This window comes from Vibrio sp. L3-7 (assembly GCF_963898195.1).
GTDB lineage: Bacteria > Pseudomonadota > Gammaproteobacteria > Enterobacterales > Vibrionaceae > Vibrio > Vibrio echinoideorum.
Genome location: NZ_CAWQUW010000056.1, coordinates 115343 through 290596, shown reverse-complemented (window position 1 = coordinate 290596; position 175254 = coordinate 115343). Strand labels below are relative to the sequence as shown.

The window sequence follows — 175254 nt, the reverse complement described above, 5'->3', positions numbered from 1 at the left end:
AGAGGTCCGAAGATCCCCCTCTTTGGCCCGTAGGCATTATGCGGTATTAGCCATCGTTTCCAATGGTTATCCCCCACATCAAGGCAATTTCCTAGGCATTACTCACCCGTCCGCCGCTCGACGCCCATTAACGCACCCGAAGGATTGTTAGTGTCGTTTCCGCTCGACTTGCATGTGTTAGGCCTGCCGCCAGCGTTCAATCTGAGCCATGATCAAACTCTTCAATTTAAGATTTTGTGACTCAACGAATACTGACTTCAAAACTAATATTTACCGCCCTTTCGAAAAAGAACAGAAACATGTAATTCTAAAGCTATTACCCCTCTCTTCTTAAATAAATAGGAACAGAATGGTAATGAATTGACTGTGCCAAAATTAAGTAAACTTAATTTTGTATTGGTCACTCAGTTCATTGAAATCAAGTTTGTTACCGAAGTAACTGTTTTACTTCTCTTAATAAAAAGGGAAGATAAAACATTTTGATATTCATCAACGAGTGCCCACACAGATTGATAGGTCTAAATTGTTAAAGAGCTTTACTTATTGAGCGTTCCTTTTAGTAAGGAGCCTCTCTAAGTGGACGGCCATTCTAGCGAATTGGGTTCCAGTGTCAAACACTTTTTCCAGCTAATTTTTCAAAGCATCTTAAATGCTTATCACCGTCTTGTTACTTAGTTCAAACCACTTGGTTATCCCTGGCAACGGAGGCAGATTATAGAGAGAATGTGTTTTTACACAAGACCAAAAATGAAAAAAAACCGCCATAGGCGATCGTTCGGACACTATTCACACAAAACGTTCAAAATAGGTACGATTATGTCTTAATTTCGACTAATCGTACCTATCGCTAAACTTTAGTTATGACTGATGAGCAATAATTCTATCGTTGTTCACTAAAAGCTGAACTTTCTTATCTGGATTTATTTTCCCCGCAAGTATTGCTTTAGCTAGCGGGTTCTCGACACTTTGTTGAATTGCTCGTTTCAAAGGTCTAGCACCATAAACTGGGTCGAAGCCAACTTGAGCGATTAACTTCAACGCTTTGTCGGAGACTTCAAGTTCATACCCATTGTCTTCCATTCGTTTGCTTAAATACTGAAGCTGAATAGAAGCTATGGATTGAATGTGCTCTTGGCCTAATGGATGGAATACAACACTTTCATCAACTCGGTTCAAAAACTCCGGACGAAAGTGCTTACCGACAACTTCCATCACTTCATTTTTAATTCCTTGGTAATCCAATGTATTGAAGTTCTCTTGAATACGATCAGAACCAAGATTTGATGTCATGATTACTACCGTATTTCTAAAGTCGACTGTGCGACCCTGTCCATCAGTTAAGCGCCCATCATCCAGAACCTGTAATAGAATGTTGAAAACATCTGGGTGAGCTTTCTCTACTTCATCCAACAAAATTACCGAGTAAGGTTTACGACGCACCGCTTCGGTTAAGTAACCACCCTCTTCATATCCAACATAGCCCGGAGGAGCTCCAACCAAACGAGCAACAGAGTGCTTCTCCATAAACTCAGACATATCTATACGTACCATGGCATCTTCACTATCAAACATGAAGTTAGCCAATGTTTTACACAGTTCAGTTTTACCTACTCCTGTTGGACCAAGAAATAGGAAAGAACCAATCGGTTTGTTTGGATCAGACAAGCCAGCTCGGCTACGACGAATCGCATTCGATACCACTTCAACAGCTTCCGCTTGGCCGATAACGCGCTTATGCAAAACACCTTCCATTTTTAGAAGCTTCTCTTTCTCTGCTTCTAACATTTTGGATACAGGAATCCCCGTTTGCTTAGAGAGTACATCTGCGATTTCTGCATCGGTGACTTTATTACGTAACAGCGTCATTTCTTGCATTTCGGCTTGAGTCGCTAGATCTAACTGCTTCTCCAACTCTGGGATTCGTCCATATTGAAGTTCTGACATGCGATTAAGATCACCAGCACGTCGTGCAAAGTCCATATCCATGCGAGCTTGCTCTAGCTCTGACTTGATATGTTGAGTACCTGACAATGCAGCCTTCTCCGCGTTCCAAACTTCTTCAAGTTCTGCGAAGTCTCGTTCTTTATCAGAAAGCTCAGCTTGCAATGTGCGAAGGCGCTTTTCACTGGCCTCATCATTTTCGTTAGTTAACGCTTGCTGCTCAATCTTCAGTTGGATGATCTTACGCTCTAGTTTATCCAATGATTCAGGCTTAGAGTCGATTTGCATGCGAATACTCGAAGCTGCTTCATCAATCAAATCAATTGCCTTATCGGGCAACTGACGATCCGAAACATAACGATGAGATAACGTCGCCGCCGCTACAATCGCCGGGTCAGTAATTTCGACATGATGGTGAAGTTCATAGCGCTCTTTCAAACCACGAAGAATAGCCACGGTGTCTTCAACGGTTGGTTCATCCACTATTATTTTTTGGAATCGACGCTCTAAAGCAGGATCTTTCTCTATATACTGACGATATTCGTCAAGCGTCGTTGCACCGACACAATGCAGTTCACCGCGAGCCAATGCTGGTTTCAGCATATTGCCGGCATCCATAGAGCCCTCACCTTTACCCGCACCTACCATAGTGTGAATTTCATCAATGAAGAGGATGATGTTTCCTTCTTCTTTAGACAATTCGTTGAGAACTGATTTCAAACGCTCTTCGAATTCACCTCTATATTTAGCACCTGCAATCAAAGAACCCATGTCTAACGACAGTACACGACGGCCTCTTAAGCCTTCTGGCACCTCGTTATTAATAATACGCTGCGCCAAACCTTCAACAATTGCAGTTTTACCCACACCAGGTTGACCGATAATGACAGGGTTATTTTTAGTACGACGCTGAAGAACTTGAATGGTGCGACGAATTTCATCGTCTCGACCAATCACAGGATCAAGCTTGCCTTGCTCTGCTCTTTCAGTCAGATCAATCGTGAACTTCTCTAATGCTTGGCGTCTGTCTTCGGCATTCGGGTCATCGACTTTTTGCCCCCCTCGAACCTGCTCGATAGCTTGAGATAACTTTTGTTCGGTAAGACCTAGCTCTTTAAGCAACTTACCTAAAGGACCTTTGTCTTCAACAGCTGCAAGTAGGAACACTTCTGAGGAGATGTAGCTGTCTTGACGCTTTTGCGCGACTTTATCACATAGGTTGAACAGCGTTCCCATTGCACTAGAAAGCTGAACATCACCACCGATACCGCTAACTTTCGGCACACGGTCCAACATTTCACTCAATTTAGAACGCAGTTGAACTACATCAATATTCTGCATGGTGAGCAATGGACGAATTGCACTACCATCTTGATTAAGCAAAGACACCATCAGGTGTACAGGTTCTATATATTGGTGATCACGACCTAATGCGAGCGACTGAGCATCAGATATCGCAATTTGGAATTTACTAGTGAATCGATCGAGACGCATGCCAACCTTCCTACTCTTAGATATGTTTATCTTATGGTTAGAAGATGGATACGGTAACGCAGATTTTCAAGGGATAAGGGTGAAGAATAGAGGTGATATGAAAATATAAATGAACTGGATGAGTGGTTGTGCTAGTCAGAGGTTACTCTAACCAAATAAAGGTAGCTTGGCGTCCAGTAATACCATCACGACGATAAGAATAAAAAGAGTCAGAATCAGCATATGTACATAGATTCGAATCTGTCACTGAAGTCACACCCACTTTGTGTAGCCGTTGGGTCGCAAGTTGAGACATGTTTGCCAACCACTTGCCAGGTTCAGGTTTAGCTTTAAATGCTAATTTCGCTTGAGGGTTGAAACGAACAAAAGCTTCTAGCACATCTTCACCTACCTCAAAAGCCTCTTTACCTATCGCAGGGCCAAGCCAAGCAATAATCTGGTTAGATGAATCAAGGTTTGAAAACTTTGCAACTGCATTTTCAATAATGCCACCAGCAAGACCACGCCAGCCAGCATGAACTGCAGCGACTTGAGTACCTTTAGTATCAGTAAGGATTACAGGCAAACAATCGGCTGTCATCGCAGAACACACAACACCCTTTGCAGTGGTATATGTACCATCCGCATCAAGAACATTCATCACAGGTTCTAAAACCGTAACGACATCTGTTGAGTGAGTTTGATTTAACCATACCGGAGCAGTAGGCATATTAGCGTGTTGCTTTAGCCATGCTCGATTGCTTTCAACAAGCGAAGCATCATCCCCAACATGCATACCGAGATTTAACCCTTGATACGCACCAGTAGAAAAACCATCGAAACGAGTCGAAGCAAATGCCTTCACGTTTTGAGAAGCGTTCCAGTCAGGGATGATCACTGACATGATTAAATGTCGTCTTCGTGATTTTCGCGAGCATCAACACGTAATGCTTCTGCCATCACAACCATGTCATTTGGAATAGGTGCGTGGAACTCAACTTCTTCACCAGTAATAGGGTGAACAAATTTAAGCATTACAGCATGCAGCGCTTGGCGATCAAAAGAACGAATCATTGTCGTCAGCTCTTCAGATGCACCTTTTGGAATACGTGCACGACCACCGTATGCGATATCACCTAACAGCGGATGCTGAAGGTATGACATGTGAACACGGATTTGGTGAGTACGACCTGTTTCTAGACGCAGACGAATACGAGTATGTTCGCGGAAGTGCTCAGCAACACGATAGTGAGTTACCGCAGGCTTACCTAATTCATTGACATCCATTAAGGTACGCTTAGTAGCATGACGGCTAATGCCTTTCTCTACCACACCACCCGCTGTCATTTTACCAATTGCAATTGCTTCATATTCACGAGTAATACGACGCTTAGCAAGAGCACGCACGAGGCGAGTTTGAGCTGGAACCGTTTTAGCTACAACCATAAGACCGGTTGTATCTTTATCAAGACGGTGCACAATACCTGCACGAGGTACTTCTGCAATCTGAGGGTAATGGAAAAGCAACGCGTTGAGTATAGTTCCATCCGGCGTACCAGCGCCTGGGTGTACAACCAGGTCGCGAGGCTTATTGATAACCAATAAGTCATCATCTTCGTAGACAATGTTTAGAGGAATATCTTGTGCTTCCCAGCGTTCTTCATCTGCAAGTTCTGCTTGTAAGATGATATCTTCACCGCCCAAAACTATAGTGCGCGGTTTAGTGATAACTTCGCCATCCACTTGGATTTTGCCGTCAAGAAGCCACTCTTTTATACGAGAGCGAGAGAAATCGGTAAATAGTTCAGCGACAGCTTGGTCTAAACGTTGACCTAACTGGCTGCTTTTTACTGTGTCTGTTAATGTTATCTGCTGAGCCATATCGAACTTTTTTAAAAACCGTGAGACTAATACCCATTAGTATGGATAAAATAGAATAATTGCATCATTGTATCTGTTACTGGTTAGAAAGTAACGGAAGCTTACGAAATATTTAATTCAAGGAATCGACGCCTGACATGAAACACCTTACTTTATCGGGTCTATTAGCCGTATCACTCTTGGTTGGTTGTTCAAGCAGTGAAGAGATAGTGCCAGATGTACCACCATCGGTTCTCTACTCTGACGCTCAAGCATCACTTCAGAGTGGTAGCTGGCTGTCTGCAATCGAAAAGCTAGAAGCCCTAGACTCTCGTTACCCATTTGGCGCCTATTCAGAACAAGTACAACTGGATCTAATTTACGCGTACTACAAAAATGATGATTTAGCACTTGGTCTTGCAACCATTTCACGATTCCTACGTTTAAACCCAACTCATGAAAAACAAGACTGGGTACTTTACATGCGCGGCCTAACGCACATGGCACAAGACCGTAACTTCATGCACGACATTTTTAATATCGACCGTAGTGACCGAGATCCAGAGCCAGTGAAACTCGCGTTTGCGGACTTCAAGCGACTACTGGAACGTTTTCCCAGCAGCCCTTATGCGGAAGATGCGCAAAAACGCATGTTCGCACTTAAGAACCGCCTAGCAGAGTATGACTTAGCAACCGCGGATTTCTACCTAAGACGTGAAGCTTGGATCGCGGCGGTGAATCGAACTCAAGAACTGCAAAAGACTTACCCGGACACGATTGCTGCGCGTAAATCTTTAGAAATACAGTTAGAAGCCTACAAAAAACTTGGCTTAGAAGATGCAGTTTCAAGAACAGAAAAGTTGATTGAGTTAAACCAACTCCCTTAATCAACTACTCACATAATTACTTAAAAAGCGTGCTAATTTCTTAGCGCGCTTTTTTTTGAACTTCATCTGGTAAACTTGATGAATCTCATTTTCCGCGGTATCTTCAATAAGTAACTTTTAACAAAACATCAACATGGAGTGTGGATGTGAGTAGGTTGTTATTATTTATTGGGATCGCGCTATTTAGCCAGTTTCCCTACGCGTTAGAACTTTCCCCATTAAGCAATAAGCCTTACATGGGCGACCTAGATGTACTCAAAACCAAAGGAACGGTCAGAGTATTGGTGTCGGCTGATCTCGGCTTTTACTACATAGAAGATGGTAAGCCAAAAGGTATCGTGGCAGAAATGCTCTACCACTTTGAGAAAAGTCTTCGCAAGAAGCATCCCTATCTCAATGTTCAAATCATCCCTGTTCAGCGAGATGACCTCCTTCCTTCTTTAGAGTCTGGATACGGTGATGTTGCCGTTGCCAATTTAACGGTCACCGATAAACGCTTACAAGTGATCGATTTTTCAGATCCTATGATTAAAAACGGTAAAGAACTCATTATCACTGGGAAAAAATCAGCCCCTATTACCGAAATCAAACAACTGAGCGGCAAAGAGGTGTGGATTCGCGCGAGCTCCAGCTATTTCGAGAGTGTGCAACGGGTGAATAAAGAACTCAACACGTTAGATTTACCACCTCTGCACGTCCACTTTATCGAAGAGTCACTGCAAGACTACGAACTAATTGAGTTGGTAAACCAAGGCTATATACAAGGCACGATACTCGACAGCCACAAAGCGAAGTTATGGACCGATGTAATGGAAAACATTCAGGTTCATAACGACTTCCCCTTACGAGAAAATGGTCGTATTGCTTGGGCCTTAAGAAAAGACAGTCCAATCCTAAAAAAAGAGATCAATAAATACGTTAAAACATCTCGAAGCGGCACCTTACTGGGTAACGTGATATATCAAAAGTATATCGACAATACTCGCTGGTTAGGGCGAGCTCTCAACCCAAACAAAGTCGACAGAGTCACTAAGTTAGCCGACGTCTTTGAAAAGTACTCAAGCAAGTATGAATTCGACCCCTTAATGATGTCAGCCCAAGGTTTTCAGGAATCAGGACTCGATCAGAGTAGAGTTTCTCACCGTGGAGCTATTGGTGTCATGCAGGTTCTACCTAGCACCGCCAAAGACAAAAACGTCAATATTAAAAACATTCACAAAGTGGATAACAATATCCACGCGGGTGTAAAATATATGCGCTTTATCAAAGATCGGTACTTTGACGACCCTGCAATATCTCCTGACAACCAAATCTATTTTACTTTGGCTTCTTACAACGCCGGACCGGCTAAGATTAGGAAGATGAGGTCTATTGCCAAGAAAAAAGGTTATAACCCCAATATTTGGTTCAAGAATGTAGAAATTATTACCCGTAAGTATGTGAGTAAAGAACCAGTGACCTACGTCGCCAACATCAACCGCTACTTCGTTATTTATAAACAGCTACAGGCTATTGATGCCATCCGAGAAAATGGCACGGCGCGGTTACTACAAACCAGTGATTAACGTACGAATTCAGAAAATCATATTGAGCCACAATCCACAGTATTTAGATAACAAATAACGAAATAACGAAATAACAAAAAGCCCACATAAGACAACCTATGTGGGCTTTTTGTTATTTAATTAGAGTACAAACCAAGAGTGATTTAGATCACATAAGCTTATTGAGTGAATTTTCATCAAGCACTTTCAAAAGGCTGTAAAACGCCCCTAAAAACTGGTTTAATTTTTAGCGAAGCCTTGCCTCCAATTTATCGACTTTCATAGTGATAACAAGTGTTTTCCTACAAAAATGCATCAAGATTTGCGTGAGATCACATTTGATTTTAATGTTCTCTCCCCCCAACCAAAACAAGATCTAGATCACATTCTTTATTCCCAAAAGTCGTAATCTGAAGTTAACCCATGAGGGATACTACAGAGGAAAACTTCTATGAAAATGAACATCACTGGTAAAAACATCGACATTACCTCTGCAATCCGTGATCACATAGAAAGTAAATTTAAAAAGCTGGATAAATGGCAAGTAGATATCATTGGCTGCCAAGCTAGCTTTAGTGAAGAACCAAACAAGAAGAAGAAATTTGAAGCGGTTCTAACCGTACCAAAAGGACAACTTGTAGCTTCATCCACCCATGACGACCTTTACGTTGCTATCAACGAAGTAGAACAAAAACTAGAACGTCAACTCAACAAGCTACGTCATAAACCAGAAGCGCGTCGCGCTGAAAAGCCTGAAATTGAAGAGCTAGAAGCTGAAGTGGAATAAGGAAAGATAACAGATTAAAAAATAGCGCCTCAGGGCGCTATTTTTTTGCTTGACGCTCGTAGCTCGCTTGCTTATTGTGTTTAAACATTCATAAAACAATCACTTTTTATGCACACTCAATCTTTGTTTATTTTTGACTTCTTTTTTCTTCCGTAAACCCGGAGGCTAAGTCGTTTTAGAGAAACAAGTCAAAAACGAACAAGAAGCCTCCCACATTAGGGAGGCTTTTTTATAAGGACACATTTATGACTGACAATTCAATTTCACTGGATGATATCCGCCTTCGTCTAAATGACTTAGACGACGAGTTACTGAGTTTGCTTTCGGAGCGTCGTAAGCTAAGTATCGAAGTAGCTAAAAGTAAGGTAGAAACATCAAAGCCTGTTCGTGATGCAGTACGAGAACAACAGCTATTGGTTAAGCTAATTAACAATGGTAAAGATAAATACGAATTGGATGCGCAGTATATTACTAAGCTGTTTCACACCATCATCGAAGATTCCGTTCTACTGCAACAGTCATACCTACAAAATCTGGCGAACCCACAGAGCCGTAAACCTCTGGCTCGCGTTGCATTCTTAGGTTCTAAAGGATCATACTCGCACCTTGCGAGCCGTGAATATTTCAGCCGCAAGAATATGGAGTTGATTGAGTTAAACTGCAATCACTTCAAAGAGGTGGCATCGACGGTAGAATCTGGCCATGCTGACTATGGTGTGCTGCCTATTGAGAACACCAGTTCAGGGTCAATTAACGAGGTATATGACCTTTTACAACACACAACACTCTACATCGTTGGTGAACTTTCTCAGCCTATTGAACATTGCCTTGTCGCAAAAAGTGATATCCGTATAGAAAACATCAAAACACTCTATTCGCATCCACAACCTCATCAGCAGTGCAGCGAGTTCTTGAGCCGCCTTAAAGGTGTAAGCCTTGAGTCGTGCGCGAGCACCGCTGATGCAATGAAGAAGGTTAAAGAGCTAGATGGCGATGATGTGGCCGCTATTGGTAATGCATCGAGCGGTAAGCTATACGGCCTACAAGCAATTCAAGGCAACATTGCAAACCAAACCGAGAATCACACTCGTTTCATCGTAGTGGCTCGTAAACCTGTTGAAGTGTCGACTCAAATCCCAGCTAAAACAACACTGATCATGTCGACCTCTCAAGAAGCAGGTTCTTTAGTCGAGACACTGCTCATTCTGCAACGTCTAGGCATCAACATGACCAAACTAGAATCTCGTCCTATCATGGGTAACCCTTGGGAAGAGATGTTTTATGTCGATTTAGAAGCACACCTAGATTCAGATAACATGCAGCAAGCTATAACTGAATTAACGGCCATTACTCGTCACCTGAAAGTATTAGGCTGCTACCCTAGTGAGAACATAAAGGCGACTCAAGTTAAGTTGTCGTAGTATTACGCCTTTAGCCTACGATAGGCCAACAACTAAAATAAGACCACTGCTAACGTAATAATTATTAGGCTGAGTAAAAACAAAAATATTTTGTTATATCTCAACTGGTTATTCGTTAGCAGAGTGTTCTCCGCTATCAAACCGTTCTAGCCTCGTCAAACCAGCTTAGTTACTCACTCCATGAGCTAATAACAATAAACCGAAAATCTAGTCCCCTTCACAGGAACGCATCGAACTACGTGTAATTAATAGCGAGTAAGCATTAAGTAACATAAACTTATGCGCTTAATTTATAAATAGTGTTGTCATTAACTATGAAGCTAAGTACTAAAATATTATTACTGATAACCCCTGTGATACTGATCAGTACCGCGGCTTCTAACTATATTATCTATTCCACGCAGAAAAGCAGCTTCATTAAACGCGAAGACAACGCACTTCAGCTTAATATGGAAAAATTAGCCGGGCATTTTCGACAGTCTCGCGCCTTTCTCAATAGCTACTCTTACACCTTGACCCAAAGTGACATGGTAAAACGGTACTTTCTCACAGAACAAAGTCTATCTCGCGATCTTGAGCTCGTCAGTAACCTTCGAGATGCCATACGTTTTTTACAAGATGGTGATGAAAGCTATACTGGACTGGCGATTCTCAATGGTGCTCGCCAACTCGATTATTACGCTGACAATAGCAGCGATGTACGAGCTCAGATTGACGCCAAGATCTTAGAGTTTGTTGATCAGCACTACCAAGATACATTAGCAACATCAAGTACCAACTATATCCAAAACTCTCAAGGGGAAGGAATGTTGGTTCACTATGAAATGCTAGATAAAAGAACAGGCGCCCCAGCCACAAGTAATCCACTCAATGATGTTTTTGTTGTTGTATCTGTCTCTCTCGATAAGTTTAATGCGTTAAGAAAACAAATAGAGTTCGACTATCAAACAAGCCTGTTCTTTACACCAATAGCGGTATCTCTCGACAGCGGTGTCACCCACTCAGTCAAGCTTGCGCCAGAACTGTACGCCACAGTAGACCCTGCACAATTCCTATTAGACAACAAGCTAGATTCCATTTGGAACAAGCTGAGTTTATCATTTGCACTATCAGCCTTTGTTACCGTCATTCTACTGCTCGTGCTTTTGTCTCGCAGCGTTATTTCTCCGATAACCCGGCTCGATCGACAATTACAACAAGTAGAAAAAAAACAACGTAAAAACATTGAACGCTTAGGTACTCGTGATGAGCTTGGTCGTCTATCACAGCGTTTTTATGACATGTACCAAGAGCTAGATAATACCTACCAACAAACCAAGCTCTTGGCCGAAAATGATCAATTGACTCAAATAGCCAATAGGCATCAATTTCAAACCTTCGTTCAACAATCACTTCCCAAGCCTAGCTCAAACACCGAAACATGGGTTCTTTACTTTGACCTAGATAACTTCAAGTTTGTGAACGATAAATACGGGCATCAGATTGGTGATTCAATACTGGTCTCTTTTGCCAAGCGTATTTCCGATATTTGTGCCCATTATAAAACTGAATTCGACGCCCATTGCATGCCAGCTAGGCTCTCAGGAGATGAGTTCGTTGTCTATATTAACGCTCCAACTCGTCGAGGAAACATTGCTCATAGATTCTCTGATGACTTACTAACCCCACTGCAGAAAGGATTTGTCACCGAGTCTGGAAGCTTTCCCATTACGGTCAGCATAGGTATTGCTACGTACCCTAACGATGGCCATTCAATTGAGAAGTTACTCTCACATGCTGACACAGCGATGTACCAGGCCAAACGTGCTGGCAAAAACCAATTTGCTGATTATTCGCGAGATTTAGACAAAACGATTCAACGCCAAGCAAACATTGAACGAGCTCTCAGAGACAAGAACTTTGATGATGAATTTAGGCTCGTCTATATGCCTTATATGGATTCAACCGGAACCCATATTATTGGCGTTGAGGTGCTGTTACGTTGGGATTCGAAACAGCTTGGTTTGGTTCCACCCGATGAATTCATTCCGATTGCTGAGCAAACTGGGTTATTCGAACCGGTTGATCGTTGGGTAATTCAGAATGCGTTTGCTTCTTTTCATCGACTCCAAGCTCAATTTGATCACTCGGTTCAGTTGTCGATAAACTTATCTTCTGCTGGGATTGAAACTACACATCTTGCTGACTTCATCAAAGAGCACGCCGATATTAACCAAATCCCGCCAAGCTTGATTGATTTTGAAATAACAGAAACTTTTTATTCAAATTCACAAGGTTTTCCACTGCTTAACCAACTCGCGCATATGGGCTATCGATTAGCTATTGATGATTTTGGTTCTGGGTACACTTCTATCACTCAACTGGTGCAGTACCCAACTCAGAAAATTAAATTGGATAAAGCCTTTTTAGATACCTTGATTGAGACAGACAACCAGAACATAGTAAAACCGGTTATTGGGTTATGCCATGCTCAGGGCAAAAAGGTCACAGCTGAAGGTATCGAAACTGAAAGCATGCATCACTGGTTGCGAGACGCGCAGTGCGATATGCTGCAAGGCTATTACTTCGGTAAACCAATGCCATTAGAAGAACTGAACGAATGGTACCGACAACATCAACTCAATTTAATCGACAACAAAAAGAATCCAACACATGAAATCCGTCGTCATTGCATCGCTGAACCCAGCTAAAATAAACGCCGTTAAAAGTGCGTTCCTCTCTGCTTTTCCTGATTCTGAATTTGCATTCAAAGGCATCAGCGTTCCTAGCGGAGTGTCCGATCAACCAATGAGTAATGATGAAACTTATCAAGGCGCTTTTAATCGCGTTAACAATGCGATCCAAGAGCTGCCAAATGCAGACTTTCATGTTGGATTAGAATCGGGAATTGAAGGCAACGTAACCTTTGCTTGGATGCTAATTGAAGCAAATGGTCAACGTGGCGAATCTCGCTCTGCAAGCTTGATGCTGCCACCCGTTGTGCTTGATAAACTCCAGCATGCGAATGAGTTAGGTGATGTGATGGATGAAGTCTTCGGAACGGATAACATAAAGCAAAAGGGCGGCGCAATTGGCTTACTGACACACAATCAACTCTCTCGTAGTTCTGTGTATCACCAAGCTTTAATCTTAGCACTGATCCCATTTGTTAACCCAGAACACTTCCCTATCTAGCTTTCATTAAAAGTCTTTTTATCAAACATTTAGATTCGACAGATAGAGAGTGATACGGAAACAAAAAACGCTAACTTATGGTTAGCGTTTTTATCGAATTCTTAAGGTGTACTGTTTTAAGCACTTACTTGAGTAACAACCCGGAAATAGCGGCTTTCTCTTGTTCAGATTTAGCCTTTAGTTCATTTGAACCGCGCGTGATAGTCGCGACACCCACTCCTAACATTTGGCTCACTTGTCTTTGTGACATCTCCCCTTTCATCAACTCACAAAGAATATTCACTCGAGCAACCAAAGCATCTCGCTCATCAGATGTCATCATCATGGTCAACAACAGTTCATGCTGATCTTTCTCAGCCGCTGTTTTTACCAAATCCATTAGTTGTTGCCAGTTCTCATATTCAGGTTGTGATGCCATATCTCTACACTTACTTTTTAATTTTGGCTTGAAGTAGCCGCTTAACGATTGAAAGCGTTTAACACTTTATACCGAAACACTTACTTTGATCCAATGCAAAAAGGCAGCAAGTGGAAATGATTCACACTCACTGCCTTCGATATCACTCGGTTTCAAACAAAAAACATCGAACTGCTAGTATTTAGTTTTTAGTTCATGAGGGGCCAAAAATGCCCCTTTCTCACCTAAGATATCTCGATAATAAGTCTCAAACATCAAGATGTTCTGAACGTAACCTCGAGTCTCTTTGAATGGAATCATTTCAATAAAAGCATACGCATCTAACTTTTCATCACTTCGTGAACGCCATTGTTTCACACGGCTTGGCCCTGCGTTATATGCAGCAAAAGCAAAGATGCGGTTGTTGTCGTATTGAGCAAGCAAGCCATCGAGATAATGACTACCAATCTCAATATTCTTACTGACATCATAAAGATCATCGCTATCCTGATATTTGATTTGGTGCTTTTTGGCCGTATATTGAGCTGTTTTTGGCATGATTTGCATGATGCCGCGCGCGCCAACAGGAGAACGAGCTTCTGAGTCCATCGCACTCTCTTGTCTCGCCAGTGACATCAAGGTAATTGGGTCAATATCGTGCTTTTCTGCGTAGAAGTTGAACCACCACTTGTGAGCTACTGGGAAGCGTAAAGCGATGTTGTCCCACATCTTCGCTGAAATACTGGCCGTTACCGTAAAGTGATTCCAACGCTGTGTCGCTGCGTGAGCGGCGAGCATTGATTTTTGATCTTTATCAGCATTGGTTAACAACCAACGCCACTCACTCTTAGCTGCCGCAATTTTGTCTCGGTCAATCAACTCGCCAATACGAACCAAAGAGGTGTCGAACGGCTTCACCATTTCTGCATTGTATTTAAGTGTCGACGTTGGATAGTTAACTGGCTTACCTAATTGCTTAGCCGCCGCAACACTGTAGAAATTACGCTGACCCAAAATGTCTGACAGTCGCTTGTTACCCTTAGTAGTATCACCTAGCGCTATCTCAGCTCTACCTTGCCAATATTGCCAGCGAAGCGAAGCTTGATGTTTATCATCTAAGCGCGCAATCCACTCTTTCAGCCCTGTCCAATCTGCATGTTGAATCGCTAAGCGAGCACGTCTCTCAAGCAATACTTGTTTTGATGAGCTCGCGAGCATTTTGTCTCGCCATGCCATCAACTCTTCAGAGTCGGTATTGATCAAACGGAACGTAAGGTAATCCGCTAACTCTTGAGATTTTTCTTTAGATAACTTTTGAGCTTTAACAACATCATTAAAAATCTCTTGAGCGCTGCTTGCTGATTTCCTTGCTAGCTTCTCGAAACCAAATTCGGTTTGAGCTTGGTAAAATTCATTCGCAGGATGCTTCTTGGCAAACGCGAGAACATCTTCAGGTTTGTTGAACAACGCCTTCATCTGCTTGGCTTGAGCAATTGCCTCATCATGATCTAATTGCTTGACCAGATAAGTCATTAATTTGCCGTTTCGTTTATCAAATGCCAGTAGCATTCGCTCTAGTATCAGCTCATCCGTTCTTAAGCCAGCTTCATCCCACCCTTCAAAAAGCGGGTCACAGGCGTCATCAACACCATTACCACTTAACCAAAGCTGTTTCGCACCTTTGAAGGCAAGCTCTTGATTGCCTTGCTCATAATGTGCTCGGTAATAGATACACTGGTATTTCTCACCAACAGGCTCTTGGGTTTGAAATTTAAGGATCGTCTGCCACTGCTTTTGAGAGGCCAATGAATCCAAATAAGGTGCGCGCATACGATTCGAAAATGGCAGAGCTTTATTCTCTTCAATAAAAGCATCCACTTCAGCAGGCGTGCGATCACCTAAGCCTAATAAGAAGGCGCGATAATCAGTGTAAGGCGTTAGAGGGTATGTTTGAATTTTGTTGCGCAGTACGGAGTAAGCTTTTAGATCTCGATTGTCTAAAACCTCTTGCGCTCTGTCATAAACATCACGCTGCATTTCAAGCTCGGATGCATCACTCGCTAATGCCATCGGAGCCAGTGAAAATGAAGACAAAATTGCCGATGCAGCCACAGCAATTTTCGTATTACCAATGCGGAAAAACATTCGCTCTTTCCTTAGTGCGTGTATGAATACGTGAAGTCTATTTACGCCCGACATCACATCAAATGTAAAGAGTTTGAGTGTAAATATTATTAATATTTAACACTTCGCCTCAGAAGCTTATTAAATATAGTTTTAATGACCAATGTGACAATAATAGGTAAGGATTAGTTCAAGAATGGCTTTTCTGTCCTAGGAGTAACATCTTTGGGGATATTGGTATAAAATAGCCGACAATTTTGAACAATAAATTAGGATCGATCGGCAATGGCTGAATACGTATATACCATGTCTCGGGTGAGCAAAACTGTTCCACCTAAGCGTCAAATTCTTAAAGACATTTCTCTTAGCTTTTTTCCTGGCGCTAAAATCGGTGTTTTGGGTCTAAATGGTTCAGGTAAATCTACCCTACTACGTATCATGGCTGGTATTGATACTGATATTGATGGTGAAGCTCGTGCACAACAAGGTCTTAAAGTCGGTTACCTACCGCAAGAGCCTGTACTAGACGAATCAAAAACAGTGCGTGAAATCGTAGAAGAAGCGGTTTCTGATGTTGCAGACGCACTTAAGCGTATCGACGCAGTTTACGCAGCTTACGCAGAACCAGATGCAGATTTCGACGCTCTTGCTAAAGAACAAGGCGAGCTTGAAGCGCTGATCCAAGCAAAAGACGGCCACAACCTAGAGACAGCTCTAGAGCGTGCTGCTGATGCACTTCGTCTTCCTGAGTGGGATGCGAAAATCGAACTCCTATCCGGTGGTGAACGTCGTCGTGTTGCGATCTGTCGTCTACTTCTAGAGAAGCCAGACATGCTGCTTCTTGATGAACCAACCAACCACTTGGATGCAGAATCAGTTGCTTGGCTTGAGCACTTCCTTGTTGATTACAGCGGTACTGTTGTGGCAATTACCCACGACCGTTACTTCTTAGATAACGCTGCTGGCTGGATTCTTGAGCTTGACCGTGGTGAAGGTATCCCATGGGAAGGTAACTACACATCTTGGCTAGAGCAAAAAGATGAGCGTCTAAAGCAAGAAAAATCAGGCGAAAGCGCACGTCAAAAGACAATCGAGAAAGAACTTGAGTGGGTTCGTCAAAACCCTAAAGGCCGTCAGGCTAAGTCTAAAGCTCGTATGGCTCGTTTTGAAGAACTAACGACTGGCCAATACCAGAAGCGTAACGAAACCAATGAACTGTTCATCCCGCCGGGTGAGCGTTTAGGTGACAAGGTACTTGAAGTTAAGAACCTAACTAAGTCATTTGGTGACCGTGTTCTTATCGACGACCTATCATTCAGCATGCCTAAAGGCGCTATTGTGGGTATCGTGGGTGCCAACGGTGCAGGTAAATCAACACTATTCAAAATGCTAAGCGGCGCAGAACAGCCAGATTCAGGTTCAGTTGAATTAGGCGAAACGGTTAAGCTTGCTTCTGTTGATCAGTTCCGTGACAGCATGGACGACACCAAAACAGTATTCCAAGAGATCTCTGAAGGCGCTGATATCATTAAGATCAACAACTTCGAAATCCCTGCACGTGCTTACTGTTCTCGTTTCAACTTCAAAGGCAACGACCAACAGAAAATCATCGGTCAGCTTTCTGGTGGTGAACGTAACCGTGTTCACCTAGCGAAACTGCTGAAAGCGGGCGGCAACGTACTGCTACTCGATGAACCAACCAATGACCTTGATGTCGAAACTCTACGTGCACTTGAAGAAGCGCTGCTTGAGTTCCCTGGCTGTGCAATGGTTATCTCGCATGACCGTTGGTTCCTTGACCGTATTGCGACCCATATCTTAGACTACCGTGATGAAGGTCAAGTTAACTTCTACGAAGGTAACTATACTGAATACACAGAGTGGCTGAAAAAGACTCTGGGCGCACAAGCGGCTGAACCGCACCGTATCAAGTACAAGCGTATTACTAAGTAAATTAGCTTGTATTTTGAACAAAGGCCGCGATAATAGCGGCCTTTGATATATCTGGCTTACTATTTACCTATTGATATAGAGAAATTACCTATGCTTGAAAGACGTCAATTTTCACGAGTTATTTATCAAGTCCCGACTGAGATCTCACAAGGACAAGTAAATGTATCCGGCTCGGTGCAAGACTTATCTCTTCATGGTTTACTCATTCAGTGTGATAAATGGCAGCAACTCAGCCACGATGCTCCTGTTCAAGTCAGCTTTAAGCTCACCAACAGTGATATCAATATTCAGTTAGAAGCAACGATAGTCTCCACCATCAATACCTCAATGCGTTTACGCATAGAGCATTTAGATATTGATAGTATTAGCCACCTTAAGCGCCTTGTTGAGCTTAATGTCGGCGACGATGAACTGCTTTATAGAGAGATTGAACACCTTACCGATTTGGGTAAGGAATAATATCTCCATTACCCTTTTTCTATTAGAAGCATTTAGTTAATACAGAACCATGTCTAAAAAAATTTCCATTACTATTCCCTCTAACCAAGGGGAACAGACGTTTTACTTCGGCCGAAAAGCCGTGCTCATGTGCACCACTGCAATTTTCTCAGTACCGCTGTTAATTGGCGGAGCTGCATACATGCACTTCGAAGGTAAACAAGAGCTCGCGATGCAAGCAGGCGATGCACAACAGTTGATTGAAACGCTGATTGTTGAAAAAGAGCAAACCGAGTTTCTTTACGCTGAGCAGGTAGAAACCAATCACTCGTTATCGCAAACACTCACCGAGAAAGAAGGCACTATTCAACTGCTTGGTAAGCGTGTATTTGATGTGGAATCCGTACTTGGTCTTGCTGATGAAGAACTGCTTACCGATGATATTTCTTTAGAAGATCGCATTGATGCGGCTGCAGTCGATTCAGCAGTAAGAGCGACAATGTTTCGTTTGATTCCAAACGACAGTCCGATGGCTTATCAACGTATCTCTTCTTCTTATGGTAGCCGCACTAACCCTATTTCAGGTAAACGCCATGTACATACTGGCATCGATCTAACGTGTAAGCGTGGTGAAGATATTGTAGCACCCGCAGATGGAGTCATTGAAACGGTGCGCCCAAGTAAAAAAGGCTTCGGTAACTTTATTACTATGCGTCACTCGTTCGGTTTCATGAGTTCTTACGCGCACCTACAAAAATTCAAAGTTCGCAGCGGTCAGTTTGTGAGTAAAGGGGATGTGATTGCAAGCTGTGGTAACTCAGGCAACTCTACCGGCCCACACCTGCACTATGAAGTACGCTTCCTTGGTCGCTCACTGAACCCTCAATACTTAATGGACTGGACACCGGAAAACTTCAACTACGTGTTCGAGAAAGAGAAAAAGGTTAAGTGGGGTCCACTGGTTCAACTGATTGATAATGTGGTTCGCTTGCAGATCAACCTGACTAATGTGCCTTACATTAGCTCTACCATCGACACGGTATCGAGTGAAGAGAGCAAAAAACCTATCACGACTAACTAGTTGTCAATGGCTAACTATTTGTTAATGGTTAAGATCTGTTGGTTTGGCCTATTATGATCTAATTGCTTTTAGCCTACAGTAGGCCAATTACTTTTAGTCTGAATTAGATAAAAAAAGAGCGACCATCAGGTCGCTCTTTTTTTTATGATTTCAAATAGTGATTAGCCTCGATGAATCGAGTCATGTGCTTGCTTTAAAAGATTTTGGCTCTCTTGCAAGAACTGCTGCGAGTAGTCGCCAAACCAATCACTGACTTGATTAAAGCTATCAACGAACTTGGCTTTATCTTTCCCATCCAAGATTTCTAATGCTTCACCGAAACGACTATGGAAACGTCGAATCATCTCAATATTCTCATCTGAAGAAAGAATGATATCACCGTACAAGTTCGGGTCTTGAGCAAACAGACGACCTACCATCGCAATCTCAAGTCGGTAGATTGGCGAGCTTAGCTTCAGAAGCTGATCAATGTTTGGGTTCTCTTTACTCAGGTGCAATCCGTAAGCAAAAGAGGTGAAGTGGCGTAGTGCTTGAATCAGAGTCATGCCGTGATCGTGTTCAGCAGCATCCATCTGGCAAAGACTCGCGCCCCAAATACCAAATTGATTCAGTAACCATTGGTAGCTTTCAGAGCCACGCCCATCACTGTAAACAATCACCTGCTTCGCAAGGCTTGGAACGTCAGGACCAAACATTGGGTGTAATCCAACCACCGGGCCTTGGTGCATGTTCATCATGGCCTGTAGAGGCTTTGATTTAATCGACGTTAAATCACAAAGAATACAATCGCTTGGTAGGTTACCTAGTTTTGCAATCACACCTTCCGTCAGGTGAATTGGAACCGTAACAACCACAAGGCCAGCATTATCTAAGATCTCATCGGCTTTATCCCAATCTTGGCTGCCGAGAATTTTCACTTCGTAGCCAGAAAGCTTGAACATACGTCCAAACAAACCGCCAAGCTGACCATTACCACCAACGATAACCACTGAACGCAACTCGGGGTTAAGGCACTTAAAGCCAGAGTCTTTCTCACTGGCATAAGACTCACGCATAGTACGACGCAAAATATCTTCGATTAACTGCGGTGGAACCCCTATTTTCTCGGCTTCTTGACGACGAGATGCCAGCATCGCAGCTTCGCGCTCTGGTACATAAATAGGTAAACCATGTTCGCTTTTCACTTCGCCTACTTTCTCTACTAGAGCAAGACGTTGAGCCAGTAAATCCAACATTTGTTTATCGACAGCATCGATTTGGTCGCGTAATTCGTTCAGTTCAACGGCCATTTTATTCCTTACTCATCTATAAGCCCGTGCTAATCTTTAAGCCCACCTGGCGCAGGTTCGTTAGCAACAGATCTTAAAATGCCCCATTAGATGAGGCACTTAAATTTTAAACCCTGACTAACCTTTCAAGCGGTTCTCTAAGAACGGGACTAATTCCGTATGTGCATGCTTCAATAGTGCCTCAGTTGACTCCCAATTGATACACGCGTCCGTGATAGAAACACCGTATTTCATCTCATTGAGAGGTATATCTGAAGATTGATTGCCTTCGTTAATATGGCTCTCAATCATTAGGCCAATAATCGAATTATTGCCTTCACGAATCTGGTGAATCACATCTTCAGCAACTAACGTCTGACGTCGGAAATCTTTGCGAGAGTTTGCGTGGCTACAGTCGACCATTAACGCAGCCTCTAAGCTAGATTTACCCAGCTCTTGCTCACATTCGTGTACTGATACTGAATCGTAGTTAGTCTGCTTACCGCCACGTAAAATAACGTGACCATTTGGGTTACCCTGAGTCGTTAGCAGTGCAACTTGGCCTTCACGGCTAATCCCCATGAAACGGTGGCTAGAAGAAGCCGCTTGCATCGCATTAATTGCTGTACCTAAATTGCCATCTGTACCGTTTTTAAAGCCGATTGGCATTGAAAGGCCACTTGCCATTTCACGGTGAGTTTGAGATTCAGTAGTACGTGCGCCAATCGCAGCCCAACTGAATGTATCGGCTAAGTATTGTGGGCTGATTGGGTCTAGTGCTTCTGTCGCTAATGGGATTTCCATCTCAGCGAGCTCAACTAAAAGCTCACGACCAACATGCAGACCATGCTCAATATCGAAAGTACCGTCTAGCTGAGGATCATTGATCAAACCTTTCCAACCGACAGTAGTACGAGGCTTTTCAAAGTAAACACGCATAACAATATACAGTTGATCGCTAAGTTGCTCAGATAAAGCTTTTAGACGTTTAGCGTACTCTTTCGCAACTTCAATATCGTGAATAGAACATGGACCACACACGATCAGCATACGGTGGTCTTTCTTATGAATGATATTTGCTATCGTTTCACGAGACTCTTGAATAAAACGACGAGCATTATCGCTCAAAGGTAATTTCGCTTTTAACTCCTCTGGAGTAATCAGTACCTGTTCGTCGATGATATTGACATTGCTTAATTCACTTTTCTGCATAACTCAACCTGTATATTTATTTTTACACCCAAGACATCTGCATGGGCTAACAATCTTTAAAAACACAATAACAGCTACAAAAACGATTGCAAGTGTAAACAATAAAAAACATTTAGTGTAAATTTAAATTTACACTCATACTTTAACTCGTCATGAGATACAAATAGGCCAAAACCACAACTTACACATACAAAAAAGGCGATATTTCTCATATCGCCTTCTTGAAACTTATAGAGTGTTTATTTATCACCCAGCGTTTAACATTCGCTTAATTTGTTCTGAAGCCTCTTTCCATCGGCTATCCGAGTGAAGAGTCGGTAAATCAAAGCTGTGTTTTTTAAGCAGTGAGTTGGCTAAAGGCACCTCTTGAATCGTTAAGTGATCAAGAGCTTCAATTTGTGCATCTCGTTTATTACACATCAACACCATGTCACAACCCGCATTCAAAGCCGCCTTCGCTCTGTCAGCAGGACCACCCATAATGGCAGCACCTTCCATCGTCAAATCATCAGAGAACACCAAGCCTTTAAAACCAAGCTGTTGCTTCAACACTTTTTGTAACCAATATTGAGATCCACTTGCAGGTTGATCATCATAATGAGAAAAAACCACGTGTGCCGGCATCATCGCATCCAATATTCCTGCTTCAATTTGCGCCTTGAAGATGGCCATATCGGTTTCAAATATGTCGTCTCTTTGATCGTAAGGCGTTTCAAGGTGTGAATCTGCAACCACGCCGCCATGTCCAGGGAAGTGCTTTCCAGTAGTCGCCATTCCAACCGATTTCATGCCCTTAATAAAAGCACTACTGTGGCGAACGATGGTATCAATATCTTCACCGAACGCTCGGCTACCAATCGCTTTACAGTCGTGTCCTTTGTCTAATACTGGCGCAAAACTCAGGTCGATATCATGGGCAATCAGCTCCGCCGCCATCAACCAGCCGGCTTGTTCTGCTAATTGTTCACCATTATTCTTTGTCGCAAATTCCTGAGCGGCTGGGATAATTGAAAAACCGTCACGAAAGCGCTGCACTCGACCACCCTCTTGGTCAACACCGATGAGAATTGGGCGTTTTGCAACTTTACGGATCTCTTTGTTTAACGCAGATAATTGTTTGCTATCGTGGTAGTTTCTAGCAAATAAGATGAGGCCACCAACAGTTGGATGCTCTAAAATTTCTCTGTCTTCAGCTGTCAGTTCGTAGCCTGCAACATCAACCCACAACGGTCCCATACGATTTCCTTTTATTGCTTAAATTCCGCTACTGCAGATTTGCTTTGTTCGATTAATTGGTCGGCTTGCTCTTCTTGCTGAGTTAAAGCAATGAACAACAAGTCAGTAATAAAAAGCTGACTATCTCGAGCAGTAATAGATGAACTACGAATATGATCTTCGTCAGCCGAAGAAATCAGTTTAATGTCAGCGTATTTGTCCAAAACCGAAGGTAATAGCTGACTAATCACTATCACCTTTGCCTTTTTCGATCTCGCCAACTGAGCAACTTTCACCACTTCTCTGGTTTTTCCTGAATAAGAAATCGCAACCAACACATCATTTTCAGAAAGAGAAGCCGCGTTGGCGATTTGAATATGTGCATCTTGCTCTGCGCTAACTGCATGGCCGATCTTCATCAGTTTATAGGCTAGATCTTTTGCAACTAAAGACGATGCACCCACCCCAAAAATCTGTACTTTATTCGCCAAGTGCAGTAAATCAGCGGCATTACTTAAATGTTCGCCCTCATTTAATAACACGGTACGTTCAAGCGATTGTGTTTTACTTGCAAGAAGTTTATCCATCACCATTTCAGGCGGATCTTTTCTGGTGATTGTGCCATGTATTCCTCGCTGGGATACTGGCTGATAAGTCATATCACTCTGGTAGAGTTTCATTTTCATTTCAGAAAACCCTTTATAACCGAGCTTCTGACTAAACTTTACGATCGTAGACTGGCTTACTCCCACCGCTTTGGCCAACTCAGGAGAAGACAGTTGCTTAACCTGCTGCGGATGATCCAATACGTAACGAGCCACCAGCGTGTCAGATGGGGAGAGTTTTGGTAATAACGCTTTTACTTTCGCTATGCCTTTCACTAAATATTCTTCCCTCTACGAGCTCCTCGCTATCATAACGAGTTTTGTATTTTTATTGGAATAATTATTCCTTTGTATTCTGCTGTATGGAATAGCTAACACCCCCTTCTGGGAGCACTGTCAAAGAAAATCATTGTTCACTATTCCACCAAGGAATAGATTTTGAAACTCATTATTCAAACTGACATTCTGGAAAAATAATAATAAACACCCTCAACTCTATTCATGCTACGGAGCTGCTATGAATTCACTATTTACTTCGCTGGACTGGGCGGTATTCGCGATATATTTCGCTATCATCGTGTATACAGGCTGGCACTTCAGCCGAACAAAAATCACAAGTACCAAAGACTATTTCTTAGGCGGTAATTCGATGCCAATGTGGGTCGTTGCTATCTCGGTACTGGCGACTTCACAATCAGCAGCGACGTTTTTAGGTGGACCAGAATCTAGTTACCGTGGCGATCTCACTTATCTAGCGACCAACATTGGCGGTATCATTGGTGCCATTTTTGTGGCATTGGTGTTGATACCTCGCTTCTACAAAAACAAAGTCTCTACCGTTTATGAACTACTAAAAGTACGTTTTGGTGAAAAGACCAAACAGCGTGCAGGTGTCATGTATTTAGTCGGCAGAGTGTTTGCATCAGGCGCTCGCCTATACATGGCTGCCATTGCGGTATCTATGATTCTATTTACCAACATCGATCCTAGCAGCGTTGTAACTTCTGTTGTGATCCTCGTAGCTGTTGGCCTTGCTTACACTTACATGGGCGGTATTCGTTCGGTTATCTGGAGCGACCTTATTCAACTTGTAGTTTATGTTGGTGCAGCCATTGCCGTTATCATCTATTTGTTAGGCCAAATCCCAGCAGACTTTAACCAAATAGCCCAAGTGTTAATGAACCCTGGTGAAGGGCTACCTTCTAAACTTACATTGTTAGACTTTACTCTAGACTTTAGCCCTGCCGGCACATTTAGTTTCTGGGCATGTATTACTGGCTTTGTATTATTAAACATTGGTGCCTTTGGTCTTGATCAAGACATGACGCAACGTGTCCTGACCTGTAAAGATGCAAAGCAAGGTTCCAAGGCGATGATTAACTCGATCATATTCTCGATTCCAGTTGTTCTCGTATTTATGTCAATCGGCTTATTGCTGTATGTCTTCTATCAAAGACCTGAACTGATGGGCTTTGAAAGCAAAGAAGTAGTACAAAACTTTAATGGCGAAAACGTCACTATTTTCATGTATTACGTACTTAATGAAATGCCAGCAGGTCTTCGTGGTTTAGTCACCGTTGGCGTGGTTGCAGCTGCACTTTCGACACTAAATTCTGGCTTGAACTCAATGTCTTCGGTTGCTATTCAAGATATATACAAGCCTTGGTTAGAAGCTCGAAAAGGAGTACAAGATGACTTCCATTACGTAAAAGCAGGACGCGTTGGTATGGCTGTAGCAGCAGTCGCTCTGGGTAGCATGGGCATCCTGTGTTACTACTGGCAGCAGTACACTGACATGCCATTGTTGTCGTTTGCTTTGAGTGTGATGGTATTTGCCTACACAGGATTATTAGGTGTCTACTTCACCGCTATATTCACAGATCTCGGTAACGAAACCTCAGTAGCTCTGGCTCTAATGGCTGGTTTCTTAACCACACTGCTGATGCAAGCTTATGTTTGGGATAGTGTGATGGGGGTAATTAATACTGATTGGGTTGGTATTCGATTGGCTTTCCCTTATCAACTTTGTATTGGCACCTTGGTATCCTTAATAGTGTGCCTATCAGGCAACAAGCAAACTCAAGAAGCTAATAAACTACAAACGGTTTAACCCATGATTACCCATACTTTAGCAGTCGATGGCGGAGGTACAAAAACCGCCATTAGACTGAAGCAAATAACGCCAACATTAGGTGTCATTGAAGAGCGAACTCTAGCTGCGACTTCATTGACCTTATATGGGGAAGCTGCGATAACTCAACTTACTCATTATATTGATGAAATGTTGAGTGTTAACCAGATAAAATCACAGCAGTGCTATATTGTGATTGGCGTTGCTGGTGCGGGAAATATGGATTTAAAAGCTAAACTACAATCCGCGTTAGCCCACTGCCCGCACCTATATGTGACGACCGATGCAGAAGTATCTGTATTTGGTGCCAATGTAGGGCAAGGTGTTAACTGCATAGCAATTGGTACTGGTTCAGTTGCCATTCAATTGGACAATCAACAAAAAACTCATCAATTTGGTGGCTGGGGCTTTCCGATCGGCGATCAAGGTGGTGGCGCTTGGCTTGGGTTTCGAGCGGTTCAACAAACTCTCGCTGAGTTTGACCAAAAACAATCGTCTCAAACGAGCCAGCTTGTAACGAGAACAACGGGTAACGAACGTAGCCAAATTCTAAAGTGGATCGGCGAAGCTAACGCAACCGATTATGCTCTATTTGCACGAAAGCTCGTCGATATAGAACATAGCTGCCCAACAGCCAACAATATTTTTAAACAAGGGGCTGCTCACATAGAATCACTTACACGAGCATGCTCAGAAAGTAACAGCTTACCTATTATGTTTTTAGGGAGTTTAGGACAGAACTACCGCACTAAACTTTCCCAACCGATCCAAGATCGCAGCTTAAATATACAAGGTAATGCTTTGGATGGCGCAGAAGTTATCGCTCGCCAAAAAATCCACCCGCTTAATTTAGGAACTGAACAATGAAGTCAGAGTTATATATAGGTGTGATGTCGGGGACGAGTATGGATGGCGTTGATACAGCATTGGTCTCGATTGAAGACGAGAGCATTACATTACTGGCTCATGATGAGTTCCCGATGCCTAACGAGATCAAAACTCGCCTACTTGAGGTTTGTATTGGTCAGAAAACCGATTTGATTGCCATTGGCGAACTCGACCACCAGCTTGGCCACCTGTTTGCTGATGCGGTTCTACAACTTATCCAAAAGTCAGGTACTCCGGCATCTTCTGTAACTGCAATTGGTAATCATGGCCAAACGGTGTTCCACCAGCCAACGGGTGATTCGCCATTTACCATGCAGTTGGGTGATGCCAATATCATTGCCGCTAAAACACAGATTCAAACAGTCGCGGACTTCCGACGCAAAGACATGGCGCTAGGCGGGCAAGGTGCACCATTAGTACCAGCGTTTCACCATACGATCTTTCACCCACAAGACAGTTCTGTCGTGGTCTTGAATATTGGTGGTATCTCTAACATTTCAGTGCTGAGACCGAATCAACCAACACTTGGCTACGATACTGGCCCGGGCAATATGTTGATGGACGCTTGGGTTGATAAACACACTGGCGAGCAGTTTGACCGCGATGCGCAATTCGCACTTAAAGGCCAACTAAACCATGGCTTGCTCAAACAACTGTTAGATGAATCTTATCTATCTCAAATGCCACCGAAAAGTACTGGTAGAGAACTGTTCAACCTACCTTGGCTAGAGCAACAGTTAACAGAATTTAAAGATCTTGCGGCAGAAGATGTTCAGCGCACGCTTTGTGAATACACCGCATTAACGATAGCCAATGAAGTAGGAACTTATCGCTTAGGTAATCAGCCAGCGCTGTACGTGTGCGGAGGTGGAACGAGAAACCCACTATTGATGAAGAGACTATCTGAGCTTCTTCCTAGCTGGGAGGTTGAATCAACCACCAGCAAAGGCGTTGATGCCGACTATATGGAAGCCATGGCCTTTGCGTGGCTTGCCCAACGTCATGTTCATCAACTGCCAAGCAATTTACCAGAAGTGACTGGCGCAAGCAGAGCAGCCTCTCTAGGCGTTCTTTATCGTGCGGACTAACTTAGTAGCCCTGTTATCTTAGTAACAATACTGACTTCGCAGTGCTGTCTAAACAATTTTAGAATCACCATTTAAGGATCATTATGAGTAACGATGCTCTCATATCAGCCCTCTCGCACCTCGTTTCGGAGGGGAGAAACCCTGACACTATGGATATTGATCTACTCACCTCTCTCGAAGTGGTCGAAAAGATTAATCAACAAGACAAGCAAGTTCCATTGGCGATCGAAGTGGAGCTGCCACAGATCGCTCAAGCCGTTGATAAGATCGCTCAGGCCTTTCAAAACGGTGGCCGACTGATTTATATGGGCGCAGGCACCAGTGGTCGACTGGGCGTGTTAGATGCCTCAGAATGTCCTCCAACTTTTGGTGTTTCAGACAAAATGGTTATCGGCCTAATTGCAGGCGGACCAGAAGCAATTTTGAAAGCCAAAGAGGGAGCAGAAGACTCACTGACTCTCGGTATTGAAGATCTGAAAGCGATTCAATTTTCAGAGAATGATGTTGTGGTTGGCATCGCAGCCAGTGGTCGCACACCTTACGTAATAGGTGCACTCAACTATGCTAATCAGATTGGTGCAGTGACGGTTGCGTTGTCTTGTAATCCAGGTTCTCCGATCGCAGAGATCGCTCAGATTGCGATAAGTCCAGTGGTTGGCCCAGAAGCATTGACCGGCTCAACACGATTAAAATCAGGTACCGCGCAAAAATTAGTACTCAACATGCTAACGACTGCGAGCATGATTCGCATTGGTAAAAGTTATCAGAACTTAATGGTCGATGTGAAAGCGACCAATGAAAAGCTGGTTGCTCGTGCTGCTCGTATCGTTATCCAAGCAACTGAATGCGACAAAGCCCTTGCTGTTTCGACACTTAAAACCACCGATTATGATGTGAAGCTGTCTATTTTGATGATTCTAACAGGGCTGGATTTAGAATTAGCGAAAGCTCAACTTGATCAACAAAATGGTTTCTTGAGAAAAGCGGTCGAGAATAACCAGTAATCTAGATTCACTTTTTTAACTTCTAATTTAGAATTTAGGCCATCACTTTCACTTCATACAAAAAGACCAGTACACATTCGGTACTGGTCTTTTTATGTTTTAGTTTTTAAATCGCTAGCGTGAGCTTAATAGTCGTTTGAGAACTCATCCCAACCGCGTTGCCATTCCATACGGAAACGTTGAGCGTCTTCCGTACCAGAACATACGCCTTCATACACCTGTCCAGATAAGCCGATCTGATAAGCATGGTTAGGATTACAATATTCAGTCACACCTAGGTGGTAGCCTTCTGTGTAACTGGCTTGATCAACAGCACCAAGCTCGGTCATATCTGAATACGAACGCTGAGTGTTACCTTTAATACCATCACGATAACCGATCTCTTGCCAGTTACCTTCTGCTGCTAAATCTTGAACATTAGCGCTGCATCCTGCAAGGCTAAATGCTACGGCGAATAGTGTTATTATTTTTTTCATTTCAATCCTTTATATTGTTACTTCACCACTTCCTGACGAAGCGCTGCCTTTGTGGTGATTCTCCGCTGAACGCTTGTCGATGTCCACTCATTGTCTCATGTTCTCCGCTTGAGACTGATACAGACCACTCAAGAGCAGCAACCTACTGCTCACAGCTTCTATCCACCTCTCTGCTAGGTCAATCAACCTGTCTACTCGGTAAATAAGCCGTTCGATACAAAGAATCAACCACTCCGTAAAGATGACAAACCACTCAATCAGTTATAACACCACTTAATTGACTATTCGACCACTCACTCTGATAGCGGAAGTTTCTTCTCATCGACTCCTTTAATATACACCCTGACTTAATTAATACATTCAGGGATAACAAATTATGATGTGGTTTCTTACCTGTGTTGCAGCACTCATTGGTGGCTACTTTATTTACGGTGCCTTTATCGAAAAGATTTTCGGTATCAATGAAAAGCGTCAAACACCAGCCCATACTAAGCAAGATGGCGTGGACTTTGTTCCAATGTCGACGCCAAAGGTTTACCTAGTTCAACTGCTTAACATTGCAGGTGTAGGTCCAATCTTCGGCCCAATCATGGGGGCCCTTTACGGCCCAGCTGCAATGCTTTGGATCGTGCTAGGTTGTATCTTCGCAGGTGCAGTACACGACTACTTCTCAGGTATGTTATCTATCCGTAATGGTGGTGCTTCAGTTCCTACCATCACTGGACGTTACCTAGGCAATGGCGCAAAACATTTTATGAACATCTTTGCCATTGTTCTATTGCTTCTGGTTGGTGTGGTATTCGTTTCTGCTCCAGCAGGCATGATCACTACCCTAGTGAACGACCAAACTGATTTCGTAATGTCTACAACGACCATGGTTGTTATCATTTTTGCCTACTACATCGTCGCAACGATTGTCCCTGTAGATAAAATTATTGGTCGCTTCTACCCATTGTTCGGTGCTTTGCTTATCTTTATGTCTGTTGGCCTAATCACTGCGATTGGTCTATCTGACGAGCACCAAATCATGGGTGGCTTCGAGATGAAAGACATGTTCACTAACATGAACCCTAACGACTTACCGCTTTGGCCTGCTCTATTTATCACTATCGCTTGTGGTGCTATCTCTGGCTTCCATGCAACTCAGTCACCACTGATGGCTCGTTGTATGGAAAACGAAAAGAACGGTCGCTTCGTATTCTACGGTGCAATGATTGGTGAAGGCATCATCGCCCTAATTTGGTGTGCACTTGCTCTGTCATTCTTCGGTTCAGTTGAGTCTCTATCTGACGCGATTGCAAACGGTGGCCCTGGTAACGTAGTTTACAGCGCTTCATTTGGCCTACTGGGTGTATTTGGCGGTATCCTTGCTTTCCTTGGCGTGGTTATCTTACCTATCACTTCTGGCGACACTGCATTCCGTTCAAGCCGTCTTATCCTTGCTGAATACTTCAACATGGAACAGAAAACACTGCGTAACCGCCTATTGATGGCTCTCCCATTGTTCGTTCTTGGTGGCATTCTGACTCAAGTCGATTTCGGTATCATCTGGCGTTACTTCGGTTTTGCTAACCAATCAACAGCAGTAATGATGCTATGGACAGCTTCGGCTTACCTACTTCGTCACAATAAATTGCACTGGGTAACCACGGTTCCAGCTATCTTCATGACGTCTGTGTGTATCACATTCATCCTGAACAATAGCCAACTGGGCTTCGGTCTACCAATGCAACTTTCAACCATCATCGGTGTGGTGAGTGCATTCGGTGTTGCGGCTTACGTTATCAAAATTTCAAAAGGCAAAGGCGATATCGACCTTGCTGATGAAGACGAAAAAGAAGCAAAAGGTGTCACCAAAACCGCCTAGTTCTTTCAGACTCTTGATAACAAGAGACACGTCTTCATAGAGAGACAAAAGAACAAGCCAAACACACTTCGCTTGCTCCGGTAACCACTCAGTGATTCGTGGAAAATAAGACTAAAGCCCATCCACCGTGATGGGCTTTACTGTATCTCAACATGGGTACATCAACATTAGTACATCAATATTGATACCTCAGCCTTGAGAAGCAATAACCACTCGATATACCCAATGAAAACACAAGCAAAGCTACCGTTCCCACGCAATGAGCTTTACACTTAACCAGCGTCTCAATAGGTGAAAATATGGAACTCATTCTCTCTCTGCTGCAACAAACCTGTGTCTACTTAGTGATTGCTTACATGCTAAGTAAAACCCCTCTAATTCTCCCTTTGTTGAGCATCTCTTCGCGCTTAAGTCATAAAGTCAGCTGTTACGTTCTATTTTCCCTATTCTGTATTATGGGCACCTATTTTGGATTGCAGATTAATGACGCAATAGCTAACACTCGAGCAATGGGTGCCGTGATGGGCGGCCTGTTTGGTGGCCCTGTCGTTGGCTTTGCCGTCGGCTTTACTGGCGGAATTCATCGTTACTCATTAGGCGGCTTCACAGACCTCGCTTGTGCTATTTCAACCACAGCGGAAGGCTTGATTGGCGGTCTATTACACGTTTACTTAGTCAGAAAGAACAAAGCCAGCCAGTTATTTAATCCATTGGTTGTGTTCTCGGTGACCCTTTTTGCAGAAATCATTCAAATGCTGATTCTGCTAGCGGTCGCAAAACCATTTGAGCAGTCCTATGCGCTAGTCTCCGATATAGCCGCGCCAATGATCATCGCGAACTCAGTGGGTGCAGCGCTGTTCATGAGCATCATCCAAGACCGAAAAACCATCTTCGAGAAATACTCAGCGACTTTCTCACGTCGCGCATTGACCATAGCCGAGCGCTCAGTGGGTATTTTGCATGGCGGATTCAATTCGGATAACGCGCAAAAAATAGTGCGGATCATTTACGAAGAAACCAATGTTGGTGCAGTGGCGATAACCGACCGAGAAAAAATTCTCGCTTTCGTCGGCATTGGTGATGAACACCATATTCCTAATACGCCTATTTCATCACAGAGCACGCTTACCTCGATGGAACAGAACGACATCATCTACCTCGATGGCAAAGAGAATCCATACCAATGCTCCCTATCACAAGATTGTAAATTGGGTTCTGCGCTGATTATTCCATTGCGCGCGGGTAATGAAGTAGTCGGAACCATCAAGCTGTATGAGCCTAAAATGAAGCTATTCTCGACCATCAATATGTCGATGGGTGAAGGTATCGCTCAACTGCTGTCGAGCCAGATCCTGTTCAGCAACTATCAGCTGCAGCAAACACTACTCACCCAAGCTGAAATAAAGCTACTGCACGCACAGGTGAACCCACACTTTTTGTTCAATGCACTTAACACCATCAGTGCGGTAACACGTCGCGATCCAGATAAAGCACGAGAGTTGATTCAGCATCTATCTCACTTCTTCAGAAGTAACCTAAAGCAGAACATCAACACCGTGAAACTTAAAGATGAGTTGGCACATGTGAATGCTTACTTAACCATAGAGAAAGCGCGCTTTACTGACCGATTAGAAATCGAATGGGACATCGACCCGCAACTGTATGAGGCTCAACTGCCAAGCTTTACCCTGCAACCACTGGTTGAGAACGCCATCAAGCATGGTATTTCAAACATGCTCGAAGCCGGCCAAGTGAAGATCTATAGCGAAGCTTTCGAGGGTGGATTCAAGCTGATCGTAGAAGATAACGCAGGGACTTACCAGAAACCGTCTCAAGACCATGCAGGTTTGGGAATGGAGATTGTTGATAAACGACTCACTAATTTCTTTGGACAAGATTCCGCACTAAAAATAGAATCTCAACCACAGCAATTTACTCGAATGAGCTTTATCATTCCTATTACAAGATAATTTTAAGAAGCTAACTAAGAATCCAGCAAGGATAGAATCAACATGAAGATTGTAGGATGTTAAAAGCATTAGTTGTCGACGATGAGCTTTTTGCTCGCGAAGAGTTGATTGAGCTACTCACTGAAACTGGAGAAGTGGAAGTGATTGGCCAAGCAAGCAACGCGATTGAAGGACTTAAACAGATCAATCTACTCAAACCTGATGTGGTGTACTTGGATATTCAAATGCCTCAGGTGACCGGGATTGAACTGCTAAGCATGCTTGACCCAGACACCATGCCTTACGTGGTATTCGTGACCGCCTACGACCAATATGCGATCCAAGCGTTTGAGGATAATGCTTTTGACTACCTACTTAAGCCAGTTGAACCCTGTCGATTAAATAAGAGTGTTTGTCGTCTTAACAAGGTCATAAAACAAAACCAGAAAACACCGGAACAAGATATCTCTGCGATTGCTCCCTGTCACTTAGAGCAAATCCCGTGCATCGGCCATAACCGTATTGTGATCATGGCAAGCCAAACGGTCGAGTGTGCTTATTCCGATATCAGTGGTGTTCATGTTCGTAGCTCATCACAAACAGCAACATCGCAGTTAACCCTAAAGATCTTGGAAGAAAAAACCGACTTAATCCGCTGTCATCGACAATACTTGATCAACATAAAATCGATCCAAGAGATCAAACTGTTAGAGAATGGGTTAGCGGAGATCATCACGTTGACCGGTTTTGAAGTGCCTGTCAGTCGTCGCTATCTAAAAGCCTTAAAAGAGCAGCTCGGTCTCCAGTAACCCGTTAGAAATTCGACGCCTTATTCTAAAGCGCGATCAAAAAAGCCAACGCATCAACGTTGGCTTTCTACTGTTTGCAAATCGATGGTGTTTGCGAATCGATAGTGTTTACGAATCGATAGTGTCACGAATCGATGGTGTCACCAATCAATAGATATTAGTCGACTTGCTTAATCTGTAGCTCTTTAGGTACTTCGAAGAACATGTTCTCTTCACGACCTTGAATCTCTTCAACCTCAGTTGCGCCTAACTCACGAATACGATCTAAGATTTGATGTACCAGCTCTTCAGGAGCAGAAGCACCCGCAGTCACACCAATTTTCTGTTTACCTTCAACCCATTCAGTCTTAATGTCTTCTGGGCAATCCGTTAGATAACCTGGTGTGCCTAGCTTTTCAGCCAACTCTTTTAAGCGTGTTGAATTAGATGAGTTCTTAGAACCTACAACAATCACAACATCAACCTCACTTGCCATTTCGCGAATTGCGTCCTGACGGTTTTGAGTCGCGTAGCAAATATCGTCTTTACGTGGTCCTTGAATCTCAGGGAACACTCGACGTAATTCTTCAATTACATCCGCCGTCTCATCAACGGATAGTGTTGTTTGGCTAACATAGTGCAAATTACTTGGATCGTTCACCACTAGACTCTGTACGTCTTCAGGCCTTTCAACCAAGTACATACCACCCGTTTGGCTAGCGTACTGACCCATGGTGCCTTCAACCTCAGGGTGACCTGCGTGACCTATCAGTACCACTTCCATATGTTTGCGGCTCGCACGAGCTACCTCCATATGAACTTTAGTCACCAAGGGGCATGTTGCATCAAAAACGGTGAGTTCACGCTCTTTCGCTTCTTTACGAACAGCCTGAGATACACCATGAGCAGAGAAGATCACGATGTTATCGTCTGGCACTTCACTTAACTCTTCGACAAAAATAGCACCACGTTGCTTTAGCCCTTCAACAACAAAGCGGTTATGCACCACTTCATGGCGAACGTAGATCGGTGGCTGGTACATTTCGAGTGCGCGCTCTACGATACTGATCGCACGATCGACACCGGCACAAAAGCCACGAGGGTTAGCTAACATTATTTTCATTTCATTGCTCATCATTTACCGCAGTACTAGGGTTGTTTCTATAAAGTTCGCCATCAGCGATGGCTCGCATTCTACAGTGAAGCGTCTAGACAGTGAAGCTCTGGGTTACATCGCAGCTGTAAGACGATGCTACTCTGCCGTTAAGATAGCTACTGCGCCGCAAAGAAGTTATTCCACCGCTAAGATGTTGACGTCAAACGTAACGTCTTGGCCTGCTAGTGGGTGGTTAAAATCAACGGTCACTGAATCACCAGCAATCTCAGTGATAATACCAGGAATCTCCATACCATCAGGGCCTGAGAATGCCATGATAGTGCCAACTTCCACTTCAGAATCACCAACAAATTTTGCACGATCCATATGATGGATGTGATCAGGGTTTGGCATACCAAAGGCATCTTGTGCTTTCAATTCAATCGATTTTTCAGTGCCTGCCTCAAGCCCTATTAAGCATTGCTCAAAGTTCTCACTTAGGCTGCCATCACCCATGACGAACTTTGCAGGTTTGCCCATATTTTCCGTGCTATCGGCAACTGAACCATCCTGCATTTTAATCGTAAAATGTAGAGTTACTGCTGAATCATTTTTAATTGCTGCCACGTTACTTTCCTTAGATTTCTTTATTATTTGAAGGGGCATTCTGTTTTGCTCCCTTATTAAGAGCAGCATAAAAAAAAGCGCCGTCGGAATCAACCGACAGCGCTTAGGGCTATTCTAATCTGTGAGTCATAGACTGACTTTAAGGCCATCTATTTCAAAGTAGTTCACTTCAGAACTACTGAATTCAGGTCGACTAACTTCAGACCTCGTCACTTCAGAGTAAGCTATTTGCTTTCATCTTTCTTACGAAAACCATCTAGGATGATCATCGCTGCACCAATACAGATTCCCATATCGGCTAAGTTAAACGCAGGCCAATGGTAAGTACCCCAGTAGAAATCTAAGTAATCGACAACAAAGCCGTGTACTACTCGGTCAAATACGTTACCGACAGCGCCACCAATAATGATCGCATAAGCAATGTTATTCCACTTCTCAGCTGCAGGTAACTTACTCATCCAGTAAGTCAGCATCCCCGTTACCGCAAAGGCGATACCAGTAAACAACCAACGCTGCCAACCACTTTGGTCACTCAAGAAGCTAAATGCTGCGCCGTAGTTATGAACATACAAAAAGTTAAAGAATGGCAGCACCTCAATGCGATTTGCCCAGCCATAACCCATGTTGTCCATGACGAAAAGTTTGATGCCGATATCTGCAACGAAAACCAGCAGAGCCAACCATAACCAACGCACGCCAGATTGTTTTAACGAAACTTCACTCATTTCTATTCCTAGTATTTACGAAGCCGGTACCCATTTAATCATCCTTGTTAAGGGAGGATGAGCACTCAACTCGGTTAAACACATTTCCTATAATTAAAAATAACCCCAGTTGATACTGGGGCTATGATTTTTACAAAAAGTTCAGTCTTTCTCTGAGTCGTTATGCGAACTTACGCACTTCGCCTTCACCGTCGATGTTCGACACACAACGACCACAAATTTTCTCGTGACCTTCAATTGTGCCTACATCTGGAGTGTGGTGCCAGCAACGGTCACACTTCTCAGCTTCAGTTGCTGCAACTTCAACGAATAGACCTGCAACGTCTGTCGCTTGAGCAACGTCAGATTTCTCGCTTAGTGGCTTAACAACAGCAGTTGATGTGATAAGTACGAAACGTAGCTCATCTTCTAGCTTGTTGATTTTAGCCGCTAACGCGTCGTCAGCGTATAGAGTCACTTCAGCTTGCAGTCCGCCACCGATCGTTTTCTCTTTACGAGCATCTTCAAGAAGCTTGTTCACTGCGCCACGAACTGACTGGATTTCAGTCCAGAATTCGTTGCTTAGTTCTTCGTCATCAGCAAGACCAAATAGGCCTTCGAACCACTCGCCTGTGAATACAAACGTGTCGCGCTGCTCTCCAGTTGGTAAAGAGCTTGGCATCTCGTTCCAGATTTCATCTGCAGTGAACGACATGATAGGCGCCATCCAACGAACTAGAGCTTCTACAATGTAGTAAAGCGCCGTTTGACAGCTACGTTGAGCATGGCTGCCCTGTTTCGCTGTGTACTGACGGTCTTTAATTACGTCTAGGTAGAAAGAACCCATTTCGATAGAACAGAACTGCATTAGACGTTGAGTCACACCGTGAGTGTTGTACTCACCGTATGCTTTAACAATCTCTTCTTGTGCAGCTTGAGCACGGCCAACAGCCCAACGATCAAGTGCTACCATTTCTTCAGCAGGCACTAGGTCAGTTTCAGGGTTGAAACCGTTCAAGTTCGCTAGGAAGAAACGAGCCGTGTTACGAATACGACGGTATGCATCAGCAGAACGCTTAAGGATCTCATCAGAAACCGCAACTTCGTTAGTGTAATCCGTAGAAGCAACCCATAGACGTAGAATATCGGCGCCTAGCTTGTTAGTTACATCTTTAGGAGCAACAACGTTACCGATAGATTTAGACATCTTACGGCCGTTACCATCAACCACGAAACCGTGCGTTAGCACTTGCTTGTATGGTGCTTCGTCTTTCATCGCGATAGATGAAATCAAAGATGACTGGAACCAGCCACGGTGTTGGTCAGAACCTTCAAGGTAAAGATCAGCACTGTGCGTTCTTTCTTCATTCGGGAAGTTGTACTCTTCACGTGAATCCACAACAGAGAAGTGCGTTACACCTGAGTCAAACCATACGTCTAGCGTATCAAGTACTTTCTCGTACTTGTCAGCGTCTTCAGCACCCATCAGTTCAGCAGCATCTACATCCCACCAAGCTTGAATGCCTTTTTCTTCCACAAGCTTCGCTACTTTTTCAATAAGAGCTGGGCTATCTGGGTGAAGTTCGGATGTTTCTTTATGAACGAACAGAGCAATTGGCACACCCCAAGTACGTTGACGAGAGATACACCACTCAGGGCGACCTTCGATCATACCTTCGATACGGCTTTGACCCCATTCTGGCATCCATTCAACACTCTTCGTTGACTCAAGTGCTTTTGCACGTAGGCCAGCTTGATCCATAGAGATGAACCACTGCGGTGTTGCACGGAAGATGATTGGAGTTTTATGTCTCCAACAGTGTGGGTAGCTGTGCTCGTAAGCATGGTGATGCAATAGTGCACCTTTCTCTTTTAGAACTTCTAAAACAGAATCGTTCGCTTTGAATACATGCTGACCAGCGAATAGCTCAGTATCTGGCAGGTAAACGCCATTTGAACCTACTGGGTTAGCGATTTCTAGGTTGTATTTCTTACCAACCACGAAATCCTCTTGACCGTGACCAGGCGCAGTGTGAACCACACCTGTACCAGAATCAGTTGTTACGTGATCGCCTAGAACGGCAGGAACAGTAAAGTCGTAGAACGGGTGGTTGAACTGAGAAAGCTCAAGATCAGCACCAGTAGCAAAACCAAGGTTATGGAAGTGCTCGATACCTGCACGATCCATAACGTCTTTTGCTAGTTCAGAAGCAACAACGATACGTTGAGTTGGCTGTTCGCCATTCGCTTCAACTTGGATAAGTACGTATTCAAGATCATCACGTAGACATACTGCGCGGTTCGCCGGCAGAGTCCATGGTGTTGTTGTCCAGATAACGATAGAAATTTCGCCTTGACCAGCGTGGCCTTCAGCTAGAGTAAATTTCTCTAGAAGAGCCGCTTCGTCAGCTGCAGAAAATTTCACATCGATAGATGGAGAAACTTTATCTTTGTATTCAACTTCAGCTTCAGCCAGAGCAGAACCACAGTCAGTACACCAGTGAACAGGTTTGAAACCTTTAAGAAGGTGGCCTTTGTCTGCGATTTTACCTAGAGAGCGAATGATGTTCGCTTCCGTGCCAAAATCCATAGTGCGGTAAGGTTTGTCCCATTCGCCCATGATACCAAGACGTTTGAAGCTCTCTTTTTGACCTTCAACTTGGCCCGCAGCGTACTTACGACACTCTTCGCGGAATTCAGCTGCTGAAATCTTCTGACCAGGCTTACCTTTCTTCTTCTCAACCATTAGCTCGATTGGAAGGCCGTGACAGTCCCAACCAGGGATGTACGGCGCATCAAAGCCAGAAAGGGTCTTTGATTTGATAATAATGTCTTTAAGAATCTTATTCAGTGCGTGACCAATGTGAATATCGCCATTCGCGTATGGAGGGCCATCATGCAGTACGAAAGATTTTTTGCCTTTCTTTGCTTTACGGATCTCGCCGTAAAGATCTTCTTTGTACCAACGCTTCAGCATTTCTGGTTCACGATTTGCCAGATTGCCGCGCATTGGGAACCCTGTTTCTGGTAAGTTCAGGGTATCTTTATAATCACTCATCGATTCTTAATTCCGTTATATTGGGCGAAGTTAGACATTATGTTAATCGGTGGAATCATCCGACTAATTCTTTAGCTGAAGCAGCCACACCCTTGCGGCTTCAGCATCCAATTCTATTTGATTCTTTAATGCGTCGAACGATTCAAATTTTATCTCGTCGCGCAGTTTGTGTAAAAGTCGTACTTCTAACTGTTTACCATATAAATTGGCTTTAAAGTCAAAAAAGTGCACTTCTAATTGCTGCCTTACGCCATTAACCGTTGGTCGTTGTCCAATATTAGCAACGCCACCGACAGGAACACCGTCGATATCCAATGCTTCAACAACATACACTCCCGACACAGGAGAAACACAACGCTTTAATGGAATGTTAGCGGTAGGGAAACCGATAGTTCTCCCTAGTTTTCGACCATGGGACACTCGACCACTAATACTGTAGTCACGCCCTAACATGGTAGCACTGGCAGCCAAATCATCGACCGCTAATGCATTTCGTATCTCAGTACTGCTTACTCGTAATTGGTTTAAGCAATAGCTTTGGGTGCTGACCACCTCAAAACCATATTTTTCACCCGCCTGTTTGAGCATGGTAAAATTGCCGGTACGACCTTTGCCAAAACAAAAATCGTCACCAACCACTAAGAACTTTACACCAAGCTTATCAACCAGAAGATCCTTAATGAATGCTTCTGCGGATAAACTGGCAAAATACTGATTAAAATTAACACACAACAAGCGACTGATATCTAGCTTGCTCAGTTGCACGTACTTATCTCGTAAGCGAGTTAAACGTGCCGGAGCTCTACCTCGGGCAAACAACTCCATAGGCTGCGGCTCAAACGTCATGACAACAGAAGGGAGCCCTAGTGCTGCAGCTTGTTTAGAAACCTGACTCAGAACCTCTTGATGTCCTAAATGAACACCATCAAAGTTACCTATGGTTAATACACAGCCATGATGCTGCGCTTTAATATTGTGTATACCTCGGATCAGTTCCATTATGATCAGCTAAAACCTGTTATTTACATCATTTATTGTGTGAAACCGACGGATTATATACTAATCAGTATTAATCTGTCGCTGCTTTTAAATGTTTTACTCGGATACCTAAAACCAGTATCGAAACAATATAAACAAAGCCACCAAGTCCAATCAAGCCTGTTAATGTCAGAGCTCTCTGGCTGAAACCCCATTCAAGCCACTGTTGCATATTATCCAACTGCCATAAAATAGCCGCAACCATCACCACACCCGAGATAATCAACTTGGCACTAAACAACAAGGTTGTCTTAGATAATTGATACACACCCGCAAGATGCAATCCACGATATAACAACGCCATATTCACGAAAGCGGACAATGCTGTCGCTATCGCCAAGCCGACATAGCCATAGAAATACGCAAAGATCGCGTTGAACACCATATTGGTGACCATGGCGATAATGCCGTACTTAACGGGTGTTTTGGTATCTTGGCGAGAGTAATAGCCCGGAGCCAATACCTTGATTAGCATAAAGTTAAGCAAACCTGACGCGTAAGCCACCAGCGACATTGACGCTTGATGCACATCATGCGGGGAAAACTCACCACGCATGAACAACACCATCAACATTGGCTTAGCTAAAACGATGAGACCCAACATAGCAGGAATACCTAGAAGCAAAACCATGCGTACGCCCCAATCCATCGTTTGGGAGAAACCTTCATTTTGAGCATCGACGTGTTTACGGGATAAAGCTGGAAGAATCACGGTTGCAATCGCAATCCCGAACAGCCCCAATGGGAATTCGAGTAATCGGTCTGAGTAATACAACCAACTGATTGAACCAGTCGCTAGGAAACTGGCGATAAATGTGTCGAATAATAAGTTGATTTGGCTAACTGATACACCGAACAAAGCTGGGATCATCAAGGTGCGGATCTTAACTACGCCAGGATCTCTCCAACCCCACTTCGGCTTAACCAATACACCCGCTTTTATCAAAAATGGCATTTGGAAAAGAAATTGGACTAATCCCCCAAGAAACACACCGATGGCTAAGCCAATTTCAGGTTGTTCCAAATTAGGAGAAATAAACCATGCTGCGCCGATGATCATCACGTTCAAAAACACAGGCGTAAAAGAAGAAACAGCAAACTTACCCAATGTATTGAGGATCGCACCAGACAAAGCAACAAAGGTAATAAACCACAAATAGGGAAAGGTAATTTTGAGCATAAAGCTCGCAAGCTCAAATTTTGGTGCTGCTGGGCCATCATTAAGCCAGTCGATAAACCACCCCGCGCCAAACATTGCGGTAATAACTCCAGAGCCTAATACCCCAAGCACCGTCACAATGGAAACCAACACCCCAAGTGTACCGGACACCTTTGCTATCAAGTCTCGAGTTTTATCTTTATCACCTGCGGCGTGATATTCCGTTAATACCGGCACAAAGGCTTGAGAAAAAGCGCCTTCGGCAAAAAGTCGACGTAAAAAATTAGGAATTTTATTCGCGAAGAAAAATACGTCGGCACTCGCTCCTGCCCCCATCAAATTTGCGACTACTACATCACGTACTAGCCCTAACACACGGGAAACAAAAGTCATTGCACTGACAATCAGGCCTGACTTTAATAGTCGTTTACTCACAAAAACCTCTGACACTGGTTGATTACTTTCAAGCAAGGATAAAGACTATCCTATCCTTAGAAGCATAATTATTAGCATTGGTCTAAAAATGCTGTTAGAATCCCCGCCATCTTAACCGCGATAACCTTTCCATACCAAAATTTGTTTTGGCTACGATTGGTTTTTGCACAAATCATTTGACAATTAAGAGTTAAAGAGGGATAGTCCTCGCCCTTAAATTGTCACCGAACTAAGTTTTTGGGAGTTAGACCCTTGGCAAACAGTAAATCTGCTAAGAAGCGCGCTATCCAAGCTGAGAAACGTCGCCAGCACAATGCTAGCCGTCGTTCTATGATGCGCACTTACATGAAAAAAACTATTGCAGCTATTGAAGCTGGCAATAAAGAAGCTGCAACTGCTGCTCTTGTAGAAGTTACACCTCTTCTAGACCGCATGGCGACTAAAGGCCTTATTCATAAGAATAAAGCTGCACGTCATAAGTCTCGTTTCGCTGCTGCAATCAAAGCTCTTTAATAGAAATTTGATTACAACGCAAAACGTAAAAACCGGCCTTGGCCGGTTTTTTTATATCTAAAATTTGGCGAATACTTTTCTAAGTCTTACTAATAATTGTCTAACTCTCACTAATAAATAGCGACACTTCCTTGTGCCGGCCTTATTTCTGATGGGAAATGAGCTAATCCACCAGCAACAAGCTACTTGCAGTACATACCATGCAGTAGGTTAATCATCGCTTTTACTTCTTCACTGCTCAATGTGTAATACACCGTCTGAGCCTCTTTACGAGTTTCGACCAAACCATCTCTTCTCAACCACGCAAGGTGTTGAGATAAAGCAGACTGACTCAGTTCCAACTTACCACACAACTCCCCAACCGACAGCTCAGTACCATGTAATAGGCACAAGATCTGTAAGCGACGCTCGTTGGCCATGGCTTTGAGTAGAATCACAGCTTGTGCTGAGTTCTTCTCCATCTCTTTTAAGTTCATAGTTTGGCTCCCTACAACCTTTACGCCAACTACGGGCTATCAGTATTTCCGGCATATGGTAGGGTTATGATAATCGATATCAATTCATTAACAAACAATCTCACTCGAACAATTTGCTAAAATCTGCGTCACATACATTTTTTACTGCTGGATGTTGGATCATCCTCTCAGCAAATATGACGTAGTACTCCTCTTTTAACTCTTCAATACCACCCAACAACTGTAGTGATGTGTCTTCTTCAACTTCAGACATATAGAGTGTGGGAGCTAAGAAAATGGCGTCATGATGATAACGAGCAAAGGCTTTCATCAATGCAGCATCATCAAACTCACCTAAAATATCAGGCTTAAGCCCTTGTCTATCGAACCATTGCAGAACTTTACGCCCCATAGAAGTTCGGCTGCCCGGGATTAACAGTTTTCTTTCTTCTAATACAGCGGGGAAACTCACGTCTTCGACACTGCCTGAACAGAAAAAACTCATACCACTCTCGCCTAGTTTTTTACTAAACAAGCCTGGGCTTTGGCTAGAATCAACAGGACAATCAGATAAGATCATATCAAGCTTATGTTGAGAGAGTTGTTCCAAAAGCATTTCATGGGTAGATTCAAAGCAGCGTAAATGAATACTGTTATCTGAAGGGATGGTCGACATCAGAACTTTGCTGACGAGCCTTTTGGACAGAGCATCCGCAACGCCAACATCAAACAAAATATTTGAGTGTTGGCTGTAATTCACAATATCCAGCATTTCATAACTCAAACCAAACATACGGTCTGAATACTTAAATACCAACTGACCCAGCTCAGTCGGCTCAACGCTGCGCCCATTCCGCTTAGTTAACTTGCCATCCATACGCTCTTCTAACGCTTTTATCTGACCTGTTACCGTTTGTGGTGTTAAAAATAGAGCTTCTGCAGCTTTAGTGACAGAACCTTGTTTGCAAACCATCCAGAAGTAATAAAGGTGGTTATAGTTGAGGTGCGACATAGATGTGCCGTAATGAAAGAGTCGATACCCTGTTATACCAAATATGACACTCCCACTCAACAAACTCGGAAAAACCTAACCTAAACACCCATTACCACTTATTTTATCGAAGTGTGTGATTTCATAATGTAATATTAAGGCGATTATTTTCAATTTTTTTCTAACTTTTAAGATCTATATCACTCATTAAAATCACCAATAAAGATCATCTAAAACAGTCACTTAAATCACCAACATTTGCTATTAAAATATTTAAACAGCAAATCATCACAAAAAAGTCTTACCTACACCAAAATGTAATATTACTGAAATATTTCCCCTCTAACATCACGCTCAGATTAAACAAACAGACCACACTCAGACTTAAACGGTCCAATGGAGAAAACATTATGAACCAAGCTACTACTGCAGCAGCGCCTATTTCGAGCTCTACTCGTTGGCTACGCTGGGCTAACTTGGCATTCATGCTTTACCTACTATTACTTTCAGTTTCAATGGTAGGTACAGGCTTCAAATGGGCAACAGGCGAACAAGCAAAAGTTCTTTTTGAATTTGCTTCACACCCAGTTGCAGGCTTAATGATCGGCTTAGTGGCAACAGCACTTATTCAATCATCAAGTACAGTTACTTCAATTATCGTTGGCCTTGTGGCAGGTGGTTTACCTGTTGAGCTAGCAATTCCAATGATCATGGGTGCCAACATTGGTACAACCGTAACCAATACGCTAGTTAGCCTTGGTCATGTCCGTTGTAAAGTAGAGTTCAAGCGTGCCTTCGCAAGTGCGACTATTCACGACTTCTTTAACCTATTGGCTGTCGCTATCTTCCTACCATTAGAAATGGCATTTGGTATTCTAGAGAAAATTTCTCACTGGTTAGTATCACCGATGCTAGCAACAGGTGATATGAGTATGGGAGGTCTAAACTTCATCAAACCAATCACTAAACCTGTAGTCAGTGCGATTAAAGAGCCACTATCAACGTTTGGCGACACTGTAGGCGGTATCATGCTTATCGTTCTTGGTATCGCAACAATCTTCGTAGCTATCACGGTAATGGGCAAGCTAATGAAGAGCCTAATGGTTGGTCGTGCTCGTGAGATTCTAAAGAACGCAATCGGTCGTGGTCCTATTCACGGTATCGCTTCTGGCTCTATCGTTACTATCCTTGTTCAGTCTTCTTCTACGACAACAAGCTTGATGGTTCCACTAGTAGGCTCTGGCGTTCTAAAAGTACGTGACGTTTATCCTTTCACTTTGGGTGCAAACATCGGTACTTGTATTACCGCTCTATTAGCAGCAACAGCAGTATCTGGTGAGTTTGCAGTATTCGCCCTACAGATTGCTCTAGTACACTTGGTGTTCAACATCATGGCAACGGTATTCATCTTTGGTATTCCGTTCCTACGTGAACTTCCTGTGAAAGCATCTGATATTATTTCTGACATGGCAGTGAAAAACAAAGCTGTAGTGGCTGGTTACCTTGTTGCGGTATTCCTTGTACTGCCTGGTACCGTGTTAGCACTTACGGCTTAATCGCTAAATAATTCGATAGCTTAACCGCTAGCAAGACACATCGCTTATAGTAAAGCCCGCAACCTAGGTTGCGGGCTTTTTCTTTTCTAAAAGCAGGCATCAAAACAGATGAGGGGGGCGAGTAAACGAGTGGCGAAGAGCAAAAACAGATACGAAGTGATACCAATAGAGTAACGAAAGGCATCGCTTTCAACATTATCTTATATAAGCTCTTCGTGCCCTGTATCTCACATCCCGATTATCCGCATCTTCAACAATTATTTAAAGACCGCTTACTTACCCTGCTCGTTACGAAGGTACATGATGGCAACCATACCAAAGCCGATAAATTGCCATAAATATTGTCCGTCGCTTGCGCCTGTGATGGTTTGCGTGAAAGCCATACAACTGGTCACAAACAGAGAGGTAAAGGCAGCATAGAGTAACCATGGGCGTTCTTTTCCAACCATAAACTCACCGGCAAGTACCGAGCGAATAACCAGTAAAAACGGAACACATTGCAAAGCAATCAGAATCGGGAACATAAAATCGAATGTTGGACTCAGTAGAGCATGACCGATTTGGCTCTTGTCCCAAGTTCCTACAATATAACCTTTCCAACCTGCCCAGGTATCTCCAGCATAAGCGGTATCTGGCGTGACAAAGCCAAGTACAACGCCCATCACTTTATCGATAAAGCCATTTTTGAACCAAAAGACGAATAAAAAGATCTGAATTGGAATGATCTGAAAAGCAAACTTCTTCAACATGTGTGTACCCCAAATAATTAATGATTTGGTGACCAGTATGTGGAAGTCGATGTTTTTACGCTTGATGCAAGGCAATCGAGCCTAAGTCCAAACAATAATCAAACATGTTGAGAAGCCTGTTGGCACAAGGAAACCTTGCGGAAGAGCCGTTACTATTAGCGGTAACTCAACGTCTTCACTTCAGAGAGGATTTTGTGGTTTAGGAAAGGTTTGTTTTTTATAAAGATTCAATAAGATCAAACAGTTGACCATTATACTCTTTTTTCACTTCGGTATAGCGCTGATAGTTGTATTGCGAACCTTCAGGGTTATCCGACAGCTTGTCAGCCACACTAAGTAGATAAAAACTGATTGGGCTAGGTGTACTTTCGGCCGCATAAAAAAGGTAAGGGAAAGCTTGATTGGCATGTTGGTTGATTAACAATGCAAGACCCAACGTAAGGTTGGCAATATCACAACGTGGATTCATCTCGAAGGCTTGCTTTGCCAGTTGCAGTGCATGTTCGCGATCTTCTTGCTCATGACTTTGCAAATAAGACAAAGATTCCGAATACGACAATAAGGCATTGACCAGATAATTGTCTCTCCCTTGCTGTTGAATCGTATCCAACTGAAGTGCGATATCTGCAAATGGCTGTCCACCTTTACCTTGGTAGAAAAGCGATATTCCCTCTGAAATAACCTTCCAATCATCGTAGTTATCAATAGAAGTCACACGATGACTGACGACACCGTATTCTGAACTCATTGGGGCAATAATGGCTTTAATCTCAAGAATTACATCCCCAATGGCATCAAAGAAGTTGTCTTGGCTAAAGCTCTTTTCCACTTTCTGACTTTGATTGGGCTGGCGGTTGTTTTGTATCAGCACGCTCAGTACATAATCACTGCCCTTTTGCTTGAGCCAACCTTTGAGTTCGACACCATTATTGGCAAGTGATTGCTTGCCCTGTTTCGATAGCTGAGAGAAGTGGTAACCCGATAAATTTCTCGCTGAGTTCAGCCCGTAGAATAGGTAGTTGTACACGCTTTCCGACATCTCATAATCGTCCGCAGAATCGAGTGTTATGTCATGGATATAAACGGGAATCACATCACTTTGAGGCGCAGAAATAACAGCTGTGTCATTGGTTGAGACATCAATTTGCCACGCCCAAGTTGCTATTAAGCCAACAGAGAATACTGCGGTTGTAATCAGGGCGATGGTTTTCTTTTTCGAATTAGCAACAAAAGGTTTAGGCTCAGATTCAGGTAGAGAGGCGTCATCAACGGAAGTTGGTTCGACACTCGGCTGAGTCACCTCAACATCGAACAGGTAACCTTGCTTAGGAATGGTCTGAATGATGCGATACGGGCGTGACTTATCTTGAAGCTGACTGCGCAGTAAGCTGATGACCTGTCTAACCAAGTTGTCAGACACTTGAGTTCTTTGCCACACATCCGCCGCTATCTGCTGCGTACTAACCACTTGCCCGCACTTGTCGATGAAATAGCTGAGCAGCCTTGCTTGTAGTGGCTCTAAATGAATCTCTTCACTATCAATCACCAACTGGTTTTTATCAGGGTAGAAAGAAATAGGAAAGTCGTGTTGCAATACAAAGCAATGCGAGCGAGTCATAGTAGTTCTGTGGTTAGAAAAGACCACTCAAGATTATTGGTTTTACGAATAGTAAGCAAGCCAAGCATCAGAAATAAAAAAGGCTGCGCAGAGGCAGCCTTTCGATAAATCAGTCAATCAAACAAAGCAGATTAGATTAAACCGAGAATGGGTACTTAATCGCTTCGTGGCATTCGTAGCCTTCAACCCAGAAGTCATCCATCGTCACCCACGTTTCCAAATCTTCTAGAGACTTAATCTCAGGATTGATATGGAATGTTGGCCCCACTAAAGGCTCACGCTTCAACTGGATATCACGCATAGGTGCGAGTTGATCTTCGTAGATATGAGCATTAACTAGCTTATGGTAAGCCACACCCGCTTTCTTGCCCGTGATTTGCGCCATGATTGCTAGGAACACATACACTTGAACCATGTTGAAGTTCAGGCCTAGAGGGACATCACAAGAGCGCTGAGTACTGTTTAGGTACAAAGTGTCACCAAGTAGAGAGAAGTGGTGGCTGTACATACACGGACGCAAACAACCCATGTGGAACTCACCTGGGTTATAGAAGTTTAAGATCTCGCCGCGGTCATCAATGCCGTTTGTTAGATCATCAACAATCTTCTTCAGTTGGTCGATATGACCGCCGTCAGGTTTTGCCCATGCACGTCCTTGAACGCCATAAACACGGCCCATGTCGTCTTCACCCTTGCGGTAAGGGTTATTTAGCCATGCTTCATTCAGGTTAGAATTCGCATCCCAAGTTTTAGTCCCTAGCTTACGAAAATCTTCAGCATTGTCGTAACCACGGATATAGCCAAGCAGCTCAGCAACTGCGGCTTTCCAAAAACTTTTACGTGTTGTTACCAGTGGGAATTGGTTATTACCTACATCATATTCAAGGTCAGCATTGATTACGGTTAGGCAGCGCTTGCCTGTGCGTTCATTTTCAATCCAAGTACCGTCATTAACGATACGCTGACAGAGATCTAAATACTGTTTCACACCAATTCCTTACTTCGTTTGTTGTGGTAATTCATCTTTGTAGTGACCACGCTTGTATGCCCAAACCATCATCAGCACACCGATGATAACCATTGGCAGTGACAAAATTTGTCCCATAGAGATAAATCCACCGAACAAACCTAGCTGAGCATCAGGTTCACGTACGTATTCAACTAGGAAGCGGAATGTACCATATCCTGCTAGGAATAACCCTGATACAGAGCCAAGAGGACGAGGCTTTTTGATGAACCAGTTCAAGATGAAGAACAGTACAATACCTTCAAGCGCCATTTCATAAAGCTGAGATGGGTGACGAGGGAGTGGACCACCGTTAGGGAATACAATCGCCCATGGCACATCAGTCACACGACCCCATAGTTCACTGTTCATGAAGTTGCCCATACGCCCCATACCTAAACCAAATGGAACCAATGGTGCAATCATGTCTGCGACACCAAAAAAGGTTCGACCGTTCTTTTTGGCATACCAAAGCATCGCGGTGATCACACCAAGCAAACCACCGTGGAAAGACATACCGCCAGTCCATACCTTAAATAGGTAGAGTGGATCATCAATGAAAAGGCCAAAGTTGTAGAAAAGTACGTAGCCAATACGACCACCAAGCACCACACCTAGAAAGCCAGCAAACAGTAGGTCTGATACTTGCTCTCGAGTCCAACCACTACCGGGTTGATCAGCTCGGCGATTTGCTAACCAAAGAGCAAACATAAAACCGACAAGATACATTAGGCCGTACCAACGAACTGAGATTGGTCCTAGTTCAATAAGAACAGGATCGATATTTGGGAATTCGATAAAACCCTGAGACATACTTGGCTCTCTATCTAAAATTGAATAACGGTTAACTCAACAGCTAACAGAAAAGACACTACAGCAGCATAGTGGCTGCTATAAACATTAAAAATACCGCAAAGAATTTCTTCAACACTGGCGTTGGCAATTGAGTGGCCAGTTTAGCGCCAACTCGTGTGGTCAGTACTGAGGTACAAGATATCGCTATCAAAGCCGGTAGATAAACATAACCCAAGCTATACGCCGGAAGATCATCGACAGAAGAGCCATGCCAAATAAAGCCTAGCATTCCCGAAATCGCGATAACACAACCACATACAGAGGATGAGCCTACAGCTTTACGCATTTCCACACCGTGATGGTTAAGGAAAGGCACCGATAAAGAACCACCACCAATACCAGCCAAACTTGAAACCAAACCAATACCGCCACCACATAACATGGTTTTAGCTGAACCCGGCATCGACTTTTGACTCTTAGAGCGGATCGACAACAGCATCTGCAACGCCAATACTAAGACAATCACACCAAAGACTTTTGGCAGATATTGAGCAGGAATAACGTCGGCGACAAAAGAACCTAGGAAACCACCAATCACCACGCCAGGCATCAACCACTTAACGACAAAAAGCTCCACATTACCCAATTTTAAATGGTTAATCGCAGACGATCCTGAGGTAACAATAATGGTTGATAACGAGGTTGCCAATGCCATTTGCATCGCAAACTCTTGAGAAATACCCGCTTTAGGAAGCAAAAATAGCAAGGCAGGAACGACCAGCAAACCACCGCCAATGCCTAGCAAGCCCGCTAAAACACCAACAATAGCACCAAGGCCCGCTAACAAGCCTATCAGTTCATATGACACGTTAAATCCTATTTTTTACCTGCTCGAATGAAGCCTGTAAATTCACGCTCTTCGAAATAGTTCAGCATCATACTATAGATGTCACTACCATATGGTTTTGAAAGCGCTCTATTTGCCAAATCCTGTAATTCACTCAAGTTAGATTGGCGAATCAAATATTTGGTCCTCGCGACATTCGAGGTATTCATACTTAACGTCTCATACCCCAACCCAATCAGTAACAACGCGCCCATAGGATCACCGGCTAGCTCGCCACAAATACACACAGGTAATTGATGTTGCTTACAAGTATCGTGAATTTGTTTTAATGCCATGATCACCGCAGGGTGCATTGATTCATAGACATCGGATACTCGTGAATTGTTCCGATCAACCGCTAATAAATATTGAGTTAAGTCGTTGGTACCGACTGAAACAAAGTCGACCTTATCAGCAATCAGCGGCAGTATGTAAAGCATTGATGGCACTTCAATCATGATACCAACGCGAGGCATACGCACTCGGTTATCAAGCTGATGCACTTCGTCATACGCTTGTTCAATAAGTTGTAGCGCGTCATCCAGTTCCTGAGCACCAGAGATCATCGGCAGTAAAATACTCAAGTTATGGCTTTCACAGCTCGCACGTAGCATGGCACGTAACTGAATAATAAAGATGTCAGGATGATCGAGCGTAAAACGAATACCACGCCAGCCAAGGAATGGGTTGTCCTCTTCGATAGGGAAATAAGGTAAGGCCTTATCGCCACCGATATCGAGTGTACGCATCACCACTTGCTTCTCAGGGTAGCTCGCTAACACAGAGCGGTATTGTTTAAACTGTTCGTCTTCTGACGGGAACCTCTGCTGTAACAAGAAAGAGATTTCCGTTCGATACAAACCTACGCCATCAACCCCTTGGTTAATCGCAATATTGGTATCAGCGCTCAAACCCGCATTAAGCAGAATCTCTACCTGTAGATCATCTTGTGTTTTTGCGGGTAAGTATAATTCTCGGTTGACCATAGAAGAGAGCTCGCCTTCTTCTAAAATCAGCCCTTGGTATTCACTGAGCAAGTTTTGAGTCGGCTCAATAAAGATCTCACCGCTATACCCATCAACAATGGCTTGCTTGCCATTCGCTTGAGCAAGGTTGAGATTAACTCCCATGACAGAAGGAATGCCAAGAGCACGAGATAAGATCGCCGCGTGAGAGTTCGCCGCCCCCTCTAAGGAAATGACAGCCAACAGCTTTTCTTTTGGAATCGACGCTAAAACAGAGGCCGTTAATTCACGGACTACCAGAATAATAGGCTTATCTAATGTGCGGAGTTCATGCTCAGAGTTATGAAGGAAATACAGCAGCCTTTGTCCGAGTTCTCGGATGTCTTGCGCTCTCTCCCGAAGATAAACATCAGACATACGAGCAAAACGGTTAGAGTAACTCTCAACAACTTGCCTTAATGCCCAATCGGCTTTATCGCCTTTCTGAATTTGGCTTTTAAGATCCTTGCGCAACATGGGATCGTTGAGTAAGTGAGTAAACAGGTCAAAGATCGCCAACGCGTCTTTATTGATTTCGCTGTCCAAGCGCTTGCGCATTCGCTTAAAGTCATTGAGAGCATTTTCGACGGCGACTGCCAGCAACTCATGTTCTCTTTCAACATTAAGCGTAGATGCAGGATAAACATCGGTTAATTCAGGCTGCGTGTTGTCCCACCACAAATCACCAATCGCAACGCCAGATGACGCAGCGATACCTTTCGTCGCAGGCAACTTTTGTTGTTCTAATAACCAATGACCTTGGGTTTGGGCGTGCGCCACAATAACCGCAAGCTGTGCAGAGAGAGTGACAAGGAAAGACTCTTCCATCTCACTGAATAAACGAGGGGACTTTTGTTGAATAACCAAAACGCCAAGCACTTGCTTGCGATGGATAATCGGAGTGCCTAGAAAAGAGTGATAAACCTTCTCTCCAAGCTCTGGAAAAAACTTATAAGCAGGGTGAGCAGACGCTTGTGCAAGGTTGATAGGTTCAGCACTTCTCTTAACAAGGCCAACCAAGCCTTCGTCAAAACCAATGTGAATACTATTACCTTTGAAGATCAGGCCTTGAGTTGCCATCAACTCAAGACGCTGCATATCATTATTTGCCAAATACACGGTGCAACATTCCGTCTGCATCGCACTGCATGTCTCTTTAACTAAAATATCAAGAGCCGTCGACACATCTTCAACTCTTGATACGTGTTCAACTATTTCCCTTAGTTGACTGAGCATGCTTTAACCTCTACGCAATTTGCGTTTTCCTTTTGTTTTTCGCTCTTTAAACGGCATTGCTAAAGATGCGAATTCTTTCATCGCTCGACGGTAAACATCTCGCTTGAAAGAAACAACTTGTCGAACTGGGTACCAGTAACTCACCCAACGCCAACCATCAAACTCAGGTGTACTTCCACGCTGCATATTGATATGCGATTCATCGCAATCTAAGCGCAAAAGGAACCACTTCTGCTTTTGTCCAATACAGACAGGTTTAGAATCCCACCGAACCAGTCGTTTGGGTAGCTTATAGCGTAACCAATGACGACTTGTCGCGACGATCTTTACATCCTTTTTAGTAAGGCCAACCTCTTCATACAACTCGCGGTACATTGCCTGTTCCGGAGTTTCACCTTCATCGATTCCCCCTTGAGGGAATTGCCATGAATGTTGCCCGTATCGTTTAGCCCAGAAGACCTGACCATGGTTGTTACAGATTACAATACCAACATTTAATCGGTAACCATCGCCATCTATCACTGGCCAACCTCTATCCAAAATTTTTAATTACTCTGATTTTTCCACATATCCCCAATCGGAGCAAACTTAGTGACGTGATAAGCGCTATATTTATGAATATTAACTAGGAATATGGATAAGTTTTGCTCAAATTCTAGTTACCCACACAATAGTGAGACATAGACCACATTTATTCACCTTTTCTGTGAATAACTATGTGAAGAATTCCCCGCAATCGTTTTTTTTAATCCATAGATTCATCAACACTTAAAGTAACAAATCAAAACCAACAGATTTAAATCATTTAAAATCAATGAATTAATCAATATAATTACAATTTAAAGAACCATTAAAAAACAAAGGATCTTTTAAAAATAGAGCGTGGTTAAAGATCAACCACTCCGGTGTTTATCCACACTGACAAGGCAAAGATTCATTTTACCCCCCATTTAGCAAGCATTTTATCCACCACAAACCCCTGTTCATTTATACACTAAATTAATATTTCAATTAATTACCTTTATGTCCTGTGGATAACCATGAGTTTGATCCCTTTATTAATAAGGAGATCATTTCTTAACCAGTCGTCATATGGTGATAACTTCTGGTAAAATCGTTTTTTTGATCATGCCTTTTATTATGAAACCAGAACCACAAACTCAACAAGAGCTGTTAGACAGAGCGTATGCTATTGCCGGAATGACCTTTAAAGAGCTAGCCGATGAAGCCGAGATGGCAATACCAAACGACCTTAAGCGTGATAAGGGTTGGGTTGGGCAATTATTGGAATGGCATTTGGGTGCGCCAGCTGGCAGTAAGCCAGAACAAGACTTTGCCAAACTAGGCATCGAGCTTAAAAGCATCCCGATTGGTTATTCTGGAAAACCTCTCGAAACCACGTTTGTTTGTGTCGCCCCGCTCATAGGTGTGCAAGGCATAACATGGGAAACTAGCCACGTTAGAAATAAACTGTCTAAAGTATTGTGGATCCCTGTTGAAGGCGAGCGAGAGATCCCGTTGGCAGAAAGACATGTCGGGTCGCCATTATTATGGGCACCAAGCAAGGCCGAAGACGAGATCCTGAAAAGAGACTGGGAAGAGTTGATGGAGTTGATTGTGTTAGGAAATGTAGAACAGATCACTGCGAGGCATGGAGAAGCACTGCATTTGCGCCCAAAAGCGGCAAACAGTCGTGTGTTAACGGAAGCTTATGGTTCTAGTGGTAAACCCATCAAGACTAAACCTCGTGGTTTTTACTTACGGACTCAGTTCACTCATAAGCTGCTTACGACACATTACGCATAGAGCTTTTTATCTAGCATAGATAGACAAAACTATCAGTATGTTACAAACAGCCTGTAACTAGAATTAACCTCTAGCTACAAACGCTCTCTAATGAGGTTTGAGCGCCAGCTCAATATCACAGTAGCTTTGACTTGGCTCATTACCAAACTCATCATACGCGTTGTGTAAACGAAGATAGGCCTTTTCAAAACCAAGTCGAAGTAACTCCTCTTTCACTTGATCCAAAGATCCAAAATGAAGCGGCTCGCCATCTTGTTTAACAGGCTCCAATTTATGCTTGTACTCTACGGCTAGTAAATATTCTGAGATATCAGAACAACCAATAACGTACACTTTCGGTGTTTGATAAGAGTCTTTGTGCTCTCCATGTAACCACATGTCTAATTGATGCTTTTGCATAGCCGTCCTCCCTTGCTCTATTAAAGAGTAGTAGAACTCTTTTCCTTTGCTAGATAACGACTTAAAAAGTCATACATAACGGCTTAAAAAAGCAAAAAAGAGAAGCAAGTGCTTCTCTTTTTTGGCCAGTTCTAATTCAAAAGTTTGTACTTTCGACGCCATAACTATCACTGTTACTCATATTGGGGGTTGAAAGGTGCTATCAACCCCGCAGATTACGTCGGTATTCGCGCACTTAAGACACGGCGAAGATGACGCACTCGACGTTCAATAGTGACAACTTCTGGTTCAGAAAAACCAATTGGTCGACCATCGGCTTCAAGGCCAATATCTCTTAATAAGTGAGTATTGTTCCAAGGCAGGTCATATGAACTTCGACGAACTTTTCGTTGCCATTCACGCTCTTCACGACGAAGATCTGCACGGATAAGGACTGTTGCTAGTTTTAAATAGACTGAGTGACGCATAATAACTCTCCAGTTGTTGAATAAACTGAGGAAAAATAGCGTGTTAGATAGTATGAGGGCTTCTCACTTAGCTGCTATTTTTCCGCAGCCAAATAAGGGTACGGATCTATTAGTTAGGTTTATCTTGGGTGTTTCGATCGGCCATGGCTGATATTTGTGGCATAGCAGCCACCATGTCAGTACACGGATCAAACGACGCGCAAATATGCTGTATAAAATCGAAATATTTCATTTGCGCCTCCAAACTAACTAAAAAATCCAAAAAGAAATGGGATATAAAAGCAATTAAGTCTTTGTTAAAGCATTGCTTTCACGGTTAAAGTCTAACCAAGTGAGTATATAATTCAACCGCTAATTGATTTACATTTTTAAAACAATGCATTCACCTGAAATATCAGTTGCATATTCATTTAAATATAACATATTCACTATAATTATATAAAATCACAGCATATCTCTCTTAGCAATTCAGATATTAAAGAACGACTCAGCAATTAACTCGCGATCTAGCGGCCAAATGACGACTTACGAATAAAAACAAAAAGCCACGCATGATGCGTGGCTCTTGAATTTGTACCAACCAACAGAGTCATTGAGATTGAGAGATCTAAATAACACCTTCAGAAATCAGGCTGTGTTTGTTCAGCAAACGGTACATGGTTGCTCGTGATACTCCGAGTTCCTTAGCTGCCAACGAAACTTGCCCACCGTAAGATTCCAAGACAACCAGTAACGCGTCGCGCTCGGAACGCTCACGAATGCTTTTCAAGCTGCGGCGTTCATCATTCTGTTTTGGTAAATCGAGTTGGTGATCTTCAATGATCACCGTATCCGACATCAACACAACACGTTTGATCTGATTCATCAGTTCGCGCACGTTACCAGGCCAATGATAGCGATTCATCGAGCGGATAGCGTCGTCTGAAAAGCTTTTCGCTTGAGCGTTAAACTCTTTTGAGTATTCTCGTAAAAAGTGATTCGCTAGAACCGAAATATCACTAACACGCTCTTTCAAACTTGGAACATGGATACGCAGTACATTGATGTAATGATAGAGCTCTTCATTGAAGTCTCCCTCAATCAAGGCTTTTTCGATATCAGATGAGTTCGCCGCCAAAATACGCACATCGATAGATTTAGGTCCTTCCACCGTATCTATCTTGCCTTCTTGTAAAAAGCGTAAAAGGTTCAGTTGTTGATTGCGTGGCATTGCCAATACATCGTTAAGCAAGATGGTTCCGCCATCGGCTTCTTGCAACATGCAAGGTGCAGCACCTTCCAATGCAGAGATACCAAACACCTCTGACTCTATTCTCATTTCAGACAAAGCACGGCAATTGACCGTCAAAAATGGTTTTTGCGATCGTGAAGAGTTTTGATGAATGGAACGTGCGATGGTCTCTTTACCGGCTCCACTCTCTCCATAGATAAGAATACTGACATCTGTCGGCCCAATACGCTTTACTTGGTCTCTCAAGCGCTTCACAGCTACTGAGTCGCCCAGTAAGCCCATATTGTTATTGATGCCGTAATTTGGCCATACTTTCTGCTCAAGCTTGAGCATACCCAGTTGATGACCAATAGTACTGAGCAGCTGAGTGTCAGGAATTGGTGCCGTGAAAAAGTCGATACAGAAGTTAACGATAAATTGGCAAATCGTATCGGAGCTTAATTGCGATTCACGGATAAAAGCGAGCCACCTCACCTGTTTGTTGTTACTCACGAGGTTAGCAATGCCATTGAGACTAAACTCATCATGGCTAAGATCCACAATGCCAATACATGGGCCAATGTCTGCAATCAAGGCATCTGCTTTTCGTAAATCTGCACACTGGGTACACTGCCAACCCACTTGTTCTAACACTGATAACCAGGGTTCGTACGCACCACCAACGACGATAAGAGAACCTGGTAAGGAATCCATCTTAAATTGAGTTCCCATCCTTCTTCCTTATTCTATTTTTATTTAAATCAGACTAATACGAGGTTTAATACTGATAATTCGACAAAATGCCACGAGATCGTATTCAGCGCCGAGACGTATAATAGTGAGACTATCTTAGATTTTTTGTCTCAATAGTAAGACTATGTCAGAAATAGTGATTTTTCGAATCAAGAGTGCGGTACAGGCAAGGTTTTAAAGTCATAAAACAGAAAAAGCCACCCGAAGGTGGCTTTTCAATTAAATGATCTGTGACGAACCGTAAGCGATAATTACGCTTGTGGACGCATTGCCGGGAACAAGATCACGTCACGGATTGTGTGCGTGTTTGTAAATAGCATAGCTAGACGGTCGATACCGATACCTTGACCCGCAGTTGGCGGTAGGCCGTGCTCTAGTGCAGTAATGTAGTCTGCATCGTAGTACATCGCTTCATCATCACCCGCGTCTTTTGCGTTAACTTGTGCTTTGAAACGCTCATCTTGATCTTGTGCATCGTTAAGCTCAGAGAAACCGTTCGCTACCTCACGGCCACCGATGAAGAACTCAAAGCGGTCTGTGAAGAATGGGTTGCTGTCGCTACGACGAGCCAGTGGAGAAATATCCGCTGGGTAACCCGTGATGAACGTTGGTTGAATTAGCTGAGGCTCAGCCGTTTCACCAAAGATCTCTTCAAGAAGCTGACCACAAGTCCAGAATGTCTCAACGTACAGACCCACTTCTTCTGCAATTTTAACCATCAATTCTCTGTTTTGAAGATCATCTTCACTCAGAGCTTGAATGTTTGCATTTTCAGGCGTGTAGTGTTTGATTGCATCAAACATGCTCATACGAGCGTAAGTGCCACCAAACTCAACTGTTTCATCACCGTAAGGCATAGAAGTAGAACCAAGAACGTCCATCGCTGCTGTGCTTAGCATCTCTTCCGTTAGATCCATTAGATCTTTGTAGTCAGAGTACGCTTGGTAGAATTCCATCATTGTGAATTCTGGGTTGTGACGTGGAGAAAGACCTTCGTTACGGAAGTTACGGTTGATCTCGAATACACGGTCAAAACCACCAACCACTAGACGCTTAAGGTAAAGCTCAGGTGCAACACGTAGGTACATGTCGATGTCTAGTGCGTTGTGATGAGTGATGAAAGGACGTGCTGTTGCACCACCTGGGATCACGTGCATCATTGGCGTTTCAACTTCTAGGTAGCCTTTTGAGCTCATGAAGTTACGGATTGAAGACACAAGCTTAGAACGCACGATGAATGTGTTACGAGAGTCTTCGTTCACGATTAGGTCAACGTAACGCTGACGGTAACGCATCTCTTGGTCAGTTAGACCATGGAACTTCTCTGGCAGAGGACGAAGTGCTTTCGTTAGCAGTTCAAACTCTTCCATGTTCACGTAAAGATCGCCTTTACCTGATTTGTGAAGCGCACCTTTAACACCGATGATGTCACCGATATCTAGGCCTTGGTACTTCTCTTTCAGTACTTTTTGAACGTCTTTCGCTGCGTATGCTTGGATACGACCAGAAGTTTCTTGAATCGCAAGGAATGGACCACGCTTCGCCATAATACGACCAGCGATCGCAACGATGTGGTTAAGCTCTTCTAGCTCTTCCTTAGTCTTCTCACCGAATTCCGCTTGAAGATCGCCAGCTAGGTGCTCGCGACGGAAATCATTTGGGTGACCGTTCGCTTTGCAGTTCAAGCGGATGTGATCCAGCTTGCTACGGCGCTCAGCGATTAGTTTGTTCTCTTCACGTGAAGAAGCTTCTTGTGCGTTTTCGTTTTGAACAGCATCAGTCATTAGAGATGTACCTTGCTTTTATAATTTGGACAGCTATATCTTTGAAAATATAGGCATTTTTACCAATATTATTGGTAAAGCTTAATAGTTGGTGAAGCTTACAGACCTGATTTCAGGCTAGCTTCAATAAACTTGTCTAAGTCACCGTCAAGAACCGCTTGAGTATTGCGATTTTCGATGCCGGTGCGCAAATCTTTGATACGAGAATCATCCAGTACGTAAGAGCGGATTTGACTGCCCCAACCGATGTCTGATTTCGTTTCTTCGCTCGCTTGTTTTTCAGCATTTTGTTTTTGAATCTCAAGTTCAAAAAGCTTAGCACGTAGCTGCTTCATCGCTTGGTCTTTGTTCTTATGCTGCGAACGGTCATTCTGACATTGAACCACGGTGTTGGTTGGAACGTGAGTAATACGTACCGCCGATTCCGTGGTGTTTACGTGTTGACCACCAGCACCAGAGGCACGGTATACGTCAATACGTAAATCAGAAGGATTAATATCGATCGTAATGTTGTCATCAATCTCTGGGTAGATAAACGCAGATGCAAATGAAGTATGACGACGGCCACTTGAATCAAATGGTGACTTACGAACTAGACGGTGAACACCTGTCTCTGTACGTAACCAACCATAAGCGTATTCACCAGAAATACGTACCGTTGCGCCTTTAAGGCCAGCAACATCACCATCAGACACTTCGATCACTTCGGTCTTGAAGCCTTTCGAATCTGCCCAACGTAAGTACATACGCAACATCATTGAAGTCCAATCTTGAGCTTCTGTACCGCCCGAGCCTGACTGTAAATCGATGTAGCAATCTGATGCGTCGTGATCGCCAGCAAACATACGACGGAATTCCAGTTTTTCTAGCTTAGCTTCTAGCTCTGCTAATTCTGGTTCGATTTCGTCAAACGTTTCTTGGTCTTCTTCTTCAACCGCAAGCTCTAATAGACCCTCAACATCCTCAACACCTTGGTCAAGTTGGTCGATCGTTTCTACTACTGCTTCCAATGCAGAACGTTCTTTACCTAGCGCTTGAGCACGCTCAGGTTCGTTCCATACATCCGGTTGTTCTAATTCTGCGTTTACTTCTTCTAGACGCTCTTTTCTAGCGTCATAGTCAAAGATACCCCCTCAGGATATTTGTGCGTTCAGACACATCCTGCAGACGGTTTTTAATAGGATTGATTTCAAACATTTTAGCTCATCATTTATGAGTAGAATTTAACCGAAGAATTGTACTCAAAAGTGTGACGGAGATACAGAATTTTTTAGAGCGGAAAGCCAAGATTCAACAACTTAATGGAATATAAAATTGACAGACAGAAAAAACACGTGAAATTTGTAGGGGAAAGAAAGAAAACAAGCCCTGTTTTTGAACAGAGCTTGTTGAATTTGGGGCTAAATGATGAACATCATTCAGTGAACGATAACGCTATTTAGCTTCAACTATTTGGCTTCAATATGGTCAACCATCAGCTGCAACGATTGATTGCCACGAAACTCGTTGATATCCAGTTTAAATGCGAGGTGTACCGTTTTAACCGATGCATCAGGCCAACGACGTAGATCCACATTGAAGGCAATACCATCAATCATCACGTTGGTTGGGTGGCCTTTGTATAGAGGTTCTAGCATCAGCTTAAGGTGCTTTTCACCTACCAGTTTTTGATGCAGGACTTTAAACTCACCATCAAAGATAGGTTCTGGGAAAGCCTGGCCCCACGGGCCACCTGAACGCAGAGTTTCGGCGGTATGCATTGAGAACTCTTCTGGCAACAACTCACCATCCGATAAGATAATGCCTTTGAGCGCAGTTTCTCCGAGCTCTTTTTTCACAACGTCGTCGAACAGTTTATTGAAGCGATCAAAGTCTTTTTCCATGATGCTCAAACCTGCAGCCATTGCGTGACCACCGAACTTAAGAATCAATCCAGGGTTTTGTGTATCAATACGATCTAAAGCGTCACGCATATGCAAACCCGGAATCGAACGACAAGAACCTTTGATCGTCCCTTCTCCGCCATCGGCGAAAGCAATAACAGGACGATGGTATTTGTCTTTGATACGCGAAGCCAAAATACCAATCACACCTTGGTGCCAATCACGTTGGAACAGCGCCAAGCCAGAAGGCAAATCATCTTTACCAAACTCTAGGCGCTCACAAAAAGCCATCGCCTCTTGTTTCATGCCCTCTTCGATCTCTTTACGAGTTTGATTTAAGCCATCCAACTCACTCGCCATTCGACGCGCTGCATGGATGTTATTGCTCATTAACAGTTCAACACCAAAAGACATGTCATCTAATCGGCCCGCAGCATTGATACGTGGACCAAGCGCAAAACCAAAATCAGAGGCGACTAAACGCTTAGCATCTCGCTTAGCAATTTCAATCAAGGCTTGAATACCCGGACGAGCTTTACCCGCACGAATGCGTTGTAGCCCTTGGTGTACCAAGATTCGGTTATTCTCATCGAGTGGAACCACATCCGCGACCGTACCAAGTGCCACAAGGTCAATCAGTTCCATCAGCTTAGGTTCTGTCATACCGCGCTCTGCAAACCAGTTCAATTTACGCATATGAACACAAAGTGCCATCATCAGATAGAAAGCGACACCAACACCCGCCAAGGCTTTCGAAGGAAAAGCGCAGCTTTCTAGGTTCGGATTGACCATCGCATCAGCGATTGGCAATTCATTCCCTGGCAAGTGATGGTCTGTAACCAGAACGTCTAGCCCTTTCTCTTTCGCGAAACGGACACCATCAATCGAAGAGACACCATTATCGACCGTCATGATTACTTCAGCGCCAAGTTCGATTGCCTGCTCGACAACCTCAGGGCTCAAGCCATAACCATCTTCAAAACGGTTTGGTACCAGATAATCAACGTTAGAGCTGCCCAACATACGCAGAGCAAGCACAGACAGTGCAGAACTGGTTGCGCCATCGGCATCAAAATCACCGACAATGATAATGCGTTTTTGCTGCTGAATCGCGTTGAACAACAGCTCTACCGCAGCATCGATACCACCCAGTTTTTGATAGGAGTGTAAGCCTTTCGCAGCCGTCTCCAGTTGCTCAGCACTGTCGATTCCGCGACTCACATAAATGCGCTTTAACAAGTCAGGTAAGTGAGCAGGTAAGACTGAAATGTCGACCTCAGGGCGGCGTTGGATCTCTATCATATAAAAATGGGCCCGATATCAATCAGGCCACTCCTTAAATCAAAAACATGGGGGATAAATTGGCAATACAGAAACGATATTATTGCTCTAAACGTTGGATAAGTTGTGCTGGCGGTAAGTAACCACTCACCAACTCGCCACTTGCTAGCACGATAGCTGGAGTGCCGTTAATGCCAAGCTCACGACCCAGTTGATACTGTTTCGCAATAATTTGCTTCTGCTCTGTGAGATCAGTACCAGCCGATGGCATTTCACGATTAACTTTCGCATTGTGCATCGCTGCTTTTGGATCTTCTGATGCCCAGATTGCTGCCATTTGGTCGGCAACTTGTCCAGTTGCGCCTTGGCGCGGGTAAGCCATGTAGCGAACGGTGATACCTAGGTCGTTATAGCCTTGCATTTGGCTATGCAGACGAACACAGTAACCGCACGTAATATCAGTAAATACTGTCACGACGTACTTTTCGTTATCTGCTTTATATTCGATGACGGTATCCGACATTGCTGCAACTTTTTCAGCATTTAATGGAGCTTGACGCTCAGCAAGCACATCGCTGAATTTACCGTTGTCGTCCAAAGAGTAAAGTGTACCGGCTAAAAAGTGATCGCCCTCTGGAGAAGAAAAGATAACACCGCTGTTCGTTTGAACCTCTAACAGACCATCGATATCCGAAGGAACAATCTTATCTACTTTGATACCGATTTTTTCAAAACGCTGAGTTAACGCTTCAGTATCGATAGCTTGAGCTGGAGCAACTTCTACGGCTGTTGATGTTGGTTCTACTTTTGCTTCTGATGCATTGCATGCAGTAATAATAAGAGGAAGCGCTAGTAAAGGAAGACGGCGTAATACGCTCATTAAGTTCACCTTAAAAATAAATGGATTTAAGCACGTGGATGATGCTGAGCGTGAATTTGCTTCAGCCTTTCTGTCGCCACGTGAGTATAAATTTGAGTTGTCGATAAGTCACTATGCCCAAGCAACATCTGTACGACCCTGAGATCTGCACCATAGTTCAGTAAATGAGTCGCAAAAGCGTGTCTTAATACGTGTGGTGACAATAACTCAGTATCGATACCAGCAATAACCGAATAATGCTTAATACGGTACCAAAACGTCTGACGGGTCATTTGCTTGGCACGTTTGCTAGGGAAAACGACATCAGAACTCTTTTCACCGAGTAATTGCGGGCGACCTTGTTCAATAAAAGTCTCTATCCAATCCACCGCATTTTCGCCCATCGGAACCAAGCGTTCTTTGCCGCCCTTACCAATTACACGAACCACGCCTTGTCTTAGGCTGATGTTTTCCATCGTTAAACTGACCAGTTCCGTAACACGCAACCCAGTAGCATAGAGTAACTCAAGCATCGCTTTGTCGCGAAGCTCAATAGGATCGTTGGGATCAGGTGACTCAAGCAAAGCATCAACTTGTTCTTCACTTAAATCTTTCGGTAGGCGTTGTGGCAGTTTAGGGCTGATCAACAATGCACTTGGGTCATCCCCTCTCACTTTCTCGCGGTGCAGGTATTGGAACAGACGACGAATTGCCGACAACATACGAGCTCGAGAAGTCTGTTTAAAATCGGCGTCGGCTAACCAACCTTGATAATCCTGTAACCCTGAAAGGCTAATAAAATCGAGACGATAATTATTTTTTTCCATCCACGTAAGTAGCTTTGACAAATCGGTACGATACGAGACAAGAGTATTCTCAGATAACCCTCTCTCCATCCACATAGCATCTAAAAACTGTTCAACGAGACCGTGGTCTGCGCTCTGCCCTTGAGGCGACTGCATAGTGTTACTCACAATATTGGAAACTGTTTTGAGAGTATGTCAGAGCAAATATGAATGCCATAAAAATTACGACTTGAGCGGATAATCGCTGCAATCGAAGTCGATTTATGGTTAGAATTCGCCATCTGAAATTAAAATCGAACGTTTGCTATGAAAATTGGATTATTTTACGGCTCAACCACCTGCTATACCGAAATGGCAGCAGAGAAAATTCGCGGCATTATTGGTGAAGACCTAGTTGATATCCATAACGTGAAAGAAACCCCTCTTTCTTTTATGGCGGACTACGACCTTTTACTGCTTGGCATCTCTACGTGGGATTTCGGTGAGATTCAAGAAGACTGGAATGAACTGTGGGAAGACATCGCAACCACACCAATGAAAGGCAAGGTTGTGGCACTGTTTGGTCTAGGCGATCAAGAAGGTTACGGAGAGTGGTTCTTGGATGCGATGGGTCTATTGCACGACGAACTAAAAACCGCCGGAGCAGAGTTTGTTGGCTTCTGGCCAAACGATGATAGCTACGAATTCGAAGCATCTAAAGCATTAACAGAAGACAAGTCTCAGTTTGTTGGTTTGGCTCTGGATGAAGATTCACAGTACGAACTCAGCGACGAACGTATCGCAACTTGGGTTGAACAAGTACTCGTCGAGTACAGCGAAAAGCTATAAGTTCTGCTTCCTTAGAGCTAAGAGCTTCAGGCAGAAAGAACATCATCGATTAGATACAAAAAGGCCTCATTACTGCGAAGTAATGAGGCCTTTTCTATTCAATTTTTGATTGAATACAGACTAGCGATTTAATCTCAACGGAAGATTAAGCCGTCTCTTCTGCCATCTCTTGCTCTGTTGCTTTACCAACAAAGAACATGCAGATGATTGCCGCAGTCGTTGGTAATAACCAACCCATGCCGATCTCAAACAATGGCAGCATGTTAAGTGCAGATACATCGATACCCGCTACTTTAGCGCCATCGATAAGAGCAAACAGTAGAGACACTAATACAACCACACGGTAAGCGGCTTTTGGATTAGGGAAACGGCTACGTAAGAACGTCAGAGCAACCAACGCGATAGCGACTGGGTACAGTGCAAACAGCACGGGTACAGACAGAGAAATAAGCTGAGAAAGGCCAACATTCGCTACGGTTGCACAAGCCACACCGTTAATGATTACCCAAGTCTTGTAAGACAGCGGTGTTAACGAGCTGAAGTAATCAGAACATGCGGATACAAGGCCAATCGCCGTTGTTAGACAAGCTAGCAATACGATCACTGAAAGTACAAGCTGACCTGATGGGCCAAACAGTGATTGAACGTAAAGGCTTAAGATAGCGCCGCCATTGTCAGCACCCGCTGCAACTGTTGCACTCGTTGCGCCTAAGAAGAACAAAGAGATGTAAACAAACGCTAGACCCGCTGCTGCAATGCAACCTGCGCTGATCAGATACTTAGTCGTCGCTGCACGATCAGTAATGCCCTTGCTGCGAATCGCATCAACAATCAGCATACCAAACATCAATGAAGCAAACGTATCCATGGTGTTGTAGCCTTCAAGGAAACCTTTGGTCAGTGGCTGAGTAATGTACTCACCGTGAGCCGCAAGAATGTCGCCTTGTGGGTTAACGAACACAGCAACTGCCAGTACAACCAAACCAACAAATAGTGCAGGTGTCAGTACCTTGCCGATTACGTCGATAAGCTTACCTTGCGACCATGAGAAGAACATCGCTACCACAAAAAATGCAATCGAAAAAAGAGTGAGGTGAGCTTGAGAGGCATCGATGAAGAACGGTTTCACCGCCATCTCATAAGCAACAAGGCCGGTACGTGGCGCAGCGAATGCAGGACCGATGATGATAAAGATCAGCACAGCCATGATAGTGGCAGCTCGCTTTGGAAGATCTTTCGTTAGATGACCCCAAGAGCCACCAGCCACTGCAACTGCGACGATAGTGATTAACGGCAGACCAACGGCGGTCAGCAGGAAACCAGACATCGCTGGAAGAAAGTGGTCACCAGCTAATTGGCCAGCAAGAGGTGGGAAGATGATGTTACCCGCACCTAAGAAAAACGCAAAAAGCATAAAGCCCAATGCCATTATATCTGTTAGTTTTAGACTCTGTTTCACAGATAATCCTTAATTATATTTATGAATTTATGTTGTGCTTACGTGAATGTTACAGCTAGAAGCTGCCAATCAATCTATAAAATAGTCGCGCATAATGACGAAACACTTGGCTAGCTGCAAGTCACCACAAAAAAACACCATATAAATTTGCATTTGAGAACCAAAAGCAGTGGATTCCACTGGATATGGAAATATTGCCATAATTATAAGCTAACCATAATTAACAACAATGAATTCTCAAATAGAACATTGAGTCATACAATTAATTAACATTAGAGCTAATCACTTAAAATATATCGATATCCAGAACATTCATGAAAGACAAAAAAACCGAAACCAAAAGCTTCAATTTCAAAAAATTCTCGATTTACGGAGGACAAAGCGGCATGCCCGTCAGTACCGATGGCGTGTTACTTGGCGCGTGGGTAAGCCTGCCACAAAGATCATGTGTACTCGATATTGGAACAGGAACAGGTCTGTTGGCCTTGATGGCTGCGCAGCGTTTTGAGGATGCTTCAATCTCTGCGATAGATATTGATCAGCACGCCATTGATGCTGCCACAGTCAATATTGAGCAGTCGCCTTGGCAAGATCGCATCTCCCTTCATCATGGCAGCGTGTTAACCACGGATTTCTCGCAACGATTTGATGCAATAATTTGTAATCCGCCCTACTTCAACTCTGGAGAGCAGGCACAGCAAAGCCAAAGAGCCACCGCGAGGCACACCAACAGCTTGGATCACCTTGAGCTTGCTCAGCGCTGTTTCGAGATCACGACCGAAGCCGCTACCGCCAGCTTCATACTACCGACTCCAGAAGGAGAAGGTTTCATTAAGCTTGCCCAGCAATGTGGTTGGTATCTAGCAAAACGCCTTGATGTGAAAACAACAGACAAAAAACCAGCTAGCCGAATCTTGTTTGAGTTATCTAAAGATCCTGCTTGCGAGCAAGATTTGCAGTGTGAATCGCTCACGATCCACAACAATAATGGTTATAGCGAGGCATTTATTGCACTTACTAAAGATTTTTATCTCAAGATGTAGCAAATACCATGTGATCCTAATCACTAATGCTTCTATAATGTCCGACTACTCTTTTTTATCGTCTGCTTTTTGAGGCAGAAACATTTATTGCTTGTGGAGAAACAACAGTGATCAGAACCTTTGCAGAACTCGATCTAAACCAAGAGCTGCTTAAAGCAATTGACGAAATGGGCTACGAACGCCCAACACAGATACAAGCTGAAGCTATCCCACAAGCGTTAGATGGAAGAGACGTTTTGGCTTCTGCGCCAACAGGTACTGGTAAAACAGCTTCATTTGTATTGCCAGCATTGCAATACCTACTGGATTTCCCACGTAAGAAATCTGGCCCTGCACGTATGCTTATCCTGACGCCAACGCGTGAGCTAGCAATGCAAATCACCGAACAAGCACGTGAACTGGCCAAATACACTAGCCTGAATATCTTCACGATCACAGGCGGTGTGATGTACCAAGAGCACGCTGATATCTTAAGTACTACCCAAGATATCGTAGTAGCAACACCTGGTCGTTTAATGGAATACATTGAAGGCGAGCGTTTTGACTGTCGTGCGATTGAATGGCTAGTACTGGATGAAGCCGACCGTATGCTAGATATGGGCTTTGGTCCTGTTGTTGACCGTTTGTCAGCAGAGTGTCGCTGGCGTAAACAAACTTTACTATTCTCAGCAACGCTAGAAGGTAAAGGTATTGAAGGCTTCACTGAAGATCTACTTAAAAACCCAGCGGAGATCGATGCTAAATCATCGCTTCGTGAGCGTAAGAAAATCACTCAGTGGTACCACCGTGCCGATTCAGCTAAACACAAACTTGATATCCTAAAACATATCATCACAGAACAAGCTGAACGCAGCATCATCTTCTTGAAGACTCGTGATCGCCTAGGTGATCTTCGTGCTCAACTAGAAAGCGCAAAAATTCCATGTGTGTGGATCCAAGGTGAAATGCCTCAAGATCGTCGTAACAACGCTATCGCTCGTTTCCGTGATGGTTCTATCAACGTATTGCTAGCAACCGATGTGGCAGCTCGTGGTATCGACCTTCCAGATGTCAGTCACGTGATCAACTACGACATGCCACGTACCGCTGATGTATACCTTCACCGTATCGGCCGTACGGCGCGCGCGGGTAAAAAAGGTAACGCTGTTTCGATCATCGAAGCGCACGATCAGTTAATGATTGAACGTGTAGCTCGTTACACTGAAGACGCGATCAAAGAACGCTTTATCGAAGGCATGCGCCCTACGCATAAGAAAGCCGCGGTGACTAAGAAGAAGAAGCCGAATAAAGAAGATAAGAAAGCGGTAGCGAAACAAAAAATCGCTAAGAAAAAGAAAATCGCTAAGAAAAAGAAAGCCGTTAAGAGCAAGTAATTTAACGTCTTCAATGATTCAATAAAAAGCCCCATGCAGTTCTCTGCATGGGGCTTTTCTCTATCAGGGATATATTAGAATCAGAACATGTTGTTACTGTAATATGTTGTTACTGCAGTCTATTGATATCTCGAATCGAGAGCCGTTAGTTTTGCTCTTCACGCTTGAAGACTAACTCTTTCGCATTTGATTCTTCTTCAACGAAGTAGTAACCCGCCGTATCAAATTGAGTCAGCGCTTCGACTGAATCGATTTTGTTCTCAATAATATAGCGAGCCATCATGCCACGCGCTTTCTTCGCGTAAAAACTGATCACCTTGTACTGACCGTTCTTACAATCTTTAAATACTGGCGTGATGATTTGGCCATCAAGGCTCTTCGGCTTGACGGCTTTAAAGTATTCGTTCGATGCCAGGTTGATCAACACATTGTCGCCTTGAGCGTTCAGAGCTTCATTCAGCTTATCTGTGATGATATTGCCCCAGAATTGATACAGGTTAGTACCGCGAGCATTGGCTAAGCGTGTACCCATCTCTAGGCGGTAAGGTTGCATCAAATCCAATGGCTTCAATAAACCATATAAGCCAGAAAGCATGCGCAGGTGATTCTGTGCGTAGTCAAAATCATCGTCCGACAGAGTTTCAGCATCTAAGCCAGTGTACACATCACCCTTAAAGGCTAGGATTGCTTGGCGTGCATTATCTTGGGTAAAGGTTTCGCTCCACTGCTCAAAGCGCGCTACGTTCAACCCTGCGATTTTATCGCTGACTTTCATCAATGCAGAGATATCTGCTGGCGTCAGTTTACGGCACTCTTCAATCAACTCAGCGGAATGTTCAACAAACTCAGGTTGGCTGAAGCGCTCAGTCGCTAATGGTGATTCGTAATCAAGTGTTTTGGCTGGAGAAACGACAACTAACATAACTTTACCCTAATCGGTTATCTAACTGGATGCAGCTAGAGTATAGAAAAAACATTAACTTGTCTTTATGACTCTTCCTATTACTTTGATAGACAGATCTAGCTATAAGCCGCTTACAAAGAAAAGGTCGCAGACAAAGAAAAATCACAGGCAAAGAAAAAGGCTAAGGTCGAAACCTTAGCCTTTCTAATCGTGTTAGGTTGAGCTATTCATCGCTCCAACAAAATTACTTCTTGTTGTTAACCCAAATACCGTCTTCCAATTGAGCCTTAAGCTCAGGGAAATCGTCCGCATCGAACGTGGGTACTTTACCCGCGTCTAGTTGACGGTTGTAATCTTTCGCTAGCTTAATCACGATGCCTGATAGCAAGATAATCGCTACCAAGTTAACAATCGCCATTAGACCCATAGATACGTCAGCAAGAGCCCATACCGTTGGCAGTGTCGCTAAAGAACCAAACATCACCATACCCAGAACAACAATACGGAACAGTACTAGACCTTTCTTGTTGTTGTGCTCTAGGAAGATAAGGTTCGTTTCAGCGTACGAGTAGTTTGCAATGATTGAAGTGAAAGCAAAGAAGAAAATTGCTACCGCGACAAAGATACCACCCCATTCGCCCACTTGTGCTGTTAGTGCACGCTGCGTTAGTTCGATACCCGTCACTTCACCGTGTGGTACATACTCACCAGACATCAAGATAATTGCTACTGTTGCAGAACAGATAACAATAGTGTCCATGAATACGCCTAGCATTTGCACATAACCTTGTGATGCTGGGTGCGGCGGGTAAGGCGTTGCTGAAGCTGCTGCGTTTGGCGCAGAACCCATACCGGCTTCGTTCGAGAACAGACCACGTTTGATACCGTTAATCATCGCTTGAGCAATCGCATAGCCTAAACCACCCGCTGCGGCTTCTTGTAGACCAAACGCACTCTTGAAGATAAGAGCCAAAACTTCAGGCACTTTCTCAATGTTCATTAGCATTACGTAGATAGCTATCGCTAGGTAAGCCAATGCCATGACTGGAACAATAATTTCTGCGGTACGCGCAATCTTACGGATACCACCGAAGATAACGAATGCAGAGATAATTACGATACCAACACCAACATAACCGCGCTCAAAATCGAATGCTGTATTCATCGCACTTGCGATTGCATTAGCTTGAACGGCATTGAATACCAGACCGAATGCGATGATTAGGAAGATAGAGAATAAAACTCCCATCCAACGCATACCTAGGCCTTTCTCCATGTAGTATGCAGGACCGCCACGGTAGTTACCGTCGTTATCACGCGTTTTGTATAGCTGTGCTAGTGTGCTTTCTGCAAACGATGTTGCCATACCTAGCATTGCGATTAGCCACATCCAGAAGATAGCACCTGGGCCACCAGCGGTAAGAGCAACAGCAACACCTGCCATGTTACCTGTACCGACACGAGCAGCAAGACTAGTACAAAGAGCTTGGAAAGAAGAGATACCAGCACTGTCTGCTTTACGGCTGTTTCGAAGAACAGAGAACATATGGCCAAAATGGCGGAATTGAATGAAGCCTAGTCGTACAGTGAAGTAGATACCCACACCAACTAGCAAGTAAACTAAGATAGATCCCCAAAGGAGATCGTTCATCAAATTGATTAAGTCTGTCACGTGAACCTCGTAATTGAGTTTAAGCACTGATCTTGCTTCCGAGCCTTCCTCTAGATCACCTATGCCAGTGTCAATAGTTGTGTCGGCATTAGTTTTATATTTATTTGCTGCGATCTAGATTGTAAATGTCGCTTCATGCATCCATTTTACGTATCAGTGTATTTTTTGACGGGCGGATAATGCAGCGAGACGGCCTAAAAATCAATATGCAACTACACTTATATTTAAATGACATTTCACTAATAATACACCTTTTGTTAACACAATTTAAAACAATTGAGCCCAATAAAAGTCACATTATCGGGACATAATCTCAACAACAACCAGTACCTCACCAGAACAAGAACACCATCCTATAAAAATGGCGTCAGCCTAGGCTTTACAAGGTATAGTGAAGATCTGTGCATTTTTCTAGAACAACAAGATTCCCATATCGCACAGCATAATGAGCAACTCAATGCATTGTAGTCAAAATGATATCCCTTTCGCACAATGAATTAACATTCAAGAACCCCTAATTTAATCGTTTACTTAGGTTTGTTTGCTTGTTTTTTGTACATTAAAATCACTGCAATGTGTGAGCATGCATAAAAAAACAGAACAAAAACTTCATAGATTTGAAACAAATGAGAAACAAATCAAGGTTATTGTAGAACTAAATATGATATTTAATGGTTCGTAAGAACGAGTCCCACGGAAGGAGATATGGCTTATGGATAGCTTTCAATTCGATGATATATCAGAACTAGAAATGCCTCGTACAACTCAAAAAACACGATCTAAACCACTCAAGCGTAAATGGCGTGAAATCGAGGCAATCAACGATCGTAAACAGCTTGAGAAAGAGCTAAGAGAGATGAACCTAGGTCTCGACTTTAGCCTCGACGATATAAAGCTTTAATCAGCACGACAAGAAAATACAGTACGATAATAAATAGAAACTAAAAGGCACCTTTATAGGTGCCTTTTTATTGTATGTGTCCCGTCCTGAATATGGTCACTCGCCAATTCAAAGCGTTTTTGAACGCCAATAACCGAAGATAAAGGCCGAGTAAGTACAAGATGACTAATATAGAAGACACCTCAAAAAAGAGGCGCTTAAAAACTCATATTAGCGGTTATTCATGAACTAAACGCACTCTTGTTCATTTTGTCGTACACGAGCCGCGAGCTGGCGGTATTGATCAGCAATCGTCTCTCCAAAGACAGGATCGTTTTCCGGTTGAAGCCATTGCAACTCAACCTCTTGCCAATCTTTTACAGTAAATGCCTCAATAATCATCGGCAACACATGCTTCTCTTCATATTCCATATGTTTTCGCTGCGCTTTTACAAAGGCTTCAAGCTGCTCAATAAACACGTGCTGAGGAACCACCGCGTCTTGGAGGATCATGTCGACTAAACCCAAAAAATCGGCGGTTTTTTCCGAAAGCAATTGATGCTCTAGCTCCAAGTCTTCAATCACTTGGTCACTGCCATATTGCTTAAGGTAATACCGATAGATGACATCTTCTTTAGGATGATGCACCTTGTCTGAATGGTTCATCAAGTAATGAACCACCTCTGCAATCAGGCTATAGTTTATTTCACGCTCTTGCTTTAGACACTCTAACTTGTTATTGAGAATCGCGAGCAAACGCGCCATATAACCATGCTCTCGTCTTATCCTTTCAATCATCATAGTATTGCACTCCATTACACCTACTATTTACAAGTGTATACGAAGATACTTATTTATGGTTTGACCCTGCTCAGAAAACCACCAATCTACAATTTTGTTGGTAATAGCCAATCAATAGGTTGTTGATCAATAGAAGAAAGCAGCTTATTCGTTGTTGAGAAGTGCTGACAACCGAAGAAACCACGACGTGCGGATAATGGCGATGGATGAGGTGCGACCAGCACATGATGTTTGTCTGCATCAATCGTTTGGCCTTTCTTCTGAGCATGTGCGCCCCAAAGCAAAAAGATGACCGGTTGAGAACGCTGATTCAACTCAGCAATAATGGCATCAGTAAAAGTTTCCCAACCACACTTAGCATGTGAGTGCGCTTTTGCCTCTTCTACTGTCAGTACAGTATTTAGCATCAATACCCCTTGTGACGCCCAAGTATCAAGATATCCATGGCTAGGGGTCTCAAAGCCTTCTATGTCTTGTGCGAGTTCCTTGTACATATTACGCAGCGAAGGTGGGATTTTAATGCCAGGTAGCACAGAGAATGCTAAACCGTGAGCTTGGTTAGCACCGTGATAAGGGTCTTGCCCTAGGATAACCACGCGTACAGACTCAAAAGGCGTCATCTCGAAAGCACTGAACACCTGCTCCTGGGGAGGATAGATGGTTTTCCCATTATTACGTTGCTGTTCGACAAAAGTGAGAACACTCTGAAAGTACTCTTTCTCACGTTCATCATTAATAATGGATTCCCAAGTTTTTGGTGCGCTCATCGTTTTACTTCCCAATCATCAAGGTTTCTAGGGCGTGTTGACCTTTCACCAGACAAAAAAATAGCTGTATCGGCTAACTGTCCTAAATAAGGCTCTAGTTATACCTCATACAGCTATCAATAAACATGATGTGTAGGGTTCGCTTGTTGAGAAGTCGCTGTTTCTTGATAAACCGTCCTCTCTTGAGTAGTCACCTTTATTAAGTAAACACTGTTTCTTGAAAACTAATAGAGGTACTGCAATTTAAATTAAGTTCGATTAACCACTTTTTTGCGGTGTACGATGGTGGCCGTGACTATGAACATGACGGTTTGGTGTCGGTAAACGACTGGCTACAGCTACAGTTGAAGTTTGGGCTTGTGAATACATAAAGGCACCTCCTATAAGACTTCGTGAACTACATATTCACTTTAAGACTATGAAAGAAAGGTGCCAATTATGAGAAATAGAAGGAAATTAATTTTCCCCTCTATTTATTACGCATCTTCACTTTCAGCCATTACTGAGTAATGAAACATTCTAAGTTGTTGAATTTCCTCTTTCCAAATCGTTGAATCAATAGTTTCTAAGATTAAAGGAATACCATTAAAGCGAGAATCTGAAGCGATATACTCAAAACAATCCCAGCCAATTTCACCTTTTCCTAAAGAATGATGTCTATCAACTCGGCTTGCGAACTCAGCTTTTGAATCATTGATGTGCATTGCTCTTAGATAGTGCATACCCACGATACGATCGAACTCTGCAAAAGTATGCTCACACGCTTCTTTTGTTCGTAGGTCATAACCGGCAGTAAAGGTATGGCAGGTATCTAAGCACACACCCACGCGTGACTTATCTTCTACTTGGTCGATGATCTCTGCTAGGTGCTCAAACTTCCACCCTAGGTTAGTGCCCTGCCCTGAAGTATTCTCAATCACCGCAATCACATCAGGTACCGCTTGGTGAGCCAGGTTGATCGATTCAGCGATCTTCGCCAAACATTCGCTTTCTGAGATTTTCTTTAAATGACTCCCAGGATGAAAATTCAACAGCGTTAACCCAAGTTGATTACAACGCTCCATTTCATCAATAAAGGCCGCACGCGATTTCTCTAGCTTCTCTTCTTCTGGTGCTCCTAAGTTAATAAGGTAGGAGTCATGAGGAAGAATGTGTTCGGCACTAAAACCTAACATTTTGCAGTTGGCTTTAAAGGCGCTGATGGTTTTAGCTTCGAGTGGTTTTGCAGCCCATTGTCTCTGGTTTTTAGTAAACAGTGCGAACGCATTCGCACCAATCTCGCGAGCGCGCATTGGCGCTTGATCAACACCGCCAGCAGCAGACACATGAGCACCAATAAACTTAATATTAGTTTCAGGTTTTGAGGATGAATTATTGTTTGTCATTAAATCACTTTACACTTTTAGAATGCTTAATAAATAAAGGGTCGTATCGTTTGTAGTTCAATAAAAACACAACAAATGTAGTAAACTTACAACAAATAAGACTGTTAAATATTTTTTATACTTTAAAATATTTTGTAATTAGTTTGTTTTCAAAGGTTTTATTGATTTACCTCAATATAATAACCTTTGTAAAAATATGGTTTTTGGTTGTTTTTTGACTTAAATCAATGTTAACCTTACTGATATTAGGTATATATTACCCAGCTCAATAAAAATCGAAAGTTAACACCATAATCAAACCACATTCAGTGGACTAGGAGATAGTTATGATCCAAGGTATTCAAATTACTAAAGCAGCAAACGATGACCTACTAAACTCAATCTGGCTACTAGATAGCGAGAAGAATGAAGCTCGTTGTGTTGTTGCTACTTCAGGTTTCGAAGCTGACCAAGTTATCTCAGCAGCAGACCTAGGCGAGTACGAAAGCCGTGAAGTTGCTATCGAAGCAGCACCACGCATCGAAGGTGGTCAACACCTAAACGTTAACGTTCTTAAGCGTGAAACGCTAGAAGATGCCGTTGCTCACCCAGAGAACTACCCACAACTAACGATCCGTGTATCGGGTTACGCTGTACGTTTCAACTCTCTAACAACTGAACAGCAACGTGACGTTATCGCACGTACTTTCACTGAGTCTCTATAATTTTTAGAACTTAGATTAGAATACAAAAACGGCGCTCATTGAGCGCCGTTTTTATTTATTCAACAATACAGATAAACGTTACGGTTGAACTCGGCGAAGTACCGTTTTCAGAGCGTCAAAGTCATTGTCTAGATCTTCAGATAACAATTCCATCACTGCGTGCTTAGCCAATGGACCTGGCAACTCAATATCCGTACCTAAAATATCATCAACCACTTCTTTGAATTTCGCTGGGTGTGCAGTACACAAGAACAGACCAGTTTCGTTCTCTTGCAGTTGCTCTTCCAGTAGACGGTAAGCAATCGCACCATGTGGTTCACATAGGTAACCCTGTGCTTTTAGATCACGTACTGACTCAGCACTTTGCTCATCAGATACCTTACCTTTACCCAATGTATCTAAGCCCCAACCTTTCAGTTGGCAAAGCTCTTCGATACGAGGCCAGTTGTTTGGCTGACTTACATCCATAGCGTTTGAAGTCGTCGCAACCGTTGGCTTTGGATCCCATTTACCCGTTTCAAGGTAACGAGGAACCGTGTCGTTTTCGTTAGTTGCTGCAATGAAGCGTTTCACTGGTAAACCAAGAGCTTTAGCTAAAAGGCCAGCCGTTAGGTTACCGAAGTTACCACTTGGAACAGAGATAACAAGGTTTTCACGCTGCGCTTTAGTTAGCTGAGAAGCCGCTTCAAAGTAGTAACAAATTTGAGCCATTAGACGGCTGATGTTGATTGAGTTTGCTGAATTTAAGCCAATCTCTTTACGCAGTTCAGCGTCATCAAACGCATCTTTCACTAGCGCCTGGCACGCATCAAAGTCGCCATCAATCGCAACGGTGTGGATGTTCTTACCTAGCGTACAGAACAGTTTTTCTTGCAGCGGGCTGATCTTGCCTTTCGGGTAAAGAATCACAACATTGATGTCTTTCATACCGTAGAAAGCATGCGCAACCGCAGCGCCAGTATCACCTGATGTTGCCGTTAAGATAGTGATTTGACCACCATCAGAAACAGCGGCTAAAGATTGAGCCATAAAGCGGCCGCCAAAATCTTTAAACGCGAGTGTCGGGCCGTGGAAAAGCTCAAGTGCGTAAACACCGTCTTTTACTTGCTTAATAGGTGCAGGGAATTGGAACGCCGCATCCACTAATTGATCAATCAGTTCTTTTGGTAATTCATCGCCGATTAAAGCCGAGAGAATCTTTGAGCTACGAGGGACAAAATCCTCTGCTAGCAGCGCATCGATATCATCGAACTTAGGCAGTTCTGATGGGAAAAATAGACCTTGATTACGGCCTAAACCTTGACGAACAGCTTGGCTAAAAGAGACTTGCTCGTCATTTTCTTTGATGTTGTACAGCTTCATAACTCACTTCCTGTAACGATCGAACCTTGCTTATCTAAGCGACAAACGTGAACGAATCCTTCTTCATTTTGTACGTAATTTTGTTCTAACCAGCGTGCTACACGCTCGGCGACATCTTGTTCTTTGCAAATGCTAAACAGAGTGGGACCACTACCAGAAATTCCAGTAGCCAATGCACCGGCCAACATTGCGTATTTACGCGCATCAGCAAACCCTGGAAGCAGTTTCTCACGATATGGTTCCGCAATCACGTCTTTGATCATCTTCGCTGCTAGTTCAGGTTGGCCTGAGTGACACGCGTGGATGAAGCCCGCTAAATGGCGACCATGAGCAATCACATCTTGGCGACGATATTGAGATGGTAAGATTTCTCTCGCTTCAGCAGTTGAAACCTTAATACCTGGATAAGCCATTACCCAATACCAGTCATCAAAACACGGTACTTCTTGGCTAATGATGCCTAACTCTTCAAGCATAAGCTGCACACCACCGAGGTAACAAGGTGCAACATTATCGTAATGTATGCCGCCTGAAATCTTACCTTCCATTTCACCCATGAGGGCAAGCAGTTCAGTTTCATTCAATGGCTGACCATGAAAACAGTTTAAAGCATCCAATGCAGCTACTATTGAACATGCGCTTGAACCTAAACCAGAACCGATAGGCATGTTCTTTTCTAGTGTCATCTCCAAAGGCTTAACAGAAACGCCTTTCTTGTCTAACTCACGAGAGAACACAACCCAACAGTCGTAGACAATATTTTCTTTGGTTTCAGTCGGCAACTTAGAAACAAAGCTGCCCGATGTTTTTAGTGAGAATGATTCCTCACCGGCTTTAACCATTACTCGGTCACCCAGTAATGTGCCGTTGATTGGAGACACTGCAGCCCCCAGAACATCAAACCCTACGCTGACATTACCGATTGATGCAGGAGCATAAACGACAACATCCATATCACTTGAACTCATTCCTAAACTCCTAATTTCCAACCAAGAGTACGCATTACATCAGAGAATACGCCTGCTGCTGTAACTTCAGTACCGGCACCGTAGCCGCGCAATACTAGTGGGATTGGTTGGTAGTAACGACTGTAGAATGCCAAAGCGTTCTCGCCATCTTTAATCTTGAACATTGGGTCGTCGCCATCAACAGCAGCGATACGAACCTTACACTTACCTTCCGCGATTTCACCCACATAACGAAGCACTTTGCCTTCTTTTGCTGCAATCGCTGACTGCTCTTTGAAGTATGCATCCGCTTCTGGAAGACGAGCCATGAACTCATCAACCGTACCTGAATCATCAAAACCCGGTGGCAATGCTTGGTCAACTTCAACATCTTCTAGCTCAAGTGCCATGCCCGCTTCTCGAGCAAGAATAAGCAACTTACGCGCGACATCCATACCTGACAGGTCATCACGTGGATCCGGTTCAGTAAAGCCATTATCTTTTGCAATGTTTGTTGCTTGGCTTAGTGTCATACCTTCATCAAGTTTGCCGAAGATGTAAGACAATGAGCCAGAAAGAATGCCGTTAAACTTCTCAAGTTCATCACCTGCAGATATCAGGTTCTGTAGGTTTTCGATAACCGGTAGGCCTGCGCCTACTGTTGTCTCGTACATCAACTTACGACGAGAGTTACGTGCAACCTCACGAAGCTGATGGTAGTAAGCCATGCTTGCCGTGTTGGCTTTTTTGTTTGGTGTTACCACGTGGAAACCAGCCGCTAGGAAATCAGCGTATTGCGCAGCAATACCTTCGCTAGACGTACAATCAACCAGTACTGGGTTGATGATGTGGTTACGCTGAACAAGTGCATTCAAGCGGGCTAAGCTAAACTCTTCTGTCGCACTCGACATGCGATCACGCCACTGATCTAAAGGTAGACCGTCGCTGTCTAGCAATAACCCTTTGCTGTTAGCTAAACCACATACGCGAATCACGATGCCTTTTTCAGCCAGTTTGCCTTGTTGACGTTGGATCTGGTCAACAAGCTCACCACCAACACCGCCAACACCGACAACGAATACGTCAAGGAAGTGCTTCGAGTTAAATAGATTCTCGTGACACGCTTTGATCGCTTCTGAGATTTTATCTTCAGGGATAACGGCAGAGATAGCTCGCTCAGATGAACCTTGAGCAATAGCGACAATGTTGACATTCACTTCAGCTAGAGAAGAGAAGAACTGAGAAGCAACGCCACGTGAAGTACGCATACCGTCACCGACTAGCGTAACTATCGCTACATCGTCCATGAACTCAACGGGCTCTAACAAACCATCTTTTAGTTCAAGTTCAAACGCGTCTGATAGCACTTGTTTCGCTTTCACTTTGTCAGCCGATTCAATACAGAAGCTGATGCTGTACTCAGAAGAAGATTGCGTAATAAGGACGATAGAAACGCCAGCAGAAGACATCGCGCCGAATACACGACTCGCCATGCCTACCATGCCCTTCATTCCAGGGCCTGACACGTTAACCATGGTTAGGTCGCTAAGCGTAGTGATACCTTTGATTGCTAGGTTATCTTCACCCGTATCTTGGCCAATCAATGTACCTGCACCCTGTGGGTTAAAGCTGTTTTTGATTAGGCAAGGAATATGGAATTGTGCGATTGGGGCAATAGTTTTCGGATGTAGAACTGAAGCGCCAAAGTAAGAAAGCTCCATCGCTTCCTGGTAGCTAAGCGATTTAAGCAGACGTGCGTCATCCACTAAGCGTGGATCACAGTTGTAAACGCCATCGACGTCCGTCCAGATCTCACAACAATCAGCACGTAGACACGCTGCAAGTACCGCGGCTGAGTAATCGGAGCCATTACGACCAAGCGTTACTAACTCACCTTTTTCATTACCAGCCGTAAAGCCAGGCATGATGTTCACGTGGCCTTGTGGAAGGGGTGATTGGCGGAAATTCTGTGTAGACACATCCACATCAACCATAGCTTCAAGGTGGTCACCTTTAGCGTATAGGTATTGAACTGGGTCAATCAGGCTTGCAGGCTGACCTTTCGCTTCAAGTACCGCTTTCATTAGCTGGATAGAGATTCGCTCACCCTTACTGATGATGCGAGCATTCACGTGATTCGGACACATACCTAGCAGGTTAATGCCATTCACAAACTGTTTCAGTTGAGCAAGAGACGTATCCATCTGCTCTTGAAATGCAGAACCATCAACAGCCGGTAATACTGCTTGAATCTCTGAAAAAAGATCCGTGAATGATGATTCAATCTCTGTGATTTGTACGTCAGCTTCACCATTTTTTAGTGCAGCTTCAATAACAGCGACCAACTTATTGGTTGTTTTTCCTGGAGCCGATAGTACAACGGCTAGCTCTTCTTGCTGGGCATTATTAGCGATGATATCAGCCGCTCGTAAAAAACGATCTGCATCAGCTAATGATGAACCTCCAAACTTTAAAACGCGCATCCCTTTCTCCATAAGTCATAAAAATGGTACAAAAAAAGGCCTGTATCTTGTTGGATACAGGCCTTTTTTTTTAAATCCGTTACTTAGCAGCCTGCCCCAACAATGTGAATGTCGGTAATAATAATGGTGGTGGTCATTACTAGGTGGCTTAAGTGCTGCATATCAAATTCTCTGCTTGTGCTTTACTCTACGTGTATCAATTTTTACCACTAGACGTCAATGAAAAGTTGCGTTTTTTTTACATTCGCATCATTTTTCAGAGCAAACCGCCATTTCAGTGACAAAACGTCCTATAACAACCTCCAACGTAACAAAGGGATTCAATATGCTAACGCCCAAAAATCATCAGTTGCATATACCTCTGTAACAAAATGCCATATCGATTGTGCGGCAAGTATACAAATTCTGTGCTTTAATTGAACGATAACGTTCGTAGAACAATAATAATGACATCGGGAGTGGGAAGTGAAGAGATTACTTATTCTTTTAGCCTTTGCTATGCCTGTCGTTTGTTCAGCGAATAGTTTGCCTTTGCTAAACAACTTACCCCTACTTCCCGGTCAAATAGATCGTTCATCTCATAAATTTTTCATCTCAACGCAGAATGCGTCAAGTGAAAGCTTCGATACTTGGAAAGTTGACAGTGGTTACGCTTATAGCTTATTCGCTGATGTTGATCTTTATGTCGGTACACGTATCAACAGCGATTCCCTCAAATATGAAAGTGGATTTTTGAGTGGTGTCAGTTATCAATTTTCAGAAAGGATCTCTTTTAACAGTTCTCTGCATACCTATAAAGACGAAGAAGAAGACAACGAGAAGTCAGTAGCAGCGGAAGTTTCAAGCCGAGTGCAGCTTACCGATAATTTGGATTTGCATGCCACCCTTGATTATGAAGAGTGGCAGCAAGGTGTTGAAGTGGGATTAGGGTTTCGATTTTAATCGAGTCTGGTTGTCACTTATTACTTCATGGCTTTGCCTTTAGCTCTTAGCTCTTAGCTCTACACGTAACAAACCATTCCCCAGTCAAATAAGTCCAACAGACTTGTACTTAAACCTGTTAAGACTCAATTAACAATTCAGGTGAAATTAATACGCCATTCCAATCAGCATAAATGTAATCACCAGGTTGAATCAGCTGATTATGGACAGAAAGAGTGACATTAACCTGGCCCACACCACGTTTCTCTGTTTTGAATGGTGATGCACCCAGCGCCTGCACGCCAAGATCCATTTGAGCCATCATAGCGACATCACGCACGGCACCGTTCACAATAACGCCTTCCCAACCATTTTCTATCGCTACAATTGCAAGTTGATCGCCAAGAAGCGCTTTCTGGCACGAGCCATTACCGTCTACGACAAGCACTTTACCCTGCCCATCGGTCTCTAAAACCTCGCGAACCTTGGAATTATCGTGATAACAACGAACTGTTACAATTTTTCCCCAGAACGCACCACGTTGGCCGAAGTTCTGTAATGGTAGGTTCAGTAATGTGACTTTGCTTTCAAACTCATCACACAAGTCGGGTGTTATATCGTGCATATATCCTCCGTGAGTAGGCGTTACCTGTTAAGTCAGGCGTACCTCTATGCTTTTATATGTTATTAAAATTAATCCTTTGTTTTCATTGTTCTATGCTCAATCTAATAATAATAAAAAGTTGATTGAGCATATTTATCTACTAGACTCTAAGGACAGCTTTCAGCTTCCTTGGTTCATATTCTTGTCTTTAGCAGGTGAGATATGAGAACCATCTCGAATAATCATTCTTGTTTTGCTGCTAAATAATCACCATAACATTGGTTAAGTTGTAGCCATACTATTAAAGTTTGTTGCGATCCGGCAATTGATGTAAATCAACAAAGTGAATGGAATTAACATTCTCGCATTGTTAGCATGCTGTTAACATTATAGAATCCTCTTCAATCACTAAAAGAATGATTAAAAGGCGTACTGGATCTACGTTATTGGGCAATACTTCAAGGAAGGCAGATAGCTGGAAGTAAGTGTTTTTTTGAAAACTTTAAGTTATCATCAAAATTACATTACCTGTATGTTATGTTTTTGCCTAGAATTTATTCTATTAGCACAGTTTCGTCACAAATTTAGGTACCGCCAAATGCAAACCCCGCAGATTCTGATCGTTGAAGATGAGCAAGTAACTCGTAACACTCTAAAGAGTATTTTTGAAGCAGAGGGATATGCTGTTTTTGAGGCTAGCGACGGTGAAGAGATGCACCAAGTGCTATCTGACAACCAAGTTAACCTTGTAATTATGGACATCAACCTTCCAGGTAAGAATGGCCTACTACTTGCGCGTGAACTACGTGAGCAAGCAAACGTAGCGCTAATGTTCTTAACTGGTCGTGATAACGAAGTTGATAAGATCCTTGGCCTTGAGATTGGCGCTGATGACTACATCACGAAGCCTTTCAACCCACGTGAACTGACTATCCGTGCACGCAACCTTCTGAACCGTTCAATGAGCACTAGCTCTGTTCAAGAAGAAAAGCGCAGCGTTGAGAAGTACGAGTTCAACGGTTGGGTTCTAGATATCAACAGTCGTTCTCTGGTTAGCCCAGATGGCGAAGGCTACAAACTGCCTCGTTCAGAGTTCCGAGCTCTACTTCACTTCTGTGAGAACCCAGGTAAGATCCAAACACGTGCAGATCTTCTTAAGAAGATGACAGGTCGTGAGCTTAAGCCACACGATCGTACTGTAGACGTAACAATCCGTCGTATTCGTAAGCACTTTGAATCTGTTTCTGGTACTCCAGAAATCATTGCAACGATTCACGGTGAAGGCTACCGCTTTTGTGGTGACCTAGAAGACTAATTCGATTAGCGCTTCTGGCCTTTTAGTTCTTCTAACCAGTTAGCACTTCTAAACAGCTAGAAGTTCTAAACAGTTAGTAGTACTTCTAAACAGCTAGAAGTTCTAAACAGTTAGTAGTACTTCTAGGAATCGAAGCATAATCAATTGTTATTAAAAAGGGAGAATGCCAATGCATTCTCCCTTTTTTATTGTTCATTGATAGGTAGGGTTTAGTAGACCGTATCAACCTTAACGTCTTTCTCCACCAGCCACTTCACCGTTTCACCATCTTTAAGCTCAACCGCTACATCGACCGGTTTTTCACTATCGATTTCTAGCTGCCATACAAAAGCGACTTCCCACTGAGTTTCACTGTGTGTTCTCAAATCAAGATCGTCCGCAGTCACCAACAAAGTATCCGCACCTTGCTTAACCGTGACACTCTCGACAGCAAGCGTTGCTGGTAGTTGTGAGTCTGACTCTAGGTAGATAGAACCGTGCAGCGTCTTATCTTGAGCCTCTCCAATCGTTGGCATCTTGTTCAACCAAAGGTTGCTTTTCATTGTGACTGTCGCTGCAGAGACTTCTACTTGATTATCTTGTTGCCATTCCACTTGTGGTGCAGAACAACCTGCTAATGCCACTACGCATGCGGCGAATGCTAATTTTTTCATTATTCTTCTACCTTTGATTTAACCAACTCTTTAAGACTTCAATGTCATTTTGGTATTCATTATTAATTTCATCGACCCAATCCGAAATGTTTTCCCACCACGCTGGCATATCGGGAGATTGAGCTTTCTGAGCGACTTGCTGTATGCGCTTCAAGCCAATTGAACCTGCTGCGCCCTTAATCTTATGCGCTTCAGAAACGATACTGTCTTGATCTTTCGCGACCATGTTGGAGTTCAAGATTTCCATATATTCCGGCATCATATTTTCAAACATCACGATGCTATCCAAAACCGGTTTCGGTCCAACAATGTCGACATAAGACTCTAGCATATCAACATCAAGCAGAGTGGTATCAACCGAAGAAAGAACAGGCTTACTCACTGTTACTTCCTCAGCACCTATGACTTTATCAACACCTGCGACTTTCTCAACATCCTTTACCGTATTAATGCCCCCGGATTTCTCATTAACCTCTGGCGCATCCTCAATAAGCTCGCTGATTACGTCTTGAATGGCACGAACCGATAGCGGCTTGCTGATCGCCTCGTCCATACCTTTCTGGAAATACTCTTGTTTGTTATTTAAAACATTCGCAGTCAATGCTACCAAAGGTGGCAATTTACTGTATTTTTCTCGGTAATACTGAGCGATGTCGAAACCTGTCATGTCTGGTAGTTGGATATCCAACAGCACCAAATCATAGTCTTTTGGATTAAAGACGATTTGCGCCTCTTTACCTGTCATCACCACCGTCACTTCGTGGCCTAAGCTTTCAAGCAATGAGCGAGCTACCGTGATATTGAGTTCAATATCTTCCACCATGAAAATCTTAAGGTTCGACTGCTTTCTCGGGGTTTTGATCAGAGCTTGAGTATCGTGATTCACCGGCACGCGAATAGAAACCGTAAAGGTGCTACCAAAACCTTCTTCACTGGTCACATCAATATCGCCTTCCATCATGTTGATCAACTGTTGGGAAACCGCAAGGCCGATCCCGGTACCGACAGCATGTAGGTTGTCCGTTCCCGATTTCACTTGGTAGTACATCGCAAAGATCTTCTCGATTTCACTTTCAGGGATACCAATCCCGGTATCCTCAACTTCCATCGTGATGTTGGCAAAATCACCATCAATATCCGCGCTGACCGTCATTACCACACCACCATCTTTGGTGAATTTCATTGCGTTACTGACGAGATTCCACAGCACCTGTCTAAGTCGAGTGCCATCAACTTCAACTGAAGCAGGCAGATCGGACAATCTTTCTAGATCAAATCTCAACCCTTTTTGTTCTGCCATCAATGCCGAAATACTCTCAATCTCGACAACGAAATCTTCAAAGTTAATCGGAGTTGGGAATAACTCTAGCTTGCGACGATCAAACTTATCCATATCGATAATATCGTTAAAGATATTACCTAATGTCACGGCACTAACCTTGATAGTTTGCATCTGCTTACGCTGCTCGGTCGTCAGTTGACTATCCAACAACATACGACTCAGGCCGATAATACCGTTGAGTGGGGTTCTTAATTCGTGACTAATGGTTGAGATAAAGGTGGTCTTATCACGACTGGCTTTCTCTAACGACTCTTGGTGCTCTTTGCGTTCCGTAATATCACGGCCGAAGCCCACTAAGCCCAAGTGACGGCCATCTTTACTGTAGAAAGGCACCTTACGCAGTTCGAAGTAGCTCTTACGGCCATCAGGATATTCTAGCCATTGGTCGTAGGTCAGAGCTTGATTATCAGCAAACACTTTCTTATCAGTTTCAACAACCTGTTGAGCAATCTCTTTGCTATAAACATCCCAAGGCGTTAAACCAACCAGATCTTTTTCTGTCTTGCCAGTAAGTTCTTCTACCGCACGGTTACACCCAGAGAACACACCATCTTCGTTACGATAGTAAATAAGGTCGGGAGAGGCGTCGATAAACGAGCGTAGCAGCGCAGTACGCTCAGCCAATTCAAGCTGAGTTCGTTCACGTTGGAATACCTCATTCTCGAGATCGTGCATCGCTTCAGCACGCGCTTCTTCGGCTTTTTCACGCTCTTCAATTTCTTGATTAAGCTTCTCGATATTAAGCTGTAATTTATTATTGAGCTCTTGGTCTCGTTCACGCATGTCGCCAAGCTTAGACACTAGCTTCGCCAACCTTTGACGAGACTCTTCCAGTTGGTCAACAACCACTGACAAGAAATAAACCGCCCAAGGTGTAATCACTAAACCGAAGAAAACAGAGCGGACAATGTCGATATCATCAACATTACCTTTGAGTGCGAGGGTAATACCAACTTGCACAACAACAGCGAGGGCAACAAGCGCTAAGGCGAGTAAGATAGAAAAGCGGACAATCCCCAGTTTTACGAGTAGATCCACGTAATACTGAGCGAGATTTTTCATGGGTTTCATTTAGCGCTCCATGCGATAAGACTAGCAACATTCTACCCTGTTTGAAGATGGGAGGTAAGCTAGCTACATCACACGCAGCAAGAGATCCGCAGCAATATCATGGTTAACCAGTCAATATAGCGTTAACCAATCAATATAATGTTAATCCAGCAAAAACAGATAGATTAACCAAATCAAAGACTTTATAGAGTTAGTTGATTGAAGAGGGATGAACCATCGAACGATTTCGGCCATCTGATTTAGCTTGATAGAGTGCGCTGTCTGCCATGGCAACCGCTGACTCCATTTCGTCATCTGGCGTCGGAATATAAGAGATGATTCCAATACTTACAGTGATGAATTCAGAGACCGTGGACTCTTCATGTATAAGCGCTAACTTATGGACTTCTTCATGAATGCGCTTTGCGACCAACAATGCGCCATCCGTTGTCGTATTTGGCAGAATAAAGCCGAACTCTTCCCCACCATAACGAGCCACACAATCCGATGAACGACTGAGTACTTGTTTGAATGCTTGTGAAACTTGAATTAGCGCGTCATCACCTTGCTGGTGTCCATAAAAGTCGTTATACCCTTTAAAGAAATCGATATCGCATAACATGATCGTCAATGGCAATTTTTCGCGCACATGGTAATGCCACAATGTCGACAACTGCTCATCAAAACGACGTCGGTTAGACACCTGAGTTAAGCTATCCATAAAACTGAGGCGCTCAAGCTCAAGGTTAGCCTCTTCAAGCTTCTGTTCAGCTAAATAGCGCTCGGTGATATCTCGAGCCATGATCAACACACCATTGGTGCTCGAAGCCGGATCTCTAAAGGGTGATTTGACTACGTCATACCAAGTAAACTCTCCATCACTCGAAACCACTTTGTCGATATAACGTAGCGATTTACCTTGATGAAGTACTTGGTCATCGGTCTTCGAAATGCGCATATAAATGCTATTTGGCACCACATCTTGTAAGCGTTTACCGACTAAGTCACTGACTTCCGATATACCAAGAGCCGCCACAAATGGCTTATTACACGCTTGGTAAACCATATTTTCGTTAAAGATACCAATGGAGTCAGGGCTAGCTTCTAAGATGTTTTGTAAAATGGTGTCTCGTTGTGCAAGGGCGACTTCGGTATCTTTTCGCTTTTCCATTTCACCACGCAGTTTTTGCTGCATGTCATGCCAATCCGTCACATCGTGACTGATCGACAGCGTGCCAATCGTTCCTCCATCTTGGGAGAGTAGAACACTTTGATAGGTTTCAAGAAGGCAACCCTTGCCGTCTTGATCTGTGGTCCACGACCGTTCACTCACACGACCTTTTAATACCCCACCAGAAACACTCAAGGTGCCTTCATCTGGGCGACCATGCCAAAACTTTTTAAATGAACGATTACTCGCAACCAATTCACCTTTTTGATCTTTTACATAGATAAGCTCAGATAAAGAATCCAAAGCCGTGCGAGCGATATTAAGTTCACGAACTTCTTGGGACAGTTCATCGTTAGTGTTTTTGTAGGGCGAGGCATGAATCATCCAAGCTCTTTTGTTTCTAAAGTGGATCTTACGACCCACCAAATTGATCTTAAAAGAATCAAATTCAGAAAGTGCCCAAAATGAGATCTGCTCAAACGATCGAGAATGAATGTGATTAGTTAGGTAGTGGCGAAAGCTGTTCTCACTCTCCACGGTAGGGAAGCGAAAGTTAACGCCAATCTGGCGGATACCGAGTAATTGCATGGCTTGGAGATTGGCATACAAAATTTCACCACTTCGTACATCAACAAAGTACAGTGGCGATGGAGTAGAGAGTAAAAGTTTTTCAATATGCGACTGATAACGTGAAGAAAGATGCCAGCAGATGAGAGCAATCAGCAATACGATCACGATATAAATACCGTAGCCATACGCCTTGTCCCACAACCAAGTCATTACCAGTTCCATTAACTCTCAATCTATACCATAAAATCTGTGAGGGAAATGTTACCACTATTTGTTGGTTTTATCTGCTGTTACCGACTTTCACCTATTTCTATAGATTAGCGCTATTTAGTACAGGTAATGTGTACTCGAAAGCCGTACCTGTTTTAATACCTTGCGCACCGGTTTTATCAAGCGCACGACCAATTTCTGTCATAGCTAACCAGCGGTTTTCACACCATAACGGAGAAAGAAGAGTCGGGCGACGAGCGGCTGAAGAGACACGATGGTAAACCACATTCGCTGGCGTACTCTGTATGATTTCACTGGCGATATCAATGTACTCTTCCAAAGTCGGAGCTTCGAGTTTGCCAGCTTTCCAAGCTTTAGCCATGGTACTGCCCTCAACAATATGAAGGCCGTGAAGCTTGATACCATCAGTGCCAACGGCTAACACCTTGTCTAACGTTTCAAGATTATCGGCTTTGGTTTCTTTTGGCAGGCCGACAATAAGGTGCGTACACACTTTGATACCTAAAGCTCGTGCGCGCTGAGTGATCGTTTCATACACCGCAAAATCATGACCACGATTAATCCGTTTCAGAGTGTTGTCATTGGCTGTTTGCAAACCAAGTTCAAGCCAAATCTCATAACCTTGCTCAACGTAACCCGCCAAAAGTTCTAATACTGAGTCTGGCACGCAGTCTGGCCTTGTCCCAACACAAAGACCTACGATATCGGCACCTGGTGCTTTAAGCGCTTCTTCATACATATTTTTAAGCACTTGTACTTCAGCATAAGTGCTGGTGTACGCCTGAAAATAGGCGAGATACTTCTTCGCACGAGCAATCTCGCCCGCACGATCTTTTAACTGATCAGCAATACTTTGAATTTGAGTTTGTTCGTCGGAAAATGAAGCGACATTACAAAAGGTACATCCACCCCGACCTATCGTTCCGTCTCTATTTGGGCAGCTAAAACCACCATGAAGTGTCAGCTTATGAACCTTCTCACCGTAACGACGCTGAAGATCTTGGCCGATAGTATTAACCAACTCGTGTAATTGCATATTTTCAAAGTGCTCAGTAAATAAGAATGAATATCAGTCTTTTTTTGAAAAAAAATTACATCCCTGCAAAATTCGACCAATTAGTTTACGCAAGGCTTTTTGCGAGCAACCTATCAAATATCAATAAACATGCAAAAAATCGGCTCTATTTGCCTAATGTTGCACATTTGTTGGGCATTAAATTCAAAATAAAACGAAAAAAATGGTCTACATGGGTCAACTTTCATTGCAATTCGCCTAGACAAAATTGTAGGATACTTACACATATTGGCTGTTTTTGAGTATTTACTTACAACGAAAACTTGTTAATAAGTCGGTGATACCCATATCCCACCTATATAAACCACTAGTTTGTGATTAAAAATAAACGGATATCACTAAGGATTGTTTTTCTCGCAATACTTTTCCTGCGAGATACGGAAAGGATTCAAACCGCCAGCATAGGCAGGTTTAGACCCATAAATATAAAAGGACAAGGCTGACTTTATACAAATAAGTTGCGCCTAGATTTAACTGGAAGGATGTATCTATGGTAGATCAAGAGCAGAACTCACAGGGTCTGTATACTCCTGAATTGGAGCATGACGCTTGTGGTATCGGTTTTGTTGCTCATCTTAAGAATCGCAAATCTCATGATGTAGTAACTCAAGCACTCGATATGCTTGCACGTATGGAACACCGTGGCGGCCAAGGCTGCGATCCGTGTTCTGGTGATGGTGCAGGTATCCTGCTACAGAAGCCTCACGAATTCTTACTAGAAGAAGCCGTTAAGCTTGGAATTAAACTGCCATCTTTTGAAAAATATGGTGTTGGTGTTGTACTTTTCCCTAAAGATGAACACAAACGTGCACAGTGTCGTGACATTTTAGAACGCAATGCACAGCGCCTAGAGTTAGAAGTTATCGGTTACCGTGAACTTCCAACTGACAATTCAATGATTGGTGCTGACCCACTAAGCACTGAACCTCAATTTGAACACGTCTTTATCTCTGGCGGCCCTGGTATTACACCAGAAGAGCTTGAGCGAAAACTGTATGTTCTACGTAACTACACTGTTCGTGTATGCCTAGAAAGCGTGTCAAACATTGGTGATGACTTCTACATCAACTCTATGTCTTACAAGACATTGGTGTACAAAGGTCAGCTAACAACAGAACAAGTTCCTCAGTACTTCCTAGATCTGCAAAACCCAACCATGGTGACAGCTCTAGCACTAGTACACTCTCGCTTCTCTACCAATACATTCCCACGTTGGCGTCTAGCTCAGCCTTTCCGTTACATCGCGCACAATGGCGAAATTAATACGGTTCGCGGTAACTTAAACTGGATGAAAGCGCGTGAAGCGATCCTTGAATCGGATCTCTTCACACAAGCTGAAATCGACATGCTGCTTCCTATCTGTCAGGAAGGTAGTTCGGATTCATCAAACTTCGATATGGCGCTTGAGCTACTTGTTCTTTCAGGTCGTACTCTGCCGCATGCATTGATGATGATGATCCCTGAAGCATGGCAAGAAAACAAAAACATGGATCCAACTCGTCGTGCGTTCTACCAGTACCACGCGAACGTAATGGAACCATGGGATGGCCCGGCATCAGTATGTTTCACCGATGGTGTTCAAGTTGGTGCAACACTTGACCGTAACGGTCTACGCCCTTCTCGCTACACAGTGACAAAAGACGACTTCCTAATAATGGCGTCTGAGTCTGGCGTAGTAGAAATCGCACCAGAAAACGTTGAATACCGTGGTCGTCTGCAGCCTGGTCGTATCTTCGTTGCTGACCTTGAGCAAGGCCGCATCATTTCTGATGAAGAAGTGAAAGACGGTATCGCTAAATCTCAACCCTACGAGAAATGGGTTGAAGAGAATCTTCTGAGCCTGAAAAAGCTACCAGATGCGAGCAACGAGTTTAACCAACCTTCTCCAGAGAAACTGCTACACAAACAACAATCGTTTGGTGTGAGCTCTGAAGAAGTAAACGAAATCATTCTCCCTCTTGCAAAAACAGGCTACGAGCCACTTTCTGCAATGGGTGCTGACTGGCCGCTCGCGATTCTTTCTCATCAATCGCAGCACCTTTCAAACTACTTCAAACAGCTGTTTGCACAAGTAACTAACCCGCCGATCGACCCGATTCGTGAGCGTATGGTTATGTCTCTGAATACTTACCTAGGTAAAGATCAGAACCTACTTGCTGAAACACCTGAACACTGTCAAAAAGTGGAACTTGAGTCTCCTGTTCTTTCTAACTCTGAGCTAGAAAAACTGCGTGCAATCGATAATGAGCACCTTCAGTCGAAGACGCTGGATATCGTATTCCAAGCGAACGGAGACCAAGGTAAGTTAGAGCGCGCACTTAAACGTATCTGCCAATACGCTGAAGATGCAGTGATTGACGGCTACTCTATCATTCTACTGACTGACCGTGCGGTTAACTCAAACCACGCCGCTATCCCAGCAATGCTGGCTGTTGGCGCAGTTCACCACCATCTAATCCGCAAGGGCTTACGAGCTAAGTGTGACATCGTAGTTGAAACGGGCGATGCTCGTGAAACTCACCACTTTGCAACGCTTATCGGTTACGGTGCGAACGCAGTTAACCCATACCTAGTTATCGAAACGATTGTTGAACTGCAACGTACTAAAAAGCTAGATCCAAACGTACACCCACGTGAGTTATTCGATAACTACCGTAAAGGTGTGAACGGCGGTCTACTGAAGATCTTCTCTAAGATGGGGATCTCTACGCTGCAGTCTTACCACGGTGCACAAATCTTTGAAGCACTTGGTGTGAGCAAATCAGTGGTTGAAAAATACTTCACGGGTACTGTTTCTCGTATCCAAGGTCTAACGATCGATGATATCGCACGAGAAGTACTGGTTCGCCACCGTGTTGGTTACCCTGCTCGTGAAATCCCAGCTCAGATCCTTGATGTTGGCGGTGTTTACCAGTGGAAACAACGTGGTGAGAAACACTTATTTAACCCAGAAACCATTTCTCTACTTCAAGAGTCGACGCGTAACAAAGATTACGGCCAATTCAAGAAATACGCTAAAGCAGTCGATGACCAAGGCGACAACGCAGCAACGCTACGTAGCCAACTTGATTTCATCAAGAATCCAGCGGGTTCAGTTCCTTTAGCTGAAGTAGAACCAATCGAAAAAATCCTTAAGCGTTTTGCTACTGGTGCAATGAGCTTTGGCTCTATCTCGCATGAGGCTCACTCAACACTCGCTGTTGCAATGAACCGCATTGGCGCGAAGTCGAACTCAGGTGAAGGTGGTGAAGATCCAGCACGTTTCGAACGCAAAGAAAACGGCGACTGGGAACGTTCAGCAATCAAACAGGTGGCTTCTGGCCGCTTTGGTGTAACGTCTTACTACCTATCTAACGCTGATGAGCTTCAAATCAAGATGGCTCAAGGTGCGAAACCTGGTGAAGGCGGTCAACTACCTGGTGATAAGGTAGATGATTGGATTGGCGCAACGCGTCACTCGACTCCGGGCGTAGGTCTTATTTCGCCACCGCCACACCACGATATCTACTCAATCGAAGATTTGGCTCAGCTAATCTACGATCTGAAAAACGCGAACCGTAATGGCCGTGTAAATGTGAAGCTAGTATCGGAAGCAGGTGTAGGTACGATTGCATCGGGTGTAGCAAAAGCGAAAGCTGACGTGGTACTTATTGCAGGTTTTGATGGTGGTACGGGGGCATCTCCGATGTCTTCTATCCGTCACACTGGTCTGCCTTGGGAGCTGGGTCTAGCTGAAACGCACCAAACACTACTGAAAAACGGCCTACGTAACCGTATCGTTGTTCAGTCTGATGGTCAGATGAAAACACCACGTGACCTTGCAGTTGCAACGTTACTTGGCGCTGAAGAATGGGGCGTAGCAACAGCTGCTCTAGTTGTTGAAGGCTGTATCATGATGCGTAAGTGTCACAAGAATACCTGCCCTGTTGGTATCGCAACACAGAACAAAACTCTTCGTGAGCGTTTCGACGGCCGCGTAGAAGACGTAGTAACGTTCTTCCAATACATGGCTGAAGGTCTACGTGAAGTCATGGCTGAACTTGGCTTCCGCTCTATCGATGAGATGGTTGGTCAATCGCACAAACTTAAAGTTCGTGATGACATCGGTCACTGGAAGTACAAGAACCTAGATCTAACACCGGTACTGCACATTGAGCAGGCTCGTGCAGAAGATGGTATCTACAACCAGACAACACAGAATCATAATCTTGAGGACGTTCTAGACCGTAAGTTGATTCAGGCTGCAATCCCAGCGCTTGAGAAAGGTGAAGCGGTTACCGCTCAGTTCCCTATCATCAACACGGACCGTTCAGCAGGCACGATGCTGTCGAACGAAATCTCAAAGGTTTACAAAGACCAAGGTTTACCACAACCAATGAACGTTAAGTTCCACGGTAGTGCAGGCCAGTCTTTCGGTGCATTCCTTGCGAAAGGCGTGAAGTTCGAAGTTGAAGGTGACGCGAACGATTACTGGGGTAAAGGTCTGTCTGGCGGTACTTTAGTACTGTACCCAGACGCAAGATCTTCTATCGTTGCTGAAGATAACATCGTGGTTGGTAACGTCTGTTTCTACGGCGCAACTTCTGGTGAATCTTTCATTCGCGGTATGGCTGGCGAACGTTTCTGTGTTCGTAACTCTGGTGCGAAGGTTGTTGTTGAAGGTGTTGGTGACCACGGTTGTGAATACATGACTGGCGGTGTTGCCATTATCCTAGGTTCAACAGGTCGTAACTTTGCTGCAGGTATGAGTGGCGGTGTCGCTTATGTTTGGGATAAAGCAGGCGATTTCGAAACTAAGCTAAACGCAGAGCTTGTAGACATCGATCCAATTGAACAAGAAGATAAAGATCTTCTACTCGATATGCTAACGAAGCATGTTGAATTCACAGGAAGTGAAGTTGCTCAGTCTTTCCTAGACAACTTTGAAGCAAGCGTTGCATCACTCGCTAAAGTAATGCCACGTGACTACAAAGCGGTTCTTGAAAAGCGTAAAGCTGAAGCACAACAGGCACAAACGGAAGAAGTGGAGGCAGTATAATGGGTAAGCCTACTGGATTTTTAGAACACGGTCGTGAGCTTCCAAAGAAGCTCGACCCATCTGTTCGTATCGAAGACAACAAAGAGTTCGTACTTAACGAAGAGTTTGGTGAAAAGATCAATACTCAAGCATCTCGTTGTATGGACTGTGGCGTACCTTTCTGTCACAACGGCTGTCCGATTGGTAACATCATCCCAGAATTCAATGATGCGGTTTATCGTGACAGCTGGGAAGAAGCTTGGAACATTCTAAGTTCTACCAATAACTTCCCTGAGTTTACGGGTCGCGTGTGCCCTGCTCCTTGTGAAAGTGCGTGTGTTCTGGGTATCAACCAAGATCCAATCACTATCTGTAATATCGAGAAAACGATTGTTGAAACGGCGTACCGTGAAGGGTACGCAAAACCGAAAACGCCTCGCTCTCGCACAGGTAAATCTGTAGCAGTTATCGGGTCAGGCCCTGCTGGCCTAGCCGCAGCTGAGCAGCTAAACAGCGCGGGTCACTCAGTAACGGTATTTGAACGTGACGAAAAAGTCGGTGGTCTGCTGCGTTTTGGTATCCCAGATTTCAAACTGGGTATGGACGTAATTGATCGTAAGATCAACTTAATGGCTGAAGCGGGTGTTGAGTTTAAAGTAAACCAACACATTGGTGTTGATGTTAACGCACAACAGCTACGTCAAGAGTTTGATGTGGTCCTGCTCACTGGTGGTTCTACTGTCCCACGTGACTTGCCAATCCCAGGTCGTGAGCTTAAAGGCGTTCATTTTGCCATGGAGTTTCTTGGTCAAAACAACCGCCGTGCCAACGACCTAGATCTAAAAACAAAAGAGCTTCACGCTAAAGATAAACACATTGTGGTTATCGGTGGCGGTGATACTGGTTCTGACTGTGTTGGTACATCAAACCGTCATAAAGCAGCAAGCATTACTCAGGTTGAGATCATGCCGATCCCACCAGAGCAGCGCCCTGTGAATATGCCTTGGCCTCAGTACCCAATGATCATGAAGACCACGACCTCTCACGAAGAAGGTTGTGAGCGTCATTGGAACATCTTGACTAAAGAGTTCATCTCTGACGATAACGGTAATGTAACCGGACTTCGCATTGCTGACATCGTTTGGCAAGATGCGAAACCAGGTGAGCGTCCGGGTTTTGATGAAGTGGCTAACTCTGAACGCGTTATTCCTTGTGATATGGCGTTCCTAGCAATGGGCTTCTTACACCCAGAACCAACTGGCGTGCTTGCTCAACTAGATATTAAACTGGACGAGCGCGGTAACGTTGCTTCTCAAGGCTACGCAACCAACCAGAAAGGCGTTTTCGCTGCAGGTGATATGCGTACTGGTCAATCTCTGGTTGTGCGTTGTATTAACGAAGGTCGCGAATGTGCAATTGCTATTGATGACTTCTTAATGGGTAACTCAAACTTAGAAGCGAAAGCTGATTCACTCATGCTTTCCGCATAATATTTCTCGGGCTAACGTCACTGACGTTAGCTTAGGGAAAAAGTAACACCCTTCCTAACTTTTATATTTGGCTAGCACTCGATGCTAGCCTTTTTTCTATCTGTCACTTTCCTTGCCTTTACAAGTTTTGTTAAATCACGTTAACAATCAACTTTGTATCCCTTTGATATAACTCTACTATTCTAGATTATTACGTGGTTAATCGCGTTTATGCATGATAATTAACCATGAACTTGACCTTAAACACGATTAGCTATACGTTGTAAAGCTGATGAAAATAAAACCACTGGGTTTTGTTAACACTACCAATAACGTTTAACTAGCTAGAAAAATAACAAGTATATGAATAGTTAGTCATTTACTGTCTGGATGACAGAGAAGCAAAAGGGAGAATTGCAATGGCTCTATATGATCCTAGTCTTGAAAAAGACAACTGTGGATTTGGTTTAATAGCGCAAATGGAAGGCCAACCGAGTCATAAGTTGGTACGAACTGCTATTTCAGCCCTCGATCGTATGACACACCGTGGTGGTATCGCTGCGGATGGTAAAACCGGAGATGGCTGTGGTTTATTACTACAAAAACCAGACTCATACCTCCGAATTATTGCAGAAGAAAATAACTTCAATCTCGGCAAGCAATACGCTGTCGGCATGATTTTCTTCAGCCAAGATCCAATCAAAGCACAATCTGCTCAAGACATCGTCAATAAAGAGCTCGCTCAAGAAACCTTAACTATTGCTGGTTGGCGTGAAGTGCCGACCAACACAGATGTGCTAGGTCCAATCGCAAAAGATTCCGTTCCCAATATTCAGCAAGTGTTTATCTCGGCACCCGCAGGTTGGCGTGAACGCGATATTGAACGACGCCTTTACATCGCTCGTCGTCGAATTGAAAAACAGATCACCGAAGACAAAGATTTCTATATTTGTAGCCTTTCGACACAAGTCATGGTTTACAAAGGCTTATGTATGCCGGCCGATCTTCCGCGATTTTACCTCGATCTTGCTGACTTACGTATGGAATCGGCGATATGCCTGTTCCACCAGCGCTTCTCAACCAATACTCAGCCGCGTTGGCCACTGGCTCAGCCATTCCGCTATTTGGCGCACAATGGTGAGATCAATACCATCGAAGGTAACCGTCAGTGGGCTAAAGCTCGTGCCTATAAATTCTCTTCACCACTGCTGCCCGATTTACAAACGGCCGCACCCTTTGTGAATGAGACAGGCTCAGATTCATCAAGCCTAGATAACATGCTCGACCTGTTCCTTGCCGGGGGTATGGATGTATTCCGAGCGATGCGTATGCTCGTGCCGCCTGCTTGGCAAAATCACCCAGACATGGATCCAGAGCTGCGCGCTTTCTACGACTTCAACTCCAAACATATGGAACCGTGGGATGGCCCTGCCGGTATCGTTCTTTCTGATGGTCGTTACGCGGCGTGTAATCTAGATAGGAACGGCTTGCGTCCAGCGCGTTATGTCATAACGAAAGACAACCTAATTACCTTGGCATCTGAAGTCGGTATTTGGAACTATGCACCTGATGAAGTTGCCGAAAAAGGTCGAGTGGGACCGGGCGAACTGCTCGTTATTGATACTCGTCGCGGTAAACTGTGGCAATCGAACGAGATCGACAATGATCTTAAAGGCCGTCACCCATATAAAGAGTGGATGGATAAGAACGTTCACAAATTAACACCATTTTCCGAGTTACCAGATGATCAAGTCGGTAAGCGTAACTTTGACGATGACACGCTAAAGACGTATCAAAAACAATTTGCAATGAGCAACGAAGAGTCAGACCAAGTGTTGCGTGTTCTTGGTGATATGGGACAAGAAGCCGTCGGCTCAATGGGCGATGATACGCCAATGGCGGTACTGTCTTCTAAAGAGCGCCTAATCACCGATTATTTCCGTCAAAAGTTTGCTCAGGTAACCAACCCACCGATTGACCCACTGCGTGAAAAACACGTTATGTCTCTGGCGACCAGTATTGGTCAAGAGATGAACGTATTCTGTGAGACAGACGGCCACGCCTACCGCGTGACATTTGATTCTCCAGTTCTGCTTTATTCAGATATGCAGCAGCTTCTTCAATTGAATCAAAAGCATTATCGTCACGTCATGCTCAGCATGCACTATGACCCGAGTCATCAAGATCTCGAACAAGCGATAAAAGCCTTGTGTGATCGTGCAGAGCAAGAGGTGCGTGAAGGCGCCGTTCTGATTGTACTATCGGACAAAGGTTTAGAGAAAGGTAAGCTCCCAATACCAGCAGCGATGGCAGTCGGTGCCGTACAGATTAGGCTTGCAGACACCAACCTACGTTGTGATGCCAACATTGTGGTTGAAACAGCAACCGCTCGTGATCCGCACCAATTCGCAGTGCTACTTGGCTTCGGTGTAACGGCAGTTTATCCATACCTTGCTTATGAAGCGCTAGGTAAAATGTTGGATGATGGTTCTTTAGATAAAGACTACCGCACAGCAATGCAAAATTACCGAAACGGCATCAACAAAGGTCTGTATAAGATCATGTCGAAGATGGGCATCTCAACGATTGCCTCTTATCGCTGTTCGCAGTTGTTTGAAGCCGTTGGCCTACATAATGATGTAGTTGAGCTCTGTTTCCGGGGCGTTACTACTCGTATTCAAGGCGCTAGCTTTAGCGATTTCCAACAAGATATCTATAATTTATCTCGCAAGGCATGGACCAAACGTAAACCAATTGAACATGGCGGTTTACTTAAATACGTCCATGGCGGCGAATATCATGCCTATAACCCAGACGTTGTTGGCACGCTACAAACTGCCGTTAAAACAGGTGAAACATCGGATTACCTATCCTTTGCTAAGCAAGTGAATGCCAGACCAGCAGCGATGTTACGCGACTTAATGAGCCTCAAAAAAGCCGACCATCCTCTGCCACTAGAACAAGTAGAGCCTAATAGCGATCTGTTTAAACGCTTCGACTCAGCGGCCATGTCGATTGGTGCCTTGAGCCCTGAAGCTCATGAAGCACTAGCCATGGCGATGAACCGTTTAGGTGGCTACTCCAACTCTGGTGAAGGTGGTGAAGATCCAAGACGCTTTGGTACTGATCGTAATTCTCGTATCAAGCAGATAGCTTCCGGTCGTTTTGGTGTGACGCCACATTACTTAACCAATGCGGATGTTCTGCAAATCAAAGTCGCTCAAGGTGCGAAGCCGGGCGAAGGCGGTCAACTGCCGGGACATAAAGTCACCGCAGAAATAGCTAAACTTAGATACTCAGTGCAAGGGGTAACACTGATCTCCCCTCCTCCACACCATGATATCTACTCTATCGAGGATTTGGCACAGCTTATTTTCGACCTTAAACAAGTCAATCCTAAAGCATTGATTTCAGTTAAGTTAGTGTCAGAGCCAGGCGTTGGTACCATTGCAACGGGTGTAGCGAAAGCTTATGCCGACCTGATCACCATTTCAGGTTACGACGGCGGTACAGCAGCCAGCCCACTAACCTCAGTAAAATACGCAGGTTGCCCTTGGGAACTTGGCTTAGCCGAAACTCAACAAGCACTAGTAGCCAACGGGCTTCGTCACAAGATTCGCTTACAGGTTGATGGAGGCTTGAAAACTGGCCTCGATGTTATCAAAGGCGCGATTTTAGGCGCTGAAAGCTTTGGCTTTGGCACTGCTCCGATGGTTGCAATGGGTTGTAAATTCTTGAGAATTTGTCACCTAAATAATTGTGCGACGGGTGTGGCGACTCAAGATGAAACCCTACGTCGTGAATACTTCAAAGGCTTACCAGACATGGTGGTGAACTACTTTACTGGCTTAGCTGATGAAGTTCGCCAATACCTTGCTGAACTTGGCGTAGAAAAACTTACAGACCTGATTGGTCGCACGGATTTGCTTGAAACCGTTCAAGGCCTCACAGCGAAACAGAGTAAGTTGGATCTTTCATCGATATTGGAAGCTCCAGTGTCTCCAGAGGGGCATCCACTGTATTGGACCGAGCCAAACGCGCCATTTGATAAAGCTCAGCTCAACCAACAGATCCTTGATGACGCACTCGAGGCAATTGAAAAACGTCAATCCACCAGCCTCTACTACAACGTGATAAACACCGATCGCTCAATTGGCGCTCGTATCTCTGGTGAAATCGCCAAGCGTTACGGTAACCAAGGCATGGCTGGTTCACCGATTAAGTTGTATCTCGATGGTACAGCAGGTCAATCTTTTGCGGTATGGAACGCCGGCGGTGTTGAACTGTATCTAACGGGTGATGCCAATGACTATGTCGGCAAAGGCATGGCGGGCGGTAAGGTGGTTATCAAACCTCACCAAGGCACAGCCTTTGTTTGTAACGAGGCGACCATCATTGGTAACACCTGCTTATATGGTGCGACTGGAGGCAAACTATTTGCAGCGGGTACCGCAGGCGAACGATTTGGTGTGCGTAACTCAGGTACTGTTGCCGTAATTGAAGGCGCAGGTGACAACGCCTGTGAATACATGACTGGCGGTATCGTTGCCATTCTTGGCGCAACCGGAGTTAACTTTGGTGCGGGCATGACGGGTGGCTTTGCCTATGTCATGGATAAGAATGAAGACTTCCAAGGCCGTGTGAACAACGAATCGGTCGAAGCACTTTCGTTATCTGACTTATTTATCCATCAAGAACATCTGCGCGGCTTGATTGCGGAGCACTTAGAAGAGACTGGTTCAGTGCACGCTGAGACTATTCTGGCGAACTTCGATGAATGGATTCCGAAGTTCTACCTAGTGAAGCCTAAGACGGCAGATCTCAACACCTTGCTCGGCCACCAAAGCCGCAGCTCTGCTGAACTTCGTGTTCAAGCGCAATAATTGGAAGGAGCCAATAATGAGCCAGAATGTATACCAATTTATTGATGTGAATCGCGTAGATCCAGCGAAGAAACCAATCAAAATACGTAAGATTGAGTTCGTAGAAATCTACGAACCTTTCACGAAACAACAAGCCAAAGCGCAGGCTGACCGTTGTTTAGACTGTGGTAACCCTTACTGTGAATGGAAGTGCCCTGTTCATAACTATATCCCTCAATGGCTAAAGCTCGCCAATGAGGGGCGCATTATCGAAGCAGCTGAACTTGCTCATCAAACCAACAGCTTGCCAGAAGTATGTGGCCGAGTTTGTCCTCAAGACCGACTGTGCGAAGGCTCTTGTACCCTTAATGATGACTTTGGCGCAGTAACGATAGGTAACATTGAAAAATACATTACCGACAAAGCCTTTGAAATGGGCTGGAAGCCGGACATGTCTAATGTAGAGTGGACTGATAAAAAAGTCGCTATCATTGGTGCAGGCCCTGCAGGCCTTGCCGCCGCAGATATTTTAGTACGCAATGGCGTAAAAGCCGTGGTGTTTGATCGTTACCCTGAGATCGGGGGCCTACTGACCTTTGGTATTCCGTCATTCAAGCTTGAAAAAGGCATCATGGAAAACCGTCGCCGTATCTTTAGCGACATGGGCGTTGAGTTCCAAATGAATACTGAAGTCGGTAAAGATGTTCAGCTTCAACAGTTAGTTGATGACTACGATGCCGTTTTCTTGGGCGTTGGTACCTATAAAAACATGCGTGCAGGGTTAGATAATGAAGACGCGCCAGGTGTTTACGATGCCTTGCCTTTCTTAGTATCGAATACTTACAAAGTAATGAGCCTCGATAACCCAACTCCATATATCGACATGCAGGGTAAAAAAGTTGTCGTGCTTGGCGGCGGTGATACTGCGATGGACTGTGTTAGAACCTCAATTCGTCAGCATGCTGCCAATGTTGTTTGTGCTTATCGCCGAGATGAAGCCAACATGCCGGGTTCTCGCCGTGAAGTGAAGAATGCTAAAGAAGAAGGTGTGAAATTCATGTTCAACCTTCAACCATTAGGACTAGAAATCAACTCATCCGGACACGTAACTGGTGTAAAAGTGGTGAAAACAGCGCTAGGTGAACCCGATAACGCAGGTCGTCGTCGTCCAGAACCCGTTGAAGGCAGTGAGCATGTTCTTGAAGCCGATGCGGTAATCATGGCGTTTGGTTTCCAACCTCATGCAATGGAATGGTTAGAACCATTTGGTGTTGAACTCGATCAATGGGGACGCATCAAGGCTCCCGGCAAACAAGAGTTTCAATACCAAACCACCAACAGTAAGATCTTTGCAGGTGGTGATGCCGTGCGAGGTTCTGATTTAGTGGTTACGGCCATTGATGAAGGCCGTAAAGCCGCAGAAGGGATCTTGGACTATTTAGACGTATAGGTTTCCTTTACCGCTAAGTTCGTTACTATTAAAAGGATCCGTTATTGGATCCTTTTTTATAGAACAACTTTATCCATAAATGCACAATAACAAATAGATAAACGGAAATAACTATGACTAAAGCCGCTCTCCTCATTGTATCCCTTGTCGGCTTAACTGCGTGTAGCCAAGGAGTGACAACCATGACAGATAGAACCTCATCGCCTTGTGGTGATAAACCCAACTGTGTATCAACTCAAGATAACCGTGAACAACATGCTTTAACGGAATTTTCCCTGTCAGATTCTGTAACTCTCGATCAGATTGAACAAGTTGCCCTCACCTTACCGGGCGCAAAAACCGCCAGTAAAACGGAAGACTATCTACGAGTTGAATGTACGTCTCGTATCATGCGTTTTGTCGATGATTTAGAGCTCAAAACGGTAGATGGCAAACTGATCGTGCGTTCAGAGTCTCGCACTGGCCACTCAGATTTTGGTGTGAACCGAAAACGAGCTGAACAACTTCGCGCTAGCTTAAAAAGCGAAGGCCTGATCAAATAGATAAAAGAATACGCAGATAAATCGCTGCTATTCGGATGAGAAGTGCCTCTGGGCAGTCGCTCGACACTTCTTATCCATGCTACAATTTCGCTCTACTGTTTAAATATTATTTATTAAGAGACTACACATGAAAATCGGCATCATTGGCGCAATGGAGCAAGAAGTTGCGATCCTAAAGGCAGCAATTTCAGACATTACTGAAGTTAATAAAGGCGGTTGTACCTTTTTCTCTGGTCAGATAAATGGTGTTGACGTTGTTTTGCTTCAATCAGGCATTGGTAAAGTAGCAGCAGCGGTTGGTACTTCAATCCTACTAAGCGAATACCAACCAGATGTAGTACTGAACACGGGCTCTGCTGGCGGTTTTGATTCAACGCTAAACCTTGGCGATGTGGTTATCTCGACTGAAGTTCGTCACCACGATGCAGACGTTACGGCTTTCGGTTACGAAATAGGCCAAATGGCAGGTCAACCTGCAGCGTTCAAAGCTGATGACAAACTGATGGCTGTTGCAGAACAAGCACTCGCACAAATGGAAGGCAAACACGCCGTTCGTGGTCTTATCTGTACTGGCGACGCGTTTGTATGCACTGCAGAACGCCAAGCGTTCATCCGCAAGCACTTCCCATCTGTCGTTGCTGTAGAGATGGAAGCATCGGCTATCGCTCAAGCTTGTCACCAATTCCAAGTACCATTCGTGGTTGTTCGTGCAATCTCTGACGTTGCAGACAAAGAATCACCAATGAGCTTCGAAGAGTTCCTGCCACTAGCAGCACAAAGCTCTTCAGAAATGGTTATCAAAATGGTTGCCCTACTAAAGTAAGCGACTAGACATGCAAACACTGTTTGATCAGGTATTTGCAAATGGCGTGCTCCTTGTAATGTGGGGAGCACTGCTTTTTCATTTAATCTTACCTATTCCCCATGCCGCACACCCCACGACCTTATGGCATAAGTTTGCTGAGCTTTTAGCAAGCAAGGTTAATAACAACCAAAATTATTCCCAGAGCTTAATCTCGGGCACTTTAGCCTGGGGGTTAATGGTATTACCGGCTCTGGTTATTCTATTGGCACTGCAACCACTGGTTTGGCAATCTCAACTGTTTGAATTAGCGCTGTTATTACTGGCGATTGATTGGCGCAACAATGAAAAGCTAACAAACCAACTGATCAAAGCACTTGGCCGAGAAGATAAAGCGGCTGCTCGTCAGTTACTGGCTCCGGTTGTCAATCGTCAGACTGAATCACTTTCATCACTTGGCCTAGGCAAAGCCGCCGCAGAAAGCATCATCATGGGTTACGCTCGCAATGTGGTATGTGTTTTATTCTGGTACGCCATTGGTGGTGGAATTGCGGCTTTAATGTACCGCCTTGTAGTCGAGTTAGCTCGAGCTTGGTCACCAAGTCGCAAGCGATTTGCTCCATTCGGGTCAACAGCGATTAAGATAGTCGCTATCCTCGAATTCATACCGATGCGTCTGTTTGCTTTGATGATCGTATGTGGTGACAAAGCCACACACACATTTAAAATGATGTTGGTCCAAAGCTCATCTTGGCCACTACCAGGCCCGGCATGGTTAATCACCGCTGTAGGTAACAAGCTGGAATTATCATTGGGTGGCCCTGCGATTTACGACAATACCAAAGCCATTCGTGCAAAATTAGGCGGCAGAATCGCCCCATCAGCCCTGCATTTATCGCAGGTTCAGAAGCTATTATTTGGCCGCATCGCTATCTGGATATTTTTACAAAGCCTAATCTTACTATTTGTTCACCAAGGGATTTAGAGTGAAACGTTCAGCACTTGTTACAAGCCTTACTCTTTTGTCTTCCAGCTTATGGCTACCTTTATCATTTGCAGAAGAAACATCACTGACTCCAGAAAAAGTACAACCTGTTCAACGAGTGGTCAGCCTTGCTCCTCATGCTACTGAACTCGCGTATAGCGCAGGTTTGGGCGACAACCTTGTTGCGGTAAGTGAGAGAAGTGATTACCCACCACAAGCCGATAAGGTTGAAAAAGTAGCGAACTATCAAGGTATCAAGGTTGAGAAAATCATCGCGCTTCAACCTGATCTCATTCTCGCGTGGCCTGCTGGCAACCCACCAAGAGAACTCGCAAAGCTAGAGCAATTTGGTTTCAATATTTACTACTCAAGAACCAAAAGCTTAGACAGCATCGCGACCAATATTGAGCAACTTAGCCAGTACTCCAGTGATCCGAGTATTGGGGAAAACAATGCCAAGCAATACAAAGAGCAACTCAACGCATTGAAACTAAAATATAAAGATGCCGAACCCGTAAATTATTTTTACCAGCTAAGTGAAAAGCCGATCATCACCGTTGCTCAAGGGCACTGGCCAAGTGAAGTGTTTAAATTTTGTGGCGGCCAGAATATTTTCGAAGACAGCGCATCCCCCTATCCGCAAGTTGGTATTGAACAAGTTGTCTTACGGAAACCGCAAGTGATCTTCACTTCTCAGCATGCAATTGAGAATGGAACCATGTGGCAAACTTGGGAGGACGAGATCCCAGCAGTCGCTCAAAATCAGATTTGGTCACTCAATTCTGACTGGATTAATCGCCCGACGACGAGAACTTTGAAAGCGATCCAACAAGTATGCGATTTCTTCGATAGAGCTAGGCAAAATCACTAACTATTTGCTGCGTTTTTTCGTACAATTTGCCACCGACCTGTCCCTACAATTTCAACCATAAGAGCACCAGTATCATGGACTCCATGCTGCTTTATATTATCGATTTATTTGGTACTGCCATTTTTGCTGTATCAGGCGTATTTGTCGCAGGCCGTCTTAAGATGGACCCTTTTGGCGTTGCCGTTTTAGGCAGTGTCACCGCAATTGGTGGCGGTACTATTCGTGACATGGCATTGGGTGCGACTCCAGTATTTTGGATAACCGATACCACCTACCTTTGGGTGATTATCACCACCTGCTTGTTGACTATGATCATAGTGAGACGTCCAAAGCGTTTGGCGTGGTGGATACTGCCCGTTTGTGATGCTATTGGATTAGCGGTGTTTGTTGGTATCGGTGTTGAAAAAGCATTGATTTATCAAGACTCAGCATTAGTCGCTATCATCATGGGCGTAATTACTGGCTGTGGTGGCGGCATTATTCGTGACGTTTTAGCCAGAGAAGTACCCATGATCCTAAGAAGCGAAGTCTACGCGACCGCTTGTATCATTGGCGGCTCCTTCCACACCATCGCTATTAGCATGGGCCACGATTCAGAAACCGCATTTTTAGCCGGAGTGTTATCAACGCTACTCATTAGGCTTGGCGCTATTCGTTGGCATTTATCATTGCCGACCTTCGCAATCAAATAAAAAGATCGATAACTAAGAGGCTCCGTCAAGGAGCCTTTTTAATTCGTTTTCAAATCACTTATATCCTCAGTTTCACCCTACAAAGATCCCCCCTTCTTTCCTTACACTCAATTTAGTTAGCTTGTTAGTTCATAGCTCTTAGCTCTTAGCTCTTAGCTCTTAGCTTATTAGTTAGTAATGCTTTTTGTTTACTTATCTAGTTAATAGGCTACATTAGTAAATAAATTACTTTATAAATAATTCTATTTACTAACAGTGGCAATAGGGAGTTCGAGATGAGTATCAATAAAGTGGGCATTGTTTTCTTCTCTAAGAATGGAGCGACTAAACAAGTCGCAGAGACAATCGCTGAAGGCATTAACACTCAACAATCTAACTCTACACTGCTCATTGAAGTCCTCTCTACTGAAGTAGTCGAAGGAAGATATGTCAATGACGATAAGCTCAACGCATTAGACAGTTGTGATGCGATTATCTTTGGCGCGCCAACATACATGGGATCACCAGCGGCTCAATTTAAGAGCTTTATGGATGCGAGCAGTGATACCTACTGTAAGAAAGCATGGCGAAATAAGCTCGCTGCAGGTTTCACTACTGGTGGTAGCCTTAACGGTGAGCAGCAACAAACCTTGCTAAGCTTTTTCACTCTGGCTTGTCAGCATGGCATGATTTGGGCAGGGCTTGATATCTCAAAGCATATTGATGACCTAGGTTTGAATCGCACAGGTTCAAGTATTGGTTTAGTCGCCAGTAATGATCAAACGGCTGAGAGCACCAATAATCACATTAACAGTAATGATCTAAAAACCGCTTTCTATTTTGGTCAACGCATTGCGAGTCTAGTTAAGAAAATCTAACTAGCTAATTAACGAGCTAACGTCAAAAATCCTAGCTTGTCTGATATCTATAAGCTCAGACTAGAGAATGAATGGTGTTTAAGGTAACTTGGTTCAATCATTCCCAACTTTCATGAATATCACTAAATGCTACTCGAAGGAATCGAAACTCTATTAGTGCTGAGCAAAGCAAAGACCATGAGCCGCACCGGCAGTCTGCTTTATATCAGCCAATCAGCAGTCAGCAAACGGATTGCTAACTTAGAAAAGAAACTAGGTAAAAAGCTCATAGAACCAAGTGGCCGACAGATAAAACTAACTCCCGATGCGATTGCATTAATCGAGAGTATCGGCCCTGCGTTCAATGAGCTCCGTGGTCTTATTTATGAACAGCAAGAGTTGGAAGACACTACTCTCATCACCTTAGATAGCTCTAAGTCTCTGATCGCAGGTTATTTAGGAGAGATGATGGGACAATTTATCCAACAAGATAAATACATCACGATTACTACTAATCACACCCCAAGAATTATAGAACGAGTTCAATCTGGTAAGGCAACCTTAGGACTATGCGCAGGCTTATTGCCACCTCATCATGGGTTAATGACTTTCCACCTGTTTGACGAACCGTTTTATATTGTGAGTAAGGCGCCACTTACTGAGCTTCCTCCTTCAGTCATTACCAACGACATGACTAATCCGGCAAACTCATATCAGTTATCTGTGCTTGAAAAGTTCGGCATCAAACCCTTGATGGAGATGGATGCCTACACCGCAGCCGCTCAGCTAGCGTTGGGTGGGACAGGACCAGCACTAATCCCGCTATCTATAGTAAAAACACTCAATATTGAGCCTCAACATCTGTTTAGCTTTGCCGAATTGAAGGGATTGATTCGACCGATTCATATCTGTGTAAGACCGAACAGCTATCAGTCTCCACGAGTTAAAACACTGATAGAATCCATTGTTGATGCTGTTCCCAAAGCAGTTTAGATGCCATTAACATCGACATCACGATCACAAGGGGGCGAATCCATTTTTGCCCTTTTGTCACCACTACTTTAGCGCCAAGCTGAGCGCCCATAAAGCCACCAACTGCCATCACTAAACCCAACTCCCAAATGGGTAAGCCAGCAATAATAAAGAAGATTAGAGCAGCAATATTCGAGGTAAAGTTGAGAACCTTAGTTCGAGCAGTAGCATCCACTAAAGAGAAATGCCCGATAGCGACAAAACAGACGGTGAAAATAGAGCCCGTTCCTGGTCCAAAAAATCCGTCATAGAAACCAACACCGCCACCAATGCACAAAGCAAACACCGCCTCAGACATCTTCTGTTTACCTTCAGAAGTTCTGGTTTGTGGTGCTAATAGAAAATAGAGAGAGATGGCGATAAGCAGTAATGGGATCATGCTCGTCAGCAAGCTCGCATCAATATGCTGTACTAACTCTGCACCAATCGCAGAACCAATAAAAGTACAGAGAATGGCAAGCCGCATCTCTTTAATGTTCACGATACCATTGCGTACGAAATACCAACTGGCCGAGAAGCTGCCAAAAGAACTTTGAAGTTTGTTGGTTGCCAATGCTTGCGTTGGTGGTACGCCTGCCGCTAGCAATGCGGGTAGAGTCAACAACCCACCGCCGCCAGCCATTGCATCAATAAAGCCTGCCGCCGTCGCAACAACAAACAAGATAGCCAATATCTCTAGAGTGATTTCCATATACCCAACGCCTTAAATTCTCGTGTAGCGACAACTTACCACCCAGAGCAAACGATCAACAACGAAACACAAGATTGTAACCTATTCCAAATTTTCATCATTTAGTCATCACCAGATTTTCATCATTTAACCGACACCAGATAACAGACATAAAAAAGCCCACTCCGATGAGTGGGCTTTGAGTATTTATATCCGCTTTATTGCTAACTTCATTTGAAATTAGCGGTACTTAGACAAATTTAAGCTAGAGAAGCTTTAACTTGTGCGTGTAGCTCTTGAACTGAAGTTACTGACGTTTTCGCGTCTGCAGTGTGCGCCATACAAGTCGCGAATGCAGCATTTAGCGTCGTCGTGTAGTTAACTTTCTCAGCCAATGCGCCACGACGAAGAACTTTCGAATCTTCAATCGCTTGACGGCCAGCCGCAGTGTTCACGATGTACGTGTACTCGTTGTTCTTGATACGGTCAAGAATGTGAGGACGACCTTCGTGTACCTTATTTACTAGACGTGGGTTGATACCCGCTTCGCCAAGAATAACCGCAGTGCCGTGTGTTGCGTCTAGCTGGTAACCAAGCTTAGACAGCTTAGATGCTAGGTCAACGACGCGCTCTTTGTCGCCTTCACGAACAGAAAGAAGCGCACGGCCGCCTTCTGGGTAAATGTTGCCACAACCCAATTCAGCTTTAGAGTATGCTTCAGCAAACGTTGCACCAACACCCATAACTTCACCAGTAGAGCGCATTTCTGGGCCTAATAGTGGGTCAACACCAGGGAACTTGTTGAACGGAAGCACAACTTCTTTGACAGAGTAGTATGGTGGGATGATTTCTTTCGTAAAGCCTTGAGACTCTAACGATTGACCCGCCATAACACGAGCAGCAATCTTAGCGACAGGCGCGCCTGTTGCTTTCGATACGAACGGTACAGTACGTGCAGCACGAGGGTTAACCTCAATTAGGTACACTTCGTTGTTCTTAACAGCAAACTGCGTATTCATTAGGCCACGAACACCCAACTCGAATGCTAGCTTTTCAACTTGCTCACGCATTACGTCTTGGATTTCTTGGCTTAGCGTGTAAGCAGGAAGAGAACATGCTGAGTCACCAGAGTGAACACCCGCTTGCTCGATATGCTCCATGATACCCGCAATAACTACGCGCTCACCGTCACAAATTGCATCAACGTCTACTTCAATTGCATCATCTAGGAAGCTATCAAGTAGTACTGGAGATTCATTTGAAACGCTTACCGCTTCGTTGAAGTAGCGACGTAAGTCTTGCTCGTCATATACGATTTCCATCGCACGACCACCAAGAACATAAGAAGGACGAACAACCAATGGGAAGCCAATCTCGCGAGATTTCTCTACCGCTTGCTCCATTGTTGTTACTGTCGCGTTTTCTGGTTGTAAAAGACCAAGACGGTCAACAGCAACTTGGAAACGCTCACGGTCTTCTGCACGGTCGATTGCGTCTGGGCTAGTACCAATGATAGGTACGCCAGCAGCTTCAAGCTCACGAGCCAGTTTCAATGGTGTTTGACCACCGTACTGAACGATAACGCCTTTTGGCTTCTCTACACGAACGATTGCTAGTACGTCTTCCAGAGTTACTGGTTCAAAGTACAGACGGTCAGACGTATCGTAGTCTGTCGAAACAGTCTCAGGGTTACAGTTAACCATGATTGTTTCGTAGCCATCTTCACGTAGTGCTAAAGAAGCATGTACACAACAGTAATCGAATTCAATACCTTGGCCGATACGGTTTGGACCGCCGCCTAAGATCATGATTTTCTCTTTGTCTGTTGGATTCGATTCACATTCGTCATCGTAAGATGAGTACATGTAAGCCGTGTCAGAAGAGAACTCAGCCGCACACGTATCTACACGCTTGTAGACTGGGTGAATATCGTATTGGTCACGCAGACGACGAATCTCACTTTCTGCAACACCTAGAATCTTAGATAGGCGAGCATCAGCAAAACCTTTACGCTTAAGCTTCATTAGCTCGTCTTTATTCAGACCAGCAAAGCCTTTCGCTTTAAGTTCTTGCTCTAGTTTTACGATGTCTTCGATTTGAACTAGGAACCAACGGTCAACTTGCGTTAGGTTGAATACACCATCGACTGACATACCAGCACGGAAAGCATCTGCGATGTACCAAATACGGTCAGAACCTGCTTCTTTAAGCTCATGGCGAATTGTAGTTAGCGCATCAGGTGCATCTAGGTCTACCATTTCGTCAAAGCCAGTCGCGCCAACTTCTAGGCCGCGAAGCGCTTTTTGTAGTGATTCTTGTTGGTTACGACCGATAGCCATAACTTCACCAACAGACTTCATTTGCGTCGTTAGACGGTCGTTAGCACCTGCAAATTTCTCGAAGTTAAAACGAGGAATCTTAGTTACTACGTAGTCGATTGTTGGTTCGAATGATGCCGGAGTTGCGCCGCCAGTGATGTCATTCATCAACTCGTCTAGCGTAAAGCCAACAGCCAGTTTCGCTGCAATCTTCGCGATTGGGAAACCTGTTGCTTTAGAAGCTAGTGCAGAAGAACGAGATACACGTGGGTTCATCTCGATGATAACCATACGGCCATCTTTCGGGTTGATACCAAACTGTACGTTTGAACCACCCGTTTCAACACCAATCTCACGCAGTACCGCTAGAGAAGCGTTACGCATCAGTTGGTATTCTTTGTCTGTTAGCGTTTGAGCCGGAGCCACTGTGATCGAGTCACCAGTGTGGATGCCCATTGGGTCGAAGTTTTCAATCGCACATACAATGATACAGTTGTCGTTCTTGTCGCGAACCACTTCCATCTCGTACTCTTTCCAACCGATAAGCGACTCATCGATTAGAAGTTCGTTGGTTGGAGAAAGGTCCAAACCACGGCGACAGATTTCTTCAAATTCTTCTTTGTTATAAGCGATACCGCCGCCTGTACCACCCATCGTAAACGATGGACGAATGATACAAGGGAAGCCAACCATTTCTTGAACTTTGTAAGCTTCTTCCATCGTTTTCGCTGTATCAGCCGTTGGACACTCTAGACCAATCGATTTCATTGCTTTATCAAAGCGAGAGCGATCTTCAGCTTTGTCGATAGCGTCAGCGGTTGCGCCAATCATCTCTACGCCGAACTCTTTAAGTACACCGTATTTTTCTAAATCTAACGCACAGTTAAGTGCAGTTTGGCCACCCATTGTAGGTAGAACTGCATCTGGCTTCTCTTTAGCGATGATATTGCGAACCACTTCCCATTGGATAGGTTCGATATAAGTCGCATCAGCCATCTCTGGGTCAGTCATGATTGTCGCAGGGTTCGAGTTTACAAGAATAACTCGGTAACCTTCTTCGCGAAGTGCTTTACAAGCTTGAGCACCAGAGTAATCAAACTCACATGCTTGACCGATAACAATCGGGCCAGCACCTAGAATTAGAACACTTTTAATGTCAGTACGTTTTGGCATTATCTACTACTCCGGATTACGCTTTGTCTTGTTTGTTTGCAACAGACTGGTTAATTAATTCAATGAAGTGGTCGAATAGCGGTGCCGCATCTTCTGGACCTGGGCTTGCTTCTGGGTGACCTTGGAAGCTAAATGCTGGTTTGTCTGTACGGTGGATACCTTGTAGAGAACCATCAAATAGAGACTTATGAGTCGCTCGTAATGTCTCTGGAAGCGTATCTTCGTCAGCAGCAAAGCCGTGGTTTTGTGAAGTAATCATCACAACATCACGATCTAAATCTTTAACCGGGTGGTTTGCACCGTGGTGACCAAACTTCATCTTCACTGTCTTAGCGCCTGACGCAAGAGCAAGAATCTGGTGACCTAGACAGATACCAAAGATTGGCAAACCTTTTTCTAGAAACACTTTTGTTGCTTCAATTGCGTAAGTACATGGTTCTGGGTCACCAGGGCCATTTGAAAGGAAAACACCGTCTGGGTTCAGTGCAAGTACTTCTTCAGCAGAAGTTTCAGCAGGAACAACCGTTAGGCGGCAGCCGCGGTCAACAAGCATTCGTAGGATGTTTCGTTTTGCACCGAAGTCATAAGCAACAACGTGGTATGGCAATTCAGAGTCTGCTTTCGCTTCAGGAAGTCCACCCGTAAGCGTCCACGAACCTTGTTTCCATTGATACGCTTCTTTTGTTGTAACTTCTTTCGCAAGGTCCATACCTTTCAGGCCAGGGAATTCTTTTGCTTTAGCAAGAGCTAGAGCCTCATCAAGGTTGTTACCCGCTACGATACAACCGTTTTGAGCACCTTTTTCACGAAGAATACGCGTCAGCTTACGAGTATCGATATCAGCGATACCAACAACGTTTTGCGACTTAAGGTAATCAGAAAGGGATTGTTCATTACGGAAGTTAGAAGCGATTAGAGGGAGATCGCGAATCACAAGGCCTTGAGCGTGGATTGAAGAAGATTCTTCATCTTCGGAATTGGTTCCGGTATTGCCAATGTGAGGGTAAGTAAGGGTAACGATTTGTTGAGAATAGGAAGGATCAGTGAGGATTTCTTGGTACCCCGTCATCGAGGTATTAAAAACGACTTCACCAACTGCAGAACCTACAGCGCCAATGGCTTCACCGTGAAATACTGTCCCATCTTCTAGGACGAGTAGTGCTGACTTCTTCAAGACAACCTCCAGAAATAAAAATGCATTAAAATTGATTTAATTTGCAAATCTACCTTCCTGTAACACCAAAAACTGCGTGTTTATGGAAATTAGACAAATTGGCGATATTCTAGTGATCTGCGTGATACGTGTCAACATTTAACGAGAAAGAAATTAAACATTTGTAAGAACTAATTCAATTTCCCCCATCAAAGCTTCAAAAGTTCAACTTTCATACTCTATTAATAGGAATATTACGATTTTCTAATTTTCGCCCGTCATTTTCACCCACCATTAGGTGGAAAAAATATCACCAACAAAACGCAATCGATAAATACAATGAGAAAACATATACATTTAAAGCCTTAAACCAAAAAAAATGACGAAGCAGCTATAAATAACAGCCAAATGCAGTTCTAATCAGGAAAATTAGAGAATAAGAAGAAAGTAACCAAGAGGAGTTTAAGTGGGGAAAAGCGGTAAATAAAGAAAGCGCCGGCAATTGCCAGCGCATAAATATCTATTTACAGGTCATTCAAACCAAGGACATCCGTCATGGTATAAAAGCCTGCTGGCTTGTCATTTAGCCAAACAGCCGCCTTGATCGCACCATTGGCAAAGGTCATTCTATCCGTTGCTTTATGGGTAATTTCAACGCGCTCGCCAATATCAGCAAACATAGCGGTATGCTCACCAATGATGTCACCGGCACGAATGGTCGCAAAACCGATCTCATCTTTTGTTCGCTCGCCCGTAATGCCTTCGCGTGACCATACAGCGACATCGTTTAGCTCGTTGTCCATCGCTCCGGCTATCGCTTCGCCCATGCCAATCGCAGTACCAGAAGGTGCATCGACTTTATGACGGTGGTGAGCCTCAACTATTTCAACATCACAGTAATCGCCCATCACTTTAGCGGCCTTTTCTAGCAGCTTAAATACTAGGTTCACACCAACGCTGTAGTTTGGTGCCATTACAATAGACATCTCTTTTGATGCTGCATCGATAACCTGCTTTTCTTCTTCAGAGAAACCAGTAGTGCCGATGATCAGTTTTTTACCGTGACGCTTACAAAGTTCAATATTCGCTAATGTGCTCACAGGTGCGGTAAAGTCGACGATCACATCAAACTCTTCAATCGCTTTCGAAAGGTCATCAACTAGAGCTACATCAAAACGACCTTCACCGCATAACTCGCCAACGTCAACACCGACCAAAGATGACTCTGGACGCTCTGAACCAGCACCAACGCTTGCTTCTGAATTATGGTGAGCGGCTTTCACCAAGTTACGACCCATACGGCCAGCTGCTCCTGCAATTGCAATTCTTACCACTGCGAATATCTCCATTGTTTTGGTTACCGTCACTGCTCATCTGTCGCAGCAACGTTCATTCGATTAATCTCTTTAAACTAACAACAATCTCAAACTCAGGCTAGCAATTACGAAAACTCTTTTATTACTCGCTCTAAAATTGGCACATTCGCTTCAGGGAATGCGTATTGGCTCAATGATTCAAGATCGACCCATTCACCTTGCTGGCCTTCTTTACCATAAGGCTGTTGCTCGAAATCAGTCACAAGGATGAAATCAAACTTAAGCGACTTGTCACTGTAATCAAACTCAAGGTGTTCAAACAGAGACTGTTCAGTCACCTTAATACCAATCTCTTCATCAAGTTCACGAGCCATCGCCTGCTCAATGGTTTCGCCCACTTCTACTTTACCACCAGGAAATTCCCAGAAACCGCCTTTGTGCTTGTCATCTGGGCGCTTAGTAATAAATACCTGTGACTTATCTTGGTTGAAGATAATACCCGCTACAATATGGATTCTTTTCATATGATGATGTTCCTTAATAAAACGTTTCGCTCACGTAGCCCCTAAATACATCCCCCTCAGAAGGAGGAATGACTGAGTTGGGATCGAATACAGCAGCGTGAGCCTAACTATTAAACGAGATTCCCTACCGCGCTCGTTCATCGTATAGGGAATGATGACTTACCCTTTCGTAAAAAGGTAAGTCATGAAATTTACATACAAAAAGAGCCGCCTAAGCGACTCTTTTTAATAACAGCAAGTTTTTATAAAGCTAAGTTGTAACGTGTTAAGTGCAAGGAGGAGGCACGAAGCTTACGTTAGTAAGTGAGCACGTCCGACACTGCAATTATCCGTTACAGCGAAGATTCACCAAACTTAGTCAATTTTACCGTGACACTGTTTGTATTTTTTACCACTTCCACATGGGCATGGTTCGTTACGACCCACTTTACGCTCATCACGTACGACCGTTTGTGGAGATACAGCGTCAGTTTCATCGCCAGCCAACTGATTTTCAGCAGTTGCATGTTGTGCTTGTGCACGACGCGCCGCTTCTTCAGCTTGAGCTTGACGTTGAGCTTCCATCTTTTCAACTTCTTCTTGTTGCTGAACGCGAACTTTAGAAAGGATGGTAACAACGTCTGTTTTCAGTACATCTAGTAGGCCTTCAAACAGTTCAAACGACTCGCGCTTGTACTCTTGTTTCGGGTTCTTCTGAGCATAACCACGTAAGTGGATACCTTGACGAAGGTGATCCATCGCAGCCAAGTGCTCTTTCCAAAGACCGTCTAGCGTTTGTAGCATCACAGACTTCTCGAAGTTACGCAGTACTTGAGCACCAACCACTTCTTCTTTCTGTTTGTACGAATCTACCGCCATACCAAGAATGCGCTCACGCAATGCTTCTTCATAAAGCTTGTCGTCTTCGTCTAACCAACCTTGAATATCAAAGTCTAGATCGAAGTCATTCTTCAGACGATCTTGCAGACCCGCAATATCCCACATGTCTTCAAGAGACTGAGGAGCAATGTATTCATCAATGACTGACGCCAGTACATCTTCACGGTTGTGTTCGATCATCTCACTGATGTCATCTGAGCTCATCAGCTCATCACGTAGCTCATAAACAACCTTACGTTGGTCATTGGCTACATCATCGTACTCAAGAAGCTGCTTACGGATGTCGAAGTTACGACCTTCCACTTTACGTTGTGCTTTTTCAATTGAGCGAGACAGCATCTTAGATTCAATCGCTTCGCCTTCGTCCATACCACTTTGGATAAGACCAGCCATACGATCAGATGTAAAGATACGTAATAGCGAATCTTCCATTGATAGGTAGAAACGAGAAGAACCTGCATCACCTTGACGACCAGAACGACCACGTAGCTGGTTATCGATACGGCGAGATTCATGACGCTCAGTACCAATGATGTGCAGACCACCTGACTCAAGAACTTTATCGTGGATAATTCTCCAGTCAGCTTTGATCTTGTCGATCTGCTCTTTCGTTGGATTATCTAGTTTCTCAATTTGTGCTTGCCAGCTACCACCTAACACGATATCGGTACCACGACCAGCCATGTTAGTTGCGATAGTTACCGCACTCGGCATACCAGCTTGTGCAACGATCTCAGCTTCCATTTCGTGGAACTTAGCATTGAGAACGTTGTGCTTAATTTTTGCTTTTTTCAGTGCATTAGACAGCAGTTCAGATTTCTCGATAGAAACCGTACCAACCAATGATGGCTGACCAGCAGTTACACGGTCCTTGATGTCTTCAATGATCGCATTGAACTTGTCTTCTTCGGTACGATAAACCACATCAGGCATATCGTTACGAACCATAGGTTTGTTGGTTGGGATAACCACCGTTTCTAGGCCGTAGATAGACTGGAATTCGAAAGCTTCAGTATCGGCAGTACCTGTCATGCCTGACAGTTTTTCGTACAGTCGGAAGAAGTTCTGGAATGTTATTGATGCTAGCGTTTGGTTTTCATTTTGAATCTTCACACCTTCTTTCGCTTCAACAGCTTGGTGTAAACCTTCAGACCAACGACGACCTGGCATAGTACGACCAGTATGTTCATCAACGATAACCACTTCGCCTTCTTCAGTAACGATATAGTCGACGTCTTTCTCAAACAATACGTGTGCACGAAGCGCAGCATTCACGTGGTGCAATAGACTGATATTGGTTGGAGAGTAAAGTGTGTCGCCCTCTTCCATCAGACCATTTTTGACCATTAGCTCTTCAACAAATTCTTGACCGTTTTCAGTCAGGTGAACCTGTTTCGATTTTTCGTCCATGGTGTAGTGACCTTCACCACGGTACTCTTCTGAATCTTCTTTATCTTGACGCTCTAGAGAAGGAATTAGAGTGTTGATGCGCGTATAAAGGTCAGAACTATCTTCGGCTGGGCCAGAGATAATTAACGGAGTACGGGCTTCATCAATTAAGATTGAGTCAACTTCATCGACAACAGCGAAGAAACGTTCACGTTGAACACGATCTTCGGCACGGAAAGCCATGTTGTCACGCAAGTAATCGAAACCAAACTCGTTGTTTGTTCCGTATAGGATATCCGCTTGGTACGCTTCTTTTTTCTCTGGCGGAGCCATGTTTGGCACGTTCACGCCAACAGTCATACCAAGAAACTCAAATAATGGACGGTTTGTTTCAGCATCACGCTTAGCTAGGTAATCGTTCACCGTTACTACGTGAACACCTTTGCTTGGTAGAGCGTTAAGATAAGCTGGTAGGGTTGCTGTAAGAGTCTTACCCTCACCAGTACGCATCTCTGCAATTTGACCAGCATCTAGAACCATGCCGCCAATTAATTGCACGTCGAAGTGACGCATACCGTAAACACGTTTAGACGCTTCACGTACCGTAGCAAATGCTTCAGGTAGAAGTTGATCTAACGATTCGCCTTTATCTAAGCGCTCACGAAACTCAACGGTTTTTGCTTTTAGCTCTTCATCAGAAAGAACTTCTAACGTTGGTTCGTAGTTATTAATTTCTTTTACAATTTTTCTAAGGCGGCGCAGTGTTCTGTCATTGCGACTGCCAATTACCTTTGTCAGCAGCTTAGTAATCATGTGCTTGGAATCTCTTCGTTCTCAGATCGTCCGCGATCTATTTTAAATGCCGTCAGTCTCTACTAGTTATGAACTAGTCTTCAGTTACTAACCAAGGATACTGAGATAAATCTAGTATCTTTGATATTGTACTTGAGAGTAGAGTTTTCAAGGCTTGAGTTAAAATTAATGCTCTCTAGTGTAAGTAATTTTCACACCAACGACCATTTATAACCCCATTTGTTTGATGTGCTTGGAAGTTTTCTTTCTAATTGCTGATGGAATAGCCAAACAACAGCTCTTTAGTAGGCAACTTTCGGATGTTGATGACACTGTATCTGGAAAATAGATACAAAAAAACCAGGTCGATGACCTGGTTTTCGAAATCTTATATTGTTGTAAGCAACAATTACGCTAAAACCATTCCTGGTTCTGCAAATGCAACAGGAGAGCCCACTTCTTCTTCGAATGTTGCCCACTCCCAAGCTTCTGCGTCAGCAAGTACTGCACGTAGTAGTTGGTTGTTTAGGCCATGACCTGATTTGTATGCACGGAACTCACCAATAATAGCGTGTCCACACATGTAAAGGTCACCAATCGCGTCGAGTACTTTATGAGTGACAAACTCATTATCAAAACGCAGACCTTCTTCATTAAGAATTCGGTATTCGTCAAGTACGATAGCATTATCGAAGCTACCGCCAAGTACTAAGTTTTGAGATTGTAGATACTCAATATCACGCATGAAACCGAAAGTACGAGCGCGTGAAATCTGCTTCACAAAACCTTGTGAAGAGAAATCAAACAACAAACGTTGCTCATCAGATTCAATTGCTGGGTGGTTAAAGTCGATCTCAAAGTCCATACGGAAGCCGTTAAATGGAACAAACTCTGCCCATTTATCGCCATCTTCAAAACGGATAGGCTTTTTGATTCGAATAAAACGCTTCGCTGCATTCAGTGTTTCTACACCCGCTTGCTGTAGCAAATATACGAATGGGCTTGCGCTACCATCCATAATTGGAATCTCTGGTGCATCTACTTCAACAATAATGTTGTCGATGCCCATACCCGCTAAAGCTGCGTTAAGGTGCTCCACTGTAGAGATACGTATGCCTTCGTCATTAACAAGAGCAGTACATAGCATAGTGTCACGAACTGATGCTGGATCAGCTGGAAAATCTACAGGTGGATTTACATCAGTACGACGATAAACAATACCTGTATTTGCAGCTGCAGGGCGAAGAGTAAGTGTGACTTTACGACCAGAGTGGAGACCCACACCAGTTGTTTTCACAATTTCTTTCAGAGTACGTTGTCTGATCATCTGCTTGCCTCTTATCAGTGCTACAAATCACGGTCAGTATTTACCGACCGCGAATTTTACCATTAATTCGACGATAGTCAAATTTTGGGTATTTGTTAATCAGCCTGACGTCGTAAGAATGCTGGAATATCTAAGTATCCACTCTCTTTCTCAGCTTTAGGTGCAGCACTTTGGCTAGCGCCTGTACCTGAAGAAACAGGTGACGTTGTTGGCTGTGGTTTAACTTGAGGTTTAACCTCAGTTTTTTGTTGCAATGGTTGTGCCACTTTCTCTTCCACTTTTGGTGCAGTTTGAGCCGCTACCTGTGGTTGAGGAGTTGGTGCAACTTTTGCTTTTCCACCAGCAACTAATGTGATGTCTGGTTTTTTCTCTGTTCCGATACCTGTTGCAACAACAGTTACACGGATTTCATCCGTCATATCAGGATCTAGAGAAGTACCAATCACGACAGTTGCGTTATCAGAAGCGAATGCCTTAACTGTATTACCCACAGTTTCGAATTCATCTAGACGCATATCTAGGCCTGCTGTGATGTTCACAAGAACGCCACGCGCGCCAGCTAGGTCGATGTCTTCTAGTAGTGGGCTAGAAATTGCTGTTTCAGCAGCTTCTTCAGCACGGTCTTCACCTTTTGCGATACCGCTACCCATCATTGCATGACCCATCTCAGACATTACAGTGCGAACATCCGCGAAATCGACGTTAATCATACCAGGGCGAGTAATTAGCTCTGCGATACCTTGTACAGCGTTTTTAAGTACATCATTTGCACTTGCGAAAGCTTCAAGCAGTGTTACACCACGGCCAAGTACTTTAAGTAGCTTTTCATTTGGAATCGTAATTAAAGAATCCACATGTTTAGAAAGCTCTTCAATACCTTGCTCAGCAAACGCTAAACGCTTTTTGCCTTCAAAGCTAAATGGCTTAGTTACAACAGCAACCGTTAGCACACCAAGCTCTTTCGCAACTTCAGCAATAACTGGAGCAGCACCAGTACCAGTACCACCGCCCATACCAGCTGCGATAAATACCATATCGGCGCCAGTTAGAACTTCTTTAATTCTTTCTCGATCTTCGAGAGCTGCATCACGGCCTACTTGTGGGTTTGCACCAGCGCCCAAACCTTTAGTGATATCACCACCAATTTGGATCACGCTGCTCACGCTTGTTTTACGAAGAGCTTGAGCATCAGTGTTAACACTGATGAATTCTACACCTTCGATTGACTCACGTACCATGTGCTCAACAGCGTTACCGCCACCGCCACCAACTCCAACGACTTTAATTACTGCATCGTCAGACATTTCCATCATCGGTTCAAACATGTGTTATCTCCGTTTTTTCCTGCAACTCAGGTTAAAACTCTTTTTGTATCCAATTACGCAATTTACCAAACAAGCCTGACATAGAAGGTGCTGAACGCTTAGGTTCGCTGTAATCACCCTCATCACTTATCTGACAATCTCTTGCGTAATGAAGTAAACCAACCGCCGTAGAATGATACGGCTCTTTAACATAATCGGTTAAGCCACTAACTTCTAATGGCTTACCAACTCGAACTTGATTGCGGAAAACGCGTTCCGCACACTCTACTAATCCGTCAATTTGTGCCGCTCCACCAGTGAGAACGACGCCAGCTGCAAGGTGGTGTTTAATACCTTCATCTCGTAGCTGTAATTGAACCGTATCAATAGTTTGGTTAACGAGGCCCATAAGTTCAGTGTAACGTGGTTCAATCACTTCCGACAAAGTTTGTCGTTGCAAACTTCTCGATGGACGGCCACCTACACTAGGGACGTTAACAGAATCATCCTTGCTTACGAGTTCACTCAGAGCGCAACCATGGTTTACTTTTATCTCTTCAGCATCGCTCACTGGCGTGCCGAAAGCGAAGGCAATATCACTGGTTACTGCATTTCCTGCGTAGGAAAAGACTTCTGTGTGTCGCAGTGCGCCGCCAGTCCAAATGGAGATATCCATCGTACCGGCACCAATATCAACAACACATACTCCAAGCTCTCTCTCGTCGTCAGTAATTACCGCATTACTTGAGGCAAGTCCTGAAAACACGATTTGCTCTACAGTGAGACCACATCGTTCAACAGCTTTAATAATGTTTCTCGCCATGTCGCTATGGCAAGAAATTAGGTGAACGCTGACCTCCATTCGAACACCAGATAAACCAAGTGGATTCTTAATCCCTTCTTGGTAATCGATGGTAAATTCTTGTGGAATCACGTGCAGAATTCTCTGCTCATCACCTATTTTAATTGATTTCGCGGTATGGATCGCTCGATCCATATCGTCTTGAGACACCTCTTCATCTGAAATAGTGCCCATGCCTTTTTCAATTCGGCTTGCGATATGTTTGCCCGATAGCGAGATAAACACATTGCTGATTTGGCATTCCGCCATCAACTCTGCTTGATCAATGGCTCGCTGAACCGACTTAACTACCGACTCTAGGTCGTTTACACCACCTTTATCCATACCTCTGGATGGGCTTTGCCCTGATCCAATGATATTGATTTGACCATCAGGCAATATTTCACCAACCAGAGCGGATATGGTCGCAGTGCCTATATCAAGACCAACGATTAAGTTGTCATCTGCGGTCTTAGTCATCTGTGCTCTCTTTTAACTATTGCTCTGGAAACCAGCCTACAGCGGCTCCCGTATCATACCTGAGGTCGATGTAGCTCACTTGATTCGCCTTACTACCTAATTCGTTGTAAAGCGAAATGAAGCGTTCAACACGCTCATCTAAAGAATCTTTACCTAGTTCTAAACGAATACCGTTATCTAGGATTATTTGCCAAGCGCGACGCTCATTGAGAACGAGCGAGGTAACGGTTAACCCAAGACTGTTAATCAAAGGGGTTATCTGTCGCCATTTTTCTATCACTTTTTGGCTGGTGCCGTCTGGGCCGTAAAGCTTGACTCTATCGCCCTTCAAAAGGCCGATATCACCATTGAACACCTGACCATTCTCATTCAGCAGCATGTTGCCATTCCAGATTGCTGCCGCGTGGTATTCGGTCAAAAATACTTTTATTGTGTCTGGCCACTGCTTACGAATAGAGACAACAGATACCCAAGGCAATGCTTCTAAACTGTCTTGCAACACACCGATGTCTTGCGACATGAATGTTCCAATATGTTCTAGCTCGCCAAAAGCATGCTGAACATCACCAGCGGTCACGTAAGTTAAATCGCCTTGAAGTACTATTTTGGAAAGAGGCAATCGCTGATCGTCCCACATCCAAGTCAGTGTGGTATAGAAAAGAAACCCAATGAATAGCAATACCACTACAAAAAAAGACCCACCTAGGGCGTGTTTCTTAAGTGATGGTAAACTGAATAGGTGGCGGTTTTCGCTAAAAGCACTTTCTACCAAAGCCCGCATTCCCTGTCGTTGGTTCGCAATTCTATTCCCTATTTTGTAATAGAGGTAAAAGCACTTACTTTAACCTATGAATTATACTGAGCAAAATCAAACTATCAAACGTTGATAATAAGATTTTTGGTCAATTTTAGGTCAATCGCAAGAAGTGAGCGCTCAACCACAGTCTGTAGACAGTATTCTGTTACGCGTTCTGCATTTTATTAATGTCTAATTGTAACGATTCAAGTTGCTTCGCTACACGACCTACATCACCTGCACCTTGTGTTAAAACAAGGTCTCCGCCTTGAATTACGTTCGCGAGAACCGATGGCAGCGTGTTGATATCAGCAACAAAGATTGGATCAATCTTACCACGCCCACGAATAGTTCGACTCAATGAACGCCCGTCAGCACCTGCAATAGGTTTCTCACCAGCAGAGTACACGTCCAACAAGATGAGAACATCTACCTGCTCAAGAACGTTTGCAAAGTCATCATACAGGTCGCGCGTTCGGCTGTAGCGGTGTGGTTGGAATATCATCACAAGACGCTTGTCAGTCCAGCCACTACGCGCCGCTTGAATAGTTACATCCACTTCAGTTGGGTGATGGCCGTAATCATCAACCAGCATTGCAACGCCTTTACCGGTTTCGTATTCACCAAGGTGATCAAAACGACGACCAGTACCTTCCGTTCCAGCCATTGCTTTTAGAATAGCTTCATCACTGATGTCATCTTCAGTAGCAACCGCAATCGCCGCTGATGCATTCAGCGCGTTATGACGACCCGGAATGTTCAATGTGATATCAAGGTTAGCTTTGCCTTCACGTACAACTGTGAATTTGCCTTGCTGACCTTGTTGTACGTAATTCTCAATGCGGATATCAGCATCTTCTGAGAAGCCGTATGTAATGACTTGGCGGCTCACCTGAGGAATAAGCTCACGTACAACAGGATCGTCAACACACATCACAGCCTGACCGTAGAATGGCAGATTGTGTAAGAAATCAATAAACGTCTGCTTTAGCGTTTCAAAATCGCCGCCATAGGTATCCATATGATCCGCTTCAATGTTAGTCACGATACTAACCATTGGTTGCAAATGTAGGAATGACGCATCGCTTTCGTCAGCTTCAGCGATAAGAATACGACTCGAACCTAAGCGAGCATTAGTACCCACACTCTTCACCAAACCACCGTTTACGAAGGTTGGATCCAAGCCTGCTTCCGAGTAAATCTGAGTGACAAGCGCAGTTGTGGTTGTTTTACCGTGCGTACCTGCCACAGCAATACCATGACGAAAACGCATCAGTTCAGCCAGCATTTCAGCACGACGAACGATAGGAGTGCGTGATTCACGAGCAGCAACAATCTCAGGATTCTCTTCGTTGATAGCGGTTGAAACCACCACCACGCTAGCATCGGCAACGTTACTTGCTTGGTGGCCAATATAAACAATAGCGCCCTTGCTAACTAAACGATCGGTCACTGGGTTTTGAGCAATATCAGAACCCGTAATCTGGTAGCCTTCATTTAGCAAGACTTCAGCAATCCCGCTCATTCCTGCACCACCAATACCAATGAAGTGGATAGATTTAACACGGCGCATCTCTGGCACCATTGCACGGATTTGCGCTAAGTCTTGGGTATGTTCAATCGTCATCAATTCAATCTCATTATTTTGCTAAAGCTTTAATTGCTTCAGCGACAGTAACATCAGCATCAAGCTTGGCTGCTTGACGAGCTTTTGTTGCCATCATTTTCAATTCATTTCTATCTAGCTGAGCGATAGCATTCGCTAGCTTATCAGCCGTCAGTTGAGGCTGTTCAATCATTAACGCCGCGCCACATTCAACTAAGTGATCAGCATTCAACGCTTGCTGTCTGTCTTTATGCATAAATGGAACAAAGATAGAACCAACACCAGCGGCTGACACTTCAGATACGGTCAATGCACCTGAACGACAAACTAATAGATCTGCCCATTCATAAGCTTGCGCCACATCATCAATAAATTCAGTTACTTGAACATTATCTACAGAATGTGATTTGTATTGTTCAATCACTTGTTGTTGATTGTTCTTTCCGGCTTGGTGCATTACCGTGAAGCCCTCACCAAGCTGTGCCATGGTAACCGGCAAGGTATCGTTCAGAATTTTAGCGCCCTGACTGCCGCCCATGACCAAGATACGAATATCGCCTTCACGCTTTGCAAGGCGAAGTTCTGGTTCAGGAAGGCTAACCACATCTTCACGCACTGGATTACCCACAACCTCAGCAGTAGGAAAAGCACCTGGAAAAGCCTGGAAAACCTTTTTAGCAATTTTGGAGAGCCATTGGTTGGTTAAACCTGCCACCGCGTTTTGTTCATGCAAAACTACTGGAATACCAGACAACCAAGCCGCTATCCCACCGGGACCACTGACATAACCCCCCATACCAAGTACCACATCCGGCTGCCACGCTTTAATGTGTTGTCTTGCTTGAAGTATGGCATTAATAATCTGGAATGGAGCTTTAATTAATTTGCTAATGCCTTGACCACGCAGGCCTTTCACTTTAATAAAGTCGATCTCAATACCATGCTTTGGCACCAAATCCGCTTCCATTCTGTCTGCAGTTCCTAACCAGCGAATTTCCCAACCTTGTTGCTGTAGCTTTTTAGCCACCGCCAAACCAGGGAAAACATGACCGCCAGTACCACCAGCCATCACTAAAAGTTTTTTGTTTTGTTTCATCACGTTAGATTCTTATTCTACTAATTCGTTTTGATTATCGGCTTGTTCTTTTTGTTGCACCCGACATTCGTGATCAATGCGTAATAGCATTGAAACCGCAACAGACATCACGATGAGACTTGATCCACCGTAACTGATCAACGGCAATGTTAGACCTTTAGTTGGAACAATACCTGAAGCGGCACCTACGTTAACAAGCGTCTGAAATGCAAACCAAATACCAATACCAAAGGCAAGATAACCGCTGAATAACTGGTCGTTCTCGAATGCTTTCTTGCCAATTAAAATCGCTTTCAGTACCAAACTAAAAATAAGAATCAGCACTAAAGTTACACCAACAAAGCCTAGCTCTTCTGCTAATACAGCAAATACAAAATCGGTATGTGCTTCTGGCAAATATTCTAACTTTTGAACTGAGTTACCAAGGCCTTGCCCCATCCAATCACCGCGGCCAAACGCCATCAATGATTGGGTTAACTGGTAACCACTGCCGAACGGGTCATTCCAAGGTTCCCAGAATGAGGTCACACGTCGAACACGATAAGGTTCTATTACAATCAATCCAACGACCGCGGCAATACCCGCCACCATCAAGGCAATAAACTGTGAAAGCTTGGCGCCTGCGATAAATAGCATGCCGAATAAGGTAACCAACATAACAACAACCGTGCCTAAGTCGGGTTGCCCAAGCAGCAACACAGCAAAGGCACCAAACACCATGATTGGCTTACCGAAACCGCCGAAAAACGTTTTTCTTACTTCGTCTTGTTTACGAACCAAATAACCCGCCATAAAAATAAACAGCGATAGCTTAGCGACTTCTGCAGGTTGTAAGTTAAATAATCCAAGAGGGATCCAGCGCGATGCACCGTTAACTGACTTACCTACTGCCAATACCACGACCAGTAAAAAGAAGGATAAGCCCAATAGGTACATACTGTATTGAAACCAACGCTTCATTGGAATTTGCAATATGACGCTGGATACGATTAACGCCAACACAAGAAAAATGGCATGGCGGAACATAAAGTGAAACGGCTGATCAGTTAAACGAGCACTGATTGGGAACGAGGCAGACGTCACCATCACCAATCCGGTCAGCATCAGTCCAAGAGCAATCCAAACCAACTGACGATCGTAGAGCGCCTCTGGTGTGGCACGGTTTAGCCATTGCCAAATGGATTGATTAATCTCTTTCACTCTTTGCACTGAATGTTAGTCCTTCAACACGTTAGGCATACTCATGAGCAAGGTCAGTGAACGCATCACCTCTCGCCATGAAGTTATTAAATTGATCGAAGCTCGCACACGCAGGAGACAACATCACCATGTCACCTGAGGCTAGTTGTGCAGAGATACTCTCGATGATGTCACGCATGGTATCAAACGTCTTCGCCGATGGATGTAATGGCATAAATTGCGCGGCATCTTCACCGAAGCAACACAGTTGAACACGTTCTAGCTGTGACAACACAGGTTCAAGCTCACTGAAATCGGCACCTTTACCAACGCCACCAACCAAAAGATATAAAGTACCTTGGTACTCTAGCCCCGACAAAGCGGCTAATGTGCTGGCTACATTGGTTGCTTTCGAGTCGTTAACCCATTTGATAGCGCGTTTATCTGCCACCACTTGGCAACGATGAGTTAAACCGTTGTAGGTTTTCAAAGCTTCAAGGCTTTTGTTGTAATCGATACCGACTAGCTTAAGTAGTGCCAACGAGACTAACGCATTCGCGACATTATGACGTCCAACCAATGTCAAATCTTGGGTAGGAAGTACTGGCTTAGCGTTATCGATTAGCCATTCAGCGCCATCAATTGTTGCCACACCAAACTCTTGGTCATCGAGACCAAATGTCACTACTTGCATCTCGTGATCTGGATAAGTTTCTTTGTCGTCGCGGTTTACAATCGCGCACTGAGCATTGTTAAAGATTCTTAACTTAGCATCGCGGTAATCGGCCATGCCTTGGTAGCGATCCATATGATCTTCTGACAAATTCAAAAAGGCCGCCGCTGCTAGGTTCAAGCTAGATGTTGTCTCTAACTGAAAGCTTGAGAGCTCAAGGACATATAGATCGGCATCAAGCTCTAAAAGATCTAAGGCCGGAATACCGATGTTGCCACCGACACCAACGTTAAGACCAGCAGCCTTAGCAAGCACACCCGTTAGATCGGTCACCGTACTCTTACCATTGGAGCCTGTTATTGCCACGACGGGTTTGTCTACCGCCCAGCCAAACAGTTCAATATCACCAACAACCGGAACACCCGCTTGAATAACATCTTGTATTTCAGGGGTCGCTAAGGCGATACCCGGGTTAGCAACGACTAAATCCGCTCCCGCTAACCATTGGCTATTCCAACTTCCAGAATGCAGTTCTACCGATTCAGGCAAAGATTCTCTGCCCGGTGGTAGCTCGCGAGTATCAATCACCTTCACATGTGTGTGAGGTTGATATTTTACGAGATGTTTAACGACAGAGAGCCCGGTAATACCGAGCCCCACAACCACTACATTTTGAATATTTTGCCAACGTTCCATTTAAACAAGATGCTCTTAATAGTTTTAAAGAGCCTCTAATCTGAGGCTCACATAGGATTAACGAACTTTCAGTGTCGCTAGGCCAACCAATACTAATACCATTGAGATGATCCAAAAACGCACGATTACACGCGGCTCCGGCCAACCTTTAAGTTCGTAGTGGTGATGAATCGGTGCCATGCGGAAAATACGCTGACCACGCAATTTGTAAGAGCCCACCTGCAGAATAACGGACAAGGTCTCCATTACAAACACACCGCCCATGATAACCAGTACCAATTCTTGGCGAACTAACACAGCAATCACACCTAATGCACCACCAAGTGCAAGAGAGCCCACATCGCCCATGAATACTTGGGCTGGGTAAGTGTTGAACCATAGAAAACCAAGACCAGCACCCACGATAGCCGTACAAACCACAACCAGTTCAGAGGTGTATGGGATATATGGAATGTGTAAGTATGCCGCGAAGTTAACGTTACCTGTCGCCCATGCAATCACAGCAAAGCCAGCCGCAACCATAACCGTTGGCATAATTGCCAAGCCATCTAGACCGTCCGTTAGGTTCACCGCGTTACTGGTACCCACAATAACAAAGTACGTCAGCACTATGTAGAACAAGCCTAACTGTGGCATCACATCTTTAAAGAAAGGAACAACCAATTGTGTTGCCGCGGTATCGTGTCCGTGAGCGTATAGAGCAAACGCGACAACCAATGCAATCGCAGATTGCCAAAAGTACTTCCAACGAGCAATCAAGCCGTCTGTATTTTTACGAACGACTTTACGGTAATCATCAACAAAGCCGACCGCACCGTAACCGCCAAGGACAACCAGTACAGCCCAAACGTAAGGGTTAGAAAGGTCAGCCCACATTAATACCGTAATAATGATCGCAGCAAGGATCATCACGCCACCCATGGTTGGTGTACCACGTTTGCTAAAGTGAGATTCAGGGCCGTCATTACGAACAACTTGGCCAATTTGTAGCATTTGCAGACGCTCAATTAAACGAGGTCCCATCCACAGCGACAGACATAAAGCCGTCAAAATACTCGCGATTGCACGAAACGATAGGTATTCGAACAAACGGAAAAAAGAAAGGTGTGGCTGTAGTAGCTCTGCAAGCCAAATTATCATGAAAAGTTCTCCTTTAAAGCAGCGGCTATTTTACTCATTCCTGCACTATTTGCGCCTTTAACTAACAAAGTATGAGACGCGTTTTCTGGCAAGCATAAGTGCTGCTCTATGTGTGCGATCATCGCTTGATGCGTTGCAAAGTGTGTCCCATTACAGACCTCACTAATCACCTTGGTATCATTACCGTAAGTGAGTACATGCTCAAAAGCGAATGGGGCAGCATATTCACCGACTTGACGGTGAAGTGCAAGACTTTCGTCGCCTAATTCAGCCATATTGCCTAAAATCAGCCAACGTTGACCTTTGAAGCTCGACAACAATTTAGCTGCCGCCTTCATTGCAGGTACGCTGGCGTTATAACTATCATCTATCAGCTTGATATTCTGACTTAATTGTTGAACCTCAACTCGTCCTTTAACCGAGATAAGATTCGCTAAACCATTTTTTATTTCATCAAGCGTTGCACCAAATTGAATACTCAGAGCTGCTGCAGCCAACGCATTCGCTACGTTATGCTGACCGATAATCCCAAGTTCAACAACCGCTGTACCTTGTGGCGTTTGCATATCAAAGCAGGCTTCGCCTTGATCGTTGATTTCGATATTTTCAGCAAAATAATCGGCTTCACAGCTACTTTCAGAAAATGTCAGTACCGTTTTATCCGCGAGTACTTCATTCCAAAAGTCGCCACCGTTGCTCTCTAAGTTAACAATAGCAGTATCGCCGGCAGCAAGACCCTGAAAGATCTCACCTTTAGCTTGTTTTACGCCACCGATAGAACCAAAGCCTTCTAAATGCGCCGCGGCTACATTATTGACTAATGCCACCTGTGGTTTCACAAGCTGGGTGGTATAAGCGATCTCACCAATATGGTTAGCACCTAATTCGATCACAGCATAGTCGTCGCTTGGTTCACTACGAAGCAAGGTCAATGGCACACCAATATCATTATTGAAGTTACCTGCTGTAAACAGCACCTTGCCACGTTGTTGTAGAATACTTGCCACCATCTCTTTAACAGTCGTTTTGCCACAACTGCCAGTAATCGCCATGGTTGGAACATTACATTGTTTGTGGATCCAAGCACTTAGCTGACCTAAAGCAAGTTTAGTGTCTTCAACAACAACTTGGGTAATATTTAGGTCAAGTTTTCGTTCGACTAACAACGCGCTCGCATTCGCTTCAACCGCCTGATGACAAAAGTCATGAGCATCGAAACGTTCACCAACGATAGCAACAAACAATGCGCCTTCTTCGACTGTTCGAGTGTCGGTTGAAACGGCATTAATTACCTCATTGTTCGAGTTGTTAGCCTCAATCAACTCACCGCTGACAGCCAAGCAAATCTGTTCGAGTGATACATTAATCATTGTGAAATACCTAAAAGTTGTAGCGCAGACTCTCGGTCTGAGTAATGTACCGTTTTATCTTTCAACACTTGGTAATCCTCATGGCCTTTGCCAGCCAAAAGAATAATGTCATCGCTGCCTGCTTGCTCAAGAGCGAACTTAACCGCTTGGTAGCGATCGTGCTCGACAAACGCCGATTCCGGTTCGCTTAAACCAGCCAGCATGTCTTTGACAATCAGTGCAGGATCTTCGCTGCGAGGATTGTCATCTGAAATAATGATCTTATCTGCGAACTGCTCCGCCGTTACCGCCATCATTGGACGCTTACCGGTGTCGCGATCTCCGCCGCAACCAAAAATTGCCCACAATTTTCCCGAGCAGTGCACACGCAATGCTGCCAAGGCTTTCTCTAGCGCATCTGGCGTATGAGCGTAATCAACAACCACTTTTGCTTTGCTCGGCACTTGGAACAGTTCCATACGACCAATAACAGGCTGAAGCTGAGGTGCAGTGTCGACTAATATTTGCTTGTCGATACCCAATGAAAGCAGAGTAGCAAAAGCAACCAGTACGTTTGAGGCGTTGAACTGACCAATCAGTGGAACAGAAAGTTTCCCCTGCCCCCAACGACCATCAAACGAGAGCTTGATGCCCGTCTCTGCATAGGCGACATCAGACGCCCATACCGACTGTTGATAGCCAGTTTGCGGTGATAGTGAAACTGCGATGGCATTGGATAAATCTGACATCCAAGCTTTGCCAATTTCATCATCAACATTGATGACAGCGTGCTTGCACTTGTGCTGAGTAAACAAGATCTTCTTAGCCAATGCGTACTCTTCCATCGTGCCATGGTAATCAAGGTGATCACGACTCAAGTTAGTAAATACGCCTACCTCAAAGTCCAAAGCCTTTACTCGACCTTGCACCAAACCATGAGAGGATATTTCCATCGCGGTATAAACCGCTTTTTCTGCAGCTAACTCACTCAGTGTGCGCTGTATTTCGATAGCACTGCCTGTGGTGTTAGCCGCGGTTTTTAGATTATCTAAGAAGCCATTACCTGTGGTGCCCATTACCGCCGAACGCTGACCAACAAGATCAAGCCACTGAGCAATCAATTGAGTGATGGTGGTTTTGCCGTTGGTGCCTGTAACACCAATCAACTTAATCGCTTGAGAAGAATAAACACGACCAGCCAATTCAGAGAGTCTTGAGTTAAGGTCTGTAACATAAGCCACAGGAACCGCGTTTAACCACTCAACCAAGCCATGAGCTTTCTCATCGCCAGCTTGTGCAATGACGGCTTTCGCGCCTTGAGCGACCGCTTTGTCGATAAACCGACGACCATCGACAGCATGTCCGACGACGGCAACAAAAACATCACCTTCCTTGATGGCTCGGCTATCCAATTCCAACTGCTCAACAGCAATCGATTCTAGTTCAGGAGAACGAAAGTCTCCCCAAGGAGAAAGTAAAGATGACAGCGTGAGGCTATTACTCATATTGAATCCTGATTGGCTCTATTCTTGAAACTTGTTTTCATCAGCAGGGACGTTCAGTATTTGCAGTGCACCCTTCATAATTTCAGAAAAAACGGGGGCTGCGACCGAACCGCCATAGTAAAGGTCACCTTGAGGCTCATTGACTACAACAACCAGCGCCACTCTTGGGTCACTGACTGGAGCAAAGCCTGCGGTCACCGCGATGTATTCATCACTGTAGCCGCCCGCTTCAGCCTTACGAGAGGTACCCGTTTTGGCTGCAACGCGATAACCAGGCACTGCGGCTCTTGTTGCCGTACCGCCTTTTTGAGTCACCCCTTCTAGCATATTCAAAACCAGTTCAGCGTTCTCGCGCTTGATGATTTGCTTAGAAAAATCTTGGTCGTTGCTCTTAATAATATGAATAGGCTCATACAAACCTTTGTTAGCTAACGTCGCATAAGCATGTGCCAACTGCATTGGTGTAACAGACAAACCATAGCCAAACGCTAAAGTAGCAATTTCAAACTTTGACCAACGACGGCGATTCGGAAAAATACCGCTCGTTTCACCAACCAAGTTGAGCCCAGACATCTCGCCTAGACCAACCGAACTGTACATCCCAAGCAGAGCTTCAAGTGGCATATTAAGCGCCAATTTCGCAACACCGATGTTACTCGATTTCTTAAGGATCAGCGCTAAGTCAGCCTTGCCAACTTTGGAAGAGTCTCGCACGCGGCTACCACCGATCTGCATAATGCCATTGCCAGTATCAATAACGATATCTGGATCTGCAGTACCGTTCTCTAGCGCCGCCAAAACCACAAAAGGCTTCACGGTAGAGCCAGGTTCCATTGCATCGGTGAGCACGCGGTTACGCATTTTGAAGCTTTGTAAGTCAGCGCGGTTGTTCGGATTATAAGAAGGGGCATTAACCATGGCTAACACGGCACCAGTTTTTACATCGAGTAGTACCGCAGAGCCTGAAGTCGCTTTGTGATCGGCCACGGCTTGCTTAATCGCGCGATAAGCAATGGCTTGTAATCGTTGATCGATCGTTAATTCGAGTGGTTTGCCTTCTTCACGCTCTTCTAAAGCAATGTTTTCAACAACGCGTCCATAGCGATCTTTACGAATCGTCCGCTTACCCGCCTCGCCCGTGAGCCATTTGTCATAGCTGCGTTCAACGCCTTCCAAACCGTGCCCATCAATGCCGGTCACACCGATAAGATGCGCACTGACTTCACCTGCTGGATAATAGCGACGAGATTCAGCTTTAAGGCCAACACCCACCAGCTTTAGTTCACGAATATACTTAGCCATCGCGGGGCTAACTTGTCTTTGCAGGTAAATAAATCGGCGGGATTTGTTGCTAGAGATCTTATCGATCATTGATTGTCGTTCTAGGCCAAGTACATCGGCTAACGCATACCAACGATCAATTTGGGCCATACCATTTTTATCGAAAATGGTTTTCGGATCAGCCCATACCGCTTCAACTGGAACACTCACAGCAAGCGGTTCGCCATTGCGGTCTGAGATAATGCCGCGGGCGGAAGGAATAGCCTTAACACGTACCGAGCGAAGGTCACCCTGACGAATTAAGTTATCTGGTTCAATGATTTGGATGTAAGCCACACGACCAACGAGTGCAGCAAAGGCAAGAAACACGAAAGCAATAACGACGTTAAAACGCCATTTAATTAGAATTGGATCCGAATCCTTTTCGCTCTTCACTCGCTCTTTCGTTGATTTATTAACGGTTTTCGCGGGTGCTTTTTCCTTTTTACCGGTCATTTCAGTATGATCACAACTTCTTTATCAGAGTCTGGACGTTTCATGTCTAGCTCTCGTTTTGCCGATGCTTGAACGCGGCTATGTTCAGCCAGTGCTGTCTCTTCAAGCATTAAATTTCGCCACTCATCATCAAGCTGTTCTCGTTCAACTAATGCCATGTCTTTTTGCGTAATCGCCTGGCGTGACATATGCGTCGTGAGAACGACCCCCATCGCACTCGCAAAGATACAAATAAGAATCACCAATGGAACCCTGCCCACGGAGATCAAATCGAAAAATATTATCTTGGCTAAGTTCGGTTTGGAGGTCTTCATTGACTATAGCTTTTCTGCGATTCGTAGTACTGAGCTACGTGAACGAGTATTCTCATCCACTTCATCTTTAGAAGGCTTAATCGCTTTACCTACTGGTTTTAGATCGGCACTGCCTAAAGCTTTAATTTGATCTTCTGTTAATGGCAAACCGTGAGGAACTTGTGGCCCTTGGCTCTCTTTACGGATGAAGCGCTTAACCATACGGTCTTCAAGAGAGTGAAAGCTGATAACAGAAATACGGCCTTGAGGAGCAAGAATGCTTGCTGCGCCTTTCAGAGCGGTATCGATCTCTTCAAGTTCGCTATTGATGTAGATACGGAATGCTTGGAAAGCACGTGTCGCGGGATGCTTTTTCTCTTTAAAGTTCTTTGGAGCGACATCAGAGATAAGCTTAGCCAATTGGCCAGTACGTGTTAACGGTTCGTTCTCTTCGTTCTCTTGATAAGCAATGATGCCTTTCGCGATACGACGAGCGTGTTTGTCTTCACCGAACTCACGAATAACCCATGTAATGTCATCAAGATCCGCATCAACTAGCCACTGAGAAACCGGAATACCCGTAGTTGGATCCATACGCATGTCTAGCGGGCCATCTTTCATGAAGCTAAAGCCACGTTCAGCATCATCTAGCTGTGGTGAAGAAACACCTAAATCCAGTAAAACACCATCCACTTGACCGACTAAGTCATAACGCTCTGCATATTCAGCCATACCTGAGAATGGGCCGTGAATAATCGTAAAACGAGGGTCATCAATCTTCTGAGCTTCTGCAATCGCTTGTGGATCGCGGTCGATACTAAAGAGTCGTCCATTCTCGCCCAGTTTAGACAGGATTGTACGGCTGTGACCACCTCGGCCAAAAGTACCATCGATGTAGGTACCGTCAGGTTTGATCGCAAGTCCGTCAATAGATTCGTTAAGCAATACTGAAATATGTTTGAATGCTTCTGTCATAGTCTTCTCAGTGAGTGGATTGAGCCATTAGTTCGGCAATAATTTGTTCTATTAACGTTTTAGTGTACTGATTTCACGCCGTATCTCCACCATATTGTGTATAGGCTTTGGGAATTTTTGACCCAAGCTCATATCAGGATGAAGGATTCTAAGGAAATCTAAATAATTTACGTCAATATAAAGCAAAAAACCCATCACTACCGTTAAGTAATGATGGGTTCTTTATATAGGTGGAGTTGACACGTACGCCGGGTTCTGTTCCGCTTGCGCGGCGGTAACCATTCGTCTAGGCCTGCAATCGCTCACAGGCTCAAGCAATCTACCCGCCCCCATACGCGAGCAGCGCAATGCGAGGGCCTATTTGATCTTGCTCCGGGTGGAGTTTACCTTGCTACGAACTGTTGCCAGCCGCACGGTGCGCTCTTACCGCACCCTTTCAGCCTTACCTGTGCCTCTTCCGAAGAAATGAGGCCATCGGCGGTCTTCTCTCTGCTGCACTTGTCGTGGGCTCGCGCCCCCCAGACGTTATCTGGCACCCTGCTCTATGGAGCCCGGACGTTCCTCCCCTCTACCAGTCTCCCGAAGGACTTCAACGTCAGTTTCCCGAAGGACCTCAACGTCAGTCTCCCGAAGGACATCAGCAAAGCAGCGATTACCCGTTCAACTCCGGGGGCGGATTGTATAGACATTAAAGGGCAGTGTCTAGCGAGATCACAAATATGCTGCAAACTACGGAGCAAATGCATGAATTTCACACAATCTAGACAAAAAAAGAGGAATAACGGTAATACCATCATTCCTCAGAAGCTTTTTCAGTAGAGGACTTCTACAATATAAAGCGCAATCTAGTTGTCTAGATGCTCTAAGCCCCACTTATATAACGCGTTCTTTTTCAAGTTGTAGATTTCTGCCGTCATCGCTGCCGCTTTTTTAAGGGGCAATTCTTTGGTTAGGATACCAAGGGTTCGAGTTGCTTCGTCTGGCAGTTCTGTAGTCGCCTCTTCACGATGACCATGAATCAGCAGCACCATCTCACCGCGCTTACGGTTCGAATCTTCTTCAATCCACTCAATAAGTTCACCGAGTGGCAACCCTTGGATGGTTTCGAATGTCTTGGTCAGCTCGCGCGCCAACACAACTTCGCGTTCTGGGCCTAAGATTTCAAGCATATCTTGCAAAGAGTCGGTAATACGGTGCGGTGATTCGTAGAAGATACAAGTACGCTCTGCTTTTGCGATCTCTAAGAACTTATCTTTGCGACCCTTGCTCTTTGGTGGCAAGAAGCCTTCAAAGCTGAAGCGATCCGACGGTAAACCAGAAGCACTTAACGCGGTAATCACAGCACAAGCACCAGGAAGTGGCACAACTCTCACACCCGCTTGACGACATTGTGAAACAAGATGGTAACCTGGGTCACTGATTAAAGGAGTACCCGCATCAGAGACTAATGCGATAGACTGGCCTTCTAATAACCTTTCGACTAGAACTTGCGCTTTAGTTTGTTCATTATGATCATGTAAAGCGAACGTTCTGGTTGATATATTGAAGTGAGCAAGCAGCTTACCCGTGTGGCGTGTGTCTTCGGCTGCAATAACATCGACACTTGATAAAATTTCAATTGCTCTTTGAGTGATATCTCCCAAATTTCCGATTGGGGTTGGCACAATGTAGAGAGTTGGGCTCTCTGTGAGCAAGGTTTTGTTATCTGTCATTTGTTTACCATCACTTCAACGATTAATATAGATACAAATTTATACGGAATTTAAAGAACTCATGGCAACGATGAACCATAAGAGACTCAGTGTACCACGCTTACTCACTCCAATTGCATTAGCAATTACATTGGCGGCTTGTTCTTCAGGCCCTCAAGCACCAACGCGTGTTGATATTACACTCGATCCAGCGCAATCAACTGAAAGTTACATGATGCAGGCGGATAGTAGCAAAGGAAGTCTACAAAACGACTGGTTAATCATGGCACTTAAGGCTTCTGTGCAAGCTGGAAAAACCGATCAAGCGACTCTGCTTATCAAACGCTTAGCAAAACAAGAGCTAAGTGAAGTTCAACAAGCGGAGTGGCAATTAGCCCGAGCTCAACTGCTGGTGAACAACTCACAGCCGGAGCAGGCTTACAGCCAACTGAACTTCCAGCCTTGGTGGAAACTGCCTAACGAGCAATGGAAAGATTATCACGAGCTACGCGCTAACATTTCTGAAATGCAGAGCGAATATTTCGAAGCGAGCCGTGAGTTAGTGCTTTATTCAGAGTACTTAGACGCGGACGATGAGCTCCAACAACAAACTGCCGACCGTATTTGGCAAAACCTGAACAGCTACTCTCAATATGAGATTCTAGAGCTTAAAACGTCTCCGACAGAAGACGTGTTAGCAGGTTGGTTACAGCTGGCTATTTACATGAAAACGCTCAACTCTAACCTTCCAGATCTACAAAAAACACTGTCTGATTGGTTAGCGGAGAATCCTCGTCATCCGGCCGCAACTTACACACCTCAAGCGATTACCGACATCTTAGCGTTAGAAATCAGCAAGCCAACCAGCACAGCTCTGCTACTGCCGTTAACGGGTAAGTACGGCAAACAAGCTCAACTTGTACGTGATGGTTTCATCTTTGCCATGATGAATGACAAAGAACGCGAAGAAGACGCGACGCTGACCGTTATGGACACTAACGTGCAAAGTGCCGCTGAAATTAAAGCGACACTGGAAGAAAACAACGTTGATTTCATTGTCGGCCCGCTGATTAAGAGCAACATCACTAAGCTTCAGCAAGCGCAAAAGAATCACGAGAATTCAATTCCAGCTTTGGCTCTGAACATTCCAACGCAGCTAGAACCTGATACCAACATTTGTTATCTCGCCCTATCGCCAGAACAAGAAGTCGCTCAGGCCGCGAAACACCTTTTTGCTCAAGGCTACAAGTTCCCACTGATCCTAGCTCCGAAAGGTCGTTTAGGTGACCGAGTTGAGCAAGCGTTTAAAGAAGAGTGGAAAAAATACAGCAGCAACGATGTCGCGATGAGCTTTTTCTCAGATAAACGTCAACTACAGCGCAATGTGAACCAAGTCTTCGGATTGCAAGAAAGCCAGCAACGTATCGCTCAAATGGACGGGTTACTGAACCTAGATCTAGAAACAGAGCCTCGCAGTCGTCGTGATATCGATTCTGTCTACATTGTGGCGAAGAACTCTGAACTAACGCTGATCAAACCTTTCATTGAAGTAGCAATCAACCCAGATGCTAGCCAACCAGCACTGTTCTCAAACTCTCGCAGCAACAGCGGTGATAAACAGTATGAAGACCTAACTGGTGTTTTCTACAGCGATATTCCACTGTTAGTTGAGAACAAGAACGAGCTAAACAAAGAGCTAAACGATTTATGGCCTGCACATTCAAACGGCCAAAAACGTTTGCAAGCGCTGGGGATGGATGCCTATTACCTAATGGATGCACTGCCACAGATGAAAGCCGTACAGGGTTACAGCATTCCAGGTGAAACCGGCGTGTTAACCATCGACAACAACTGTGTTGTTCAACGTGAAATCAGCTGGGCAGAGCATGGGGCTTTTTAGCCGAAAGTTCCTATCTAAAGCACCTATCACCCACAAACAAGTGGGTGATAAATACGAAACCGTGGCTAAAAATTATTTAGTTGGCCACGGTTTATCGTTAATTCAAGAAAACTTCATAGCTAAATGTGGCGAGATTGATCTTATAATGCGCCATAACAATACGGTTGTGTTTGCTGAGGTAAAATACCGCAAGCAAACCCGCTACGGACATGCCGCTGAAATGGTAACAACAAAGAAGTCACAGAAGCTGCTCAAAACAGCCAATGTTTGGCTTATGCAGCAAGGCTTGTCAGTGCACTCTACAGATTTCAGATTTGATATCGTTGCCATTGAAGGGCCGAATGACAATATCGACTGGATTCAAAACGCGATTACCCAAGGATAAACATGCTAGACAGCATTAAAGAAAGTTTTACAGAAAGTATTCAAATCCAAATTGCGGCTGCAGAAGCACTGCCAGACGCAATCACGCATGCCGCACAAGCAATGGTTGCTACCTTGCTCAACGGAAACAAAATCCTTTGTTGTGGTAATGGTGGTTCGGCATCGAATGCTCAGCAATTTGTCTCGTGCTTGCTCAACCGTTTTGAAACAGAGCGTCCTAGCCTTCCAGCGATGGCACTAATGGCAGATAACACCACGTTAACGGCAGTAGCAAACGACTACCACTATGAAGAGATCTTCTCTAAGCAGGTACGTGCATTTGGTCAAACGGGTGATATTTTACTGGCTATCTCTACCAGCGGTAACAGCAAGAACATCATCAAAGCAATGGAAGCTGCGGTAACACGTGACATGACGATCATTGCCTTTACGGGTAAAGATGGTGGTGAAATGGCAGGTTTGCTTGGCGAACACGATGTCGAAATTCGTATCCCTTCACACCGTACAGCGCGTATTCATGAAGTGCACATGGTGACACTGCATTGCCTATGTGACCTAATCGATCAAGTACTCTTCCCTGCTCACGAAGAGTGATACACGGAGCATCACAATGAAATCATTAACCTCTATGAGGCTGTTTAAGCTGATTAGTGTTTCGCTACTTACACTTTCCCTGTCTGGTTGTGCTGGAATTTTCATTGCTGGTGCAGCAACCACAGCGAACTTAGTCACTGATACGCGAACGACCAAAGAAATTTGGAACGACAACAATATTGAATTTGAAGTCGCCGCTATCACCAACAAACAACCTTACCGCGGAAATGTACGAGTTACAGCTAGCTCTTATCGAGGTTCAGTTGTATTGATGGGACAAGCGACCACAGATTCAGAGCGTCGAGCCTTTGAAAGCCAAGCTAAAGATGTGGCGGGCGTAGAGAGCATTCACAATCAGGTGCGCGTAAAAGAGCCACTTTCGATCAGTGCGATCAGTAAAGATAGCTGGATCACTACTAAGGTGAAATCCGCTTTACTGGCGAACGCTGATCTAAACGGCATCAAGGTTAAAGTGATAACTGAGGACTCAGAGGTATTCTTACTTGGATTGGTTTCTCGAGAACATGCTGATATCGCGACGGAAGTTGCACGTAATGTCTCAGGCGTAAAGCAAGTAATACGAGCATTCGAATATGGTGAAGAAGAAGAAGAGACTTCGGTTAATTAACTAGTCACTTATATGTTCAATACTGGCTAATGCAGGTGCTCAGAAGCTGGTTCAAAAAGCTGGGCAGCTAACTTAACTCACTGAAGACAGAACCCGACAGCACAAAAAGAAAAAGCAGCGATAAATCGCTGCTTTTTTATTTGGTCGTCATTTTACTAACGTTATTTGATAACACGAAGGCTTGGGCGACCTTTTGCTGGTCGAGGTGGCTCAGGATCTGAGTCAGGCTCTTCAGCATCGACGTCTGCCGTAGCTACGCTCAAAGATGGACCTTTTTCTGGTTCTTCAAAAGGACTTTCTTCAATCCCTTCTTCAAACGCTTCCATGTATGCCTCTTCAGGTTCAAACATGGTACCGGCACCATTTTCACGAGCGTAAATCGCTTGCACTGCATAAAGAGGAACGATCACAGAATGTGGACGACCGCTAAAGCGCGCACTAAACGTCACAGCTTCGTTACCCAGTTCAAGTTGTCCAACGGCACGAGGCGCGATGTTCAGAATGATCTGACCATCTTGAACAAACTCTTCTGGAACTCGCACACCTGGTAGTGTTGCTTCAACAACAAGGTGAGGAGTTAATTCGTTATCAACCAGCCATTCATAAAATGCACGAAGCATGTATGGTCGGCGTGGAGTCATATTTGAAATATCCATAACGCTTAGCGAACGAGTCGCATCTCACGCTCAGCTTCCGTTAGAGAAGCTAGGAATGAATCACGTTCGAATACGCGGTTCATGTAAATCTTAAGCTCTTTAGAACCAGGACCAATTAGTTCAATACCAAGCTCAGGTAAACGCCATAATAGCGGAGCTAGGTAACAATCGATTAGGCTAAACTCTTCGCTCATGAAGTATTCATATTCAGCGAAAACAGGAGCAAGAGTCAGTAGGTCGTTGCGCAGTTTAACGCGAGCAGCTTCTGATTCTTCAGTGTTGCCCTTAACGATCTTCTCAGCAACTGAATACCAGTTACGCTCAATGCGGTACATCATTAGACGGCTATTACCACGAGCAACCGGGTAAACAGGCATCAATGGTGGATGAGGAAAACGCTCATCAAGATATTCCATAATGATCTTTGAGTCATATAGAGCAAGCTCACGATCAATTAGGGTAGGTACTGATTTGTACGGGTTCAGTTCAACAAGCTCTGCTGGTAGATTTTTCTCATCAACCAACTCAACTTCAACACTTACGCCTTTTTCAGCAAGAACAATGCGCACCTGATGGCTATACATATCAGAAGCACTTGAGAAAAGAGTCATCACAGAACGTTTATTGGCAGCTACAGCCATGGAGCCCTCCAGTACACTTTAAATAAAAACAATGGAGGCCTAAAAGCCTCCATTGAACATTAACATAATTTGGGAATTAGCACGGTATTATAGCATAATTAGTGCACATCACGCCAATACTCTTTCTTCAGCAAAATCACAATGATAGTGAATATTACTAAGAAGGCCATAACCCACCAACCCATCGCATGACGCTCAAGTTGTACTGGATCACCCGAGTAAACAAGGAAGTTGACCAAGTCACGAACCGCTTCATCGTATTCACCAGTACTTAACTCACCCGAACCATCAGTTTCAGTACCAACAACAACGGTAACTTCTTCACCGTCTACCATGTGCGTTTCGTAAATTGGTGTAGGGATACCTTGTAGCTCTTCAAGAACGTGCGGCATACCAACACTTGGGAAAACAATGTTGTTCACACCAAATGGACGAGACGGATCTTCATAGAAAGTACGAAGGTACGTGTACAACCAGTCTGCACCACGAACACGAGCAACCAATGTCAGGTCAGGTGGTGGAGCACCAAACCAACTTGCAGCTTGATCCGCTGGCATCGAGTTAACCATCAAGCTACCAATTTTAGCTTCTGGATCGAAGATCAGGTTTTCCTTCATCAGGTCTACCGGAATCTCCAAATCATTAGCGACACGCTCATAGCGCTGATACTGCGTTGAGTGACAAGCAAAACAGTAGTTCATGAACATCTTAGCGCCATTTTGCAATGAGGCCTTATCTGTTAAATCATAGTTCGCTTTGTCTAACGGTACACTTGCGCCCGCTGCCATCGCCAATGACGGCAACATAGCAAATAAAATTACAATCCACTTTTTCATTTGAACGTCACCCTTTCCGGTAATGGTTTCGTCGCTTCATTTTTACTGTAGAACCACAGCAGAACGAAGAACATGAAGTAACCTAAGCTAAAGATTTGAGCGAGTAGCGTGTATGTTGGCGTTGCTGGAAGCGCACCAAGTATACCAAGCGCAATAAAGCTTATTGTGAATTGGATGATGTTAATCAAATGCAGTTTGCTACGGTAACGGTAAGAGCGCACTTTACAACGGTCGAACCATGGAAGTAGGAATAGCACCACAATAGAAGCGCCCATTGCAACAATACCTAACAACTTATCTGGAACAGCACGTAGTACAGCGTAGAACGGCGTGAAGTACCAAACTGGAGCGATATGCTCAGGCGTTTTCAGTGGGTTTGCAGCTTCAAAGTTAGGCGGCTCAAGGAAGTACCCACCCATCTCTGGGTTGAAGAACAGCACGTAACAGAACAGGAATAGGAAACCAGCAACACCTACCATATCTTTCACGGTCCCGTATGGGTGGAAAGGAATAGAATCGATGATGTCGTATTTCTTAGTGTAATCCTTGTGGAATGGGAACTGAGTTTTGTAATCGTCGCCCATTGTGCCTTTCGGAAGTTTTGTCTCGATACCGTCAGGGTTATTCGAGCCCACTTCGTGTAGCGCTAGTACGTGAAGTACGATAAGCAGCAACAGTACAATTGGTAGAGCGATAACGTGCAGTGCGAAGAAACGGTTTAGCGTTGCACCAGAGATGATGTAATCACCACGGATCCAAAGCGTTAAGTCATCACCAATAACAGGGATTGCACCGAACAAAGAGATGATTACCTGCGCGCCCCAGTAAGACATTTGGCCCCATGGTAGTAAGTAACCCATGAAAGCTTCAGCCATAAGCACTAAGAAGATCAACATACCGAAGATCCATAGTAGCTCACGAGGTTTTTGGTAAGAACCATAGATTAGACCACGGAACATATGCAGGTAAATAACGACGAAGAACGCAGAAGCGCCAGTCGAGTGCATATAACGCAGTAACCAACCAAATTCAACATCACGCATGATGTATTCAACAGAAGCAAACGCACCATCACCAGACGGTACGTAGTTCATTGTTAACCAGATCCCCGTAAGGATTTGGTTAACCAATACCAACATTGCCAAAGAACCAAAAAGGTACCAAAAGTTAAAGTTCTTAGGCATTGGATATTCAGATAAGTGCTTTTTATAAGCATTCATCGCAGGTAGACGTTTTTCTACCCAATCAAGCAATCCTTGCATTATGCGTCTCCCTCGTCGACACCGATCATGATCTTCGTGTCACTCAAATACATATGCTTTGGCACAACAAGGTTCAACGGTGCTGGTACGCCCTGAAACACTCGACCTGCCATGTCAAACTTTGACCCGTGGCAAGGACAGAAGAAACCGGACTTAACACCTTGAACTTGCTCTGCGAAAGAATCAGGCAAGTAAGTAGGAGAACAACCTAAGTGCGTACAAAAACCGACAGCAATAAAGAACTCCGGTTTAATTGAACGGAATTCATTCTGTGCGTAATCGGGTTGTTGTTCAGTCTCAGATTGAGGGTCACGTAGTTGACCACCGATCGCTTTTAGGTTTTCTAGTACCGATTCAGCTCGGCGTACAACCCATACAGGTTTACCTTGCCACTCGACACGAACCATTTGTCCCGGTTCTAACTTACTGACTTCCACTTCCACCGGCGCACCTGCAGCTTTCGCCTTGGCACTCGGGTTCCATGATTTAATAAAAGGCACGGCTACAGCAGCTGCTCCTAAACCACCAACAACGGCTGTTGTTGCGGTTAAGAAACGCCTGCGACCGTTATTTAAAGGCGCGTTGCTCATCCAAACATTCTCCCATTTGCTCCTTATGGATTGAAATAATTCCGATTAAAGAGCATGGCTAACAAAATATGTATTTAGTTCTATTTATTGACGGCAAATGATAAATAAAACCCTACTTTTTGACAAGATAAAGCTACCTTTTTGTAACAATCATGAGGCAAAGCGCACATTGGGTTACAAAAGCTTTCAAAATATAAGAATTTGGGAATAAAACGAGGAGGGAAAAGCGTTTAGCGGGAGCTAGAAAGACAAAAAGCCCGGCATATAGCCGAGCTTTGAACCACAATTCCAGTAACAAAACTGGTCGCGTGTATTTTTCGGTAAGGAAAAATTAACGCTTAGAGAATTGAGGTTTACGACGTGCTTTACGTAGACCAACTTTCTTACGTTCAACGCAACGAGCGTCACGCGTAACATAGCCAGCTGCACGTAGAGCAGGACGTAGAGTTTCATCGTATTCCATAAGAGCACGAGTGATACCGTGGCGGATTGCGCCAGCTTGACCTGAAATACCACCACCAGAAACAGTGATGTAAAGGTCAAGTTTCTCAGTTAGTTCAACTAGCTCAAGAGGTTGCTTAACAACCATACGAGAAGTTGGACGACCGAAGTAAACATCAAGGCTACGCTTGTTGATTACGATCTCACCAGAGCCTGGTTTGATGAAAACACGAGCTGCTGAGCTTTTGCGACGACCAGTGCCGTAGTATTGATTCTCTGCCATTGTCTTAATCCCCAATTAGATGTCTAGTACTTGTGGTTGTTGAGCAACATGGTTGTGCTCAGTACCAGCGTATACTTTAAGCTTACGGTACATCGCGCGGCCTAGAGGACCACGTGGAAGCATACCTTTAACTGCTAGTTCAAGAACCATTTCTGGTTTCTTAGCAATAAGCTTTTCAAAAGTGATAGTTTTAAGACCACCTGGGAACTCAGAGTGACGGTAGTAAACCTTACCCTTAGCTTTGTTACCAGTCACAGCAACTTTCTCAGCGTTAACAACGATGATGTAATCACCAGTGTCTACGTGAGGAGTGTATTCTGCTTTGTGCTTGCCGCGTAGGCGAGAAGCGATTTCACTTGCTAGACGGCCAAGAGTTTTGCCTTCAGCGTCTACAACATACCAGTCGCGTTTTACAGTTTCTGGTTTAGCAACGAAAGTTTTCATGCTAATAATTACCTATTTAAAAAATTTACACTTAAGGAATACTCGCGTATTCCCACTGTCTAAGAGTTACCATCATCACCCCTTCGAGTGTTGGAAAACTCTTGGCATAACGTGATTTTACTCATCGCTAGAGGCCCGCAGTAACGGTAGGTCGCAGGATTATAGAGAAGAGCGAAGAAAAAATCACCTCTTTTTGAACAAAATCACGATTTTTTTAATTCTATTTATTATTCGAGATAATCAGAGCTAAATTAAGTGCTCTTTTGCCAAATATTCATGGCTCTGCATTTCGATTAAACGCGACTGACAACGCTTAAACTCAAACTCTAGCTGACCATGGGTGTACAAATTTTCTAACTCAACGTCTGCTGAGATTATCAATTTCACATTGCGTTCATAGAACTCATCCACTAATGCAATAAAGCGTCTTGCAGCGTCATCTGAGGTGGAACCCATTTGCAAAACATTTGCCAATAGTACCGTGTGATAAACCTTAGACAGTTCTATATAGTCATTCTGGCTACGAGCCGACTGACAAAGCTGAGCAAAGGTTCCATGCAGTACACCGTCACTCGCTTCTACTACGTCCAATTGACGATGATTAACCTCAATCTGTTTTAACTTCTCTTTATCTTCCCCCACAAGCTGTGCGTAATATTTTTCAAGATTGATATTCGCTTGGCTGTCTAATGGGTAGTGGTAGATTTCAGCTTGTTCTAGAGTACGCAGTCGATAATCAATTCCACTATCAACATTGAGAGTATGACAGTTGTCTTGAATCAGTTTAATAGCAGGTAAGAAACGCGCTCGCTGCAAGCCATTACGATACAAATCTGCAGGTGGGATATTTGAGGTCGCGACTAAAATGACGTTTCGTGCGAATAGTTCTTGGAATAAAGTCCCTAGGATCATCGCATCTGTAATATCTGAAACAAAAAATTCATCGAAGCAAATGATATCGGCTTCTTCTTTTAGCTTGTCCGCCACTAAAGGTAATGGATCGCTTACATTACCTAATGCTTTCAACTCATCATGGACGCGATACATAAAGCGGTGAAAGTGTACTCGCATTTTTTTTGTGGTCGGTAAGGCCTCGTAAAACGTATCCATAAGATAAGTTTTACCGCGCCCTACACCACCCCAAAAATAGAGGCCTTTGGGTGGCTTTGGCGATTCGGCCTTTTTTCCAAGCAACTTTTGAAATCGAGTCAACTGAGGAGTTGGAGTATTCATGTAATCTTGGAATTGATGAAAGAGTTCATCTAAAGATTTAACGGCTTGCTCTTGTGCTGGATCTCTTTGAAATCCATGTTCTTTTATATCTTGTTCGTATTTTTTAACGGGATTCATGACGACATTTCCACAATGAAATCGATATCAGACAGCGAAGAAAAATGGGCCTCAACAAATAGAGAATAAATGTCATGCGGCGAATAAAGCAGCACCAAACTGCTAAGTAGCGCACACGCATTTCTCTTTATACTGCGGCTTTCTCATAGTACCATGGAGCCGTATCACGTGTAACTAAGCAGTAACAAACATGTTAAAAAACAATAATAAGGAGCTGTTATGCCTTGGATGTATGCCGTTGCCGGTTTACTAGTCGGAGTTATTCTAGGAGTCGCTATTTCCCGTCTCATGACGCCTGAATACAAAAAACAAAAGAACGTACAGAAAGAATTAGATAGCGCAAAGTTTGCCCTTGAGCAACAGCGACAAGAGCTTGCTGACCACTTTGCGAAGTCAGCAGAAATGCTGGATACCTTAGGTAAGGACTACACAAAACTGTATCAACACATGGAAAAAACGAGCTCAGAACTCATCCCCAACCTACCTGAGCAAGATAATCCATTTGTGAAAACAGCGGCTGCCCACTCAGATAAACCACAAGAAAAAGCGTCCGTGAAAGAAGCAACACTTGAGGAGCAACCAAAAGATTACGCTAATGGCGCAACCGGTTTATTTAAAGAGCAGAAGAAAGAAATCATTGATGCTCCGGATGTCGTCACAGCAAAAGCGTCGTAAACATTTAACACTTCTGTGAACTTTACAAAGGTTTTTGAGTCATAACTTTCACTCAGGTCATTTGAAACTTCTCATATATATAGCAAATATGAGAGGGGCAAGACCTTAACTAGAGAGGAGTTTATGATGAAAAAACCTTTGCTTGCTTTATCGATACTGACTTTAAGCTTAAGTTCAATCATCACGCCAATTCAAGCGACGGCCGCACTGCCACTTAGTGTGGGTAATGAGCAATTACCTAGCCTAGCTCCTATGCTTGAACACGTTACCCCCGCTGTGGTTAGTATTGCCGTAGAAGGCAAACAGGTACAACGTCAGCAAATCCCTGAACAATTCCAATTCTTTTTTGGCCCAGAGCAAACACGAGAGCGACCATTTCGAGGTTTAGGTTCTGGTGTAATCATCGACGCCAAGAAAGGTCATATCGTAACTAATTACCATGTCATTAATGGTGCTGACGATATCAAAGTAAAACTTCATGATGGTCGAGAATACGATGCTGAACTCATCGGTGGCGACCAAATGTCTGATATCGCACTGCTCAAATTAGAAAAAGCCAAAAATTTAACCCAAATAAAACTCGCAGACTCAGACCAATTACGAGTTGGTGACTTTAGTGTGGCTATCGGCAACCCATTTGGACTAGGTCAAACAGTGACATCCGGTATCGTTTCGGCATTGGGTCGTAGCGGCCTAAACCTAGAAAATTTTGAAAACTTCATTCAAACCGATGCCGCCATAAATAGTGGCAACTCTGGCGGTGCGTTAGTAAACCTTAACGGCGAGCTAATTGGTATTAACACCGCGATCCTTGGCCCTAACGGAGGTAATGTCGGTATCGGCTTTGCAATCCCATCCAATATGATGAAAAACCTGACAGAACAAATTCTCGATTTCGGCGAAGTTAAACGTGGCATGCTTGGCGTTCAAGGTGGAGAAGTGACCTCTGAGTTAGCAGAAGCGCTCGGTTATGAATCAAGTAAAGGTGCTTTTGTCAGCCAAATTGTACCGGACAGCGCAGCAGACAAAGCTGGCCTGAAAGCGGGTGATGTTATTACCTCTATTAATGGCAAAAGTATTGATACCTTCAGTGAGCTCAGAGCAAAAGTGGCCACTTTGGGAGCAGGGAAACAAATTGAACTTGGTGTCGTTCGTGACGGAAAAGACAAAACCTTTGATGTCACACTAGGTGAATCAACCAATAGTAAGACACAAGCGGAAAAACTCCATGAAGGATTAACCGGAGCTGAGTTAACCAACACAACTGAAAGTGATGTTGCAACAGGCGTCAAAGTATCGAGTGTCGCTCAAGGCTCACCAGCGGAGGCTTACCAGCTTCTCAAAGATGACATCATCATCGGAGTAAACCGCCAAGCAGTTAAAAACTTGGCACAGTTTAGAGATATTTTAGAGAAACAACCTGGTGTTTTGGCATTGAATATCCAACGAGGTGATAGAACTATCTACCTTGTCATTCGTTAACAATTTGTCAGTATAACCAGAGGGAGACTGAATAAGTTTGCTTGAAACTTACTCAGTCTCCCTTTTCTTTAGATGAATCAAAATGCTATGCTTCACTAGTAATCAAGTCATCCATCCTCGGAGGCTTCACACCTTATTTGTTGAAGAGGGAAACATGCTGTCCTTTCTATTTCGTTCTATTTCCCTTGGACTTGTTTCAGCGGCGCTTATTCTTCTCGCATTTCCGAGCTTAAGATCAGGCATTGTTTCGGACGTCACTATCCCTAAAGTGGATAATATCGCCTCTCTTCAGATTTCATTTAACCAAGCGGTACGCCGAGCGGCACCTGCTGTGGTAAATATTTATAGCCGTAAATACGCAGAAAGCGATCGCAACAAGCTGCTGACTCAAGGCTTGGGGTCCGGAGTCATTGTCAGCGAAAAAGGCTACATCATTACCAACTTCCACGTTGTTGCTCAGGCTGACCAAATCGTCGTGGCACTTCAAGACGGACGAGTAGCCGCAGCGCAGCTTGTCGGTTCAGACAAGCGCACCGATATCGCGATACTCAGAGTCAGCGGTGACAACTTACCTGTGATTCCACTGAACCAAGATTACAAAGCAAACGTAGGCGACGTAGTACTGGCTATCGGTAACCCATACAATCTAGGCCAAACGACGACCTTTGGTATTATTTCGGCAACCGGTCGCTCTTCAATCAGTGCCGATGGTCACCAAGCCTTTATCCAGACAGACGCGGCAATCAATGAAGGTAACTCTGGTGGTGCACTCGTCAACTCACAAGGCGAACTGGTCGGCATTAATACGGCTTCTTTCCAACAAGCAACCGATATGGAAACTTACGGTATTTCGTTTGCTATCCCCTACCCACTTGCTAATAAAATCATGGAGAAGATCATCGCAGATGGTCGTGTGATTCGTGGATATATTGGTATTGACGGGCAAGATATCAATTCAGTAACGTCGCGCTTGCTTGGAAACAAGAACATTGGCGGCATTGTCGTACTGGGTATTGATCCTAACGGCCCTGCTGCAGATGCAGGCTTTGAAGCACAAGACATAATTGTCAGCATCAACAACACCCAAATTAACGGTCGACAAAGCGTGATGGACATCGTTACTGATTTGCGACCAGGCACTGTCATTGATGTTGGCATATTGCGCCAAGGAGAGAGTAAAACTCTTGAGGTTACTATTGCTGAAGATACTCGCCTGTAATTATATATTTATCTATAGTCCCATATAACGCGGTGACTTGAACTCAAACTGTAAAATGCAAAAAACCCAGCTCTCAGGCTGGGTTTTCTTTTATCCGATAATGGCATCAAACTAACATAGTCGCCTATGATTCACTTGGCTCATCGATATCAATGCGAGTAACTCGCTGCAACCCTCTAGGCAGTAAACCACCACGACGACCACGTTCACCACGGAAGTTTTCAAGATCCGCAGGTTTCAAGCCAAGCTTGCGTTTACCCGCGTAGATAGTCAGCGTTGCATTCTCAGGGATAGCCATTAGATGCGAGACAAACTCTTCACGCTCTTTTGCTTTCGCAGAAGGGATATTAATGATCTTGTTACCCTTACCTTTGCTCAATTGAGGTAGGTCTTTAATCGGGAACAACAACATACGACCTTGATTAGTAATCGCCAGAATCTGGTTAGTGTCCAAGTCAGCAATCGGGCTTGGTAACATCACTTCAGAAGCTTGCGGCAAGTTAACTAACGCTTTACCGCTCTTATTCTTAGACAATAAATCACTGCCCTTACAAACAAAGCCATAACCCGCATCAGAACCGACTAACCATAACTGTTCATTCTCTCCCATCACTACTTGGCGAATAGACGTACCAGGGCTGACGTTCAAGCGACCTGTAATTGGCTCACCTTGGCTTCGCGCCGATGGCAGTGAATGAGATTCAAGGGAGTAGCTTCGGCCATCACTGCCGAGGAACACCGCTTGTTGGTTACTCTTACCCTTAGTGCTTGCTAAGAATTTATCACCTGATTTGTAGTTCAAGCCTTCAGCGTCAACTTCATGCCCTTTAGCATGACGAATCCAACCTTTCTCAGACAACACAACCGTAATTGGTTCGCTTGGAACTAAGTCACGTTCTGTTAGCGCTTTTGCTTCAGCACGTTCAATCAACGGTGAGCGGCGATCATCGCCATATTTATCTGCATCTGCTTGAATTTCTTTTTTGATCAGCGTATTCAAGCGACGCTCTGAACCTAGTAGTTTTTCAAGCTTTTCACGTTCAGCTTCAAGCTCTTCTTGCTCAGCTCGAATTTTAAATTCTTCTAACTTAGCTAAGTTACGAAGTTTAATATCGAGAATCGCATTGGCTTGAATTTCAGAAATGTTGAAACGGTTCATCAAAACAGGACATGGTTCATCTTCTGTTCTAATGATTTCAATCACTTCATCAATATTTAGATAAGCGGCAAGTAAGCCTTCTAAGATGTGCAAACGTGCAAGTACTTTATCTAAACGGTATTGCAAACGACGGCGAACGGTCGAACGACGAAACTCAATCCACTCTTTCAGGATTTGAACCAGACCTTTAACTTGAGGACGGTTATCTAAACCAATCATGTTCAAGTTAACGCGGAAGTTTTTCTCAAGATCCGTCGAAGCAAACAGGTGACTCATCAGTTGGTCACAGTCGATACGGTTTGAACGAGGAACCACGACGATACGTGTTGGATTCTCGTGATCTGATTCATCACGCAGATCGTCCACCATAGGGAGCTTCTTAGCTCGCATCTGGTTCGCAATTTGCTCAAGTAACTTCGCACCTGACACTTGATGAGGTAAAGACGTGATAACAATATCAGAGCCTTCCTTGTGCCATACCGCGCGCATCTTGATGCTGCCACGGCCTGTACGGTAGATCTTTTCGATGTCCGACTTCGGCGAAATAATTTCAGCTTCTGTCGGGTAATCTGGACCTTGAATGAAACCCATCACATCTGGAAGTTCAGCTTTAGGCGTATCAATCAAATGAATCGCTGCATTCGCTACTTCACGCACGTTGTGTGGCGGAATATCGGTCGCCATACCTACCGCGATACCGGTAATACCGTTCAGCAAGATGTGAGGCAGGCGAGCTGGCAACATTTGAGGCTCTTTCATCGTGCCATCAAAGTTTGGTTGCCAATCAACGGTACCCTGACCTAACTCACCAAGTAACACTTCAGCAAATTTCGACAGCTTTGCTTCGGTATAACGCATCGCAGCGAATGATTTCGGGTCATCCGGAGCACCCCAGTTACCTTGACCATCAACCAACGGGTAACGGTAAGAGAATGGTTGTGCCATCAGTACCATCGCTTCGTAACAAGCAGAGTCACCGTGTGGGTGATACTTACCTAACACGTCACCAACCGTACGAGCTGATTTTTTATATTTCGATGCAGCTGATAAGCCGAGTTCCGACATCGCGTAGATAATACGACGTTGAACGGGCTTCAAACCGTCACCAATATAAGGTAATGCACGATCCATGATCACGTACATTGAATAATTTAAGTAGGCGTCTTCGGTGAACTTGCGCATCGGCAATTGTTCAACACCATCATATGTAATTTCGTTAGACATCCATTATACCTCGGCCATATCACCGTTAGTCTGTAGCCATGCACGGCGATCATCTGCACGTTTTTTACCAAGCAGCATGTCCATCATCTCGTTGGTCGCATCGTTGTCATCAATAGTCAACTGAACAAGGCGACGAGTGTTTGGATCCATAGTGGTTTCACGCAACTGAAGCGGGTTCATTTCACCCAGACCTTTGAATCGTTGCACGTTAATCTTGGCTTTCTTCTGAGATAGTCGCTCAAGTACCCCATCTTTCTCTGAATCATCGAGTGCATAGAACACTTCTTTACCGCAATCGATTCGGTACAAAGGAGGCATTGCCACATAGATATGGCCCGCTTCAACCAATGCATGGAAATGGCGAGTAAACAATGCACATAATAATGTCGCGATATGAAGACCATCCGAGTCCGCATCGGCAAGGATACAGATTTTACCGTAACGCAAACCCGATAAATCATCATTATCAGGGTCGATACCCAGAGCAACCGAGATATCGTGAACTTCTTGTGAAGCTAACACTTGGTCAGCCGAAACTTCCCATGTATTGAGGATTTTACCGCGCAGTGGCATTACCGCTTGAAATTCACGGTCACGAGCCTGCTTAGCAGAACCGCCCGCAGAGTCCCCTTCCACGAAGAAGATTTCGGTACGGCTTAAATCTTGAACTGAACAGTCGGTTAATTTACCCGGCAGTGCTGGACCAGAAGCAATTTTCTTACGTACGACTTTTTTACTCGCACGCATACGACGGTGCGCGTTAGCAATGCACGCTTCTGCAAGTAATTCTGCGAGCTGAGGCTTTTCATTCAACCAGAGACTAAACGCATCTTTCACTACACCAGAAACAAACGCAGCAGTTTGGCGAGAAGATAAGCGCTCTTTAGTTTGACCCGCGAATTGAGGGTCTTGCATCTTCACAGATAGTACGTATGAACAACGATCGAAGATGTCATCACCCGTTAGCTTAACGCCACGTGGTAGTAGATTACGGAATTCACAGAACTCACGCATTGCATCAAGCAAACCTTGGCGCAGGCCATTTACGTGAGTACCGCCTTGCTTAGTTGGTACTAAGTTCACGTAACTCTCGGTGATCATATCACCGCCTTCTGGCTGCCAGATAATCGCCCAGTTCGCCATTTCTGTTTCAGCAACGAATTCGCCAACGTAAGGTTCTTCAGGCAATAAGGTGTAACCCTTCACACCTTCAGCAAGGTAGTCCTTTAGGCCGTCTTCGTAATACCACTTATGTTCTTCACCGCCAACTTTATCGACAAAGGTAATTTCTAAACCTGGGCAAAGTACAGCTTTCGCGCGCAGGTTATTGATAAGACGTAAAACTGAAAACTTAGAGCTATCGAAGTATTTTGGATCGGGCCAGAAATGCACCGTAGTACCGGTATTACGGTGACCACAAGTACCCGTCACGGTCAGATCAGTCACTGCATGACCGCCCTCAAGGGCTATCTCATGAACTTGACCATCACGACGAACTGTTACTTCAACACGTTTTGAAAGTGCGTTTACGACCGAGATACCTACCCCGTGTAAGCCACCTGAAAACTTGTAGTTATTGTTTGAGAATTTACCGCCAGAGTGGAGCTTAGTTAAAATCAGCTCAACACCTGAGATCCCTTTTTCAGGGTGGATATCAACCGGCATACCACGGCCGTCATCAGTAACTTCTAACGATTGATCAGCATGAAGCACGACTTTAATTTTCTTAGCGTGTCCCGCTAGTGCTTCATCGACCGAGTTATCAATGACTTCTTGGGCAAGGTGGTTAGGTCTTTCAGTCTCGGTGTACATTCCCGGGCGGTGTCGCACGGGATCGAGACCTTCAAGTACCTCGAGGTCTTTTGCATTATATTGTTCAGTCATAATACGGAGTTTACTCAAAAAGTTTGCGTCAGTTCGCGGGCTCTAGTTTCACTAAAGCAGAATTAATACTATGAACCGTCATAGTAGAGCGAATGAGCGAAGTATTGGGGAATATAGTCTGGAAGCTGAGTAATGATGTCAAGCTAGTTCAAAAACTAAAACATCAAACTATGATATTTCACCATTGATAGATGAAATAACAGGCAAACAAGAGAAAATCACTCGGTTGGTGAAACAGATTAAAGATTTAGAAAGGTGATGATTTGTTGTGGGTAACGCTCAAAATCCACAAAGCTATGATCACCGCCCTCTTCTACTGTTTGTGTTGCACCTTGGTACTTATCTACCGCTTGTCGGTAATCCAGAACTTCGTCTTCCGTTTGCTGAAGTAACCAGAAGTCACTCGGCTTAGCGAGAGCCGGTACATCTAATGCCTTCAGTTCATCGATATGTTTTGTTTCCAGCACATATCGCTCATCTGTATATGGGTTTACTTGTTCACCGAGATAGTCGGCAAGAAGTTCATACGGCTTCACTGCAGGATTTACAACCACCGCTTTAAAACCATAGTGACTATTCAACCACGTAGAAAGATAGCCACCCAATGAACTACCGACTAACGCTATCTGGTATTGCTCTTTATATTGCTCCACCAGCTGCTGCAAATGAAGTGCAGCTTGCTGAGGAAAACTCGGCAGTTGAGGCGTAATCACCTTAATATCTGCTCGATGTTCAGCGCAATAGTCTGCCATCACCATCGCTTTGTGGGAGCGTGATGAACTGTTAAAACCATGAATATAGAGAAGCAATGATGGCTTAGCGGTTTGCTGATTAAAATCCGTCATTAGTATCCTCCTGCTGTAAAATCAGGTAGGAATTGCCCATGAGGTAAACGACGAACTTCTGTAGTAACCGTACCATCTTGATGCAATTCAATCTCTCGCCAGCCTGGAGATAATGTATCAACAGCAAAGTCGTTCGAGTTTGGTTTGAATTGAACACAAGTCGATGGGGTTGCCATGACTTGTACACCATGATGATCTCGGTTCATGTCTTGATGAACGTGACCACACAGTACCGCTTTGACATTGGTGTGTTGTTGAACCACATCCCAAAATTGATCAGCGTCTTTTAGGTTGTGTTGATCTAGCCACGCACTACCAACCAATAATGGGTGATGGTGCAGCAAAACCAAGGTGTTACGCTCTGGGAACTCCGTCAACTTTTTTTCGAGCAGATCAAGTTGTTGATCACTGAGACGTCCGTGAGGAACACCTACAACTTGAGAGTCGAGCATCACCATCTGCCAGTTATCGCCTAGCAAGACATGCTCAACACATTGTATTTGTGGTGATGGTAAAACACTGCCCATATTAGGCTTGAAATCATGATTACCTGGCAGCCAATAACATGGCCTTTCCAAAGGTTGAATGCCTGATTCAAATTTTTGGTATGACTCAGCACTGTGATCTTGAGAGATATCACCCGTAGCCAAGATCGCTTCATAGTCGAAGCCTTGGTTAACAATGCCATCGACTACAGCACGAAAGCTATCTTGTGTATTGATGCTTAATAAGCTGCCGTTGCTCGGCGCAAATAAATGCGTGTCCGTTAGCTGCACGAGCTTAATACTGCTCTCATCAAATTTTGAAGTGTGTGATAATTCCAAAATAACAAATCCAGATACGTTACTGTTTAAACTTTAAAAGTGTTCTTAAAATAGGCTCAATTAAAAAGGCATTGGCGAACGGCTGATACCCGTTTTTAAACAAAACGTTAACCATTCTCCAAGAAATTTGTTCAACTGAAATTTCTCATCCTTTTGCATAAGCTTAGCGTTGGGGTAGTCATATTTCGCTTTAACACGCGAAAAATCCCCGCTGGCGCACACTTCTGCAACTCGAGCGTCGTGATATAGCCTGACAGACATTTTTGGCAAAGGAAACACTGGTGTCTCGTCACTCTGACATATATCTATTAATGTGGTGTATTTTGTGACCTCATTCACTGTCAATTGATACACCATATTAACGGCTTGGTAACAGCGAACGTCACCAACCTCATGCCCAACCGGTAACAGAGCGTTAAGTTTGGCATAGTTAGTCTCGTAAACTCGCATCAATTCAGCAAGATCAACATGATACGGCTTTTTGACCGCTATATTTGGCATGACGTTAACCGTTCCACTTTGACTGTAATTCTTGGTAGTTCAATTGTAGCCACTGCAGCGCAATGATCGTGGCGCCATTTTCAAACACACCTTCTTTTACTAACTGATAAGCCGCATCGCGAGTCATCACTTGCACACGAATATCCTCACCTTCGTAATCCAATCCGTGTACACCTTTTGCTGTCGTGGCATCAATACAACCAACAAAGACGTCGAGCTTTTCTGAACAACCGCCAGACGAAGGGTAATACGAAGTGATAGGCAATACAGATCCGACTTCAACTCCCGCCTCTTCCATTGCTTCACGACGGGCAACATCTTGTGGTGATTCATCCGTATCAATAATCCCTGCAACAATTTCGTATTGCCATGGGTTTTCATGCTCTAAAGCCCCAACACGGATCTGTTCAACGATCACCACTTCATCACGAATAGGATCATAAGGTAACAAAGCGGCAGCATGACCACGCTCAAACATTTCGCGCTCTATTGGTTGGCTCCAGCCCCCCTCAAACAGCTTATGTTTAAATGTGTATTTAACCATTTTGAAAAAGCCACGAAACAGCGTCTCTTTTGAGACTATTTCCACATCTTCAGGAGTAAACTCATGTCGTTGATTGTCATACTGTTGCATTTGGTACCTCACTAAGTGATCTTTATAGTTTACTCATTGTCCGAGTTAACTACCAAGGATAAGGTTCAACTTTTTATATAAAATTTATAATTAAAGTTAAGTTTTAAAAAATAAATATTGCACAAGTGGACAGTTAAATGTAAAAAAGTGCAAAGTTTCGAGTAAATTACCACCAAACTGGGTTAAACTCTTTTGAAGAAAATTCCATTAAAGGCAGGAATAGGAAAATGAAAAAACTGCTTCCACTATTTATCAGTGCAGCAATCGGCAGCCTGAGTTCGTCAGCTTTTGCTGATACGCTAGCTGAAGTTTACGACCAAGCAAAACAGAACGATCCACAACTTCTTCGTTCAGCAGCGCAGCGCGATGCCGCTTTTGAAGCAGTAACGTCAAGCCGTAGTGATTTGTTACCACAAATTAACCTAACAGCGAACTACGACATAAACCGTGGTGACAGAGATACTTCTGGTTCAGGTAGCTCAAGCATTGATAATAACACTTGGGGAGCCGCAATCGGCTTCACTCAAGAACTTTATCAACGTTCTTCATGGATCACATTAGACACGGCAGAAAAAACTGCTCGTCAATCTGATTCAGCGTACGCAGCAGAGCAACAAGCTTTGATCCTACGTGTTGCAACGGCATACTTTGAAGTACTTCGAGCTCAAGACAACCTAGAATTTGTTCGTGCAGAGAAAGCCGCAGTTGCTCGTCAACTAGAACAAACAAAGCAGCGCTTTGAAGTAGGTCTTTCAGCAATCACCGATGTACATGATGCGCAAGCTCAGTACGATGGTGTTTTAGCTGACGAAGTTTTAGCAGAGAACACTCTGATTAATAACTACGAAGGTCTACGTGAGATTACAGGTCAGGAACACTCTAACCTAAGCATCCTAGATACTGATCGTTTCTCAGCAAGCAAATCTTCTGAATCTGCAGCAGCACTTGTTGAACAAGCAGAACAAAAGAACCTGAGCCTTCTAGCTTCACGTATCTCTCAAGATGTAGCAAAAGATAACATCTCTCTAGCAAGCTCTGGCCACCTGCCAAGCTTAACGCTAGATGGTAGCTACGCTCTTACAGATCAATCAAACAGCTCAAGTGATTACGATCAAGACAACCTTAACCTAGGTTTGAACTTAGTTGTGCCTCTATATACGGGTGGTAATACAACTTCTTTGACTAAACAGGCTGAATACAACTACGTTGCAGCAAGTGAAGATCTAGAAGCCACTTACCGTAGTGTTGTAAAAGACGTACGTGCATTCAACAACAACATCACAGCTTCGATCGGTGCTCTACGCGCTTACGAACAGTCTGTTGTTTCTGCTCAGTCTGCTCTAGAAGCAACAGAAGCAGGTTTTGATGTCGGTACTCGTACTATCGTTGACGTACTAGACTCAACTCGTCGTCTATACGATGCGAACAAAAACCTTTCAGATGCTCGTTACAACTACATCCTAAGTGTTCTTCAGCTTCGTCAAGCGGTTGGTACACTAAGCGAACAAGACATTGTTGATGTAAACGCAGGTCTAAAAGTAGCAAGCAAGTAATTTTAAATCCTAGTTGAAGGCTCTAACCTGAGTCTTTAAAAAGCGACCAAATTACAGATCAAAAAATGCCGCTCATTGAGCGGCATTTTTATTGTCTATTGAAAGCTAGATTTACTACCTAACTAAAGACTTAAGGTTAGCAAACCAGAAGGCTAAGAACTAACCTCGACCGCCTTTAATCGCTTTAATGATTTCAGTGGTAGAACAACCGTCTTCAAAGTTAAGTACTTTCACTTCACCACCCGCTGCAATCACCTCCTCACCACCAGCAATCTCTTCAGGTTTGTAATCGCCACCTTTCACCAAAATACTTGGCAATACCTCAGAGATCAAACGTTGAGGAGTATCTTCAGAGAAAGGGACAACCCAATCAACCGCACCTAAGCCAGCCAATACCGCCATACGACGATCGGTTGGGTTCACAGGGCGACCTGGGCCTTTCAAGCGTTTCACTGATTCATCAGTATTCACTGCGACGATCAAACGATCGCCCAATTCAGCAGCGTGGTTCATGTAAGAAACATGTCCGGCATGTAGAATATCAAAGCAGCCATTGGTCATAACCACTTTCTCGCCTTTCGCACGAGCACGCTTCACCGCTTCAACCAGTGCAGCTTCAGAAATCACACCGTAATCTGTGTCTTGGCTACCATGGATCGCTTCCGCTAACTCGATAGTAGAAAGTGTCGATGTACCCAGCTTACCGACTACCACGCCAGCAGCAGCATTTGCTAATGCGCACGCTTCATCAAGTGGTTTGCCCGCCGCAACAGAAGCAGCCAATACCGAAATAACCGTATCACCAGCACCTGTTACGTCATACACCTCTTTCGCTTGAGTAGGCAAATGAAATGGAGCGAGTCCCTTGCGAAGTAACGTCATGCCATGCTCACTACGAGTCACTAACAAGGCTTCAAAGTCATACTTTTCGATCAGGGCAAGGCCTTTCTCGATAAGATCGTCTTCCGATTTAACCTTACCCGCAACCAACTCGAACTCAGACATATTTGGTGTAAGCAGAGTCGCCCCACGGTAACGTTCTAAATCTGCACCTTTCGGATCGATAAATACCGGAACCTTGGCCGCTCGAGCTTTTTGAATAAAGCTCTGCACATGCTCCAACGCACCTTTCGCGTAATCAGAAAGGATTACCGAGCGTACATTTGGAAGCGCTTGCTCCATTCGAGACAAAATAAGTTCAGGATCCGTGTTTTCAAATTTGTCTTCAAAATCAAGACGGATCAATTGCTGCCCACGGCTCATTACGCGTAATTTAGTAATGGTCGGGTAATCGTCTAATTCAACGAAATCACATTTAACGTTTAGTGCGCCCAGCGTATTTTTCAACACTTCAGCAGGCTCATCTTTACCAGTTAAACCAACGACATGGGCATGGCCACCAAGAGATGCAATATTCATTGCCACGTTGGCAGCACCACCAGGACGCTCTTCGTTATTTTCTACTTTCACAACGGGAACTGGTGCTTCTGGTGAAATACGGCCAGTTGGGCCATACCAGTAACGATCAAGCATTACGTCACCGACAATAAGAACACCTGATTGACTGTAGTCAGGTAGAATTGGTTTCATTATTGATCTCCAAAAATCAAATCTGGCTAGAGTCTAGCACACTGATTACAGTGGCTAAACCATAGAAAAAATTAGTAAAAGCCTGCCACGATAACGCTGTATACCCTCAAAGTCAGACAAGAGATAGATAAGCGATAACTAACACTAGAGCTAAGCGACAATTAGGCAATAACTCAGGTTACGCTTCCATCCATTGCTTCCATGCTTGAACGACATGATCTCTTTCCATTTCAAACTTATCGATCGCCACATCCGCATCAAGGTTGAGTAGATTACGGTGGTGGATTTCATCCCTTAACGTGGTGTAGGCATTGGTCAATGTCATGCCTTGTTGTTCGTCCATAATCCCTTGCGACAACAAGCTTTCAAAGATTCGTACATTGTCACACCAACGAGTGAGTTTAGGTTTCTCATTACTGTATCGAAGTACTAAATATTGCGCCAAAAACTCGATATCAGTAATACCGCCCGCGTCTTGTTTAAGCATGAATCGGTCGGCTTTTTTTCCACCTAAATGCCCGCGCATCTTTTCACGCATATCGACAACAGACTTTTTAAGCGTCGCTTCATCACGCGGCAAGCACAATACCTCATGACGTGTTTTGTTAAACGCAGACGCCAATAAATCATCACCATAAATCATACGAGCGCGAGTCAGAGCTTGATGCTCCCACGTCCACGCGTCATTGTGTTGATACTCATCAAAAGCATCAGTAGGGCTCACTAATAAGCCGGAGGCTCCTGAAGGTCGTAGACGAGTATCCACCTCGTACAAAATCCCCGAAGCGGTTCTGATCGAAAAGATATGAATGATGCGCTGTGCCAACCTCAGGTAAAACTGACGTCCGTCGATCTCCTTTTTACCGTCAGTATAGATATGGACCGGGCAATCATGCATGAAGACAATATCAAGATCTGAATTATAACCCAGCTCCCAACCGCCAACTTTGCCATAACCGACAACAGCAAACCCGCGCCCTTCTCGATCTTTCACATGGGTAGGTTCACCGAATTTAGCCGAGACCTGCAGCCAAGCTTGGTTAACACCCGCTTCTACAATCGCTTCAGCCAAGTAGGTAAGGTGATCGCTAACCTTCATGACAGGAAGCGCCCCTGCGATATCAGCCGCTGCGATACGGAGAATACAGGTCTGTTTAAACTGACGCAGACCTTCCATCTGTTGCTCCATATCATCTTCAGGAATTCGAGCAAGGTAGTCTCGCAATTCAGTCTTGTAAGATTCTAATGGGACTGGATTATAAAGTTGTTGAGGGTCGATCAATTCATCGAGCAGAATAGGATAGCGACCAAGTTGTTCCGAAATCATCGGGCTTGCCGTACATAAACGAACTAACTGAGTCAGCGCCGCTGGATGTTCATCCAATAGCTCAAGATAAGTGGTTCGAGTGACTATCTTTTGCAATAAGTGCAGAACTCGTGACAAGCCAAACTCTGCATCTTTATTGGTATATAAGGCTTGGAACACTTTAGGCATTAAACGATTCAGTACTTCTCGTCCACGTGGGCCAAGGGTTTTCTTAGCTAAATCAGCTTTAAATTGAATGATCGTTTTCGCCGCTTCCGGAGGGCTAACTGCGGCAATATCATGCTCTAACACTTGCTCAATCACATCGGGCTTATGGGCCATATCCCACAACTCACTAAAGTGACTCGGGATAGGGTTAGTATCGTCTTCGTCAACTCCAATCAGATCTTCAAACACGGTATGTACATTGGCCATGTGAGTACGAGTTGCATCGATTAAGCCGTCCCAATCTGAAAATTGCATTGCTACCGCGAGTTGCAGTTGTTCACGTTCACCGTCTGGTAAGGTTTGAGTTTGCTTATCGGCCATCGCTTGCAATAGATTTTCAAGGCGGCGTAAAAACAGGTAAGCATTGCGTAACTGGCCAATCTCTTCAGCCTCTAACAAATGGAGAGATTCAATCGCACTTAGCGTTTCAAGCAACCCTCGGCCACGGAGACTCGGTTCACGTCCACCACGAATCAATTGAAAGACTTGAGCAATAAATTCAACTTCACGAATACCACCAGAGCCCAGTTTGATGTTATTTGATAAGCCGCGGCGACGAACTTCACTGCTGATCATTGATTTCATACGGCGCAGAGATTGAATTGCACTAAAATCGATATAACGACGGAACACAAACGGGCGCAACATTTGGCGAAGCTCTTGGTATTCAGGGTACATTTCGCTGCCCATCACTCGCGCTTTGACCATCGCGTAACGTTCCCAGTCACGGCCTTGCTCTTGGTAGTAATCTTCCAGAGCCGCATAACTCATGACCAATGGACCACTCTCACCGAAGGGGCGCAGGCGCATGTCTACTCGGTAGCAGAATCCGTCAAAGGTTTGCTGATCAAGCGCCTTAATAATACGTTGCCCTAAACGCGTGAAAAACTGTGCGTTCGCAATGCTGCGTCTTGCACCTTGAGTTTCACCATTCTCAGGGTAGGTAAAAATCAAATCGATATCGGAAGAGAAATTAAGCTCGCCACCACCCAACTTGCCCATACCAATAATCAACATAGGTTGTGCTTCACCTTGGTCATTACAAGGTGTGCCCCACTCTTTACAGCAAATGTTATATTGCCATTGGTAGGTCTCGAAGATCATCGCCTCGGCAAGCATTGATAGATGGCTTAAGCTCTGCTCTAACGCCCAAGAACCCATAAAATCACGCCAAGCAATATAGGTCATTTCACGATTGCGGAATTGGCGTAATACACGTTGGCCACTCATTTCATCCGCGCAACCAGAAAGCAATTCAGCCAATCGCTCACGATACCCTTCTGCACGCTCTTCGCATGCCAACATATCAGGCAAAGTACTGGATAGAATCGCATCGCGCTGTAAGCAATCCCCAACAAAACAGCTCAAGCCTAATACACGCTTGAGATCATCAATCAATGGCTCTGACCAAGTATTGATGGCTTCATTTTGATGTTCTAACAATTGCTCAAAAGCAGACTGAGAATGTGTGATGAGTTGAGAAGGCAATGGCATGTTTCTTCCTTGTGTAAGCTGCGCGCCGAAAAATCAGTTTTGTTCTTTAATAAAGAGTTCTAGCAGACGAGTTTCAATGACTGTTTAGAAAAACAAAAGTAAGTTATACCAAAGTTACGCCAATAAAAAACGCCCACATCAGTAATGTGGGCGTTTTATCGGTTAACTTATCAAGTTGAGCCTTTGCTTATAGAAATAAGCCTCTATCTATCTACTCTCTATCTATCTGTAGAAACAAACCTCTGGGAATAAGCCCTTGAACATAAAAACCAGAAGCTAAAGATTAAACCTTAAACTGCTTAATCTTACCGTCCAGCTCTTGCGCATTAGTTTCCATAAGTTGAGACGTTTCAAGCAGCTCACTGACGACCACAACGGACGCTTCAACAAGCTCACGAACATTGGTCAGGTTGACACTCATCTCTTCTGCGACACTGCTTTGTTGACCTGCGGCTGTCGCGATCTGGAAGTTCATATCATTAATCTGGTTTACTTGGCTCACAATACCATCAAGCTCAGATCCAGCATTGGTAACAAGATCAACGCCTTCAGCGGCTTCTACAACGCTTTTTTCCATCAACTCGACAGCTGAATTTGCACTGCTTTGTAGCTGACTGATCATGTCTTGAATTTCTACCGTTGCTTGTTGAGTACGCTGTGCAAGGTTACGGACCTCATCGGCAACAACTGCAAAACCGCGACCAGCTTCACCTGCACGCGCTGCTTCAATTGCTGCGTTCAGTGCCAATAGGTTAGTTTGTTCAGAGATACCTTGGATAGTGCCAACAACACTACCAATCGAATCAACACGCTCTTCAACTTGGTTTACCGCCGCTGCAGAGGCTGCGATATCTGAAGACAGTTCGCTCATCTTAGAAACAGAGCCTTGTACGAACTTCTGACCCGTAAGAGCTTGCCCTGAAGCTTGCTCAGTTAGTGAAGAGGCGCTTTGCGCGTGCTCAGCTACGGTTTGCACCGTAGAAGTCATCTCACTCATTGCTGTCGCAAGTTGATCGATCTCATTGAATTCTTCTTGAGCCGAATCTTTAGTTTCAGACATGCTGATGGTCATCACTTCGGTCAAAGCGAATAACTCGTCTGAAGAGGACACCTGAGTTTTGATCATGTCGTTCAATTGGACACGCGTTTTTTCTAGTTCACGAGCCACATCGCCGTATTCATCTTTACAATCCATTTGAATAGGCACCGATAAGTTTTTATCGGCCATGGTTTTAATCGCATCGTTAAGATATTGAGTTTGACGCAACATCACACGAGCTGCTGCCAATAAGAGAACCACAAACACAACGATCATTAAGGCTGTTTGCCAGGCCACTTGAACTAGGTAAGTCTCGTAATGCTGCTGTGCAACTTGCGCATTATTGGTTACAGCAAGCAATGAATCGTAAAACGTACTTGCGTCCCATAACTGTTTCGAAATGATCAAAATAGTACTGAATATCATCAGCATGACCATTTTTGGAACGAGACGAACGTCAGAGATTATCCTTTCCCACGGCTTGAATGACAGTTTAGTCATTGTCAGTTCTCCATTAATTCTTATATATTGATGGCTTCTATATCCGCGAGGTGGCTATGTCAGTCAAAGTTCGCGATTTATTTTGAGCCTCGTATGAATGTTAAATAGTACCAAAGACACAACCAAGCCGATGAGCTTATTATCACTGATTCTCTCTTTCTTAGCGTTATTTGTGATCTCAGGCTTATTGTTTGTACCGATTGATAAAGAATCAAAACAAGTCCTTATCGGCCTCGATTTTGTAATCTGTAGTGTTTTTCTTTTTCAGCTCACGATTGATCTATTCAGATCACAAAACAAGAAAGAATATCTGAAAGTACACTGGGTCGATTTCTTAGCAAGCATCCCAATGATCGAACCTCTTCGTTCCGCTCGCATTTTTCAGATCTTGCGTGTGATTCTCGTTTTGCGTTCAGGTAAACGTGTTTTCAGAGAACTCTTTCGTAATAGAAAAGAGACCACGCTCGCATCGATTATTCTGCTATTGGTCATTCTCCTGACCATAGGCGCCGGAACGATCCTTTTGTTGGAACATAAGGATCCCAATGCCAACATTACCACTGGCCAAGATGCCTTATGGTGGGCTTTCGTTACCATCAGTACAGTGGGATACGGTGATCATTATCCAGTGACCAGTTCAGGAAAATTAGTGGCGTCTCTGGTAATTGTTTGCGGTGTGGGTGTTTTTGGTATGATTTCGGGCTTAATTACTTCTTTAATCACCTCACCAACTCATCATGAGAGTCAACGAGCTGAAAATAAAGAACGTAAACTGGATAAGATTTTAGAGCAGCAACAACTGATACTTGAACGGATAGAGGCGCTTGAGAAACAAACAAAAAAATAGGGCCGAAGCCCTATTTTATCATTCATATTAGTCTTAAGTTTAGTCTTGCCAGTATGGCTCAACTTCCACGCTGATTTGGCGTGTCTGTTCCATCGCATGCAGAATCGATACTTCTTGGCGAGCTAGCCAACGTTCCAGTTGAACCTTCTCTCCACCTTCCAACTTATCAGTAAGTGGTGCAAGCGTTCTAAGAGCCAGTAAGTCATCAATACCTTGCACCAGATCGGCCCACGGCAAACGGAAACTATTACGTTCATCGTCATCGTATAAACTCGCAAAACCAACACCAGTATAAAGATTGCGCATTAGGCGATACTGTTGGTCAATATACGCTTGGCTCGTCATCACTCGCTCTGGCGGGAAAGCTTCCATCAACTCTGCCCATGTGCGATCGAGCTGCTGTACAGAGAACCATTCAATGCCGTGCGCCATTTGTTCACGGGCTTTATCATCTAAAAACGGCTGCCAGCCACGAGATAAGATCCAGCGGCTTAAATCCAACAGCAGACCGGTGTAGCGGGCAGAGCTCAGTAAGGTAAGTAAATCTTCACGATCAGGAAGCTGTTCTTCCATCTCTTTAAGTTCAGCAACTAAGAACTTACGCGCATCCAGTTTGCGAAGCACATGACCTTTATCTTCAAGTAAATCCTCAAAATGGTCATAGCTCTTAAGCCAATCGAGCTCTTGCTCAAGCCATTTCAGCTCTTGTCGCAGGATAGCACTCGCACGGCGAGGCACAATGCCGCCATAAATAGTAAAGGTTTGACGAATAAAACTCAGTGAATGACTGATCTCATGCAACGCCTCAATCGATTGACGTTCAGTGAAAATCTGTTCGTGATAATGCCAATGAGCGAGAGCGTGCTCTAAAGATTGAATGAAACACGATTCAACAGTATCACTTTTGCTTGTATCAACTAAGGTCAAAGGAGTGACCTCATCTCCTTGATAACCTTGGGCAAGACGATAACCCTTGGCCGCTTTACTGAGATTTCCTAGACGCATACCACCCTGTTCGCAGAATTGACGAGACAGAGTAAATAGAGCATCCGTTTGGCCCGATTTAAGTTCTAACTCAACTTCACAAATAGGGTCTTGTAGTTCACCTGACTCGACAAAGCCTTGGTCAAACGCAACCTCGACTTGACTGCCATCAGGCATACCAATCAACCATTGTTCGCGAATGAAGTTAGTCGAAAACAGAGGCGTAAGTTCAGCTTGCAGCGTTTCAATATCTTTACCCTCAGGCCAAATCTCCTCTGGGTGTAAAGATAACTTAGGTTCATTGCTGTCATGTTCAGCATTGTATTCAGGCCTTTGATGCAGGCCAGCGACCACACGACCAGCGGTCTTTACGGTTTGTACAAATACGTCATCAAAGCGTCGAATGCGCAAGCCTGTATCGTGCTTGCGTAGCCAGTTGTCAGGGGTGTCAAAGTAGATGTTACCTAGCTCACGACAACTGTGCTGAAGTACTTTAGTTTCAGCAATTTTATTGCGTAAAGTCTCTGAAAAATCAGGAGAAACAAAAAACTTCAGTTCTATCTCGGTTTCCATAGTTATACCTTTCTGTGAAGATAGGGACAGGATATTGCCAATTTGAAAACTCAGCAAGTCAGAAATATCGCCCTTATGATGATCTAAAACAGTTTTAATGAGACATTGATTAGGTTAACATGCGCGACTTTGTAGCCATCGCTTAACATTTCACCATGAATATGGTGTATGTTGTTTTAAGGTTATTATTTATTAGGTTGGATGACCATGCCAGTAAATACAATTATGGGGTTATTTGCAAAGTCCCCAATTAAACCTTTGCAGCGTCACGTAGTATGCGTGAACGAATGTTGTTCTCACCTAGTTAATTTCTTTGAAGTTTCTTCAAAAGGTGACTGGGAGAAAGCATCTGAAATTCGAGCTCAAATTTCTCACCTTGAGAAAGAAGCTGACGTACTAAAACGTGAAATTCGCCTTAAACTTCCTCGTGGTTTGTTTATGCCAGTTGATCGCACCGATATGTTGGAGCTATTAACGCAACAAGACAAACTCGCAAACCTAGCGAAAGACATTGCTGGCCGTGTATATGGTCGTCAACTCGTCATTCCAGCTCCAATGCAAGAAAACTTCATCGCTTACGTTAAACGTTGTCTAGATGCAGCGAACCAAGCACAAAACGTAATCAATGAACTAGACGAATTACTTGAGACAGGCTTTAAAGGCCGTGAAGTAACACTCGTTGCTGAAATGATTCATCAATTAGATGTAATTGAAGATGACACGGACGCGATGCAGATCGAATTACGCCAACAATTAATGGCGATTGAAGACGATATGAATCCAGTTGACATCATGTTCTTATACAAAATTCTTGAATGGGTTGGTGGTATTGCAGATCAAGCACAGCGTGTAGGCGCTCGTCTTGAAGTAATGCTTTCTCGATCTTAAATCATACGCTAACTATATAACGAAGAGCATTTTTTAACCAAACCACTTATGCGCTGAGTATTTCTCTCGCTGAGCGGTTTTTTGCGTCTAAATTTGTTCCGCTTGTTATCAAACAACTAGGTATTACGATGGATATCCTTGCTAACTACGGCACTGTCCTGATTATTGTTGCAGCAGCTTTCGGTTTCTTGATGGCTATTGGTATTGGTGCAAATGACGTTGCGAATGCAATGGGCACTTCAGTAGGCTCTAAAGCTCTAACCGTAAAACAAGCGATCATTATCGCAATGATCTTTGAATTCGCAGGTGCTTACCTTGCGGGCGGCGAAGTAACTGACACGATCCGTAAAGGTGTTATCGAAACGTCTCTATTCGCTCATCAACCTGACGTACTTGTGTACGGCATGATGTCGGCGCTACTGGCTGCTGGTACATGGTTACTTCTAGCATCATACATGGGCTGGCCAGTATCAACGACTCACTCGATCATCGGTGCAATCATCGGTTTCGCGTGTGTGTCTGTAGGTACAGAAGCAGTAGACTGGAACAGCGTTCAAGGTATTGTGGGTAGTTGGATTGTCACACCGTTGATTTCCGGCATCTTCGCCTATCTCATTTTCGTAAGTGCCCAACGACTGATATTTGATACAGAAAATCCGTTGTTTAACGCTAAGCGTTTTGTGCCTGTGTACATGTTCATTACTACAATGGTCATTGCACTTGTAACGATCAAGAAAGGCCTTAAGCACGTTGGCCTTCACCTAAGCGGCACTGAAGCATGGCTATGGGCTGCAGGTGTTTCTGCTGTAGTCATGGTTGGCGGTTACTTATACATTCAAAAGAAATTTGCTAATCGCGAAGAAGACCATGGCTTTGCCGGTGTAGAAGGTATCTTCAGCGTTCTAATGGTTATTACCGCTTGTGCGATGGCATTCGCTCACGGTTCTAACGATGTAGCAAACGCGATTGGTCCATTGTCTGCTGTAGTATCAACCGTTGAGAATATGGGTGAACTTACAGCGAAAAGCAGCATTGCGTGGTGGATTCTTCCATTAGGTGGTATTGGTATCGTTGTTGGTCTTGCTACCATGGGCCATAAAGTAATGGCGACAGTGGGTACTGGTATTACAGAACTAACACCTAGCCGTGGTTTTGCAGCTCAACTTGCAACAGCATGTACCGTTGTTCTTGCTTCTGGTACTGGTCTTCCAATCTCAACAACGCAAACATTGGTTGGTGCGGTATTAGGTGTAGGTTTTGCTCGTGGTATCGCAGCTCTAAACCTAGGTGTTGTGCGTAACATCGTTGCTTCTTGGATTGTAACGCTACCTGCTGGTGCACTACTTGCAGTTGTGTTCTTCTACGCAATTCAGGCTATGTTTACAATGTAATAGCCCTGACGTTAGTAAATATTAGCGTCAGAAAACGGTGAGCTTCGGTAATGATATGTAAATACCATGTCATTATTGACTCAAACGCACAGAAAGGGAGGCTTTGCCTCCCTTCTTTGTTGCACCGCATAAAGAAACTAAATATTATTTGCTAATTGAGGCTGACTCATCTGCCTAACCAATTTGAATCGTTAAGGGATTTACTGTGAAAAAACTGATTAGCTTAGTTTTGTTCGCAATGCTTGCGGCTCCAGCTGCCTTTGCACAAGACCGTTATATTGCTGACAAACTATTTACTTATATGCACTCTGGCCCAAACAACACATTCCGTATCATCGGTAGTGTTGATGCTGGTGAAAAGATTACCTATCTAAAAACTAACAAGAGCACTGGTTATACCGAAGTACAAGATAGCCGTGGTCGTAAAGGTTGGGTTGAAAGCAAGTTCGTAAGCACACAAGAGAGCATGGCACTACGCATGCCTAAACTAGAGAAAGAGCTAACTGAAGTAAAAGGCAAGCTAGCAAATGCTCGTCAAAGTGCTGACAGTGAAAAAGCTGGCCTAGCGAGCTCCCTAGATTCTCGTAACAAGCAAATTGCAGAGCTTGAACAGAACTACAGCGAGATTAGCCAACAGCTAACCAGCTCTCAAACAGAGAACCGTGAGCTACGTGCTAAGCTAGACACACAAAAAGATGACTTACTACTGAAGTACTTCATGTACGGTGGTGGTGTTGCTGGTATTGGTCTACTACTTGGCCTTATCCTGCCACACATTATGCCTCGTCGCAGAAAGTCACCAAACGGCTGGGCGTAAGCGACTCGTTTTGCTTACTTTACGTATTTTGCGTGAATCAAAGTAAATTCAGTATCGAATATCAAAAAGGAGCACCTCGGTGCTCCTTTTTATTTGTCTTGGTTCCGCGTTCAAATCTCCACTCTGTACGACTGGAAAAACGAATCCCTATTACACTAGCCTTTCCACTCGTACAGAGCTGGGATTTCTATCTTCTGCTGATTGAACTCAATGATCACCGATTGTGGTTTAATCTCAAGCAACTGAATGTCCTGCCCTATCCAGTCTCCTTGAGCAATTTCTTGACCATTCACTTTAACCCAACGTTTCATCTCACTACTAGAGTACATATGAGTTTGTAGGTCTAACTTGGGTAATACCCCAGACAAGCTATTAATATGAGTTTCTAACTCGATGACTTGTGAATTCTCTCGCCCGGCAGGCCTAGAATCCATCGGCTCTGGCGTGTTTTGCTGCTCATCCATCATGGATTCAAGCTTCAATGCCAGATCAGGTGGTAACTCACTGAGATCTAGCCCTTGCAGTAAATCACTGTCCGATTGCAAATCACTACTCTCATCACTCGCAGTTGATTGGACTGATGACTGCGCAGTGGATAGGTCAGCGTTGATTGTCGTTTGTGCGCGCTTATCTGCATTTGCCAACATCACATTTGAACCACCAGCACTATTACCGCTATCTAGGTCAATCTTCGCATACACAGCTTGGCGCGGTAGTGCTTTTAACGTCTGACTTGCCGGTGCAGCACGAACAGCAAACAACGCCTCGTTTTGAACTCCCTCTGACGTTGCCTCCATAGCTTGTGTTTCAGCGTCAGTTATTTGAGGTTTAACGTCAGGTTGAGGTGCTTGCTCTGTCTGCATGACATCAACGGGTTGATTTGCTGATGGTGACTGTTGTTGGTTATGAGATTGGTAAACTAAAACTCCTCCCACTAGCAGGGAAGGAACCAACACAAGGAGTAACCCCATAGCGAGCGATGAACCTTTCTTTCTACTGATCGCCATTGCAGAATTCGGTACGTAATGACTTTGATAACCTCTAAGCTCAGATTGTTTGAGCTCGTGCATAATGCGAGACATCAGCTTGCACCTCCATCTAATGACATCAATTTAGGTGAGTCGAGTTGAGCTAATCGTTGTAGCCTTGCTAATGTACGTTTGCCAGCAATGCCGTCGACCGACATTCCCTGCCAAATCTGGAAGGCTTCAACTTTCATTTTCAACTCGTTATCAAACACATCACTGCCAGATACAACTTCATCCAAAACTTCGGAAAGTAACAGATCAAGCATGGCAATTGCCTCGCCTTGGTAGCCTTCTTTGAGTGTCTCTCTTAGTGGCTGTTTCCAAATCGCGACATAATCGCCGTCCCATATTTGTTCTAAAGAGCGCTTAGGCATCACCAACAGCTTTTCGTTGACGAGAAGCTCCACCGAGTCCCCAGATACACCATAAAGAACCACAAACACTGACTCTTGTTCTATATCTAAATTAAGAACGACAGGCACACCAAGCTCTAACAACGACTCTAGGTTCGATTGGTGTTGCTCGCACACGAACACACTTTGTGGCTCACTTAAACACAAGCCATCACGCAAAGAAGACTGATATCCCCAAAGCGTATAGAGATTCTTAATCGCCAGAGAACGGTTGGTCCCTTGCATTAAGTGCTGTTGAATGTGTTGTGGTAATGCAAATTTTGAAAGTTCAGGCTCAGCGACTAGCCTGGATGTATCTGCCACTAAAGAACGCTGAAGCTGTGCAGACACTTCGGTTTGTGCTTTGCTTGAAGACTCCTTTTCTGGCCAAGAATCTATATAAGATGGAGCGAAATTGAAGGTCGCGAAAGCTAAGCCAATACTTAATGTAGCGACACTTACGTATTGGATTAATTTTGGTGTCACATGGGCGCTGCGAGGTTTTTCAACATGATACACATCAGCTTGAAAAGCCATGATTTGTTGGCAAGCTTGGCTTACTGTCTCGTTAGAAGGCGCTTGTTCACCATTGTGAAAAGAGAGCTGAAGCGATTTATCACACACCAAGTTAATCAGCCTTGGAATACCATGGGTATATTGGGCGATTAACTTAACCGAGCGATTTGAAAACAACATTTGCTCGCCACCCGCCATTTCCAGGCGAAACGCGATGTACTTGCCAGTTTCTTCAGTATTGAGTGGCAACAAGTGATAACGACCCGTAATACGCTGTGCAAGCTGACGCAACTGAGTCGTTTGTAAGTGTTGCTGCAATTCAGGCTGGCCAACCAACAAGACTTTTAATAGTTTGCGACTGTCGGTTTCCAAGTTGGTCAGTAGGCGTAGCTGCTCCAACACATCAGCAGCAAGGTGTTGGGCTTCATCGATCACCAATAAGGTTTGAATGCCTTGAGCATGACTATCCAACAAGAAGTGATGAATAACCTGACTCAACTGTTTTAACGATGCCTGTTCAGGGTACTCGACCTCAAACTCATCGCAGATAGCTTCAAGTAAATCCGTATTGGAAAATGTAGGGTTAAGTATAAGGCCAGCTTGGGTATGGCTATCGAGAGAAGACAACATTGCCTTGGCGACCGTTGTTTTCCCTGTACCGACCTCTCCTGTAAGCATTGCAAAGCCCCCACCCTCGCCTAAACCGGCTTGTAGGTTCTGCATCGCTTCTTGGTGACGCTGACTCAAAAACAAATAGCGAGAATTTGGTACAATCGAAAATGGCATCTCAACGAAGCCAAAATATTCCTTATACATGTGCTGCCCTATAATTACGATTAATGGAAAGTACCATTGCTTGCAGTAAAGTCCAGCAGTGATAAAACATTTCGAGGTGATACGTTGCAAATATTCGATAGCCTACCAAAAGAGAATGGGCTACAACGCTATCTCGTTGGCGGTGCGGTACGCGACAAACTGCTCAACATTGAAAGCTATGATAAAGATTGGGTCGTGGTCGGAAGTACCCCGCAAGAAATGGAGAGCCTTGGCTTTACCGCTGTCGGGAAGGACTTCCCTGTCTTCTTACATCCAAAAACCAAAGAAGAGCATGCACTGGCTCGTACCGAGAGAAAGTCAGGCTCAGGTTACACAGGCTTCGAATGTTACTTTGCTCCAGACGTGAGTTTAGAAGAAGACTTGATGCGCCGAGATCTAACGATCAACGCCATCGCTCAAGATGACAAAGGCCAACTCTGCGATCCTTACCATGGACAGAAAGATCTGTCTGATCGAATTTTAAGACACGTCTCAGATGCTTTTGTTGAAGATCCTCTGCGTGTGCTGCGTGTGGCTCGCTTTGCTGCGAAGCTTCATCACCTTAACTTCACGGTTGCACCAGAAACTATGGTCATGATGAGCGAAATCGTTCAATCCGGTGAACTGGCACATCTCACTGCCGAACGAGTTTGGCAAGAGTGGCATAAATCACTCAGCACTCCGCACCCTGAAGTATTCCTTTCGATACTTAAAGAGTGTGGTGCATTGGCTGTTGTGCTGCCTGAAATTGACGCTCTATTTGGCGTGCCTCAACCTGAAAAATGGCACCCAGAAATCGACACGGGCATCCACACTCTGATGGTTGCTCAGCAAGCTGCGCTATTAAGCTCATCATTACCCGTGCGTTTTGCCGCTCAAGTACATGATTTAGGCAAAGGCGTCACGCCAGAAAGCGAGTGGCCAAGCCACAAAATGCATTGCCATACAGGCTTAAAAATCATTAAGAAGCTGTGTCAAAGAGTCAGAGTGCCCAATGAATTCAGAGATCTCGCACTGTTAGTTTGCGAGCAACACTCTAATATCCATCGCGCAGGCGAGCTCAAGTCCACTACTTTCCTAAAGGTTCTGAATAAGTTTGATGTTTGGCGTAAACCAGACAGACTCAACGACATACTGCTTTGCTGCCAAGCTGATCACGCTGGCCGTAAAGGGTTAGAAGCTCAGCCTTACCCTCAAAAAGCACGTTTTGAAGTCGCTTACCAAGCGGCGCTTCAAGTAGAAGTCAAAGCGATAATTGCTGATGGTTTTCAAGGTAAAGATATTCGAGAAGAACAAGAAAAGCGTAGAGCTGCCGCAATTGAAAACGCCCTATCAGAACTCGCTGATCAATAAGCTTCATAACGCTGATTAAAATGCATTAAAAAACCCGCGACTAAGCGGGTTTTTTGTTTCAATCTGTAGGACGAAACATTTGTCTACGTAAGGCGAATGCTACTGCATCATCAAGAAAGCAAACAGACCACAGCCAAGAATCAGACGATAAATCACGAACGGTGTCATGCCCATACGTGAGATAAGCTTCAAGAAGAAGTGAATACAGATGTAAGCACTGATGAAAGACACTGCAACACCAGTCAGTAAAGTGCCGACATGAATTGGGTCACCGCTTGTCACAAGCTTAAGACCCAAGTAACCACCAGCCAACGTGATGATTGGGATAGACATCAGGAATGAGAATCGAGCGGCAGCTTCACGTGTAAAGCCAAGATAAAGCGCTGCGGTAATGGTTGCGCCAGAACGAGACGTACCTGGGATAATTGCCATTGCCTGAGCAAGACCAATAAACAACGCTTTTTTCCAACCCGCTTGGTATTCATCGTCACGTAGACTTGAGTTCTTATCTACCCACCATAACAACAAACCAAACACGATAGTGGTCGTGGCAATCACCCACGCACTGCGTAAGTAAAGCTCGACAATATCTTTCATCAGCAAGCCAAAAATACACGCTGGAATCGTCGCGAGAATGATCATCCACGCTAACTTAGCTTCTTTACTACGATCGCCTTTAAATACCGAACCAAAGAACG

The 175254-nt window shown here is 44.2% G+C and carries 140 protein-coding genes, 1 rRNA gene, 1 other RNA gene and 2 other annotated features (1 of these 144 running past the window's edge); of the genes, 51 read left to right on the top strand and 91 right to left on the bottom strand.

All coding sequences use genetic code 11. The features are described from left to right. The 4 genes from AACW75_RS22935 to rluD form a co-directional block, all read right to left on the bottom strand. Positions 1 to 228 (bottom strand): 16S ribosomal RNA (locus tag AACW75_RS22935); the annotation flags it as partial. Positions 229 to 858: 630 nt separating this feature from the next. Further along, positions 859 to 3435, bottom strand: coding sequence for an ATP-dependent chaperone ClpB (clpB, locus tag AACW75_RS22930; RefSeq protein WP_017072906.1), 2577 nt, complete (start codon positions 3433 to 3435; stop codon positions 859 to 861). 142 nt (positions 3436 to 3577) lie between these two features. Continuing rightward, complete coding sequence (gene pgeF, locus AACW75_RS22925) at positions 3578 to 4318, bottom strand: peptidoglycan editing factor PgeF (protein ID WP_017072904.1); 741 nt, start codon at positions 4316 to 4318, stop codon at positions 3578 to 3580. Positions 4319 to 4320: 2 nt separating this feature from the next. Then, positions 4321 to 5295 carry a 23S rRNA pseudouridine(1911/1915/1917) synthase RluD gene (gene rluD / locus AACW75_RS22920; RefSeq protein WP_017072903.1) on the bottom strand — a complete coding sequence of 325 codons (975 nt, stop codon included), beginning with the start codon at positions 5293 to 5295 and terminating at the stop codon, positions 4321 to 4323. Between the two features lie 137 nt (positions 5296 to 5432). On the opposite strand from rluD, the gene AACW75_RS22915 reads away from it, so the two are divergent. The 6 genes from AACW75_RS22915 (at position 5433) to yjjX (ending at position 13087) form a co-directional block, all read left to right on the top strand. After that, positions 5433 to 6161, top strand: coding sequence for an outer membrane protein assembly factor BamD (locus tag AACW75_RS22915; protein ID WP_017072902.1), 729 nt, complete (start codon positions 5433 to 5435; stop codon positions 6159 to 6161). Positions 6162 to 6301: 140 nt separating this feature from the next. Next, positions 6302 to 7726: an MltF family protein gene (locus AACW75_RS22910; protein ID WP_318276463.1), complete on the top strand. Its 1425-nt coding sequence runs from the start codon at positions 6302 to 6304 to the stop codon at positions 7724 to 7726. Between the two features lie 430 nt (positions 7727 to 8156). After that, positions 8157 to 8492, top strand: coding sequence for a ribosome hibernation-promoting factor, HPF/YfiA family (gene hpf / locus AACW75_RS22905; RefSeq protein WP_017072900.1), 336 nt, complete (start codon positions 8157 to 8159; stop codon positions 8490 to 8492). A gap of 110 nt (positions 8493 to 8602) precedes the next feature. Further along, positions 8603 to 8725 (top strand) — a sequence feature (Phe leader region). Between the two features lie 12 nt (positions 8726 to 8737). Next, entirely contained in the window at positions 8738 to 9913 is a 1176-nt protein-coding gene (gene pheA, locus AACW75_RS22900; RefSeq protein WP_017072899.1) for a prephenate dehydratase, read from the top strand. Positions 9914 to 10227: 314 nt separating this feature from the next. Then, a complete protein-coding gene (locus AACW75_RS22895) occupies positions 10228 to 12603 on the top strand; it encodes a putative bifunctional diguanylate cyclase/phosphodiesterase (protein WP_145569830.1) in 2376 nt (791 codons plus the stop codon). Continuing rightward, on the top strand, positions 12566 to 13087 hold the full coding sequence (gene yjjX / locus AACW75_RS22890; RefSeq protein WP_017072897.1) for an inosine/xanthosine triphosphatase: 522 nt from the start codon (positions 12566 to 12568) through the stop codon (positions 13085 to 13087). The genes AACW75_RS22895 and yjjX overlap by 38 nt, the downstream gene beginning before the upstream one ends. A gap of 124 nt (positions 13088 to 13211) precedes the next feature. Here the strand turns inward: yjjX and trpR are convergent, their stop codons facing one another. After that, entirely contained in the window at positions 13212 to 13505 is a 294-nt protein-coding gene (gene trpR, locus AACW75_RS22885; protein ID WP_145569832.1) for a trp operon repressor, read from the bottom strand. A 174-nt stretch (positions 13506 to 13679) separates the two neighbouring features. Continuing rightward, a complete protein-coding gene (gene sltY / locus AACW75_RS22880) occupies positions 13680 to 15629 on the bottom strand; it encodes a murein transglycosylase (RefSeq protein WP_145569834.1) in 1950 nt (649 codons plus the stop codon). Positions 15630 to 15893: 264 nt separating this feature from the next. Here sltY and ettA point away from each other — a divergent pair, with 264 nt between their 5' ends. The 3 genes from ettA to AACW75_RS22865 all read left to right on the top strand — a co-directional run bounded on the left by ettA (position 15894) and on the right by AACW75_RS22865 (position 19080). After that, positions 15894 to 17561: an energy-dependent translational throttle protein EttA gene (ettA, locus tag AACW75_RS22875; RefSeq protein WP_017072895.1), complete on the top strand. Its 1668-nt coding sequence runs from the start codon at positions 15894 to 15896 to the stop codon at positions 17559 to 17561. A gap of 90 nt (positions 17562 to 17651) precedes the next feature. Continuing rightward, positions 17652 to 18020, top strand: a complete 369-nt coding sequence (locus tag AACW75_RS22870) for a PilZ domain-containing protein (protein WP_004735041.1) — start codon at positions 17652 to 17654, stop codon at positions 18018 to 18020. A 49-nt stretch (positions 18021 to 18069) separates the two neighbouring features. After that, a complete protein-coding gene (locus AACW75_RS22865) occupies positions 18070 to 19080 on the top strand; it encodes a M23 family metallopeptidase (RefSeq protein ID WP_017072893.1) in 1011 nt (336 codons plus the stop codon). A 161-nt stretch (positions 19081 to 19241) separates the two neighbouring features. On the opposite strand, the gene tyrA is transcribed toward AACW75_RS22865, so the two are convergent. From tyrA to AACW75_RS22845, 4 genes are all read right to left on the bottom strand, one after another. Next, on the bottom strand, positions 19242 to 20369 hold the full coding sequence (gene tyrA, locus AACW75_RS22860; protein WP_017072892.1) for a bifunctional chorismate mutase/prephenate dehydrogenase: 1128 nt from the start codon (positions 20367 to 20369) through the stop codon (positions 19242 to 19244). 117 nt (positions 20370 to 20486) lie between these two features. Continuing rightward, positions 20487 to 21560, bottom strand: coding sequence for a 3-deoxy-7-phosphoheptulonate synthase (locus AACW75_RS22855; protein ID WP_145569836.1), 1074 nt, complete (start codon positions 21558 to 21560; stop codon positions 20487 to 20489). A 246-nt stretch (positions 21561 to 21806) separates the two neighbouring features. Then, positions 21807 to 22796: a beta-N-acetylhexosaminidase gene (gene nagZ / locus AACW75_RS22850; protein WP_145569838.1), complete on the bottom strand. Its 990-nt coding sequence runs from the start codon at positions 22794 to 22796 to the stop codon at positions 21807 to 21809. An 11-nt stretch (positions 22797 to 22807) separates the two neighbouring features. After that, a complete protein-coding gene (locus AACW75_RS22845) occupies positions 22808 to 23656 on the bottom strand; it encodes a MurR/RpiR family transcriptional regulator (protein ID WP_017072889.1) in 849 nt (282 codons plus the stop codon). Positions 23657 to 23897: 241 nt separating this feature from the next. Between AACW75_RS22845 and AACW75_RS22840 the strand changes: the two genes are divergently transcribed. From AACW75_RS22840 to murQ, 4 genes are all read left to right on the top strand, one after another. Further along, positions 23898 to 25490: a sodium:solute symporter gene (locus AACW75_RS22840; protein WP_145569840.1), complete on the top strand. Its 1593-nt coding sequence runs from the start codon at positions 23898 to 23900 to the stop codon at positions 25488 to 25490. 3 nt (positions 25491 to 25493) lie between these two features. Further along, positions 25494 to 26378: a BadF/BadG/BcrA/BcrD ATPase family protein gene (locus tag AACW75_RS22835; RefSeq protein WP_017072887.1), complete on the top strand. Its 885-nt coding sequence runs from the start codon at positions 25494 to 25496 to the stop codon at positions 26376 to 26378. Then, positions 26375 to 27487 (top strand): anhydro-N-acetylmuramic acid kinase, encoded by a 1113-nt coding sequence (locus AACW75_RS22830; protein ID WP_145569842.1) that lies wholly within the window; start codon positions 26375 to 26377, stop codon positions 27485 to 27487. The genes AACW75_RS22835 and AACW75_RS22830 overlap by 4 nt, the downstream gene beginning before the upstream one ends. A gap of 83 nt (positions 27488 to 27570) precedes the next feature. Beyond that, on the top strand, positions 27571 to 28491 hold the full coding sequence (gene murQ, locus AACW75_RS22825; RefSeq protein WP_145569844.1) for an N-acetylmuramic acid 6-phosphate etherase: 921 nt from the start codon (positions 27571 to 27573) through the stop codon (positions 28489 to 28491). A 125-nt stretch (positions 28492 to 28616) separates the two neighbouring features. On the opposite strand, the gene AACW75_RS22820 is transcribed toward murQ, so the two are convergent. After that, on the bottom strand, positions 28617 to 28967 hold the full coding sequence (locus tag AACW75_RS22820) for a DUF2799 domain-containing protein (RefSeq protein ID WP_017072884.1): 351 nt from the start codon (positions 28965 to 28967) through the stop codon (positions 28617 to 28619). A 376-nt stretch (positions 28968 to 29343) separates the two neighbouring features. On the opposite strand from AACW75_RS22820, the gene AACW75_RS22815 reads away from it, so the two are divergent. The 3 genes from AACW75_RS22815 to btsR all read left to right on the top strand — a co-directional run bounded on the left by AACW75_RS22815 (position 29344) and on the right by btsR (position 33592). Continuing rightward, entirely contained in the window at positions 29344 to 30834 is a 1491-nt protein-coding gene (locus tag AACW75_RS22815; RefSeq protein WP_017072883.1) for a carbon starvation CstA family protein, read from the top strand. 299 nt (positions 30835 to 31133) lie between these two features. Then, the gene (locus tag AACW75_RS22810; RefSeq protein WP_145569846.1) at positions 31134 to 32804 is read left to right on the top strand and encodes a sensor histidine kinase; all 1671 of its coding nucleotides are present in this window, start codon (positions 31134 to 31136) and stop codon (positions 32802 to 32804) included. Between the two features lie 56 nt (positions 32805 to 32860). Further along, positions 32861 to 33592: a two-component system response regulator BtsR gene (gene btsR, locus AACW75_RS22805; protein ID WP_017072881.1), complete on the top strand. Its 732-nt coding sequence runs from the start codon at positions 32861 to 32863 to the stop codon at positions 33590 to 33592. Positions 33593 to 33749: 157 nt separating this feature from the next. Here the strand turns inward: btsR and ispH are convergent, their stop codons facing one another. From ispH to murJ, 6 genes are all read right to left on the bottom strand, one after another. Then, positions 33750 to 34706 carry a 4-hydroxy-3-methylbut-2-enyl diphosphate reductase gene (ispH, locus tag AACW75_RS22800; RefSeq protein WP_145569933.1) on the bottom strand — a complete coding sequence of 319 codons (957 nt, stop codon included), beginning with the start codon at positions 34704 to 34706 and terminating at the stop codon, positions 33750 to 33752. Between the two features lie 156 nt (positions 34707 to 34862). Further along, positions 34863 to 35294, bottom strand: coding sequence for an FKBP-type peptidyl-prolyl cis-trans isomerase (gene fkpB, locus AACW75_RS22795; RefSeq protein WP_017072879.1), 432 nt, complete (start codon positions 35292 to 35294; stop codon positions 34863 to 34865). A gap of 224 nt (positions 35295 to 35518) precedes the next feature. After that, complete coding sequence (lspA, locus tag AACW75_RS22790; RefSeq protein ID WP_010434837.1) at positions 35519 to 36019, bottom strand: signal peptidase II; 501 nt, start codon at positions 36017 to 36019, stop codon at positions 35519 to 35521. A gap of 160 nt (positions 36020 to 36179) precedes the next feature. Then, on the bottom strand, positions 36180 to 39056 hold the full coding sequence (gene ileS, locus AACW75_RS22785; RefSeq protein ID WP_145569848.1) for an isoleucine--tRNA ligase: 2877 nt from the start codon (positions 39054 to 39056) through the stop codon (positions 36180 to 36182). Positions 39057 to 39119: 63 nt separating this feature from the next. Then, positions 39120 to 40055 carry a bifunctional riboflavin kinase/FAD synthetase gene (ribF, locus tag AACW75_RS22780; RefSeq protein ID WP_017072877.1) on the bottom strand — a complete coding sequence of 312 codons (936 nt, stop codon included), beginning with the start codon at positions 40053 to 40055 and terminating at the stop codon, positions 39120 to 39122. Positions 40056 to 40125: 70 nt separating this feature from the next. Next, positions 40126 to 41688 (bottom strand): murein biosynthesis integral membrane protein MurJ, encoded by a 1563-nt coding sequence (gene murJ, locus AACW75_RS22775; protein WP_050546189.1) that lies wholly within the window; start codon positions 41686 to 41688, stop codon positions 40126 to 40128. Positions 41689 to 41940: 252 nt separating this feature from the next. Between murJ and rpsT the strand changes: the two genes are divergently transcribed. Next, complete coding sequence (gene rpsT / locus AACW75_RS22770) at positions 41941 to 42201, top strand: 30S ribosomal protein S20 (RefSeq protein WP_012603273.1); 261 nt, start codon at positions 41941 to 41943, stop codon at positions 42199 to 42201. 182 nt (positions 42202 to 42383) lie between these two features. On the opposite strand, the gene AACW75_RS22765 is transcribed toward rpsT, so the two are convergent. Together AACW75_RS22765 and nhaR are read right to left on the bottom strand one after the other, a co-directional pair. Then, on the bottom strand, positions 42384 to 42677 hold the full coding sequence (locus AACW75_RS22765; RefSeq protein ID WP_009848443.1) for an ArsR/SmtB family transcription factor: 294 nt from the start codon (positions 42675 to 42677) through the stop codon (positions 42384 to 42386). A gap of 100 nt (positions 42678 to 42777) precedes the next feature. Then, entirely contained in the window at positions 42778 to 43668 is an 891-nt protein-coding gene (nhaR, locus tag AACW75_RS22760; protein WP_017072875.1) for a transcriptional activator NhaR, read from the bottom strand. Between the two features lie 389 nt (positions 43669 to 44057). On the opposite strand from nhaR, the gene AACW75_RS22755 reads away from it, so the two are divergent. Further along, on the top strand, positions 44058 to 45203 hold the full coding sequence (locus AACW75_RS22755) for a Na/Pi symporter (RefSeq protein WP_017072874.1): 1146 nt from the start codon (positions 44058 to 44060) through the stop codon (positions 45201 to 45203). Between the two features lie 272 nt (positions 45204 to 45475). On the opposite strand, the gene AACW75_RS22750 is transcribed toward AACW75_RS22755, so the two are convergent. From AACW75_RS22750 to rppH, 7 genes are all read right to left on the bottom strand, one after another. After that, positions 45476 to 45952, bottom strand: coding sequence for a hypothetical protein (locus AACW75_RS22750; protein WP_065207252.1), 477 nt, complete (start codon positions 45950 to 45952; stop codon positions 45476 to 45478). Positions 45953 to 46169: 217 nt separating this feature from the next. Further along, positions 46170 to 47570 carry a winged helix-turn-helix domain-containing protein gene (locus tag AACW75_RS22745; protein ID WP_145569849.1) on the bottom strand — a complete coding sequence of 467 codons (1401 nt, stop codon included), beginning with the start codon at positions 47568 to 47570 and terminating at the stop codon, positions 46170 to 46172. A gap of 136 nt (positions 47571 to 47706) precedes the next feature. Further along, positions 47707 to 48558, bottom strand: a complete 852-nt coding sequence (locus AACW75_RS22740; protein ID WP_065681767.1) for a thymidylate synthase — start codon at positions 48556 to 48558, stop codon at positions 47707 to 47709. 9 nt (positions 48559 to 48567) lie between these two features. Further along, on the bottom strand, positions 48568 to 49389 hold the full coding sequence (lgt, locus tag AACW75_RS22735; RefSeq protein WP_004735021.1) for a prolipoprotein diacylglyceryl transferase: 822 nt from the start codon (positions 49387 to 49389) through the stop codon (positions 48568 to 48570). Positions 49390 to 49447: 58 nt separating this feature from the next. Further along, complete coding sequence (locus AACW75_RS22730; protein WP_145569851.1) at positions 49448 to 50239, bottom strand: sulfite exporter TauE/SafE family protein; 792 nt, start codon at positions 50237 to 50239, stop codon at positions 49448 to 49450. Between the two features lie 8 nt (positions 50240 to 50247). Beyond that, a complete protein-coding gene (gene ptsP / locus AACW75_RS22725) occupies positions 50248 to 52497 on the bottom strand; it encodes a phosphoenolpyruvate--protein phosphotransferase (RefSeq protein WP_145569853.1) in 2250 nt (749 codons plus the stop codon). A gap of 3 nt (positions 52498 to 52500) precedes the next feature. After that, the gene (rppH, locus tag AACW75_RS22720) at positions 52501 to 53019 is read right to left on the bottom strand and encodes an RNA pyrophosphohydrolase (RefSeq protein WP_009848435.1); all 519 of its coding nucleotides are present in this window, start codon (positions 53017 to 53019) and stop codon (positions 52501 to 52503) included. Positions 53020 to 53637: 618 nt separating this feature from the next. Between rppH and mutH the strand changes: the two genes are divergently transcribed. After that, a complete protein-coding gene (gene mutH / locus AACW75_RS22715) occupies positions 53638 to 54303 on the top strand; it encodes a DNA mismatch repair endonuclease MutH (protein ID WP_102550912.1) in 666 nt (221 codons plus the stop codon). Positions 54304 to 54390: 87 nt separating this feature from the next. Here the strand turns inward: mutH and AACW75_RS22710 are convergent, their stop codons facing one another. The 8 genes from AACW75_RS22710 to xerD form a co-directional block, all read right to left on the bottom strand. Then, positions 54391 to 54702: a DUF6482 family protein gene (locus AACW75_RS22710; RefSeq protein WP_004735016.1), complete on the bottom strand. Its 312-nt coding sequence runs from the start codon at positions 54700 to 54702 to the stop codon at positions 54391 to 54393. Between the two features lie 215 nt (positions 54703 to 54917). After that, a complete protein-coding gene (locus AACW75_RS22705) occupies positions 54918 to 55169 on the bottom strand; it encodes a hypothetical protein (RefSeq protein WP_004735015.1) in 252 nt (83 codons plus the stop codon). Positions 55170 to 55776: 607 nt separating this feature from the next. Then, positions 55777 to 57111 carry a cyclic-di-GMP-binding transcriptional regulator VpsR gene (vpsR, locus tag AACW75_RS22700; RefSeq protein ID WP_017072866.1) on the bottom strand — a complete coding sequence of 445 codons (1335 nt, stop codon included), beginning with the start codon at positions 57109 to 57111 and terminating at the stop codon, positions 55777 to 55779. A 272-nt stretch (positions 57112 to 57383) separates the two neighbouring features. Then, complete coding sequence (gene lysS, locus AACW75_RS22695) at positions 57384 to 58916, bottom strand: lysine--tRNA ligase (RefSeq protein ID WP_017072865.1); 1533 nt, start codon at positions 58914 to 58916, stop codon at positions 57384 to 57386. Positions 58917 to 59014: 98 nt separating this feature from the next. Then, positions 59015 to 60113, bottom strand: a protein-coding gene (gene prfB / locus AACW75_RS22690) for a peptide chain release factor 2 (protein ID WP_099426155.1) whose coding sequence is annotated in 2 segments (ribosomal slippage) — positions 59015 to 60037 and positions 60039 to 60113 — 1098 coding nt in all. Because the reading frame shifts where the segments join, the coding sequence is not laid out codon by codon here. A gap of 251 nt (positions 60114 to 60364) precedes the next feature. Continuing rightward, positions 60365 to 62101, bottom strand: coding sequence for a single-stranded-DNA-specific exonuclease RecJ (recJ, locus tag AACW75_RS22685; RefSeq protein ID WP_135458731.1), 1737 nt, complete (start codon positions 62099 to 62101; stop codon positions 60365 to 60367). A 79-nt stretch (positions 62102 to 62180) separates the two neighbouring features. Next, on the bottom strand, positions 62181 to 62960 hold the full coding sequence (locus AACW75_RS22680; protein ID WP_135458729.1) for a thioredoxin fold domain-containing protein: 780 nt from the start codon (positions 62958 to 62960) through the stop codon (positions 62181 to 62183). A 26-nt stretch (positions 62961 to 62986) separates the two neighbouring features. Further along, positions 62987 to 63901, bottom strand: a complete 915-nt coding sequence (gene xerD / locus AACW75_RS22675) for a site-specific tyrosine recombinase XerD (RefSeq protein ID WP_029224741.1) — start codon at positions 63899 to 63901, stop codon at positions 62987 to 62989. 150 nt (positions 63902 to 64051) lie between these two features. Between xerD and fldB the strand changes: the two genes are divergently transcribed. Beyond that, positions 64052 to 64573: a flavodoxin FldB gene (gene fldB, locus AACW75_RS22670; protein WP_004735008.1), complete on the top strand. Its 522-nt coding sequence runs from the start codon at positions 64052 to 64054 to the stop codon at positions 64571 to 64573. Positions 64574 to 64718: 145 nt separating this feature from the next. Here the strand turns inward: fldB and brnQ are convergent, their stop codons facing one another. Beyond that, on the bottom strand, positions 64719 to 66032 hold the full coding sequence (brnQ, locus tag AACW75_RS22665) for a branched-chain amino acid transport system II carrier protein (RefSeq protein ID WP_237297516.1): 1314 nt from the start codon (positions 66030 to 66032) through the stop codon (positions 64719 to 64721). Between the two features lie 314 nt (positions 66033 to 66346). Between brnQ and AACW75_RS22660 the strand changes: the two genes are divergently transcribed. Continuing rightward, positions 66347 to 67075 carry a tRNA1(Val) (adenine(37)-N6)-methyltransferase gene (locus AACW75_RS22660; RefSeq protein ID WP_237297515.1) on the top strand — a complete coding sequence of 243 codons (729 nt, stop codon included), beginning with the start codon at positions 66347 to 66349 and terminating at the stop codon, positions 67073 to 67075. Between the two features lie 107 nt (positions 67076 to 67182). Beyond that, on the top strand, positions 67183 to 68448 hold the full coding sequence (gene srmB, locus AACW75_RS22655) for an ATP-dependent RNA helicase SrmB (RefSeq protein ID WP_017072859.1): 1266 nt from the start codon (positions 67183 to 67185) through the stop codon (positions 68446 to 68448). Between the two features lie 145 nt (positions 68449 to 68593). On the opposite strand, the gene yaaA is transcribed toward srmB, so the two are convergent. Then, on the bottom strand, positions 68594 to 69370 hold the full coding sequence (gene yaaA, locus AACW75_RS22650) for a peroxide stress protein YaaA (RefSeq protein ID WP_145564674.1): 777 nt from the start codon (positions 69368 to 69370) through the stop codon (positions 68594 to 68596). Between the two features lie 226 nt (positions 69371 to 69596). Beyond that, positions 69597 to 71024, bottom strand: a complete 1428-nt coding sequence (locus AACW75_RS22645; protein WP_029224740.1) for an alanine/glycine:cation symporter family protein — start codon at positions 71022 to 71024, stop codon at positions 69597 to 69599. 712 nt (positions 71025 to 71736) lie between these two features. Between AACW75_RS22645 and AACW75_RS22640 the strand changes: the two genes are divergently transcribed. Continuing rightward, entirely contained in the window at positions 71737 to 71925 is a 189-nt protein-coding gene (locus tag AACW75_RS22640; protein ID WP_017072856.1) for a DUF3545 family protein, read from the top strand. Positions 71926 to 72153: 228 nt separating this feature from the next. Here the strand turns inward: AACW75_RS22640 and AACW75_RS22635 are convergent, their stop codons facing one another. The 3 genes from AACW75_RS22635 to nfo form a co-directional block, all read right to left on the bottom strand. After that, on the bottom strand, positions 72154 to 72705 hold the full coding sequence (locus AACW75_RS22635) for a hemerythrin domain-containing protein (protein ID WP_017072855.1): 552 nt from the start codon (positions 72703 to 72705) through the stop codon (positions 72154 to 72156). Between the two features lie 86 nt (positions 72706 to 72791). After that, positions 72792 to 73472 (bottom strand): uracil-DNA glycosylase, encoded by a 681-nt coding sequence (gene ung, locus AACW75_RS22630; RefSeq protein ID WP_145569857.1) that lies wholly within the window; start codon positions 73470 to 73472, stop codon positions 72792 to 72794. A 476-nt stretch (positions 73473 to 73948) separates the two neighbouring features. Continuing rightward, positions 73949 to 74857 (bottom strand): deoxyribonuclease IV, encoded by a 909-nt coding sequence (gene nfo / locus AACW75_RS22625; RefSeq protein ID WP_145564669.1) that lies wholly within the window; start codon positions 74855 to 74857, stop codon positions 73949 to 73951. 326 nt (positions 74858 to 75183) lie between these two features. On the opposite strand from nfo, the gene grcA reads away from it, so the two are divergent. Next, entirely contained in the window at positions 75184 to 75561 is a 378-nt protein-coding gene (gene grcA / locus AACW75_RS22620) for an autonomous glycyl radical cofactor GrcA (protein WP_009848415.1), read from the top strand. Positions 75562 to 75639: 78 nt separating this feature from the next. Here grcA and thrC read toward each other — a convergent pair whose 3' ends face one another. From thrC to thrA, 3 genes are read right to left on the bottom strand one after another with little or no spacing between them, the layout of a single operon-like run. Beyond that, positions 75640 to 76923, bottom strand: coding sequence for a threonine synthase (thrC, locus tag AACW75_RS22615; protein WP_017072851.1), 1284 nt, complete (start codon positions 76921 to 76923; stop codon positions 75640 to 75642). Then, positions 76920 to 77876: a homoserine kinase gene (thrB, locus tag AACW75_RS22610; RefSeq protein ID WP_145569935.1), complete on the bottom strand. Its 957-nt coding sequence runs from the start codon at positions 77874 to 77876 to the stop codon at positions 76920 to 76922. The genes thrC and thrB overlap by 4 nt, the downstream gene beginning before the upstream one ends. 17 nt (positions 77877 to 77893) lie before the next feature. After that, entirely contained in the window at positions 77894 to 80353 is a 2460-nt protein-coding gene (gene thrA / locus AACW75_RS22605) for a bifunctional aspartate kinase/homoserine dehydrogenase I (protein WP_017072849.1), read from the bottom strand. Positions 80354 to 80382: 29 nt separating this feature from the next. After that, positions 80383 to 80501 (bottom strand) — a sequence feature (Thr leader region). A gap of 317 nt (positions 80502 to 80818) precedes the next feature. On the opposite strand from thrA, the gene AACW75_RS22600 reads away from it, so the two are divergent. Continuing rightward, the gene (locus tag AACW75_RS22600; RefSeq protein ID WP_135456258.1) at positions 80819 to 81295 is read left to right on the top strand and encodes a DUF7840 domain-containing protein; all 477 of its coding nucleotides are present in this window, start codon (positions 80819 to 80821) and stop codon (positions 81293 to 81295) included. Between the two features lie 118 nt (positions 81296 to 81413). Here AACW75_RS22600 and AACW75_RS22595 read toward each other — a convergent pair whose 3' ends face one another. Continuing rightward, positions 81414 to 81899, bottom strand: a complete 486-nt coding sequence (locus tag AACW75_RS22595; protein WP_017072847.1) for a putative 4-hydroxy-4-methyl-2-oxoglutarate aldolase — start codon at positions 81897 to 81899, stop codon at positions 81414 to 81416. 46 nt (positions 81900 to 81945) lie between these two features. Between AACW75_RS22595 and AACW75_RS22590 the strand changes: the two genes are divergently transcribed. Together AACW75_RS22590 and arcA are read left to right on the top strand one after the other, a co-directional pair. Further along, entirely contained in the window at positions 81946 to 82104 is a 159-nt protein-coding gene (locus AACW75_RS22590) for a ribonuclease activity regulator protein RraA (protein WP_135456256.1), read from the top strand. A gap of 372 nt (positions 82105 to 82476) precedes the next feature. After that, positions 82477 to 83193, top strand: a complete 717-nt coding sequence (gene arcA, locus AACW75_RS22585; protein ID WP_004741534.1) for a two-component system response regulator ArcA — start codon at positions 82477 to 82479, stop codon at positions 83191 to 83193. A 209-nt stretch (positions 83194 to 83402) separates the two neighbouring features. On the opposite strand, the gene AACW75_RS22580 is transcribed toward arcA, so the two are convergent. From AACW75_RS22580 to AACW75_RS22565, 4 genes are all read right to left on the bottom strand, one after another. Beyond that, positions 83403 to 83846, bottom strand: coding sequence for a hypothetical protein (locus AACW75_RS22580; RefSeq protein WP_017072845.1), 444 nt, complete (start codon positions 83844 to 83846; stop codon positions 83403 to 83405). A 7-nt stretch (positions 83847 to 83853) separates the two neighbouring features. Then, a complete protein-coding gene (arcB, locus tag AACW75_RS22575; protein ID WP_145569858.1) occupies positions 83854 to 86259 on the bottom strand; it encodes an aerobic respiration two-component sensor histidine kinase ArcB in 2406 nt (801 codons plus the stop codon). A gap of 190 nt (positions 86260 to 86449) precedes the next feature. Then, entirely contained in the window at positions 86450 to 88201 is a 1752-nt protein-coding gene (locus AACW75_RS22570) for a diguanylate cyclase (RefSeq protein ID WP_135456252.1), read from the bottom strand. Between the two features lie 88 nt (positions 88202 to 88289). Further along, complete coding sequence (locus AACW75_RS22565; RefSeq protein WP_017072842.1) at positions 88290 to 89246, bottom strand: TIGR01212 family radical SAM protein; 957 nt, start codon at positions 89244 to 89246, stop codon at positions 88290 to 88292. Positions 89247 to 89775: 529 nt separating this feature from the next. Between AACW75_RS22565 and gltB (AACW75_RS22560) the strand changes: the two genes are divergently transcribed. From gltB (AACW75_RS22560) to AACW75_RS22510, 11 genes are all read left to right on the top strand, one after another. Continuing rightward, on the top strand, positions 89776 to 94323 hold the full coding sequence (gene gltB / locus AACW75_RS22560; protein ID WP_145569860.1) for a glutamate synthase large subunit: 4548 nt from the start codon (positions 89776 to 89778) through the stop codon (positions 94321 to 94323). Next, positions 94323 to 95792, top strand: coding sequence for a glutamate synthase subunit beta (locus AACW75_RS22555; RefSeq protein ID WP_145569861.1), 1470 nt, complete (start codon positions 94323 to 94325; stop codon positions 95790 to 95792). The genes gltB (AACW75_RS22560) and AACW75_RS22555 overlap by 1 nt, the downstream gene beginning before the upstream one ends. Before the next feature lie 398 nt (positions 95793 to 96190). Further along, positions 96191 to 100654 carry a glutamate synthase large subunit gene (gene gltB, locus AACW75_RS22550; RefSeq protein ID WP_145569863.1) on the top strand — a complete coding sequence of 1488 codons (4464 nt, stop codon included), beginning with the start codon at positions 96191 to 96193 and terminating at the stop codon, positions 100652 to 100654. Between the two features lie 16 nt (positions 100655 to 100670). Then, entirely contained in the window at positions 100671 to 102083 is a 1413-nt protein-coding gene (locus AACW75_RS22545) for an FAD-dependent oxidoreductase (protein WP_029224738.1), read from the top strand. Positions 102084 to 102196: 113 nt separating this feature from the next. Continuing rightward, positions 102197 to 102625, top strand: a complete 429-nt coding sequence (locus tag AACW75_RS22540) for a DUF1499 domain-containing protein (protein WP_017072838.1) — start codon at positions 102197 to 102199, stop codon at positions 102623 to 102625. A gap of 127 nt (positions 102626 to 102752) precedes the next feature. Next, on the top strand, positions 102753 to 103448 hold the full coding sequence (mtnN, locus tag AACW75_RS22535; RefSeq protein ID WP_145569865.1) for a 5'-methylthioadenosine/S-adenosylhomocysteine nucleosidase: 696 nt from the start codon (positions 102753 to 102755) through the stop codon (positions 103446 to 103448). 10 nt (positions 103449 to 103458) lie between these two features. Continuing rightward, positions 103459 to 104412 carry a cobalamin biosynthesis family protein gene (locus AACW75_RS22530; RefSeq protein ID WP_145569867.1) on the top strand — a complete coding sequence of 318 codons (954 nt, stop codon included), beginning with the start codon at positions 103459 to 103461 and terminating at the stop codon, positions 104410 to 104412. 1 nt (position 104413) lies between these two features. Then, entirely contained in the window at positions 104414 to 105283 is an 870-nt protein-coding gene (btuF, locus tag AACW75_RS22525) for a vitamin B12 ABC transporter substrate-binding protein BtuF (protein WP_145569868.1), read from the top strand. Positions 105284 to 105357: 74 nt separating this feature from the next. Then, a complete protein-coding gene (locus AACW75_RS22520; protein ID WP_017072834.1) occupies positions 105358 to 105975 on the top strand; it encodes a TRIC cation channel family protein in 618 nt (205 codons plus the stop codon). A 275-nt stretch (positions 105976 to 106250) separates the two neighbouring features. Then, positions 106251 to 106832: a flavodoxin family protein gene (locus AACW75_RS22515; protein WP_145569870.1), complete on the top strand. Its 582-nt coding sequence runs from the start codon at positions 106251 to 106253 to the stop codon at positions 106830 to 106832. A gap of 126 nt (positions 106833 to 106958) precedes the next feature. After that, positions 106959 to 107804, top strand: a complete 846-nt coding sequence (locus tag AACW75_RS22510; RefSeq protein WP_108152599.1) for a LysR family transcriptional regulator — start codon at positions 106959 to 106961, stop codon at positions 107802 to 107804. Here AACW75_RS22510 and AACW75_RS22505 read toward each other — a convergent pair. From AACW75_RS22505 to rsmI, 22 genes are all read right to left on the bottom strand, one after another. Continuing rightward, positions 107755 to 108534, bottom strand: a complete 780-nt coding sequence (locus tag AACW75_RS22505) for a TSUP family transporter (protein WP_145564644.1) — start codon at positions 108532 to 108534, stop codon at positions 107755 to 107757. The genes AACW75_RS22510 and AACW75_RS22505 overlap by 50 nt on opposite strands. 239 nt (positions 108535 to 108773) lie before the next feature. Beyond that, positions 108774 to 112004 (bottom strand): carbamoyl-phosphate synthase large subunit, encoded by a 3231-nt coding sequence (gene carB / locus AACW75_RS22500; RefSeq protein WP_017072830.1) that lies wholly within the window; start codon positions 112002 to 112004, stop codon positions 108774 to 108776. 16 nt (positions 112005 to 112020) lie between these two features. Next, complete coding sequence (carA, locus tag AACW75_RS22495; RefSeq protein WP_017072829.1) at positions 112021 to 113178, bottom strand: glutamine-hydrolyzing carbamoyl-phosphate synthase small subunit; 1158 nt, start codon at positions 113176 to 113178, stop codon at positions 112021 to 112023. Positions 113179 to 113681: 503 nt separating this feature from the next. Next, entirely contained in the window at positions 113682 to 114506 is an 825-nt protein-coding gene (gene dapB / locus AACW75_RS22490) for a 4-hydroxy-tetrahydrodipicolinate reductase (protein ID WP_186437178.1), read from the bottom strand. A gap of 92 nt (positions 114507 to 114598) precedes the next feature. Continuing rightward, the gene (mutT, locus tag AACW75_RS22485; RefSeq protein WP_145564642.1) at positions 114599 to 114997 is read right to left on the bottom strand and encodes an 8-oxo-dGTP diphosphatase MutT; all 399 of its coding nucleotides are present in this window, start codon (positions 114995 to 114997) and stop codon (positions 114599 to 114601) included. Between the two features lie 354 nt (positions 114998 to 115351). Further along, positions 115352 to 118078: a preprotein translocase subunit SecA gene (gene secA / locus AACW75_RS22480; RefSeq protein ID WP_017072826.1), complete on the bottom strand. Its 2727-nt coding sequence runs from the start codon at positions 118076 to 118078 to the stop codon at positions 115352 to 115354. A gap of 388 nt (positions 118079 to 118466) precedes the next feature. Continuing rightward, positions 118467 to 119384 (bottom strand): UDP-3-O-acyl-N-acetylglucosamine deacetylase, encoded by a 918-nt coding sequence (lpxC, locus tag AACW75_RS22475; RefSeq protein WP_017072825.1) that lies wholly within the window; start codon positions 119382 to 119384, stop codon positions 118467 to 118469. Positions 119385 to 119479: 95 nt separating this feature from the next. Next, complete coding sequence (gene ftsZ / locus AACW75_RS22470; RefSeq protein ID WP_017072824.1) at positions 119480 to 120709, bottom strand: cell division protein FtsZ; 1230 nt, start codon at positions 120707 to 120709, stop codon at positions 119480 to 119482. Positions 120710 to 120740: 31 nt separating this feature from the next. Then, entirely contained in the window at positions 120741 to 122009 is a 1269-nt protein-coding gene (gene ftsA, locus AACW75_RS22465; protein WP_017072823.1) for a cell division protein FtsA, read from the bottom strand. Between the two features lie 16 nt (positions 122010 to 122025). Further along, a complete protein-coding gene (locus tag AACW75_RS22460) occupies positions 122026 to 122781 on the bottom strand; it encodes a cell division protein FtsQ/DivIB (RefSeq protein ID WP_029224737.1) in 756 nt (251 codons plus the stop codon). Positions 122782 to 122971: 190 nt separating this feature from the next. Then, complete coding sequence (gene murC / locus AACW75_RS22455; protein WP_017072822.1) at positions 122972 to 124432, bottom strand: UDP-N-acetylmuramate--L-alanine ligase; 1461 nt, start codon at positions 124430 to 124432, stop codon at positions 122972 to 122974. Between the two features lie 13 nt (positions 124433 to 124445). Continuing rightward, positions 124446 to 125507 (bottom strand): undecaprenyldiphospho-muramoylpentapeptide beta-N-acetylglucosaminyltransferase, encoded by a 1062-nt coding sequence (murG, locus tag AACW75_RS22450; protein ID WP_017072821.1) that lies wholly within the window; start codon positions 125505 to 125507, stop codon positions 124446 to 124448. A gap of 12 nt (positions 125508 to 125519) precedes the next feature. Then, positions 125520 to 126716: a cell division protein FtsW gene (gene ftsW, locus AACW75_RS22445; protein ID WP_102513244.1), complete on the bottom strand. Its 1197-nt coding sequence runs from the start codon at positions 126714 to 126716 to the stop codon at positions 125520 to 125522. 22 nt (positions 126717 to 126738) lie between these two features. After that, entirely contained in the window at positions 126739 to 128055 is a 1317-nt protein-coding gene (gene murD, locus AACW75_RS22440; RefSeq protein ID WP_145569874.1) for a UDP-N-acetylmuramoyl-L-alanine--D-glutamate ligase, read from the bottom strand. Between the two features lie 57 nt (positions 128056 to 128112). Beyond that, the gene (mraY, locus tag AACW75_RS22435) at positions 128113 to 129195 is read right to left on the bottom strand and encodes a phospho-N-acetylmuramoyl-pentapeptide-transferase (protein WP_017072818.1); all 1083 of its coding nucleotides are present in this window, start codon (positions 129193 to 129195) and stop codon (positions 128113 to 128115) included. Beyond that, on the bottom strand, positions 129192 to 130565 hold the full coding sequence (locus AACW75_RS22430; RefSeq protein ID WP_145569876.1) for a UDP-N-acetylmuramoyl-tripeptide--D-alanyl-D-alanine ligase: 1374 nt from the start codon (positions 130563 to 130565) through the stop codon (positions 129192 to 129194). Before AACW75_RS22430 ends, mraY begins: the two co-directional genes overlap by 4 nt. After that, positions 130562 to 132049: a UDP-N-acetylmuramoyl-L-alanyl-D-glutamate--2,6-diaminopimelate ligase gene (gene murE / locus AACW75_RS22425; RefSeq protein WP_145569878.1), complete on the bottom strand. Its 1488-nt coding sequence runs from the start codon at positions 132047 to 132049 to the stop codon at positions 130562 to 130564. The genes AACW75_RS22430 and murE overlap by 4 nt, the downstream gene beginning before the upstream one ends. A gap of 18 nt (positions 132050 to 132067) precedes the next feature. Continuing rightward, positions 132068 to 133825 carry a peptidoglycan glycosyltransferase FtsI gene (locus tag AACW75_RS22420; RefSeq protein ID WP_017072815.1) on the bottom strand — a complete coding sequence of 586 codons (1758 nt, stop codon included), beginning with the start codon at positions 133823 to 133825 and terminating at the stop codon, positions 132068 to 132070. Continuing rightward, positions 133822 to 134139: a cell division protein FtsL gene (ftsL, locus tag AACW75_RS22415; protein ID WP_017072814.1), complete on the bottom strand. Its 318-nt coding sequence runs from the start codon at positions 134137 to 134139 to the stop codon at positions 133822 to 133824. The genes AACW75_RS22420 and ftsL overlap by 4 nt, the downstream gene beginning before the upstream one ends. A gap of 3 nt (positions 134140 to 134142) precedes the next feature. Beyond that, entirely contained in the window at positions 134143 to 135093 is a 951-nt protein-coding gene (gene rsmH, locus AACW75_RS22410; RefSeq protein WP_102553847.1) for a 16S rRNA (cytosine(1402)-N(4))-methyltransferase RsmH, read from the bottom strand. Between the two features lie 228 nt (positions 135094 to 135321). After that, an RNA gene (gene rnpB, locus AACW75_RS22405) (RNase P RNA component class A) lies at positions 135322 to 135761 on the bottom strand. Positions 135762 to 135938: 177 nt separating this feature from the next. Next, entirely contained in the window at positions 135939 to 136805 is an 867-nt protein-coding gene (rsmI, locus tag AACW75_RS22400; RefSeq protein ID WP_102553848.1) for a 16S rRNA (cytidine(1402)-2'-O)-methyltransferase, read from the bottom strand. Positions 136806 to 136866: 61 nt separating this feature from the next. Here rsmI and AACW75_RS22395 point away from each other — a divergent pair, with 61 nt between their 5' ends. The 4 genes from AACW75_RS22395 to AACW75_RS22380 are packed head-to-tail and all read left to right on the top strand — an operon-like array spanning position 136867 to position 140290. Further along, complete coding sequence (locus AACW75_RS22395; RefSeq protein ID WP_017072811.1) at positions 136867 to 138684, top strand: penicillin-binding protein activator; 1818 nt, start codon at positions 136867 to 136869, stop codon at positions 138682 to 138684. After that, the gene (locus AACW75_RS22390; protein ID WP_017072810.1) at positions 138671 to 139069 is read left to right on the top strand and encodes a YraN family protein; all 399 of its coding nucleotides are present in this window, start codon (positions 138671 to 138673) and stop codon (positions 139067 to 139069) included. Before AACW75_RS22395 ends, AACW75_RS22390 begins: the two co-directional genes overlap by 14 nt. A 2-nt stretch (positions 139070 to 139071) precedes the next feature. After that, positions 139072 to 139662 (top strand): phosphoheptose isomerase, encoded by a 591-nt coding sequence (locus tag AACW75_RS22385; protein ID WP_010434705.1) that lies wholly within the window; start codon positions 139072 to 139074, stop codon positions 139660 to 139662. A gap of 16 nt (positions 139663 to 139678) precedes the next feature. After that, positions 139679 to 140290 (top strand): BON domain-containing protein, encoded by a 612-nt coding sequence (locus tag AACW75_RS22380; RefSeq protein ID WP_145569880.1) that lies wholly within the window; start codon positions 139679 to 139681, stop codon positions 140288 to 140290. Between the two features lie 161 nt (positions 140291 to 140451). Here the strand turns inward: AACW75_RS22380 and sspB are convergent, their stop codons facing one another. From sspB to zapE, 8 genes are all read right to left on the bottom strand, one after another. After that, positions 140452 to 140946, bottom strand: a complete 495-nt coding sequence (gene sspB, locus AACW75_RS22375) for a ClpXP protease specificity-enhancing factor (RefSeq protein ID WP_017072808.1) — start codon at positions 140944 to 140946, stop codon at positions 140452 to 140454. 5 nt (positions 140947 to 140951) lie between these two features. After that, positions 140952 to 141587, bottom strand: coding sequence for a stringent starvation protein SspA (gene sspA / locus AACW75_RS22370; protein ID WP_145569882.1), 636 nt, complete (start codon positions 141585 to 141587; stop codon positions 140952 to 140954). Positions 141588 to 141685: 98 nt separating this feature from the next. Beyond that, on the bottom strand, positions 141686 to 142423 hold the full coding sequence (locus AACW75_RS22365; RefSeq protein ID WP_017072806.1) for a cytochrome c1: 738 nt from the start codon (positions 142421 to 142423) through the stop codon (positions 141686 to 141688). Next, positions 142420 to 143685 (bottom strand): cytochrome b, encoded by a 1266-nt coding sequence (locus AACW75_RS22360; RefSeq protein WP_017072805.1) that lies wholly within the window; start codon positions 143683 to 143685, stop codon positions 142420 to 142422. Before AACW75_RS22360 ends, AACW75_RS22365 begins: the two co-directional genes overlap by 4 nt. Then, the gene (petA, locus tag AACW75_RS22355; RefSeq protein ID WP_017072804.1) at positions 143685 to 144275 is read right to left on the bottom strand and encodes a ubiquinol-cytochrome c reductase iron-sulfur subunit; all 591 of its coding nucleotides are present in this window, start codon (positions 144273 to 144275) and stop codon (positions 143685 to 143687) included. Before petA ends, AACW75_RS22360 begins: the two co-directional genes overlap by 1 nt. A gap of 331 nt (positions 144276 to 144606) precedes the next feature. Next, positions 144607 to 144999, bottom strand: coding sequence for a 30S ribosomal protein S9 (gene rpsI, locus AACW75_RS22350; RefSeq protein WP_004740758.1), 393 nt, complete (start codon positions 144997 to 144999; stop codon positions 144607 to 144609). A gap of 15 nt (positions 145000 to 145014) precedes the next feature. Continuing rightward, on the bottom strand, positions 145015 to 145443 hold the full coding sequence (gene rplM / locus AACW75_RS22345; protein ID WP_010434689.1) for a 50S ribosomal protein L13: 429 nt from the start codon (positions 145441 to 145443) through the stop codon (positions 145015 to 145017). A gap of 246 nt (positions 145444 to 145689) precedes the next feature. Further along, positions 145690 to 146793 carry a cell division protein ZapE gene (zapE, locus tag AACW75_RS22340; RefSeq protein ID WP_145569883.1) on the bottom strand — a complete coding sequence of 368 codons (1104 nt, stop codon included), beginning with the start codon at positions 146791 to 146793 and terminating at the stop codon, positions 145690 to 145692. Between the two features lie 219 nt (positions 146794 to 147012). Here zapE and zapG point away from each other — a divergent pair, with 219 nt between their 5' ends. The 3 genes from zapG to degS all read left to right on the top strand — a co-directional run bounded on the left by zapG (position 147013) and on the right by degS (position 150169). After that, entirely contained in the window at positions 147013 to 147468 is a 456-nt protein-coding gene (gene zapG / locus AACW75_RS22335; RefSeq protein WP_135456217.1) for a Z-ring associated protein ZapG, read from the top strand. A 126-nt stretch (positions 147469 to 147594) separates the two neighbouring features. Then, positions 147595 to 148950 carry a DegQ family serine endoprotease gene (locus AACW75_RS22330; RefSeq protein ID WP_145569937.1) on the top strand — a complete coding sequence of 452 codons (1356 nt, stop codon included), beginning with the start codon at positions 147595 to 147597 and terminating at the stop codon, positions 148948 to 148950. Between the two features lie 154 nt (positions 148951 to 149104). Then, positions 149105 to 150169 carry an outer membrane-stress sensor serine endopeptidase DegS gene (gene degS, locus AACW75_RS22325; protein WP_029224735.1) on the top strand — a complete coding sequence of 355 codons (1065 nt, stop codon included), beginning with the start codon at positions 149105 to 149107 and terminating at the stop codon, positions 150167 to 150169. Positions 150170 to 150293: 124 nt separating this feature from the next. Here the strand turns inward: degS and parC are convergent, their stop codons facing one another. From parC to nudF, 6 genes are all read right to left on the bottom strand, one after another. Then, the gene (parC, locus tag AACW75_RS22320; RefSeq protein WP_017072799.1) at positions 150294 to 152552 is read right to left on the bottom strand and encodes a DNA topoisomerase IV subunit A; all 2259 of its coding nucleotides are present in this window, start codon (positions 152550 to 152552) and stop codon (positions 150294 to 150296) included. 3 nt (positions 152553 to 152555) lie between these two features. Continuing rightward, entirely contained in the window at positions 152556 to 154436 is a 1881-nt protein-coding gene (gene parE, locus AACW75_RS22315; protein ID WP_017072798.1) for a DNA topoisomerase IV subunit B, read from the bottom strand. 239 nt (positions 154437 to 154675) lie between these two features. Further along, positions 154676 to 155281 (bottom strand): esterase YqiA, encoded by a 606-nt coding sequence (yqiA, locus tag AACW75_RS22310; protein ID WP_017072797.1) that lies wholly within the window; start codon positions 155279 to 155281, stop codon positions 154676 to 154678. Continuing rightward, positions 155281 to 156105, bottom strand: coding sequence for a 3',5'-cyclic-AMP phosphodiesterase (gene cpdA / locus AACW75_RS22305; protein WP_102553856.1), 825 nt, complete (start codon positions 156103 to 156105; stop codon positions 155281 to 155283). The genes yqiA and cpdA overlap by 1 nt, the downstream gene beginning before the upstream one ends. A 60-nt stretch (positions 156106 to 156165) precedes the next feature. Further along, positions 156166 to 156606: a DUF1249 family protein gene (locus tag AACW75_RS22300; protein ID WP_017072795.1), complete on the bottom strand. Its 441-nt coding sequence runs from the start codon at positions 156604 to 156606 to the stop codon at positions 156166 to 156168. Positions 156607 to 156610: 4 nt separating this feature from the next. Beyond that, positions 156611 to 157240, bottom strand: coding sequence for an ADP-ribose diphosphatase (gene nudF / locus AACW75_RS22295; RefSeq protein WP_102553857.1), 630 nt, complete (start codon positions 157238 to 157240; stop codon positions 156611 to 156613). 227 nt (positions 157241 to 157467) lie between these two features. Here nudF and tolC point away from each other — a divergent pair, with 227 nt between their 5' ends. After that, positions 157468 to 158793 carry an outer membrane channel protein TolC gene (gene tolC, locus AACW75_RS22290; protein ID WP_145564625.1) on the top strand — a complete coding sequence of 442 codons (1326 nt, stop codon included), beginning with the start codon at positions 157468 to 157470 and terminating at the stop codon, positions 158791 to 158793. A gap of 159 nt (positions 158794 to 158952) precedes the next feature. On the opposite strand, the gene hldE is transcribed toward tolC, so the two are convergent. The 3 genes from hldE to AACW75_RS22275 all read right to left on the bottom strand — a co-directional run bounded on the left by hldE (position 158953) and on the right by AACW75_RS22275 (position 164951). Beyond that, a complete protein-coding gene (gene hldE, locus AACW75_RS22285) occupies positions 158953 to 160383 on the bottom strand; it encodes a bifunctional D-glycero-beta-D-manno-heptose-7-phosphate kinase/D-glycero-beta-D-manno-heptose 1-phosphate adenylyltransferase HldE (RefSeq protein WP_145569886.1) in 1431 nt (476 codons plus the stop codon). Between the two features lie 178 nt (positions 160384 to 160561). Next, positions 160562 to 163411, bottom strand: coding sequence for a bifunctional [glutamate--ammonia ligase]-adenylyl-L-tyrosine phosphorylase/[glutamate--ammonia-ligase] adenylyltransferase (gene glnE / locus AACW75_RS22280; protein ID WP_145569888.1), 2850 nt, complete (start codon positions 163409 to 163411; stop codon positions 160562 to 160564). A 283-nt stretch (positions 163412 to 163694) separates the two neighbouring features. Beyond that, a complete protein-coding gene (locus AACW75_RS22275) occupies positions 163695 to 164951 on the bottom strand; it encodes a methyl-accepting chemotaxis protein (protein ID WP_017072790.1) in 1257 nt (418 codons plus the stop codon). Positions 164952 to 165048: 97 nt separating this feature from the next. On the opposite strand from AACW75_RS22275, the gene AACW75_RS22270 reads away from it, so the two are divergent. After that, complete coding sequence (locus AACW75_RS22270) at positions 165049 to 165798, top strand: potassium channel family protein (protein ID WP_237297514.1); 750 nt, start codon at positions 165049 to 165051, stop codon at positions 165796 to 165798. A 39-nt stretch (positions 165799 to 165837) separates the two neighbouring features. On the opposite strand, the gene AACW75_RS22265 is transcribed toward AACW75_RS22270, so the two are convergent. Further along, complete coding sequence (locus AACW75_RS22265) at positions 165838 to 167355, bottom strand: CYTH and CHAD domain-containing protein (RefSeq protein ID WP_017072788.1); 1518 nt, start codon at positions 167353 to 167355, stop codon at positions 165838 to 165840. A 207-nt stretch (positions 167356 to 167562) separates the two neighbouring features. On the opposite strand from AACW75_RS22265, the gene AACW75_RS22260 reads away from it, so the two are divergent. From AACW75_RS22260 to AACW75_RS22250, 3 genes are all read left to right on the top strand, one after another. Continuing rightward, positions 167563 to 168243, top strand: coding sequence for a TIGR00153 family protein (locus AACW75_RS22260; RefSeq protein WP_004735960.1), 681 nt, complete (start codon positions 167563 to 167565; stop codon positions 168241 to 168243). A 128-nt stretch (positions 168244 to 168371) separates the two neighbouring features. Further along, complete coding sequence (locus tag AACW75_RS22255; RefSeq protein WP_004735961.1) at positions 168372 to 169634, top strand: inorganic phosphate transporter; 1263 nt, start codon at positions 168372 to 168374, stop codon at positions 169632 to 169634. Positions 169635 to 169839: 205 nt separating this feature from the next. Beyond that, positions 169840 to 170451 (top strand): TIGR04211 family SH3 domain-containing protein, encoded by a 612-nt coding sequence (locus AACW75_RS22250; protein ID WP_017072786.1) that lies wholly within the window; start codon positions 169840 to 169842, stop codon positions 170449 to 170451. Between the two features lie 155 nt (positions 170452 to 170606). Here AACW75_RS22250 and AACW75_RS22245 read toward each other — a convergent pair whose 3' ends face one another. Next, complete coding sequence (locus tag AACW75_RS22245) at positions 170607 to 171533, bottom strand: general secretion pathway protein GspB (RefSeq protein WP_145569892.1); 927 nt, start codon at positions 171531 to 171533, stop codon at positions 170607 to 170609. Continuing rightward, the gene (locus tag AACW75_RS22240) at positions 171533 to 173203 is read right to left on the bottom strand and encodes an ExeA family protein (protein WP_186437176.1); all 1671 of its coding nucleotides are present in this window, start codon (positions 173201 to 173203) and stop codon (positions 171533 to 171535) included. Before AACW75_RS22240 ends, AACW75_RS22245 begins: the two co-directional genes overlap by 1 nt. Before the next feature lie 36 nt (positions 173204 to 173239). Between AACW75_RS22240 and AACW75_RS22235 the strand changes: the two genes are divergently transcribed. Beyond that, complete coding sequence (locus AACW75_RS22235) at positions 173240 to 174556, top strand: multifunctional CCA addition/repair protein (RefSeq protein ID WP_145569894.1); 1317 nt, start codon at positions 173240 to 173242, stop codon at positions 174554 to 174556. A 99-nt stretch (positions 174557 to 174655) separates the two neighbouring features. Here the strand turns inward: AACW75_RS22235 and AACW75_RS22230 are convergent, their stop codons facing one another. Further along, positions 174656 to 175254 carry the 3' portion of an undecaprenyl-diphosphate phosphatase gene (locus AACW75_RS22230; RefSeq protein WP_017072782.1) on the bottom strand. 205 nt of this gene lie beyond the right edge of the window, so 599 of the gene's 804 nt are visible here — the last part of the coding sequence; its start codon lies off the right edge, out of view; the stop codon is at positions 174656 to 174658.

Excerpts from the sequence above, each read along its gene's own strand:
- ptsP (WP_145569853.1), bottom strand. The coding sequence starts at position 52,497 with ATGCTCAGTCAACTAAGGGAAATAGTTGAACACGTATCAAGAGTTGAA.
- AACW75_RS22255 (WP_004735961.1), top strand. The coding sequence starts at position 168,372 with ATGGATATCCTTGCTAACTACGGCACTGTCCTGATTATTGTTGCAGCA.
- ettA (WP_017072895.1), top strand. The coding sequence starts at position 15,894 with ATGGCTGAATACGTATATACCATGTCTCGGGTGAGCAAAACTGTTCCA.
- petA (WP_017072804.1), bottom strand. The coding sequence starts at position 144,275 with ATGAGCAACGCGCCTTTAAATAACGGTCGCAGGCGTTTCTTAACCGCA.
- yaaA (WP_145564674.1), bottom strand. The coding sequence starts at position 69,370 with ATGTTAGTTGTCGTTTCTCCAGCCAAAACACTTGATTACGAATCACCA.
- AACW75_RS22510 (WP_108152599.1), top strand. The coding sequence starts at position 106,959 with ATGCTACTCGAAGGAATCGAAACTCTATTAGTGCTGAGCAAAGCAAAG.
- AACW75_RS22680 (WP_135458729.1), bottom strand. The coding sequence starts at position 62,960 with ATGAGCGTATTACGCCGTCTTCCTTTACTAGCGCTTCCTCTTATTATT.
- murQ (WP_145569844.1), top strand. The coding sequence starts at position 27,571 with ATGAGTAACGATGCTCTCATATCAGCCCTCTCGCACCTCGTTTCGGAG.
- AACW75_RS22580 (WP_017072845.1), bottom strand. The coding sequence starts at position 83,846 with ATGAAAAAATTAGCATTCGCCGCATGCGTAGTGGCATTAGCAGGTTGT.
- ribF (WP_017072877.1), bottom strand. The coding sequence starts at position 40,055 with ATGGAACTGATCCGAGGTATACACAATATTAAAGCGCAGCATCATGGC.
- AACW75_RS22540 (WP_017072838.1), top strand. The coding sequence starts at position 102,197 with ATGACTAAAGCCGCTCTCCTCATTGTATCCCTTGTCGGCTTAACTGCG.
- AACW75_RS22595 (WP_017072847.1), bottom strand. The coding sequence starts at position 81,899 with ATGCACGATATAACACCCGACTTGTGTGATGAGTTTGAAAGCAAAGTC.
- ung (WP_145569857.1), bottom strand. The coding sequence starts at position 73,472 with ATGAGCGCACCAAAAACTTGGGAATCCATTATTAATGATGAACGTGAG.
- hpf (WP_017072900.1), top strand. The coding sequence starts at position 8,157 with ATGAAAATGAACATCACTGGTAAAAACATCGACATTACCTCTGCAATC.
- murE (WP_145569878.1), bottom strand. The coding sequence starts at position 132,049 with ATGAGTAATAGCCTCACGCTGTCATCTTTACTTTCTCCTTGGGGAGAC.
- clpB (WP_017072906.1), bottom strand. The coding sequence starts at position 3,435 with ATGCGTCTCGATCGATTCACTAGTAAATTCCAAATTGCGATATCTGAT.
- AACW75_RS22555 (WP_145569861.1), top strand. The coding sequence starts at position 94,323 with ATGGGTAAGCCTACTGGATTTTTAGAACACGGTCGTGAGCTTCCAAAG.
- sspA (WP_145569882.1), bottom strand. The coding sequence starts at position 141,587 with ATGGCTGTAGCTGCCAATAAACGTTCTGTGATGACTCTTTTCTCAAGT.
- AACW75_RS22385 (WP_010434705.1), top strand. The coding sequence starts at position 139,072 with ATGCTAGACAGCATTAAAGAAAGTTTTACAGAAAGTATTCAAATCCAA.
- AACW75_RS22660 (WP_237297515.1), top strand. The coding sequence starts at position 66,347 with ATGAAAGACAAAAAAACCGAAACCAAAAGCTTCAATTTCAAAAAATTC.
- AACW75_RS22505 (WP_145564644.1), bottom strand. The coding sequence starts at position 108,534 with ATGGAAATCACTCTAGAGATATTGGCTATCTTGTTTGTTGTTGCGACG.
- rpsI (WP_004740758.1), bottom strand. The coding sequence starts at position 144,999 with ATGGCAGAGAATCAATACTACGGCACTGGTCGTCGCAAAAGCTCAGCA.
- AACW75_RS22330 (WP_145569937.1), top strand. The coding sequence starts at position 147,595 with ATGAAAAAACCTTTGCTTGCTTTATCGATACTGACTTTAAGCTTAAGT.
- murD (WP_145569874.1), bottom strand. The coding sequence starts at position 128,055 with ATGGAACGTTGGCAAAATATTCAAAATGTAGTGGTTGTGGGGCTCGGT.
- AACW75_RS22515 (WP_145569870.1), top strand. The coding sequence starts at position 106,251 with ATGAGTATCAATAAAGTGGGCATTGTTTTCTTCTCTAAGAATGGAGCG.
- sspB (WP_017072808.1), bottom strand. The coding sequence starts at position 140,946 with ATGGATATTTCAAATATGACTCCACGCCGACCATACATGCTTCGTGCA.
- AACW75_RS22820 (WP_017072884.1), bottom strand. The coding sequence starts at position 28,967 with ATGAAAAAAATAATAACACTATTCGCCGTAGCATTTAGCCTTGCAGGA.
- AACW75_RS22810 (WP_145569846.1), top strand. The coding sequence starts at position 31,134 with ATGGAACTCATTCTCTCTCTGCTGCAACAAACCTGTGTCTACTTAGTG.
- ispH (WP_145569933.1), bottom strand. The coding sequence starts at position 34,706 with ATGAGCAATGAAATGAAAATAATGTTAGCTAACCCTCGTGGCTTTTGT.
- lgt (WP_004735021.1), bottom strand. The coding sequence starts at position 49,389 with ATGTCTCAGGGTTTTATCGAATTCCCAAATATCGATCCTGTTCTTATT.
- ftsL (WP_017072814.1), bottom strand. The coding sequence starts at position 134,139 with ATGAAGACCTCCAAACCGAACTTAGCCAAGATAATATTTTTCGATTTG.
- AACW75_RS22420 (WP_017072815.1), bottom strand. The coding sequence starts at position 133,825 with ATGACCGGTAAAAAGGAAAAAGCACCCGCGAAAACCGTTAATAAATCA.
- AACW75_RS22765 (WP_009848443.1), bottom strand. The coding sequence starts at position 42,677 with ATGAACTTAAAAGAGATGGAGAAGAACTCAGCACAAGCTGTGATTCTA.
- AACW75_RS22745 (WP_145569849.1), bottom strand. The coding sequence starts at position 47,570 with ATGACTCGCTCGCATTGCTTTGTATTGCAACACGACTTTCCTATTTCT.
- AACW75_RS22240 (WP_186437176.1), bottom strand. The coding sequence starts at position 173,203 with ATGTATAAGGAATATTTTGGCTTCGTTGAGATGCCATTTTCGATTGTA.
- pheA (WP_017072899.1), top strand. The coding sequence starts at position 8,738 with ATGACTGACAATTCAATTTCACTGGATGATATCCGCCTTCGTCTAAAT.
- mutH (WP_102550912.1), top strand. The coding sequence starts at position 53,638 with ATGAAACCAGAACCACAAACTCAACAAGAGCTGTTAGACAGAGCGTAT.
- ftsA (WP_017072823.1), bottom strand. The coding sequence starts at position 122,009 with ATGACTAAGACCGCAGATGACAACTTAATCGTTGGTCTTGATATAGGC.
- pgeF (WP_017072904.1), bottom strand. The coding sequence starts at position 4,318 with ATGTCAGTGATCATCCCTGACTGGAACGCTTCTCAAAACGTGAAGGCA.
- AACW75_RS22835 (WP_017072887.1), top strand. The coding sequence starts at position 25,494 with ATGATTACCCATACTTTAGCAGTCGATGGCGGAGGTACAAAAACCGCC.
- AACW75_RS22430 (WP_145569876.1), bottom strand. The coding sequence starts at position 130,565 with ATGATTAATGTATCACTCGAACAGATTTGCTTGGCTGTCAGCGGTGAG.
- AACW75_RS22635 (WP_017072855.1), bottom strand. The coding sequence starts at position 72,705 with ATGATGATTGAAAGGATAAGACGAGAGCATGGTTATATGGCGCGTTTG.
- vpsR (WP_017072866.1), bottom strand. The coding sequence starts at position 57,111 with ATGGGAACTCAATTTAAGATGGATTCCTTACCAGGTTCTCTTATCGTC.
- dapB (WP_186437178.1), bottom strand. The coding sequence starts at position 114,506 with ATGGAGATATTCGCAGTGGTAAGAATTGCAATTGCAGGAGCAGCTGGC.
- nagZ (WP_145569838.1), bottom strand. The coding sequence starts at position 22,796 with ATGGGACCGTTGTGGGTTGATGTTGCAGGCTACGAACTGACAGCTGAA.
- fldB (WP_004735008.1), top strand. The coding sequence starts at position 64,052 with ATGAAAATTGGATTATTTTACGGCTCAACCACCTGCTATACCGAAATG.
- thrC (WP_017072851.1), bottom strand. The coding sequence starts at position 76,923 with ATGAAGCTGTACAACATCAAAGAAAATGACGAGCAAGTCTCTTTTAGC.
- secA (WP_017072826.1), bottom strand. The coding sequence starts at position 118,078 with ATGATTACTAAGCTGCTGACAAAGGTAATTGGCAGTCGCAATGACAGA.
- lysS (WP_017072865.1), bottom strand. The coding sequence starts at position 58,916 with ATGACTGATGCTGTTCAAAACGAAAACGCACAAGAAGCTTCTTCACGT.
- thrA (WP_017072849.1), bottom strand. The coding sequence starts at position 80,353 with ATGCGCGTTTTAAAGTTTGGAGGTTCATCATTAGCTGATGCAGATCGT.
- AACW75_RS22360 (WP_017072805.1), bottom strand. The coding sequence starts at position 143,685 with ATGCAAGGATTGCTTGATTGGGTAGAAAAACGTCTACCTGCGATGAAT.
- AACW75_RS22275 (WP_017072790.1), bottom strand. The coding sequence starts at position 164,951 with ATGACTAAACTGTCATTCAAGCCGTGGGAAAGGATAATCTCTGACGTT.
- ileS (WP_145569848.1), bottom strand. The coding sequence starts at position 39,056 with ATGAGTGATTATAAAGATACCCTGAACTTACCAGAAACAGGGTTCCCA.
- gltB (WP_145569863.1), top strand. The coding sequence starts at position 96,191 with ATGGCTCTATATGATCCTAGTCTTGAAAAAGACAACTGTGGATTTGGT.
- AACW75_RS22545 (WP_029224738.1), top strand. The coding sequence starts at position 100,671 with ATGAGCCAGAATGTATACCAATTTATTGATGTGAATCGCGTAGATCCA.
- mutT (WP_145564642.1), bottom strand. The coding sequence starts at position 114,997 with ATGAAAAGAATCCATATTGTAGCGGGTATTATCTTCAACCAAGATAAG.
- rplM (WP_010434689.1), bottom strand. The coding sequence starts at position 145,443 with ATGAAAACTTTCGTTGCTAAACCAGAAACTGTAAAACGCGACTGGTAT.
- carB (WP_017072830.1), bottom strand. The coding sequence starts at position 112,004 with ATGCCAAAACGTACTGACATTAAAAGTGTTCTAATTCTAGGTGCTGGC.
- yjjX (WP_017072897.1), top strand. The coding sequence starts at position 12,566 with ATGAAATCCGTCGTCATTGCATCGCTGAACCCAGCTAAAATAAACGCC.
- AACW75_RS22260 (WP_004735960.1), top strand. The coding sequence starts at position 167,563 with ATGCCAGTAAATACAATTATGGGGTTATTTGCAAAGTCCCCAATTAAA.
- AACW75_RS22590 (WP_135456256.1), top strand. The coding sequence starts at position 81,946 with ATGCTTTTATATGTTATTAAAATTAATCCTTTGTTTTCATTGTTCTAT.
- AACW75_RS22245 (WP_145569892.1), bottom strand. The coding sequence starts at position 171,533 with ATGTCTCGCATTATGCACGAGCTCAAACAATCTGAGCTTAGAGGTTAT.
- recJ (WP_135458731.1), bottom strand. The coding sequence starts at position 62,101 with ATGATAGAGATCCAACGCCGCCCTGAGGTCGACATTTCAGTCTTACCT.
- murC (WP_017072822.1), bottom strand. The coding sequence starts at position 124,432 with ATGACGATTGAACATACCCAAGACTTAGCGCAAATCCGTGCAATGGTG.
- AACW75_RS22520 (WP_017072834.1), top strand. The coding sequence starts at position 105,358 with ATGGACTCCATGCTGCTTTATATTATCGATTTATTTGGTACTGCCATT.
- rsmI (WP_102553848.1), bottom strand. The coding sequence starts at position 136,805 with ATGACAGATAACAAAACCTTGCTCACAGAGAGCCCAACTCTCTACATT.
- nfo (WP_145564669.1), bottom strand. The coding sequence starts at position 74,857 with ATGACAAACAATAATTCATCCTCAAAACCTGAAACTAATATTAAGTTT.
- degS (WP_029224735.1), top strand. The coding sequence starts at position 149,105 with ATGCTGTCCTTTCTATTTCGTTCTATTTCCCTTGGACTTGTTTCAGCG.
- AACW75_RS22840 (WP_145569840.1), top strand. The coding sequence starts at position 23,898 with ATGAATTCACTATTTACTTCGCTGGACTGGGCGGTATTCGCGATATAT.
- AACW75_RS22530 (WP_145569867.1), top strand. The coding sequence starts at position 103,459 with ATGCAAACACTGTTTGATCAGGTATTTGCAAATGGCGTGCTCCTTGTA.
- AACW75_RS22710 (WP_004735016.1), bottom strand. The coding sequence starts at position 54,702 with ATGCAAAAGCATCAATTAGACATGTGGTTACATGGAGAGCACAAAGAC.
- hldE (WP_145569886.1), bottom strand. The coding sequence starts at position 160,383 with ATGAAACCAATTCTACCTGACTACAGTCAATCAGGTGTTCTTATTGTC.
- zapE (WP_145569883.1), bottom strand. The coding sequence starts at position 146,793 with ATGAATCCCGTTAAAAAATACGAACAAGATATAAAAGAACATGGATTT.
- tolC (WP_145564625.1), top strand. The coding sequence starts at position 157,468 with ATGAAAAAACTGCTTCCACTATTTATCAGTGCAGCAATCGGCAGCCTG.
- lpxC (WP_017072825.1), bottom strand. The coding sequence starts at position 119,384 with ATGATCAGACAACGTACTCTGAAAGAAATTGTGAAAACAACTGGTGTG.
- grcA (WP_009848415.1), top strand. The coding sequence starts at position 75,184 with ATGATCCAAGGTATTCAAATTACTAAAGCAGCAAACGATGACCTACTA.
- AACW75_RS22565 (WP_017072842.1), bottom strand. The coding sequence starts at position 89,246 with ATGCAATTACACGAGTTGGTTAATACTATCGGCCAAGATCTTCAGCGT.
- AACW75_RS22640 (WP_017072856.1), top strand. The coding sequence starts at position 71,737 with ATGGATAGCTTTCAATTCGATGATATATCAGAACTAGAAATGCCTCGT.
- AACW75_RS22895 (WP_145569830.1), top strand. The coding sequence starts at position 10,228 with ATGAAGCTAAGTACTAAAATATTATTACTGATAACCCCTGTGATACTG.
- thrB (WP_145569935.1), bottom strand. The coding sequence starts at position 77,876 with ATGGATGTTGTCGTTTATGCTCCTGCATCAATCGGTAATGTCAGCGTA.
- AACW75_RS22915 (WP_017072902.1), top strand. The coding sequence starts at position 5,433 with ATGAAACACCTTACTTTATCGGGTCTATTAGCCGTATCACTCTTGGTT.
- xerD (WP_029224741.1), bottom strand. The coding sequence starts at position 63,901 with ATGCAGTCGCCTCAAGGGCAGAGCGCAGACCACGGTCTCGTTGAACAG.
- trpR (WP_145569832.1), bottom strand. The coding sequence starts at position 13,505 with ATGGCATCACAACCTGAATATGAGAACTGGCAACAACTAATGGATTTG.
- gltB (WP_145569860.1), top strand. The coding sequence starts at position 89,776 with ATGGTAGATCAAGAGCAGAACTCACAGGGTCTGTATACTCCTGAATTG.
- AACW75_RS22300 (WP_017072795.1), bottom strand. The coding sequence starts at position 156,606 with ATGCCAAATATAGCGGTCAAAAAGCCGTATCATGTTGATCTTGCTGAA.
- murG (WP_017072821.1), bottom strand. The coding sequence starts at position 125,507 with ATGAAACAAAACAAAAAACTTTTAGTGATGGCTGGTGGTACTGGCGGT.
- btsR (WP_017072881.1), top strand. The coding sequence starts at position 32,861 with ATGTTAAAAGCATTAGTTGTCGACGATGAGCTTTTTGCTCGCGAAGAG.
- AACW75_RS22570 (WP_135456252.1), bottom strand. The coding sequence starts at position 88,201 with ATGGAACTGGTAATGACTTGGTTGTGGGACAAGGCGTATGGCTACGGT.
- mraY (WP_017072818.1), bottom strand. The coding sequence starts at position 129,195 with ATGATAATTTGGCTTGCAGAGCTACTACAGCCACACCTTTCTTTTTTC.
- rluD (WP_017072903.1), bottom strand. The coding sequence starts at position 5,295 with ATGGCTCAGCAGATAACATTAACAGACACAGTAAAAAGCAGCCAGTTA.
- parC (WP_017072799.1), bottom strand. The coding sequence starts at position 152,552 with ATGTCTAACGAAATTACATATGATGGTGTTGAACAATTGCCGATGCGC.
- yqiA (WP_017072797.1), bottom strand. The coding sequence starts at position 155,281 with ATGACGGATTTTAATCAGCAAACCGCTAAGCCATCATTGCTTCTCTAT.
- AACW75_RS22270 (WP_237297514.1), top strand. The coding sequence starts at position 165,049 with ATGTTAAATAGTACCAAAGACACAACCAAGCCGATGAGCTTATTATCA.
- AACW75_RS22870 (WP_004735041.1), top strand. The coding sequence starts at position 17,652 with ATGCTTGAAAGACGTCAATTTTCACGAGTTATTTATCAAGTCCCGACT.
- zapG (WP_135456217.1), top strand. The coding sequence starts at position 147,013 with ATGCCTTGGATGTATGCCGTTGCCGGTTTACTAGTCGGAGTTATTCTA.
- AACW75_RS22365 (WP_017072806.1), bottom strand. The coding sequence starts at position 142,423 with ATGAAAAAGTGGATTGTAATTTTATTTGCTATGTTGCCGTCATTGGCG.
- arcB (WP_145569858.1), bottom strand. The coding sequence starts at position 86,259 with ATGAAACCCATGAAAAATCTCGCTCAGTATTACGTGGATCTACTCGTA.
- parE (WP_017072798.1), bottom strand. The coding sequence starts at position 154,436 with ATGACTGAACAATATAATGCAAAAGACCTCGAGGTACTTGAAGGTCTC.
- mtnN (WP_145569865.1), top strand. The coding sequence starts at position 102,753 with ATGAAAATCGGCATCATTGGCGCAATGGAGCAAGAAGTTGCGATCCTA.
- AACW75_RS22830 (WP_145569842.1), top strand. The coding sequence starts at position 26,375 with ATGAAGTCAGAGTTATATATAGGTGTGATGTCGGGGACGAGTATGGAT.
- glnE (WP_145569888.1), bottom strand. The coding sequence starts at position 163,411 with ATGCCATTGCCTTCTCAACTCATCACACATTCTCAGTCTGCTTTTGAG.
- rsmH (WP_102553847.1), bottom strand. The coding sequence starts at position 135,093 with ATGACAGAAGCATTCAAACATATTTCAGTATTGCTTAACGAATCTATT.
- AACW75_RS22395 (WP_017072811.1), top strand. The coding sequence starts at position 136,867 with ATGGCAACGATGAACCATAAGAGACTCAGTGTACCACGCTTACTCACT.
- tyrA (WP_017072892.1), bottom strand. The coding sequence starts at position 20,369 with ATGGCCGTTGAACTGAACGAATTACGCGACCAAATCGATGCTGTCGAT.
- nhaR (WP_017072875.1), bottom strand. The coding sequence starts at position 43,668 with ATGTCGCACCTCAACTATAACCACCTTTATTACTTCTGGATGGTTTGC.
- nudF (WP_102553857.1), bottom strand. The coding sequence starts at position 157,240 with ATGCAACAGTATGACAATCAACGACATGAGTTTACTCCTGAAGATGTG.
- ftsZ (WP_017072824.1), bottom strand. The coding sequence starts at position 120,709 with ATGTTTGAACCGATGATGGAAATGTCTGACGATGCAGTAATTAAAGTC.
- lspA (WP_010434837.1), bottom strand. The coding sequence starts at position 36,019 with ATGAGTGAAGTTTCGTTAAAACAATCTGGCGTGCGTTGGTTATGGTTG.
- sltY (WP_145569834.1), bottom strand. The coding sequence starts at position 15,629 with ATGTTTTTCCGCATTGGTAATACGAAAATTGCTGTGGCTGCATCGGCA.
- AACW75_RS22750 (WP_065207252.1), bottom strand. The coding sequence starts at position 45,952 with ATGTTGAAGAAGTTTGCTTTTCAGATCATTCCAATTCAGATCTTTTTA.
- arcA (WP_004741534.1), top strand. The coding sequence starts at position 82,477 with ATGCAAACCCCGCAGATTCTGATCGTTGAAGATGAGCAAGTAACTCGT.
- AACW75_RS22855 (WP_145569836.1), bottom strand. The coding sequence starts at position 21,560 with ATGCAGAAAAGTGAATTAAGCAATGTCAATATCATCGACGAACAGGTA.
- AACW75_RS22380 (WP_145569880.1), top strand. The coding sequence starts at position 139,679 with ATGAAATCATTAACCTCTATGAGGCTGTTTAAGCTGATTAGTGTTTCG.
- AACW75_RS22265 (WP_017072788.1), bottom strand. The coding sequence starts at position 167,355 with ATGGAAACCGAGATAGAACTGAAGTTTTTTGTTTCTCCTGATTTTTCA.
- AACW75_RS22755 (WP_017072874.1), top strand. The coding sequence starts at position 44,058 with ATGAACCAAGCTACTACTGCAGCAGCGCCTATTTCGAGCTCTACTCGT.
- AACW75_RS22705 (WP_004735015.1), bottom strand. The coding sequence starts at position 55,169 with ATGCGTCACTCAGTCTATTTAAAACTAGCAACAGTCCTTATCCGTGCA.
- AACW75_RS22815 (WP_017072883.1), top strand. The coding sequence starts at position 29,344 with ATGATGTGGTTTCTTACCTGTGTTGCAGCACTCATTGGTGGCTACTTT.
- AACW75_RS22865 (WP_017072893.1), top strand. The coding sequence starts at position 18,070 with ATGTCTAAAAAAATTTCCATTACTATTCCCTCTAACCAAGGGGAACAG.
- AACW75_RS22390 (WP_017072810.1), top strand. The coding sequence starts at position 138,671 with ATGGGGCTTTTTAGCCGAAAGTTCCTATCTAAAGCACCTATCACCCAC.